Below are 230,686 nucleotides of genomic sequence, written 5' to 3' on the forward strand. Positions count from 1 at the left end.
CGACGGCGCGGCAGTTTATCGCCGGAATCCTTCACCATGCACCCGAGTTCACGGCCGTCACCAACCAGCACGTGAACTCGTACAAGCGGCTGTGGGGCGGGGGAGAAGCACCCAGCTACTTGTCCTGGGGCCACAATAACCGCTCCGCACTGGTGCGCGTGCCGCTATATAAACCGCACAAGGGCCAGTCCGCGCGGATCGAGTACCGGGGAATCGACTCCGCCGCGAACCCCTACCTTTCTTATGCCGTATTGCTCGGAGCCGGGCTCAAGGGTATAGAAGAGGGATACGAACTCCCTCGAGGAGCCGAAGAGGACGTGTGGAGCCTGACCGCAGCTGAACGACGTGCCATGGGACACGACCCCCTCCCAGAAAGCCTGCACGACGCCACCCGCGCTATGGAAGACTCCGAATTCGTTGCAGGCATCCTCGGCGAACAGGTCTTCGACAGCTTTTTGCGAAACAAGCGAGAGGAATGGAACGACTACCGGCAACAGGTCACGCCACTCGAGCTCAAACGCAATCTGGGCACCCTCTAAAATGGGGTCGTTACACCAAAGCACTAATCGTCACCTGATAGCTGCCGGCTTTATGGACCTGGAAAAAAGCCGGCGGTTCCTGCAGGCCAAGGAACTGGAGCTCCTTGAGGAAGGTTCGCTCTTCCGCGGCCTCGAATCGGCCGCATCGCCGGATATGGCGCTTCAATCAAGTGTCAGGCTTCTGGAAAAGAATCCGGATCTCGCGGCAGTGATCAACGCGGGTGGAGAAGTGTCCGCGGCGTTCTTCCGGCTCCTGGGTGCCTCCGAAGCGCTGGCCGAATTCTTGATGCGACACCCGGAACAATCCGACGTCGTCACAACACCCGTCTCGCAGCAACCCTCCGACGCAGCTACTTTTAGACGATCCTTGCTCGAATCCGTTGGGGCCGATGGTTCGACTTCCATGCCGCGAGCGGGTGTGGTTGGAACCGAGGCATACTTCAGCCTGAGGGCACGCTACCGCAGGCATCTAACAGAGATTGCCCTTCGAGACCTAGGCGCGATCTCGCCCACCGATTATATGCCAGAAGCAGCACGAGAGCTTTCCGATCTCGCAGCAGCTGCTGTCGAGGCCGCGCTGGCCGTATCCAGAGCTGAGCTACAGGACAACTTCGGTCAGGAGGAGATTGACCAGGTCCGGCTATCAGTCATCGGCATGGGCAAATGCGGCGCTCGCGAACTGAATTACATTTCTGATGTCGACGTCATCTACGTCATTGACGCAGGCGACCTCGAAGAGGCTCAGGCGGCAAACGTGGGTACAGCCCTGGCAGCAGGGATTTCCCGAGTCATCTCATCCTCAGGCAGTGAGCCAGGGCTGTGGGAGGTTGATACGAACCTTCGTCCAGAGGGCCGGGAAGGTCCGCTGGTTCGGACCCTTGAATCCCACATCCAGTACTACCAACGATGGGCGAAGAGCTGGGAATTCCAGGCGCTGCTCAAATCACGCGCCATCGCTGGAGACCTCGAGCTTGGGCACCGCTACGAACAAGCCATGGAACCGTTGATCTGGGCTGCCTCGACCCGTGAAGGATTCGTCGAATCCGTGCAGTCCATGCGCAAACGCGTGACCGCAAACATCCCGGACCATGAGGTTGGACGTCAAATCAAACTCGGTGTCGGCGGGCTTAGAGACGTTGAGTTCACCGTTCAACTTCTGCAGCTTGTCCACGGGCGAGTGGACGAGACAGTCCGCATCAGGGATACGACGGGAGCCATACAGGCATTGAGCAGCGCTGGCTACATCAGCCGCCACGACGCCGCGGATTTTGACCGAGCCTATCGTTACCTTCGGGTGCTCGAACACCGGATCCAACTGGCGCACCTGCGCAGGACGCACCTCATGCCTGAGAGCGACGAAGCAAAGAGAGCCCTGGCCCGCTCGTCTCTGGGCGCACATGAGCGTGTAAGACCCTCGGCGGAGCACCTCATGCAGACGTGGAGACGAACCCGGAAGCTCGTACATAGCCTTCATGAAACAATTTTCTATCGTCCTTTGCTGGCTACAGCGTCGAACCTGAGTACTGAAGACGTCAAGCTCTCTCCGGAGGCCGCTAGGGCACGCTTGGCCGCACTGGGCTATCTTGATCCCAAGGGTGCCATGCGGCACATCGAAGCCCTCACGGCTGGCATCAGCCGCCGGGCCTCCCTTCAGCGACAACTTCTTCCTGTTCTCCTCGGCTGGCTGGCCGACGGCGTGGACGCTGATGCCGGGCTGCTGGGTTTCCGCAGGCTGAGCGAAGCACTCGGACAAAGCCCGTGGTTCCTGGGCATGCTTCGTGATTCCAAGGCTGCGGCCGAACGATTGTGCCATATCCTCTCCGGCAGTCGTTTCATTACTGATCTGCTTGAGGCCTCCTCAGAATCGACCGCATGGCTTGGAACGGATAAGGATCTGATCCCTCGGCCATTCGAAGCGCAATGGCAGGAGATTCGCGCCAAAATGACTCGGCACCCCGGTCCCGAGGAAGCCATGCGCTTGATCCGCCTCATCCGAAGGCGTGAAATCCTCCGCACAGCAATCGCAGACAGCTCTGGGCTATTGGACCAAACCGACGTCGGGCGCGCCCTCGCGAACGCTGACAGGGCAGCAATCCTTGGTGCCCTCCATGTCGCCGAACGCCACGCCTTCAAAGATGACGCGCCAGCAACTGAAATGCTGGTGGTTGCTCTGGGCCGCCAGGGCGGACGCGAGATACGTTACGCATCGGACGCCGACGTCCTCTATGTGCATCGGCCGCTGCCCGGGGCTGATCCACGACAGGCACAGCTGCAAGCCGAAACCATCGCAGGACGCGTCTCGGCACTGCTCAAGCAACCGTGCAAACCTCCGGTGCAGGCCGAGCGCGTACTTGAAATCGACGCCAATCTCCGTCCGGAAGGTAGCAACGGACCATTGGTAAGGAGCCTCGATTCCTACCAGAAGTACTACAACCGGTGGTCACTTGCATGGGAGGCGCAGGCCTTGCTCCGCGCTAGACCCATCGCCGGATCAGATGCGCTCGCTGAGGACTTCATGAATTTGGTGGACCCCGTACGCTACCCCGAATTCTTCAGCGACGACGACGTCCGAGAAATTCGGCGTATCAAGGCCAGAGTAGAGTCCGAACGGCTCCCACGTGGAGCGGACCCGGCCCGCCACCTCAAATTGGGACGTGGGGCATTGAGCGACGTCGAATGGCTTGTTCAGCTCACCCAGCTCCAGTACGCACACAAAGAGCCAACGCTACGCACCACGGAAACAGAGACAGCTTTGGACGCCATCCGTGTAGCTGGTCTGCTACCGGAGGCCGACGTCGAAACACTCCTGGAAAGCTGGCGCCTAACCAGCAGAATACGCGCAGGCATCATTATCTGGTCGGGCCGGGTGTCGGACCAGCTGCCCTCATCCCGGCGCGATCTCGAAGCCGTGGCGAGGTGGTGCGGCTACGGCGTCGGTCAAGCAGGTGATCTCGAGGAAGACTACCTTCGGCTGACGCGAAGGTCCCGGGGAATCTTTGAGCGGTACTTCTACGGTTACGGCGAGTAGCGCACTAAATAGTTGATGCCTGTGTGCCCAGCAAGTGCCAGGCCCACAGGCATCAACGTATCCGGCCTCATGCCGGAACTAACGCGTCAGCAGTCGTAATAGAGCTCGAACTCGTAGGGGTTCGGGCGCAACGAGAGTGGCATCAACTCATGTTCGCGCTTGTAGTCGATCCAGGTATCGATCAGATCTTGAGTAAAGACGCCACCGGCCTGTAGATACTCATTGTCCGCCTCGAGCGCCGCGAGTGCTTCCTCCAGAGTCGCAGGCGCCTTCTGGATGTCCTTGGCTTCCTCCGGAGGCAGTTCGTAGAGATCTTTGTCGATGGGGTCCGCTGGCTCAATCCGATTCTTGATGCCATCGAGGCCCGCCATCAGCTGCGCTGCGAACGCAAGATACGGGTTGCACGCGGCATCAGGTGCCCGGAATTCGATGCGCTTGGCTTTCGGGTTTGATCCCGTGATCGGAATACGGATACCGGCCGAGCGATTGCCCTGGGAATAGACCATATTGACGGGGGCCTCAAAACCCTTGACGAGACGACGGTAGGAGTTCACCGTGGGGTTCGTGAAGGCGAGGACGGACGAGGCGTGCTCAAGCAAACCGCCGATGTACCATCGAGCGATATCAGACAGGCCCGCATAACCCTTTTCGTCATAGAACAGTGGTTCGCTGCCGTTCCACAAAGACTGGTGGCAATGCATCCCTGAGCCGTTGTCTCCGAAAACCGGCTTCGGCATGAATGTCGCCGATTTCCCCCACGCGTCGGCAACGTTCTTCACAATGTACTTGAACTTCAGCAGATCATCCGCCGAGTGGGTTAGATTGCTGAAGCGGTAGTTGATTTCGGCCTGCCCGGCTGCGCCGACTTCGTGGTGTGATCTTTCAACCTGCAGACCGGCATTGTCCAGCTCAATGCAAATAGCATCTCGAAGGTCCGCCTGCTTATCAATCGGCGCTACCGGGAAATACCCGCCCTTCATTGGTGTCTTGTACCCCTGGTTGCCACCTTCTTCCGCACGACCGGAATTCCACGGCGCCTCAATGGAGTCAACCTTGTAGAAGCTGCCCTGCGGTGCGGATTCATACTGCACGTTGTCGAAGATGAAGAACTCCGCCTCGGGTGCGAAGAACGCAGTGTCTGCGATGCCCGTGGACGCCAAGTAGGCTTCAGCGCGTTCAGCAACGCCACGGGGATCCCGGTGATACGGGTCGCCTGTACGTGGATTGACGATAGAAAAATTCAGCGCGAGGGTCTTTTCCATTCTGAACGGATCCAGATATGCGGTTGTGACATCGGGAATCAGCTGCATGTCTGATTCAGCGATTCCAGCAAAGCCGCGGATCGAGGAGCCATCGAACAGCTGCCCGTGGACGAAGAAATCCGCATCCACCGTCTTTGCCGGAACATTGAAATGCTGCTGCACTCCCGGCAAATCGGTGAACCGGATATCTACGAACTTCACGTCTTCGTCGTCGATGTATTTGAGGACTTCGTCCGCATCTTTGAACATCGGGCTATGCTCCTTACGCATATTTTGTCGAACGTGCCGGACCGCGGCAGACCTGCTCAAAGCGACACCGGTAGATGCGCGTTCTCTGATGGGCCATCAGTAACGACGGCACGTTACCTGTCAAAAGCCTCCAGGAGGCTTTTGACCAAGCTTATCGTGCCCAAGCCCTACAACCGCGCCCAGACCGGCTCAATACGCCTGGACTACCTACGTTCAGCGGCTAGTCTAGTTCTGTGGTGGAACGAAAAGATATTGGGTCATGGCTCGAGGGTGTGCCGTCGGACGACTCTTACTGGCCAGGGAAATCGATGGGGCGGCCCACGGCTGGGCCAGGTTCAATCGCAAGAATCGGCCCGCGTTCAGGGGCACTGCTCATCGACTGGGCTATCGCATCCGCCTTCGCCTATTTGCTTTTTGACGGCGTCCAATTAGCTATTTTGGGTTGCTTTGCCGCGTTGCAGTTCCTTTTCGTCGGGTTTTTCGGCCATAGCATAGGCCACCGGTCGCTGCGAATGCAGGTCCAAACGCTAAATGGAAGGCCTGCTGGCTATGGCAAAGCTGCACTGAGGACGGTGCTTATCTGTCTGGTCGTTCCACCGTTACTGATCGACAGAGACCAGCGCGGACTTCACGACAGACTTGGAAGGACCGTCTTGGTCCGCATCTGATCCCGCTCGCGTCTGATGGTCACGGCCGAGAGGCTCATACGTTGAGATCAAACGTGGTGAGATCCACACGTTGACCACCTTCTCTCTAACTCGCGAAGTGACTAACGGCCCCTGGAAGCCTTTCGGTCGGGGCGTGCCTTGTACGGATCGATTCCCTTGGGGATCGGCAGCTTATTGCCCAATGCTTTTAGCCTTTTATCGACGGCCTGTACCTCTTGCTTCTGAAGTTGGTTCTTTAGTTTCTGCGCCTTCTTGGCCACCTGCGCCAAAGGAACCTGCCCCTTACCATCGCCGGTCTCGATGACGTGGATCGGGACGTTGGGCACGATTCTACTCATTTTTCGGCGCTCGGCAGTTATTAGCTGGCGCACACGGTGAGAGGGACCTTCTGTGACGAGAACGATGCCGGGCCGACCGATGGCCCGGAAAACAGCGTCCTGAGTCCTCGGATTGACGGATACGGGTTGCTCTTCCAGAATCCAGCCGCGGCGCAAGACGCTCAGTGCAGCTCCAGACGCCCCCGGACGTCCTTCGATCTGCGCGAATGCTGCCCGTTCAGCCCGGCGGGAGAGAATGAAGACAGCTGCCAAGATTCCCAGTGGGATAGCGATGATCAGTAATGTGACAACGTTCCGGATCAGGAACCCAATGAGGAGCCCCACCGCAACGGTTCCGAGGAACGCCAACAGCATCAACCAGACGACGTTCGGATCCTGCTTCCGCGTCATGGTGAAAACCTGACGGATCTGCTTGATCCGCCCAGGCTTCTTGGCGGGCTTCTCCGTCTTGGGTTTGCGGTTGAAGAAGCGTCTCTTGGAGCTAGGCTCGGTGCTGTCCTGTGCGGGAATTTTACTATTGGCCATAATGAATCAATTCTACGGGATCAGTGGGGGCTGGTATCCGCCACTCAGAGCGATGCGAGCAGCGTTGCAGCTTCCTGTTTAGTGGTACCTGAGTCAGCGATGTGCGCCAGCTGCGGTGGAAGCTCTAGGCCCTTCTTGCGCATTGCTGTTGCCCACAACCTTCCGGCTCGGTACGAAGAGCGCACTAATGGTCCGCTCATGACACCGAGGAAACCGATTTCCTCTGCTTCGTTTCTGATGTCGACGAATTCCTGTGGTTTGACCCAACGGTCTACCGGTAGGTGGCGCTGAGTCGGGCGAAGGTATTGCGTAATGGTGATCAGGTCACAGCCAGCTTCGTGCAGGTCACGCAGCGCCTCGCTGATTTCTTCCCTTGTCTCGCCCATGCCGAGGATTAGATTGGATTTTGTCACCATGGCCTGATCGCGCCCCTGAGCAATGACGTCCAAAGACCGCTCATACTTAAAGGCGGGCCTAATGCGCTTGAAGAGTCGCGGAACGGTTTCAACGTTGTGTGCAAAAACTTCGGGTTTTGTCTCGCAGATGGCTGCGATGTGCTCTGGTTTTCCGGAGAAGTCCGGAATAAGGATTTCCACGCCAGTTCCAGGATTGACACTGTGAATCTGTCGAATGGTCTCGGCGTAGAGCCACACACCCTCATCCGGGAGGTCATCCCGTGCGACGCCAGTAACAGTGGTATACCGCAGGTCCATCGACTTTACGGACTGTGCAACCTTGAATGGTTCGCTGCGATCCACCGGCTTGGGCTTACCGGTGTCGATCTGGCAGAAATCACAACGCCTTGTGCAGTCGGAACCACCAATAAGGAACGTTGCTTCTCGGTCCTCCCAGCATTCGAAGATGTTGGGGCAGCCAGCTTCTTCGCAGACAGTGTGCAACCCTTCCTTCTTGACCAAGTTCTTCATAGCGATAAACTCAGGGCCGATATCCACCTTGGCCTTGATCCATTCAGGCTTTCGGTCAACGGGCGTCTGGGAATTACGGGCTTCGACCCGGAGCAGACGGCGGCCTTCAGGGGCGAGGGTCACTGTGATTCTCCTTTGATTCCTTGCATCCCGGCATCTGCCGGAGCGGTCACTGGTGTAGATAGTACGGTCCGTACCAGCGACTTACTATTGTTGCGCAGTTCGGCTTCGATCTGGGACACGATATCTGTGGGTGAGACATCCCTGCCGCACTCAAGGCTAATCGACGTGACGCCAGCATCCGTGATCCCGCAGGCAATGATCTGGGCGAATGGGGCCAGATCGTTATTGCAGTTGATGGAAAAGCCGTGCATGGTTACCCCATGGTTGACCCGAATACCCACCGAAGCTATTTTACGGTCCGGCCCGTCACCGCCGCTGACCCATACTCCTGAGCGTTGGGGGATCCTGATGGTCTTTACTCCGTAGGTAGCCACCGTGCGCATGATGATGTCTTCAAGTAGGTCGACGTATTCGACGACGCGCGTTGGATCGGGGAGTGCCAGAATCGGGTAGCCCACCAGTTGGCCAGGGCCGTGCCACGTCAGTTTGCCGCCGCGGTCCACGCTAATCACAGGGGTACCGTCAAAGGGCCGTTCATGGTCTTCAGTCCTTTTTCCCGCGGTGTACACAGGGCGGTGCTCGAGCAACATTACGGTACTGGGGCTTTTTCCTTCCACAATGCTGTCGTGGAGTTTCTTCTGCTGCTCCCAGGCATCGTGGTAGTCGATATAGTGCGGAGCGAATCCGATATGGGAAAACTCGAGGCTCATGCCCACAACACTACTGGCGAGAGTACGCGAATACCGATTCGACGAGGCCATGCGAAGCCCTGTGGAAAACTTTTCATGGCTCGGAGCAATCTGCGCTAGAACTGAACCATGGCACATTTGGCAGCAGCAGGAGGACACGACCCGGACACCACTGAGACGTATTTGCCGCCACGTCTGGAGGGATATGAGGTTCGTCGGTGTCTTGGCACCGGTGGAAGTGCGGCGGTTTGGCTGGTCGCTAATTCCGGCACTGGAACTGAACGCGCGCTGAAAGTTCTGGCGGGAAATCCCGCCCGGGAACGCGAAGATGACCAGTATGAGATACGCCGCGAAATGGCCATCCTCAGCAGACATTCACACCCACACCTCATCGCTATCCACCAGTTTCTCGACACAGACCAGGGCCCTGCGCTTCTGATGGACTATGCATCCGGAGGTTCAGTCGGTCAGCTGGTAGCTGCACGTGGACCGCTGCCGGTAGGGGAGGTGGTGACGATGCTGACCCCCATCGCTCAAGCGCTGGCGTATCTGCATGAGAACGGGGTGACTCACGGGGATGTGTCTCCGGGAAATGTTTTGTTCACCTCCGAAGGTATGCCACTCCTGTCAGACCTCGGGGTCAGTCGTTTGCTGGGCGAAGCTGCTGGAGCAGAGCACGGCACCCCAGGCTTTGCTCCGGTGAACGGAGATCTGCAGGGCAGGTCCGGTCCAAACGCGGATGTCTATGCGCTGGGTGCCCTTGCATGGTACGCGCTTACAGGTCGTGTCCCTGCAGCGACGGCAAGTCGCCCTCCACTGTCAGTGCTGATCCCTGGGGTTCCCACTGAGCTCACGACACTCATTGAGTCGGCGCTCAGTGAAAGCGCACAGGACCGTCCTTCGGCATCCGAGTTCGCACGTATGGTGTATCACTGTGCGCAAGCACAGCCGGTTGATCTGGTGCCATCCGCGCACATCACAGTGCTGCCGGAACTGAGGACGCGTCGCAGCGTCCACCAACAGCCTGAAAAGAAGGGTTTCTTTCGAAAACCAAGGAGGAAATCAGCGCCTACCACCAAAAGTCGACATCTGCGCTTTACGTGGATGCTGTCGAGCGGAGCCGCGATGCTCGTACTGATCGGGTTGATTACCGGCTTTGTCATCATTCAGGAGCCAGATCGGCCCTCGGCCGAGACTGTGCCGGCTTCAACGGCCACGTCAACGGGCAGTAGCGGTCCCGATGAGGGTTCCCTGGGTCGTGGCGTCCAGGAACAGAGTAGCTTCGATCTGCTGTTGAAAAAGACCCGCTCTGATGATCCGGTCAAAGCATTGGCCGCTTTGGCTGAACTGCGCGCTGAAGCATATCAGCAGGGCGATCCGGCAATGCTGGCCCACGTCAACGCAGAAGGATCTGCTGCGATGAAGGCTGATCTGCCTCCACTGGAGGCGCTGAAGTCCACGGGACATAAATTGGCGGGCTTATCCTTCACACTGGAAAACATCGATGTTCAGCCCGGCGCGTCAGCGAAGATCACTCACGTGGAAGCGACGGTTGTCACCTCTGGGTATACCGAGGAAGACGCTGCTGGACGAAAAATTCGCGAAGAGAAGTCAGAGTCCACCAGGCAGTTTGTTTTTACCTTGCGGCAGTTGCCTGATGGTTGGCGAATTAGCGACGTCACCGAACCTGCTGGTGATACGGAGTGATGGACGCCAGCGACTAGAATCGTTGGCATGAGTTCTTCGAGTTATTTTCGGTATCCGCACGTCCACAATGACCTCGTGACTTTCGTTGCTGAGGATGACGTGTGGGTGGCACCGGTTGTGGGTGGGCGAGCCTGGCGGGTGTCGGCTGAACAACTACCAGTTCGTAATCCACGATTTTCACCGGACGGAAAACACCTGGTCTGGACAGTGCAGCGTGGCGCAGCACCGGAAGTGGTCGCAGCTTCGACAGAGGGCCACGACTTCAGGCAGTTGACGTATTGGGGCAACGCCAGCACCGCCGTAAAAGGTTTTGCACCCAACGGGGATGTCATTGTGACCAGCGCCTTTGAACGGACGGACCCCAGACACGCATGGGCATATCGGGTGCCCCTCAATGGGGGTCAAGCAACTGAAGTGCCCTATGGGCCGGTAGATACCGTGGTCTACGGTCCGGAGCTTGGCGATGAACGCCCTGTCATCATCGGAAGCGTCCTGACCCGTGAACCGGCTGCGTGGAAAAGGTACCGTGGCGGGACCGCCGGAAAACTCTGGATGGACGGCGATGGGAGTGGAGAGTTCTCCCGCTTCGCGAAAGAGCTTGAGGGCAATCTGGCGGACCCCATGTGGGTCGGAAACCGTATCGTGTTTCTCTCAGATCATGAAGGTTACGGCAACCTCTATTCGTTGAGTACCAACGGAAGCGGACTTCGCCGACATACTGATCACGAGAAATTTTACGCTCGCCATGCCTCCACGGACGGCAAAAGGGTCATCTTTGAATCTCAGGGGGAGCTCTGGCTTCTCACGTCAATGGATTCAGAGGCAGAGCGGATCGACATCACATTGGGAACGGCGTCGAGTGCTAGGCAGCCACGGGATCTGGACGTCCAGCATTTCCTCTCTGACGTGGTTCCTGACCTCCCGGGGCGGTCGAGCATCGTGGAAACCCATGGGACCCTGCATTGGTTGACGCACAGGGACGGACCTTCCCGCTCCATCGAGGTTACGCCCGGTGTCAGAGCGCGGCTGGGGTGTTCAGTGCCTACGAATCGAGCAGCTTACGTTGCCGATCACGACGGCGTGGAAGCCATCTACATTCGCGACATCTTCGAATCACGGCAGGAAGGAATCGGGTCCACGACGACAGCGTCGCCGAGTACCAATTCCACGGAACAGGAAGCCGCCGTTTCATCTTTGCCCAAGCCCGTTGCAGCAACCTCGAGCGTGCAAGCGAAACCGGTTGACGCGGCGCATGGACACGAACAGGACAGCACAGAAGATTGCCCAGAACCAGCGGCATTGAAGATTAGCAGTGCAGCACCACTTCCGGACGAGGCAGAGACGGGCGTCCTGACTCGGATTGATTTTCCTTCAACCTCACGAGCGGTAGCGATGACTGCCAGCCCCGATGGAACGATGATCGCGGTCTCGACGGAATACGGGGAAGTCTTTCTCGCAGACACCAAGGGTGGTTCGCTGCGACGGGTGTCCACTACTGAACATGGTGCGGTATCCGAACTCGCTTTCTCCCCGGACTCAAAATGGTTGGTTTGGTCGGAACCTGTGCAGTCAGACGGCGGGCGCAGCCGCGTCAGGTTGACACAAACCGAGTGGTCCGGTGCAATTATCGATATAACGGACGGGCGTTTCAACGACTTTTCACCAGTTTTCCTGCCCGATGGAAAGTTTGTTGCTTTCCTGTCTGAACGTAGTTTCGACCCGGTATACGACACGCACAGATTCGATCTCAGCTTCCCGGCATCGACGAAACCTTTCCTAGTATCGCTTGCGGCCACAACACCATCGCCCTTCGGCCCGAGCGTTGGCGGTGAGACTGCTGAAAATTCGGCTGCTGGGGAATCGGCGGTTCAAGAATCACCTGTCGACGTCGTCGTAGACGCTGACCGCATTGCCGAGCGCATCATCGCCGTGCCAGTCGCGCAAGGTCGATACGATTCGCTGGCAGCAATAAAGGGAGGGCTTCTATGGCTCGCCAGAGAACCACTCGGAGTGACGGGTGACGGCAGGGCCATTGCCACGGACCGAGGCCCTGCTACGCAACTCGAGAAGTTTGATTTCGTCGACCGCGAGCTGACGGTCCTAGTAGATTCACTCGACCAGTTCCGGGTTAGTGGTGACGGTCAACGGCTTGTGATTATCGACGGATCAACGGTGCGATCCGTGCCTATCACGGGCCCGGTAGACAAGGGCTCAGCCGAGTCGGTGGACGTTGACTTGTCTAGGATCAGGGTAAAACTTGAGCCTGCGAAGGTTTGGAAACAGGCATTCGATGAGGCATGGCGCCTGCAACGGGACTTCTTCTGGACGGAAGACATGGGCGGCCTGAACTGGCAGCTTATTTACGACCGATACTGCCCGCTGATTGACCGCATTGGGTCCCACGATGACCTGGTCGACGTTTTGTGGGAGCTTCACGGTGAGCTCGGTACATCGCATGCCTATGTCCGTCCACGGAACAGAACACCCGGTGTTGGAAGGCAGGGCTTCCTCGGTGCTGAATTCGAGCACACGAAAGCCGGCTGGATGATCCGCCGAGTTCTGCCAGGGGAGTCCAGCGATCCACAGGCAGTTTCACCCCTAGCGGCGCCAGGAGCAGCTGTCGAACCGGGCGACATCCTTGAAGCCATTGACGGCAACCCACTGTCTCAGATGACCGGCCCTTCCAAACTTCTGGCGGGCGCTGCCGGCAAAGCTGTGGAACTCAGTTTCAAGCGGACCACGGGCACTGACGACGAACCGGTACGACGCCGGATCGCGGTTGTCCCGCTGGCGGATGAGAGCCGGTTGCGTTATCAGAACTGGGTTACGGATAATCGCAGAACAGTCCGTGAGGCCACTCAGGGCAGGTTCGGATACCTCCACATTCCGGATATGGTTGCCAGCGGATGGGCGCAGCTCCACCGCGATTTTGACAAAGAAACCTCACTTGATGCCCTGATTATCGACGTACGCAGGAACCGCGGTGGTCACACGTCGCAGCTTGTCGCCGAACTCATAGGCCGCAAAGTCACGGCGTGGCAGATTCCCCGAGGGCGTCAGCCGAGTACGTACCCGGCCAATGCCCCGCGTGGCCCAGTGGTTGTACTGACTGACGAGTTCGCTGGATCTGATGGGGACATCATTACCCAAGTCGTCAAACTCCGCGGAATTGGTCCAGTGATCGGGATGCGTACATGGGGTGGAGTGGTCGGCATAGACGGGAAGTTCTCCCTCGCGGATGGTACTGCTGTCACCCAGCCCCGCTATGCCTTTTGGATGACGGGCGGCGTCGGATGGGGCGTCGAGAACTGGGGAGTCGAGCCAGACATCGAAGTTCCGTTCCCACCGCACGCCTATGCCGCCGGGGAAGATCCACAGCTTGAGCATGGGGTGGCCATCTTGCGAGAAATGATTGCTGAGATTCCCACTGAACATGCGCCGGAACGCACGGGATACGCTTCACTGCAGCCGATGGCGCTACCACAGCGGCCGGATACCGGCACCGAGGGTGCGGCTGAAGGACCCACCGCCGAAGACTAAGCTCCTGGGCGTGCCTTTTGATCCGGGGATCGCAGTGAGGCCGAAGCCCTTAAACAAGAACCCGCCAGAGGTACACCATCTGGCGGGTTCTTGTTTAAAGATACTGCCCTCGAATTATAGTCCGAGGTCGGCTGAGAACAAGCCGTCTTCCAGTCTCTTTTTCAGTGTCTGCAGGAATCGCCCTGCGTCGGCTCCGTCGACAATACGGTGATCATAAGTCAGGCACAGATACATCATGGACCGGATGGCGATGGTGTCGCCACCGTCGGCGTCAGTAACGACGACCGGACGTTTGACGATTGCCCCGGTTCCCAGAATTCCAACCTGTGGCTGGTTAATGATGGGAGTGTCAAACAGTGCACCAACAGATCCTATGTTGGTGATGGTAAATGTCCCGCCCGCGAGTTCATCGGGGCCGATCTGCCCATTGCGCGTGCGCGCCCCGACATCACCAATTTTTTTGGCAATACCCGCTAAATTCAAATCTCCCGCATCACGAATGACCGGAACCAGAAGACCTTTCTCCGTGTCTACAGCGATCGCAAGGTGCTCTGCGTCGTGGTACGTCACTTCTTTGGCGTCCGCATCAATGGAGGCATTCAACTTCGGGTGCTGCTTCAATGCCTCGGTTACCGCCGTCGCGATGAACGGAAGGAACGTCAGCTTCGCTCCGTTCTGCGCGTGGAAGTTTTCCTTGGCGGCGCTGCGAAGCTTGGCGATCTTGGTCATGTCGACTTCAATGACCTGAGTCAGCTGCGCCGAGACTTCAAGAGATTCTCGCATTCGGCGGGCGATGGTCTGTCGGATGCGTGGGGTTTTTTCGACGGTGCCACGCAACGTGGATGCCTCGACGGTAGGAGCACTCGAGTGCGCGGCTGAAGATGCTTTCTCCGGAGCGGACTCCTGCTTTGACGCATCAGCAGCGGCAGCCACGACGTCCTGCTTCCGAATGCGGCCACCGACTCCTGTTCCTTCGACTGTGGAGAGATCGACGTTGCTCTCGTTGGCGAGCCTGCGAACCAGGGGAGTGACATACGCGGCATCCGATTGCGCCGCGGCCCTACGCCCCGACGCCGGCTGATCCTCTGCTGCAGCGGTCGGTTTTTCTTCTGTCTTCACGTTCTCCGTGGATTTCTTTGCGGCGGAGTCCTGTTGGTCGGAGGAATCTGATGTGGACTTCGGTTTTTCGACAGGTGCTTCTCGTTCCTGCGATGGTGCGGCGGCTACGGGCTCTGCTTCTTTAGCTGGCGCCTTCTCTTGGGGAGCGTCAGGGGAAGCTGAGGCGCCCGAACCGATGACGGCGAGGACTGCGCCAACTTCAGCCGTTTCGTCTTCGTTCACTCGTATTTCCTGCAGTTTGCCGGCAAAGGGAGAGGGGATCTCTGTGTCGACCTTGTCCGTGCTTACTTCCAGAAGGGGTTCGTCGACCTCAACGTCATCCCCAACGCTTTTGAGCCAGCGTGTTACTGTGCCCTCCGTAACGCTTTCACCCAAGGCCGGGAGGGTAACTTCCGAGCCCTCACCGGATGAGGAAGTTGAGTTGTCGGTTTCGGAAACCGGCTCCTCGGGCGACTCGGACTGCTCTTGCTCGGGCTCCTCGGGTGACTCGGACTGCTCCTGCTCGGGCTCCTCGGGTGACTCGGACTGCTCCTGCTCGGGCTCCTCGGGTGACTCGGACTGCTCCTGCTCGGGCTCCTCGGGTGACTCGGACTGCTCCTGCTCGGGCTCCTCGGGTGACTCGGACTGCTCCTGCCCGGGCTCGTCGGCCGTATTGTCTTCGGTGGAAGCACTGGAGTCCGCGGTTCCATCGCCATCCGTGCCGGAGCCATCTCCGATGCGAACCAGCGGCGCGCCGACTTCAGCCGTCTCGTCTTCGGCGACGAGGATTTCTTCGATTGTTCCTGCGATCGGAGAAGGGATCTCCGTATCTACCTTGTCGGTGGAGACCTCAAGTAGGGGCTCGTCAACTTCGACGCGGTCACCTACCTGCTTGAGCCATCGTGTGACGGTTCCTTCGGTGACGCTTTCACCGAGTGCTGGCAAATTCACGGATTCAGACATTTCGTCCCCGTTTCTCCTCTTTAGATCTCTGGCAGCCATCACGGCTGTTGACGCTTAGTCCGAGCATAATGCACCGGATACGATCTCCCCGGTGCATTACGCCGGTTACGGGGACTAACCGTGGAGCGGTTTACCGGCGAGAGCGAGTCCCGCTTCTCCCAGTGCTTCGTTTTGGGTCGGGTGCGCGTGGAGCAGGGGCGCCATATCCTCCGGGTACGCTTCCCAGTTCACCAGAAGTTGTGCCTCACCGATCTGCTCGCCCATACGCGAACCGATCATGTGAACGCCAACAATTGGCCCGTCCTTTTGCCGAACGAGTTTCACGAGCCCGCCGGTACCAAGAATGGAGCTCTTACCGTTTCCGGCCAAGTTGTATTCTTGGGTTTCGACCGAATCATCGCCGAACTTTTCCTTGGCGGCCTTTTCCGTGAGGCCCACTGAAGCGATTTCGGGATCGCTGTAGGTAACCTTCGGAATATTGACGTCTTCGACGATAACTGGGCTTTGCCCGGCGATTTCCTCGGCAACGAAGATTCCCTGCTGGAAACCACGATGCGCAAGTTGCAGGCCGGGAACGATGTCGCCGACGGCATAGATATTGCCCACACCGGTATGGAGCCGCTCGTTGGTGATGACGAAGCCTCGGTCCATGGTCACCCCTGCTTCTTCATAGCCAAGGCCATCCGTTACCGGTCCGCGTCCCACAGCGACGAGCATGATGTCTGCCTCGAAAGTCTTGCCGTCGGCCAGCGTGATCTTGACGCCGTCGTCGTTTTGTTCAACTTTTTCGAAGAAGGTGCCCGTGTTGAACTTGATCCCGCGTTTCTTGAAGGACCGCTCGAATGCTTTGATGATTGCGGCGTCTTCGTTGGGAACCAAAGAGGGGAGTCCCTCCACGATGGTGACGTCTACTCCAAAGGACTTCCAAACTGAGGCGAACTCGCAGCCAATGACTCCGCCACCGAGGACGATAGCGCTCTTCGGGAGGGTGTCCATTTTGAGGGCTGAGTCGGAGGTGATGACCTTTCCCTCTATTGCGAGTCCGGGCAGCGAACGCGAGTAGGAGCCGGTAGCCAGAATAATGTTCTTACCCTTATAGCTGGTGCCGTCAACCTCGATAGTGTCTTTCGATATCAGACGGCCCTCGCCTTCGATGACGGTAACCTTCCGCATTTTCAGCAGCCCCTGCAAGCCCTTGTACTTCCCGGCGACTATGCCGTCCTTGTAAGCGTTGACGCCCTCCATGTTGATGGAGTCGAAGGTCGCGTTGACGCCGTACTTGGCCGCGTCACGTGCGCTGTCGGCAATTTCTGCAGAGTGCAGCAACGCCTTTGTTGGGATGCACCCGTTGTGTAGACATGTCCCGCCGAGCTTGGCCTTCTCCACCAGACCAACGGTGAATCCCAGTTGAACTGCGCGAAGTGCTGCCGCGTAGCCGCCGCTGCCTCCACCAAGGACCAGGATGTCGAATTCTTTTTCAGCTGCCGTATCGGCCACGTGAAGGCTCCCTCGCGTTTGCTTTTGCGTGCGGAAATGCACACGGTTTGATCTGGTGGTTTGAGTCTTTAGTTTTCAGATTCACCTTAGCGCCACCTTTCACCAATCATCCAGCCGGAGGGGTCGTTTTCCTTTACAGTTGCCGGAATCTGACCCCTCCAGCATGCGATGATGTCAGGTCGCGGTATCTAAACTACCGTCCGTTGGACACGAGGTCCTCGGCGTAGGCTACGAGTGTACGCACTGCGACGCCCGTTCCTTCTTTCGGGGTGTAACCGTGCGGCGCAGCCTCGTTGAAGGCAGGTCCGGCGATGTCAAGGTGGCCCCACGGGATGGCGTGTCCGTCGAATTCCCCAACGAACTCCCGCAGGAACGCAGCAGCTGTCATCATGCCGCCCATCTTCTCTCCGACGTTTGCAATGTCGGCGACCTGAGAGTTCAGACTGGAACGGAGTTCTTCCGGAATCGGCATGGCCCAGAACAGTTCGCCGGCCCGGTCGGCGGCAGTAGCCACGGCGTCTCGGACGATCTTGTCGCCCATGACAGCCGATGTCCTCTTGCCCAAAGCGACCATCTGCGCGCCGGTGAGCGTTGCCACGTCCAGGACGATGTCGGGCCTTTCTTCACTCGCCGCTGCGATGCCGTCAGCCATGACCAGACGTCCTTCAGCATCGGTGTTCAGGACCTCCACTGTCCTTCCACCGTAGGTTGTCATGACATCCGATGGCCGTTGAGCCGTCCCGGAGGGCATGTTTTCTGCTATGCATAACCACGCCGTGACCTTGATCGGCAATCCCAGCTCAGCGATCGCCAGAAGTGCGTTGAGGACGACGGCGGCACCAGCCATGTCGCATTTCATGGTCTCCATGCCCGCCGGCGGCTTCAGTGAAAGTCCGCCAGAATCAAAGGTGATGCCTTTGCCCACAAGAGCGAGCTTCTTCGCAGGCTTCGACGGCGAGTACTCTACCTTGACCAAACGTGGTGGCCTCGACGATCCCTTGCCGACGCCCATGAGACCGCCGTAACCGTCCTTTTCGAGTTTCTTCTCGTCGAAAACGGTGACCTTGACGGGCAATGAGCGGGCCAGTTCTCTGGCGGCAGAGGCGAACGTCTCGGGGTAGAGGTGACTTGGGGGACGGTTGACTAGGGTGCGAGTGGCGTTGACCGCCTTTCCAAGAATTTCCGCGCGGCGCAGCGCAGCGGAAACGGCTGGTTCCGCGGCCACCGGAGAGTGAACTGTGACCCTGCTGACGGGTGCCTTGAGCGAGGCTGCAGTCGAATGCCTGTTTTCGGTGTAGACGTAGGCTCCCAGTGCAGCGCCCTCAGCTATTGCCGCTACGGCGGCCACCGTCGGAGCCGGAATGGCGATAACGACGGACTCAACGCCCATGAGGTTCCGGATGGCAGCGCCGGCTGCTCTGCGGAGAGTCTCTTCATCGGTTGCCGTTTCCTTGCTCCCCAAGCCGGTAAGCACGATAACGTCCGCCTCAGCCCCGCTGAGGCCGGGCAGGCGAGTGACCTCATCCGCCTTGCCGCTCACGCCAAGGGAGACGAGTGTACTGCCGAGCGCGCCGGTGGATTTCTCGGAGAGACCGCTGTCCAGAAGCACTGGACCGTCGGTTCCCTGTATGACGCCAAGGACCAGGGCTTCACACCTGATTTTTCGGACGTCCTTCGCCGTTGCTGACAGACTGAACTCGCTTGCTGTGACCACAGAGATCGTTCCTCACTTCCTCGAGAGATAGTTCCCTATAGATCGTAGTCTCTCGGTCCAACCCCTGATGTACGGTAACAATCATGACTGACACAAATTCTGCATCCCCTGAAGCCGTCGAGTCCGTGTTGCTCGAGGGTCCGCTCCATGCCTGGCACGTTGAGGCTGGTGCCCGTATGGCCGAATTCGGTGGGTGGCTGATGCCTCTTCACTACGAAGGAGGTGGCGTGGTTGCCGAGCATAGTGCGGTGCGCAGCTCCGTTGGCCTCTTCGACGTTTCGCACCTCGGAAAGATCCTCGTGAAGGGCCCGGGCGCCCTGGACTTTGTCAACGGCACGCTGGCTAATGATCTACGAAAAATTGGAGTCGGCCAGGCCCAGTACACCATGGCGTTGAATGAGACCGGAGGGGTCATCGACGACCTCATTGCTTACATTCGTTCGGAGGAAGAGATATTCCTCATTCCCAACGCAGCCAATTCGGGAAAAGTCGCGGCCAAGTTGGTAGCGGCCCGCGAAGAGTCCGGCGCGGGGATCCAGATCACGGACCAGCATCGTGATTTCGCGGTCTTCGCTCTCCAGGGACCAAAGTCTGCGGAGGTCCTCGGAAACCTTGGGCTGGAGTTACCGACAGACTATATGGCCTTCATCGACGTTAGCTGGAAGGGCATGCCGCTCAGCGTGTGCCGTACGGGTTACACGGGCGAGCACGGATATGAATTGGTGCCACGCTGGGAGGATGCCCTCACCCTGTGGGAAACGATCTCGGCGGCTTCTACAGCCTATGCAGGCCGTGCTGCCGGTCTTGCTGCCCGCGACACGCTTCGGACGGAAATGGGCTATGCCCTGCACGGGCACGAACTGACGCCAGATATTTCTCCGGTGGAGGCGCGCGTCGGATGGGCCATCGGATGGAAGAAGGATGCCTTCTGGGGTAGAGACGCGGTGACGCGCATCAAGGCGGAGGGAGCGCAGAGGAAAGCCGTTGGGCTGCTCGCGTTGGAGAGAGGGGTTCCGAGAGCGGACGTGAACGTCTTGGGAGCCGACGGCGGCGTCGTCGGGCGAACAACGTCCGGAACGTTCTCGCCAACGCTTCAGAACGGTATCGCGCTGGCACTTGTTGACCCCTCGGTCCAGCTCGACGACGAGCTCGCGGTGGAAATTCGCGGAAGGAAGCTTGCAGTGCGTGTGGTTCGCCCCCCGTTTATCGAAACCGGAGTCCGCGGCTAATACATCAAGCCATAGAAAGCAGGAGGCACCCGGAATGAATACGGGTGCCTCCGGCGTTTAAGATGGGGTCTAGTAGTGAAAGGGGCAACGATGTTAGATGCAGGCGAGTTATACAGCGTTAACGCTGCGCTCGACCGAGCCAAGACACTGACAGGTCTGCCGATGATCGCGGGGTTTACCGGCTTCGCTGAGGCTGGGCAGGTCGTGTCTCAAATCCGTACGGAACTTTTTGACTCCCTGGATCACGAACTTGTTGCAAGCTTCGACGCCGACCAGTTGCTCGACTACCGGGGTAGGCGTCCCCGCATCACCTTTAAGGAGGACCACCTCACGGGGTACCGTCCGCCGAGACTTGAGCTGTACCGGCTGCACGATGGACTCGGTCAACCGTTCCTGTTTCTGACCGGATTTGAACCCGACTATCAGTGGGAACGATTCATCCGCGCAGTGCTGTTGCTCGTTGACGAACTGGATGTTTCATTTGTGACATGGACCCACTCCATCCCGATGCCGGTGCCGCATACTCGCCCCTTGGGGGTGACCGTGCACGGCAATCGGCCGGATCTCATCGAGGGCGCATCCACCTGGCGTCCGACGGCCGAGCTCGCGGCGTCGGTCGGTCACCTTCTTGAAGTTCGTCTCGTTGAGGCAGGGCACGATGTTGTGGGCTACGTCGTTCACGTTCCCCACTACTTGGCCGAGGCAGAGTACCCGCAAGCGGCCGTCGCGGCCCTGGAGTATCTGGGCGCCTCAACGGCGCTAATGTTGCCCACTGACCGGCTTCGCGAAAGTGGTCGGGAAGTGGAGCGTCAAATTCGGGAACAGGTTGAAGGCTCCAACGATGTGATGGGCGTAGTCACGCGGCTGGAGCGCCATTATGACGAGCATGCTGAGAGTCGCGTCCGGCGTTCGTTGCTGGTCAAGGATAACGACGAGCTTGCGGACGCCGATGAGTTGGGTGCGGCAGTCGAGGCCTATCTTGCGTCGACAGATAGCCACGAGAGAACCCCCGGGGCCGCTGGGGACAGCTCCAGGATACTGGGTGAGGCAGCCCCGGACAGTGCCCCCGACTGTGATCTCACGGATCAGGTCGGTCCGACGCCGGACGGCGACGAAAGCTGACGGGCACGGTGCATGCGGGACGGGATGGGTGGTCCACCGGTGGCAGGCGGGCCTGGTTCATCTGGGGCGCGGCAGTTTTTGCCTATCTCGTGGCCGTCACTCAACGGACCACATTCGGCGTGGCTGGCTTGGCTGCTACGGAACGGTTTGACGTCAGTGCTTCGATTCTCGCTATGTTCACCGTGGTGCAGATTCTGGTCTACGCGCTGCTTCAGGTGCCTGTTGGTGTCCTAGTGGACAGGTTTGGCCCAAGAGCCATGATCGTCAGTGGCGCATTTTTGATGGCCTGTGGGCAGCTGATGCTAGCAACGGCGGATACCGTGTCGGAGGGCGTTGCCGGGAGGTTGCTCGTGGGTGCCGGTGATGCAACGACGTTTGTGTCTGCCTTGCGCCTGCTACCCGTTTGGTTTATCCCACGACGAATCCCTGTCATGACGCAATTCACCGGAATGGTAGGGCAACTCGGGCAAATCGTGAGCGTAGTTCCTTTTGCCGTCGTTTTGAGGTTTTTTGGCTGGGGACCTGCTTTTACTTCGGCGGCGGCATTGTCCGTTGTAGCTTTTGCCGTCAGTCTTGCAGTGATCAGGGATTCTCCAATTCGTGGACCGCGCCCGGCCTCGCCCTCCTGGCGTCAAACGGGTGAGTCACTTCAGGCAGTTTGGCGGGAACCGGGAACAAAGCTTGGTCTGTGGACGCACTTCACCACGCAATTTTCCGGGACAGTATTCGTCCTGATCTGGGGCTACCCTTATCTGGTCAGCGCTGAAGGCGTGAGACCAGCTATGGCCTCTGCACTGCTGACGCTTTTTGTGGTTGTGGGCATGGTCGTTGGCCCGCTCATGGGAGTCTGGGTCGGCAGACATCCGCTGCGCCGATCTACTATGGTCATGGCAGTGGCAGGACTTATCGCTGCCGCGTGGGCCAGCGTCCTCTTTTACCCGGGTCCAGCGCCGCTTTGGCTGCTGATTCTTCTGATCATGGCCCTTGCTATAGGTGGCCCGACGTCGATGATTGCCTTCGATTTCGCCCGCACCTTCAATCGCCCGCATCATCTGGGGACTGCCACGGGTGTGGTGAACGTCGGCGGGTTCCTGGCTTCCCTGATCACTATGTATCTGATCGGCCTTATCCTCGATTTGCTGGTCGTCACCGGTTACTCAACGGATGGCCTCTACGGACTTGCCTCGTTTCGGATTGCGCTTGCGGTGCAGTTCATTGTGTTGGCGGTGGGCATCACAGGTTTACTGGTCATGCGAAAACGCACACGCGGGCAGCTCGCACGGACCGGTGTCGTGGTCCCGCCGCTCAGGGTCGTAGTGGAACGCGAACGGCGCCGTCGTCAGTCGGCACGCCAGCTCAAGAACCGCCGGAGACGCCGGTCTCCTCCTCCACACCCCTGATGGCCCGGATCCAGACCCCCATTTATCCACATAGAGCCGTTCGTCCTGTATGAGGCGTGCCGTAGCCAGAAGACTATCCGTATGACTACTTCAGCGAATAAGTTCAGCGTCGGATCACCCGCCGACATCTTGGGATACATCCCACATGCTCTCGGTTTTGTTCCCCAGGAGAGCATTGTGCTCATGACCGTTGGCTCCAAAATTCTAGGAGCCACCCTCAGGCTCGATCTTCCCAACCAGAACTTTTTGGAGTTCGCCATGCACGCCCACGGGTTCCTTAAACAGGACCGAACCTCCGACAGCGTGATTGCGGTGATTTACAGCGACAGGGAATCAGACGAGCCGGGATCACCACCACATGAGGAACTCATGCATTGCCTCGAACTGGTGCTTGAAACCGAAGGAATGCCGATCCAGGCGGCATGGCTCGTGGCCATGGGATTCTGGCGTGACTTCTATTGCGATGAGCAATGCTGCCCATGGCCGGGGCAGCCGGTCACTGATGCGATGGACAGCAAGCTCAATGCAGAACTTATTTACAGGGGCAGCAGCTATGAAGAGTCCCTAGATGCTGCCGTCGTTCGTTCAGTGGCTGAACCATGGCGTAACCATGAAGCCGTTAGAAGCGGCTGCGAGACCTGGGCTCGAGCGCTGCAGAGCCGTTCGATGGACGATGAGCAATTTCGCGCCGTGCTCAGCGTATGGGAGGTTGCGTTGCAACGTTCCGAGGAAGCACAGTGGATCGCCGATCAATCTGAAGTGGCCGCGTACTTGATTGCGTCACTGGAAAGTAAGGATATCCGCGATGCTGTACTGGTGCTTGCAGCGTCCAGCCCAGAGAATGCGATGGAAGGAGCGCGCGCCTGCAATTTGGTGAAACCGGGACCCAGCAACTCGAATGCACTGATTCCATCAGCCCTCGTTGGCGCTTTGAAAACGTTGCCTCTCTCCCTCCGCGAACGCGACCATGCCATCGGCGGTAGACCCGAAGAGCTCTTCGCCGCCGTGCTTATCGGGACAACCACGACGCCACCGCTCTGGGCGCGGTTGGATCTTGCTTATAACCTGTTCCGGCTGCTCAATGCTGTGGCAACTGGAGAGCCACAGTGTGCACTGCTGACCATGCTTGGATGGATCGAGTGGGCCAGGGGGAGGGGATCACGCGCCGGTGGTTTCTTTGACATGTGTTTGGCACAGGACCCGGACTACCGGTTGGCGTGGTTGCTCAACGAACTACTGAACCGAGGCCAGCTGCCTGTCTGGGCAACTGAACGGGAGAGCGCTTGGTCAGGTCATCGTGCACGCGCTGCGTAAGGACCGCGACGTCCGGAACCGATTCTTGTCCAGTCCGGAATCGTGCGATAATGGACGCAGAGACCCGGTCGGGTCCGTGTTTCATGGCACCGAAAGTTCCCATATCGGGAACAAATCGGTGGTCGGAACTGGTTGCTTCTTAATGAGGTGGGCAGTGACGCTCATCCATGATGACAATCACGGACTTGACAGGGTCATAGTGGTGTTCCCCGTCGGTAGCGCCGCAGCCCGCCGTATGAAAGGTTCTCTGTGTCGGCCAAAAAGAGCACAACAGTAGAAACTCCTGCCGTCGAGGATGCTGATTCCGCAGCACCGCGCGAAACGGCAAAGAAGTCTCCTGCCCGTAAGACCCCGGCGTCCAAGGGCACCAAGAAGCCAGCCACCGCGGAGGCTGCTGCCAAGGCCGTAGTACCAGAGGAACAAAAGGACTCTGCCGCAGAATCTGGCGTCGCAGAGGCCAAGCCCAAGCGCGCACGCAAGGCAGCGGAGAAGCCGGCTAAGACACCCACCAAACGCACCAAGTCCCCGGACCCCGTGGATGAAGCGGCAGCCGAAGACGACCATGCTGCAGATGAGGGATCGGACCAGGAGTCACGGATCAGTGCCGAGAAGGCAGCAGCTGTTGCCAGTACGGCCGCCGCAACGGGATCTGGCTTTGTTTACTCAGACGCCGACGACGACGACGCACCCGCCCAGCAGGTTGTTTCGGCTGGTGCTACGGCAGACCCGGTCAAGGACTACCTGAAGCAGATCGGTAAAGTGGCACTGCTCAACGCCGAGCAGGAAGTCGACCTGGCGCTCCGCATCGAGGCTGGGCTGTTTGCCGAAGATAAGATCGCTAAGAATTCAAGCATGGATTCGAAGTTGAAGCGAGAGCTCCAGCAGATCATCTTTGACGGAAAGCGCGCCAAGAACCACCTGCTTGAAGCCAACCTCCGCCTCGTTGTGTCTTTGGCCAAGCGCTACACCGGTCGTGGCATGCTGTTCCTGGATCTGATTCAAGAAGGCAACCTCGGGCTCATCAGGGCCGTTGAGAAGTTCGATTACACCAAGGGTTTTAAATTTTCCACCTACGCAACCTGGTGGATCCGTCAGGCAATCACCCGGGCCATGGCGGACCAGGCCCGGACCATCCGCATCCCTGTCCACATGGTCGAGGTCATCAACAAACTCGCCCGGGTCCAGCGGCAAATGTTGCAGGATCTCGGACGTGAACCGACGCCAGAGGAGCTCGCACTCGAGCTCGACATGACTCCAGAAAAGGTCGTGGAAGTCCAGAAGTACGGTAGGGAACCGATCTCTCTGCACACACCCCTCGGTGAAGACGGCGATTCAGAGTTCGGTGACCTGATCGAGGATTCCGAAGCAGTGGTTCCCGCGGATGCTGTTAGTTTCACGCTGCTACAGGAGCAATTGCACTCAGTGTTGGACACGCTCTCCGAACGGGAGGCCGGAGTTGTTGCCATGCGTTTCGGGCTGACAGATGGCCAACCGAAGACGCTTGACGAAATCGGTAAAGTTTACGGCGTTACTCGGGAGAGGATCCGCCAGATTGAGTCGAAGACCATGTCGAAACTGCGGCATCCGTCCAGGTCTCAGGTTCTGCGGGACTACTTGGACTAATCAGCCTGATCCAACGCATGGCTGGCGTATGCATTCTTAAAGGCCAGAGGCGCGTCCCCCTCGGGGAACGCGCCTCTGGCCTTTAAGAATGACGGAGAGATCGCAAAAACGCCCTCGCGCCTAATCGTCCACGGAAACGGGTTCCTTCTCGTGAAGCCGGGCTGTCTCGTCCTGCCATTCAGCTGTCATGGGACGCAGGGTCGCTTCAACGGACCTTGCGTGGTGACCGCAGAACAACAGTTCCCCGGCTGATGATTCGAGCACTGCACGAACGTATGCCTGAGCGCCGCAGCGGTCGCAACGGTCGAGGCTGTTCAGTTCCCGGCTGGCTACTGCTGTTGTCATGGTGACCTCCTCAGAATGCTGATACTCAATACAACCACCTCGCGCCACATTTTCTTCACATCCACGGCACTCTTTCGCTGTGCGCGTATCACGTTCAGATAACGCGGACGCCTCAATGGTGCCACGCGGCACGCCGATGCTCGGTAGATGCACCGGAGCGAATAACGTGGAGGTATGACACCTGGCTCTGAATATAACGCGCGCCACCTCTCGGTCCTGGAAGGACTCGAAGCGGTGCGTAAGCGCCCTGGTATGTACATCGGGTCCACAGATTCGCGGGGCCTGATGCATTGCCTGTGGGAAATCATCGACAACTCAGTGGATGAGGCCTTGGCCGGGCACGGTCAGAGCATCACGGTAATCCTCCACCCGGATGCCTCCGTCGAGATCCATGACGACGGTCGGGGAATCCCGGTGGACCTGGAACCCAAGACTGGATTGACCGGAGTCGAAGTGGTATTCACCAAACTGCATGCTGGCGGCAAATTCGGTGGCGGCTCGTACACGGCTTCCGGCGGGTTGCATGGAGTCGGTGCCAGTGTCGTCAACGCACTCTCATCCAGACTCGACGTTCAGGTTGACCGTTTGGGAAAGACGCACCAGATGTCGTTTCGTCGGGGTGAGCCGGGGCGATTCATTGATAAGGGGAAGGCTCCGCGATACGGGGCGGATTTCGAACCGTTCCTGGATAGTTCACGGCTTGAAGTCGTCGCGAAGGCCAAGCGGGGAGTCACGGGTACTCGGATCCGCTACTGGGCGGATCATCAAATCTTCACGCCGGATGCAAAGTTCTCCTATGAGGATTTGCAGGCCCGGGCCAGACAGACCTCATTCCTGGTTCCCGGACTGAAATTCACGCTGCGTGACGAGCGGAAATTACCGGGGACGCCGGGGGAGCACGGCCCAGTGGAAGAAGTTTTTCAGCACGACGGCGGCCTTTCGGAGTTCGCGGATTACCTGTCCGCCGACAGCGCTGTCACAGAGATCTGGCGGTTGCAGGGATCCGGCAAGTTCAAGGAGTCGGTGCCCGTCCTTGATGCAAACGGTCACAGCAAGATGACCGAGGTGGAGCGCGAGTGCGAAGTAGACGTCGCAGTGCGGTGGGGTGTGGGTTATGAGACGACTCTGCGCAGCTACGTCAATATCATTGCCACGCCAAAAGGCGGAACACACCAAAGTGGCTTCGAGCAAGCGCTGCTGAAAACTTTTAGGAAGGTCATCGAAGCCAACTCCCGAAAATTGAAGGCTGGAAGTGACAAGATCGAACGCGACGATGTTTTCGCTGGCCTGACTGCTGTTTTGACTGTTCGTCTAGCTGAGCCTCAGTTCGAAGGACAGACCAAGGAAATTCTTGGCACGTCGGCGGTACGCTCTATCGTGTCCAAGATCGTTGAAAAGGAAATTTCGGCAAAGCTCAATTCGACGGCTCGGTCCGAGAAGGCACAATCGGCGCTGCTACTTGAAAAAGTAGTCTCTGAGATGAAGTCCCGCATTTCCGCGCGGGTACACAAGGAGACTCAGCGCCGCAAGAATGCTCTTGAGACCTCATCGCTTCCAGCCAAGCTTGCTGATTGCCGCATTGATGACAACTCTCGGTCCGAACTCTTCATCGTGGAAGGGGACAGTGCCCTCGGTACGGCCAAGCTAGCGCGGTCCTCGGATTATCAGGCGCTATTACCCATCCGCGGGAAAATACTCAACGTGCAGAAGGCTTCTGTCGGCGACATGCTCTCGAATGCCGAATGTGCAGCACTGATTCAAGTTGTGGGAGCAGGGTCAGGGCGAAGCTTTCAACTTGAGGCAGCGCGCTACGGGAAAGTCATCCTGATGACAGACGCCGACGTTGATGGTGCCCATATCCGCACGCTGCTCCTGACATTGTTCTTCCGCTACATGAGGCCCTTAGTGGACGCGGGTCGGGTATTCGCTGCTGTCCCGCCACTGCATCGTGTTGAGGTTATCAACCCCGGGTCGAAGGCAAACGAAACGCTTTACACGTATTCGGAAGCAGAATTGCGCAACATACTGGGTCAGTTGGAGAAGACGGGGCGCCGCTACAAGGAACCAATTCAGCGGTACAAGGGACTTGGCGAGATGGATGCCGGACAGCTTGCTGAAACGACCATGGATCCACGACACCGAACACTGCGGCGCGTACGCATTCAGGAAGCAGAAGCAGCTGAACGAGTCTTTGATCTCCTGATGGGCAGTGACGTCGCTCCCCGCAAGGAGTTCATCGTTACCGGCGCAGCCCGTCTGGATCGTGAACAAATCGACGCCTGATGCGCAGACCCGGCTGAGGCTGGGTTCAAGCGATCGTCACCAAAGACCTGGTACGAGCAGGAGCACTGCCGGCATCAGGGTAAGGCCGACGCTGCCAGCCAGAGATCCGTATCTGGCCACGGCGGGTAGTGGCTGTTGCGGGGTCAGTAATCGTCGGAGTCGGTCAGCGGTACTCTCGAGCTCTGGAACCGAGTCCGGATCTCGGTCAAGAACTGACGCAGTCAGAGGTTTGAGGACATCGCCGCTGCCGACGCCGGACGGAGGAGCTTGGCCGGATGCCACAATGGCAATCGCCCTGATGAGCGAGGCTCTTTCAATGCGGAGCAGGGCGGCGTCATCGGCGAGCATTTCCACCAGAGCATTCACTGAAGCGAACGCGAGTTGGGATGTGGGGAGCCATGGCAGCGCTGAACGCCATGCAGCGAATGTCCACAGCAGCAGATGATGCCGTTGTGCCAGGTGCGCTCGTTCGTGCGCCATGACCGCATTGAGTTCGTCAGCTGAGAGCATGTCGAGGAGGCCGTCTGATAGAACGGTGACGGATTTCCCCCCGCCTGGCAAACAGTACGCGACGGGAACGGGATGGCTGATGACTACTGTGCCGGGAGTCTCCTTGGACGGAAAGCTCAAGAGGTCGAGTCTGGAGCGGTGCCGTCGTCGTTGATGTTGGATGCGCACGTAGGTTAGCAACAGGGTGAAAACGAGGTGGGTTCCCAGCAGCCCCGCGGTGCTCAGGGCGAAGACGTGGAGCAACCCCAATGATTCCGCGGATCTGTTCTCCGTGAGGACATGCCAGAGTTCGGTGGTCGACTGCAGTAGGTTCCCGCCCAGTGGTGCGAGTCCATAGACCAGCAGGGCACCGATCATGGAGAGACCGCCAGCGAGAGCTATGGCCTGCCACAGGACCATCGCTGTGAACGGTGACCGGACCGGCCACCGAGATCTAGACAGCACTACGGGTACCGGCCATGCGAGCACTAGGGCGAGCGCGGCCAGGAGGAGCGGGACAGAGACCATCTAGCCCTTGCTGCCTCCGAGTAGTTTTCGCAGGGTTTCAGCTTCTGTTTCAGAGACGCTGCCGATGAACCGAGTGAGAACTGCGTCGCGGTCCTGAACGCTTCCGAGAACTTCGTGCATTAGTTCAGCCGTGTGGTCGGCGCGGGTTGTCAGTGCCCGGTAGCGGTGTGGGCGGATTTCGCGCTCACGTTCTACGAGGTTCTTCCTCTCAAGCCGCGAGAGCACCGTCAGCACCGTCGTGACAGCCAAGTCCTTGCCACTGGCGCCGTCCTGTGCCTGTGAAGCCAAGCGGTCCCTTAGGCTGTTGGCGGTCACGGCAGTGCCGCTTTCCCACAGCAGATTCATGACCGTGCGTTCAAGCTCACCGAGCGTTGCCATCTATATCCTTTTGTCAATTCATGCGCGTTCTTATCCGCGGCCCTGTTGATGCCCTATCAGTCATTTTATCGTGTTTTCGGGCGACTTTCTACATGTCGTAGAATCATGGTCGACGCCATGGGCTTTCGCAGCCATCGCGCGGGAGGAGCCTGAATATGTCGATCTTGGGCACGCTGGTGTTTAGACTGGAGAAATGACCGATGCCGCACGCCTGTCCGAAGCCGCTGCTGGAAAGCTCTCCTGGCGAAGTATCAACCTTTCGGATGTTGAGCAGTGGCATCGTCTGCTTAAACGCATGGCAGCGGTGGACGAGCCGGACTGGGTTGAGACGCAGGAGGACCTGGAACATTCTCTCAGCTCCAGCAAGGATAATCCTCAACTGGATACGGTCGTGGGGCTCGACCATGAGGGTTCCATTCGGGCTTTCGCACTGGTCACCAAAAATCCCGGTTCAACGCTCCTGCATGGTTTCGGCGGCGTGGACCCCCAGTGGCGCGGGCGGGGGATCGGTTCGGCACTCATCGAGTGGCAGGCCGTACGCGGTGTCGAGCGGCTAGCGGAAGACAACGCTGTGGAGGGCGTGCTGAGGGCATACGTTGAGGAACGAAATGTTGGTCAGAAATCGCTCTTCACCTCTGACGGCGGAGAAGTCGTCAGGTACTTCACAGAGATGACACGGCCCCTCGGGGAGGAACTTCCGGACGTCCCACTCGCCGAGGGCTTTGAGTTCGTGACGTTCGACGAGCGCATCTCCGACGCCGTTCGCCGAGCACACAATGATGCGTTCAGGGATCACTGGGGGAGTGAACCCCGGGATGAGGAATCCTGGCACTTCACAGTTAGCCATCCCGAATTCAAGCCCGACTGGAGTGTAGCTGTGGTGGACACCTCTTCCGGGGAAATTGCCGCTTACCAAATGGCCAGCCACGATGCCGCTTCCGCCGAACGCGTTGGACTGCGCGAGGGCTATACGGAGTTACTCGGGGTGCGTCGGCAGTGGCGCGGACACCGGTTGGCGCCCGCGTTGCTCGTTGAAGCAATGCGTCGTTTTCTCGAAGGCGGGATGGATAACGCCGGTTTGGGTGTCGATACCGAGAACCCGTCAGGTGCTCTCGGCCTCTACGAACGACTGGGCTACGCCGCTACTCAGTGCTCTCTGGTTTTCGAACGGCGCCTCACTGTGCAGGTTCCTCTGCTCCAGTATTCGGACCGAGAGCTTCAATAGGTTGAGACAAAGGGATCCCTGATCCGTCGCGTCGTCCGTGTTCGGTGGGCAGCGCACGGGCTACGCCCTTGGTTGTAGCCGCCCGCGCGGGGCCACGGCCGGCCCATGCCAACGAAAGTGCGTCCTCGCCCTTGAGGAACCGGTGGGCACGAACTCCTCCAGTAGCTCGCCCCTTGTCCGGGTATTCGGCCAGCGCAGTGACCTTCACGGAGCCAGCTGAGGTGCCGGGCAGAACCTCGGTTCCCACAGCGATGGTGACAACGACTGCTTGATCATTGCCCGCATTCACGGAGCCGAAGAACAGTACGTCATCGTCCGCGCCGAGCTTGATACCAGCCACGCCACCAGCGGAACGTCCCTGAGGGCGAACCAACCCGGCACTGTACTTGAGAAGTCGTGCCTGACGGGTGATGAAGACGAGTTCGTCAGCGTCGTCGGCTGGTGAAACGCCCACGATACTATCTTTGGGCTTAAGAGTGATGATGTCCCACTCGTCCCTGTTGAGAGGGTAGTCGGGGCTCAACCGCTTGACAGTTCCCAACGCCGTCGCCAGCGCCAGCGGCACGGTCAGTGGCACCAGTCCGACCAGACGCTCTGCCTTGTTGAGGGTCAAAAATTCTTTCACTGGCACACCGGCGACAAGGTTCGGAAATGAAGACGTGGAAGGAAGTGCGGGCACATCCAGGACCTGCAAGCGGACCATGCGACCCAGTGAGGTGATGGCACCTATCTCTCCCCGGGCGCTGGTCTTCACGAGGGACGTCAGGACGTCGTGCTTGATCCGCTGCCCGGTTTCTTTCACCCCGTCCAGACCCGTGGTTCGGGCCAGTTGACCCGAAGTGGACAACAAGACCCAGCAGGGGTCGTCAGCTACCTCGAGGGACATAGGAGCCTTGGCACCGCTTTGAGAAGAAGCAGCGCCGATCTGACCACTGATAGCTGGTGCAGCTTCTGATTCCAAGAGGATGGTGCGGCGGGGTGTGCCGTATTTTTCCGCGACAACTGCGAGTTCATCGGAAACCATGTCACGCAGTAACGCATCTGAACCAAGAATGGAGGCCAAGACCTCAATCTCCCGCTTCAGCTCTTCCTGTTCTTTTTCGAGCTCTATGCGAGAGTACTTGGTCAGCTGCCTCAACCGTAGCTCGAGAATGTGGTTTGCCTGTATCTCAGTGAGATCATAGATACTCATCAACCGGACACGCGCAGCTGCTGCTTCGTCGGAGGCGCGGATGATCTGAATAATCTCGTCAATGTCGACGATGGCTATAAGTAGTCCCTCAACAAGGTGGAGACGATCGGACTTACGCTTGTGCCGGTACACGGTCCGTCGTCGGACGACGTCGATCCGGTGGTCCGTGTAGACCTGCAGAAGTTCTAGCAGTCCTAGCGTCCGGGGCTGGCCGTCCACCAGAGCAACGTTATTGATCCCGAAGGAATCTTCCATGGGGGTATAGCGGTACAGCTGCTGGAGGACGGCGTTGGGGTTAAAGCCGTTTTTGAGTTCAATGACCAGACGCAGCCCGTGGGTTCTGTCCGTGAGGTCCACAATGTCGGAGATACCCTGCAGCTTCTTCGATGTGACGGCGTCCTTGATCTTTTCGACGACCTTTTCAGGTCCGACCATGTAAGGAAGTTCGGTCACTACAAGTCCAGTGCGCCTGGCGGAGAGCTGTTCAATGTCTACCTTCGCCCGGGTCTTGAACGAGCCTCGGCCACCTGCGTAGGCATCCCTGATGCCGTCCAGACCAACTATTCGCCCACCGGAGGGCAAATCGGGTCCTGGAACGAAACGCATGAGGTCCGCCAACTCGGCACTCGGATTGCTGATGAGGTACCTGGCAGCCTCGACAACCTCGCGCAGATTATGGGGCGCCATATTGGTGGCCATGCCGACGGCGATGCCGGTGGCGCCGTTGACGAGCAGGTTGGGGAATGCCGAAGGAAGAACCTCGGGCTGCGTGAGCTGGTTGTCATAGTTCGGGATGAAGTCCACGACGTCTTCATCAAGGTGATCCGTCATGGCAAGCGCCGACGCGGCGAGACGGGCTTCGGTGTATCGGGGCGCCGCGGGACCGTCGTCGAGCGAACCGAAGTTGCCGTGACCATCGATCAATGGCAACCGCAGGGCGAACGCCTGTGCCATTCGAACCATGGCGTCGTAAATCGCCGTGTCGCCGTGCGGATGCAGCTTGCCCATGACCTCGCCCACTACCCGGGCACTCTTCACATGACCGCGGTCGGGCCGCAGCCCCATGTCTGTCATCATGTAGAGGATGCGACGCTGAACTGGCTTCATGCCGTCCCGGGCATCAGGGAGGGCCCGTGAATAGATCACCGAATAGGCGTACTCCAGAAAGGAGTCCTCCATCTCAGACGTAACATCGACGTCGATGATCTTCTCGGTGTAATCCTCCGGGGGCATTGTTGCCTGGCGCCTGGCCATGATAGTTGCGGTGTCCTTACTGGTTCCTGGGTGCGGTTTCCTTCACTGCGCAGAGTCAGTGACTACAGTGAGTCTATGGCGAACCACGGACAATACCCCCAACACTGGGAAGCGGATGTCGTGTTGCGGGACGGCGGCACTGCTCATCTGCGACCAATTGCCCCCGCGGATGAAGAGGCAGTTCAGCGGTTCCATGTCGCTCAGTCTGAAACGTCGATATACCTGCGCTTCTTCACCTACAAGTCGCGGCTGACGGTGAAGGAACTCCAAAGATTCACGCGCGTCGATTACACAACCCGAGTTGCCTTCGTTATTACGATGGGCGACGAAATCATCGGCATCGGCCGCTACGACCGGCTCCAGGATTCCTCCGAGGCGGAGGTAGCGTTCAACATTGCGGATAAACACCAGGGGCGCGGGCTCGGCTCGATCCTGCTTGAGCATCTCGCGGCCGCCGCCCGCGAGAACGGCATCCGTCGCTTCTCAGCAGAGGTGCTCCCGGAAAACCGCAAAATGATCATGGTATTCGCCGACGCAGGTTATGAGGTCTCCCGTCATTTCGACGACGGCGTTGTCATGCTGGCGTTCAGCATAGATCCAACGGAGCGTTCCCTGGCAGTTATGGAGTCTCGTGAGCACCGGGCCGAAGCGAGAAGTGTCGCTGACCTCCTGTCGCCGTCATCCGTTGCCGTCATTGGGGCCAGTAGGCAGTGGGGCACCGTCGGGTACAGCATTCTTGAGCACATCATTGAAGGCGGATTCGAGGGCGAAATCTACGGGGTGAACCGGGACGCCCTGGAGATCGCGGGGATGAAGGGCTACGCCAGTATTTCTGACCTACCTGGACCAGTTCAGCTTGCCGTCATAGCCGTACCGTACGGTGAGGTTTCGGACGTTGTGCGTGAATGTGGAATCGCCGGTGTCAAGGGTCTGCTGATCGCTACCGCCGGGTTTGCGGATAATGCCGACGATGGCACAGCCCTGCAGCGAGCGTTGGTGCGCGAAGCTCGCTCCAACGGCATGCGGGTCATCGGGCCGGCATCGCTTGGACTGATCAATACCAATCCGAAAGTAAGCCTCAACGCATCCATGGCGCCACAGCTGCCGCTGCGCGGCGGCTTGGCCCTGTTCAGCCAGTCGGCTGCGATTGGGGTTCTGCTGTACTCAGCTGCCAGCAGGCGCTCGCTGGGACTGTCCTCTACGATTTCCTCCGGAAACCGTGCGGATGTCTCCGGTAATGACGCAATGCAGTATTGGGAGGACGACACCGACACCAAAGTGGCTGGCTTGTATCTTGAATCGATAGGGAACCCCCGGAAATTCTCACGCATTGCCCGCCGACTGGCGCAGACCAAGCCGGTCATCGTCGCCAAATCTGATGTTATGGGACTCCAGCTTCCGCCGGGGCATGCAGTGCGCGTGACGCAGGCTCCGCAAGGTGCCCTCGACGCGATGCTCCGACAGACGGGTGTCATTCGCGTGACAACCAGTGCGCAACTGATGGATGTTGCCCAGATTTGTGCAACACAGCCGCTTCCTGTAGGCAATGGTGTCGCCATCCTTTCCAACTCCCTTGCACTCGGCAAGGTTGTGGCCGACAGCGCCGCCTCCCACGGGCTTCGGATTGCCCAACTCAGCGCGGCACTGGACCTCAGCGAAGGCATGAGTCCTGCCCTTGAACTGCTCGAGAGCACCCTCGGTGGAGCGCTTGCCAGGGACAGTGTCCACACTGCCGTCGTCGCACTGCTGCCATCACCGGGTCTGAGCATCGAAACGCTGGCGCAGTGCCTCTGGGACGTCGGCCTCCAGTATGGCAAACCGGTCATCTCCGCTTTCAGTGGGATTCTGGATCCGACTATCCAGGCGGAGGGGATCCTGCCCGTGAACGTCGCTGGCGGGGAAACCACTCAATCTGGCCTGCCCTCGTTCTCAAGTCCCGGCGACGCCGTTGGCGCACTGGCCTCAGTGGTCGGATACGCCGAATGGTCCAACCGGGATCACGGGACGTTCGTCCGCCCTGACGGGCTGAACGCAGACGGTGCCAGTGCCCGGTTGGAGGAGCTGACCGCGGGAGTCGAAGACGCAGCACTATTCCAGCTCGATACGCACCAGTGTGCGGAAATTCTTGGCTTTTATGGTATTCGGGTCCTCCCGTCGGCGAGCTTTGATTCACTGGACGAGGCCGTTGACCGCGCGGAGGAGTTGGGTTGGCCGGTTGCACTAAAAACGATGGACTTGAGACTGCGGCAGAGGCTGGACCTCGGTGGTGTTCGGCTCGGTATCGCCGGTCCGGAATCGCTGCGCAGGAGCATAGCCAGCATGGAGGAGGTGCTCAAGCCTTACGGCCACCAGCACATGGAGTTGCAGTCCATGGCGCCAGAGGGACAGGCGTGTACCATTCGTGCCATTGAAGATCCACTGCTTGGCCCCGTCCTGTCCTATGGAATGTCCGGCGACGCCGTGGACCTTCTCGACGATTGGGGACATGGCATTCCGCCGTTGACTGACGTCGACGTCAGCGAGCTGGTTCGTGCCCCGCGAGCCTCCCGCCGTCTTTTCGGATATGCCGGGCTTCCGGCATCGGACACTGATGCCCTGGAAGAACTGATCGCCCGGACGGCCGCGCTCAAGGACGACCACCCCGAGATAGCGCTGCTGGAGTTTCGGCCAGTTCTGGTATCTACATCCGGTCTCACCGTCCTCAGCGCCGATATTCACGTGGGTAATCCACGGCAGCGCACGGACAGTGCGCGCCGTGCCATGCGGGACTAGTCTGCGGGTTAGACGGGCAGCGCAGAAATAAGGGAAACTGGAGTTATGACTTCACTTTCCGCCGAACGCCGTGATCTCGATGCCGCTCTGGAACGATCAGGTTTTTACCCCATGCTGGTAGCAGATGTCGTCCATGATGCGTTGGACGGCCGGGCACCGTTGTCGCATGTGGTCCAATTGGAGACGCACTTTGACCGGACGGAGGTCCATCGACACATCACAGTCCTCGTGCTGACCGAGGACATGCTGGTCGTTGCGCACGTCGACGACCAACAACTCGATGATGCCGGAGAGCACGTCATGGCCCAGATCTCCACGGAATCGGTGCCTGTGAGCCAGATTCGATCCGTTGTTCTGAGCTACGTTTATGCACAGCCACAGAATTACACATCCACCGATCAGGCTCGGGAGCTGACACTGGCTATCGCTTGGACTGGAGGTCAGCGGTTGGACATGGGGCCAGCCGGATGTGCAGACCCAGAGTGTGACGCAGACCATGGCTATACAGGAACCATCGCGCAGGAGGACATCGTTCTGCGCGTCAGCGTGGAGGCGGACGGCGCGGAGGCTGTGGAGAACGCCAAGTTCTTTGCGCGGTCTCTACGCAAGGCGAATACCGGACCTGCCGGGACGGGTCATGCGGCGGCGCCAGAGGCCCAGGGGTCCGTTACGGGACGCTTCAGCCGCAACAGGCACCTCCGGTAGCCCACAAATGGTTCAGAATCACCATCGGGAACCACTTCCGCCCGCGCCGGAGTACGGTCACGACACCATTGCCGACGTTTTGCCGAGTTGCGCCGCCGTGCTGGGGGTAAACGGTTATCAGAATAGCCTTGATCTCCCACCGGCAGGACGAATCTGCGTGGTTTTGGTGGATGGACTTGGTAAAGCCCTGCTCAGGCAACACGGCAGTCACGCACCGTTCCTGCGCTCGACGCTCTCAAACTCCCGCACACTGTCCGCAGCGGTACCCACCACGACGGCGGCTTCCCTCGGTAGCTTCGGCACGGGGCTTGCTCCGGGAATCCACGGCATGACCGGCTACGACGTCCTTGATCCGGATCAGGACAAAGTGGTGAATTTGCTGGGCGGATGGGACGCAAATGTGGACCCGGAGCGTTGGCAGCCCCACGATACGGTATTGGAGCGTGCAGCCAGCCATGTCCGGGTCACGACCGTGAGTCTGCCCCGTTTCGCTGAGTCGGCCATGACCAGGGCGTGCCTTCGTGGAGGCGAGTTTTCGCCTGCCAGCGGAGTGCACGCCAGAGTTTCTGTTGCGTTGGAAGCGTTGCGCCGGCCCGGCCCGGCCCTTGTTTACCAATACTGGAACGAACTGGACAAGGCGGGCCACCGCTACGGATGCCAATCGGTGCAGTGGTTGGAGCAGCTAGAGGAAATTGACTCGGCTATGCGCCGACTCGCTGCGAAATTGCCGCCCGATACCCTGCTTCTGCTGACAGCTGACCACGGGATGGTCGATATCGCTCCGGAGCAGAGGTTTGATTATTCGCTGGACGCCAGTCTCATTGATGGGGTACGTCATACTGCCGGTGAGCCGCGCATGGTTCAGTTGTTCACAGAACCGGGACTAGATGCGAACGGAATGTCATTGCTCCTTGACGCCTGGCGCCAGGCTTACGGCTCGAGGGCATGGATCATTTCCCGGCAGGAGGCAATTGCGTCCGGGTACTTCGGCGATGTGCTGGACAGTGTCCATGGTCGCATCGGCGATATTTTGATTGCGGCGAGAGAGCCAATCGCGCTCTTTGACGGACGACGAGTCGCAGATTCGGCGATGTCCGTTGTGGGACAACACGGCTCCCTCACCAGAGCGGAGCGCGAAGTCCCGTTACTGACCCTGCACCGTCCCGGATAAACGCACTGAACCTAGTCACCCTTGGTGCCAAAAACGATTTCATCCCAGCTGGGCACGGAGGACCTCTTTGGCTTGACATTCTTGCGGTCAGGAGGTTCTACCACCGCAGCCTCCGGTTCTGCGCTGGCCTTCTCCTGCCGTTCGGGCTCAGGGACGGTCCGAAGGTAATCGCGGTGAACATCGCTAGCCGGGATGACGATCTCGTGCGTAGATGAACTGACGCCGTCGTGCAGTTGTGGAAGGCCGCTGCCATCGGTCGGGAGGGACGGGGCCAGAGTCAACGACGTGAAGCGTCGAGACGGGCCTTCGGCAACGGGCGACGTCTCCGCTTCGTGGTCAGCCGAACTGTCGTTGCCGGAGTCCTCGGCATCTTCGTCCGTCCGCGGGTGTGCTGCTGGGATACTTCCCCTGCTAAGGAGGAGTGCCAGAGCGTCATCGCCGTCTTCGTCCGCCCCAATGCGTTGTCCACGCCGTGAGCGCAGGGTCTCAAGAAGTTCATCGGGCTCAGCGCTGTGGTCTGCGATAAGGGGCTCTTGTGCCGCTTCCTTCCCTGCGTCTGTCTCGAAATCAAAGGGGCGGTCGGCGACTGCGCTGAGCCGCCGGGCTGGGAGAGGGCCGTCCAGAGGCTCCAGCTCACTGAGGATCTGCGCCCAGCGATTGGCGTTCGCGATGGCTTTACGTGCGGGAACGAATGTCCATCGTGCCGGTGGTGCCTCGCCCACGTCAACAGGGGTTTCAGGCAGGTCGAACTGTGCAGTGACTTCCCAAACGCCATCCCGTCCGCGCCAGGCATCCCAGCGAACATCGTCCTGGTTCACTCCAAAAGAACGCAGGCGGTGCTCCACCATGTCTACGAGCCTGGCGGGGGTGTCACCGAAGACTGAGCGGTAACCGTCATTGGAGGGCAGCGGTCCCGCAACCTCGACCCTCTGCGCCTGCTCGGCGATGTAATTCCGTTCTGCAAGGACCGGTCCCTCATATCGCAGAATATGCGCCATATCGCCACCGGATTCGGCTGCTACGTCCGCTGCAGTAGCCCCGGCACGAATACGTGCTTGGATATCGCGAGGACTCATGGTGGCCTGGTCGCCGGGTACCCGAGACGGAGCCGACCGTTGTGCGCTCTGATGCGACGCGGCCATTCTCAAGGCCTCGTTGATCGGCAAACTGTAGGTTTCGCTTCCTTCTCCGCTCAATAGCAGGTGCCCACCGTTTTCCTGGACACCTACCAGCCGTAGCTCCTGCATAGAACCCTCCGCCAGAATGATGAATTTCCTATCCGAAACTCTGCCACTGTTGGAGGACAATTCATACTAGCTGCCGGGGCGTGGCGCGCACTGAACCTGTCAATGAGGCTCCCGGCTGGCATTTTTTCCGTTAATGAGCAACAATCTCTCCGTTACGGGCACAAAAACAAGTCTCGCAGCGTTGTGAACAAACAGTTCGCCGGGCCGTGACGAAGCCCTGTTGAACCCACGAAGTTTCAAGTAAAGCCCCCAACCACCGGAGCGTGAGCAATACACTATGGCGACTGATTACGATGCGCCGCGCAAAACCGACGACGAACTCAGCGAAGACTCCATTGAAGAGCTGAAGACGCGGCGGACAGACAAGCAGTCTGCCGTGGTCGATGAGGACGAAACGGAAGCCGCCGACGGCTACGAACTCCCCGGAGCGGACCTATCCGGTGAAGAGCTTCTGGTCCGGGTTCTTCCAGCACAGGAGGACGAGTTCACTTGTGCCTCGTGCTTCCTTGTTCGGCACCGTTCGCAGATTGCGAAGGAAAAGGGCGGAATGGTTTACTGCAAGGACTGCGAGGGCTGATCAATCTCTGCTCAGGTTCCAGGGGCGGCAGGAGCGGTGTGCCATGTGCGGACAGCTCCTGCCTTTTCATCTGCTGGCTGCACAAATGCTAGCTCAACGTGGAGCAGGCTCAGACTCTAATCTTTCGACGTAAGAGCTGAAACGAGCTTCTCGGGATGACGGGTCGATGTTATCCAGTAGGGGGTCCTGTCCATTTCGTCCGTTATCTCGATGCGCACCACCGGAGAAATCCAACCACGGATGCACTGGAAGGCGAGGGCGTTAAGCGCCGTGCCTCGCTGCTCGGTTGCCGCTTCATCCAAGAAGCCCTCGACGCCACCCACGAAGCGTCGTTCAATCCGTGCACGTCCCACCTCGAGTTCCATCCGAGTGACCCTGATCCTGGGGGTGGAGAGCAAAAGCAGGACAGCCAGTACAATCCCCACCACAATGGCGGCAATAATTCCCGTTGTTATGTTGATCGGAGCAAAAACCAAGACTGATGCACCGGCGACGCAGGCGGCGACTGCCCAGATCCAGAGGGCTGGCCAGAGCTTTTCTTCATAGAGGGGCTCAAGGTAAGCGGAGGATTGGTGATCTGGAGTCGACATGGCTTCAGTTTTCCACCTTTTCGCAAGGTTTTCACCTTGGCACCATCGATCGTCGACACGCTAAAGTGGTCCGTGTAGAAGCTTGCCCCGTCGGTCACGGGTGCTCAGCCAGCGTTCGAACGTCAATCAAACAGATCTAGGTGAGACAGTGCAAGAAGGCCGTACAACGTTGACGGTGGAGCTGAAGCTCCTCGATGAAGGCTTGGAAAAGCCTTCATACTCCCACGCGGGCGACGCCGGAGCGGACTTGCGGAGCACAGTGGACTGTGAATTGTTACCCGGTGAACGCCGACTCATCGCTACTGGTGTGTGCATGTCGTTGCCCTTCGGGTACGTTGGCCTCATCCACCCACGCTCCGGCCTCGCCACCAAACACGGCATCACCATAGTAAACGCACCGGGAACGGTGGACGCCGGATACAGGGGAGAAATTGCTGTCACTCTTCTCAACACAGATGGCTCCGATACCTTCCGAATTTCCCGTGGAGACAGGATTGCCCAGCTCATCATTCAGAAGGTCGAAACGGCAGACTTTAAGATTGTTGAAGAACTCTCGCCTTCTGCACGCGGAAGCGGCGGTTTTGGCTCTACCGGCGGTTTCAACTCGGATTAAGCCGCTATTTTTCCTGCCCGCTAGGGGCTATCCACATATATAAGGAGTGACCAAAAATGGCTTTTGGGCGCCGCAAGACCAGGACGAATCAAGACGCCGTGGACAACGTCGCAGAGTCCAGCGAGAACCATTCAGAAAAAGCTTCCACGGGCCCTTTCGACGAAGAGGCTCATCCTTCCGCCGAAGGGTACGTGGATCTCGGCGCAATCCGCATTGCAGCCCGTGAAGGACTGCAGCTTAGGCTCGAAGTAGAAGAAAGCACCAAGCGCGTCGTTGCTGTCACCCTCGACCTCAACGGATCAAGTCTGCAACTTCAGGCTTTCGCCGCTCCCAAGAGTGAAGGCCTATGGGGCGAAATCCGCGAGCAGATCTCCGAATCTGTTGGCACCCAGGGAGGCGGCGTGGATGCCGTCGACGGTACGTTCGGTACTGAACTCGTCGCTAAACTTCCAGTCCAGGCGCCGGACGGTACCGCAGGGTATCGAGTAGCCCGCTTTGTCGGCGTTGACGGCCCTCGATGGTTCCTCCGAGGCGTTTTCGGCGGCTCGGCGGCTGTGGACCGCGAGGCCGCCGCCGGGCTGGAGGAAGTGTTCCGCAACATCGTTGTCGTGCGCGGGGATGTACCCATGCCTCCACGAGATTTACTTCCTCTTCGGCTTCCGCAGGACGCTTCCGGTGCAGCAGCGGCAGCGCAAAGCCCTGGGCTGGACGAAGTCAAGCGTGGCCCGGAAGTCACCAAGATTGGCTGACACTACGCCGGAGAACCTGAACCACAGGGCGACGCTAGATCCGTACAGAATTAGGTCCATCGCGCAGTTGCCGGAGCGGGGCCGGGCCGTGTGTCGAGGTTATGTGGAGTCGATTACGGTTCTGCCGGTTGGCGAGAACGTCAGCTTTTCTGCCGTGGTTTCTGATATCCACACACGGAAGGCTCCGTCTCAAGGACCGGCCGTCCGCGGAGAAGGCGTAGCGCAGGAGCATCGGGCCAGGCATCGGGCGCGTTTGATCTGGATGGGTCAGCGGATGGTTCCCGGTATTGAGGCTGGCGTGGAACTGACATTCGAAGGCATGGTGAGGCCAGTAGAGGCACTGCCCACCATCTACAATCCACGGTACGAAATCATCGGCCGTCCAAGGGAGAACCAGTGAACGAGCCGAGGCCAGAATCATCGAAAGATTCCTCGCGAGCCGAACCCTGTGGCGCCGATCCCGACCGGACTACCGAGGGGGTCCTGGCTCGGGCTGCGGCAGTAAAAAATGCTGACGGTCAGATCGATGTTCTGAAAACCATTGGAGGTTATCAGGGCCTGGCCGAAAGCATCGTTCCGGCGCTGGTGTTCTCCGTCGTGTTTACCGTGGGGCGGGATCTTCCATGGTCCCTGGCTGCCGCGATTGTCTCCGCGATGGCCTTTACGATCGTTAGGCTGGTTCAGAAGTCGTCAATCACCCAGGCGCTGGTGGGGATCGCTGGCGTCGCCATCTGCGCAGTCGTGGCCATGAGAAGCGGGGACCCCAACGACTACTTCCTCCCCGGGTTCTTCGTGAATGGCGGTTACATCCTGGCGATGATCCTCTCGATTGCGATCAAGTGGCCAGTTGCCGGGCTGTTGTTCGGCTTCATTCGGGGCGAAGGAACACAGTGGCGGACCAATGTTCGGCGGCGACGCGCCTACGCGACCGCCACATGGATTGTGATCGGCGTCCTTGCTCTGCGGTTGAGCGTGCAGTTGCCGCTGTATGCTGCTGGCCAATTTGTGGAACTCGCCACTGCACGAATTGTCATGGGCCTGCCGCTGTATGCATTGGGATTGTGGTTCGCCTGGCTGGTTTCTCGCAGCCCCGAGGACGTCCCTCAGGACCAACAAACAGAGGACGAGGACCTATCCTGAAGGGCCTCAGAGATGGCCAGGTCAGTCTTCGGCACTTCCCATGAGTAGCTGACGGAGTTCGTCTTCGGCCGCGATTGTTGAGATGAAAAACAACTCGTCTCCACTGTCTATAACGTCATCGCCGCTGGGCGTGATGGGTTGATCGTCACGCAGGATGGCAACCACCGTGGCGTCCGCAGGCCAGGTGATCGAATCCAATGTCCGGCCAAGGAACGCCGATGTCAAAGGAACCGTGAACTCCACGATAGAGGCGACTCCGCTCTGCAGCGTCAAGAGCCTCACGACATCTCCGACCTCTACGGCCTCTTCTACGAGTGCTGTCATGAGCCGGGGCGTATTCACCGCTACATCCACGCCCCACGAATCATCGAACATCCAGTCGTTTTTGGGATTGTTGACCCGCCCGACCGTCCTCCCAACGCCGAATTCGCTCTTCGCCAGTAGAGAGACCACCAGATTCACTTTGTCATCGCCGGTAGCCGAGACGACGACGTCTGCGTCTTCGAGCTGTGCGTCCTTGAGCGTTGTCAGTTCGCAGGCGTCGCCGATGATCCAGCGTGCGTTCTCTATGCCGCTGCGGATGACGGATTCGGGTTTCTGGTCAATCAGGAGGATGTCGTGCCCGTGGCTCATGAGCTCGCGCGCAATGGAGGACCCAACGCTGCCAGCCCCGGCGATAACAACTTTCACTCTGACTCCTTCGCGGGCGCCTGCGACAGGACACGGGTTACGTCGTCTGTTGCCGCAACCCGCATCATCGCATGCACTACATCACCTTGTTGGTAGCTGGTGCCATGGCCGGGAAGAACGCCTTCGCCGAAGCGGGTCAGGTAGGCCACACGGACGCCGGCGGACGTCTCGATATCCGAGAGCGTGCTACCCACCCAGCCCTCGTGGAGGGATAACTCGCCCAGAATGAGACGGCCAGAGGATTCACGGAAATCTCCGTTGATACTCTGCTCCGGCAGAATGCGACGCAGCACCTGATCGGCGCTCCACCGAACCGCCGCGACGGTCGGAATGCCCAGCCGCTGGTAGATTTCGGCCCGGCCGGGATCGTAGATGCGAGCGACAACGTGCGGAACGTGAAAGGTTTCTCTGGCGACACGTGTGGCGAGAATATTCGAATTATCGCCGCTGGACACGGCCGCGAATGCGTAGGCGTTGACTATGTCTGCCTCACGCAGAGTATCCCGGTCAAAACCCACGCCTGTAACCGTCTGGCCGCAAAATGATGCCCGGAGTCGGTTGAATGCGCGTTCATTCTGGTCGATGATGGCAACGGAATGGCCAGAATCCTCCAGAGTGTGCGCCAGTGTGGCGCCCACGCGACCACAACCCATGATCACAAAATGTGCCATCCCTGGTTCCTCACCTCTTGTCCAGCCGTACTGCACCAGCCTATTCCAGAAGCCGCTGTTCGCCAGCACGGCGCTTTGAGACTAGCGTTTAGCGATGTGCTGACATTTTTTGATGCGGTGAAACGAATTCTGGTCGGGCAACCGTTCCGCAACGATCATTTCCGCCGCGAATCCCTTCCGAAGCGGACGGCTTTGCCCGTCTTCTCCGTGAGCGCGCTCTCGTCCGTGGCATACGCCCCCGATGAGATCATCCTGACCCTCGCTCTGGCCGGAGTAGCGGCGCTGACACTGTCGCCGTGGGTCGGTCTGGGCGTCGTCGTCGTGCTCCTTGTCATCGTGGCCTCCTACCGGCAGGCCGTCTTCGCTTTTCCGACAGGGGGAAGCGACTATGAGATTTCGTCCCGTAATCTGGGAGACCGGGCGGGTGTCACTGTTGCGTCCGCGTTATTGGTGGACTATGTCCTGACTGTTGCCGTGTCGATGTCATCGGCTGCGCACTACATAATTTCCGCCTTCCCTGCGCTGCGTGATGGCGAAACGATATTCGCCGTAGCAGGGGTGGCCATCCTTGTTCTTCTCAATCTCCGTGGCGTTCGGCGGGGCAGCCGGGCTATTGCCATTCCCGCGTACATATTCATGGTCTCTATCCTCGGTATGTGTGCCATTGGACTGATCCGCAGTGTCAACGGCACTCTGGGAAAAGCGCCAAGTGCCGATCTCGAGATCATTCCTCAGGCCGGCTTTGATTCAGGGCTAGTAGGTCTAGCGGGGGCGCTGCTGGTGCTTCGCGCCTTTTCCACCGGCGCGGCAGCACTGACTGGTTTGGAGGGCCCGGGAGGAAACGTCCAGAGCTTTCAGAAACCGAAGCGCCGGAACGCGGCCACGACGCTGCTTCTTGTAGGCGTCATCGCGGGGGCGATGACCGCGGGTGTGATTTATCTGGCCCGTGTCACGCGGGTGCATTTGGTGCAGGATCCGGCAACCCAGTTGCGTCGAGATGGTGCACCCCTGCCGGATGATTACGTGCAGAACCCCGTCGTTGGTCAGCTCGCTGCAACCATATTCAACGACGGAAGTCTTCTGTTCGTTGTCGTCGTTGCATCCACTGCTCTGGTGCTGGTGCTGGCAAGCCATGCCGCGTTCAGCGGTTTCCCCACGCTGGCCTCGACGCTCGCTGTCGATCGCTTTCTGCCGAAACAGTTGCGTGCCAGAGGCGACCGCCTCACGTTCAGTAACGGGATCATTGCCCTCGGTATTGCCGCGATTGTCCTGATCCTGATATTCGATGCGGACGTCACGGCGCTGGTTCAGCTCTACATAGTCGGAGTGTTTGTCTCATTTACACTGACTCAGCTGGGACTGGTGCGTCATTGGACCAAGGAACTGCGGTCCACACCGGATTCTTCTGCGCGGTTCCGGATGATGAAATCTCGGCTAATCAATCTGATTGGTTTTGCCCTCACAGCGGCAGTACTCGTGGTCGTACTGGTCACGAAGTTCCGTTACGGCGCTTGGATCGCTGTTCTGGCGATCGTCATTCTGGCGCTGCTGATGTTGGCGACGCACGCTCACTACAACAAGGTGGAGCAGGAGCTGACCATAGAGGCAGATCACGTCTCGAAGGCGCTGCCCTCCCGGGTTCACGCCGTGATACTTGTGTCACATGTGCGCAAACCTGTCCTGCGCGCTCTCGCGTTTGCGCGGGCCTCAAGGCCGTCAAAAATTGACGCGATTGTCGTCGACGTCGATCAGGAGGAAACTCGACGTACGCTTCAGGACTGGGAACGGTATCGTATTCCGGTACCGGTCACGGTGCTCGCCTCGCCCTACCGTGACACCATCTCGCCGATTCTGGAATACATCAGGACCATCCGGAGCGAATCTCCGCGGGACCTGGTAGTGGTTTACATTCCCGAGTATGTGGTTGGTAAATGGTGGGAACAGTTGATGCACAACCAGACGGCCCTGCGAATAAAAGCCCGGCTGCATTTTGAACCAGGTGTCATGGTGGCTAGTGTGCCGTGGCAACTGGCCTCCTCCGAAGCCTCACGAAAGTATCAGGACCTCTGACATGGATCACCTTCTTGAACTCGTCCTCGGCCCTGTTGCCCATGGCGGCCATTGCGTTGCACGTCATGAGGGCCGGGTGGTCTTTGTCCGGCATGGGATTCCCGGCGAGCGGGTGAAAGTTCGGCTGATGGACCACGACGACGACGCCCGCTTCTGGCGTGGGGACGTTGCCGAAGTGTTGGACCCGTCTCCGGATCGGGTCGATCACTTCTGGCCAGAAGCGGATGCGCTGAGGGCCTCGGCTCGAAACCAGCTACCGGTTGGCGGCGCAGAGTGGGGTCACATGAACCTCTCCACGCAGCGGAAGTTGAAGGGCCTGGTGTTTGCGGAGCAGCTCAAGCGACTCGCGGGTATGGAGCGAAGTGTTGAGGTGGAAGCCGTTCCGGACTTGACCACGGATGGGTTGGCGTGGCGTTCGCGTGTCGCTTTCTCGGTCACAGCCAATGGCCGCCTTGCTATGCATCCCTACCGATCCAATGATCTGATTTCTGTGCAGGCCATGCCGCTGGCAGTGCAGGCAATCAATGACCTCAAGCTATGGCAGCAGGATTTCTCTGGGATTGAGCGAGTGGAAGTGGCCGCGCCGTCATCGGGAGATCCTGTGCTGATTCTCCTGTTTCCGCGTGATGGGGTGCCCACAACAAACGTGCACCGAACGGCTCGCAAACTTGTGGGCGGAATGTCCGTGGCCATCGTCGGGCCACAAGGGGCAGTGGAACGGGTGCGTGGAAGAACCTGGGTACGCGAGGTTGTGGAAAACAACAGCTTCCGGGTCTCAGGGCCGGGTTTCTGGCAGATCCACACATCCGCGCCGGATGTATTGACCACCGCTGTTCTGGAGAGTCTCGATCCTCAGCTGGATGAACATCTCGCGGACCTGTACGCGGGGGCGGGACTCTTCTCCGCAGCTCTGGCCGATAGGGTCGGCCCGGGCGGAACAGTACTATCCATGGAAGCCTCGTCCACCGCGAGCAGAGACGCCCGGAAAAACCTACACCACTACCCTGGAGTCGACGTTCAGCAGGGCAAGGTGGAACGGTTGCTATCGGCGGGGCGTGAAGATATCACGGGTGTGGTGCTGGACCCACCTCGCGTCGGCGCAGGACGTGTCGTCATCGAACGCATCACCGGCTCCCTGGCCCGCAGAGTGGTCTACGTTTCCTGTGATCCGTCGTCCTTCGCCCGCGATGTCGGGTATTTTGGTGCCGCCGGATGGGACCTCAAGACTGTGAGGGTTTTTGATCTTTACCCGCATACTCACCACATGGAATCGGTCGCCATCCTCGAGCCAGCTTCCTGAGCCGTGTGCTGGCGGGGATAGGATGGGTTCAGGAGTTCCGGTTCGCGCCCATACGTGCGGTGGCACGGGGGACCCACTCTAAGGCGTGCCTTACTAGCGGGTATAGAGGGACGGGGTAAAGATGAAGTTGTGGCGAGAGGAGTCCTGTAATGAATAGTGCGGACAGTTTTGGTGCCAAGGGTGTACTGGATGTCAAAGGCAAAGAATACGAAATTTTTCGACTGAGTTCGGTTGAAGGTGCGCAGAACCTTCCATTCAGTCTCAAGGTGCTGTTGGAGAACCTGCTTCGCGCCGAAGACGGCGCGAACATCACGGCGGAGCACGTGCGTGCGGTTGGCGAATGGGATTCCCAAGCGCAGCCCACGACGGAGATCCAGTTCACTCCAGCACGAGTACTCATGCAGGACTTCACTGGTGTTCCCTGTGTTGTTGACCTCGCGACCATGCGTGAGGCAGTAAAAACTCTCGGGGGAGATGCCAAGCGTGTCAACCCGCTCGCACCGGCAGAGATGGTCATCGACCACTCGGTGCAGATCGATGTATTCGGCAACGCCGACGCAGTGCAGCGCAACATGGAGATCGAGTACCAGCGAAACGGTGAACGGTATCAGTTCCTTCGCTGGGGACAGACGGCGTTCGATGACTTCAAGGTTGTTCCCCCGGGAACTGGAATTGTTCACCAGGTCAACATCGAATATCTGGCGCGTACAGTGATGACTCGAACCGTTGAGACCGAGGACGGTCCCGTACTTCGTGCCTACCCTGACACCTGTGTCGGCACGGACTCGCACACCACCATGGTCAACGGACTCGGCGTACTGGGTTGGGGTGTTGGCGGTATCGAAGCCGAAGCCGCGATGCTTGGCCAGCCGGTATCCATGCTGATTCCCCGCGTGGTCGGCTTTAAACTCTCCGGCAGCATTCCGGCCGGTGCAACCGCTACTGACGTGGTCCTCACCATTACCGAGCAGTTGCGTCAGCACGGCGTGGTGGGCAAGTTCGTTGAGTTCTATGGTGAGGGTGTTGCTGAAGTTCCGTTGGCAAACCGCGCTACGATCGGCAATATGAGCCCTGAGTTCGGTTCAACGGCCGCGATGTTCCCGATCGACGATGTAACCCTGGACTATCTGCGCCTCACCGGCCGCTCGAAAGAGAACGTGGACCTCGTGGAGGCCTACGTCAAGGAACAGGGGATGTGGCACGATCCTTCGCGGGAGCTGCGCTTCTCTGAGTACCTTGAACTTGATCTTTCTACCGTAGTTCCCTCGATCGCAGGACCCAAGCGTCCACAGGACCGCATTGCCCTCACGGACGCGAAGGAACAGTTCCGCAAGGATCTGCACAACTACGTCGGTGCAAGCAATGAAGACGCCCTTGACGAAGCACTGGAAGAGTCCTTCCCAGCCTCGGATGTTCCGTCCATGACGTCAACCGTCCGGCACTCGGCTGCTTCCAACGCAAATGGTCGGCCGTCAAACCCGGTAAAGGTCGAGATGGAGGACGGGCGTAAGTTTGTGCTCGATCACGGAGCCGTCAGCATCGCGTCCATCACGTCGTGTACCAACACCTCGAACCCTTCTGTCATGCTTGCCGCGGCAGTCCTGGCTCGCAACGCTGTTGAGAAGGGCCTCGTGTCGAAGCCCTGGGTCAAAACGTCAGTAGCCCCTGGATCTAAGGTCGTCACTGACTACTACGATAAGTCGGGACTGAACCCGTACCTCGAGAAGCTCGGTTTCTTTACCGTCGGTTATGGCTGCACCACGTGCATCGGCAACTCGGGACCGCTCGAAGAAGAAATTTCGCTGGCCATCCAGAACAATGACTTGGCGGTCACGTCGGTCTTATCGGGTAACCGTAACTTCGAAGGGCGGATCAACCCAGATGTCAAGATGAACTATCTGGCGTCGCCGCCACTGGTCATCGCCTATGCGTTGGCTGGTTCCATGGACTTCGACTTCGAGACGGAGGCCCTCGGCCAGGACGAAGCTGGCAACGACGTCTTTCTGAGGGATATCTGGCCGCACCCCACCGAGGTGCAGGAAATCATGGACGCATCCATTGATCAGGAAATGTTCGCCAAGGGCTACGAGGGTGTGTTCGACGGCGACGAACGGTGGAAGGCGCTCGATACGCCAGAGGGCGACACCTTCGAATGGCAGGACAACTCCACGTACGTGCGGAAGCCACCATACTTCGATGGCATGACCATGGACATCGATCCTGTAGAAGACGTCAACGGGGCTCGGGTTCTGGCCAAGCTGGGAGATTCGGTGACTACGGACCACATCAGTCCCGCTGGTTCCTTCAAATCAGACAGCCCTGCCGGTCGTTATCTGCTGGAGAACGGCGTCGAACGCAAGGATTTCAACTCTTACGGTTCACGCCGTGGAAACCATGAAGTCATGATTCGAGGAACGTTCGCGAATATTCGGTTGCGGAACCTCCTGCTCGACGGCGTCGAGGGTGGTTTTACCCGTGACTTCAGCCAGACCGGTGGTCCTCAGGCGTACATCTACGACGCGGCCATGAACTACCAATCGGCCGGCACACCGCTGGTGGTGCTTGCGGGCAAAGAATACGGCTCGGGCTCCTCACGTGACTGGGCAGCCAAGGGCACAGCGCTCCTGGGTGTCAAAGCGGTTATAGCCCAGAGCTACGAGCGGATCCACCGCTCGAACCTCATCGGAATGGGTGTTCTTCCGTTGCAGTTCTCTGAAGGTGAGTCCGCAGCTTCACTGAAGCTCACGGGGACCGAGACCTTTTCTGTCGAGGGTGTAACGGCGCTGAACAATGGTGAAACGCCTCGCACAGTCAAGGTAACGGCCACACCTGAAAGTGGGGAGCCGGTCAGCTTCGATGCTGTTCTGCGCATCGACACTCCAGGTGAAGCTGATTACTACCGCAACGGTGGCATCCTTCAGTACGTGCTGAGGCAGATCGCCAAATAGGCGGACTGACCACAGCCGGGAAGACCTGCGATTTCGTTGTGGAATCGCGGGTCTTTCCCGTATTCCCGGTCCAGGCATTCTGAGAGGCGGTTGTTGATGCGGATGGAACAGATAGGTTCGCCGGCACAACTGCGCAGCGTCCCTGAAGCCGAGCTTCCTCAGCTCGCGGACTCCATCAGGGAATTCTTGGTCTCGAACGTATCCCTTACCGGAGGTCATCTTGGCCCCAACCTGGGCGTCGTCGAGCTGACCTTGGCCATCCACCGAGTCTTTGAGTCTCCGCGGGACAGTATTGTGTTCGACGCCGGACATCAGGCTTATGTTCACAAGATCCTTACGGGCAGGCAGGACTTCCGGTCGTTGAGGTCCGTTGACGGGCTTTCGGGGTACCCGAACCGCGCTGAATCCCAGCATGACATCGTGGAGAACTCCCACGCCTCGGCATCGATCGCGTGGGCCGACGGAATCTCTCGCGCGTGGCGGCTGCAGGGTGTTCTCGGCAGGTCCGCCGTCGCCATTGTGGGTGATGGCGCCCTGACCGGCGGCATGGCATGGGAATCCTTGAATAATCTGTCCGAAGAATTGGATAGAAGCGTCGTCGTTGTGGTCAATGACAACGGCCGTTCCTATGACCCCACGGTAGGTGGGGCGGCGCGCCATCTGGCCGAATGGCGCTCGGGAAACGGCAGCAGTGTCCAACAAGAGGGGATCTTCGAACTCTTGGGACTGCGTTACCTAGGCCCCGTTGACGGGCATAATGTCATGGAACTTGAGCGAGTCCTCGGTGAAGCAAAAGCATTGAGGTGCCCTGTGGTCGTTCACGTCATCACGGAAAAGGGGCGGGGATATGCCCCCGCGCGTGCAGATGGAGCTGACCAGTTCCATACTGTCGGTGCTATTGACCCGGAGACTGGGAAACCAGCGAACACAACACTGACGCCTGAACCATCGTGGACGGACGTCTTCGCTCAAGCGATGGCCGGTGCCGCGGAGCAACGAGCCGATGTTGTGGCTGTCACCGCGGCGATGTCCGGGCCCACCGGGTTGAGTGTGCTCGCGCGCGCTAGTCCTGACCGTGTGATCGACGTCGGAATCGCCGAGCAGCATGCGCTGACCATGGCCGCCGGACTGGCCTTTGCTGGCCTGCATCCCGTTGTAGCCCTCTACTCCACGTTCCTCAACCGCGCCTACGACCAGCTGCTGATGGACGTTGCGCTCCATAGAGCAGGTGTGACCCTGATTCTGGATCGCTCCGGAGTTACAGGCCCGGACGGCGCTAGTCATCACGGTATGTGGGATCTGGCCTTGATGCAGACCGTCCCTGGCCTTCGTGTTGCCGCCCCACGCGACGCAAGGACGCTACGGGAGGAACTCGATGAGGCGCTAGATGTACATGATGCGCCGACGGCGCTGCGCTATGGCAAGGGAGCAGTTGGTCCGGACATCGGAGCCATCCGAAGGCTTCCGGATGGAACGGATGTTCTGGCGGAGGCTGGCAATAACGGTTGCGATGTCCTGCTGATCGCCGTTGGCAGCACATGCCCGATGGCATTGGGAGCCGCGGAACAGTTGGAGGAACAGGGCTTGGGTTGCACCGTCGTGGACCCACGCTGGGTTCTGCCGGTACCGCCATCGCTCACGTCTCTTGCCTCCTCACACCAACTCGTCGTCGTTCTTGAAGAAGGGATTGACTGTGGAGGCATCGAAGCGCGCGTCAGGCAGGCACTGGACCGAGCGCACGTCCAGGTGCCGCTCATGAGCGTTGGTTTGCCGGAGGAGTTTCTAGGCCACGGCAGCCGGACCGACATACTGGACCGGGCGGGTCTGACCCTGGATCGAATTGTGGACCGCGTTGTTGCCATATGGCCGACGCTGGGAAAAGAACGTTCGGCCGACACAACGGTCAGACCAGGGAAGGAAGACACAGTCACATGAGTTTTATCAGGTACTACCGCAGGAATCCCGATGGTCCGATGGATTTTCGAGAGGCTTGGTACGAGGACGAAGTTGGGCAGCTCGTAGTCAATCACGGGCACGTGGGTCACCAAAGTAAAACCACGGGTAATGACGACGTCGGCCCGGAGGACGCTGACCGGATGCTTGCAGCATTTGAACAGCAGTGTACAGCGGACGGTTATGAGGTGATTCCGGAGACCGAGCAGTCGCGGGTAGTGGCGCAGTTTGCGTTGAAGAGCACGGATGGCACGGAGCGCGACCGCTACCTGGAGCGCAAAGCCGTAGCAACGATCACGGGCCACTTCGCGTGGCGTGGACTCGGGACGGTAGAAGGGAGCGAGTTCAGGCCAGGCAGATTAAACATCAATTGCCTCAGTCCTGATCCGCAGAAGGCCGTCAATGCGCTCAAAATCTGTCTTCGGGAAGCCGCCCTGGATTTCACCAAGCTGAGAATCGGGGTAGCCCCCTATGATGAGAGCACCGGGTACCGGTTGCGGCATCCACTACCGGTCAAGAGCCCTTTCGTTCTTTAACGAAGCCCGTTCCGGCAGGGATGACAACACTAAAAGGAGCCACGTGGACTATCGCAGACTCGGCACATCAGGATTGACGGTTTCGGCCGTCGGGTTGGGATGCAACAACCTGGGACGAGAATCCACGGCATCAGAATCCCAACGGGGTGCCACAGCCCTGGTTTCGGCCGCCGTGGAGGCGGGTATCACCCTGTTCGATACGGCGGACTCGTATGGGAGGACGCCGGGGCTGAGCGAGGAGCTGCTCGGTAAGGCGCTTGGCCGTAAGCGGGAAGACGTTGTCATCGCCACGAAGTTCGGCCTCGACGTCAATGGACTCAACGGCCGCGATTTCAGTGCGCGTGGTTCACGCCGCTACATCATGACTGCTGTTGAATCCTCACTTAAACGGTTGGGGACCGATTGGATCGACCTATATCAGTTCCACGCCCCTGATCCGGCCACGCCCATCGATGAGACGCTAGCCGCCATGGATGATCTCGTCAGGGCGGGCAAAGTCAGGTATATCGGACACTCAAACCGCTCTGGTTGGTCCATCGCGGAAGCTGAATTCATTGCGCGGCACAACGGAGGTGCACGTTTCATTTCCGCCCAGAATCACTACAACCTGCTGAATCGAAAGGTGGAAGCTGAAGTCCTACCGGCGTCGGCGGCGTATGGCATTGGCGTCCTACCGTACTTCCCGCTGGCCAACGGTCTCCTCACCGGAAAATACAGCAGCGGTAAAGCCCCAGCGGGCAGCCGCCTCACCCATTCGCGCACCAACCTACTTGCTACCGCTGACATGGACCAATTGCGTCTCTTTGGGGATTTTGCTAGGGCCAGGGACGTATCCGAACTTGAAGTAGCGTTTTCATGGCTAGCATCACGACCGGCTGTGGCCAGCGTGATCGCGGGGGCAACACGGCCGGAGCAGGTCCGTCAGAATGCTGTGGCGGCAAACTGGCAACCGTCAGAGGCTGACCTTGGGGAACTAGACGTGATCTTCCCGCCCGCCAGCTGACTACTCACCACTGCTGTCTGGCTCCGACAATCTGCCGGAGCCAGTCAGCAGTGTGTGTCGGCTAGACAGGTGTCGATGCGACGCCGGGTGCGTGGAATCTGCGTCCATTGACGCGCTCTGAAGCGCCGGTCCGATCAAGATACGGTGTAATTCCACCAAGTGACAATGGCCAACCTGCCCCGGTAATCATACAAAGATCGACGTCCTCCGGTGCGGCCACTACGCCTTCATCGAGCATCCTGCCAATCTCGTCGGCCAAGGCATCCTGTGTGCGGTGAAGCACTTCTTCAGCTGATGAGGGTTCCGTGCCGAACTGCATGAGAGCCAGGGTGGCCTCCGGAATGCCCTCCGAACCGTCGTCCTGCTTCTGCCAGAGGCCCTTGATGCCCTCGTCGATCAGTTTTTGCTGGTTCGCCGAAACGTGGAAGCGTTCCCCAAACCCAGAATGGAGCGACTCCTGGACGTGCTGTCCAACGGGCAATCCAACGAGTGCGAGCAGTTTGAATGGGGTCATGGGCAGGCCCATCGGATGCAGCGCCCTGTCCGCCACATCAGCCGGTGTTCCTTCGTCGAAGACTTTGGTGATCTCACCGAACATGCGGCCAAGAACTCGGTTCACCACGAACGCCGCGGCGTCCTTGACGAGGACGGCAGTCTTCTGCAGCTCACGGGCCATCGCAAACGCCGTTGCCAGAACAGCTTCCTCAGTCTGGGGAACCTTCACGATTTCGAGCAGCGGCATGACAGCGACAGGGTTGAAGAAGTGGAATCCAACCAGACGCTCCGGGTGGTCCAGATCGGCGGCCATCTCCGTAACTGAGAGTGAGGATGTGTTCGTGGCGAGAATGCAGGTGGGGGATACCACTGCCTCGACTTCAGCGAACACCTGCTTTTTGACTGACAGTTCCTCGAACACGGCCTCGATGACAAAATCAGCATCCGAGAATGCTTCCTTCCTAACGGAGCCAGTGACCAATGCCTTAGTGCGGTTGGCCGCGTCCGCGGAAATTCGTTTCTTGCCCAGCAGCTTGTCCACTTCGGCGTGAACATAGCCCACACCCTTGTCCACCCGCTCCTGATCGATGTCCGTCATGATCACCGGAACCTTGAGCTGCTTGGCGAACAGCAGAGCAAGCTGGCTCGCCATCAGCCCGGCGCCGACCACACCGATCTTGGTGACCGGCCTCGCCAGTTTTTTGTCCGGGGCACCTGCTGGTCGTTTGCTGCGCTTCTGGACCAGGTCCAGAAATGCGTAGACGGTGGCATGAAACTCGTTCGTCTGCATGAGATCACCGAGTGCTTTGCACTCGGCTGACGCGGACTCCGCCTGAGTTCGAGTCTTCCCCGCCTCGATCAGATCAAGCACCCTGCCGGGGGCCGGTGTTGCGTTTCCGGTGCGCGCCTCGACGATGGCACGGCCGCGTGCCACGGCGGAATCCCAATCGGGATCCGCGTCCGGGTCTGAAACCGCATTGGGTCGATCCACCGTAACGTCGTTACTCAGCACTCCGGCCGCCCATGCGATGGACTGTTCCAGAAAATCGGCCGACTCAAAAAGTGCATCCACGATGCCAAGGTCGAATGCTGCCTTGCCACTGAGCGTGCGGTTATTGTTCAGCGCGTTCTCGATGGTGACTTTGACCGCGTTCTGCGGCCCGATGAGCCTCGGCAAGAGGTACACCCCGCCCCATCCTGGAACGAGTCCTAGGAAAGCTTCCGGGAGTGCCAGCGCGCCTGCCGCTGTCGAAACGGTTCGGTACGTCGAGTGTAGCGCCAGTTCCAAGCCCCCGCCCAGGGCTAGACCGTTGACGAACGAGAAGCTTGGCACGGGCAGACTGGAGAGTGTGGTGTAGACGTCATGGCCCAGCTGAGCCATCTGGACTCCGAGTTCGCGGCGATCGAGCTTCTTGACAGCCGAGAGGTCCGCGCCGGCAACGAAGAAGTACGGTTTTCCAGTAATCCCCACGGCCTGGATCTCGCCGCGCACCGCCCGCACTTTTAGGGCCTCCAATGTTCGGCCCAGTTCAACCAGCGCCCCGGGGCCGAGCGTCGTCGGGCGCTTGTGGTCCATCCCGTTGTCCAGAGTCAACAGGGCCATGGTTCCTGCGCCGTTGGGCAGCTCTACGTCCTGCACGACGGTATGAGTCACCACCTCGTCTGGGAAGTTTTCCGCGAGTTCTGTGAAATCTGCAGCGCTCATGCTGGGTCCTCTCCTGTGGTGTCGATGTAGTCCTGGTGGTGGGGGTTCTCCCAGATCACAGTGCCGCCCATGCCGAGGCCCACGCACATGGTTGTCAATCCGTAACGGACGGCAGGATTCTCCTGGAACTGGCGGGCGAGTTGATTCATGAGGCGCACACCGGACGACGCGAGCGGGTGCCCGACGGCAATAGCTCCGCCGTACTGGTTCACCCTCGGATCGGTATCCTTGATGCCATAAAAGTCGAGGAACGACAGGACTTGCACGGCGAATGCCTCGTTTATTTCGAAAAGGCCAATATCTTCTACCGTCAGTCCGGCCTGCTTGAGCGCTTTTTCCGTCGAAGGCACGGGACCGTAGCCCATGACTTCAGGTTCGACGCCGGCGAATGCGTAGGCAACCAAGCGCATCTTGACGGAGAGGCCAAGTTCTCGGGCCGTGTCCTCGGACGCCAGAACGGCTGCGGTGGCGCCGTCGTTGAGGCCCGCGGCATTGCCAGCGGTGACCCGGCCGTGCGCACGGAAGGGTGTCCTCAAGTCAGCAAGCATGCCCATGGTTGTCCCTGGACGGGGCGGCTGGTCAGCGGTGTTCAGCGACCACCCCTGGTCGCTCGTCCGCGACGCAACTGGGACAAGGTCCGGCTGAATATTGCCGTTGTCGTACGCCTGGGCCAGACGGCGCTGACTCTCCAAGGCGTAGGCATCAGTGCGCTCCTTGGTGATGTCAGGGAATCTATCGTGGAGATTCTCTGCTGTGTTACCCATGTTCAACGCGGCCGGGTCCACGATCTTTTCTGTCATGAAACGAGGGTTCGGGTCCGATCCTTGCCCCATGGGGTGGTTACCCATATGCTCGACTCCGCCGGCTATGACGACGTCGTAGGCGCCGAAGGCAATGCCGGAAGCGGTGGTGGTGACAGCGGTCATCGCCCCTGCGCACATGCGGTCGATAGCGAATCCGGGAACGCTCTGGGGCAGGCCTGAAAGGAGGGCCGCCGTCCGTCCTATGGTCAATCCCTGGTCACCGGTCTGCGTGGTGGCGGCAATTGCTACCTCGTCGATACGCTCGCTGGGCAACTGTGGGTTCCGGCGCATGAGTTCGCGTATGCACTTCACGACAAGGTCGTCGGCACGCACGCCCGCATAGATGCCCTTGTCTCCTGCTTTTCCGAACGGTGTTCTGACACCGTCAACGAAAACGACATCCCGAATCCGGCGGCCTGCGCCAGCGGCTGTATGTGAGCTCACCTGTTGCTCCTTAGAAGAGTTAGTGCTCGGCACGATTGAACCTGATTCCATTATGTTACTTGTCAGTAACTTAGTGGGGCAAGCTGTTGTACCATCGTGACTATTCTTCCGGCGTGGCTCTCACAGGGAGCGGTTCCGGGTCCAGGAACGCGACGGTGATGATGGCCGACGTCAGGTCCACCTGCCAGTTTCGAGCGCCCAGCTCCTGTAACCGGACTGCGACGGATTCCGGACTGATGGGCTTTGGCGGCCGCCAAGAAATACGGCGCAGCGTATCTGGAGACAGCAAATTCTCCACTGGCATATTCAGCCGGGTCGCGAGGGCCGCCAACCGCGGCTTTGCAGTATTCAGTCGCGCGGCAGCTTCGGAATCCTTCTCGGCCCATACCCGTGGCGGCGGTGGAGCGTTCGTGGGAACATGCAACGCAGGCAAATCGGTTGTAGTTCTGGCTTCATTGAGGCAGCGCAGCCAACGGGGTGCATCCTTCTTTGCCGCCCGTCCATGAAATCCGTTTGTCGACAGAAGCTGTGGCACGGTGGATGGCATCGACTTGGCTGCGGCCACGATCGCTGAATCGGGAATGAGGCGTCCGGGAGCGACATCCCGGTTCTTTGCCAGCTGCTCCCGTTCAGCCCACAGTGCTCTGACTGCCGCGAGTTTTCGGCGGTCACGGAGCTGATGCATGCCCGATGTACGACGCCACGGATCGGTGCGTGGTACCGGTGGGGGAGTGCTTCGAATCGCCTCGAATTCTTGAAGTGCGTAATCGAGCTTCGACTGACTGTCCAACAACTCAATGAGCCGCTCCCGTACATCAGTGAGAACTTCTACATCGAGCGTGGCGTAGCGAAGCCACGGTTCCGGAAGCGGACGTGTGGACCAGTCCGCGGCGGAATGTTCCTTCGCCAAGGTGAAGCCCAGCAGCTCTTGAATTACGGCGGCCAGACCGACGCGGGGGAGGCCAGCCAATCGAGCGGCAAGCTCCGAATCGAACAGGCGGTCCGGCCGCATGCCCAACTCGCTGAGGCACGGAAGGTCCTGCGTGGCAGCGTGAAGAATCCATTCGACGCCGGAAAGTGCTTGGTTGATGATCAGGAGGTTCTCAAAGGGCTCCGGATCGATGAGCCACGTACCTGCCCCTTCGCGCCGGATCTGAACGAGAAAGGCTCTTTGTCCATACCGATAGCCCGATGCCCTCTCGGCGTCGACGGCGGCCGGTCCGGTGCCTGCGGCCAGCGCTTTTGCCGCCCGTTCAAGCCCGGACTGTGTATCTATGACCGCCGGAACGCCATCGCGCGGAGTGTCGAGCAATGGAAGGGGGGCGGGGGCAGCGCCGGATTCGGCAGGAGCCCCTGTTGTGGCGCCCTTGTCCTGCGCCGGCTGTTCGGCTGTCTGCGGCATCATGCGAAAATCCAGTCTCTTGAGGTGTGGCTGCTCGCCCGGACTCTGTTCGATTCCGGCCGGTCACAGCTCAGTCAGTTGCGTCGGAGGTGAGGCAGTGAAGCCACTCCTTCCGGAATGGGCGGAAGGCCCGCGAATGTACACACCATGTCCGACCACGCCTCAAGATGACTCGTCACCCGCCCACGCACGGGTGTCCAGGAAGCTCTTAACTCGACGTCTATACCGTCCGGTCTACCCTCAAGAGACCCAAAACTTTCCGAGAGAATCCTCGTTGCTGTCCCACCGGCAAGAGAGTGATTCGCGCCGCGGTCCTTTAGCGCATCCAGGAGCCAGGTCCAGGCTACCGATCCAAGGAGGGCGTCGTTTCCCATATCCGGCTCCAGACGGGCCCGAATGTATGTGACGATGCGGAAGGTCCCCTCCCACAACGAAGAGCCCTCGGGGCTATGGAGAAGAATGAACCGACCGGTGGCGAGTGTATCGCCGTCACTGTGGGCGAGCCCATAGGCCGTGGTCCCGTGTGCGTCGTCTGCTGGACTCGAGCCTTGTTCCGTGATGTCGGCACCCATGGCCACACTGTACGGAGCCAGGCGTGAGGGAGCTGGGACTTCGTGTAAATACAGTTCTGGCCGGCACGAGGCGCGACGTAGATCAGCCAATGCGGTCAAAAATTCAGGTGGCACCTCTGCCAGGTCTCCGGGAGCACTCACTGTGGAAGACTATTGTCGGAGTTTGCCACGACCACATGGACTCGCCGAGCGTAACCCATTTGTTACCTAGTGCGCGCCATTTCACGGATCAGCGCAGCGGCGAAACCATCGATATCTTCTTCTGAGGTGTCGAACGAGCACATCCAGCGGACTTCACCTGTGGTGTGGTCCCAGTCGTAGAAACGGTACTGTTCCCTGACTCTGTCTGCCACATCCCGTGGCAATTTCGCAAAGACGGCGTTGGCCTTGGACTCCTGGGTTATCGTGACTCCGTCAATCTCAGAAACTGCACTACGCAGACGTGCCGCCATGCTGTTCGAGTGCTGCGCAATGCGCAGCCACAAATCTCCGTCGAGGAGCGCAACGAACTGTGCCGAGATGAAACGCATTTTCGACGCGAGCTGCATATTCATCTTGCGTAAGTAGTGCAGACCGCTGGAAGAATCTTCGTTCAGCACGACGATGCATTCGCCGAATAACAAGCCGTTTTTGGTACCGCCAAAAGACAAGATGTCGACGCCGGCGTTACGGGTCAACTCCCGAAGGCTGACATTCAGCGCGGCCGCGGCATTGGCGATCCGCGCTCCGTCCATATGAAGTTTCATGCCTTTGGCATGGACATGATCAGCGATCGCGCGGACCTCGTCTACGGTATACAGGGTGCCGAGTTCCGTGGCCTGCGTGATGGATACAGCCAACGGCTGCGCGCGGTGCGCATCTCCCCAGCCCCAGGCTTCGCGGTCAATGAGCTCCGGGGTCAGCTTGCCATCTGGAGTGGAGATGGTCAGCAGCTTGATGCCGCCAACGCGCTCCGGGGCTCCGTTTTCATCAACATTGATGTGGGCTGTTTCCGCGCAGATCACCGCGCCCCACCGCGGAAGCAGCGATTGGAGAGCTAATACGTTGGCGCCAGTACCGTTGAATACCGGAAACGCGTGCGTGCCCGGTCCAAAGTTATCGACAACGACTTCCTGGAGACGTGCCGTATAAGCATCCTCCCCATAGGCGACCTGATGCCCCTCGTTTGCGGCGGCAATAGCCCCCAAAATCTCGGGATGGACCCCTGAGTAGTTGTCGGAAGCGAAGCCCCGGACAGACGGATCGTGGATTCTGCGGTCGGTCATGGATGTCTCAGTCACATTTCCTAGTATCTCTGAATTTACGGTTGGGTGTTGCCAGCCTGCGCTCTGCACGGTTAGGACGCCAACACGATTCTGGCCCCATTGACCTCTGATGCTGACGCGGTGAAGACATCGACCATTGCCTCGGCGACCTGATTCACATGCGTGTAACCAGTGAAGGATTTCTCCGGCTCTGCGGCAATCATCGAGTCATCGAGCAGCGCCTTGATGACGATCACACTGGCGGCTGAATGCTGCTCAATTGGATCGTTTTTCCGCTTGGATTGCGCTCTGGTGAGCCCCTGTGCCATAGCCATGATCCACGTTTCCGCGGCAGCCTTGGCCGCGGTGTACGAGGCACCTCCTGCTGTGGGGGCGCTCACGGCAGTGGCCGAGACGATAGCATATCGTCCGATCGGCGAGGATGCGACGTCATCATAGAACTTTCGCGTGACATTGCGCAGGGTCGTCACGATCAATCGGTGCAGAAAGTCCCAGTCCTCGTCCGTCTGCCCAGTAATTCCCTTGCCACCGCGCCATCCGCCAACGAGGTGGATGACGCCATCGATTCGGCACCCGTCGTCCTCAAGTGACGTGTGTAGCGCTGCCACGGCTTCACTGTTGGTCAGGTCGCACTGTTCCATCCGGACACCGTCTAGGCCCTCCATGGCGGTTGCCAGACGTTCCATGTTGATATCCACTGCAACGATCGAGGCACCGGCTGCAACCACAGCGCGGGCACAAGCAACGCCTGACGGACTTGATGCTCCTGCGATGAGAACGGTGCCGTTCGCCAGTGAGCCGGCAACGGCGCTCATGCGTCGGACCTGCCGGTGACGCCTGCCGTAGAGGCAATAACATCCTTCATTTTGCGGTTAAGCGCCTCGTAAAACATCGAAAGAGGGAATTCGTCATCCAGAACCTGATCTGTGAGGCCGCGTGGGGGGCCATCGAGCGGAAGAGCGTCCGGTCCCTTCGCCCACACCGAGGCCGGGTTCGGGGTCAACGTGTTCGACACGAGATCGTAGGCGGCGAACCAGTGGGCCGTCTTGGGTCGGTCAATAGAGCGCCAGTATAGATCCTCGATAGCTTCGCCCAAGGCAATGACAACTGCAGGAACCTCGTCCCAGTCAATTGACATTTTACCGTCGGTCCAGTGAAGCACGTGATGTTGGTGCATCCACGCGAAGAGGAGTTGCCCGCCCACGCCGTCATAGTTTCGGACGCGGTTGCCGGTGATGGCGAATCGGAAGATGCGATCAAAGATCACGGCGTACTGAACGAGACCGGCATGGTGGCGTGCCTCTGGTGAGGCTTCTTCATCTTTTTCGATTTTGACGGACTCGCGAAATGCCGTGAGGTCGCACCGTAGTTCCTCAAGAGAGTAGAGGAAGTATGGCATCCGCTGCTTGATCATAAATGGGTCGAAAGGAAGATCACCACGCATGTGGGTGCGGTCGTGAATGAGGTCCCACATGACGAAAGTACTCTCGATGAGCTTCTGGTCCTCTAGCAGTGACGCTGCGCCTTCGGGCAGTTCCAGTGAGGTGATGTCTGCTGCGGCGCGGACCACGCGACGGTAGCGTGCGGCTTCGCGGTCCGCAAAGATTGCACCCCAGGTGAAGGCGGGAGTTTCGCGAACGGCGACGGTCTCGGGGAACAGAACTGCCGAGTTTGTGTCATACCCGGACGTGAAATCGAGGAATCGGATGGGAACGAACAGCTTGTTCGAATACTCACCGTCCTCGAGTTCACTAACGAAGTCCGGCCAGATCACCTCGATCAGAACTGCTTCAACCAGTCGTTCGGTGCTGCCGTTCTGTGTGTACATCGGGAAGACGACGAGGTGCTGCAATCCATCGATCCGGTGCTGCTGAGGCTGGAACGCAAGGAGGGAGTCCAGGAAGTCCGGTTCAGCAAAATCACCCTCAGCCCACGCTCCGAAGTCCGCGGTCAACGCCTCAAGGTATGCAGCGTCATGTGGAAAAAATGGCGAGAGCGTGCGGATTGAATCTACGATTGTTCCAACAGACTCACGTGCTGCTCCGTGCTGCTCCTGGTTCGGAACAGACCCGTCCTTGATCTGGAGGGGCTGAAAGGCGGAGACCGCGGCCTTCAGATCCTTCCAGGCAGTATGCTCCTGAATAGTTTCGTATGTCATGGCCTTGGTTTCGATGTACGTGTCAGTCACGGTGAGCAACTTTCTCGAAGGGTGTTGACACCGCACAGCGTGCGGGGCCGGGAGCTGACATCAGCGTAGCAATCAAACAGCACCACTTATCAAAATACCTCTACGACATAAGAGATTCTGGTTCTCAAGGCCACGCTTCACCGATATTGAAACAGTGCCTCTGTCTGGGTGGTCGAGGCACTGCTGTCTCACGTTCGCAGAGGAACTATTCGGCCGGTACGTGCCGTATGGAAATTGAATTGACACAGTAGCGTTGGTCAGTGGCGGTGTCGTAACCTTCACCTTCGAATACATGTCCCAGGTGCGAGTCGCAGTTGGCACAACGTACCTCCACCCTGTCCATGCCCATGGAGTGGTCGTGCAGATAGCGGACCTTGTCTTCGGCCAGGGGAGTCCAGAACGATGGCCATCCACAGCTCGAATCCATTTTGCCCGAGCTCGTGAACAGATCGGCTCCGCACGCACGGCACTGATACACGCCGGTCTCCGAGGAATCCCAATACTCGCCGGTAAACGGTCGCTCGGTGCCAGCCTCACGCAACACGCCGTATTCCTCGGGCGTCAGTTCCTCACGCCACTCTTCGTTCGACTTGAGAGTGGATTCTGGTTTCGAACTCATGCGTTCCTCCTCGAAATCGGCGGGATCCAAACGGACCCCATGACAGTAACGCTCAGGAGTCTCCGATAAATCCCGACCCGGAGTACAGATGCAGCACGGGCACGCCCAACTTGTCTTGCGCCCGGTTCGCCCAGTCTTGCCGGAATGTGTCGGCGACGGCATGCGGGGTGGTGATGACAACGCACTGCTGGGCGTCATGAGCCCTAACGGCATTGATCAGCGCCGGCACCGGGTCATCCGAGGTGACCTCTCCAACCGCCTGTAGGCCAGCGGCGGACATGACTGCAAGGGATGAGGCAAGTGCGGTTTGGGCGTCCATTTCCACTTTCCGGGGATCAGGTTGGCCCTCGTTCAGATCCCGGAACGCTTCGGCAAAATCCAACAGGCTCAGGTTGTCCAAGAAATCCGCCAACATGTTGCGATGCAGCACCGTCGGCACGATGACGATGAAGCTCATGTCACCACCTTCGGCGAAAGTGGCAAGGTTGTGGGCATCCGTTTCAACCAGGGGCACTTCGGTCAGAACAATTATCGACTCTGTCATGCCTCTAAGCCTAGCTTCGTCGACTCGTCTTAGCGCACGGCACTGCGAAATGGTACGTGTCGCGCGGAGTTCGACTCGTTGGCCGGAGCCCGCAAGAATGGGATCATGGATCACAAACGTGCAGGGCCGAGCAACGTATCGCCGGAAGCGTCAAATCCAGCATGGCTGAAGTGGACGGCCATAGGAATTGGGGCAGGAGCGGCAGCTGCATCCATCCTCGCGGGAACGACGTCGGGCCTTGCCGCCTATTTCGCGCGGCAAGTGATAACTCCACCGAGGACCCGGGAGGAGACCATAGAGATCCTCGCGGTCATGGGTCAGGGGCAGGACCGCCGTATTATTCTGCGTGCCGACAGCGATACGACGGTTGACGGTACCTACAGTCTCATGTTCGACGACGGCTCCGGCCATGCGCGGATTGGAGAGATTCTTTCCTATGTGCCTGGGGAAGGCACGGTTGAACGTGAGGTCGATCAGGTTTATTCGGGGGACATCTCCACTGCCGTGCGGGGGTGGTGGAGCGGTTCCGTTTACGACTCTCCAACTGCTCTGGGCTACGCCGAAGAGGAAGTGGATATTGCGGTGGAGGGCGGCCACGCTCCAGCATGGATTATCCGCGCCGGAGCCGAGTCAGGGACTTGGGCGATCATGGTTCACGGGCGTGGTGCACGTCGCTCAGAAGGGCTTCGGGCTGTCCCAACGGCGGCTGGTCTGGACATGACCAGTCTTCTCATCAGTTACAGAAACGACGGCGAGGCGCCGGACTCCGCCGACGGTCGCTATGGGCTGGGAATGACCGAGTGGCACGACGTCGAGGCCGCCATCACCTACGCACTGGCCCACGGTGCCAAGGATGTTGTTCTTTTCGGCTGGTCAATGGGCGGAGCAGTGTGTCTCCAGGCCGTCGATCTCTCGCAGTACGCCCGGCATATACGCGCGCTCGTGCTTGACGGACCAGTCATCAACTGGATAGACGTATTGGCCCATCATGCCCGGCTCAATAAGATACCCACGGCTATCGGCAGATTCTCGCAGTGGCTTATCTCTAACCCCGGCGGTCGCAAAATCACTGGACTAGCCACCCCTGTGGATCTGAAAAGCCTCGATTGGGTTTCCCGGGCTGACCATCTCAGGCAGCATACGCTCATCATCCACAGCGAGGACGACGAATTCGTTCCTGTTGGTCCGTCAGCAGAACTGGCGGCGAAGAACCCTCAAATGGTCACATTCGTGAGGTTCACCAAAGCACGGCACACCAAAGAGTGGAACGTGTCCCCGCAGCGATGGGAAAGTGAAGTTCGTGCGTGGCTGCTCTATCAACTTCGAGAGCGTCAATTTCCCGGCGACCACGACGATGGTGTCTAACATTAGGGTGCTGGAACGGCTTCCCGGATCTTTCGCTTGATCCGCCCCAGCATCGCGGTCATTCCTCGCATTCTCAGTGGCGTGATCGCGCGGCTTAAACCAAGCCTATCCGGCACGTCATCGGGAATCGCAAGGATGGTCGCAGCATCTAGACCGTCGAGACCCTCGTGAAGCACAGCAGCGAAACCTCGCGTCGTCGGAGCTTCTTTCGGCGCCGCGAAAAACAGGTGAATGTCGCCCGACTCCGGCGTCACTTCAAGTGCGAGGAAGAGCGGTGTCTGGCACTCCACCACCTGTTCCATGAGGCCCGGATGTTCGGTATAGCGGTCCGGCAAGGGAGGAAGCCCCCGAGAGAATTCGAGTAGTAACTGAAGCCTGTCTGGTTCTTCCAGTTCCTGAAAGTCGTCAATGATTTCCGCCAACTGTGCTGGCAGCGGTCTTTCGGTAGTCACTTACTGTTGTATCCCTTCGGTTCTTCGCCCCGCTCTTCACCACGGATAATCGGGACCCGAACAGCATTTCCCCACTCTGTCCAGGAGCCATCGTAATTGCGCACGTTCTCAAATCCCAGCAGGTGCGTCAACACAAACCAGGTGTGGCTCGAGCGCTCACCGATACGGCAATACGCAACAACATCATCGTTGTCTGAAAGCCCAGCCTCATCGCGGTAGATAGCATCTAGCTCTGCGCGATCTCGGAACGTGCCATCCTCAGCTGCAGCCCTGCCCCATGGTACGGATGCCGCCGTCGGAATGTGACCGCCTCGCAGTGCTCCCTCTTCCGGGTAAGCGGGCATCGTTGTTCGCTCTCCGCTGTATTCCTGGGGTGATCGAACATCAATCAACGGCTTGCCGAAGTGATTGATGACGTCGGGCAGGAAGGCGCGAATCGCCTCGTCCCGCCGGTCGCATACTGGATACTCGGTACGCTTTGGCATGGACCGCTCCGTGGTGAAGGGCCGCTCTTCCGCTATCCATTTGTCTCGACCGCCATCAAGCAACCGAACGTCTTCGTGTCCGAATAGGGAGAACACCCAGAGTGCGTACGCCGCCCACCAATTGCTTTTGTCGCCATAAATAACCACGGTGGTGTCTCGGGAAATGCCCTTGAGGGACATCAGGGCTGAGAATTCTTCGCCATCAATATAGTCGCGATTGACTGGGTCATTGAGATCTGTGTGCCAGTCAACCTTTACTGAGCCCGGAATGTGCCCTATTTCGTAGAGCAGAATGTCTTCGTCGGACTCCACGACCACTAGACCATCAGAGCCAAGATGCTCTTCCAGCCACTGCGTGGAGACGATCCGTTCAGGATGGGCATACTCCGAGAATTTTGTGCTGGTATCTACTGCCTTGGGCATTGAAACGACCTTCCTGGAGGGATAGGAAATAAATCCACCTGTCCTCTAGCCTAACCATCTGTCCGGACAGTAACTTCCCCCTCGTTCCGTTTGCGTGTTACACCTCACACGTCTGTGGGTCTGCGTCATGCTGTGACGTATCGTAACGGGGGCAGATAATTGATCTGGGACCAGTTGAATCTAAGGAACGGACTCCGTGTGGCCACGATAAAGCATCTGACGCAGCGCACCCCGCATGTTTCGGCGCACGAGTTGCTGTCAGGGTTTCATCCCTCGTCGCGGTTTGGGGACGTCTCGTTCGAGAGTTACCGTCCCGACCCGAGCCAGCCTTCTCAAACCGCTGCGGTCGAGGCGTTGAGGGCCTTTGCCGGCGGAGTCGGGCAGCCTCAGCCAGGTCCGCTCAGGCGGCTGTTCGGCGGCGGTAAAAGCACAGAGAAGGCGGGAATTTACCTTGACGGCGGATTCGGCGTGGGTAAAACGCACCTCCTGGCATCCTTGTGGCATGCCGCGCCCGGCCTTAGAGCGTTCGGGACGTTCGTTGAATACACCAACCTCGTGGGAGCACTGTCGTTCCGCCGGACGGTGGAGGCACTCAGCGCCTACAATCTCGTCTGTATTGATGAGTTCGAACTTGATGATCCCGGTGATACTGTGCTGATGTCACGGCTCATGCGTGAATTGGCTGATGCCGGAGTAAAACTTGCCGCAACGTCCAATACGCTGCCTGGGTCTTTGGGGGAGGGGCGGTTTGCGTCCGTCGATTTTCAACGAGAAATACAGGTCCTCTCTGACCAGTTCGACGTCGTTCGAATTGATGGAGAGGATTACCGCCACCGAGGGTTGCCAGAGGCTCCCAAGCCTCTGAGCGATGAGGATCTGATCGCACATATCGAGGCGTTGCCAGAAGATGTTGTGGTGGCCAAGGATTGCTTCCCTGAGTTGCTTCGTCACCTCGCCAGTGTCCACCCGAGCCGCTATCGTCAGCTTCTTGACGGTATCGACACAGTTGTTTGGCGCGGCGTTGAACCCGTCTCGGAGCAGGCCGTTGCACTGCGCTTCGTGGTGCTGGCTGACCGTCTGTATGACCGGAATATCTCGATCGTTGCCAGTGGGACCGCCATGGACCAGCTCTTCACGAAAGAGATGATGTCTGGTGGCTACATGAAGAAGTATTACCGGGCTGTGTCCAGGTTGACCGCATTAGCCCGGGAGGGGCAGCAGGGCGACGGCGCATAACTGTGCTCAGTCTGCCAGAGGTACTGGTTGGTGGGCGATACTGGGATCGAACCAGTGACCTCTTCCGTGTCAGGGAAGCGCGCTACCGCTGCGCCAATCGCCCAGAAAGACAAGGCCCGGGGGAATGCTGTGGAGCGGACGACGGGATTCGAACCCGCGACATCCACCTTGGCAAGGTGGTGCTCTAGCCAGCTGAGCTACGTCCGCATGAATCGGTTCCTGCGAACCGGATCGTGGGCGATACTGGGATCGAACCAGTGACCTCTTCCGTGTCAGGGAAGCGCGCTACCGCTGCGCCAATCGCCCCAAAGGGTAAAACTTTTACTGCCACGAGGTGGGGACGGGATTCGAACCCGCGTATACGGCTTTGCAGGCCGCTGCCTCGCCTCTCGGCCACCCCACCGTATCCCGGTTTAGAACCAGAAATGTTATTACCGCACTGCACGGTAACGACTGACAGTGACTTGCGAGCGGACGACGGGATTCGAACCCGCGACATCCACCTTGGCAAGGTGGTGCTCTAGCCAGCTGAGCTACGTCCGCACGAGGAAGACTGACCAGGGATTTTCGGGAACTAATCCTCCAAAAATCCGTGCTGATCTGCACTTTCCAACGAGTAAAAACAATATAGGAGGAATGGGGGTTCGTCCAATTGGGCTGTCGGGATGACGCGATTGTTCATCGACGCTGTCCTGGGTTAGCATTCTTGGTGCATGCAGGGGCGATTGGCGCAGTGGTAGCGCGCTTCGTTCACACCGAAGAGGTCACTGGTTCGAACCCAGTATCGCCCACAAGCTCACCATGTCCTCCGATCAGCAACGAGCTGACCGGAGGGCATTTTGTATCCAGCCTCTGCGTTTGCTGCAGGTGGCAGCGGTCGTCCTTAGTCACGGGCTGAAGATGATCAGAATGTCGGCGTGGCATGGAATGCTGAGTCCATGACTGCTCCAGCACTTGCCCATCAGACTGCCTACGGGCGTATGTACTCCCGTTCCTTGTCGGAGCCACCGAGCGTCCCTTCGATCACCAGCGTTATCAGCCAGGCTCCCCACGCCCTGGATGGTTGGTTTGGCTACATGTCTGCAAACGCGCTCGGTCGAGATCCCCGGCTGCCCGAAGCCCTGGGTGATCAGGCAAAACTGCGCGCCTGTATCCGTGAGGCGGCCAACGCCGCGACTGTCTACCGGGATGAGGCCGCTGCCCGCGGGGACAGAGTGCACACCTACTGCGAACAGGTGTCTCTGCGGGCGTTGGGGCAGCCCAACCGGCTGGAAGAATGTCGGCTTGAGCTCGCGCAGAACGGGGAGGAGGCGTTTGCCGCACGATTCGATGAGTGGTGGGACCTATACCAAGTGGAACCCCTAGCGCCGGAAATCACGGTCTGGAACAGTGAGGTTGGATATGCTGGCACGCTGGACCTCGTGGCCAAAGTGGCTGGCCGGACGTGTCTTATCGACTATAAAACCAAGGGCACCGACCGCTACGGCAAGGTCAAGAATATGGATGCCAAAGTCGTCATGCAGCTGACGGCTGGCCTCAAAGCTGTGGAGTCGCTGGTTGACGCTGAAGCCGGAACCTGGGAGCCATGGGCACACGGAGATGCCCCTATTCTGCTTGGAGTCGCCATCGGCGAGACCGAGGTGCGGCCCATGAGGGCGAATCCAAAGGTGCTCGCCAACCACTGGTATAAGTTCTGTGCTCTCCGCCGGGCGTGGGAAGCCTCACGCAACGCGTCGGAGGCAGGCGATCCACTGCTGCCCATCGCGCCCCCGCCGAGCGAGGACACCACGCCCGGCGGAACCACTGGTGCACAAGCCAACTAGACTTGAGTTTTGACAGACAGGCGAGCAAAGGAACCACAGCACACATGGCAATTCTTCCCATTCGAACCGTGGGTGACCCGGTGTTGCGTACCGAAGCATCTACGGTCACCAGATTCGGAACCGAACTGGAGCGTCTGGTGGCGGACATGGCGGAAACCATGGCGAACGTCAACGGTGCCGGTCTCGCCGCGCCACAGGTGGGAGTATCGCTGCGCATCTTCACTTTCGATGTTGACGGTGTATCGGGACATGTGATTAATCCTGAACTTGAACTTGGCGAGGAGAAACAGGCAGACCATATTGAAGGTTGCTTGTCCGTCCCGGAACTTGGGTTCGTGGTGCCCCGTAAAGCCTGGGCCAGAGTCACAGGACTGGACGTTACTGGCGGTCCCGTTGAGTATGAAGGAACGGGCATCCTCGCGCGCTGCTTTCACCACGAAACAGACCACCTCAACGGACGGCTTTACATTGACCGGTTAGCGGGTGAAGACAGGAAAGTAGCGTTCCGAGCGATGAGACAAGCTGACTACGACTCAGTTGTTGCTCGGACGAAAGCGGAGCGGGAGCAGAGTATCGATTCAATTTTTGGTCGCTCTTCACCGGGCAATGGCGCATTCGCCACCAACACGGGCATCCGGGGCTAGGCCATGCGCGTACTCTTCGCGGGCACACCCGAAGTTGCCGTCCCCTCGTTGGATGCTCTCGTTGCGGCAGGCTTCCACGTCGTTGCCGTACTGACCCGGCCAGATGCCCCGCTGGGAAGAAAGAGGGTAATGACGCCGTCTCCCGTAGCGGTCCGGGCAGCGGAGCTCAACATTCCAATTATCAAGGCCTCGCAAGTTGATGAGGCGGTGCAGGCTACCATTCAGGATGCGATGCCTGACGTAGCCGCTGTCGTTGCGTTTGGTGCCCTTGTGCCGGAATCAGCGCTGAGAATCCCATTGCACGGTTGGGTCAATCTGCACTTTTCCCTGTTGCCATCCTGGCGCGGAGCCTCGCCCGTTCAGTATGCCCTCATCAACGGCGATGACATCACTGGAGCATCAACGTTCCTCATCGACGCTGGACTGGATACAGGCCCGATCCTGGGCGCCATGACTGAATCAGTGAAAGCATCAGACACAGCAGGGGAGTTGCTGACACGCTTGTCGCACAGCGGTGCAGTACTGCTCGTTCAGACCGTTGCGGCCATTGACAAAGGCCTGGCAAACCCGGTTCCACAGGTGGGCGATGCAACATTGGCGCCTAAATTGAGTATCGACGACGCACGCGTGAACTGGAAGCAGCCTGCCATATCCATCCGCCGGCGCATCAATGGCGTGACGCCGGAACCCGGTGCTTGGACAACAGTGGAGGGCCAGCGCTTGAAATTCGGTCCGGTGGAACTCTCCGAGGCACCGAACGCACTGCTTCCTGGACAGGCCGCTAGGTCGGAGGCCGGGCTCGTTATCGTTGGCACAGGTTCAGGAGCCGTTAGTCTCCGTCAGGTCCAACCCGCAGGCAAGAAGATGATGTCCGGTGCAGACTGGTTCCGCGGTGCATCCCATGGCAAAGAGGTGGTTTTCGAATGAGTCCCAATCAGTCAGGACGTCAGGCAAGCGGTGATCAGAACCGCCGACGCAACACTCAGGGCAGGGAACGTAACCGTGGTGGTCAGCGTGACTTTTCCCAGGCTGCGCCATCGCAGCGGAAACGGGCAGCGGACCCGGCTCGACTCGTGGCCTTCGAAGTGCTCCGTGCCGTGTCCGAGGAAGACTCCTACGGGAATCTCGTTCTGCCGGAAAAAATCCGTAACCATCGCCTCGACAGAAGGGCGGCGGCGTTCGCCACTGAACTGACATACGGTGCTCTGCGCGGACAGGGATTTTACGATGCCGTGCTGGCTACATGTGTGGATCGTCCACTGGCGCAGCTGGATCCGGCCATCCTTGATGCCTTACGCATCGGCGCGCACCAACTACTCGCAATGCGTGTTCCGCATCACGCAGCACTGGATGAGACGGTTAGTCTTGGCCGGGCAGTCATTGGAGCTGGTCCTGCGGGTCTGATCAACGCAGTTCTGCGCAAGGTTACTCGGCGGGACCGGGAAGAATGGATTGAGGAGCTCACCAGCAGCGAGACCGATCCAACCCGTTGCGCATCCATTCGGTACAGCCACCCGGAGTGGATTGTCAGGGCGCTTCGCCAGTCATTGTCCGCCCATGGACGTCCCGTAACTGAAATAGATGAACTCCTGGCAGCAGATAATGCTGCACCTGTTGTGAATCTCGTGGCACTTCCCGGTATTGGCACGTTGGATGAAGCACGGGATGCCGGAGGAGAAGACGGTGACGTTGCTCCGGATTCGATGTTCTATAGCCAGGGCGACGTCGCCAGGTTGGAAAGCGTGCGTTCCGGCGTCGTCCGAGTGCAGGATGCAGGTTCCCAACTCGTAGCCAGAGCTGCAGCTGCAGCGGAACTGGGTGACGGTCCGGACAAACATTGGCTTGATTTATGCGCCGGACCAGGTGGAAAAGCTGCTCTTCTCGCCGCGCTTGCACAGCAGCGCGGAGCGGTATTGACCGCAAACGAACCGGCGAAGCACAGGGCCAGGCTGGTAACGCAGGCGCTTGGTGTGGTGGGTCATGAGAGCTGGTCCGTCCGCCAAGGTGATGGCCGGGACATCGGCAAGGATTTCCCCGGGCACTATGACCGCATCCTTGTCGACGCACCATGCACTGGATTGGGCGCATTGCGGCGACGCCCGGAGTCCAGGTGGCGGCGCCAACCCAGTGACCTCGCCGACCTCGCGGTCCTGCAACGCGAGTTGCTGGCCGCTGCAATGGATGCGGTCCGTCCGGGCGGGGTTGTCGTCTACGCGACCTGCTCTCCACATCCGGCGGAAACCATCACGGTTGTTGATGACATGCTGCGAAACCGGAAAGACATTGAAGCAGTGAACGCACCGGAGCTTCTGGAGTGCGTGGGCTTGAGAGGTGAACAGCTCGATGCCGGTACGGGAACGACGGCACAGCTGTGGCCGCATGTCCACGTGACGGACGGTATGTTCATGGCCGTTTTCCGCAAGAATCAGACCAAACCGGTATAACCAAAGTGGGCGAAGGGGTAATCGTGGGACAGTGTTCTATTCATCCGAGCATTCTCAGCGCAGACTTCGTGAATCTCGAACGAGAACTGGACCGGATTCGGGGGGCCGATGCGGTTCATGTGGATGTCATGGACAATCATTTTGTTCCGAACCTGACCATCGGGCTTCCAGTGGTAAAGCGCATTGCAGAGTCAACGGCATTGCCTGTAGATGCGCATCTGATGATTGAGAATGCGGATCACTGGGCGCCGAGATATGCCGAGCTTGGGCTGGCTTCGGTGACCTTCCATGCCGAGGCGGCTGCTGCTCCCATCAAACTGGCCCGGGACCTGCGAAGCAACGGCTCCAGGGCGGGGATGGCCCTCAAACCGGCAACGTCCGTTGTACCCTATCTGGATATGCTGCCCGAACTCGATCTGCTGTTGATCATGACAGTGGAGCCCGGTTTTGGCGGCCAGTCTTTTCTGGACCTGACACTGCCCAAGATACGAGTGGCTGCAGCGGCCGCCGCCGATGCTGGCCTTGAACTGGCAGTCCAGGTAGATGGCGGAATTTCTGTGGAAACGGTTGAGCGCGCCGCTGAGGCGGGCGCCACCATTTTCGTTGCCGGATCCGCCGTATATGGCGCCGAGAACCCCGGAGAGGCGGTGTCGGCCCTGCGGCGAATGGCCGACGCGGCGCGCGGACATCCTGATACGACGAGAAAAAAGTAGATAACGTCCGTGCCCGCTTCTATGAGATAATCAACGCATAATTGCATATACGTGCTCCGGGGTCGGTGTAATTCCGAACCGGCGGTTATAGTCCGCGACCCGATCAGAGATGCCCCTTGGGTGTCGCCGAGCGGTTGAGCCGGTGAAATTCCGGCACCGACAGTTAAAGTCTGGATGGGAGAAGCACGTACAGGAAGTCGATGTCGCGGTGCGTTCGTTGAACGTTGCCTGACACGAGTATCGACGCTGTCGTCACCCCCGGAGTCGCCGCTAAGGGGAAGGACGAGATGGACATTTTGCGGTGGCTCTTTGACGCTACTATCCAGATTGGCTCAAGCCAACTGCTGGTACGCGAAGTATTAGGAAATATTTTTGGGTTGTTGAGCGCCCTCAGTGGAATGCGCCGTAAAGTATGGGCATGGCCGGTTGGCATCGTCGGCAACGTTCTTCTGCTCACTGTGTTCGTTGGATCAGTGTTCGGAGACGCCGACACAGCTAATCTATTGGGCCAGGCGGGCCGTCAGATCATGTTCGTTGCTGTGTCGGTGTACGGATGGCGCCAATGGAGCGGTCGCAATACTAACGGCCGCGCGTTGGTCCCCCGATGGGCAACCGCCCGCGAGCGCGGTTTCCTGATAACCGCTCTGATTCTGGGAACCGTTGCCTTGACTCCACTTTTCCGGACTTTGGGATCCTACGAGCCGGTCTGGGCTGATGCCTGGACATTCATGGGTTCACTGCTGGCCACTTATGGGATGGCGCGCGGGTTGGTTGAGTTCTGGCTGATATGGGTCGCTGTGGATGTTGTGGGCGTGCCGCTGCTGTTCAGCGCTGGGTATTACGCCACCGCGGTCATGTATCTGTTTTACGGGCTCTTCACGTTAGTGGGCTTCTTCGTCTGGATGCGGGCGCGCAATGCCAGCGTCTCTGGTGCCGTCGAGGCTTTTTCATCTGGATCGTTGGTTCGCCGGTGAGACCAGAAGATGGCGGTTTTCCGCCTGGCACAACACCCTTCCTTTCCTCTGATGCCGCTATGGACCGTGCCCTGCAGGCAGCCGCACGTGGACCGAGGGGAGCCAATCCGCTGGTCGGAGCTGTCCTGACCGGTGCAGACGGCAAAGTCATCTCCGTCGGCTGGCATCGCGGGGCGGGAACGCCTCATGCAGAAATCGACGCTCTCAGCCTGGCGTCCGCAGCCAATATTTCGGTGGACGGCACCACCATGCACGTGAGCCTGGAACCCTGCAATCACACTGGCCGAACGGGTCCGTGTTCGGAGGCCATCAGGGCTGCGGGGATCAGGAAGGTCATCTATGCAACCCCCGATCCGCAGGATCACGCCAGTGGCGGAGCGCGGTATCTGGCAGCGAACGGGATCGTTGTCGAACGTGGTCTCCGGGAGTCCGATGCCCGAGCCCTGAATAATCGCTGGTTTGCCGCTCGAGCCGAACAACGACCGTTTGTCACACTTAAGGTTGCGCAGACTCTCGACGGGTTCACAGCCGCAGCGGACGGATCCAGCCAGTGGATCACCGGGAGCCCTGCCCGCCAGGACGGGCACCGATTACGGCGGCTTACTGACGCCGTCCTCGTAGGTACTGGAACTGCTCATACGGACAATCCCCGGCTGACGGCGCGAGACGAGAACGGCGCCGTGTCCATTCGGCAGCCTCTGCGCGTTGTTGCTGGCCTGCGGGATGCCGACGCGGGGTTGCAGCTAAGCGGAGGCGATGGCCAGTGGCTCCATATTCGGGACCGAGACCCGAAGCGCATCCTTGACGTCCTGCACGAGCGGGGTATCGGTCATGTACTGATCGAGGGTGGTCCCACGGTGGCGGGCGCGTTCATCGCAGCGGAACTGGTCGATGAACTGTTCGCCTACGTTGCGCCATCGATCCTTGGTGCGGGAAAGTCCTCCTTTGCAGGACTCAAGATTGATTCAATTCGAGAAATTCGCCGATGGGAATGGGACACGACCATGGATGGTCCGGCCACCAGATTCGGAGCGGATCTGCGGCTGCATCTGCGGCCGGAAGAGAGAGGAGATTTCTGATGTTTACAGGAATTGTTGCGGAACAGGGAACCGTCGTAGAAACAGGGAGGGCGCCGTCTGACGGCGTTGCGTCCCTGAGCTTCGATGCTCCGGCAACGTCTATTGGCCTCACCCCTGGCGGATCCATTGCCGTTAACGGCGTGTGTCTCAGCGCTACGACGATTCAGGGGAGCGTCATCACCGTGGATGTCATGGGTGAAACCATGAAACGGACCACTATCGGAGCCCTTGAGCCCGGAGAGGCCATCAACCTTGAACGATGTGTTCCCGCCGGAGGACGTCTGGACGGACATGTGGTTCAGGGACACGTTGACGGCGTGGGCACCGTGGATGAACGCGAGCACCTAGGCCAGTGGCACCGCGTACGCATCGCCGTCGACGGCGGGCTGGCCCGCTACATTGCCGAAAAGGGCTCTGTGGCTGTCGATGGCGTATCGCTCACCGTGACGGCCGTGAGCGGTGCGGACGAGAAGAAGCCGTGGTTCGAGGTGGGCCTGATTCCCATCACGCTTACCGACACAGTCCTCGGAACGCGGATGGTCGGCAGCGACGTCAATATCGAAGTAGACGTTCTCGCCAAGTACACGGAACGGTTACTCGCTTTCACCACCATAGAAGGAGGACTCCGATGACCACGTCCTTGGACACCGTGGAATCTGCCGTAGCCGCTATCGCTGCGGGACGGTCCGTTGTCGTCGTAGATGATGAGGACAGGGAAAATGAGGGCGATATTGTTTTCGCTGCCGCACACGCCACGCCTGCCCTCATGGGTTGGACAATCCGTCACACCTCCGGCCTCATTTGTCTGCCGATGCCGAGGGCGTATACGGAGCGGCTAATGCTGCCGGCCATGGTCAGTGTCAACGAAGATGCCAAGGGGACGGCGTACACGGTTTCCTGCGATGCGGCAGAGGGGATATCTACGGGAATCAGCGCCACAGACCGGGCACGCACGGCGCGACTCTTGGCAGAGTCCTCCACGGTCCCATCCCAACTGACCCGTCCTGGCCACGTATTTCCACTGCAGTCAGCCGCAGGCGGAGTTGCCCAGAGACGAGGACATACCGAAGCCGCCGTCGAACTGTGTGTGCTTGCGGGCATTGCTCCCGTTGGCGTCATCGGTGAAATAGTCCACGACGACGGAGAAATGATGCGCCTACCTGAGCTCAGGAAATTTGCTGACAGGGAGGGGATCCCGCTGATCTCCATTGAAGACCTCGTTGCCGCGTTGACAGCACAACCATTAGCAGTCGCAGATCCCGGAGGAGTGCCACAGTGAGAGCACAGGGAGCTGACGTGCCGTCAATTCTCGGTGGTCCAGTAGTCACCATTCCAACACCGTTTGGCACTTTTCGCGTCCAGGTATGGACGGAGGGGGCAACAGGGGTAGAGCACATGAGCCTCAGCGCTGAACACCAGTCTGATGATCAAGGCATTCCCCTGGTCCGTCTGCATTCTGAATGTCTCACCGGTGACGTATTCGGCTCCTATCGGTGTGATTGCGGCGAGCAACTGGACCAGGCTCTTGCCTTGGTAAACCGCAAAGGCGGTACCATCATCTATCTGCGGGGCCAGGAAGGCCGAGGAATCGGTCTCGCGGACAAGGTCCGCGCCTACGCTCTACAGGAAGAAGGCGCCGACACGGTCGAGGCCAACGAACAGCTGGGTTTGCCGGTAGACGCGCGGGACTACCAAGCGGCAGCTGAAATTCTCCGAAGCCTGAACCTTGATCACATCGCTCTGCTCACCAATAATCCGGACAAATCCAATGCGCTGGCGCATCACGGCATCACCGTGGAACGTATGGTGCCTAGTGAAGTGCCCGTACGTGAGGAGAACCGGCGATATCTGGAGACCAAACGCGACAGAATGCACCATCGTTTACTGCTGGCGGCGGATTACATCGATGCGCCGCTTCGGCAGAGTTGAAGCCAGTCAGTGACGGAATACATTGAAAGGATAAAAAGATGAGTGGGCATGGAGCGCCGCAGATTGAACCCGAGAATCTGATCAGTCAGAGCGGGGGAATGAGGGTGGCCATCGTCGCCGCGCAGTGGCACACACAGATCATGGATGCGTTGCTCGATGGCGCGCTCCGCGCAGCCCGTGCCTCTGGTGTCGACCCGGTGGTGGTTCGCGTGCCCGGAAGCTTCGAGCTGACCGTAGCAACGGCCCGTCTGGTTCGGAGTTTCGATGCCGTCGTCGCTCTCGGCGTCGTTATTCGCGGCGGGACACCACACTTTGAGTATGTCTGCCAAGCAGCAACTATGGGCCTTTCCGAGATCAGTGCACGCACGGGTACGCCGGTCGGTTTTGGTGTCCTGACCTGCGACACCGAGGAACAAGCGCTCGACCGATCTGGACTTCCAGATTCCAGCGAAGACAAGGGATTCGAGGCCATGATGGCGGCCATTGCGACATCTATCGCCTTGCAGCAATGGACATGACGTGCACTCGTGGTTTGCTGAGAAAATGCGTTCAAGCCGTGCGACCGGTAATCTGGCATAGTGAAAACGTTTGAGACCCTCTTCGCCGAACTTTCGGAGAAAGCGTCATCCCGGCCGAAAGGTTCGCGAACCGTCGTCGAACTTGATTCTGGAGTGCACGGGATCGGTAAGAAGATCGTGGAGGAAGCGGCCGAAGTCTGGATGGCTGCCGAGTATCAATCCACGGAAGAAGCGGCGGAAGAAATGTCACAGCTGATCTATCATCTGCAGGTCATGATGATCGCCAAGGGGCTGACTCTGACCGACGTCTACAAGCATCTCTAGCCGCGCCGCATGCTTTGCATGGTGGGCGCGGCTAGCCATCGTCCGCTTTCCCTCCATTTCTGAAGGACGTACCTGAATATGCTTCGTATTGCCGTACCCAATAAAGGCTCCCTGTCCGAACTCGCCTCTGCCTTGCTGACCGAAGCTGGATACCGACAACGGCGCGATTCCCGCGAACTGGTGATGGAGGACCCCGAGAACCACGTTGAGTTCTTCTTCCTTCGGCCGCGGGACATCGCCGTATATGTGGGCGCCGGAACGCTCGACGTCGGCATCACCGGACGTGACCTCTTTCATGACGCGCAGGTCAATGCGGAGGAGATCATGTCGCTCGGATTTGGCCGTTCGACGTTCCGGTTCGCAGGTCCCACTGGCGTCTTTTCGACGACTTCTGAGCTCGACGGCAAGCGCTTGGCGACCAGTTATGACGGTTTGTTACGGCACTATCTGGCGGACCGGGGAATCAACGCGAGTGTCGTTCGTCTCGACGGTGCAGTGGAGTCCTCTGTCCGGTTGGGTGTCGCGGATGCCATTGCCGACGTCGTGGAAACCGGTAGTACGTTGCGTGCCGCCGGGATGGAGGTTTTTGGTGACCCTATTCTGGAATCCGAAGCCGTGCTCATTGGCCGTAGCGGCCACGGGCCTCAGGGTGTCGATGTTTTGATTCGAAGACTGCACGGAGTAATTGTGGCCAGGAGCTACGTCCTGCTCGATTACGACATTCGGCGAGATTTGGTGGACCGCGCCGCGGATCTCACTCCAGGACTTGAATCGCCCACAGTGTCGCCGTTGAGGGATTCAGACTGGGTGGCAGTCCGGTCCATGGTGGAGCGGTCGCAAACCAACCGGATCATGGATGAACTCTACGATCTGGGCGCGCGGGCCATTTTGGTCAGCACTATCCACGCTTGCAGGATTTAGACGTGTCCGTAGCGATTCGAGTGATTCCGTGCCTCGACGTCGAAGCCGGCAGAGTGGTTAAAGGTGTGAACTTCGAGAACCTTCGGGATGCCGGGGACCCTGTTGAACTGGCCCGCCAGTACGATAGCGCGGGGGCCGACGAACTGACGTTTCTCGACGTTACGGCAAGCTCAAGCGCAAGAGAGACCACCTTTGATGTGGTGTCACGTACAGCGGAAGAGGTCTTCATCCCGCTCACGGTGGGCGGTGGTGTGAGGAGCGTTGATGATATAGACCGTCTGCTTCGTTGCGGGGCGGATAAAGCGTCCATTAACACCGCCGCTGTTTCCCGCCCTGGAATTATTGATGAGATCACCCGCAGATTTGGTTCTCAGGTGTTGGTGCTCTCCATCGACGCCCGGCGATCCCGAGAGGTTCACACAGCGTCTGGATTCGAGGTGACAACCCATGGTGGACGTCGGGGAACGGGTATCGACGCCGTCGCCTGGGCCCGGGAAGCCGCGGACCGGGGCGTCGGTGAAATCCTTTTGAACTCCATCGATGCTGACGGCGTTGGTGCTGGATTCGATCTTGAATTGATCCGCGCAGTCCGCGGGGCTGCCCCGGTTCCGTTGATCGCCTCCGGAGGTGCGGGGCTGCCTGAACATTTCCCGCCCGCCATCGAGGCAGGGGCAGATGCCGTGCTGGCGGCGTCCATGTTCCACTTCGGGCCAGTCGACATGTTGGGCAAGGTCAAGGACGCCATTCGAGCCGCAGGCTACGCAGTGAGATAAACGTTTCTGGAAACTTTAACGGTCCGGGAGCCCCGTCCGGGATCTCTCCAGCAGGTCGACGGCGTCTGGTTGTCCTTCGAACGTGACCAGTGCGTGGCAGGTCCGCCCGTGTGCGTGCATCACCAGTTCCCCCGGTTCGCCGGTGATTGCGACGGACATCGCACCGCGCTTGGCGACATGCCGAGGACCGTTGGGCCTGACCAGAACAATGCCGACGTCCATTCCGCGGTAAAGGAGTGTCGCGCGTTTCACCAGCTCATGCCACAGGGCATCAGCGTACTCGGGGTCTAGAGCGCGCGGCGCCCACCGGTCCACCGCCCTGCGGACATCTTCGGTGTGCACGAAATACTCCAACAGATGGACGCTGGTCTCCAGCGAACGTATGCGCATGGGTGAGAGCCGACCAGGGCCAGCACGGAAGTCGGCTACGAGTTGTTCGTAGTCAACGGAATTTTCAACGCGGGCTGCACGTCTGTTCGTCGCACCGTCGGCCAGTGTGGAAAGCGGTTTCAGGAGTAGGCCAGCGCCAACATCGGGCCGTCGTTCCCGGAGGTATAGGTGTGAGGCGAGATGTTTTGTCTTCCATCCCTCGCAGAGCGTGGGGGAGTCCGGTCCGGCTGCCAACAGCGTCTCGGACAGTACTTCCCTCGAAGGCTCAACGAATACCATTACTGCTGAAATTAGCACGAACTATAGCTCTGTGGGCGGAAGCTGCCGCAATCATCGGTGACAGCTGTCGGAGTGACTAGAATAGGAATCGATGTCAACAGAGATTTTTTCCGCAGATAACTCCCCAAACTCACGATCCATGTCCCGCAGCGATACTGGTCCGGTGCGGCCGGGGGCCAGCGACCTCGACGAGCACGTGGCGCGGAAGTTGAAACACGACGGCAACGGACTGGTCGCTGCGGTCGTTCAACAATACGATTCCGGGGAAGTGTTGATGCTCGGGTGGATGGATGACGAAGCGTTGCGCAGAACACTCACCACGGGCAGGGCAACCTACTTTTCCCGTTCTCGACAAGAATATTGGCGCAAAGGGGACACCTCGGGAAACGTCCAGTTGGTGAAGGGTGTCAGCCTCGACTGCGACGGCGATGCGCTTCTGGTGCGTGTTGATCAACTCGGGGCAGCGTGTCACACCGGGACGGACACATGCTTTACCGGCCGGGATATCGAAACCGTCACCGGTTCCCGTCTGGATCATCGCTCTCCTGGCGAAAAGTGAAGGGTCAGATATGGCAATTTATGACGGGATTACCCCCGACCTCGCGCAGTTCTGTGAGCTCGCGGTCAACCGCCGGGTTATCCCCGTTCGTTTGAAGGTGCTGGCGGACTCTGAGACGCCTGTGGGGATTTACCGCAAACTGACGGGCTCGCGTGCTGGAACGTTCCTCATGGAGTCCGCTGCCGTTGGCGGCGCCTGGTCCAGATATTCCTTCATCGGTGTTCACTCCAGGGCCACCTTGACCAGCGACGACGGTCAAGCTTGTTGGATCGGAGAGCCCCCGGTGGGTGCCCCTACGTCGGGCGACACCATGGAAGCGCTCAGAGGAACTATCGATGCTCTCGCGACTGAACGGTTCGAGAATGTTCCGCCGTTCACCTCGGGCATGGTCGGATTCATCGGGTGGGACTCAGTCCGCCACTGGGAGAAGCTGCCCTCACCGCCTGAAGATGACCTCCATCTGCCCGAACTGGCCATGAATCTGGTGAGTGATGTGGCGATCCATGACAACTCTGACGGTTCAGTCATGCTCGTCGCCAACGCTATCAATTACGATAACTCACCTCACCGTGTGGATGAGGCATGGCACGACGCCGTCAGCCGTCTTCACAGTATGCTCGATCGGCTCCACAGCCCGGGGAACGGCGATATTGTGTGCCCGCCTACAGCCCTGTTGTCACCGGAAAAATTGATGTCGGAGGTCCGGCAGAGCTGGGACCACGCCGCCTTCATGCGCGCCATTGATACGTGCAAGGAAGCGATCGTGGACGGGGAAGTTTTCCAGATCGTGATTTCCAGACGATTCGAACTCTCCTGTGATGCTCCTCCACTGGATGTGTATCGAATGCTCCGCAGCAGCAACCCCAGTCCCTATATGTATCTGTTCAATTTTGAAGACCGTGCTGGAGCGCCCTACGCCGTTGTAGGGTCATCTCCTGAGGCACTGGTTACCGTTGCCGGAAACGACGTCTCGATGCACCCGATTGCGGGCTCTCGCCCGCGTAGCCGCCATGCTGAGGCCGACCGCGATATGGCGGAAGAATTGCTCACTGACACCAAGGAACGCTCCGAGCATCTGATGCTGGTGGATTTGGCCAGAAATGACATCTCGCGGGTCTGCGTTCCTGGATCAGTCGAGGTGAGCCAGTTCATGGAGGTTGAACGCTTCAGCCACATCATGCACCTGGTGTCCACTGTCAACGGAGAGATGTCGCCGGCATGCAGCGCGTTTGATGTTCTAGCAGCAACCTTCCCAGCGGGAACATTGTCAGGGGCACCCAAGCCCAGGGCGCTGCAGTTGTTAGACGAGCTCGAACCTCACCGTCGCAGCGTATACGGCGGGGTTGTGGGCTACTTCGATTTTGCCGGAGATATGGATGTCGCGATCGCTATTCGCTCTGCACTTCTCAAAGACAGAACCGCCTTCATTCAGGCAGGCGCGGGGATCGTCGCCGATTCAGACCCGGAGAGTGAGGCTGCGGAAACCTTGAGTAAGGCAGCAGCGCCGCTTCGCGCCGCATATTTTGCACATCAGCGTGCGCTATCGAAGGCCGATGGCACAGCACAGACGGAGACCTTATGACACAGCGTGGGGAATCAAGGACCCGGAAACGGATCACAGTGGTACTCATAGCGGTCCTACTGTCTCTGGTGGCTTTTGGAGCTACTACGCAAACGTGGTTGAGTATTCAGTTGCCGCAGACGGCGATCAAGACTCCGAAGATCGATGTTGCTGGTTCCGAGGCGGCTACCGCAGTGACAGCTTTTGCGTTGGTGGGGCTGGCGGCATCCCTTGCTGTTTCCATCGCTGGCCCGGTATTGAGATGGATCATCATTGGTGTGCTGTTCGTTGCTGGAATCGGCATCGCGTGGTCCAGTGCAGCCATCGTTCAAGATCCTGCGTCGGCCGCATCAGTGGCTGTGGGCACCGCGATAGGCATCACGGATACGAGCGCTGCGTCAATCGCCGTTACTGTGTTTCCTCTGGTGTCAGCCAGCGCGGGACTTTTGATGGCGATCACAGCAGTGTGGGCAGCCATCGTGGGCAGAAGCTGGGGTACCTCCCGTCGGTATTCCTCAACGGCACGTGGAGGCCTCAACGATCACGGGCCAGATGAGAAACTTGAAGGCGCCCCGCGGGATGACATCGACAGTTGGGATCAGCTCAGCCACGGCGACGACCCTACCCGTTAATGCGGGCAGGACGATTCGGGCCCGTCAGGAACTAATGGCAGAATGACTACAGCAACGTTTTCAAGGAGACACATCATGGCCAAGAGCCCGGTAAGCCCCGCCACTTCGACCACCGCTGATGCGCAGGTCAATCCAACGGTGGATAGAAGCATCCACGACGAGGCTGTCGGCCACGGCAACAGCCCGGCAGCATGGTCGTGCGTCCTCGTCATGATTCTGGGTGCAGCAATTGCTTCCATTGGCTACATCATGGCGTCGCACCCGGTCTTCTGGTCTGGTGTGGCAGTGATGTTTGTTGGCTTGCTTGTTGGCTACATCATGAAGAAGGCCGGATACGGCGTAGGCGGCCACAAGCTAAAAAATAACGGACACTGAATGAGTGTTCTCGACGACATCATCGAGGGCGTTCTCGAGGACATGACTGAACGTCAACGGCACGTGCCGTTGAGTGTCATTCAAGAGGGTGTCCGTTCGGCGACTCCGGCGAGGGATGCCTTCGAAGCCTTGGGCTCCGGTACCGCAGAACATGGTCTATCGGTCATCGCGGAAGTCAAACGCAGCAGTCCGTCCAGGGGTTCACTGTCACAAATCAACGACCCGGCGCTCCTTGCTGCTTCCTATGCCAACGGTGGTGCAGCCGTTATCAGTGTTCTGACCGAGCAGCGCCGCTTCGGCGGTTCGCTAGCTGACTTTGACGCGGTACGCGAGCGCGTGGACATTCCTTTGCTCCGCAAGGATTTCATCATCGATGAGTACCAGATATGGGAGGCCAGGGCGCATGGCGCAGACCTGATCCTCCTCATCGTTGCTGCCTTGGACGACGAACAGCTGACGCGGTTTCTGCGTTTGACCGAGGAACTGGGCATGCATGCCTTGGTCGAAGCGCATACCGAAGAGGAAGTGCACCGGGCGGTTCAGATCGGTGCCCGAATCATTGGTGTGAACGTGCGGAACCTGAAGACGCTCGACGTCGACCGTTCCGTGTTCGGCACGCTGTCAGGGTTCATCCCTCCCGGGACTGTTGTAGTCGCCGAGTCCGGAGTTCGGGACGTCCAGGATGTTCAAGAGTACGCGGCCCGCGGCGCACACGCCGTTCTGGTGGGCGAAGCTCTTGTTCAGCACGGTGACCCTGGCACGGAGATTTCTCATTTCACCTCCGCGGGCACTGCGTCCATGTCTGCTGGCCGCACCTGAGAGAACCTAGTGGAGGCCGGTGCTCGCCGGATCCAGTCAACGATCGATAAGGACACCGAAGTCATGACGAATTCATCGCATGATCGCCAGGCCGCGACAACGGACGCATTTCTTGTCGGTGCGGATAGCCTGAAACACGCGAATGGGCCCTATTTTGGTGCCTACGGTGGGCGTTGGATGCCGGAATCGTTGATCGCTGCTCTGGATGAGTTGGAGGAAACCTTCGACAAAGCGAGAAACGAGCCCTCGTTCCTCGCTGAAATTGCCGAACTGAATCGTAACTACTCGGGTCGCCCTTCACTGCTGACAGAGGCATCGCGGTTCGCTGAACACGCTGGTGGTGTTCGGGTTTTCCTCAAGCGCGAGGACCTGAATCACACCGGATCACACAAAATCAATAATGTCTTGGGCCAGGCACTGTTGGCTCGCCGGATGGGCAAGACTAGGATCATCGCCGAGACCGGTGCAGGGCAGCACGGTGTCGCTAGCGCAACGGCATGTGCCCTGCTGGGTTTGGAATGCGTTGTCTATATGGGCGCTGAGGATTGCCGGCGGCAGTCGCTCAACGTAGCCCGCATGCAACTCCTGGGCGCAACAGTGGTTCCAGTGAGCACCGGGTCGCAGACACTCAAGGACGCCATCAATGAGGCGCTTCGTGATTGGGTCGCCAATGTGGACAACACTCACTACCTATTGGGCACAGTCGCTGGCTCTCACCCCTTTCCCGCCATGGTCCGCTATTTCCACGAGGTGATTGGTGAAGAGGCTCGGGCACAGATACTCGATCAGGTGGGGCGTTTACCTGATGCTGTGTGCGCCTGTATTGGTGGTGGGTCCAACGCCATCGGCATTTTTCATGGATTCCTTGATGACCGGGACGTTTCCCTGTTCGGATTTGAGGCAGGGGGTGACGGTGTCGATACTGGCCGGCATGCTGCCGCCATCACACTGGGCAGACCTGGAGTCCTCCACGGTGCGCGCTCGTACCTGATGCAGGACGATGACGGTCAGACGATCGAATCCCATTCAATTTCTGCAGGACTCGATTACCCTGGTGTCGGCCCGGAGCACGCGTTTCTGGCGGATTCAGGCAGAGTCACGTATGAGCCAATCACCGATGCGGAGGCCATGGAGGCCTTCCGTTTGCTCTGCCGCACTGAGGGCATCATTCCGGCGATAGAATCAGCGCATGCCCTTGCCGGTGCCATGAAAGTCGGGCTGAAGTTGGCTGCGGGAACAGATAAGCCGGAGGAACGGGTCATCGTTGTCAACCTTTCGGGTCGTGGAGACAAGGACGTGGCCACGGCAGCCGAATGGTTTGAACTTTTAGATGCCGAGTCGGCTGAAGCGGACATGGGCAAGGACGGGGAACAGCTATGAATTTGAGGTCCAGTCCCAGCCTGACGGCTGCAGCGCTCGACAAGGCACGCGCCGCGGGCAGAACAGCTCTCATTGGTTACCTCCCGGCGGGTTATCCCAGCATCCAGGAGAGTATCGACGCCGGGATAGCGCTGGCGGAAAACGGAGCCGACCTCATAGAGATTGGCATTCCATACTCGGATCCCGTGATGGACGGTCCCGTGATTCAGGAAGCCACAAACCAGGCGCTGGCCAACGGCTTCGCTGTAGCTGACGTTTTCACAGTGGTGGCTGGAATCGTCCGTGCTACCGACGCACCTGTTCTCGTCATGACGTACTGGAATCCGGTGATGCGTATGGGCGTCGACGAATTCTCCAGGCGGCTGGCTGACGCCGGTGCAGCAGGGCTCATCACTCCAGACCTCATCCCGGATGAAGCAGCTGAATGGATGGAAGCCTCCGATCGCTACGACCTGGATCGTGTCTTCTTAGTTGCTCCCTCGTCGACACCAGAGCGAATGGCGGCAACTGTGAAGGCCAGCCGCGGCTTCGTGTATGCAGTATCCGTCATGGGCATAACCGGCGCCCGCGCAACGGTCGGCGAGGCAGCCAAGGCTGTCGTAGAGGCAGCGCACGCTGCTGGAGCGGAACGGGTCTGCGTGGGTCTCGGAGTATCCCGATCAGAACATGTACGTGAGATTGCCGCATATGCGGAAGGAGCGATCGTGGGGACGGCACTCGTTTCTGCATTGTCCGACGGCGGTGTTGCCGCCGTGGGGCGTCTCGTCGCGGATCTCTCCACCGGCACAGCCAAAGAAGAGAGCCAATGACACACCTGCCACTCAGTATTCCCAGCCCAAGCTGGAGCGGGTTCGAGATTGGACCCCTCACGGTGCACGCCTACGCTCTCTGCATCCTTCTCGGCATTCTTCTGGCCATGTGGATGACAGCGAAAAGGTGGAAAGGCAGGGACGGCAATCCCGACGTCATTTACGACATCTGCATCTGGGCGATCCCTTTCGGCATCGTTGGAGGTCGTCTCTACCACGTCGTGTCGTCGCCGGACGCTTACTTCGGTCCAGACGGAGACCTCGCACTGATTCCGCAGATCTGGTTGGGCGGGCTCGGGATCTGGGGTGCTGTGGCGCTGGGTGCCTTGGGCGCATGGATCGGCTGTCGACGAGCCGGTGTACGGTTGAGTGATTTTTTGGATGCAGCGGCCCCTGGAGTGCTTTTGGCACAGGCAGTAGGGCGCTGGGGTAACTGGTTCAATCAAGAATTGTTCGGCGGGCCAACGGACCTGCCGTGGGGCCTGGAGATTGATCCGGGTCATCCGAACTTCCCCGCAGGGGCAGAGGCCGGAACGTTGTTCCACCCTACGTTTCTCTACGAATCACTGTGGAACCTAGCCGGGGTCGCCATTTTGTTGCTGCTGGACAAGAAGTTCCGGTTGGGCGGCGGCCGTCTGTTCTGGCTGTATGTCGCCTACTACACGCTGGGCCGCGTGTGGATCGAAGCACTGCGCATCGACGATGCAGAAATGTTGACATTCTTCGGTCTTACACAGCGACTAAATGTGTGGGTGAGCGTCGTGGTTTTTGTGCTTGCCATAGCCGCTTATGTTTTCCTGACCCTTCGAAAGCCGCAGTCCGAGGGCGTCGATAGCCCAGACATCCCTGGCAACGTCGAATCTGAGAAGGCTTCAGCCGGAGACGAGAGTCCTACCCCTGATGCGCCACGCGTTCCAACAAGTAAAGACGGTTAGGCTTTTGATATGAGACGCGCAAAGATTGTGGCCACTTTCGGACCAGCCATCGGGACCTTCGAGAAGACCCTCCAAGCGATTCAGGCCGGTGTGGACGTAGCCCGGTTGAACATGAGCCACGGCGAGTATTCAACGCACGCTCAGAACTTGGCCAATGTCCGCAAAGCCTCGGAGGAGCTCAATCGCCCCGTCGGGGTCTTCGCAGACCTGCAGGGACCCAAGATCCGTTTGGGAAGGTTTACCGACGGCCCTCATATTCTGGACGCCGGAGACCGGTTCACCATCACCATCGACGATATCGAGGGCACCCGCGACATCTGCTCAACTACGTTCAAGGGCCTGCCCCAGGATGTCGAGGTTGGCGACCGCCTACTCATAAATGACGGCAAGGTGGAACTACGCGCAGTCGACGTCACTGATCGACAGGTCGTCACCGAGGTCATCACCGGGGGAGAGGTATCCAACAACAAGGGCATTAACCTGCCCGGTGTTGCGGTCAACGTCCCTGCGCTCAGCCAGAAGGACGAAGACGACTTACGGTGGGCCTTGCGTGCAGGAGTCGACATGATCGCCCTGTCCTTCGTGCGCAATGCCTCTGACATCGACCGTGTCCACGAGATCATGGACGAGGAAGGCGGTCGCCTGCCTGTCATCGCGAAGATCGAGAAGCCGCAGGCTGTGGATGCTCTCGAGGAGATCATCGACGCCTTCGATTCGATCATGGTCGCCCGTGGCGACCTCGGTGTTGAGCTGCCTCTGGAACAGGTTCCGCTGGTTCAGAAGCGTGCCGTCGATCTGGCACGCCGTTGGGCGAAGCCTGTCATCGTCGCGACTCAGGTGCTCGAATCGATGATCGAATCGCCCACACCGACCCGCGCCGAAGCCTCGGACTGCGCCAACGCCGTTCTCGACGGTGCCGACGCAGTCATGCTCTCCGGCGAAACATCGGTGGGACAGTACCCGATCGAGACCATTGAGACGATGGCGCGCATCATCTCCGCCACTGAGGACCACGGGCTAGAGCGCATCCCGCCGCTGGGCACTCTTCCCCGTACCCGTGGTGGGGCTATCACCCGTGCGGCCGTGGAGATCGCCGACCAGCTGGATGCCAAGTTCATCGTCGCGTTTACTCAATCCGGAGACTCGGCGCGTCGCCTCTCGCGGTTGCGTCCCTTCAAACCCGTTCTTGGGTTCACCCCGTTGAAGCACACCTACAACATTTTGACCCTGGTCTGGGGAGTGCAGCCGCGGCTGGTTGACTACGCCGACCACACCGACAAGATGACTGCCCAGGTCGATGAGTCGCTGCAGGCCGAAGGTTTGGCTGACGTCAACGACCTGGTCGTAATCGCTGCCGGTTCCCCTCCCGGACAGGCGGGCTCGACGAACTCTCTGCGAATCCACCGGGTGGGGGACATTGCCGATGCGGGACAGTTGCTGGACGGCAGCAGGAACCAGACGCAGTCGAGGGAGAAGGTCGGTCCTTGGCGGACCAAACAGCAAGCTGCCGAAGACCACCCTGACGGCTCGCGCGGACGCGACGCTCACTAAGCCTGCTCCCGCGCACGTTGGCGTGGTGACGGCCCGGGGTCAGCTAGGCATAGGGGGATTGCCGCTTACTTCACCTGGGCAATGATCGTCTCGGCAACTTCGCGCATGCTCAGCCGGCGGTCCATCGAGGTCTTCTGAATCCATCGGAAGGCTTCGGGCTCGGTGAGTCCCATCTTCGCGGTCAGTACGGACTTTGCCCGCTCGACCAGCTTGCGGGTGGCGAACTGCTCTTGCAGGTCATCGACTTCCTTTTCGAGGGCGATAATTTCCTCGTGGCGGGACAGAGCGATCTCGATGGCCGGGATCAGATCATCAGGGCCGAACGGTTTGACGACGTAGGCCATCGCGCCAGCCTCACGGGCTCGTTCGACGAGCTCCTTCTGACTGAAGGCGGTCAGCAGCACGACCGGGGCGATGCGCTCCTTCACGATGGTTTCGGCGGCGGTGATCCCGTCCATGATTGGCATCTTGACGTCCATAAGGACCAGATCGGGGCGGTGCTCACGGACCAGTTCGACGGCTTTCTCGCCGTTGTCGGCTTCAGCCACAACCTCGAACCCCTCGCCGGTGAGGATCTCGACGATGTCCAGCCGAATGAGGGTTTCGTCCTCGGCGACAACGACCCGGCGCGCCGGCGTCGACGTGTCCTCGGCTGGGGCTTCGGTCATGGTGCTACTCCTGGCTGCCCCGGCGAACGGAGCGATGGGTTCTCGGATTCAGAATCCAGCCTATCGGCATGTAGAGTTGTTTAGCGCACCGCGTGACTGTGACGTTCTGCCGTTTCAGGCCGGATGAAGATCAGGAACGCGTTGATGGTTAGGCCCGAGTGGCGGAATGGTAGACGCGTCGCACTCAAAATGCGATATCGAAAGGTGTGTGGGTTCGAGTCCCACCTCGGGTACGGAAATCCTCCTGGTGACAGGGGGTTTTCGTGTTTAAGCATTGTCGCGCTGTCAGCACAGGGTTCGCGGCGGTTAGCGGAGGGCACCGGTAGGTTAGGTTGAGTGCGTCCAGAGCCTTTTGCAGGCCTGCTTCGGATGCCCGGTTCGTTGGGAGGTCTAGAGCGCAGGCGGGGAAGTAGGCGACGTTCTCACGCTCGTAGCGCTTGAAGTACCGCTTCGTTTCGGGGAATGTTGCAGGCATGGTTGCGATATTTGTCCCGGCGCCGAACTCCTGGTAAATGCGTGTTGCCGCTGATTCCTCTGATGGTGATGATGCCCGCCAGACGTGGGCACGGGCACATCGGATTGGTACTACCAGGAGCGTGAGCAGGACGTACAGGAAGTCGTCCGTGCTGCCGGAAACATGGCGTGGACGTCGTTGAGCAGCGCCACCCGATGCATTTGTCTATCGCCGGATTCTCTGATTTGTGTGTAAGTTGCTTACTCCTTTTTCACGCAATCGCCCTTGTTCGGAACGAGTTGCCCCAGCCGTGGTGGCTGGGATCCTGAACTTGTTGCCCAGGTGGTTTCGAGAAGCTGGCTGGGAGTAGTAACCGTCGAGATTTTGAGCTTTAACCATTGATGCCGGGGTGAGCCAGCCGGTGACGGTCCGTTCGCCGTCGGGATAGTCGAGGATCTTCAACCCTGTAGCTCTGCCAATCAGCGTTCGTTCACATCGCGTTGTTGCCGGTCTCGGGGGAATCCTGCCGGAGGGTGTGACTGGTCGTTTCGTTGGTTCTCAGCGAACTGGGGCACCAGTTCAGGCTCGACGACGACGTTCTTGTGTCTTGGACGGTGGCCCTATTAGGTGTCTGAGTTAAATCATTGCCTAAAAGCGCCGCGTAGACGAAGGTATTGCACCGCTCTAGCAGGGAAGCCGGAGGAATCGGAGACGGCATACGCCGCCGGAAATCATATGTAATGAAATGACAACTTTTAGCTCGGTGTCAGTTAAGCTAATTAAAACACATACCCCAGACTGGTATGTTCGCGGGCCGCTTCGCCAAACCCCGTCGGCGGCGTAGGGACAACGGGGAACTCCACCGGTTGCCACCTGCATTTTGAGGTCATGGAAAATGGCCAGACCGTTGATCCCGCGCCGTTCATCTGACCGGAAACATACCCTGCCGGGGTATCGTAGGTAAAGAATCATCTTCAAACTGTGGGGATCTTGTACCGATCACCCAGTTGTTGCGAACAACGCATAATGATCAATATTGGTCGAAAGTTTTCACCTCCACAGCGTAGGAGAGGAAATCGATGTCCCCTTATACGAGTGTGTTCGTCGTCGTTGGCGTGTGTCTGGCGGCGATTGGTGCCTTGTATCTGCTTGGCCGTGCGATCTCCGTATCGCAGCAAGTCATCGAGGTGCTTCCGTTCCATTCGGGATGGATGCCCCGTGAACACGCGTTGTCCCGTTATCACGCCCGTTGGTACCCCATGACGCTGGTGTTTCTTGCTTTCGATGTGGAGATGCTGTTCATGTATCCGTGGGCCGTGGTTGTGGGGCAGATGGGAGCTGAAGCGGTCATCGAGATGTTCGTATTCCTCGGCGTGCTCCTCGCTGGAGTCATCTGGGCTTGGCGCGAAGGTACCTTCCGATGGGTTTGAACCTGACCATGTCCCGTCTTGCCACAAGCCGTGTTCATGTCCTCATCCTCGAAATTCCAGGTCTTCCGATAGTGCGCATGCACGTTGAGGCTGCCATTACGGCCCGGGGATGGGTTTTGGCAGAGTCCCCTGCGGATGCAGACGTCCTGCTGGTGGTCGGTGAGGCCACAGGCACTTTCGCGGCCATCGCCGACCGTGTCTGGAACCAAATCCCTGGACCCCGCCACCGCACCTCCGTGACTGCGGCCGACGCTATATCCGGGATTCTCGACATGATCCCTGCCGTTCTGGGTGACCAGCAGAGTCAAATCCTCGACGCCCGAGGACGCCCTCAGCACGTCACGGAGGAGGCCACCGAGTTGAACCACGACGTAGGCGGCGAACCTTCCGGTGACGGAAGTGCAGGCATGGACATGGAAATGGACGACATGGATATGGATATGTCCGGTCCCGCCGGCATCCCGCTCGCCAGCGGTGACGACAGTGACCGCGACGGCCTGGAAATGGACATCATTCACCTCACACTGGGCCCGGTCCTGCCAAACTGGCCGGCCGGGCTGGTGGTGCATTGCACCTTGCACGGTGACGTCATCGGGGGCGCGGCCATCGAATTTCTTCCCGGCATTGAGACTGTCGGGCCTCCGGCCGGGCCGCAGACCGCGTCAGCGGTGCGGGCTGCAGTGCTCTGCGATGCCGCCGGTCACCTGCTCGCCATCGCCGGGTGGGAGCCCGCTGCGGCAAAAATCCATCGGATCCGCGACGGGCTCCTCACCGGAACCGGCCATGAGCAGCTGGCAGAAAGATTGCACCGGGTGACGAGGCAGCTGACCCGTTCGCGCACCCTGCGTTGGTCCCTGGCAGGCATTCCCAAAACCGGCGAAGTTGATGCGCGCGAGCTGCTTTTGGGCTGGCTCCAAACCGCCGCCGCATTGCTGGTTGACGAGCAGGTCCGGCCGGACGGTTCCAGCTGGCCAGAGACCATCGATGACATCCGGAGCGCATTGATTGGCCAGGAACTCTCCGTAGCGCGGTTGCTTGTCGCGTGCATCGAGCCGTCCCGGATCAGCGAGCTGAGCAGGGCGGTCCATGGATAGCGTCAATGGCGCCTTATGGATGTTCATTCTTCCGTTCGGATTGGCTGCGGCCGCGCTATTGGCCGCAGCGGCCAACGCCGCCCTGGACAGCCGTGCCCGAGGGTTGACCATGACAGCCGGCTTGTTCGCTCCGATTCGGGAGGGCGCGCGGCTGCTGCGCCAACAACGGCGAACCCTGCCTGGGGCAGACAGTCTCTTGTGGCGGATCGGTGGGGCCGGGCTTGTCATCGCGGCCGTGCTGAAGGTCCTGGTGATCCCATTTGGCGGCTTCACCTTCGCGGACCTGCCGGTGGGGCTGGTCTGGTTCAACGCCATGGACGTGCTGCTCTGGGCACTGTGGTGGCTTCTGGGGTGGGGTGCGAACAGTGCTTGGTCGCTCGTTGGCGGCTATCGTTTCCTGGCCCAGGCACTGTCATATGAGCTGCCGCTGATGTTCGCACTGACCGCACCGGCGGTTGGTGCCGGAAGCCTGCGCCTGATGGACATTCAGAACGCCCAGAGCGGTTTGTGGTTTGTGGTCTGGATGCCCGTCGCGTTTTTGGTCTTTGCGGCATCCGTGGTGGCGTTCTCTTCGTGGGGCCCGTTCCAGACCGCCACCGGAGGGGATGCAGCCGGTGGCGTGATCGGCGAGCTCAGCGGCGTAGACAGACTCGTGGTCCTGGCAGGGCGCTACATGATCTTGGTTGCGGGCGCAGCGTTTTCCGTACCGCTGTTTTTTGGCGGCGGCAGTGGACCGTGGCTTCCGGCTGGTGTGTGGGTGGTCGTGAAGACGCTGGTCGTCGTCGCCGTGTTGCTCACTGTGCGTAGGCTGTTCCCAACTCTGCGGCCGGAGCGCCTTGCGGAGATCGCTTTGGTGCTGATTATGCCTCTGGTCCTCGTCCAGGTGGCTGTTGCTGCCGTCATCGTGGCCGTGAATGGAGGGGCCCTGTGATTTCTGCCGTCTTGTTTTGGTTCCTCTCAGTTCTGGCCGTTGCGAGCGCAGCGGCCGTGTTCATCGTCAATTCGATGGCCCGAGCGTCCTATGCCTTAGCTGTTTCCTTCATCGCCGTCGGCGCGATCATAGTCCAGCTGCACCTGGACTATATCGGGGTGATCACCATTTTGATGATGGTGATGGAGATGGCGATCATGGCCGTGTTCATGGTGATGTACATGGGGATGAATCCGGCGCTGATGCCGATGGACATGACCCACAACAAACACCGGTCCGCCGTGATCGCGGTGGTCGTGTTCATCATCCTGGCAGCCGGAGCGCTGTTGATTCCGTGGCCCGAACGGACGGAGGTGCCGACCGGGAACGTGACGGCATCGCTGGGGGAGGCCCTGATGGGATCGAAGATGCTGGTGATGTTGACAATCAGTCCGGTGCTGTTCGCCACGATCGTAGCCTCCCTAGTGCTGACAAATCCGCGGGGTCGCTACGACCGGCGCGGGGATAACCTCGACCGGCGAGGCGCCGACGGACGGTCCGAGCCCGAGGACCCGATCCGGGGAGGACTGGGTCGATGACTCTGCAACTGGTGCTGCTGATTGCAGCCGCGTTATTCGCTATCGGTCTCTACGGTGCACTGTCCCAACAGGTCGTCGTGATGGTGATGATGGGCATCGAAGTGATGATCAACGGTGTACTCCTGGCCGGTGGGGCCCTCTGGTTTTTCCTTGCCCCGACGCCGGATGGTCAGACGCTGCTGCTGGTGATCCTCGCGGCGATGACGGTGGAAATGGCGATGGGCTTCGCTGTCGCTACAGTGATCCACCGGTCCAGGAATTCCGATATGACCGATGCTGCCACGGAGTTGCACGGATGACGACGGCGCTCCTGTCCGCCATCGGCTTGCCCGCCGCTGCAGGCGTTCTTCTCCTGCTCGCTGGCCGCCAGATCGGCCGCGGAGCCCGCGCACTGTCTATCACTATCGCAAGCCTCACCCTCGCAGCGGCGGTTGCCGCCGCGGTGACGGCGCCGGCCGTGGTTCTACCGTTCGTTTCGCCGGATGGCGCAGCTCTGGCTGTTAACGGCCAGGGCGCGGTCCTGCTGCCAACGGTGGCCGCGGTGGTCCTGCTTGTGCTTCTTTTCGCCTCCGCCGAAGGCCTTCGACCAGCCGCCCGATTCCATGGGCTCATGCTCTTGTTCACCGCCGCGGTGATGGTCACCATCACGGCAACGTCGTTGCCTGCGTTGCTCGCGGCTTGGGAGATCATGGGCGCCACTTCCTATGCCTTGATCGGATTCCGCTGGCAGGAAGCACCCACCATGCCGGCGGGCCTGGTGGCGTTCGCCGTGACCCGTGCTGCGGATCTGGGTCTCTACGCCGCCGCCGGGGCCGCCGTCATCGCCGGGGCTGGCTGGCGCCTGGACGAACTCGCTGCCGCAGAGAGCCCATGGCTGCACGTCATCGCCGCGGGCGTGCTCATCGCGGGACTGGGAAAGGCGGCGCAACTGCCGTTCAGCTTCTGGCTGTCTCGTGCCATGGAAGGGCCAGGCCCCGTTAGCGCGCTGCTGCACTCCGCCGCGATGGTCGCAATGGGGGGATACCTCCTGCTTCGACTAGAGCCGCTGCTGCTGGCCTCCGGCTGGGCCGGTCCCGTGGCAGCATGGATCGGCGCCGCAACTGCGATCGTGCTCGGAATCGTCGCGCTAAACCAAACCGATCTCAAACAGCTACTCGCCGCCTCGACGGCCGCTCAACTCGGTTTCGTCGTTCTGGCTGCCGGGCTGGGAGCCACCGCGGGCGGCACGGCGCAGCTGGTCGCGCACGCCGCTACCAAGGCGCTGCTTTTCCTTGTCGCCGGGGCGTGGCTTACCGCCGTGGGCTCGAAGCAGTTTCCTGCGCTGCGCGGCATTGGCAAACGCTGGCCTCTGGCAGGGGCTACCTTCCTGCTCGGGGCGCTGTCCCTTGCCGGGTTGCCGCCGCTGTCGCTGTGGTGGGCAAAAGACGCCATCCTCGCCGTCGCCCTGCGCAGTAATCCTTCCCTCTATGCGGCGGGTCTTATTGGTGCCGCATTGGCCGCCGCCTATTCAGCGAAGATGATTGCCGTTGTCTGGGCCGCGCCGTCCCGGCTGGAACGAGCGGACATTGAACGAAGACTGTGGGATACGGAACAGCCGGGCACCCACTACATTTCCCCGGCAGTCACCGTTCCCTTGATCGTCCTGGCCGTCGCGGCGGCCGTGCTCGGCGTTCTTGCCGTGCCGGGTTTGTCCGAGTCGTTTCGGGCGCTGCTGAACGCTCAGTCGGAGGCCGAAAGCACTGCTTGGGAACTGGTGGCTTCCGCGGTGATCGCCATTGTTGTGGTTGTTCTCGTGTTTCGCCGCGGTACGCCGCGCTTCGCAGCAGCTAAGGGCTGGTTCGGGCTTGAACGGATCGCGAGGTCGGTGCTGGTGCGTCCCATGTTCCGCACTGGGGAGGCGCTGGTACGCGTCGATGAGCACCTCAATGCTGCGGTCATCGGCTCCGGCCGTTTGCTGGAGCGTGCCGCCGCGGGAGCAGGATTACTCGATGAGCGCGTCAACGCCGTGGTTCACGATTCGAGCCAGGTAATGGACGGGGTTGCCGCGGGAACGAACGTGCTGGATCGTGCCGTGAGCCGCATGCTCGGGCTCATCACACGCGGCACGGCCTCGCTTGGCCGGCTGGCCCGGAGAGCGCAGACCGGTGCTATCGCTGATTATTATGCCGGTGCCGCTGTTGTCACCGTCGCCGCATTTATCCTTCTGATCGTCGTGAGGTAACTACAGTGCTCAGTATCATCCTTTTCTTTCCCGTCATTGTCGGTGCCGCCCTGGCCCTCTGGCGCGGTCTGCCGGCCAGGGCAGCCGGACTGGTATGGCTGGCAGCGACGCTCATTGACCTGGCTTTGCTGATCGTCCTCACCTTTACAGCTGATGCGGGGGCGAATGGTCTGAAGGCCGAGGAACGCGTGAACTGGATGCCGCAGCTGGGCAGCAGCTACCACCTCGGCGTCGACGGGCTCTCGCTGCCCCTGTTGCTGCTTGCCGATGTCATCTTCGTGGTCTGCGCTATCTGGTCCTTGCGCGAGAGTGACCGGCCGCGACCGCAGGCAGCACTGTTCCTTTTCCTGCAAACGACCTGTCTTGGCCTGTTCGCTGCACAAGACCTGATCCTGTTCTTCGTTTTCTTCGACCTCTCGATCGTCGGCATGTACTTCGTCATCGCTGGGTGGGGGCACGGCAATCCCCGCCGTTCGGCGCTGATGTTCTTTATCTACACCTTTCTTGGCTCCCTCGCCCTGTTGCTCGGGTTCATTGGTCTCTATCTCGGGGCGGATCCGCATACTTTCGACATGGTCGAACTATCCCAACGGGGCGCCTTCACCGGTTCGCCGGTCGCGGCGGGCTTCGTGCTGGCAGCGATCGTGCTCGGCCTGGCCGTCAAGACACCCACCTTCCCATTTCACTCTTGGCTGGCACCGGCCCATACCGACGCGCCAACCATCGGATCGGTCGTCTTGGCCAGTCTGCTGCTGAAAATGGGCACCTACGGCTTTGTTCGGATTGCCATGCCCATGCTGCCCGACGCTTGGCGAAGTTGGGCATGGGTGATCGTCATCTTGGGCATCGTTGCGGTCATCTTCGGCGCCCTCGTCGCGCTCGTGCAAACCAATATCAAGAGAATGATCGCTTTCACCTCCATCAACCACATGGGCTACGTGATCCTCGCCGTCGGTGCCGCCGGCGTCGTGGGACGCAATACCGCCGAGGCGCAGCAGCTTGCCATCGCCGGGGCGGTGACCCAGATGGTTTCCCACGGACTCATCACCGGCGCCCTGTTCCTGCTCGCCGGAGTGTTTTACGACCGCACCGGTTCCTATGATCTGGGTCAATACGGCGGACTAGCCGGCCCCGCGCCAAGATTTGCCGGCTTCTTCGCCGTCGCCGCATTCGCCTCGCTTGGGCTGCCAGGGTTCAGCGGCTTTATCGCCGAATTCCAAATCTTTACCGGCAGCATCGGTACAGTCCCGTGGGCGCTCATCGCCCTGCCGGGCATCCTCATCACCGCTGTTCTGTTCCTGCGCGCCTTCCAGCGCGTGTTCACCGGAGAAACGAAAGGCCTCTCGGTCGGTTTCGCCGACCTCCACCTCCGGGAAACCATGGCACTGACGGTGCTGATGGCGCTGGTTGTGCTCATCGGCGTCGTTCCCGGACCGCTTCTGGCCATGATTGAACCAGCAGCCGAACTCCTCGTCGGGAACCTGCAACCGTGACATCGATGTCGCTAAACATGGGCTACGCGGCACTGCTCCCGGAGATTGCCCTTCTCGCCGCGGCAGTGCTGGTCCTTCTTGGCGGGAGCTTCCTGCCCCGGAACCGGCAGGTCCTCACTCGCTGGTTCAGTGTCGCTGCACTAGTGGTCAGCGCGGCGGCCGGGATGGCCGGGGTGGCAGGAGTGCCGGAGTCGATCTTCAGCGGCACTTATGCCCTCGACACATCGACCGCCGTCGTCCGGATAGTCGCACCCTTGGCGACCCTCGTCGTGGTTCTCATTGGCAGGCATGAATTCATCGGCTCCGTGCGGGAGAGCGAAACGTACGCGCTCCTGCTGTTGGCGACTCTCGGCACCGTCGTCATCGGCGGTACCATCGATCTGCTGGTTTTGGTTGCCGGGTACCTGCTCGCGAGCATCCCCCTTTACGCACTGATCGGATTATCCCGCAGTGGCCCGGCCGCCGAGGCGACGCTGAAGACCTACCTGATCGGCGCACTGTTCGGTGTCCTCCTCATGGCCGGAGTCACCCTACTGACCGGGCTTGCCTCGACCAGCAGTTATGAAGACATGAGCGAAGCACTCAGCACAGCCCCGGTCGTCGCCGTCGCCGGTGGTGCAGTTGCGGTGCTGATCGGGTTGACGTTCAAAGCTGGAGCGGTGCCCGGGCACTTCTGGATCCCGGACGCGAGCCAGGCTTCCGGAATTGCTGTCGCCGCGTTCGTGACAACTGTGCCGAAAATCGGCGCGCTCATCGCATTGGGCCGCCTGATTGAAATTATGCCTGACTCGGTCGATGTCCCTTTGCTCGTCGCCATCCTCGCCGTCGTCAGCATGACCGTCGGAAACCTTGCGGCACTGGCACAAAAAAACGTGCGACGGCTGCTCGGCTGGTCGACTGTCAGCCAGGTCGGCTACCTGCTCATGCCCCTAGCCGTCATCACCACAAGCGACGGCGCATCGGCGGCGTTGCTGGTCTACATCGGCCTTTATGCGCTCACAAACCTGGCCATATTCGCCGTCGTGGCCTGCTTCCCCCACAGAGAAGAGCTCGACGACTGGGCAGGGGTGGCTAGAGCCCACCCGTGGCTGACCGGTACCCTGATCGTCAGCGCACTCAGCCTCGTGGGCACCCCGCCGACGGCAGTGTTCATCGGCAAGGTCGCTGTCTTCACCGTGGCTTGGGACGGCGGGATGCCTTGGCTGGTGGTGGCCGCAGCCGTTAACAGCGTGCTCAGCCTCGTCTACTACCTCAGGCTCTTCCGGCCCGCCTTCCGGCCCCCCGCCCCAGTCACCGCACCCGCGGACGACGACGCTCCGGAGGCTTCCCGGGGCGTCAAAGCAACCGCAGTCATACTCGGCGCCGCCGTACTCAGCGCCGGCGCAGCTGTTGCCGGAATCTGGTTGGCAACCCTGGCGTAGCCGCGATCCGTCCGTTCGTAGGCCGCTCGGCGGGACAAATCGTCCCTCTCCAATAGTGAGTGACGAGCGGGCACTGCGTCTGCAGGGAATCTACGTGGACTTCGCGTTGGCGGCGATCAGTGCTTCCATCTGCAAGCGCAGAACCACGACGTCGTCCTGGTTCCTCAGGGATCCCGTGGTGATAACGGTGGCCCGACCGCGCCCGTCGTGCTCGACGGAGTCTATGAACACTGTTCCAGTCAAGACGTCTCCCGCGCGCACAGGATGGATGAAACGCACGTGGCGAGCCTCCTTGCCAGCAATGACGTCGTAGCGCTCGAACAGGCCATTCACCGAAAGCCGCTGGTAGATCGACAGGGTGTGGATGCCGCTGGCGCCGAGTCCCCCGAAGTAGCTTTCCTGTGCTACTGCTGGATCAATGTGGAAGTACTGGCTGTCCCACTCGGAGGCGAAGCGGATGATTTCCTCTTCGGGTACGGGGTGGGAGCCCAAATCAAGGGTTTGTCCAACGGGAACTTCTTCCGCGGTCAAACGGGGTGTCCTCGGCGTCATAGCGATTTGGCCACCAGTTCTTTCATGATCTCGTTGGTCCCGCCGTAAATCTTCTGAACGCGAGCGGCCGCGAACCTCCGGGCAATGGGGTACTCCCTCATATAACCGTAGCCACCGAAAATCTGCAGGCACCGATCGGCGACTTTGCTTTGCATGTCGGTGCACCAGAATTTGGCCAGGGAGGCAGTGGGCTCATCGAGATCGCCGGTGAGATGCTGTGCGATGCAGTAATCTACGAGCGTCCGGGCGGCAAGGCTGTCCGCAACACACTCCGCGAGCACGAACCTGGTGTTCTGGAAGGCCAGCAGATTCTGGCCGAAAGCCTCCCGCTCATGGGCGTACGCCGTCGTCTCGCGCACCACGGCCTCGCACTCAGCAGCCGCCGCTACGGCGATTGAAATCCGCTCCTGGGGGAGCTGATGCATGAGCTGGACAAAGCCCTTGCCCTCGACGCCGCCGAGAACATTGCCTTCCGGTACCCGCATGTCCACGAAGGCGAGCTCGCGGGTGTCCTGTCCCTGCATGCCGATTTTGTCCAGGACGCGGCCACGCTCGAATCCGGCGAGGTCTGCGGTTTCGGCGACGACGAGAGACAATCACTTGCCGCCCTTTTCGTCGCTCGTGCGAGCGACGATGATCAGAAGGTCGCAATAGGTGCCGTTGGTGATGAACGTTTTCGAGCCATTGATCACGTACTCGTCGCCATCGCGCTGGGCTCTGGTGCGGATACTCTGAAGGTCTGACCCCGTGGTTGGCTCGGTCATTGCTATGGCACCGACCAGGTCGCCGGAGGCCATGGCGGGGAGCCAACGCTGTTTCTGCTCCTCGGTGCCGAACGTGGCGATGTAGTGAGCGACGATGGTGCTGTGAACTACGTTTGCCCACGCGTCGTCAGCGATGCGGGCCTGTTCTTCCATGATTACCGCTTCGTGGGCGAAGGATCCACCGCCGCCGCCGTATTCCTCCGGGATGCTGATACACAGCAGCCCGGCTTCGCCAGCCTGCCGCCAGAAATCCCGGTCCACTGAATGCTGCTCGGCCCAGCGTGCGTGGTGTGGCACGGACTCCTTTTTCAGGAAGGTTCGGGTCATGGCCCTGAGGTCGTCGAGTTCTTCAGTGCGCCACGGCGACTGGTAATCATCCAAAATCATGATGGTGCTCCTACTTTCCTGTGAATTGCGGCGTGTGCCGCTCGTTGACGAGCCCCTATTGGAAGAATGCCCCGGCTGCACCGCGCTGTTTCAAGGTAACCAGGTCAGGCATCGGATGACTCCTCGCCGTAGATTGCGGCATGTTCGGTCCGGATACGCTTCTTGTCGAATTTTCCAACGCTCGTGCGCGGAATCTCTTTCACGATCTCGATCGCTTCTGGGAGCTGCCAGGTGGCGAAGGCTGATGAGAGGTGCTTACGCACGTCGTCGAGCCCCACATCTGTACCGCCTGAGGGGACGACGAGAACGAACGGGCGTTCTTGCCACTTGGGGTGTGGGAGGCCGACGACGGCCGCCTCGGCGATCGCCGGATGGTCCAGAAGGAGGTTCTCCATGTCAATGGAGGAGATCCACTCGCCTCCGCTCTTGATGACGTCCTTGATGCGGTCTGTGACCTTGAGGTAACCGTCGGTGTCAATGGTCCCGACGTCGCCGCTACGTCAGTAGCCATCGACGAATCGGTCCTTCAGGTCCTCGGGGGGCATGCCGTGATAGCTGCGTGCGATCCACGGCCCGCGGACGCAGATCTCCCCCTGGGTCACACCGTCCCACGCGACATCGATGCCTTCCGCGTTGATGAGGCGAATGTCGATCCCCGACACCGGTAGCCCTTGCTTGCGCTTGAGCTCGAGGAGCTCGTCGGGCGAGAGCCGGGCGAGGACGCTCGGCTTGTACCGGTTGACCGTAACGAGGGGCGCCGTCTCGGTCGCACCGTAGGCGTGGACGGTCTCGGCACCTGTGAGCTCCTCAAAGCCACGCATCATCGCCAAGGGTGGCTCGGTGGCTCCTGACAGCATGCGCAAGCGACTGAGGTCCGGCTTGTTCTCCAACGCTTCTATGTAACGGAGCATCGGGAGGAAGATTACCGGCGCGCCGTTGGTGACGGTCACACCCTCAGAAATGAGCGCCTCCGTCAACGGCCCGGTGTCCTCGGTGGAGTAGCGTCCCGGCAGAACGATCTTATTCGCCACGAGTGTCGCTGCTTGTGGCAGGCCCCACGCCTGACAGTGGAACATCGGGGTGATCAACATCGTGCAATCCTCAAACGTCATGCCGACATTCGCGGCAATGGCGTAGGAGTGCAGGACAATCGCTCGATGTGAGTAGAAAACGCCCTTGGGCCGGCCGGTGGTCCCCGTGGTGTAGCACGCGCTGTACGCGGATCGCTCATCAATCTCGGGCCAGTCGATCTCCGGTGCGCTCGCGGCGAGGAGGTCCTCGTAGTGGTGGACGTTGGGCAGCGTCGTCTGGATTTCGGACATCGGCTTCTCGGACATGACGATCCACGTTGTGACACCCAGCATGGAAGGTGCAACGGCTTCTGCCAACGGCAGGAGCGATTCATCGACGCAGATGACCGACGTGCCGCTGTCGCGGATCACATAGGCCAGATCTTCGGGGCCGAGCCGTAGGTTCAGTTGCACCATGACAGCGGCCAACCCGGGGATGGCCCAGTAGAGCTCAAAGTGACGACGGCTGTTCCAGTCGAGGATGCCGACACGGGTTGCCGGGCCCACGCCGAGGCGAGCGCAGCGCGTTGGCGCCGCGCTGTACCCGCTCGTAGGCCTCGGCATAGGTATACCGGCCCCAGCCGCCGTTGGCAGTACGGTAGACGATCTCCTGATCCCCGTGAGTGCGTGCGGCGTGGCGGATCAGTGTCGTCGTGTTGAGCTGGACGTCGTCGACCATAGTGGACGGATAACCGGAAACGATCGGCCGGGAATTCATGGTCATGATGTTCTCCTTCATCGGGCTGCCATACGCAGTGCTCCGTCCAGACGGATCACCTCGCCGTTGATCATTTGATTCTCGATGATGTGGACTGCCAAGGCCGCGTACTCAGAAGGGTTGCCTAGCCGGGATGGGAAAGGCACCTGCGCTCCGAGCGAGTCACGGGCGGCCTCGGACAGGGAGCCCATCATCGGGGTGAGGAACAGGCCCGGCGCGATCGCCGCTACGCGGATTCCATGCCGGGCGAGTTCCCGTGCTAGCGGCAGGGTCATCGCAACGACACCGCCCTTGGACGCAGAGTAGGCGGCCTGCCCGATCTGTCCATCGAAGGCTGCGGCGGAGGCAGTGTTGATGATGACTCCACGCTCCCCGTCCGATCCGGGCTCGTTTTCGCTCATGGCTTCGGCACCGAGTCGAATGACATTGAATGTGCCGGCCAGGTTGATCGTGAGCACCCGCTCGAATTCCTTGAGTGGGTGTGGGCCGTTCTTACCGAGGACCTTCGTGGCGGCCCCGATTCCGGCGCAGTTCACGATCCCCGACAGCGGGCCCGGCTGCCGCTTGGCTGCGGAGATCGCCTGGGCCACCTGATCCGGATTAGTGACGTCGGTTTCGACGAAGTGGGCCCCGTCCGGTGCAGGCCCACTGAGATCTGCAACGACGACGTGTGCTCCGCGTTCGAGCAACGCTCGGGTGGTTGCCTCACCAAGGCCAGAGGCCCCTCCGGTCACGATGAAAGTGCGGTCTTTGACATCCATGGGTGCTCCTTCTCAGATTCTCTCGATGATGGTGGCGTTGGCCATGCCGCCGCCCTCGCAGATAGTCAGTAGTCCGTATCTGGCATCGCGGCGCTCGAGCTCGTTCACAAGCTGGCACAGCAACCGGGCTCCAGTGGATCCGAGCGGGTGGCCAATGGCGATCGACCCGCCATTGACGTTGAGCTGGTCCTGGGGGTAGCCGGACTCGGCGGCCCACGGGAGAGGAACGGGGGCGAATGCTTCGTTGACTTCGACCAGGTCAATGTCGTGGATGCTCAGACCCGCCTGTTCAAGTGCCCGCTTGGTCGCGGGAAGAACAACAGTGAATTGCAGGACGGGGTCGTCGGCGGCGACGGCCATCGAGACGATGCGCGCCCTCGGTCGCAGTCCGGCGGCTTCGGCCTGGGAACGTTCGGCGATGAGCAAGGCGGCCGCACCGTCGCTCATCTGAGAGGCGTTAGCTGCTGTGATGGCGCTGTCAGGGGAGAACACCGGCGCGAGTTTTGCGATCCGCTCGGGGTCCAGGACCGCGCGGATACCCTCATCCCGAGTCATCGGTGTGAGCGCGGCGTCGGCACCAATGCCGTCAAGGGGCACGAGTTGCGATGCGAAATACCCGGCCTCGGTTGCTGCTGCCGCCCGCTGATGGCTCCGGATGCTGAATTCGTCGAGCTGTTTGCGGGTGAATCCCCACTTTTTGACGATGAGCTCTGCCGAGAGTCCCTGGGCGGGAATGTTGCCGTCGAACCGTGCCAGTGCTCTTTCGCCGTACCAGTCGCCACGCTCACCGCCCGGGACGAAGAGCGGACCCAGCTCGACGCGTGACATCGATTCAACTCCGGCTCCGATGGCGAAGTCATATTCGCCGGACTTGATGGCCTGGGCGGCAAAATGCACTGCCTGCTGTCCCGACCCGCACTGGCGGTCGATCGTGGTTCCGGGCAGCACTAGGGGTAGACCAGCCCCGAGAATGGCATTTCGTGCGACATTGCCTGCCTGCTCATCTCTCTGGATCCTGCACCTGGCGATAACGTCCGCAAGGTGCTCATGATCAATCCCTGTGCGCTCGACCAGGGTCGACAGCGTTTGGGCGAGGAGGTCGACGGGATGCCAATCGCGCAGTTGGCCGCCGCGCCTGCCGACCGGTGTTCTGACGGCGTCGACAATGACTGCTTCTCGGTTCATGAGGGTCCTCCAAAGTGTATGGGCCGGAAAGTGTTGAGGGAGTTCCGCCGCCCGGGACGGTTGAGCATTGAAGTGAGTACGTCGGAGCCAGGGTGCGTCGCCTGGAGCTCAGTCACGAAGCTCATCCCGGAGCCGGGGCTTGAGGATCTTCCCGACGGGTTGCGGGGAATCTGCGCGATGACTAGCTCACGTGGCAGCTTGTAGTAGGCAATTCGTTCCCGCGCGTGGTCGCGAAGCTCCTCGAGCGTCACCTGGTGGCCGTCCAGCAGCGTCACCACGGCGACCACGGTCTCGCCGTATTCCTCATGTGGGCGGCCGACGACGGCAACGTCGGCGACCGCCCGGTGGCCCGCCAGGGCGTTCTCGACCTCGGCGGAGTACACGTTCTGGCCGCCGGTGATGATCAGGTCCTTCATCCGGTCCACGAGAGTGATGTACCCGTCCGGGTCTACCTGGGCCAGGTCTCCGGTGTGAATCCAGCCGTTCCTGAACGTTGCGGCGGTTGCTTCGGGATTGCGCCAGTAGCCCTTCATCATCGTCTCGCCGCGCATGATCATCTCGCCCACTTCGCCGGGCAAGGCATCGTTGCCCTCCGGGTCAACGATACGGACCTCGGTGTTTGCGATGGCGAAGCGTCCGCTCGTCGAAGGTCGCTCCAGCACCTCGTCGTGGCAGCCCTTGGCCAATCGCATTGTCGGCGAATTCGGAGAGCCAGGCGAGCGCGCTCCCGAACTCGTCGTGGGCGTCAAGGGCTGAGGAAGGAAAACCGGGAGACAGACCCGGCGTCGTCCCATTGGCCTCTAGATCTACTCGAAAGGCGAGGGATCCCCCATGCCGATGCGGACGATTTCAGGCACACCGCTGGAGAGGTCCACCACCGTCGTCGGTTCAGTGCCGCATTCCCCGGAGTCGATGACGGCGTCGACCTGGTGGTCGAGACGTTCCTTGATCTCCCACCCCTGCGTGAGCGGTTCGTCCTCATCAGGCAGCAGCAGGGTCGTCGAAAGCAGCGGCTCGCCGAGTTCGGCGAGCAGGGCCTGGACAACCCGATGGTCGGGGATGCGCACGCCGACGGTTTTCTTCTTCGGGTGCAGCAAGCGCTTGGGGACCTCTGAAGTGGCCTTGAGGATGAACGTGTAGCTGCCCGGCGTCGCCGCTTTGAGGCTGCGGAAGACCGCATTGCCCATTTCCACGAAACGGCCCATCTGAGCGAAGTCGCTGCACATCAGGGTGAAGTGGTGCTTGTCGCTCAGATGGCGGATGGTCCGGATCCTGTCCAGGGCCTGCGCGTTGCCCAGCTGGGCGCCCAAGGCGTAGCAGGAGTCGGTGGGATAGGCGATCAGGCCCCCGCTATGCAACAGGTCAACGACCTGGCCGAGCGCACGCGGTTGCGGATCTTGCGGGTGGACATCGAAGAATCTGGCCATGAGAGGAGACTACGACCTGGCAGCCGATCTTGCACGCTCCCGCCCACGGCACCAACGATGTGCAGCGACCTGGTATGGCAGCATGGGGGCATGACCCGCTTCCGCTATTTCGTGACGGCCAGTGTTGACGGATACATCGCCGACGAGCATGATTCGCTGGACTGGATGACTGCCTTTGATGACTACCACGTCGGATTCCAGGACCCGGCCGCCGCCTTCCTGGGCGAGGTCGGATCCCTGGTCATGGGAGCTGACGCCTACCTTAGGCAGACCGTCCACATGAACCGCTCCGGGTCCCCTTGGCCGTATGAGGGCACGCCATGCTGGGTGTTCACTCATCGAGAGTTGACCGCTGAACAAGGAATAGACGTCAGGTTCATCCGTGGTGATGTGGGCCAATGGGTTGGGGACATCGCGGCTGATGCCGGAGACCGCGACGTCTGGGTATTCGGAGGCGGGGGATTGGCCGGTCAACTGGCCGACGCCGGACATCTCGATGAGTTGATCCTCTTCACCATCCCCGTTCTATTGGGCGGCGGGCGACCGTTGGCCAGCCTCCGGGCTCCGCTGGGGCTGACACCCACCTCCACCCGTGACTTCAGTAGGGGAGTTAGAGAAACGCGGTACGACCTTTCAAAGCCCCTTGCTCCGCGGCGCGTCGAATACTAGGGCGAGGCCGGCGTCCTCATCCTCAACTCACGGCCGGGCACATAGCGGTTGGATGCGGCCGTCGGCTTCAACCGCTTCCAGTCATTTCCGGGTCTGCCGCGGGCGCAGGAAACGCAGGACCTTCACAGGCCCATAGACGGCCAGGAAGGTGTCCATCTGCGCTCGTTTGGACGCGAAAGAACGCCAGTGCCACACGAGTATGGAATCCGCGGAGAACAAGCGTGTCCACGTCTCCACGTTGCCGTTGCATACCGGCTCCGCAGTGAGGACCCGGCGGATACTCCGGCGGAACAGGCGGCCCAGCGAGACCAGACGCGGGTAATCCAGACAGACGATCAGCTCAGCGTGCTCTGCGATCTCCGGTCGATAGTGCCCATAGGCGGAGTCGAAGACCCAAGCGGGGGCAGCAGCGCATTCCAGCGCGATCCGTCGCTGGTCCTCGAGGGATCGTTGAATCCAGCCGGGCAACCAGCCGACCTGTTCATCGACCAGATGCACCGGCAAACCGACCAGAGCGCCCACCTGGGTGGCCAGGGTCGATTTCCCGGAACCGGTCACCCCGACGAAGAGGATCCGGCGAGGGCCAGCGGTCCTGGACGAGGCCGGGTTGTCCCTGCCACCGATCATGAGGGGCCCAGCAGCATATTCGTGATCCGTGCGGTGCACACCCGCTGACCGGCCTCGTTGCTGATGATGATTTCGTGCGCCGTGGTGCTCCTACCCAGGTGGATCGGCGTGCATACGCCGGTGACCAGACCGGAAATCCCTGGGCGGTGGTGTGTGGCATTGATATCCACGCCCACTGCACGACGGTCGGGACCGGCGTGCACCGCGGCAGCGAAGGACCCAAGGGTCTCGGCGAGCGCCACGCTCGCCCCACCGTGCAGGATCCCAGCGACCTGCTGGTTGCCCTCGACCGGCATCGTTGCCACGACCCGCTCGGCGGTAATCCCGTCGAAGACAATCCCCAGTTTCTCCGCCAGAGCGCCCACACCGTGGGCGGTAAGCATCGGCCACATCACTTGCGGCACCCCATGACGGGCGAGCTGTTCCTCGAAAGGGTTCGACCCGGCGTCGTGCGCTGCGCTGGGGGTGGTTCCACGTGTGTATTTGTCTGTCATGGGAACTAGGCTTGCACCTGTGAGTCAATCAACCAAAACCGACGCTAATGACACTTCCCGCCTACTCGTCATCGACGGCCACTCAATGGCGTTCCGCGCCTTCTACGCGCTGCCTCCGGAAAACTTCGCCACCGACACCGGACAGCACACCAATGCGGTCTACGGTTTTGTCTCGATGCTCATCAAAATGATCGAACAGCGCAAACCGACGCATGTGGCCGTTGCCTTCGACCTGGACACCCCCACATTCCGTTCCGAGGAATACAGCGAATACAAAGCCGGGCGGAACAAGACGCCCGAGGAGTTCTACGGGCAGATCAATCTGATCGAGAAGGTCATGGAGGCGATGAACATCCCCTCGATCACCATGGACGGGTTCGAGGCCGACGACATCATTGCCACGCTGGCCCGAGTCGGTGAAGACGAGGGGTGGGACGTTCTGGTCGTCTCGGGAGACCGGGATGCGTTCCAGCTGATCACGGAGAAGACCACGGTCCTTTACCCGAAAAAGGGTATCTCCGATATCCCGCCGATGGATGCGGCAGCAGTCGAGGCTAAGTATTTCGTCCAGCCCGCCCAGTATCCAGATCTCGCAGCGCTGGTCGGGGAGACCGCCGACAACCTGCCGGGCGTTCCCGGCGTCGGGCCCAAAACCGCCGCGAAGTGGATCAACCTCTACGGTGGCCTCGAGGGCATTCTCGATCAGGCGGAATCGATCAAGGGCAAAGTCGGTGAGTCCCTGCGGGCGCACCTCGATGACGTCCGGCGCAACCGGCGGCTGAACCGGTTGCTCACCGATCTAGACCTGCCGGTGGAACTCGGGGCGCTGGAACTGGAGCACCCTAACCAGGACGCCATCGAGGAACTCTTCGACGCCCTGCAATTCAACACGTTGCGCAAACGTCTCTTTGACCTCTTTGGTGCCGACGACTCCGAGCCGGAAGCCGAAATGGATGTCCCGACGCCGTCAGATCTGGATAGCGCCGAGACTCTCACGGGGTGGTTCCGCGAGCAGGGCGCCCACGTGATTGGCGTGCTTCTGGATACCGTGCCCTCCACTGTCAATGGAGACGACGCCGTCGGAATCGCACTCGCCGGAGAATCCGCCACCGGTTACATCGATTTGGAGAAGCTCGACGCCGACGCCGATGCTGCCCTGAGCGGGATCCTCTCCAGTGGTGACTACAAGTTCGCGCTGCACGATTTCAAAGCGGGCTACAAGTTGTTGGCCGATCGCGGCATCGACCTGCGTGGTGTTGTGGACGACACGATGATCTCCGCCTACCTCATCCAGCCGGACCGGCGCAGCCATGAGCTCACGGACATCGCCCAGCACCACCTGAGGCTCTCCCTTGAAGCCGAGGGCAAGGCGCAGGACGGGCAACTGGCTCTCGAGTTCGACGGATCAGGGCATTCCGTGGCCGCTGTGCGAGCTGCCTACATCGTGAGGGAGCTGAGTCTGTACCTGACCGGGCAGGTGCTGGAACGCGGCGCCAATATGTTGCTGGCCGAAATGGAACTTCCCCTTTCCGTGGTGCTGGCCCAGATGGAACGTACTGGCATCGCCGTGGACGCGGTGCAGCTCGATGACCTACTCGCGGATTTCACCACGACCATCGACGGAGCGACTGCAGAAGCGTATGAGGCTATCGGGCACGAGGTGAACCTCGGCTCGCCCAAGCAGTTGCAGGTCGTGCTCTTCGAGGAACTCGGCTTGCCAAAGACCAAGAAGATCAAGACTGGCTACACGACCGACGCTGATTCTCTGGCCGACCTGCTGGCCAAGACGCAACACCCGTTCCTGGCCTCGCTGATGGCCTACCGTGATGCCACTAAACTGCGTCAGACCGTTGAGGGGCTGAAGAAATCCCTGGGCGACGACGGCAGGATCCACACGACCTACGCCCAGACCGTCGCCGCGACCGGGCGGTTGTCCTCACTGAATCCGAACCTGCAGAACATTCCCGTGCGCAGCGAAGCCGGACGACGCATCCGCGAAGTCTTCGTCGTTGGCGAGGGGTACGAGACCCTGCTGACCGCCGACTACTCCCAGATCGAGATGCGCATCATGGCCCACCTCTCCGGCGACGAGGGCCTGATCCAGGCATTCAAGGACGGAGAGGACCTGCACCGTTTCGTCGGTTCGCACGTCTTCGGCGTCGAACCGGCAGACGTCAGTCCGGACATGCGGTCCAAGGTCAAGGCCATGTCCTACGGGCTGGCGTATGGGCTGAGTTCCTTTGGGTTATCCAATCAACTGAATGTCCCCGTCGACGAGGCGCGCGGGCTGATCAGGGACTACTTCGCCCGCTTCGGATCCGTGCGGGACTACCTGCGCACCGTCGTCGATCAGGCGCGCAAGGACGGGTACACCTCCACCATCGAAGGACGCCGCCGCTACCTGCCCGATCTGGCCAGCGACAACCGCCAGTTACGCGACATGGCCGAACGTGCGGCACTGAACGCACCTATCCAAGGTACGGCAGCGGACATCATCAAACGTGCAATGCTTGGGGTTGCCGATGGGTTGCGCGAGCAGCGGTTGGAGTCACGCATGCTGTTGCAGGTCCACGATGAGCTCGTCCTTGAGGTTGCCCCCGGAGAAATCGACGTCGTCTCGGCACTTGTCAGGGAACACATGGGAACGGCAGCGGAGCTCTCCGTCCCGCTCGATGTCCAGATTGGCACCGGGCACAGCTGGCAGGAGGCAGCGCACTAATGAAGACACCGACCACCAAGACCAACGGGCTGCGTCATGAACTCTTCGACGCGGAGGTGCTGTCTGCGGCCGGTGAGGCCGAGCCGGCGCCGAATGCGCGTACCACCAACTGGTTCCGGGCGGTCCGCACCGGATTTCATGCTCAGCCCTTCACAACCGCTGAAGTGGCGCGCATCGCGGCTTCGTACCGAGTCGACGGCCGCCGCCTTCTGGGGGTGTACGACGACGATGCGCCGGCACCTTCCCTGGACCCCAGCATTCCGGTGGCCACCTTCGCGGAATTCAACAAGACTCTCAATACCGGGGCCGGACGGATGCTCGAGAGCCATCTGATCACCGTGGTCACCGTCCGCCCGAGTCACCGTCGACGCGGCATTCTGCGTCGGATGATGACCGATTCCCTGGATCGCGCTCGGGCTGCCGGGCTACCCATGGCGGCGCTCACCGCGACGGAGGGGACGATCTACGGCAGATTCGGTTTTGGGCCGGCGACCACCTTGGATACGGTCCGGGTCGATGTGAAGGGCGGGCTCCCGGTCGTCGCCAAGCCCGAAGGCACAGTCATCGCCGTGGACCCTTCTGCCCTCGTCGAATTAGCTCCATCACTTTTTGAGGCCTTCCACGCCGCACACCGGGGATCGATTGGGCGACAGCATGCCTATACGCTGAGGGCCACCGGCCGATTGGGACCGGAGGAAGCAAAGGACGATCCAGCCCTTCGCGCTGCGGTGTACCTCGACGCGGACGGTGTCCCGCGTGGTTTCCTCACCTACGCCTTTGCCGGGTGGGAGAAGTCTCCGCTGACCATGGATGTGCGAGACCTGGTCGCCACCACTGCTGCTGCGCGACGAGAACTGTGGCGTTACCTCGGTGCCCACGACCTCATCGAACGGGTTGTCTACGGCGCCGCCGCTCCCGATGATCCGCTGCCCTGGTCATTGGATGACCCACGCCGCGTTGCCGTCACAGAGACTGAGGACCTGTTGTGGTTGCGTATCCTTGACGTCCCCGCAGCGCTGGGTGCCCGAGAATACATCGCCGACGGGTCGTTGCGGCTGCGCATCACCGATCCCCAGGGTTATACGACGGGAAGTTACAAGCTGGTCGTCGACGGGAGAGTCGGGTGTGTGGAGACCGAACCGGACGATTCTCAGCCAGCGGATCTAGAGCTGGACATTGCTTTGTTGAGTTCGTTGTACCTGGGCGGAACCGGAGTACGGACCCTGGCTGAGGCTGGCCGTCTGCGCGCGGCGTCCGATGAGGCCGTAGACCGTGCCGCCCGGTTGCTGGACCTGCCGGGGGCGCCCTACGCGATCAATGGTTTCTAGGCCCGGATTCGGACATCGCACACGGACAGCACCAGCAGTACCTGAACGCGACCTGCGTTTTGACCCGTCATATGCCGGGGGACTAGAATCATTAGACGACTGCCGGGGTGTTCCCTGCCCGGGCTCGTAACAATTTTAGTTCCACGTTCGGAGCATGCCGGGACTTCCGGCTTTCCGATTGACACAATCTATCCCCAACGGAGCCCCTACTACATGACCATCACCTCCAACGAGAAGACCGGTACCCCGCAGGTCGCCATCAACGACATCGGTACCGCTGAAGACTTCCTCGCAGCCGTCGACGCAACCATCAAGTACTTCAACGATGGAGACCTCGTAGAAGGCACCGTCGTCAAGGTCGATCGCGACGAAGTCCTGCTCGACATCGGTTACAAGACCGAGGGTGTCATTCCTTCCCGCGAACTTTCGATCAAACACGACGTCGATCCGGGTGAAGTTGTTTCCGTCGGCGACCAGGTCGAAGCTCTTGTTCTCACCAAAGAGGACAAGGAAGGCCGCCTGATCCTGTCCAAGAAGCGCGCACAGTACGAGCGCGCCTGGGGCGACATCGAAAAGATCAAGGAAGAAGACGGTGTCGTCACCGGTACCGTCATCGAGGTGGTCAAGGGTGGTCTTATCCTCGACATCGGCCTTCGTGGCTTCCTGCCAGCTTCCCTGGTGGAAATGCGCCGTGTCCGCGACCTGGCTCCGTACATCGGCCAGCAGATCGAAGCGAAGATTATCGAGCTGGACAAGAACCGAAACAACGTTGTGCTCTCCCGCCGCGCGTGGCTCGAGCAGACCCAGTCGGAGGTTCGTTCAACGTTCCTCAACAAGCTGGAAAAGGGTCAGGTTCGTCCCGGCGTCGTTTCCTCCATCGTCAACTTCGGTGCATTCGTGGACCTTGGCGGTGTAGACGGCCTGGTGCACGTTTCCGAGCTGTCCTGGAAGCACATCGACCACCCGTCAGAGGTTGTCGAAGTTGGCCAAGAAGTTACCGTAGAGGTTCTCGAAGTGGATCTGGACCGCGAGCGGGTTTCGCTCTCGCTCAAGGCTACCCAAGAAGACCCTTGGCAGACCTTCGCTCGCACTCACGCACTGGGTCAGGTTGTCCCAGGTAAGGTCACCAAGCTGGTTCCGTTCGGCGCATTTGTCCGCGTCGAAGACGGCATTGAGGGCCTCGTTCACATCTCTGAACTGGCTGTCAGGCACGTTGAGCTCGCCGAGCAGGTTGTTTCCGTTGGAGACGAACTGTTCGTCAAGGTCATCGACATCGACCTCGAGCGTCGTCGTATCTCCTTGTCGCTCAAGCAGGCCAACGAGGACGTGGACCCTGAGGGTACCGAATTCGATCCTGCTCTGTACGGTATGGCCGCAGAGTACGACGAAGAGGGTAACTACAAGTACCCTGAGGGCTTCGATCCCGAAACCAACGAATGGCTCGAGGGCTACGACAGCCAGCGTGCCGTCTGGGAGCAGCAGTACGCTGATGCCCAAACCCGCTGGGAAGCCCACAAGAAGCAGGTTGCCGAGCACGCCAACGAGGATGCCGTTTCGACGTCCGAGTCCAGCGAGTCCGCAGCGACGAGCTACTCATCCGACGCTCCAGCGACGGATAGTGGATCGAACTCCGGTAGCAGCAGCAGCAGCAATGGCGGCGGTGGCGGCACCCTTGCCTCCGACGAAGCACTTGCAGCACTGCGTGAGAAGCTGACCGGCAACTAAGCAAGTCTGTTATGTGTTGAGGGGCCCCGCCATTCGGCGGGGCCCCTCTTCGCATTTCACCTGACGTAACACGTCGCGAGGGTTATAGGCGCCGGGTACTCACGGTAACGGTGAACCTCGGGTTGCGGTCCACCTGGCGCGTTGGGCCAACTATGCTGCTCAGCGCCCGGAGGTACCCAAGGTGAGTGTTCCACACCGTCCAGAGTTGGCCTCCGGGTGAGAGCGCCCTGGATGCTTCCCGAAAAAGCTTCAGCGCAATTCCCGAATGGACTGTCGCGCCCATATGGAACGGCGGGTTCAAGATAATCACTTCTTGACTGGCATCTGGGAGAGAAGAAAGGCCGTCGTCGCGCACCACCTTCACCTGACCGTCCACTCCATTGGCACGCATGGTGAGCAGCGCAGAATCGACTGCTGCTGCGGAGTGGTCAACAGCAATCACGCTGATGTCCGGGCGTTGTAAGGCAAGATAGGCGGCGATCGCGCCAGTACCGCAACCGAGGTCCACAGCGGTAGAAACCTGCGACAGCTGTTGTAATTGCGGCAAAAGAAACCGTGTACCCAGGTCAAGTCTGCCTCCGCCAAATGCAGCACCATGAGAGGAAAGGACCAGCGGCTTTCGCATCCCGACGTCGTGTGATTCGCTCACCGGGAAAGGGCACTCGCCGGCGAGCCTAGGGTCGGAAGCTGTAAGGATGCGCGATTTGCGCCGGGCAAGAGACGCGTGCACGGTATCGAAGTAGCGTCCAAGAACGTCATTCATGGCCGGAGTCATGTGCTTGACGCGGCCGGCGGCCATGACAACAACTTCCTGATGGGCATACCGTGCGATCTTCCAGCAGAGTTCCTCCAGTGCGGACAGAGATCGGGGTAATCGCATCAGGACCAGTTTGGCCCCTGACAGTAGCTCGGGACCAGGGCGATGCTGCGAGTACGTCGAGGGCACCGAGAGTATCCGCGCATTCTTAGCTAGCGCGAGCTCACCGGATAGCGCATCTTGATGCACCCTCAATGGACTATGTCCACCCAGCACGACCGAGAGTGTGATCGCCCCGTAATTGTCGCCAATGACGGCAATGGTGCCCGGCTGCGAGTCCTTGACCGTCTGGCGTGAGGCGTCGAGGAGGTATTCGTCGGCGGAGTCCCACGCGAACAGGTTGTCCGCCTCAACATCGGGGGAGCGCCGCAAGGCGGAGAGTTCAAGTTCAGTCATGATCCATCCAGGAAGTTCCATGGTCGACTGGTTCAATGGCGCCGGAGCCAAAAATTGCCACACCATTCAAAAATGATTCAGTGCGCGCGGGTTCGTCCAGAACCGCACAATCGAGCTCGGCACCGGTACTCGTATAGCGAATACCGGAAATGGTGACTCCGGTGGAGCGCAGCTCGTGTTCAAGCCTGCCGGCGTTTTCGTGTGCAGCCATCACACTGAAGTTCCGTACGCGTCGGCGTGTACGAAACGTAGACGCCGCCAACGCTGCGGTAACGGATCCCGAGTAGGCACGCGCGAGTCCTCCCGTGCCAAGTAGGGTGCCTCCGAAGTACCGAACTGTGACGGCGACGATATCGCTCAGGTCCGTGGCGCCGCCGGCGCTCTGGCTGCGGATCAAGGCTTCCATCATGGGTTGGCCTGCGGTTCCCGAGGGTTCGCCGTCGTCATTGGTTCGCTGAAGATGCCTATGCGGTCCCACCACATAAGCGCTGCAGTGATGGCGCGCGTCCGGAAATTCCCGGCGGGCAGCAGCGATGTGGTCGCGGGCTGCTTCCTCTGAATCAATGCTCGTCAGCAGGGCGATGAACCGTGAACGCTTGATGTCTATCTCATTGCGGCTGTGACCGGCGAGCGTTGTATACGTACCGCACGCACTTCCCGATTCAGACACCAACACAGTCTAGTGTTGGTTACATGCTCAATGTTGGACTGACCGGTGGCATAGCGGCCGGAAAATCGTTGGCGGCCACGCGGCTATCTGCCCTCGGTGCCACGCTGGTCGACGCCGATGCCATCGCCCGGGAAGTAGTGGAGCCGGGTACCGATGGTCTGCGTGCCGTGGTGGAAGCATTTGGACCGGGGATTTTGACGGATACCGGCTCACTGGACCGACCAGCCCTCGGCGAGTTGGTGTTCAACTCTCCCGGGCAACGCCAGCGTCTGAACGCCATTATCCACCCCCTGGTCAGGACCCGTGCAGCAGAACTTGCACAAGGTGGCGAGGGCGGGATCGTCGTTCAGGATATTCCGCTGTTGATCGAGACCGGACAAGGCCCGTCCTTCCACCTGGTGGTGGTGATCGACGCGCCCGAAGAAGAGCGCGTGCGGCGCATGGTGGAGGATCGCGGCATGTCCGAAGCGGACGCCCGCGCCCGGATAGCGGCCCAGGTCTCGCCAACCGAACGCACCGCCTCTGCAGATGTCGTGCTGCCAAATACGGGCTCTCGGGATCAGCTGTTGGCCTCGGTGGACACGCTCTGGGAAGAAAGGCTCTTGCCTTTCCACCACAACCTGTTGGACGGTCGGATCGCACCACGCTACGGCCCGCCGCTACTGTTGGCAACACGGCCGCAATGGCCTGACCAGGCGGCTCTGCTCACGAAGCGGATACTACTCGCAGACCCGCGGATTCTGGCGGTAGACCACATTGGCTCGACTGCAGTGCCGGGGCTCCCGGCCAAGGATGTGTTGGATCTTCAGGCGACCGTGCACAGCCTGGACGACGCCGATGCTGTCGCGGGTGTGCTGACGAGCGCGGGGTTTCCACGCTGTCCCGGCATCTGGCAGGACACACCAAAATCGAGCCATCCTGATCCGGCGGACTGGGCAAAACGGCTACATGGGAACGCCGATCCGGGCCGCGCCGTCAACGTGCATATCCGGGTTTTCGGTTCTCCGGGCTGGCGTTATTCGTTATTGTTCAGGGACTGGCTGTCCGCCAATCCCAGTGCTGCCGCTGCATACGCGGCTGAGAAGCGTCGGCTCGCAGAAGAATACTCCATGGACAACTCCACGGACCGTTACGCGCAAGCCAAGGAAGACTGGTTCAGCCGGTCGGCCGATCCGCTCATGAACCAATGGGCGCAGAACATCGGATGGCACCCACCAGCCCTACCTCATTAGGCTGGCAGCGGACCGGCACGCTGTGCAGCCCCAGAATGTCCGGGTCAGGTACTAACCTGTAAAGCATGAGTCTTGCACAGGACATTAAGCGTGTAGTGGCACCGTTTGAAGTGATCAGTGAGTTCAAACCAGCGGGCGATCAGCCGACCGCGATCGCAGAACTGACAGATCGTATCAAGGCGGGGGAGAAGGACGTCGTACTCATGGGTGCCACGGGCACCGGTAAGAGCGCGACGACGGCCTGGCTCATCGAGCAGGTCCAGCGACCCACTCTGGTCATGGTGCAGAACAAAACGTTGGCTGCACAGCTGGTCAACGAGTTCCGGGAACTTCTGCCCAACAACGCGGTGGAGTATTTTGTTTCCTACTATGACTACTACCAGCCGGAGGCATATGTGCCCCAGACGGACACCTTCATCGAGAAGGATTCGTCCATCAACGAGGAAGTTGAGCGGCTCCGGCACTCTGCCACAAATGCACTGCTGACCCGTCGGGACGTCGTGGTAGTGGCTAGCGTTTCGTGCATTTATGGGTTGGGAACGCCCGAGGAATATGTTGCGGGCATGGTGACCCTCCGCAGGGGCGCGGAGATGAACAGAGATGAGCTCCTGCGGCGCTTCGTGTCCATGCAGTACACGCGCAACGACATGGACTTTCACCGCGGGACCTTCCGGGTGCGGGGCGACACCGTCGAGATCATTCCCATGTATGAGGAACAGGCCCTTCGTATCGAGTTCTTCGGGGATGAGATTGAGAGTATCCAAACGCTCCATCCACTCACCGGAGAGCTCATCCGCGAAGAGAATGAGATGTATGTTTTCCCGGCCTCGCACTACGTGGCAGGTCCAGAACGGATGTCCAAAGCCATCACCCGGATTGAAGATGAGTTGCAGAAAAGACTCGACGAACTGGAAGGTCAGAACAAGCTCGTGGAAGCGCAACGCTTGCGGATGCGCACTACGTATGACCTCGAGATGATGCAGCAGATGGGTTTCTGCAATGGAATAGAGAATTATTCGCGCCACATCGACGGACGCGGGGCTGGAACTGCCCCGCACTGCCTGATTGACTACTTCCCGGATGATTTCATGCTTGTTGTCGACGAGTCGCACGTGACTATCCCGCAGATCGGTGCCATGTATGAAGGTGATATGTCGCGCAAACGGACCCTGGTGGACCACGGTTTCCGACTTCCATCGGCGATGGATAACAGGCCACTGAAGTGGGACGAGTTTTTGGAGCGGATCGGACAGACAGTCTACTTGTCGGCTACGCCGGGCAAATATGAGCTGGGGAAGTCCGACGGCTACGTTCAGCAAATCATCCGGCCCACAGGGTTGGTGGACCCGCAGATCGTGGTGAAGCCCAGTAAGGGTCAGATTGATGACCTTCTGGGGGAGATCCACAAGCGTGTTGATAAAAACGAGCGCGTTCTGGTAACCACACTGACCAAGCGTATGGCCGAAGACCTCACCGGTTACTTACTGGAACACGGCGTAAAGGTGGAGTATCTCCACTCGGATGTGGACACTCTTCGCAGGGTAGAGCTGCTCCGGGAGCTGCGCATGGGCACCTTTGATGTCCTGGTCGGCATCAACCTTCTCCGCGAGGGGCTGGACCTTCCAGAAGTGTCCTTGGTGAGCATTCTGGATGCCGATAAGGAAGGGTTCCTGCGCAGCTCGACGTCGCTGATCCAGACGATCGGCCGCGCGGCACGCAACGTATCCGGTGAAGTCCACATGTACGCCGACCGGATCACGGCCTCAATGGCGCATGCCATCGACGAGACGAACCGGCGTCGTGACATTCAGGTGGCCTTCAATAAAAAGAACGGTGTTGACCCACAGCCGCTGCGGAAGCGGATTGCGGATATCAGTGATCAGCTGGCGCGTGAGGACGCTGACACTGCTGCCCTTCTGGAGGCGGCCGCCGGGAGGAAGGGTAGCAAAAAGGGTGCCTCGCTAGCTGGCGTCCGTCGCGACGGACTTGCGGCCGTACCGGCGGAGGACCTCTTGGACCTTATTGCTCAGCTCACTGAGCAGATGCACGGCGCAGCCTCCGAACTGCAGTTTGAGTTGGCGGCGCGCTTACGCGACGAAGTTTCTGACCTCAAGAAGGAACTGAGGCAAATGCAGTCCGCTGGCCACGCCTGATCGGAGGTGGGCTGATGGGACAGGAGCCAGAAATTGTCGAGATCAGGGTTCATGGAGTCGGAGACCAATCCGGGTACAGGGCGCTGGGGGAACCAAAGGGCACTGCCCTGAATGGGTGGGTCGAGCTTCGGAGTCCTCCTGCTCTGCCTGCGCATCCGCTGAAACTCATCAATTGGTGGCGTGCCAACCGAAAGCAAACGGGTCGTATGTGGTGGTACCTGGCGTTTCCGTTCACGCTCGTCAATGTTGCAGGGCGTATGGGACCAGAGGTAGGTCACCCGTTTGCGCACAACGCGCATCGGGCGGTCGTTTCAGTAACTGCGGTGGGGCTGACCTTGGTCCAACTGGCCTGGCTAATTGTCCTGATGGAAACCATTTTGCGGTATTTGCCTTCCTTCATGGACCCCCTATGGCTGGGCAGGTTGACACCGCTGGCTGCGGCGGCAGGATTGTCGTTGTTGCTGATCCTGCGGTGGACTCGCGTGGTCCGACTCCAACCGGAAGACGCCGGCACATCGCCGGGCTCACTGTGTTCCCACGTGGTCGCGGTTCTCGCCGGTGGGATCCTGCTCTCCGTTCTGAGACCTGCCCACATGGCCTACACCGGGTGGCCCTCGGTCGTCCCACCTGGGTCCGGAAATGAACCCCTGCTGGACGCTATGGCTTTAGTGGTTGTCGTGAGTACCACCGGGGTCATGCTTTTGGCCATGCTGCTGGTCGCGGTGTACGCGTTTACACCGTCCAGAGCTCGCGAACGCGTTCGTCCCCTGCCCATGACGGGGCTGGTCCTGACGGTGGCGGTGGTGCTGATGCATACGGTGACAGCGTTGGTGCGTATGGCCCTGGATAATTTGGCCAACTACGTCAACGGCCTGCTCTACCCTCTTCAACGCGGGGCACTCCAGTATCAATACCGGGTCCTTCTGTCCTACGACGATCCGGCCATTGCCGGAGACAGCCGGCTGGATCTGCTGCCGTTCCAGTCCATGATTCTTCTGCTGGCGCTGCTCGCGGCCACGGTCGTTGTCCTGTGCCTGTGCACGAAACTCAAGTTATCCAGACTCTTCTCCGGTGAGTATTCTCGGGCCACGTGGTGGCACGGCTTTATCACGGTTCTTCCGTCGATTATTCCCGTGGTGGCTCCGATTGCGGGACTGCTCGGAATGGCTGGCGTGGCCTCTGCCGTCATACTCGGAGAGGGGAAACTGGGTGGGCCGATTTTTGGACTGGGAGTGCTGCTACTGCAACTTGCGGCCGCCGTCGTTATCTTGAGCATGCTCCTTGGACAGTTCCCCGCTTTCAGAGAAGTCATGGCAAAAATTGGCGACCTAGCGGGGTTCTGGCCAGTTCACGATCATCCGTTGGCTGGGGTCTCGTACCGCTATCCGGTGCTAGCCGGCATACGACTCGAATTGGCTCAGTGCGGTGACGCCGTCAGGCCGGTACTTTTCGGTCACAGTCAGGGTTCGGTCCTCTGCGCCTGGCTGCTCGCCCACGAGTCATCCCTGAGCGGCCACCGACCCGTATTCGTTTCTGCCGGATCGCCCATCGAGTCGATATACGCACCTCTATTCCCTGCCTATTTCACACCGGATCTTCAGGTCAAAGTCGTTGCAGCAACCGAGGAGTGGGCCAATTACTGGCGAGTAACGGATCCGTTGGGCGGACCTATAGAGGGGGCGGAAAACATTCGCCTCGACGATTCCGCGGCCGATCCCCTCGGACACGGGGGTTACTGGAACCATCCGCGAATCGCCGTCTTCATCTCGAGTTTCGAACGTGGCACCGAGGTATTTCCTCCTGACACGAACTGCATCTAAACTGGCAGGAGCGTAGGGGAGTATCCATAACGCTGTATTCGTCAACACGCGCGGCGCCACTGCCCCGCCGGATGCAGCGGCTGGTATCTGAAATAGCCGGTGGAGAGACTTGCGGTAACTCGTTGCTCCTTTGAAAGGTGGCCATGCCAGAATTACCCGTAGCTTTTGAGGTCGGAACATTCATTGTTCTTGGCGTCATTTTGCTTATTGATCTCCTCCTGGTGGCTAAACGGCCGCATGAGCCCTCCATGAAGGAAGCTGGGCTGTGGGTTGGTTTCTACGTCAGCCTTGCGCTCGTGTTTGCAGGCCTCATGTGGATCTTCACCGATCCTGAACACACCGGACAATTCGTGGCTGGATGGGTCACCGAGTACAGCCTCAGTGTGGACAACCTATTTGTCTTCATCATCATTATGGCCCGCTTCTCAGTGCCCAGAAAGTACCAGCAGGAAGTGCTGATGGTGGGAATCATCATCGCGCTGATCCTGCGCGGCATCTTTATTCTGATCGGTGCTGCCGTCATTGAAAACTTCAGCTGGGTGTTTTATATCTTCGGCGCATTCCTGCTGTATACGGCGTACAAGCAGGCCAAGGACGTTGGCGGAGATGAGGAGTCCGGCTCGGAGAACAAGCTCATAGCCAAACTGCGCAACGTACTGCCCATGTCGGAAAAGTACGACGGAAACAAGTTGCGGACAGTCGTGGATGGCAAGAAGGTATTCACCCCGATGGTGGTTGTCTTCGTCACCATTGGCATGACAGATCTCCTGTTTGCCGTGGATTCTATCCCCGCCATCTTCGGGCTGACCCAGAGCGCGTTCATTGTCTTCACCGCCAACATCTTCGCTCTGATGGGACTTCGTCAGCTGTACTTCCTGCTGGGCGGACTCATGGACAGGCTGATCTACCTGAAGCACGGTTTGTCCGTGATTCTGGCGTTCATCGGGGTGAAGCTTATTCTCCATGCACTGCACGTGAACGAGCTACCGTTCATCAATGGCGGTCAGCCTGTCGAATGGGCTCCGGAAATACCGACGTTCGTTTCACTGGCCGTCATCGTGGGAACGATCATTCTCGCCACAGTACTGAGCCTGCTCAGTCCGAAGGCGCGCGCACAGAAGACAGTCTCTGAACTAGAGCACGCCCTATCGGTTTATCGGAACCTGGGTGAGGATTCACCGCGCAACCACGCCACGGCCGTCCTTGACGATGTCCGACAGAAACGGCGCAAGGCCGAAGAGGCCGCGGCGCAGCACGGTGTTAAACTTCCCGAAATGAAGGATGCCGAAACGGCAGAGGAAGAATTCAAGAGGAAGTTCCCCGACAACAAGTAACATTGGCGCGGTGACTATCTCTGAACAGACCACGGCGCTGGATCCTCTAAGGACGCAGCGTCAAGGGAGCATATTTACCGTGATCCTGTCAAGTTTCAAGCGATAGAAGGCATATAGGCCCCTTGTAGATATCAAAATAAGGGGTCTACTACTGCTTTTACTACTGCTTTTTGTTATCCTTTGACCATGACACGAGGAAACAAGATCCGGGCGAACGGCGAGGGCAGCATCTTTGCTATCGGCACACCACAGGGGAAGCGCTGGAAGGCTGAAACGACCATCGGCTATGACGGGGCCGGGAGACGAGTTGTAGCCAGCGGGACGGGGGCTACGAAGGCAATAGCCATAGAGCGAAGAGATACGAACCGCCTTAAGCTGCTTGTGATGCAAGGCAAGGCCCCGAGCACAGTCCTAGCGGGGCGAGAAATCAGGATCAATAAGACGAGCGTCGAAAACTACTTGCGGTCGTGGTTTGAGTCTCTGAACCCGGTCACGGTTGGAGCATCGACGCGGCGACAGTATGAGGGAAACATCACCCGCCACATTAACCCGCACATCGGCGAAATCCCGCTAACCCTACTATCACGGGCGAACCTGCGAGAACTTTTCTACAAGACGCTACCCAACAAGGCCTATGACCCTAAGAACCCCGAAAAGAGACTAGGAGCGGGGGCGGTGCTGAACGTATGGAAGCCACTTAACAAGGCACTAAAAGACGCGCACCTTGATGGATTGATACAACAGAACCCGTTAGAGGGCTTAGACCGTCCCGCACCAGTGATGAAGGAAATCGACATCGACACCAGCAGGCCAAAGGCACTGTTACAACACCTTGAAGGGGACATCGATCAGGCGAAATGGCTTACCAGTTTTCTACTGGGCTTACGTGTCTCCGAAAAATTGGGGCTTACGTGGGATTGTATCGACCTTGACCCGAAGGAAGGACAGCCGCCAACCATCACCATTAAACAACAACTCAGCAGGGATCACGCGCGGCACGGTTGCAGAAGTAAAACAGACCGGGAGCCAGTATGTGGGAAGCGATCCGCACACGATTGCCCAAAGCGGATAGACGGTAAGGGCCTCTACATAAAGGAGGAGACTAAGACGAAGAACATTAGAAAGTTACCTATCCCCTACGAACTTGAAATATTGCTGGTAGAGCACAAGGAGCGATGGGAAGCTGTGAAAGACTCGGGGGAAATAAACTGGATAGAACACGGAGACGGCGAAGACACGGAAAAAACGCTATCTTATGAACCAGAACCGGGGCTAGAAAACTTAGTATTTACAATGGATAACGCTAAGCCCATCCGGCACGAAGTGGAGAACCAGAACTGGCACGCATTATGTACAAAATATGGATTTACCAACGACCGGGGACACATATCACGACACACAACAGCGACTATGTTAGCTGAGGCCGGAGTGCCGCCCGAGGTTGCAAAACTTATACTGGGACATACCAGTGAACGAATGACGCGATATTATACACATCTAAAAGCCACCAAAACGACCCTAGAACCATTGCAGAATTTCGAGATTCAGCTATTGGGCGAGAGACAAGAATATGATTTCATGGATCTTAATTTGGACATAGGTAAACCCCCCGTGGAAAGTAGAAAATAAACACAGGGGGCCTACACTTATTATATCGGCATATCATCCGATAAATTTTATTTACCTTTCACTAATGAGGCGGCGGAGGTCATCCTCTGGCAGAGATGGATTTTCCCGCATGATAGACCGGGTAACATCATCAGCCGAATGAGAGAGCCGAGACGCGGTATAAGGTGCAAGATAACGGGACGACGCCAAGGCACGATGAAGGTCTGGGCAGTTCCTTATCTTAGATAGCTTGTCTAACGTCCACGACGTGGTATTGGAGTTGATAGCGACCTTAACGAGAACATCTGTATCGTGGTGAGTGACTAACATATCTAGGACTATGGGATCCGTGTAAGGATTTCCCGCTAGGTCCCGACAGAACATAACATCGTCATTCATACTGTATGTGATTTGCTCGTCGAGGGACATATTCTTGATATCTGCATTTTTAGATGTTCGCATTTTTTCGCTCATGATAAGCCGGGTGACATCATCAGGCGAATGAGAGAGCCGAGACGCCGTATAAGATTCCAGACGAGGGGAAGACGCCAAGGCACGATGAAGGTCTGGGCAGTTCCTTATCTTAGATAGCTTGTCTAACGTCCACGACGTGGTATTGGAGTTGATAGCGACCTTAACGAGAACATCTGTATCGTGGTGAGTGACTAACATATCTAGGACTATGGGATCCGTGTAAGGATTTCCCGCTAGGTCCCGACAGAACATAACATCGTCATTCATACTGTATGTGATTTGCTCGTCGAGGGACATATTCTTGATATCTGCATTTTTAGATTTTTGCATTTTCTTTTTTCTCTTTCTTATTGTGTGTCAGTACCAGCGATTACCGTTACCGGGGTGATACTCTTAGGCGATTTATTTAATTTTCTTTACAGAGGCGAAGACGGTCATCCTCTGGCAGAGATGGATTTTCCCGTATAATAGACCGGGTAACATCATCAGCCGAATGAGAGAGCCGAGACGCGGTATCAGATTCTAAACGAGTGGACGAAGCTAAGGCCCGGTGCACGTCTGGGCGGTTCCTTATTTTTGATAACTTATCTAGCGTTGTAGGTTCGGTTTCTGAGTTGTAAGCGACCCTAACGAGAACATCTATATCTTCATGAGTGACCAGCGTGTCGATTTCTGTTAGGGGAGCGAGATTACTTAGAGCCTTCTTTATTTGTTGATCAGTTATGTAATATGACTTTCCATAGGCGTTTCTGTCGATACCTTTCATCGCGAATGTTCCGACGGTTGAGGACTTGCCCGACTTCTGGACTTTCCCCTTTATATTTGCCGGGGTGATTTCATCAGCGACATCGAAGCCAATATAGGCAGCTTCTTGGTTACTGTTCATCTTGAAGCCCAAGGACACGTCAAAGCAGTTATCCCGAATCTGTGTTGTCAATAAGTCACTCTTGAAAGTCTGGCTGGAAAATACAGCACCTACACCGAGTGAACGAGCAACGGATAGAATCCCATAAATTTTAGTCATTGCTTCGTGACGTTGCTTAGAATCGAAACCCGCCATAGTTGCGCCGATTTCATCCCATACCCATAGCAGGTAGTTACCGTCATTCATGTGGTTCCACGACTGGGAGAGGCGGTCAGACTGGGAGAGCTTGTTAGCGTTTAGAGCCTTTCCACGGCGTGATATTTCTTCTTCCATAAAGCGAATCTGATTCCAAAAATCTGCGGTAGATAATCCGAAGTTACTAACATACGGAGCGAAGATACCGAATTCAGAGCCCTTACCATCAAATATCGCCACATCAATATTAGGGTTAAGGCATGCTTGCACCAGTTGTTGACGGATGATAGAGGACTTACCAGAGCCAGAGGCACCCGCACAAAGTTGCCGAACACTTCCACCTTCTTCCAAGAACAGCGGGAGAGAGTATGAAGAACCATTAGCATCCACACCAACGCCCAACCAATGATAGGGATCGTACTCGTCACGGAGGGAGAGGTTCAACACCGGGGCATCTTCCGACGCTAGGCGAGTTTCGAGCGGGGACACTTCACAGAACAGCACGGATACTATCCCGTCAAAGGGGTTATCGTCAGCCAATAAGATACTTTCAGCTAAACCGAGTTGAGAACGGAACACCGGCAGAACCTTTATTACTTCTTCGTCGTGGTGCCCAGCAGGGGTAAACAAATCCACCTTATATACGCCGGTCATTGTTGTGTCAGACACGGTGAGCAGCTTACGAACGTTGATTTGTTTCCCATCAGCATCACGCCACAGGGGAAGACTATCCATCACACGGGCGACCGCATCAACATAAGCGAACCGCTTTTTACGTAGTTTCGACATCTTGCCCAGATACTTCCAGCCGAGAGCCACAAGAGCGACAACAACAACAGCGGAGACGAACCGAGCATCAGCAACCAGAGCCGCAACAACTATCAGGGCGTAGCCGGTAGCAAACTCCAACGGGCGGCGATAATTCTTATGAGCGAACCAGAGGACGAGCCGAACTGTATTAGCGACGATAGCGAAGGTCAGTAGACTTACAATCTTAATCCAAAACATATTATTCACCGCCCATAAGGGTAGATAGAGCAGCGTTGCCGTCCAAAGGGTCAGTCAAGTGATAGCCAGCCGGGACTAACCAAACATAGGTAACGAGACCACTCCACGGACGAGCGACAGTATGCAGGCCTTTTATGACTTGCAAGGCACAATCGGGGGACCCGAGAGCATCGACCAGAACAACGGATGAGGGACAAAGCGCAATCCACGTATCGACACCGGGGCTCTCTGCAACATCAGGCAACGGAGCAGGAGTAGTAGTAGTAGTAGGAGTAGTAGTAGCGGATTCAGTAACGGCAGGGGCCGGGAGAATGTCACCGCCGGAGGCTTCCGAGGGAGCAGCGCCACCAGATTTCGCCATAGGAACAGGGGCGGGAGAGTTTGTAACCACAGGGGCAGGACCACCGGGGGCAGTGCCATTACTTTTCTTAGCATTTTCTAAACCTTGGTAGAGCGGGGCAAGAACAGGGGCGGGGGATTCCGTAACCTTAGGGGCGGGGGCAGGAAGTTCAGTGACGGTAGGAACCGGGCGAATGTCGCAATCCCCGGATCCGAGAGCATCGAGAACATCAGCAAAACTCACGGAGGAGGGACAAAGCGCAATCCACGTATCAACGCCGGGGCTCTCTGCAACATCAGGCAACGGAGCAGGAGTAGTAGTAGGAGTAGTAGTAGCGGATTCAGTAACGGCAGGGGCCGGGAGAATGTCACCGCCGGAGGCTTCCGAGGAATACATAGGGGCGGGGGATTCCGTAACCTTAGGAGCAGGGGCGACAGATTCCACACCAGCGGAGGACGAGTCAGGATGACCAGCGAACAAGGACCAGACGAGCAATGACATAATCGTTAGTGAGCTTAGGACCATAACGACCAGAATTAATTTGGAGGGCTGAGGGACGGCGTTAAGCGTTCCTTTTTGATTTTCTATAAAGCGTGGAGTTTTCATAATATTTCTACTTTCATCATCTATCGGGTGGAGGGGTTAGCGGCTTCGGACATCATGCCCGTGTAGTTGGCTTCCATATCATATGAAATGGTTCCAAGACCTGAGGCAAGGCCAGTAAACAAGCCATATGCGATAAGGAGGACAAGGGCGAGGGGGATAAGTTTCCCGTTAAAAAGATTGAACATGATTTTCTACTTTCATTGTTTTTTATTTGTAATTGTGTAGGCAATGCGGGGGGCCTTAACAGCCCCCCACACCCCCCAGTTGCCGTGTGCCACGGCGGGCAGGTCCCTGCTTAATTGCTCTTAGCGAGAGGGCTTGTTACTGATGCTTCTTTCAGTGTGCCAACGAGTAAGAAGGAAACTTCTGCTTTTTTCCCGCCCGAGGTTACATAAGGGGTGGCGTAAAAATTGCCGTCGATTGTGTATTCAGTGCGGGGGCTGAGCTTGGGTTCAGTTGCAGAGGCGATCTTAATTTTTTGTCCCTGCATAGCGTCTTCACCCATTACCAGTTCAATAACTGCTGTCCACAGTAGGAGGCCGGTTATTTTATCGGTTGGCTGCTGCTCTTGTCTCTGGTTGTCAACGAATGCAACGGCGGGAGAGATTTCAGGCTTAGTGCCGGTGTAAACGGTGGTTGTTTTCGTATCTACTGTAATTCTCATTTGATTTCTATTTTCTGCCCGAGGGCTTCTATTTATTTGATTTCATAGCATTTCTTTGCTATACATCTTCTCTATCGGTTGTATATTAGGAAAATAAAGGAAATAGGCGATATTCATCATTTCGTTATCATTCCGTTATATACAGTGTGCATTAGGTTCGGGAAATGAGGGGGGTGGCCTATTCTTCAATACTAATCAAGAGCCGCAGACTTCGTCCGCGTCTAAACACGCCCCGAGGGCGCTCCGGCCCCTTACTTTTCGGGACTCTTCCGCGCCGCTCCGCTCACGGTGACTCCGTCCCCGCTCTTCGAGGCTCCATCGCCCTACATTTCAGGGTTCTCCGACCCTCTACACCGTGTTTTAGGCATACGAAAGCCGGGGGTGTTGTTTTTGTGTTTTTGTCTTCCCTTTATTTTTAGAGGGGGCGCGCATATCTTTCGGGATTGTATTCAGATTCTTTTCTGATATATCTGAATTTGTCCCCAAACACTGATCGAAGGATGCTATCTGTATCAAGCTTTTCTATCACCGGCAAGGATTTTATGGGAGCGCGCTGCTGTGCTAATTCTTTCATCCGTTTGCTATCCATCTGCCATAGATATTCTTCTACTACGGGCGGGGCGTCTGCCGTTGCAAAAGCTTTCATCTCTTCTTTTAGTGCTGTAAGGGTTGTGCCCCAGTTGCTAATCGAGGTCAGAGCACCAGAGAACCCGGCGTTATCCAGAGTCTTGTTAAGGCGGATTGAGAGACCACGGGCGGAGCGTTGGAACCGTCTACCGGAACCGGCGAGGGAGTGGAACTCGTTCACGCTTTTTTGGTCAACGTTCAGGGGGACGGCGACAGACTCGTTAAACAGGTAAGGGAGGAGCGCTGAGGTTTCCCCAGTTTGGATAGCATCTTTTAGCGCTTCTATCTCTTGGAATACTTCTATTGCACGGCGTTCGAGGGCTTCCATCGCTTCGTAATACTCGTCATCAACTACGACACCATCAGGGACCAGCGACCATGCTTCTAAGTCTGTGCGGAGTTCTTCCAATTCGTTCACGGCGTTAGAGTGCATCGCTTCATGGATCACGCGGTCACCAGTCAAGGCAAGGGTTGTCTGTCGGAGGGCTTCAAAGTGGCGCTTCTGGTGCATCCCGAGTTCTCCAATAGCTGCGAGGGACGTTGCCTGCTGATTTTTGGTGAGGTATTTGGAGAGATACGCGGCGGCTTGCTTGTGCCCCGATAGCTCCCCTTCTTGCTGCTGCTCTTCGTGAAGAATACGTATATCCCAGACATCCCCGAACTTAGTCCCCGGTTTGGCTTGTCCCTTCTTCCATCGCACTTTCAGGATCACTAGACGGGGGTTAAATTTTTCACTACGTTGCAGGGTTGAGGCGTATCGCGTCCAGCGTTCTTTGGCTTGTTTCGAGCGGTAATAAGTAACCTTATGGGAAGGAATTTCTGCTGTTGGAATGTGCAGGGTTCCCCAGTTCTGCTGTATCTCTGACACGAGGGCGTTAAAGCCGGTTTCGTCACCATCAACGACAAGGAGGGTATGGGCGTGCAGGCTTCCGCGCTTCTGACGTTCATACACCGTGTAGAGACTCAACGACTCGCGGGGGACTCCGTAGCTCTCAGCGAGGCGGCGAACAGTCCGAACCAGTGATTTTTGTAGGGCGGGGAGATTTTCCGACCACATGATCTCTCCGGCGTAGTTGTAGGAGAAAGGATTAAGGGGGACGCCGATTAGCTCATGTTCGTAATCGTGGTAGCGACCGCAGGGGCATTTTCCTTTTCTTTTCATGACCGTCAGCCGGTTTTTCTCTCTTTGGACGGGGTGCATGTTCCGAACCTTGTAGGCATCCTTTACCGAATAGCTAGCCCTATGCACCTTGCCGAACGATGGGGCGGTATTGGTAAACAGAGCCACACGAGACGTGGGAGCCGCGAGGCCGTTCATTATTTGGCGTTGACGTAGACGGGCTTGGAACTCCGAGCACGACGGGCACTTCAAGGCGTTAGCAGAGCCGCAGGGAAGGAGGACTTCCGAGAGTTCCCCAGTTGATACTGCTTCCCGAATCATCACGACAGGACGGCGACAGGACTCAGAGCGAGAAGGCGTGACATCCAGACCGAGGACGACCTGAGGCTGTTCACCATTGGCGAGGCACGACTGAAAGAAGTCTTCATCTTCAAGGAGTCGGCGTTTTTCTTCGTACGAGAGAGCATCAGCGAAACTCACGGGGACCCCTTTCAGCATGGCGGAGAGGGGATGGGCTTAATCCCGCTCACTACCTATATCGGCAGGAGGGGTGAGAAAATTACTACTGCTTTTGCTACTGCTTGTTTCGAGCCGGCGAGGGACAGAAAACTGCATAACACCTTGTCAGGAGGACAATGCAAGAAATAGCGATCGATCCTCTAAGGGTCCAGCGCCGTACTGTTGCTGTCCTTGCGTCCGCACAATTGTTCAGCGGTATAGGCAACGGAGCCGGACTCGCCATTGGGTCCATCATGGCCGTGGACCTATCCGGTAGCGCTGTGTTTGCCGGGGCATCCACGACAGCAATCTCCGTGGCTGCGTCCGTGACAGCGTTGCCATTGGCCGCTGCCGCTGGGCGTTACGGCAGGCGCAGGGCACTCATGGCAGGGGTTTCGCTGGCGTTGTTGGGGGCCCTGCTCATGATTGGCGCCGCAGTGGTGGGCTCGTTCGCGCTCTTGTTGGCCGGGTCAGCTCTGCTGGGGGTGGGTAATGCTGCCAACCTGCAATCTCGGTTTGCTGCCCTGGATCTGGCGGAACCACAGCACAGGGGGCGGGACTTATCAATTGTTGTATGGTCGATAACCGTGGGCGCTGTGGCCGGGCCAAACTTGATCAAGCCCGGCGCCCAACTAGGACTCCAACTCGGCATTCCTGAAATCGCCGGGCCATTCCTCTTTTCCGCCGCCGGAATGGGTATCGCGTTGATGCTGCTGTGGATGGGTCTTCGGCCAGATCCGCTGTTGACGGCGCGGGCCATAGCCGGAGACACTTCTCAGCAGACAAAACGCTCCCTCAGCGCAGGTCTGCGTGCAATAAGGGCGTCCAGCCAAGCAAAGGTGGGGCTGGTAGCACTCGTCGGCGCTCACCTGGTCATGGTTGCCGTGATGTCTATGACACCGGTGCACCTGTCCCAATTGGATGCCCCCGACTATTCACACCATGCCAACTCCACGGATCTGCTGGCTTTCATTGGATTCACGATTTCCCTCCACATCGCCGGCATGTTTGCCCTATCTCCATTGATGGGATGGATGACGGACAGGCTTGGACGCATCCCCGTGATCCTGATCGGTGAGAGCCTACTTCTCTCGGCGGTTGCTGTAGCAGGGTTAAGCAGCACCACAGAAACCTCCGTCACCGTTGGCCTGATCCTCCTCGGCCTTGGCTGGTCCGCGACTACCATTTCGGGATCAACGCTGCTCGCGGAGAGCGTCGAACCTGCCAACCGTGTTCTCGTTCAGGGCGTTTCGGATACACTCATGGGCGCGGCAGGGGCGGCAGGCGCGGCTTTGTCCGGTCTTGTCTTGGCCGGCTTTGGGTTCCGCGGGCTGAATCTGGCTGCCGGCCTGGTGACATTGATGATCGTCGGGTACGTCTTGCTGACCCGGAGACCAAAGAGCAACGGCTAAGCCACCGGAGCGCCGCCCACCATCGACAGTAACCGACGGAAGATAGCTTCCCCGTCGTCGGCTATCCCATCGTGGTGGAAATCCCCGCTTTCCCACGCTTGTAAACCTCGAACTCTCGAGACGGTCTCCATGGACAAGCCATGGTCAACGTAGATGTCATCGAGATACACGGCGGCGGCCGTCGGAACAGTGTTCGCCGCCAGTACATCCAAGTTGTAAAGGTCCGGCCAGTCTGTCCGCTGTGCAAGGATCCCGGCAGTCTCTTTCAACGGAATCAATGCAGGGTCCTCCTCGAAGTACCACTGGTAGACCATCTCACCGAAGAGGAGCGGCTCATCCGCCGTCGGGCTGAATCCAGGGTGGGATTCAAGGACGCGTTCGGCGGACCAGTTCGACGCCGACCCCTGACAATAGATGGATTCGTGCATGACTGCGTAAAGGCAGTTCGATGCCCTGGTGACGAGGGCGCCTACCTGCTGGAGGAATGTGTCGCTGAGCCGGGTGCCGTCGGCTGTGTCCATGAAAGCCTCCTCGAGGAGGAAATGCAGGGCATCGATGCGTGTATTACCACCAAGGTAGTTACCCACCATCTGGAACCGTTGGACGCTGAGGCGCTCTCCGGTGGGAAGATGTTCATCGTTCGAGCGCAGGTGCGCGATGACTGCGTTGACTCGTCCGCGGTCTTCAGGGTACTTCGCAAAGTACTCTGCGTTTCTGGCGGTCACGCGGGCGTAGGTTGCTTGGTAAACGCGGTCCGGTCCGCCTGTCAGTGGCGCCAGACCACCGGTGACCAGCGCAGCATGGACTCCCTGTGGTTCCAGCGAAAGGTAGGTGAGAACGCAGAAACCGCCGAAGCTCTGCCCAAAGATGGTCCATGGTGCGGAACTGAGAACGGTGCGGATACTTTCTGCATCCCGGACAATGGAATCTGCACGAAAATGGGTCAGGTAGTCCGCCTGTTGCACAGGGCCGCCGCGCATGGAAAGAGTAGCCGCGCTGACATACGAACTACGCCCGGTGCCGCGTTGGTCGAGCATGAGAATGTGGAAGTTCTTTGCGGCCTCCTTCATCCAACCGCCAAGTTCGGCAACGCGTGCTCCTTTTCCACCGGGTCCGCCCTGAAGAAATAACAGCCATGGAAGCTGCGTCGCAGCTGCTTCCGAGTGGGATTCCGAAACGTACTCGCGAGCGAATACGTCCAGGGTTTCACCGGGCGTGTCAGAGGCGTAGTCGAGGGGCACAGTGAAGAAATGTTCGACGGTTCGTACCCCGCGAAGCGAGTACGTGGCGCCCCTGCGGTGGGTGACACTGTTATGGGTTTCGGGTTCCATGACCATGAGTGTTTCTCCAATCTCCGGCATCAGCCGGTCAAGCTGCAGTGGCGCGGACTATTGGGTCGTGGGTGAGCTAGAGCTGTCCGGCGTCGGTGATTCGGATGATCGCTGTTCCAGCCTCGTCGGAGGCGGCCAGATCAACATCAGCGCTGATGCCCCAGTCGTGATGCCCGGCCGGATCGGCAAAGATCTGGCGCACCTTCCATAGGCCGGGCTGTTCGTCGATGAGCAGCAACGCAGGCCCCCGGCCGCCGGGACCGTCGTCGATGTCGTCATGCTCCACGAAGTAGTCGTCCATCAGTGCGGACCACCGGTCCGCATCCCAGCCCGAACCGGAATCGAGATCCGCCAGAGCCTGATCGTTCTCATCCGCGAACAACCGCACCCGGAGGAACATCTCGTTACGGACCATGACCCTGAATGCCCGGCGGTTCGCGGTCAACGACGGAGGCTCGGGCGGAAGGATTGGTTCATCAGCCGCGGCAGCGGCTGCTCCGGCTGTGAGCTGCTCCCATTCGTCCAGCAGGCTGGAATCGACCTGACGCACGAGTTCTCCCAGCCACTCGATGATGTCCTCGAGATCCTCGCGTCGGGCCGACGTCGGCACGGTCTGGCGAAGCGCTTTATAGCAATCGGCAAGGTACCGCAGGACGATGCCTTCGGAGCGGGTCAACGAGTAGAAGGCCACGTACTCGCTAAATCCCATAGCGCGTTCGTACATGTCGCGAACCACGGATTTGGGAGTGAGCTCGAAATCGCCCAGCCAGGGTGCGTCCTTGCGGTAGACCTCGAACGCCTGGGTCAGCAATTCTGCCAGCGGCTGCGGGTAGGTGATGTCCTCCAGCGCTGCCATGCGCTGTTCGTATTCAAGCCCTTCGGCTTTCATCGCCGCCACAGCTTCGCCCCGGGCCTTCTTCGCCTGGGCGACAAGGACCTGACGAGGTTTTTCCAGTGTTGACTCAATAACCGAGACCACATCCAGGGCGTAGGACGCACTGTCGGGATCCAGCAGGTCCAGGCTCGCCAGCGCAAAGGGAGACAGCGGCTGGTTCAGGGCGAAGTTTGGCTGAAGATGAATTTTGAGGCGGATCTGCCGTCCGGTCTCGTCCGGGACGGGCAATTTCTCCACGATTCCTGAGGTCCGCAGTTCACGATAGATTCCCAGTGCCTTGCGCGTCAGGTTCAGCTGGGAGGGGCGTGGCTCATGGTTGTTCGTCAGTAGCCGCCGCACAGCAGCGAAAGGGTCTCCCGGCCTCTCCAGCAGGTTCAACAGCATGGAATGGCTGATCGAAAAACTGGAAGATAGCGGTTCAGGAGTTCCGGCCACCAGCCGGTCGAACGCTTTCTCACTCCATGAAACAAATCCGGCAGGCGGCTTCTTTCGAACCACCTGGCGCAGCTTTTTCTGATCGTCACCAAATTTGGCGGCAGCCTTCGCCATTGCCTTGTTGTTCTCCACCACGTGTTCTGGAGCCTGCACGACGACGGTCCCGGCAGTGTCGTAGCCGGCGCGTCCCGCACGTCCTGCAATCTGGTGGAATTCACGCACGTTCAGCGGGCGGGTACGGACGCCGTCGTACTTGCTCAAAGCGGTGATGAGGACGGTCCTGATGGGTACGTTGATGCCAACCCCGAGAGTGTCGGTGCCGCAGATGACCTTGAGCAGCCCCGCCTGGGCTAGCTGTTCCACAAGCCTGCGGTACTTTGGCAGCATTCCGGCATGGTGGACGCCGATGCCGTGCCGGACAAGTCGGTTCAGAGTCTTTCCGAATCCCGCTGCAAACCGGAACCCGCCGATCAGTTCGGCAATCCTGTCCTTTTCTTCTCTGCTGCATACGTTGATGCTCATCAGACTCTGGGCGCGGTCTATGGCCTCCAGCTGACTGAAATGCACCACATAGACTGGCACCTGGCGTGTTTCCAGGAGTTCCTCGAGCGTTTCGTGAACGGGGGTCTCGGCGTAGTAATAGTGAAGCGGGATGGGTCGCTCCGCCGAGCTGACGGTCACAGTCTCCTCGCCGGTCAACTCCGTCAGTTCCCGTTCAAACCGTGAGACGTCGCCCAAGGTGGCGGACATCAGGAGAAACCGGGACTGCGGCAGCTCGAGTAGCGGCACCTGCCAGGCCCACCCGCGTTGAGGATCGGAATAGAAGTGGAACTCGTCCATGACAACGCAGCCGAGCTCCGCCGCGGCGCCTTCGCGCAGAGCGATATTCGCGAGAATCTCCGCGGTACAGCAGATGATCGGCGCGTGCTGATTCACGGCGGAGTCGCCGGTAACCATGCCAACATTCTCTGCACCGAAGACTTCACACAGGGAGAAGAACTTCTCCGAGACAAGGGCCTTGATGGGCGCCGTGTAATAACTCCGTTCACCCAGAGACAACGCGTGGAAATGGGCAGCCAGCGCCACCAACGATTTCCCGGAACCCGTCGGCGTCGCAAGGATGACATTGTGGCTGGCAGCCAGCTCCATGACGGCCTCATCCTGAGCCGGATAGAGTTCGAAGCCGCGCGCGGACGACCAATCGGTGAAAGCCGCATAAATAGCGTCAGGGGTTGCATCGTCAGAGGTGGCAGGCAGTAGGTCAAAGAGAAGCATGGTTCCAACAGCTTAGCGCTCGGCGGAAACATGCCGGCGCCGGGACCGAGAACATCACCAGCCGCGTGACTTCCACTCCTGAAGATGAGGGCGTTCGGCACCGAGGGTCGTGGATGCACCATGCCCCGGATGAACCACGGTGCTATCGGGCAGGACGTTGAAAACCCGATCAACAACGTCCGCGTAGAGACTGGCAAAGCGGCTTGGATCGTTTCCGGTGTTCCCGAGTCCGCCGGGGAACACCGAGTCGCCGGAAAAAAGGTGCGCCGGTCCGTCTGGATCCCGGTATAGGAACGCCAAGGAACCAGGCGTATGCCCACGCAGGCCGATAACCTCAAGCTCGAAGCCATCGAAGGTTCCGGCATCACCGTGCGCCAGCACCACGTCAGTGGGCACATTGATATCTGAGACGTCGGCCTCACCCGCAGCCGTCTGCGCTCCCGTCAAGGCAACCAGATCGCCCAACACCCGTACATGATCCCAATGGCTATGCGTTGTGGCCACAAGGGCCAGATGCGTCGCCTTCGCGGAATCGTCATGAGCATCACTGAGCATCCGCTGAATCGCTGGAAGGTCATCAGCGGCGTCGATGAGGACCTGATCACCTGAGCTTCTCGAGGTCAGAAGGTAGACGTTGTTCGCCATATCGCTCACGGAAACAGTGCGGATCGTCAATTGCGGCAGTTCAATCATGTAGGAAGTCTAGACACCATCACCGTGAATTCTCGGTCGACCATGCAACACTGAGTTGATTCGGCATCGACGCAGAGACGGAAGAGCATCACATGAACGCGGACCCCTACCCCTGGCTGACTCTCGATACGCAATCCAAGACGTCGCCCTCGGAACAGGTCCGTGCGCTCATCGCCACGGCTGCAGCCTCAGGCAGCTTGTCGGTGGGAAGCCGGCTTCCGCCCATCCGGACCCTGGCTAACACATTGGGCCTGGCCGCGACCACGGTGGCAAAAGCGTACCGGGAACTCGAGCGCGCCGGAGTCGTAGAAACCAGATCGAGGGCGGGTACAGTGGTCGTTTCCACGGGCGACGACGCCCAAGCCAGGGCTGCGGAAGCAGCCGCGGAATTCGCCGCCGTCGTCAGGGCACAGGGGCTCAGCGGAGAAGATGCCGCCGCCCTAGCGCTCGCAGCCTTCAACAGCCTTCCATAGAGCAATCTGCAGCCACCGCATGCGTGGGGTGAGCGATAAGCCGGAAGCGAAATACCCGTTCATCGAATACGTATTCGATATCCCATCCATTACAGTGGACGCGTGTCTACCGCAAATTCTGCCCTTTCAGAGTCAGCCACCGAAACAGCACTTGTTCCCAATGACCATTCGCGTCTGATCGTGAAAGGTGCGAGGGAACACAACCTTCGCAACGTAGATCTTGATCTGCCCCGTAACGCGATTATCGTGTTCACAGGCCTCTCGGGTTCGGGCAAGTCATCACTGGCCTTCGACACAATCTTTGCGGAAGGACAGCGTCGATACGTCGAGTCGTTGTCCGCCTACGCGCGGCAGTTCCTCGGTCAGGTGGATAAACCTGACGTCGACTTCATCGAGGGTCTCTCGCCGGCGGTATCCATTGACCAGAAGTCCACGAGCAAGAACCCGCGGTCAACAGTCGGTACCATTACTGAAATTTACGATTACATGCGGCTCCTGTGGGCGCGAGTAGGGCGTCCTTTCTGCCCGATGTGTGGCGAACCTGTCATCCGGCAGACCCCGCAGCAGATCGTTGACCAGTTGCTCGAGCAACCGGAAGGGACTCGATTTCAGGTCCTCGCACCAGTCGTTCGTGGCCGTAAGGGTGAATTCGTCGACCTTTTCCAGGACCTGACAACTCAGGGGTACTCTCGTGCACGCGTGGACGGTAAACAGATTCAGCTCACCGAACCACCGAAACTCGGAAAGCAGTACAAACACACAATCGAGGTTGTCATTGACCGTCTGGTTGTCAAAGATGGGATGCGGCAGCGACTGACGGATTCGGTGGAGACAGCGCTGAAGCTGGCCGAAGGCCGCATGCTTGCAGACTACGTAGATCTCCCGGACGAAGACCCGGCAAGGGTTCGTCCTTATTCGGAGAATCTCGCCTGCCCCAACGAGCACCCGCTTGCCATTGACGAAATCGAACCTCGGTCCTTCTCCTTTAACAATCCCTTCGGTGCTTGTGTGTCCTGTAGCGGTATTGGCACCAAGTTGGAAGTCGACGAGGAACTTGTGGTGCCCAATCCTGCATTATCGCTCGCCGAGGGAGCCATCGCGCCATGGTCCCTGGGGACGGCAACGCTTGAGTACTGGACCCGATTGCTGGATGGATTGTCGCGGGACATGGGTTTCTCAGTGGATGTGCCCTGGCAGAAGCTTTCTGCTGAGGCACGCAAGGCTGTGCTGCACGGCAAAGATCACAAGGTCACCGTTCAGTATCGAAACCGGTTCGGCCGCGAACGCAAATACAGTACGGGCTTTGAGGGCGCCATACAGTACATTCATCGCAAGCATGTGGAAACAGAATCCGATCATGCCCGCGAACGGTACGAAGAGTACATGCGACAGATCCCGTGTGCTGACTGCGGCGGAGCGCGGCTCAATCCGGCGTCACTGTCTGTGCTCATCAACGGCAAGTCCATTGCGGAAGTATCCGCGATGCCCATGCGTGAGTGCGCAGCGTTCCTTGGACAACTGACGTTGACAGGACGCGAGGAGCAGATAGCTAGCCAGGTCCTTAAAGAGATACAGGCCAGATTGACGTTTCTGCTCGATGTTGGGCTGGAGTATTTGAATCTCGAACGAGCCGCGGGCACCCTCTCCGGTGGCGAGGCTCAGCGCATCCGCCTTGCCACCCAGATTGGATCGGGTCTTGTTGGCGTACTCTACGTGCTTGATGAACCCTCGATCGGTCTGCATCAAAAAGACAACAGGCGCCTCATCGAAACCTTGACACGTCTGCGCAATCTGGGGAATACGCTGATCGTTGTCGAGCATGATGAAGACACCATTCACGAAGCCGACTGGATTGTTGATATTGGTCCGGGTGCTGGCGAACACGGGGGAGAGGTTGTCCACTCCGGATCTCTTGAGGATTTGTTGGTCAACGAGCGCTCCCTGACCGGTCAGTACCTCTCCGGACGACGGTCCATTAAGATTCCTGCCAAACGGCGCAAGTATGACAAATCTCGTCAGCTCAAGGTTGTTGGCGCCCGCGAGAACAATTTGCGCAAGGTCGACGTCGCATTCCCTCTTGGGCTTCTTACCGCCGTGACCGGAGTCAGCGGGTCCGGAAAATCGACGCTCGTCAACGACATCCTCTATAAGGTACTGGCGAATAAACTCAACGGCGCCAAGCAGGTGGCGGGCAGGCACACTCGCATTGACGGGTTGGAGCAGCTCGATAAAGTAATTCACGTGGATCAAAGTCCGATTGGGCGCACTCCGCGGTCCAATCCGGCAACGTACACGGGAGTCTTCGACAACATCCGCAAGCTCTTTGCCGAGACAACGGAAGCAAAAGTCCGTGGCTACCTGCCTGGCCGCTTTTCTTTCAACGTCAAGGGTGGCCGTTGTGAGGCCTGTTCCGGTGATGGCACACTCAAAATTGAAATGAACTTCCTGCCGGACGTCTACGTTCCATGTGAAGTCTGCCACAGCGCGCGTTATAACCGTGAAACCCTGGAGGTCCATTACAAGGGTAAATCTATTTCGGATGTCCTTAACATGCCCATCGAGGAAGCCGCAGAATTCTTCGCAGCGTTCGCGCCGATCGCGCGCCACCTGCGAACTCTGGTGGATGTTGGTCTGGGGTACGTGCGCCTCGGCCAACCGGCCACAACACTCTCCGGTGGGGAAGCACAGAGGGTCAAGCTGGCAAGTGAATTGCAGAAACGTTCCAACGGGAGAAGCGTCTATGTGCTCGATGAACCGACCACGGGTTTGCACTTTGAGGACATCAGGAAACTGCTTCATGTGCTGCAAGGGCTGGTGGACAAGGGCAATACCGTCATAACGATCGAGCACAACCTCGATGTAATCAAGAGTGCGGACTGGGTGATAGATATGGGGCCCGACGGTGGTTCCGGCGGCGGGCAGATCATTGCAACCGGGACTCCGGAGCAGGTAGCCCGGGAAAAGGAAAGCCACACGGGTTACTTCCTGGCTGAAATGTTTGGACGTTAAATTCCCTTTCAGGCGCGTTCATATACTGCGTATGGAATATGTGTTTCCCTGTTGTTAATCTCTGTGGGAAACTTGGCCGGTGACAGTTCATCTAGACGGTGAGGCCTCCGAGGCCGTTTTTGCTCCGCAACCAGTTGCTGTGCGCCCACAACAGACCACCGATCTGGGGGAATGCTGATGGGCGTTTACTGGCTGACGCGTAGGAGTACCCGCGGTCTCATCGCAGGAATGTGCCGGCCAACGATTGAAGGACTTGAGAATGTTCCTGAGGCGGGGCCACTGATCGTTGCACCAAACCACCTCTCGTTCCTGGACAGTGTGTTGGTTCAGGCCCTCATGCCGCGTCGAGTCGCTTTTTTTGCCAAAGCCGAATACTTCACCGGTAAAGGAATCAAAGGCGCTGCCATGCGCTCCTTCTTTGAAGGGGTCGGATCGATCCCGGTAGAGCGTGGACAACAGGCTGCGAGCGTGGCGGCGTTGAAAACGCTTTTGGAGATCTTGCAAGACGACGGTGGCATTGGGATATATCCGGAGGGCACCCGGTCCCGGGACGGGCTCCTTTACCGCGGGCGGACCGGCGTAGGCTGGTTAGCGCTGACCACGGGCGCACCGGTGTTGCCCGTGGGGCTGATAGGCACCGAGAATCTCCAGCCTGCTGGCAAAAAGGGCATCAAGCCTCAACACTTCACCATGCGAATTGGCAAACCGCTGTCGTTTCCGAAGATGGGTCCAGACCATTCGCTTCCGGAGCGACGTAGGACCACTGATGCCATCATGGACGCTATTGCCGAATTGAGCGGGCAGGAACGCTCGTCAAGCTATAACCAGAGCCCCAGCGCGTAAACACCTACCGTTCGTTAGAAGTGGCACACTCTTCTAGACTGGGGAAGTGGCAGATCCAGCAACGTACCGCCCAAGAACCGGCGAAATTCCCACTGCACCCGGTGTATATCGCTTCCGCGATGAACATCGGCGTGTGATCTACGTCGGTAAAGCAAAGAACCTGCGGTCCAGACTCAACTCGTATTTTGCAAACCCTGGGTCTCTCATGCCCAGGACACGCGCCATGGTCTTCACCGCCACAAGCCTGGAATGGACCATGGTCGGCAGTGAACTGGAGGCACTCCAGCTGGAGTACACCTGGATCAAGGAGTTCACGCCACGATTCAACATCATGTTCAGAGATGACAAATCCTATCCGTATCTGGCCGTGACCATGGGAGAGAAGTTTCCGCGCGCTCAGGTGATGCGGGGTGAACGCAAAAAGGACACTCGTTACTTTGGGCCGTTCTATCCGGCTAAGGCCATCCGCGAAACACTTGACACGCTTCTGCGGGTATTTCCCGTCAGGACCTGCAGCGCAGGGGTCTTCAACCGAGCGCAGCGAACTGGTCGTCCGTGTTTACTTGGGTATATCGGTAAATGTTCGGCGCCGTGTGTGGGGTCCATCTCTGAGGAGGATCATAGGGAGCTGGCGGCACAGTTATGCACGTTTATGTCCGGAGAGGCTAAACCGTTCATCGTGCGCTTGGAAAAGGAGATGGCACGCGCCGTTGATGAGCTCGATTATGAAACGGCCGCGCGCGTTCGCGACGACATAGCAGCGCTGAAACGGGTTTTCGAACGGAACACGGTGGTGCTATCGGAGGATACAGAGGCCGATGTCTTCGCGATCGAGGAGGATGAGCTTGAAGCGGCCGTCCAGGTTTTCCATGTGCGTGGCGGTCGCATCCGAGGTCAACGCGGCTGGGTTGTTGAAAAGGTGGAGGAGACCTCGACGCCGGAACTGGTCGAGCATTTGCTGCAGCAGGTCTATGGCGAAGGCGACATCAGCAACAACAGTATTCCTCGAGAGGTTCTTGTTCCGGTATTGCCCTCGAACGCTGAGCAACTATCACCGTGGCTGCGAGGTTTGCGGGGTGCCCGGGTGGACCTGCGGGTCCCTCAGCGCGGGGACAAGGCTGTGCTCATGCAGACCGTTGCGCAGAACGCTGCCGATTCGCTCCGGCTCCACAAATCCAAGCGGGCCGGTGACCTGACCACCCGCTCGGTGGCTCTGCAGGAGCTGCAGACGGCACTAAACTTGCCTGTTCCGTTGATGCGCATCGAATGTTTCGATATCTCGCATGTTCAGGGAACCAACGTCGTTGCGTCAATGGTCGTGGTCGAAGACGGACTGCCACGCAAGGCCGACTACCGAAAATTTTCTATTACCGGAGACGCTGCCCGGGATGACACGGCCTCCATGTATGACGTGATCACCCGCAGGTTCCGTAACTACTCGCGTGACAAAGATGCGGGCGCCGAGATGAGAACGCCGGAAGGATCATCGGCTGGCTCGCTCGATGAGCAAGAGGAGGTCCGAGCGGACACCACGACGCCGGCGGCGCGCCGCAAGTTCTCGTATCCACCCAACCTGGTTGTGGTCGACGGTGGACAGCCTCAGGTTGCTGCTGCGTCGCGCGCGTTGGTAGACCTCGGGGTGCACGATGTTTTCGTCATCGGGTTGGCCAAACGGCTGGAAGAAGTATGGGTCCCTGACTCCGAGTTCCCGATCATTTTGCCCAGAGCGTCCCAAGGACTTTTCATGTTGCAGCGAATCCGTGACGAAGCTCATCGATTCGCCATCACGTTCCACCGGGCTAAGCGCGGAAAGTCGATGACCGAGTCGGCGCTGGATGCGGTACCGGGGCTTGGACCCAGCCGGCAGCGTGCACTGTTGAAGTACTTCGGATCGGTTCGCAAGCTCCGGGCGGCGACGATTGAGGAGCTGCAGAAGGTGCCCGGTGTGGGCCCGGCCCTGGCGACGGAAATATTGAGCAGGCTCGGGACGGCACCGGATGAGTCGGCGGCCGTCGACATCAACACCGCCACCGGCGAAGTGAGCGATTCTTGGCTAGGCTAAGACGAGATGGAACGGGCAACCTCTGGTCCCGTTTTATTCTTTGGAATTTCCAGTGCTGCCTTCAATCCGACAGGACCTATGCATGACCTCCTCAACAGCCGCAACACCTCTGCCTCCGGTTCAGTCGGAAATGCTCGTTGTCACGGGTATGTCCGGTGCAGGACGAAGCACTGCTGCCAATGCGCTTGAGGATCACGGCTGGTACGTCGTCGAAAACCTTCCGCCGCAGATGCTCGGCACGCTCACATCCCTCGTGGCGAGAACCCCTGGATCCATTCCAAAGCTGGCCGTGGTCATCGATGTGCGCAGCAAATCCCTCTTTGAAGATATTCGGGAGGCACTCAGAGCAATTTCTGCGGCTGGGGTTACCTATCGTGTCCTTTTTCTTGATGCCTCGGACGATGTTCTGGTGCGGCGTTTCGAGCAGGGGAGACGGCCTCATCCGCTGCAGGGCAACGGACGCATTCTGGATGGCATTGGCGCCGAACGTGATGTCCTTAAGGAGATGAAGCAGGCGTCGGAGATCGTGTTGGACACGACGGACCTGAATGTCCATGAATTGGCAACAGCCATTACCGAGCTGTTCTCGGAAAGCGGTCCAGTTGTACTGCGTCTGAACATCATGAGTTTCGGTTTCAAGTACGGGTTGCCGGTTGATGCGAACTTTGTCGCTGACGTCCGTTTCATTCCCAACCCACATTGGGATCCCGAGCTACGACCCTTCACGGGGCTTGACCCGCAGGTGAGTGATTTTGTTCTGCTGAACTCGGGTGGACAGGAATTCGTGGACCGGTACGTCCATGCCCTGGAACCGGTGTTGGACGGCTATCGCCGGGAGAACAAGCACTACGCCACCATCGCCGTCGGCTGCACTGGTGGAAAGCACCGTTCTGTCGCCATCACGGAGGAGCTGGCGAAGCGCCTGGCGCAACAGCCGCGTGTCGTGGTCAAGGCGCACCACCGTGATCTGGGGCGAGAGTAGTGGCCCTGCTGACAGGCCCGTTGCCGATGGTGCCCGTTGATGGTCTTGGCCCCGGCAAGGAGGCGGCCCCAACGGTTGTAGCGCTCGGAGGCGGGCACGGCTTGGCCGCGTCGCTGTCAGCGCTGCGGCTGCTGACCTCTGAGCTCACCGCGGTCGTGACGGTGGCAGACGACGGCGGATCGTCGGGACGTTTGAGGCGGGAGCTGTCCGTGCTGCCTCCGGGGGATCTTCGGATGGCTCTTTCCGCGCTGTGTGACGACACGGACTGGGGCCGTACGTGGCGGGATGTGATGCAACATCGCTTCGCATCAGCGCCGGGCACCGAAGGATCCTTAGACGGTCACGCGTTGGGAAACCTACTCATTGTCACGCTCTGGGAACTTCTCGGAGACCCCGTTGCGGGTCTGCAGTGGGCTGGTGCCTTGCTTGGGGCTCGGGGTCGGGTGGTGCCGATGGCAAGTGTGCCGCTGACCATCGAAGGAGACGTCCTTTCGGAGGTGGATGGACGCTTGATCCGCGAAACGATCCATGGGCAGGCTCAACTAGCAGTTGCCGGCAGCAGCCGCAACGTCAGCGACGTACGTCTCCTGCCGACGGACGCACCAGCATGTATTGACGCGCTTAACGCCGTCGAGCTGGCCGACTGGGTGGTGCTGGGGCCGGGTTCCTGGTACACCTCTGTGCTCCCGCACTTGCTGCTACCTGAACTGCGGGATGCGCTGTGCCAGACCACGGCAAAGCGCTGCCTGACCATGAACCTGAGTAATGAAACACATGAAACGGCCGGAATGCGTGCTGTCGACCATCTGAAGGTCATCCGGCGATACGCTCCGGAACTCCGTATCGATGCTGTACTGGCGGATCCTTCGGTCATCGACAACCATGGGGAATTCGAGCGGGAGGCGGCGGCGATGGGCGCCAGCGTGCTTTTGGGTAAAGTGGGTTCTTCCACGGGTTCGCCCAATCACGACCCGTTGCGCTTAGCGACCCTCTACCGGGACGCGTTCGGCGCGGACTGATCGTTTTGCAGAGGAGAGTGAATTCGTGGCCCTGACTGCGGACGTCAAGGAAGAACTGTCACGCCTGAATGTCAGGAAGTCATCAGAGCGAAAGGCTGAAGTTTCGGCGACCCTCCGGTTCGCTGGAGGGCTGCATATCATTTCTGGCCGAATTGTCGTTGAGGCTGAGGTGGATCTGGCGTCCACCGCCCGACGGCTGCGCTCGGCCATCGCGGAAGTGTACGGCCACGGTTGCGAGATCATCGTGGTCTCCGGCGGCGGGCTGCGCCGAGGAAACCGTTACGTCGTCCGCGTCGTACGCGATGGCGAGTCTTTGGCGCGGCAGACCGGTCTGCTCGACGCACGGGGTCGTCCTGTCCGGGGGTTGCCATCTGTCGTGGTCAACGGTTCCGTCGCCGATGCTGAAGCAGTCTGGCGCGGTGCTTTTCTCGCGCATGGTTCACTGACCGAGCCTGGCCGATCTTCTGCACTGGAAGTGACGTGTCCCGGACCCGAATCAGCTCTGGCGCTTGTTGGCGCGGCGCGAAGGCTCGGAATCGCTGCCAAGGCCAGAGACGTCCGAGGGGTGGACCGTGTCGTTATCCGGGATGGGGATCACATTGCAGCCCTCCTGACCCGCATGGGCGCCCATGACGCGTTGATGATGTGGGAAGAGCGCAGAATGCGGAAGGAGGTCCGTGCGACGGCGAACAGGCTGGCCAACTTTGACGACGCGAACCTGCGCCGATCAGCTCAGGCGGCTGTAGCAGCTGGCGCCCGCGTCGCGCGCGCCCTTGAAATTCTCGCTGACGATGTACCGGAGCATCTGAAGTACGCAGGGGAGTTGCGCGTGAGCCATAAGGAGGCAAGCCTCGACGAGCTAGGGCGGCTCGCCGATCCACCTATGACCAAAGACGCGGTTGCGGGACGAATCCGGCGCCTGCTTGCCATGGCCGACAAACGAGCCGTCGAACTCGGTATCCCGGGGACCGAGACAAATGTGACTGAGGAGATGCTCGAAGAGTAATTATCTGCATAGGATGGGAGAGAGGTCTTTTCGCGAAGGCCAGGCTCCGGGCACGCCCGGTCGTACACTCCACCGGGCGCCTGAAGCCGAAGCAAAAACTGGCACGACTAGTTATTGGAGGATTCAGTGAACGAATACACACTTCCCGAGCTCGACTACGACTACGCGGCTCTTGAGCCCCACATTTCGGCGCGCATCATGGAGCTGCACCACAGCAAGCACCATGCGGCTTACGTCAAGGGAGCCAATGATGCTATGACGCAGTTGGCCGAGGCACGCGAGCAGGGCCAGTTCGGGAACATTCCGAAACTTTCCAAAGACCTTGCCTTCCACACCGGCGGTCATATCAACCACTCCGTTTTCTGGAAGAACCTCTCACCGGAGGGTGGCGGCAGGCCTGACGGCGAACTGGCAGCGGCCATCGACGACGCTTTCGGCTCGTTCGACGCGTTCCAGGGGCAATTCAACGCCGCTGCTCTGAGCCTTCAGGGGTCAGGATGGGCATTTCTGGCCTATGAGCCCATTGGCGGGAATCTCGTCGTTGAGCAGCTCTACGATCAGCAGGGCAACGTCGCGCTTGGCACAACCCCTCTGCTCATGCTCGACATGTGGGAGCACGCTTTCTACCTTGACTATGTCAATGTAAAGGCTGACTACGTGAAGGCCTTCTGGAACATCGCGAACTGGCAGGACGTTGCAGCCCGTTTCAACGCTGCACGCTCTAACGCCACTGGTCTCATCCTCGTCGGAGAGTAGACGAAGCCCTGGTCTACGTACCAAGCTGATCCATGGTGCGTAGACTGGGCCCGGAGGGTTCACCGCGGAGACTCGAACCGCGGGTAGCTCTTCGGAACCGGCAGGACCTCCCACCACTAAGGTTCTCTAGCGCTGTCGGTATTGCCCACGGCCAGCTAATGATCCATGGTCACTGGCCTCAACGCCTACCAAGGAGATATTAACGTGACTACACGTATTGGCATCAACGGCTTCGGCCGGATCGGTCGTAATTTCCTCCGTGCCACGCTCGCCCAGGGGGCAGACCTAGAGGTGGTCGCGGTCAACGACCTGGCCGACACCAAGACACTTGCGCACCTCTTCAAATATGACAGCGTAGCCGGCCGCCTTTCCGAGGAAGTGTCGGTCGAGGGCGATCAGATCGTCGTCGACGGACGCCCCATAAAGGTTCTCGGCGAGAAAGACCCGGCGCATCTCCCGTGGAAGGATCTGGGTGTAGATATAGTCATTGAGTCGACCGGACTTTTCACGAATGCCGAAGGCGCGCAGAAGCACATCGACGCAGGGGCTCGGAAGGTTATCATTTCAGCTCCCGGCAAGGGATCAGACCTAACCGTAGTCATGGGTGTCAATGACCACCTTTATGATGACGGCCAGCACAACATCATCTCCAACGCCTCCTGCACCACCAACTGCCTCGGCCCGCTGGCCAAGATCCTGAATGACAGCTTTGGGATTGAACGTGGGTTCATGACAACCATCCACGCTTATACCGCCGATCAGAATCTGCAGGATGCTCCTCACCGCGACCTGAGGAGGGCGCGAGCAGCAGCGATCAACGTTGTACCGACCTCCACCGGGGCAGCCGCAGCGATCGGGCAGGTGATTCCAGAGTTACAGGGCAAACTCGACGGGTTCGCTGTCCGGGTTCCTGTTCCAACGGGGTCTCTAACAGACCTCACGGTCACGGTCTCCCGTGAGGTGAGTGCTGAAGAAGTTAATGAGGCGTACCGGCAAGCGGCAACCCAGGACCAGTGGAAAGGCATTCTCACCTACACTGAGGAGCCGTTGGTGTCCTCGGACATTGTCTCTGATCCTGCCTCGGCCATCTTTGATTCAGGCCTGACGAAGGCGCTGGGAAACCAGGTAAAGGTCGTGGCTTGGTATGACAATGAATGGGGCTACTCGAACCGTCTTGTGGACCTCGCTGAGCTCATAGCTTCCAAAATCATTACTACCAAAAACTAAGGCAGAGAGCTGACTGTGGCCTACATTTCCCTCGATGAACTTCTCTCCTCCGGTGTAAGCGGACGCCGGGTACTCGTCCGTTCGGACCTGAACGTACCTCTCGAGGACGGGAAGGTAACTGATGACGGACGGATTCGTGCGTCTGTTCCGGTGATTACCGCACTTGCCGACGCTGGCGCGCGTGTCGTCGTTATGGCGCACCTAGGACGGCCCCAGGGGAAGTTTCGGACCGAGTTTTCGCTCGTTCCGGTTGTCGAGCGGTTGCGCAGTCTTGTTCCATTGACAGTGCGGATGGCATCGGACGTTTCCGGGGATGACGCCCGAAAGCAGGCAGGTTCTCTGGTAGGGGGGGAAGTCCTCGTGCTGGAGAACCTTCGTTTTGATGCTAGGGAGACGAGTAAGGACAATGCCGAGCGGGATAGCTTTGCGGCCGAGCTGGCCGCACTCGTGGGGGAAGACGGTGTTTACGTGGACGACGCCTTCGGGGCCGTGCATCGCAAGCATGCCAGCGTCACAGATATTACGCGCCATCTGCCCGCGTATGTGGGGAATCTTGTCAGTACCGAACTTAAGGTTCTGGGAAAGCTCACCACGAACCCAGACCACCCGTATGTGGTGGTTTTAGGCGGCGCCAAGGTATCCGACAAACTTGCTGTCATCGATAATCTGATGGAGAGGGCTGACTATCTGCTGGTCGGCGGCGGGATGGTGTTTACGTTCCTTGCGGCCATGGGCCACAAGGTGGGTGGAAGTATGCTCGAAGCTGATCAGGTGGAGACGGTGCGCGGATACCTGGATTCCGCAGAGCAAGCGGGTTGCGAATTTATCTTGCCCACGGACATCGTGGTGGCGTCAAGGTTCTCGGCGGACGCAGAACACGAGGTTCTCGCATCCGAGGACATCGAAAATGCGACATTTGGAGCTTCCGGGCTCGGGCTCGACATCGGCCCGACATCGGCCGAATCCTTCGCACGTCATATCCGATCGGCCGGGACAGTGTTCTGGAACGGGCCGATGGGAGTCTTCGAGTTCGATGCATTTGCCGATGGCACGCGTATAGTTGCCCAAGCTTTGGCGGAGTGTGATGGGTTTACGGTAGTTGGTGGCGGTGATTCCGCAGCAGCTGTTCGGGCGCTGGGCTTCGATGAGAGTTCCTTTGGGCACATTTCTACCGGGGGCGGAGCGAGCTTGGAGTATCTAGAAGGTAAAGAACTCCCGGGCCTTATGGCTCTGGACCGACAGTAGTACATGCGGCGTCTAGACGCCGCTTAGAAGCCCACGCCACGGAAAGGCCTGAGATGACTACCCAGACCAACGGGAAATTCGACCGAAAACCACTTGTTGCCGGTAACTGGAAGATGAACATGGACCATGTCCAGGGGATTACGCTTCTTCAGAAGCTTGCTTGGACTCTCGATGACGCCAACCACGACTACAAGCGCGTTGAGGTTGCAGTTTTCCCACCGTTCACGGACCTTCGAGGCGTCCAAACCTTGGTCCATGGTGATGAATTGGACATCGTCTACGGCGCGCAGGATCTGTCGCCGCAGGACTCTGGTGCGTACACAGGCGATATCTCCGGTCAGTTTCTCAGCAAACTGAAATGTACGTATGTACTGGTTGGACACAGCGAGCGGCGGAGCATCCACTCGGAAGATGATGACATGGTTGCAGCCAAGACTGCGGCAGCGTTCAAACACAACCTCGTACCTATCCTCTGTGTCGGGGAGGGCTTAGAAGTCCGTCAAGCAGGGGCGCATGTACAACACACTCTGTCCCAGCTTCGTGCAGCCGTGAAAGGCCTCGCCGCGGAACACGTCCGGAAGCTAGTCATCGCCTACGAACCCGTATGGGCGATTGGCACCGGGGAAGTCGCCGGACCCGAGGACGCGCAGGAAATGGCAGCCGCGGTCAGAGCCGAAATCTCCTCACTCTATGATTCTTCCGTCGCGGACGCCTCGAGGGTCCTTTACGGTGGTTCAGTTAAGGCTGCCAACGTCGCCGCTACGCTCCGCCAAAGGGACGTCGATGGCGTACTGGTCGGCGGTGCCAGCCTAGACCCCGCGGAGTTTGCTAATATCGTTAGGTTCGAGCATCATCTGGTGACGGACTAGCCGCTTCGCGGATTATCTACGGAATCGTCGCTCGTCGCCCCGGAAAGGCCATTGTGGAAATACTCAAAATCGTTATGCTGGTTTTTCTCGGTATTACAAGTTTATTGCTCACCCTCTTGATCCTGATGCACAAAGGCCGCGGTGGCGGAATGTCGGACATGTTCGGTGGCGGCATGAGTACCAGCATGGGATCCTCTGGCGTCGCGGAACGGAACCTCAACCGGTTCACGGTGGCGTTGAGCCTCGTCTGGGGCGTGGTGATCGTTGGTCTCGGATTGATCCAGAGGTTCTCCGGCGAATCCTGATCCCTTAGGTACAACTGACAATTTACATCGGCAGGTAGGGCTCGCGTCCCGCCTGCCGTAGTTGTTTGACCGGTACCGTGAAGAGACTGCTGAGGGGCTAGGGCAGGAGCGCCGTGGGCACTTGTGCCGCTGCCTGCCTGTCGATCATCCAGAGCGTTCGCCGAGTGCCACGCGCGCCGGCAGCTGGCACCTGAATCGGGGACGCTCCAGCGAGCGCCAGCCCAACTGCGCCAGCCTTGTTCTCACCTGCTACAGCCAGGACCACGTCGTCCGCTGAGGTGATGGTATCCAGTGTCAAAGAAACCCGTTCTGTAGGAGGCTTCGGCGAATCGCGCACGCCGACAACAGCGGTGCCTGTGACGCGGATCGCGCCAAGTTCGGGAAAGAGCGACGCTATGTGAGCGTCTGGACCAACACCCAGAAGCAAGACATCGAGGGTCGGTAATTCATCTTTTCCGGAACGACTAGCGTCTTTAATCAATTCAGCAGCATAGGAGGCAGCGGCCATATCGACGTCGTCGAAGGTACCTGTGGAGCCCATCGGATGGATCCGAGCAGGATCTAGCATTACGTGATCGAGCAGCGCCGCTTTTGCCTGCACGTGGTTGCGGTCTGGATGATCTGAAGGGAGGAAACGCTCATCACCCCACCATATGTTGACGCGGCGCCAGTCCACAGACCTGCACAACTCGTGTGAAGCGGTTTCTTGGAGAGCGGCGATACCCATCGACCCACCCGTCAGGACTAACGTCGCTTCGCCCCGCTCCCGCTGCACCTCATGCAATCTGATCAGTACGTGTCTGGCCACGGCCTGGGCCACATCGGTAGGGGATTCATGCAGACTGATCTCGGGTTCAGCGTTCACTGGTTCTCACACTCCTCAGATTGGTTCTGGCGAGGCCCTCGGTGATGACTTCACCGAAGACCTCATCGGGGTCAAGCCGGCGGAGTTCTTCTGCCAGACAGTCCTGCAAGCTTCGTCGTGGCAGCGATATCCGTTGAACATGCTGGCGTGGCTGATACAACTCAGCGACCGTGCGATTCGGGCGGCACAATTCAATGTCACCATTGCGTCGGGATAGCCTGACACTGCGGATACCAGAACCGTCTGGCCGGGCCGCGATGGTTACGGGAACTTTGAGTGCGAGTGTCAACCAAGCTGCGAGGAGGACAGTACTGGGGGAGTCGGACGCTCCTTCAACCGTTACGGCACTGACCTCGGTGGCATCGAGTTGGTCCATGACTGCGGCTAGCTGGATGCGCCAATTGGTGAGACGCGTCCACGCAAGGTCTGTGTCGCCGGCCGTATAAGTTTTCTGGAGTTGGAACAGTGCGCTTCGGGGATCTGGTTCGTTGGCGGCGTCGGTGATGCGCCGATGAGCAATAGCTCCGATCGAAGTGTGAGCTGCTGATTCGGGGGGCGCCGTGTGGCCACCATGCCACAATCGGCGCATCCGGAAGTAGCAGCGCGGATACGAGGGACTCGGTTTCCGCTGTCAGCTCGCCGGTCGCCGACAGAAGAACGACCTCAGACGCACCGGCGTCGCCACCTACGCGGATCTGGGCGTCCAGTTTCGTGGGTGCCTCGGTGTCGCCTGCAATGAGCACGATGATGCGGCAGGGGTGCTCACGGCTTGCGGCGTTCGCCGCAGCGATGGCTTCCTCTTCGTGACCGGCCCGGGTCAGGACCACGAGAGTCATGACTCGTCCAAGAGCTACCACGCCGCCCTGCTCCCGCATGGACACGATTTTCTTGGAGACCTTGGACGTTGTGGTGTTGGGGAGATCAACGATCATGGCCGCCTCCACGTCCTTCCGTCGCGTGCCAACAGCTCGTCAGCCGACGCCGGACCCCAACTGCCGGGAGTATACGGCTCGGGTTGCTCGTCCAGGCCAGCCCAGTATTCTTCGAAGGGATCGAGTATCTTCCATGACAGCTCAACTTCTTCGTGTCGTGGAAACAGCGGGGGCTCACCGAGAAGAACGTCGAGGATCAGCCGCTCGTAGGCTTCGGGGCTCGATTCTGTGAACGAATGTCCGTAACCGAAGTCCATGGTCACATCCCGGACCTCCATTTGGGTTCCCGGTACCTTTGATCCAAACCTGATGGTTGCTCCCTCGTCGGGTTGGACCCGGATAACGACGGCGTTTTGGCCGAAGTCGTCATCGCCATGGTCCCGGAAGAGCAGGTTCGGCGCACGTTTGAACACAACCGCGATCTCCGTCACCCGCCGCCCGAGACGCTTTCCGGCGCGAAGGTAAAACGGAACAGTTGCCCAACGCCGAGTGTTGATGTCCAGTCGCAGGGCAGCGAAAGTTTCGGTCTGAGAATGCGGGTTGAATCCCTCTTCATCGAGGAAGCCTGTGACGCTTTCTCCACCCTGCCAGCCACCAGTGTATTGACCGCGTGCCGAATGGCGAGAGAGGTCTTTGGGTAGCTTCACTGCAGCCAGGACCTTTTCCTTTTCAGCACGCAGATCGGTCGCGTTGAAGGAGATCGGCTCTTCCATGGCCGTGAGGGCCAGCAATTGCAGCAGGTGGTTCTGAATGACGTCGCGGGCGGCACCAACACCGTCGTAGTAACCGGCACGTCCGCCTATACCGATATCTTCGGCCATGGTGATCTGTACATGGTCCACGTAGTTGGAATTCCACAGCGGTTCGAAGAGCTGGTTCGCGAAACGGAGGGCAAGGATGTTCTGTACAGTTTCCTTGCCCAGGTAATGATCGATTCTGAATACCGAATCGGCCGGAAAAACTGACTCGACGATCCGGTTCAGCTCTCTGGCCGATGCCAGGTCGTGTCCGAAAGGTTTTTCAATCACGACGCGCCGCCACGGCTTGTCGCCCTCTGCTGCCGTGGGGGCCTCGGCCAGTCCGGAGGTGGAGAGTTGCTGACAGACCACCTCGAACGAATTCGGCGGGATGGACAAGTAGAAGGCGTGGTTTCCTTTGGTTCCCCGGACCGCGTCGAGTTCCTCCATGGTCTCTTTCAACCGGAGGTATGCTTCATCGTCGTCGAACTCTCCCTGAACAAACCGGATACCCTCAGCGAACTGTTCCCACACGGTTTCGTTGAACGGAGTCCGGGCGTACTGTCGGACACTTTCCTCGACCTGGGCAGAAAAATCAGCATCATCCCAGTCACGACGTCCAAATCCAACGAGGGCAAAACTCGGCGGCAGTAACCCACGGTTGGCCAGGTCGTAAATGGCGGGCAAGAGCTTCTTCCTGGCCAAGTCGCCAGTGACGCCAAAGAGGACCAGCGACGACGGCCCGGCAATGCGGTTGAGGCGACGGTCGCGCGGATCCCGGAGTGGGTTGCTCCGAGAAGCGGTGTTGTGGGGCATCGATTACTTTCTGACGTCAGAAATTCGGGTTACGGCACTTTGCAGTTGAGCCAATCCACGAGACCGGTCCAGCAGATGCAACCTGAGCACGGGGCGGTCGTGTTCGGCTAAAACTTGCGCATCTCCTGCCGCCTGTGCGGCTATGAGATCACCGAAACTGAATTCCCTGCCGGGGATCTTAAGGTCGGACGTTGTTTCTGCCGTGATCTGTAGGAAAACGCCCACTGACGGTCCGCCTTTATGGAACTGTCCGGTGGAGTGGAGGAACCTGGGACCCCAGCCGAAAGTGACTGGACGACCAGTGACGCGTGAGAGCTGTGACCGTATGGGCCCGAGGTGGTCGGCCTCCCGGTTCAGGTACGCCTGGATACTCAGGTATCCGTCTGGACCCAGAGTAGAGAATAGACTCTCGAGAGCTGCATCCAGGCTTTGTGGGTCATGGGTAATATCCTCGGTTCCGCGGACTTCGATGTCACCGAAGGTTGCGACCGCGGGCGACGGCTGGGGCTCCTGGTCCAATAATCCCCGCGCCGCTTTCTTGGCCGCTTCGACATCTGGCTGGTCAAACGGGTTGATGCCGAGTATCCGTCCGGCGACGACTGTTGCAAATTCCCAGAGCAGCAGCTGGCCACCGAGGCTGCCGGCTACCCATACTTCAGCGCCGTTGGGAGCAGCCTCTGCCTCCGGGGAGATCAGCCGAACCAGCTGTATGTCGTGGTCTGGGTCTAAGGTTTCGGGAGCACCGTGTTCGGCCACGACCGGCAGCAGTCCGGTGCCCGCCTTTCCCGTTGATTCGGCAATGAGCTGTTCAGCCCAGGAGGCGAATCCGTTCAATCCGGAGGACTCGTCCACAATGACGATCTTGTCACGTAGCGGATTGGTCCCGCCGAGGGCAGCACCGAGCCGCAGGCCCATATTTTCCGCTGAGTCCTCCGCCAAAATGCGGGCAGCTTCCTCGGCGTCATCCAACAACTGCCCAAGGTCTGCGCCCGCCAACCCCGAGGGCACTAGACCGAAAGCTGTCAGCGCGGAGTAGCGACCGCCGACGTTGGGGTTCGCGTTGAAGACCCGGCGGTATCCGTCCTCACGTGCCTGGTTGTCCAGAGCGGATCCGGCATCGGTCACGACGACGATCCGGGATGGGGCTGCGATGCCTGCGTCCGCGAATGCCTCGGCGAAGATGCGTAGCTGCGAATCTGTTTCCAGCGTTGAACCCGATTTCGACGAAACGATCATTGCTGTGCGCTGCAGGCCCCCTTCAAGGGCAGCGTGCACTTGCTCCGGGTCAGTGCTGTCCAGAACGGTCAGGGGCACCCCTACGGTGGAGGTGATCAACTCGGGGGCTAGCGACGAACCACCCATGCCAGCAAGAACAAATCGGTCCACGCCCTCAACCGCGAAACTTTCACGCAGATCGATGATCTCCTGGACAAGCGGACGGGACGAGCGCGCCAAATCAACCCAGTCCAACCGTTTTGAAGCCTCAGGTTCTGTTTCTGGCCCCCAAAGGGTGGCATCCTTTGCCATGATTCTGGAAGCGACGGAGTCTTCAACAAGCTTGGGCACGTAAGCGTTGATCGCGTCTTTGCCCGCGCCGGAAGCCTGAACGGAGAGAGACCTCATGCTGATTTTCCTGCCTTTCCCAACGCCTCGGTTACGGTCTGCAGCAGCTCGTCCCAGCTGGCCACAAACTTATCTACGCCTTCCCTCTCCAACTGGAGTACGACGTCGTTATAGGAGATCCCGAGCTGGTCCAGATCGTCTAGGAGTTTTCGTGAATCCTCGTAAGTTCCCTGAACGGTGTTGCCGGTAATATCCGCATGATCCGCCGTAGCCTGGAGGGTCTTCTCCGGCATGGTGTTGACCACGCCGTCAGCGACGAGTTCGGTGACGTACATGGTGTCCGGGTACGCCGGGTCCTTCACGCCCGTGGACGCCCACAGAGGTCGCTGAGGATGGGCTCCGGCGTCGGCTAGTGTCTTCCATCGTTCCGTGCGGAACTGCTCTTCATAGATCTGATAGGCAAGACGAGCATTGGCTATGCCGGCTTTACCACGGAGCGCAGTTGCCTCTGCAGTGCCCAGGGCCTCGAGGCGTTTATCGATCTCAGTGTCTACACGTGAGACGAAGAACGACGCGACGGAATGGATTTTCGCGAGATCGTGGCCGTTCTCTCCGGCTTTTTCCATCCCCAGCATGAACGCATTGATGACTGCTCGGTAGCGTTCCAGAGAGAAAATGAGCGTCACATTCACGCTGATGCCCTGTGCCATAGTTTCCGTGATGGCAGGAAGACCCTCTTCGGTAGCGGGGATCTTGATATGGACATTGGTGCGTTGAACCTTCGCGTGAAGGCGTTTCGCTTCTTCAATCGTTGCATCTGTCTGAGCCGACAGACGGGGGTCGACTTCAATCGAGACGCGCCCGTCAACGCCGTCTGACTGCTGGGCGGCCGCCGCGAAAATGTCACAGGCCTGGGCGACGTCATCGGTGGTGATGTTGAAAATTGCTTCATCCACGGACGCCCCAGCGTCAGCAAGCGCCTGAACCTGAGCGGCATAGGAGCCACCGTTCTTGAGGGCTGCCGCAAAAATGCTCGGGTTAGTGGTTACTCCTACAACATTCTGGTCCGCGATCAGCGATTCAAACTCGCCGGAATTGATCCTCTCGCGGGAGAGATCGTCCAGCCAGATGGACACGCCAGCATCGGAGAGCGCGCGGGTTGGGTTAGAAGTCATGAATGATTCTCCTTAAGTTGCGAAGGGACTATTTTTGATCGCCGGTTTCAGTGGAACGAGTTCCCGATGCCAAGGCAGGCGTCCCGGTGGGAGCCGCCGGTGCTTCGGTTACGGCTGCGAGAGAATCTTTGGCGGCTTCGAACACCGCGTCTGCTGTGATGCCAAACTCGTTGTAGAGAGTCTTGTAGTCCGCTGAGGCCCCGAAGTGCTCCAGTGAGACTGACCGACCTGCGTCGCCGACCAGTTCGCGCCAGCCAAGCGCCAGGCCAGCTTCGACCGAGACGCGGGCACGCACGGTGGGTGGGAGCACTTCCTGTCGGTAGGCCGCATCTTGACGGTTGAACCATTCCAGGCAGGGCATCGATACTACCCTTGTTGGGATGCCGTCAGCCTGGAGCCGATCCCGTGCTTCGACCGCGAGCTGTACTTCCGAGCCGGTGCCGATAAGGATTACTTCCGGCTCGCAATCACTGCCGTCGCGCTGCGCTTCGACCAGAATGTAGCCACCGCGCGACACGCCATCGATACTGGCGAAGGCGCCGTTCGCTGCGGGTCCGTTCCCTCTCTTGAAGGTCGGGACGTTCTGTCGGGTGAGGACAAGCCCCGCGGGATTCGACGTGTTTTCGAGGATGCCCCTCCAAGCCGCACTCACCTCGTTCGCGTCCGCTGGACGGACCACGTCCAGACCTGGAATGGCGCGCAGCGAAGCAAGCTGTTCAACCGGCTGGTGTGTTGGTCCGTCCTCGCCGAGCCCGATGGAGTCGTGCGTCCAGATGTATATTGCGGGAACACCCATGAGTGCGCCAAGACGAATCGCTGGACGCTGATAATCGCTGAAAATCAGGAATGTAGCGGAGAACGCTCTGGTGCTGCTGTGCATGACAATGCCGTTGACGATTGCGGCTGCGGCATGCTCGCGGATACCGAAGTGGAGAGTGCGACCATAGAGATCACCGTTCCACATCTGGGTTTGCTTTGATGCGGGAATGAACGAGGCATAGTTTTCAAAGGCCGTGTTTGTAGAACCGGCAAGATCGCATGATCCGCCCCACAGCTCGGGGAGGACATCGGCGACCGCATTGATGACTGCTCCTGAAGCTTTACGCGTAGCCACGGCCTTGCCGGCCTCAAAAGTGGGCAGCGAATCTTCCCAGCCCGTGGGCAGCTCTCGGGCGGCAATGCGCAAGAAGGACGCGGCCGCTTCAGGATTCGAGGACTTCCAGTCGTCGAAGCGTTGGTCCCATTCGGCGTGGACGGCGCGTCCGCGGTCCAGAGCTTCCCGGGTGTGGTTCAGGACTTCCTGATCGACGTCGAAGGTTGTCTCGGGGTTGAACCCGAGTTCATTCTTTACGGCTGCCACTTCGTCGGCACCGAGTGCGGAACCGTGGATCGCGCCCGTGTTCTTCTTGTTGGGGGCAGGCCACCCGATGATGGTCCGCAGGGCGATGATCGAAGGCTTCGACGTTTCAGCCTTCGCCGTCTTCAGCGCTCGGTAGAGCTCGTGTACGTCTTCGACATACTCACCGGTTTTAGTCCAATCAACGCGCTGGATATGCCAACCGTAAGATTCGTAGCGTCCCAGCACATCTTCGCTGAACGCCACATCGGTGTCGTCTTCGATGGAAATATGGTTCTGGTCATAGATCACCACGAGATTGCCGAGTTCTTGATGACCGGCAAGCGATGAAGCTTCGGCAGTGACGCCCTCCTGCAAGTCACCATCTGAAGCGATGACCCAGATGGTGTGATCGAAGGGGCTAGCTCCAGCCTCCGCGTTGGGATCAAAGAGGCCCTGTTGGCGGCGCTGCGCGAAAGCGAAGCCCACAGACGAGGCGAGGCCTTGCCCCAACGGTCCCGTGGTGATTTCCACGCCCCGAGTATGACGGTATTCCGGATGGCCCGGTGTCCTAGAGTCCCATGTCCGCAGCGACTTGAGATCTTCTATTTCCAAACCGTAACCCGAGAGAAATAACTGGATGTACAGCGTTAAAGAGGTGTGGCCAGGTGACAGGACGAAGCGGTCGCGTCCAGTCCACTCCGGGTTCGCGGGATCGTGTTTCATGACCTTTTGGAACAGAAGATACGCGGCAGGGGCGAGGCTCATGGCTGTGCCCGGATGGCCGTTGCCGACCTCTTCGACAGCGTCCGCGGCGAGGACCCTGATGGTGTCCACGGCGTGCTGATCAACTTCGGTCCACTTCAGTTCTTGCTCATCCAGCTGTGGCACGGAAACCGAGCCCCTCTCTGTCAGACGGCCTGCGGGGAAACGGCCAATGGAGCATTCCAGCCCATCACGGGCGCGGCCGTTCGGCAGTGAGTTCTATTCAGTTGCGAGCCCCTCCCACGGTGCGGGCGACCCCTGTTTCCACCTTATCCCGAATGGGGCTGACGTGTCGGTCTCCTCTGGGATTATGACCCAGCACAACTTGCGTCGACGGCATTCAACGTCAAGTTTTCTACGAGACGTAAAAGGGTATGATGTCTATGGACTGTAATCCCGGCCAGAACAGAGTGACACTTTCGTGAAAATCCAGCATGCTCCCCTCGAATCCTCGCTCGCGGAGCGTCGAATCGGTTTCGGACGCAAGGTCAAGGCTTATCTGGCCCTGACCAAGCCTCGGGTTATTGAGCTTCTACTGGTCACCACGCTTCCCACAATGATCTTCGCTCAGCGTAGTTTCCCGGATCCCCTTCTTGTTCTTGCCACCATGGTTGGGGGTGCGCTGGCTGCTGGAAGCGCTGGAGCGTTCAATTGCTACATCGACCGGGACATCGACAAAGTGATGCACCGTACGGAAAGACGTCCTCTCGTCACGGGTGAAGTGAGCCCTCGTGAAGCACTGGTGTTCTCATGGGTCCTCGCGTTCGCGTCCGTCGCCATTCTCTGGTTGGGCGCCAATGTGCTGACGGCGGCACTCGGCGCCGTGGCGATCTTCATGTACGTCGTGATTTACTCCCTGATCCTCAAACGCCGGACGTCCCAGAACATTGTGTGGGGCGGCGCAGCTGGATGCATGCCTGTGCTCATCGCTTGGGCAGCTGTGACTAACAGTGTCCAATGGCCAGCCGTCATCCTCTTCATGATCATCTTCCTGTGGACACCGCCGCACTACTGGCCGCTGTCCATGAAATACGGGGAGGACTACCGGAACGCCAACGTACCCATGCTCGGCGCCGTAGCGGGCGCACGGCTCGTCTCCGTTCAGGTGGTGCTCTACGGTTGGGCGATGGTGGCGTGTTCGCTACTTTTGATCCCGCTTGGCGGTGCGGGCTGGGTTTACACGGTGACTGCCGTGCTGGCGGGTCTGTGGTTCATGGTGGAATCCCACAAACTTTATGCCAAGGCGGGCCGGGAATCCGTAACAGGGACGGGGGCCATGAAGGTCTTTCACGCGTCCATAAGTTACTTGACCATCATCTTTGTTGCAGTAGCTGTGGACCCCTTCGTCGGTCAGGCGCTTTTCCCATAGTCCGTCACTGTCTGTCCGTGCTACAGCTACCATGGAGCCATGGATTTCAGCGGCGTCATTGCCTACCCGGTCACCCCTTTCACCCCCGACGGAGACATCAACGAGGTCGAGCTTAAACGGCTCATCGAATCGCTGGCAGTTACTGGCGTCGATTCCATCGTCGTGCTCGGCAGTTCGGGCAGTTTTGCTTACCTGAATCGCGTTGAACGAGAGTCCATCATCAGGGCATCGGTGGACGCTGCGTTCCTTGTAGCTCCCATGTTGCCCGTCTATGCCGGTGTAAGTGCTGTTGGCACCAGAGAAGTACTCGATCACGCCTCCGACGCTGAACGCGCTGGTGCCAAGGGCCTGGTGTTGTCAACGGCCTCATATGTACCTCTCACAGCAGAGGAAGTCGCTATGCAGTGCCGAACCGTCGCGCAGTCAACGACACTTCCGATCTGCCTCTATAACAACCCAGGCACCACGCAGTTCGATTTTCCGGTCGAACTCGTAGTGGAACTAGCCGCGTTGGACAATGTAGTGGCGTTGAAGGACCCGGGGGCAGATGGTGTGGTTTTCCGGCAGCGCGGCGAAACGTTGAAACGCATGATTGGGGAAAATTTCTGTCACGGTATGAGCGGTGATGCTGCGATCGTAGAGAACGGCGACCCGGAGATAGCCTGGCATGCTGGAGCGGCCGCCTTATTGCCCCGAATGTTCGTTGAATTACGTTCATCACTCATCGAGGGACGAGCCCAGGACGCAGCGGACGCTCGATCAAAACTGCAGCCCGTTCTGCGTCACCTCACTGAGCAGCGAAAGCTCAGCGGACTACACTCCCTTGCGCGGGCCTGCGGTTGGGATGCCGGTGATCCGCGGTTGCCGTTGCTTCCGGTGCCGGGGAGTCAGCACCGCGACATGGCCAGGCTGGTCGATCAGCTGGTTTAGGGGATGTGCAGCTATTTGGCCGTGGGGAATGTCTGTAAATATCCCGCTGACCGTTTCTGCAGACCGACATCCGCAACGTTTGTTGCGGATGCAAGAAGCAGAGCTGAGCCCAGCATATGGAGCCCCACTAAAAGTGCCGGAACCCCAGTGAAGTACTGCACATAGCCAATAATGGCTTGCAGCAGAAGCACTGTCGCCATAAGGTACAGGGCTGCTTGATAGCGACGGGATGCTCCTTGCCGCAGCGCGATAACGATCGCCGCGACGGTCGCCGCTATCAGGACGTAGACCGGCAGTACATGGATGCGAGAGATGAATTCAAGGCCCAGGCCGTTTCGTGGTGTTGCCGCGTCGCCAGCATGCGGTCCAGCTCCAGTCACGATGACACCGATGATGACGGCGGCGGCCGTCATCGCCACGATGATAATGGATAGCTGACGGAGTGTCTTTCCTGTTGGATGTGCTGTGTCTTTGGCCCCGCGACCCGTTCGTCCGTAAACTCGATTAACCAGCAATGTTGCGACGGCAACCAGCGCGATGGAGACAAGGAAGTGGAGCCCCACCACCCATGGGTTGAGTTTTGTCAGCACCGTGATTCCCCCAATGATTGCCTGGGCAGGGATACTGGCAAGGAGACCCAGCGCCAGCAAGAACAGATCTCGGCGCTCCCGCCGGATGTTCCACAGGAAGACCAGCATCAGGACCGCAACAGCCGCCAGCGCGAAGGTCAATGTCCTGTTACCGAACTCAATGAATCCGTGAATGCCCATTTCCGGGGTGTTGACCAGTGAATCCGAGGTGCACCGCGGCCAGGTGGGGCAGCCCAGTCCGCTGGCTGTAAGCCGGACCGCGCCACCTGTCACGATCAAGACCGTTTGACCGATGAGGGATGCAACTGCAAGGCGGCGGACCACCTTGTTGATCTTCGTCGGCAGCTTCGCGGTGAAGCGTTGGAGAGTAGATGTCATGGGATCAGCTCCATTTGAACCATTTGACGGCGGCGATAGATGCCGCTGCGGCCCAGACCACCAGTGTGATCATGGGAGATATTTCGAACGCTCCTTGGCCGAGAGCACCTCGGAGCGCTTCCCCCAGTGCCGAGGAAGGCAGAATTTCCACAAAAGGCTGCACCGATTGGGGTAATTCACTGGCAGGAATCAAAATTCCGCCGCCGGCTGCCAAAAGAATCCACAGGAGATTCGTGACGGCCAGCGTAGCTTCGGGACGAAAGGTTCCGGCCACCAGTAACCCGAGGGCGGTGAAGGCGGCTACTCCCAAGAGGAGAAGGAGGATTGCGACGGGTATTCCCTGCGGAAGGGGCCTCCATCCCATGACCCCTGCCACGACACTGATCGTGACCACCTGGACCACTAGTACACAGACCACTGCGAGCGCCTTGCCGAAGATGAGTCCGGTCTTACCCAGAGGTGTGGTGGAGAGGAATCTGAGGACCCCGTATCGGCGGTCGAAGCCTGTGGCTATTCCTTGTCCTGTGAACGCTGTTGACATCGCGCACAGCGCCAGCACTCCGGGGGTTGCCACGTTGATGCGGGTGTCACCGAGACCATCTAGTAGTGGAGTCACCGTCAACCCAATGAGAGCTAGCAGCGGCAGCACTATAGCTAGAACGAGTTGCTCTCCATTACGGAGCATGACTTTGGCTTCGTATCCACCGTGGACGAGTATCCGCCGCGCCAACGATGATGGAGCGTTCACGAAACAGTCCTTCCTGATAGGTCCAGAAAGACGTCCTCGAGGCTGCGGGGGACCATGCTGATCGAATGCGGGAGTACGTCCGCGGATTCCCATGCGGAAGTCAGAAGCGTCAACTGTGCAGTGGTTGTGATTCCCGTGACTGTGTAGCGTCCGGGTGTGTTTTCCGTCAGGGTCAATTCCGATGGCACCTCAAAGGTTAGCCCTTGTGGCGCTTCAAAAATGAGGTCACGCGGTGTTCCTTCGGTAGTCCCGGAGGTCAGTTCTGATACGGTGCCCTGCGCTACGGTTTTGCCGGCATCAATGATGTAAACGTAGTCTGCCAACCGTTGGGCATCCTCCATCAGATGGGTGGTCAGGATGATGCCGAGCCCCTTGGCCCGTTCCTCGACGATCAGATCGAAGACGACCTGTCTCGATTGAGGATCCAGTCCTGCGCTGGGTTCGTCCAGAAACAGTACTTCTGGATTGCCGACCAGCGCTGTTGCCAGTGCCAGACGCTGCTTCTGGCCACCGGAGAGCCGGCGAATACCAATATCGGCGAAACTGGTAATGCCGAGCCGGTCCGCCAGCTCATCGACCCGTCTGGGGGACCGGTACATTTTTGCAATGTGGCGCAGAAGGGGCATGGGCTTGGCGCCCGGCGGTAGCCCACCATCTTGTAGCATGATGCCTACGCGGCTTCTCAGGGACGGGCCGCCGTTATAAGGCCTCATCCCGAGAAGTTGGACTACACCTCCATCGGGGCGCTGCAGTCCCTGGGCGCACTCGAGGGTGGTGGTCTTGCCTGCACCGTTTGCGCCGAGAAGTGCTGTAACGGCACCGCGATTGGCGGTGAAATCCACCCCATTGAGCACGCGGACCATTTTTCCGTCGTGAGCGGAGACCGGCCCGAAGTCCTTGAGGAGACCTTCGATGCGCAGGCATGGATCGGTGGTAAGCACTTCGTTATTCTACGTCATGTAGTACGGCGCTAACGCGAATGCCGACCGTCGGCGGCGGATAGCCTTACCTTACTGGCGGAAAGGAATAAATTACGTCATTGTCGTGTTGTGTATTCCATGGAGAGGTTAGACGTACAGCCGAGTGAGGCGGAGGAGAGGACACGCGATCGCGTCCTCGCGACCGTTCTGGAAAGCGGACCTGTCAGTGCCGCAGACCTCGGCGCCTTATTAGGATTCACCCCAGCAGCTGTCCGACGTCACCTTGATGCCCTGGAGCGTCTTGATCTGATTGAGGTCAAGCCAGTGAAGGCAGCCCGGACTGGAGCTGGAAGACCAGCGCGTCGCTATGTCCTGAGCCGCAGTGGGCAGGCGCGGCTCGGCAACGACTACCTCGACATTGCTAGCGATGCATTGGCGGAATTGGTGCTGCTCGGCGGTCCCGTAGCCATCGAAGCCTTCGCCAAACGTCGCTTTGACGATATGGAAGCCAGATACCGCCCTATCGTGGAAGCCGCTGGAGCGTCCGTGGAAGCACGGGCCGTTGCCCTCGCAGGAGCGTTAAGCGAGGATGGATTCGTTGCCTCCACCGCTATGGTTGGACAGGAAACACCGCACAAGCCGGACATGCTGAGCGTGCAGTTATGCCAGGGCCATTGCCCTATCAGGGACCTCGCCAGCGAGTATCCCACATTTTGCGACAGCGAAACTGATGTCTTCGCCCGGCTTTTGGGCGTTGATGTTCGACGACTGTCGACGCTCGCCAGCGGCGGGCATGTTTGTACGACCCACATACCAGTGGGTCGGGCCAGAAAGCAGGAAGTATCCATCCATCAGCAAGAAAGGCCATGATGACGGATCAAATAGCTCGTGATGCAGCTGCTCCGGAGGTCAAGGGCGATAGTGTCACGCCAGACATCCTCGAGCGGAACCCAGAACTTGAGGGAATCGGAACCTACGAATACGGCTGGGCCGACTCAGACGTGGCCGGATCCTCGGCACGTCGTGGTCTGAGCGAGGACGTCGTGCGCGACATCTCTGCCAAGAAGAGCGAAGCGCAATGGATGCTCGATCTTCGGCTCAAGGGTCTTAAATACTTTGACCGCAAACCGATGCCAACCTGGGGCGCGGACCTCTCCGGCATCGACTTCGACAACATCAAGTACTTTGTTCGCTCCACCGAGAAGCAGGCCACCACATGGGAGGACCTGCCGGACGACATCAAGAACACTTACGAGCGGTTGGGCATCCCTGAAGCGGAGCGCAACAGCTTGGTTTCGGGTGTCGCGGCTCAGTACGAATCCGAGGTCGTTTACCACCAGATCAACGAGGGACTTGAGCGCCAGGGCGTCATTTTCATGGACACCGACACTGCGCTGCGGGAACACCCAGAGTTTTTCGAAGAGTACTTCGGGTCCGTGATCCCGGTCGGGGACAACAAGTTCGCATCGCTTAACACTGCGGTATGGTCTGGCGGATCCTTTGTGTATGTCCCCAAGGGCGTTCACGTCGAGATCCCGCTGCAGGCATATTTCCGTATCAACACGGAGAACATGGGTCAGTTCGAGCGCACGCTCATCATTGCCGACGAGGACTCCTATGTTCACTACATCGAGGGTTGCACGGCGCCGATCTATTCATCGGACTCCCTGCACTCGGCTGTCGTGGAGATCATCTGTAAAAAGGGTGCGAGGGTTCGCTACACCACGATCCAGAACTGGTCGAACAACGTTTACAACCTGGTGACCAAGCGCGCTATCTGCCACGAAGGCGCCACGATGGAATGGATCGATGGGAACATCGGATCCAAGGTCACCATGAAGTACCCGGCCGTGTACCTCGTTGGTGAGCACGCGAAGGGCGAAACCCTCTCGATTGCATTTGCCGGTGAGGGGCAGCATCAGGACACGGGGTCGAAAATGGTGCATATTGCACCGAACACGAAGTCCTCGATCGTCTCAAAGTCTGTTGCTCGAGGCGGCGGTCGGTCTGCCTACCGCGGCTTGGTTCAGATCAGGGAAGGTGCCAAGCACTCGGCGAACACCGTCCGATGCGATGCGTTGCTCGTTGACACCATTTCCCGTTCGGACACTTACCCCTACGTGGACATCCGTGAGGATGACGTCACCATGGGGCACGAGGCCACCGTCTCGCGGGTCAGCGAGGAGCAGCTGTTTTATCTACAGTCGCGCGGTATGCCCGAGGACGAGGCCATGGCCATGATCGTTCGCGGATTCATCGAGCCGATCTCTCGCGAACTGCCGATGGAATACGCCTTGGAACTGAACCGCCTCATTGAAATGCAGATGGAAGGGGCCGTGGGCTAGGAATGGCTGACATGACTGACGTAAAAACTGAAGACAAGATCGCCATTGATGGATTCACGGAAGAAGGCGAAAATCTTTCGTCCATCAATGAGGGTTCCGAGCAGCTGGGCATGAAGAAGCACAGTCACGGTGATGCACCGGTCGTACCGGAAGCTTCTCGTGGCGAGCGGCGGACGTCCTTCAAACTGGAGGATTTCGCCCCACTGACGGGACGCGAAGAAGATTGGCGGTTCACCCCGTTGAAACGTCTGCGTGGTCTCCACACAGACGAACTCACCGGTTCCGGGCCCAGCATCAATGTAACGGCCGGTAGCTCAGTGACGGTTGAAACTGTCGGAGCGGATGATTCCCGCCGGGGCCGAGCCTTTGTGCCGGATGACCGTGTTGCTGCGGCGGCATGGGAAGCAGTCCGGGAAGTGACAGTGATAACCATTCCGGACGAGACATCCTTGGATGCCGAAGTAACTGTGGCGATCACCGGTACGGACCGGGCCGCTTCGGCTCAGCACATCATCATCGATTCGGGGAAGTTTTCCCGCGCTGTCGTTGTCTTGGACCACCAGGGCACCACGACGCTGGCCCAGAACGTCGAGGTCATCGTCGGTGAAAGTTCACACCTCACTGTCGTGTCCATCCAGGAATGGGACGACGACGCTGTTCACGCTTCCGCTCAGCAGGCCAGGGTGGGACGTGATGCACACTACAAGCACGTTGCGGTCAACCTTGGTGGAGACCTGGTGCGGCTGACGCCGTCCTCGCGCTTCGATGCTCCTGGCGGAAACGTAGAGATGTATGGGCTTTATTTCGCTGATGCTGGCCAGCACTTCGAACAACGCCTTCTGGTGGACCATGCAGTGCCGAAATGTAAGTCCCGTGTGACCTACAAGGGTGCGCTGCAGGGACGCGGAGCTCACACCGTTTGGGTTGGCGATGTCCTGATTCGTAAGGAAGCTGAAGGTACGGACTCCTACGAGACCAACCGCAACCTGGTCCTGACCGACGGGGCGCGTGCCGATTCCGTGCCAAACCTTGAAATTGAAACTGGCTTGATCGAAGGGGCCGGGCACGCCAGCGCAACCGGTCGTTTCGATGATGAGCAGCTGTTCTACTTCATGGCTCGGGGCATCCCGGAGGACGTTGCCCGACGTTTGGTCGTGCGTGGATTCCTCAACGAAATCATCCAGCAAATCGGGGTCCCGGCCATCGAGGAGCGGTTGAGCGAGGCTGTTGAGCGTGAGCTCTCAGCAGGGAACCTCTAGGCGCGACCATGGCAGAAGAAACGCCAGGCGGCGAGCTCATCTGCAGTGTTGATGACATCTCGGTCAAGCAGGCGCTCAGGGTACTCATCGACGACTATCCGATCGTCGTAGTCAAGGATTCGCAGGGCGTTATCCACGCTTTGGGGGATACCTGCTCGCATGCAGATATCTCGCTCTCAGAGGGCGATGTTGAAGGTGAATCGATCGAATGCTGGGGACATGGTTCCCAATTCGATCTACGTAACGGCCAGCCGCTGCAGCTCCCTGCCTACGAGCCGGTACCCGTCTTCGCCGTGGAAATTCGCGGCAACGAAGTATACGTCGATGTCACGAATGTGACCAACGGGGCTTCGGCTCCGGACCTGGCCTGAAGAACTTACTCACGAATGACGGCACCTTTCGGGTGCGAAGGAGAAATGGCAAATGTCGACCCTTGAAATTAAGGACTTGCACGTCAGCATCACGACGGAGCAGGGCACCAAACAGATTCTGAAAGGCGTAAGCCTCACTATCAACACCGGTGAGAGCCACGCCATCATGGGCCCGAACGGTTCCGGAAAGTCCACACTGGCTTCCACGATTGCCGGTCATCCCCGTTACACGGTGGACAGCGGCTCCATTACGCTCGACGGCGAGAACGTTCTTGAAATGACTGTCGACCAGCGTGCGCGTGGCGGATTGTTCCTGGCCATGCAGTACCCGGTTGAAGTCCCAGGCGTCACCATGACGAACTTCCTGCGGACGGCAAAGACCGCCCTAGATGGTGAAGCCCCCAGCCTGCGTCACTGGACCAAGGACGTAAAAGCTGCCATGGGCGAACTGCGCATTGACTCAGACTTCGCGCAGCGTAACGTCAACGAGGGCTTCTCCGGCGGCGAGAAAAAGCGTGTGGAGATTCTGCAGTTGGAGTTGTTCAAACCCAAGTTTGCGATCTTGGATGAAACCGATTCGGGGCTTGACGTGGATGCACTGAAGGTAGTTTCTGAAGGGGTGAACCGGGTGCACAGCCAGGGCCAGATGGGTACTGTGCTGATCACGCATTACACTCGTATTCTGCGCTACATCAAGCCCGACTTTGTCCACGTGTTCATTGATGGTCGCATTGCTGAGCAGGGCGGCCCCGAGCTTGCCGACCGTCTAGAAGAAGAAGGCTACGACCGTTTCATGGTTCCGGCCTGATACCGGCCGCAGACTACCCAAGAGCGGCTGCTGAAGGAGAACCTGATGAGCGAAATAAACATTGCGCAGACGTCCGTGGAGGACGTTGAAGAGGCGCTGAAAGACGTTATTGACCCGGAACTGGGCGTCAACATTGTTGACTTGGGGTTGCTCTACGGTCTGCGTTACGCAGACGACGGAGCGCTCCTGATCGACATGACTTTGACCACGGCTGCCTGCCCCCTCACTGAAGTTATCGAGGAGCAAATTGGTCAGGCGATGGATGGGGTAGTTGACGACTGGCGGCTCAGCTGGGTCTGGATGCCGCCGTGGGGACCGGAGAAAATAACCGAGGACGGTCGCGATCAAATGCGGGCACTCGGCTTTAATATCTAGACTGATTGATGTTTCATGTGTGAAAGCGGATTGCCAACCTTGGCAGTCCGCTTTCACGTTGTCTCGGTTTGTTATGGAAGGACGAGCAAACCATGCCCATAGTCGACCGGGTGGCTGCGGTGGCCGCCGAAGATCCTGACAGACCGGCCGTGGTGACCGAAGAACGGATCCTCACCTATGGTCAGCTGGCTGAGCACTCGGCACTGCTGGATCTAGGTGTGAAGGGCAGCGGACCGGATGGCAGACACTGGTGGCTATGAGCATTTCCGACCCGGTGGATTTTGCCATTACTTTCACAGCCGCGGTCAGCTCGGGAAGATGCGCGGCAGCTCTGGACCCGGAGTGGCCCTCGTTGCGTAGAGAAGAGGCACTGGGGAGGCTCAAGGCCGACGTCGTTCTTCTGTCCCTGAAGGATTCAGAACGCCAGAGGGGTTCTCAGGATCTGGAGGACGGGTTGGCCTCGAAGGTGTTCTATCTGGGGTTCACCTCTGGATCATCATCGGAACCGAAGATCTTTATGCGCGACCGCGGATCTTGGTAACTATCGCTTGAACGTAGTACGCGCTACTTTGGGCTGACGCCAGGGAAGCGGACGCTGGCGTGTGGCTCCTTGGCCTCAAGTCTGTCCCTCTATGCGCTGGCGGAATGTCTGTACACGGGCGCTACTTTCCATTGGCTGGACGTCGAGGACGCAGCCAGAGCGTCGACGTTCATTGACTCGGCCCGTATCGAACACTTGACTTCAACCCCGTCCCTGCTCGATATCATGGCCAGAAGGGCCGCCTGGGGCTGGGAATCTATAGAGACTGTCGTGTGCGGAGGAGCAGGCGTGGCGCCTGAACAACGACAGCGGATTCTTGTCGCTGCTCCGGCATGCACGTTGTTCGAGTATTATGGTGCCTCCGAGTTGAGTCTCGTGACCGTCAAGAAAACAGCTCCTGGAGGGTCCCTTGAAGAGGATTCGGTGGGGACCGCATTCCCCGGTGTGGACGTTCAAATCCGCTCGAGCGCTGACGGGCCGGACACAGTCTGGGTGAAGACCGATACTGTCTGCCGCGGATACTTTGACGGTGAAGTGCCATTGATGCACGACAACGGTTGGTTCACTGTGGGCTATCAAGGCACCCTGGACCAGCTAGGGAGGTTGCGCTTGCGGGGCCGTTCCTCGGGCATGATCCTCTCGGCGGGGCTGAATGTGTATCCCGAAGAGGTCGAAACCGCTTTGTCTGCCGTTGGGCTCCCGGGATCTTGTGTAGTGGGACGACCCCATGCCGTGCGCGGAGCACAGTTGGTCGCTGTCCTGCCCGCTGATGTAGCCCTCGGGCGAAGCCGACACGATCTGATGGACCAGTTGAGGTTGAAGCTGGTTCCTGGCGCCGTTCCTGACTGCTATATGGTCATGAGCAGGCTTCCGCTTCTCCTGGGGGCAAACTGGACCGCAGCGGCGTCCTGAATGCCGTGATGGGAGAGGGAGAAACACTTGAATTCCTTCCGTGACTCCTCGACGCCAGTCATCGTCGCCGTCAAGCGAACGCCGTTCGGGTTGGTCAATGGCTGGTACAAGTCGCTTCCTGCGGAGGAGCTTCTCAGCCTCGTTCTCAAAGCTGTGTGTGATATCCCTGAAACCGAGCCAATCGACGTCGTGATTGGCAACGCTGCAGTCGGCGGTGGAAACATTGCCAGACTTGGACTCCTGATGGCGGGTTACCCCAACAGCACTCCCGGACTCAGTATCGATCGTCAGTGTTCATCCGGTCTCGACGCAATACTACTGGCGGCCACAATGATAGCCGGGGGAGGCGATGGCGTTTACGTCGCAGGGGGAGTAGAAAGCTGCAGCACGCGACCGCTCCGTGCGCGCAGGCCATCCACTGAGGACGGCAAACCTGACTTCTACGACCGTCCCCAGTTCGCGCCGCCTGAGTCCGGGGATCCAGACCTTGGTGTTGCCGCAGAGAACGTCGCGCAGCAGTTTGGGATAACTCGGCATCGCCAGGATGAATTTGCTCTGGAAAGTCATCGCCGGGCTTTGGCACTACGAAACAGTTCCCTCAAGCGTGAGGATCTGGTCGCCGTTGGCGATTCCATGGACCTCGATGACCAGGGGCCACGGCGTGGGCTGAGACCGCTCACCATGTCTCGATTTGATCCTGTCTTCGCGGCGGATGGGACGGTGACGGCTGGTAATTCATGTCGAGACGCAGATGGTGCGGCGGTAGCGGTATTGATGAGCGCTCAACGGGCAGAGAGACTCGGGTTCACCTTCTGGCTTGAGTTCGACGGCGCGGTGACGACAGGGGTGGACGCGGCGGTGGCGGGAATCGCCGGCGGAGTAGCCGCGCGAACGCTGGGCACACAGCTGGACTTTGAGCCCCATGACTGCGCCGTCATCGAATTCAACGAGGCATTCGCCGCACAGGTACTAGCGTCGGCTGACATCATGGGCATTCCATCGGCCCGGTTGAACCGCGACGGAGGGGCTCTGGCCATAGGGCATCCCTAAGGTGCATCGGGGGCGGCGCTGGTCGGCAATCTGTTCCGTCAGCTCGCTGACGATGCCGTTGACGATGCCAGGGGCCTAGCCGCTGTCAGCGCTGCTGGAGGACTCGGCACCGCGGCCGTCTTCCGTGCCCGCCTCCGTTAGGCGGCAAAACGGTCCTCACCCGTCGCCTATCCCGCGGGCGGCCAAGGCGTTGCCAGTCTGTCGCGCGTAAGCAACAGTGGTGATCACAACCGGTAGTACACGCGCCCGCGGGTTCCGCTCTAGCCCGCGTGCCATGGCCGCGTTGCGAACGTTCTCGAATGCGCCGACGATGAACGGAATGCTGCGGAGCATGATCGATATCGTGAGAGCGAACTTTTCCGGGTTGGCACCGAACCGCTGAAAGGGGCTAGCAGCCTTGACTACACCGTCAAGAAGAACCTGAATCTCGGTGGTGGACGTGAGGATATTAGCCGCGTAAACACAGACGAGAATGCCAGCTACGAGCGACCATGCTACGTCCAAACCGTTGACCCAGGTCTGATAGCTGATGATGATGACCAGGAAGAACCACATGATGCGAATGGATGACCATAAGCGTTTCACCGGGAGCCCAGCCACAAGATGCACAGCCAATGTAGCGACCAAGAGCACAGAACGAGCAATGGGCCCCTGAAGGAGCAGCGTCAGGACGCCGACGGCGAGCAGCAGCGTTGCTTTGATCCACAGGGGCGTCTTGTGTACGGGTGAGGAGCCGGGAACGTAATTCCCCATCAGATGAGAATGTGCGCGCACTAGTTGCCCCACTTTATTGGCTCGGCCCAATGCTGATTATCGGCACAGAGGGAACGGTAGAAACTGACTGCCGCGGCCGGTTCGCCGTCGAAGATCACTGCGCCGTCGTGGACAACCAGCACCCGGTCAAAGCACGCCGCGAGATCTAGGTCGTGGGTTGCCATGACGAGTTGTTGCCCAAGACCCAGCAGAGTACTCCGCAGGAGCTGTGTGTTCCGCAGGTCCAGCAGGGTGCTTGGTTCATCCAGGACAATAATATCCGGGTTGACGGCGAGCACTGAAGCTAGTGCGACCAACTGCCGTTCTCCGCCGGAGAGGTCATAGACGCTGTTGTCGGCTAGATGCGCCAAGCCGTAGGTATCGAGGACTTCCATGGCGGCTAGCCTGCGTGCGTGTGCTTTTGGGTGATGCTTCCGCAGCGACAACTCCACATCTTCCAGTGGTGTCGGCATGACCAGCTGAGAGATGGGGTCCGTGAAGACGAACCCCACCCGACTGCGGATCCTGCGCCCGTGCTGCCTAGTGTCCAGGCCATGGACCATAACCGAACCAGAGGTGGGCAGCAACAGACCGTTGATAAGGCGCAGTAGGGTTGATTTCCCAGATCCATTGGCGCCGATGACAGCGGTCCGACGCGCATCGAGCTCGAGATCCGTCGTGTGAAGAATGGTGTGAACACCCCGGCCCGGTGTGTCCAATTCCACCGACGCGGCGTTGAAAACTATCCCCGCCATCTACTTGCGTCTCCGGAGCAGAATGTCAGGAAAGGCACGGTGGATGCTGATAGCAATAACGACGGCGATGATGCATTTGATCACATCGCCCGGAACGAAGATTAGATCCGCGAGGACTGCCGCCTCCAGAGAGAGCCGCCCGTTGATCATCATGCCGATTATGCCACTGACGTGGCTCACCACCAGGCCTACCAGGGCGCATCCCATGAACCAGAGGCCGTCGGCCCGGCCTGTTTTTCGTACTACGATCTGCGCAAGCCAGCCCACAACCGCCGCGAAGACGGCGAATGCGAGGATGTACCCGGCGGAGCCTCCTGCCAATACCCCAACCCCTGCCCGGAAGCCGCTGAATATGGGTAGCCCCACTAGTCCGAGGAGCACATAGAGACCGGTTGCTGCTGCTGCACGGCCACCTCCGAGTACCAGTCCGCTGAGCGTTATGACCAGCGTTTGCAAAGTGATTGGTACTCCCAGTGCAACGCCTGCAGGAATAGGTGGCACAATGATAGAGGCCGTAATAAGGGCAGCGAACACTCCAATGAGAGCCAGATCTGTGGCGTTCCAGCCGGAAGATGTGCTTGCCGGATGTTGAATGATGGGCCTCTTGGCAGCGGGGCGGGTTTCAGCTTCGGGCGTCTTTGGCATTGATGTCTCCAGTGGGTTATCTACAAGTTGGAAGTCGCTAAGTGAGACAGTAGTGGCCATAAATTAATCATCTTTTGTAGGATTCCTACTAAATTGCAAAACTTACGGATCGGAAGGGCTTCTTCGCGTGATCAATGTTTCGGAACTTGAACTCCGTGCCGGCGCCAGACTCCTTATGGGCGGTGTGTCATTTCGGGTGGACAAGGGCGACAAGATCGGACTGGTAGGTCGAAACGGCGCTGGGAAAACCACGCTGACACGGGTACTGGCGGGGGAGTCGCTACCTGCCGGCGGCCACGTTACCCGTAACGGGGAAATCGGCTACTTGCCGCAGGATCCCCGAACCCCAAACATGGACCAGCTAGCCAGAGACCGGATTCTCTCGGCCCGCAACCTTGACGTCATCGTCGGCAAACTCAAGACGGCTCAGGACGACATGGCAAGCGAAGACACCATGATCCGCGACAAAGCCATGTCCCGGTACGATAGGTTAGAGGCGGAATTCATCGCCGGGGGTGGGTATGCTGCTGAAGCAGAAGCGGCCGCCATTTCATCCAACCTCGCCCTGCCCGAACGAATTCTCGACCAGTCGCTGAAGACGCTCTCGGGCGGTCAGCGACGTCGTGTCGAACTGGCTCGAATTCTTTATTCTGGGGCGGACACCATGCTTCTGGACGAGCCCACCAACCACCTGGATGCTGATTCCATCACCTGGCTGCGCGACTTCCTGAAGAATCATCACGGCGGGCTCATCGTCATAAGCCACGACGTCGATCTGATCGAGGCCACCGTCAACAAGGTTTTTTACCTCGACGCGAACAGAGCCACCATCGACATTTACAATATGGGATGGAAGCGATACCAGCTTCAGCGTGAGACGGATGAGCGTGCACGCCGTCGTGAACGAGCCAACGCTGAAAAGAAGGCCGGCGTCCTGATGGACCAGGCCAACAAGATGAAGGCCAAAGCGACCAAGGCTGTTGCTGCACAGAACATGGCCCGTCGTGCCGAACGACTTCTTGCGGGTCTGGACGAAGTACGCGCTCAGGACCGTGTGGCGGCACTGAGGTTCCCAGAGCCTTCATCCTGTGGCCGAACCCCTATGACCGCTGAGGGGCTCAGCAAGTCCTATGGATCGCTGGAGATCTTCACCGACGTGGATCTCGCCATCGACCGCGGGTCCCGCGTAGTTATCCTCGGACTGAACGGCGCTGGGAAAACCACACTTCTGCGAATGCTGGCAGGAGTGGATTCACCCGACACAGGAAAAGTGATCCCTGGCCACGGGCTCAAAGTGGGTTACTACGCTCAGGAACACGAAACACTAGATACTGGCCGTACGGTCTTAGAGAACATGCGTTCTTCCGCCCCGGATATGCAAGACGCCGAAGTGCGCGGCATCTTGGGATCGTTCCTCTTTTCCGGTGACGACGTGAACAAGCCTGCCGGGGTTCTCTCCGGTGGCGAAAAAACACGTCTGGCGCTGGCCACCATCGTGGCTTCTTCAGCCAACGTCCTATTGCTGGACGAACCCACCAACAACCTCGACCCAGCCAGCCGCGCTGAAATTCTGGGAGCTTTACAGAACTACAGCGGGGCAGTGGTTATGGTCAGTCACGACGAAGGTGCTGTCGAGGCACTGAATCCGGAGCGTGTTGTCCTACTGCCCGATGGCGTGGAGGACCTCTGGAACGAGGACTACCTCGATCTGGTGACACTGGCCTGATCCGGTCGATCCCGGGTGGATGGAAGCGAGTGGGCTATTGGTAGCCCTGCGCATCGAGTAGAGCGTCTTCTTCCTCTTCCGCCGTGGGACGTGACGATTTCCGCGACGGTTTTGGGGCCGTGTGTTTCCACGCCTGATGCATGCCGTCTTGGTCCTGCCCAAGTTCTTTTGCGGCCGCGTTGGATAGCGCCTGTTGACGTGCCGCGTACCCCAGACCGACGAAGCCCAACAGCCCGAAGGCGAACCATTGCAGAGAATAGGAGAGGTGCGGCCCAGTGTCTATATCGGGTTTCGGCAGCGCGCGCGGAGCCGTTGCAGAGGAGGGATCCTCGCTTCCGAGAAGCCCGTAGCTGCCCGTGAATATCGGATAGTTGAGTTGCTGCTGATACGCGTTTAGGTTGATCGAAGCCAGTTGGCCTTGTGGTGCTCCCGCCCGCACATCCGGTTCGGCCGGCTTGATCCTTGCGATGACGGAGACCTCGCCCTGCGGCGGAGGCGGCACAGTATCGGGATGGCCGGCGTTGTTGTTTCCGATGGGCAACCAACCGCGGTTGATGATGACCGTTGCTCCGCTCTCCAGATGCAGCGGAACGAGAACCTCATACCCTGGTCGGCCGCTGAATGGCCGGTTGCGCACGACACGGGTATCCTCCGTCGCGTAAGTTCCTTCCATGGAGACGGGTGTCCATTCCGTGGACGGTTTGAAGTCTTCAAACACTCCGCCGACGTCGGCGAACGGAACAGGTGTCTGGCTGTAGTTTGCGGCGACTCTGTCGACCGTCGCCACAGCTAGATCCCGACGGTCCATCTGCCACGAGCCAAGGGCAGAGCACGCAGCCGCAAAGGCTACGGTCAGTACGAGCCATCCAATCCAGCGGCCGGAGAAGAGGAATCCATACCTCACGTGTCGCTGTCCTTTCCGTGCATCGGGACGGTCTCTTTCCAGAGCCCCCGGGAATTGAGGTAGTCCTCCAACCAGTTGCGGTGCCCGCCGCAGGCGAGCCAGATCTTGCGCCGGTCCGGCGTGTGTATTTTCGGGTTATTCCAGAGAAGTTGCCAGGCTGCCTTGTCGCCGCAGGCCTTCCGTGAACAAATCGGTTCTGCTGGTGTGTCCTGCCCCGAGCGGGTTGCCAGTTGGTTCAGGAGGTCCATGGTTTCGTGCTCTCCTCGTCTGGGACGATTTCACCGGGGAGTGTTGTGGACCCGGCGTAGGGTTCGTGGGCAGTCGTCCGGTCACCGGCGTCGTCGTCGGGGTGATGAGGGCGGCCACCGAGCTCACGTTGGGGTGGCCTGTCCAGTAAGAACGTGCTTGGCGGTATACGCTCGCTGTCCGATCCGACGTTAGCAAGCACCACCGCAAAATATGGCAAGAGGACCGCCCCAGCGATGAAGACCCACTGCAGCCAACCGGTGACGACGAACACCAACAGGATGCACACGATGCGTATGCCCATGGACACGGAATACTTGATCATACGCCTGCGCATGTCGACGTCATGGGGTTCTTGCACATTGGTGATCGCCGGAAGGTCATTGCCATTATCGCGGTAGCTGCTCATCACACTCCAAAGGGACCTTCTAATTCTCTCACCAAGGACGTCGTTGTTAAAGTCGGCACACGCCTCGGTAGGATCAAGGCCGTATTCGAACCCGATTTTGGAGAGACAGTGAACACAGAAGACGATCAAGGCGGACGAAGCATCCTTGTGACAGGTGGAAATCGCGGAATCGGTCTGGCGATCGCGCGTGCCTTTGAGGCAAATGGCGACAAGGTCGCCATCACGTACCGTAGTGGTGAGGTGCCGTCCGGGCTGATGGGTGTTCGGGCTGATGTCACGGATTCTGCGTCGGTGGACGCCGCCTTCTCAGAGGTGGAAGCTGCGCACGGGCCCGTAGAAGTGGTAGTTGCCAATGCTGGCATAACCCGCGATACCCTGCTCCTGCGGATGAGTGAAAGTGACTTCTCCGACGTCGTCGATACTAACCTCACCGGCGCTTTCCGAGTTGTTCAACGGGCGTCGAAAGGCATGATCCGCCTCCGTCGTGGCCGAGTGATTTTTATCTCCTCTGTATCCGGGCTCTACGGTGCGCCGGGTCAGATCAACTACGCTGCGTCCAAAGCGGGACTGGTGGGGATGGCGCGTTCGCTGACCCGAGAACTGGGCTCCCGAAACATCACCGCCAACGTCGTAGCGCCAGGATTCGTCAAAACAGACATGACAACTGCGTTGCCCGAGGCCACTCAGGCCAAATACCTAGATTCTATTCCCGCCCGTCGGTTCGCCGAACCGGAGGAAGTCGCAGCAGTTGTCCGCTGGTTGGCCGGAGATGAGGCCGGCTATATCTCCGGTGCCGTCATCCCGGTCGATGGCGGACTTGGCATGGGACACTGACCACTTATTTAGTACCTGAAGGGAGACTCCATGGGACAGCTTGAAGGAAAGACTGCGATCGTCACGGGATCATCGCGTGGGATCGGTGCCGATGTGGCACACCTGCTAGCGGCCGAAGGCGCCGCAGTCGTCATCAATTATCGTCAGAAGGCGCCACGAGCCAACAAAGTGGTTTCGACCATCGAAGCTGCCGGCGGTCGTGCGGTGGCCGTCGGTGCGGATCTGACCGACGCGACCGGTGCGGAGGCTTTGGTGAGTGCAGCTAAGGAGGCTTTCGGCGGTCTCGATGTGCTGGTGCTGAACGCCTCGGGGGGGATGGAAGCGGCCATGGGAGAGGGCTACGCACTCCGTCTCAACCGTGACGCGCAGGTGGACTTGCTGAAGACTGCCGCAGAGGTGATGCCCGCGGGTTCACGGGTTGTCTTTGTCACCAGTCATCAAGCCCACTTCATCAATACTGTTGAAACGATGCCGGAGTATGAAGCTGTCGCTCGCAGCAAGCGCGCAGGCGAAGACGCGCTTCGTGAGCTTGTCCCTGAGCTCGAACAGAAGGGGATTTCGCTCGTGGTCGTCTCCGGAGACATGATTGAAGGCACTGTGACGGCAACTCTGCTTGATCGGGCAAACCCGGGCGCTATCGAGGCCCGCCGTGCTGAAGCCGGCCGGTTGTACTCAGTGCAGGAGTTTGCGGCTGAAATCGTGGCCACGGTGAGCGCTGATGTACCCAGCGGACACACTGAATATGTGGGCGGGGCGGGGACTTTCCTGCAATAGACGCGAAGTCCGGACCTGTTAGAGCTCGACGAAGTGCCGCACGATATCCAGCTGCGGGACGTCGATGGTGCATGTGGCTGCAGCCCGGACCACTGGCTTGGCGTTGAAAGCAACGCCAAGCCCGGCGGCGGCCAGCATATCGAGGTCATTTGCCCCGTCGCCGATGGCGATGGTGTGCTCCATAGCGACTCCTATTTCTGCGGCCCAAGACCGCAGGAGTCGCTCCTTGACGGCACGGTCCACCACAATGCCCTCCACGGTGCCAGTCAGCTTTCCCCCAGAGACGCCCAGCACGTTGGCACGGGAATAGGTCAGTCGGAGCCGTTTGACCAGCGGCTCCAGTATCTGGGTGAAGCCTCCGGAGACGACGGCGACAGCGTGCCCGGCGGTGAGAAATGCGTTTATGAGCACTTCAGCCCCGTCGCTGAGCTCAATATGCTTGGCTACGGTTTCGAATACGGACTCAGGCAGACCTGCTAGTGCGGCGACTCGCTGGTGCAGACTCTGCCTGAAGTCCAGTTCGCCACGCATGGCGGCGTCCGTGATCGCTGCCACTTCGGCTTCCCGACCCGCATACACGGCCAGGAGCTCGATGACTTCCTGCTTGATCAGCGTTGAGTCCACGTCCATGACCAATAGTTTGCGAGTGTGCTCCAACAGTGCCGGTGGAACGACCGCGGCTCCGACCTGGGGTGCGGCCACAGTCCTCGCCGCGAGGGCAGTATTGACTGCCCTGCGTATGTCGAACAGGTTCGGCTGCGCTGCGCGGAAAAGCATTCGCTCGGTTACGTACGCATCCCCGCCGCCGCTGGTTGTCTGCATGAGGCTGGCACCGAGTTTTTCCACGGTGCATTGGATGGACGACAAGTGGTTGGCTTCGATCTGCGGTCCGTAGCAGATCACCGCGAAGTCGGCTGCGGCCGGATTGTTCATAAAGGCTCCATCGTGTATCGAGTGGCAGGGTGCATGGCGTTGGTCGCGGCTTCGGCATTCGACGAATCGCCAACCAGTCCTTTTTTAGCCTAGTGTCTAGTGCTATGAATGATGTTCTTGAGTTTGCCGGGGTCAGTGTGGTCCGTGGCCGAAAGACGCTGCTCAACAGCGTCGACTGGAAGATCAGCGAGGGCGAGCGCTGGGTCGTCATGGGGCCCAACGGAGCGGGAAAAACCACGCTCCTCCAGTTGGCCGCCGGACGGCTCCATCCCACGAGCGGTGTCGCGGGAATTCTCGGCGAGGTACTCGGCGCCGTCGATGTCTTTGAACTGCGCCCCAGGATTGGACTTGCTTCTGCTGCACTGGCTGCCCAGATCCCTGCTGGAGAGACCGTGCTCGACGCCGTGGTGACTGCTTCCTACGGTGTCACCGGAAGGTGGCGTGAGCACTATGAGAAGCTCGATGAACGTCGGGCTTTTGCGCTGTTGGATCACTGGGGCGTGTCCACGCTCATGAATAGGACGTTTGGCTCGCTCAGTGAGGGCGAACGCAAGCGCGTACAGATTGCGCGGGCGCTCATGACTGACCCGGAGTTGCTCATGCTGGACGAACCAGCAGCGGGGCTGGATCTCGCTGGACGGGAGTATTTGGTGAAACGACTCTCCGAGCTGGCGCGGGACGAGGAATCTCCGGCCATGGTGCTGGTAACGCATCATCTGGAAGAGGTCCCCCCAGGTTTCACTCACGCACTGCTGCTCAATGACGGTGCGGTTGTCGCCAGCGGCCCCGTCGATGAAGTGCTTACCGAAGAGAACCTGTCTGCTGCTTTCGGACTACCGCTCTTGGTCAACCACACCGATGGCCGCTACAGCGCAATCGCCCGCTAGGACCGTTTCATGGAAATGCTCCACGCTGCCCTGATACTTCTGGGGGGTCTATGGGCCGGAACGATCAATACGATTGTGGGCTCCGGGACTCTGGTGACCTTCCCCATCCTGGTTGCGCTTGGTTACGCACCGGTCACCGCAACCATCAGCAATGCCATGGGCCTCATCGCCGGGAACGTCTCCGGTGCCTGGGGCTACCGTCGAGAGCTGCAGGGACTGCGTCGGACGCTCATGACGCTGCTTCCAGCATCCTTGGTCGGCGGTGTCACTGGCGCAGCTCTTCTGCTGAATCTGCCGGAAGAAGTTTTTGGTAACGTGGCGCCGTTCCTGATCGTTCTGGCCTTGAGTTTCGTCATTTTCCAGCCCAAGCTGCAGCAGTGGGTCCGCCGACGAGCTACGGCTTCAGCAGCTCATGAAGCCCACCCGGCTCTGCTGCTGGTTCTTGTGTACCTCGCAGGAGTTTACGGCGGTTACTTTGTTGCAGCCCAAGGGATATTGCTGGTGGGAATTCTCGGAGTGTTCCTTCAGGGAACCATGCAGCAGGCGAACGCCATCAAGAACATCCTTGTTCTGGCGGTAAACGTCATTGCGTCGATTTCCTACATGCTGTTCGCCTTCGACCGTATCGAGTGGGTGGTGGTTGCGCTGATCGCCGTCAGCTCCTTGATCGGTGGCGTGGTGGGAGCGGCCGTGGGACGGCGGTTGAAACCCGTGGTGCTACGCAGTGCAATCGTGGTGCTGGGCTGCCTGGCCCTGTGGGTCATGGTTGCGCCAAGACTATGAGCATAGTAAATATTGACGGGCCCGAAGACCCGCGGGTGTCTGATTACAGGTCATTGACGGACACTCGTTTGCGACAGTTGCGGGAGCCATCTGAAGGGCTGTACATCGCGGAAAGCTCAACGGTGCTGCGCCGTGCCCTGGAAGCCGGGCACCTCCCGAGGTCATTCTTTATGACCGGTAAATGGGTCAAGGACCTCGCGGACATCATCGAGGCACATCCGGATGTTCCCACGTTTATCGGCGACGACGCGACGCTTGAGTCCATCACCGGATTCCATCTGCACCGAGGTGCGCTGGCGGCAATGCACCGTCCAGCACCTCGCAGCCTGGAGAGCTTGCTTGACGGCGCACGCCGGGTGGTCATTCTTGAGGACATTGTTGACCATACGAACATCGGTATGGTTTTCCGGTCGGCGGCGGCGCTGCAGGCCGATGCTGTATTGATCAGTCCTGAGTGTGCTGACCCCCTTTACCGGCGAGCAGTCCGGGTTAGTATGGGCGCCGTGTTCCAAGTCCCGTGGGCACGATTGACGTCGTGGCCGGACCAACTCCAGAAATTGAAAGCGCACGGGTTTCTGACAGTCGCCCTTACCCTGACGCCCGACGCGCTGGACATTGACGCATTCGGTGCCCGGGACATTTCCCGGCTGGCACTCATCCTCGGCACTGAAGGGCCGGGGCTGAAAGCAGAAAGCGTTTCGGCAGCGGATGTGGCCGTGCGCATCCCCATGCACAACGGGGTCGACTCTTTGAATGTTGCGACCGCGGGCGCGCTAGCACTGTGGGAATGTCGGCCCGCTCAGGCCTGAGCAATCTGGGTGCGTCGGGTTATCTCTGCACCGTCGCAGTGGCACAATCATGGGGTGGGGTACAACCAGCCTTCTGGTGGACGCGGCCCGGCCGTGAGGGCTGGACTGGTAGTTGTCTGTGCGGCCATGTTAGGTCTGTCCATGACTGGTTGCGGGCCATTGGAGAGTCAGTTGGAGGAGCGCGCTTCGGCCAGCGCTTCTGCGGTGCAGACTCACCGTCCTGCCGTGGTGATGGGTACACCAAACGCGGACCCATCGATGGCACGGTCCGAGACGAAGGTGTCTTCAACCTAGGCTCCCTCACCGAGCTTCACGCTGACCGCCGTTCAGGCGGATATGAGCGTGGAGGTACAGCAGGCATGCGGGCCCTTGCTCAGCAGAACTGGTAGCCCTGTTCCACCAGAGGTCGTGGGGGAGTGCATTGCACAATCCATGCAGTCCGGAGGGTCCTACACTGCGGAGATTGAGACGAGTGGTACGAGTTTACCCGGAGGCGAACACCACGCTCAGGTGCGCACGGGAGCTACTTTTGCAGCGCGGGTGACCAGCGAGGCGGGTACGGATCTGTACATTGGCAACGATGGCGGGCGGCTGTCCGGACGAAACGGAACGGTCGACGTCGACCCCGAGGGCGGTCCTGACGAGACGTCCGCAGCGATCGTTGTGCAAGCTGCGGAACACCTCCTGAACCCGACGACCCTGAAGTTGCTCTTGGCGGGGGCAAAGTCTTTAAACGTAAATTACGCACCGGAGACCGCTGATACAGAAGGCGCTGTTGTGCGCCTGACAGGCTTTGGTATCTAAGCCATTCAGGGCGTCGACACGGTATCCGTTGACTTGGTTCTCGACCCCCTCTGCCGGCCGATCCGCCTTGATATCATCGGCACAGCACAGTCCATCCCGGCTTCGACGTCCGTCATCTACTCTGGGTGGGGCGATGAACTTCCAGGATTGACATCGATCCCGTAGATCGAATTGCTCATTGGGTCCTCGGGTGCGATATAGTGAGGAGCTGGTCAAACTGACCTCAAGCAATTTTTCGCCATTTGTGTCTGGCAAAATCCAGACGATTACAGAAGGTATTACCGTGCAGACTGATATTCACCCGAAATACCAGCCCGTCGTTTTCAACGACCTGGCTTCTGACGTCAAGTTCTTGACGCGCTCCACTGTTTCCTCGGACAAGACCATCGAATGGGAAGATGGCAACACCTACCCCATCATCGATGTGGAAATCTCCTCCGAATCGCACCCGTTCTACACGGGCAAGCAGCGCATCATGGACTCGGCTGGACGTGTCGAGCGCTTCAACCAGCGTTTCAAGGGCTTCGGCAAGAAGTAGTAACGCGTGTCGGCTGCATAGTGAGTCGCAAAAATCATGGCGAATGGTCCGTCCGGGAACACCGGGCGGACCATTCGTGTTTAAGGGTGAAGACAACGGAAGACAAGGTGGGACCCAATGGTTGAAGACCGCATACCAGGCCACGGCGAATACAAGGTACCCGGTGGCAAGCTCGTCGTGGCCGACCTCGCTGTCCGGAACGGATGGCTCGCAGACGTTTCCATCAGCGGTGATTTTTTTCTGCAGCCGGACGAGGCACTGGCGAGCATCAACAGTGCACTTGAGGGGCTGCCCGATGAGTCGAGTCACAGTGCTATGGCAGGTGCCGTTCGCTCTGGCCTCGACGCCGATGTTGTCATGTTCGGTTTTTCGCCCGAAGCGGTTGCCACTGCGGTTCGCCGGGCGCTGGCCAGAGCCACGACGTGGACAGACCACGAATGGGAAATCATTCCCCCGACTCCGCTTTCCACCCATATGCACGTTGCTCTTGATGAGGTACTGGCAGAAGCAGTTGGCAACGGCTCACGTAAGCCCACCCTGCGGTTCTGGGAATGGGAATCACCGTCCGTCGTAATCGGCGGGTTTCAGTCGCTGCAGAACGAAGTGGATCCAGAGGGTGCTCAAAGGCATTCAGTCACTGTTGTCCGGCGCGTCACAGGGGGTGGGGCAATGTTCATGGAGCACGGTAATGCGATCACGTACTCCCTCTACCTGCCGCAGAGCCTGGTGGACGGGCTGAGTTTCGAGGACTCTTATCCGTTCCTCGATGCCTGGGTCATGGAAGCGCTGGAGGCGTTGGGCATCAAGGCTTGGTACCAGCCACTCAATGACATCGCCACGGACCAGGGAAAGATCGGCGGAGCAGCCCAGAAGCGCTTCGGTAACGGCGGGATGCTTCATCACGTCACCATGTCCTACGACATCAACGCGGACAAGATGACCGATGTGCTGCGGATCGGCAAGGAAAAGCTATCCGGCAAGGGGATATCCAGCGCCAAGAAGCGTGTGGATCCCCTTCGGCGCCAAACCGGGCTGAGCCGGGAAACGATCCTGGACACCATGGTGTCCACATTCGCTTCCCGGTACGGCGCGAAAGTTACCGGCATCAGCCCGGAAGAGCTTGCCGAAGCCGAATCCCGGATTGAGACCAAGTTCGGCACGCTGGCGTGGCTCAACCGCGTGCCATAGCTCCTGCCTCAATGGCGGCATGCTGGGCACGCAGACTGCGCAGCAGCTGGTCCCGCTGTTCCAGAATGATCCGGCGCAGGGCACGAGGAGCATCCGCATTCGTTGAAAGCCACGTATCCGTCCGGATAATGACGGGGTGCTTGGCGGGGTTCTCTCCGGCCATCGCATTCTGTACGCCGGGGTAGAGGCCGCGGACTACACGGCTGGCAAGTTCGATGCTCATGGCCGACCACGCCTGCTCCAAGCAGGCGAAGTAATCATCAAGGAACGGATCCAGTAGTTCGTGGGACCCTTCCATGAAGCCCTCGATAGTGGCACTGAGGTGCTCGTTGGAGAGTGAACTTCCTTGGACTGCCTCTGCCCAGGCACGTTCCTTGACGTCAGGACGAGGACGAGCCGCTGATGCCAAACAGTAGCCTGTTTTGCCTGATGCGGTGTTGTCGCTCCGCAGCTCATCTTCCAGTTGTTCCTGGCTGGCATTTCCTGTGGCAGCCAGTGCCTGGAGGATCAGCCAGCGCAGTTCCGCGTCTATTGTGAGCCCATCGACGCTGCGGCTGCCATCCAGTAGGCCAGCCAAGAGTTCATTGTGCCGGTCGCTGCGGCGTCCAAGCCTTGCCGCGGATCGTGCCCAGGCGAGCTGGAGGTCACTTCCCGCAAGGGAGCCTTGTAGCTGCGCCACTGTGCTGTCATAGAGTTCCTCCGTCAAGGACTCACGGTCGGCCTCAGGAACGAACTGCGACAATGCTGTCCTGGTGTTGGTCAGCAGTACCTGCAGAACCCCGACTCCGGATTCAGCCGGAGCAATGCGAAGCACGGCACGGATATAATCGGCGGCAGATAGAATGCCGTCGCGAACGCTGTTCCACAACGCTGAGAGGCAGACGGCGCGAGCCAGGGGATCCGGGATGCGCTCAAGTGATTCCAGTAGCGTCTTCAAGCTCTCTGGGTCGAACCGGATCTTGGCGTAGGTCAGATCATCGTCGTTGACCAGAAGGAGCGCGGCCGTGGGTTGTCCCGTCAGGACATCGACAACCGTCTTATGCCCGGTCACATCCAGCTCATGCGAGGCACGCCGAGCGAGGATGCCGTCGGTGCCGAGGTCATAGAGTCCCACACGCAAACGGTGTGGCCGCGGTGAATCCTGGCCTGTTATGGGGTCAACGGACTCCTGAATGATGGTGACTTCTTGGTAAAGGCCGTCGTCGTCCGTTTCCACTTCCGCGCCGAGAACCGGCACCCCGGCTGTTTGCAGCCATTGTCTGGACCAATCGCTCATATCCCGTCCGGAGGCCTTGCTCAGCGCTGCGAGCAGGTCTGAGAGGGAAGTATTACCATACTCGTGATCCCGGAAATATTGACGCGCAGCGTCCTTGAACGCATCGAAGCCCACGTAGGCAACCAACTGCTTCAAAACAGAGGCTCCCTTGGCATACGTGATGCCATCGAAGTTCTGTTTTGCTGCCTCCAGGTCCGGGATGTCAGCAACTATTGGGTGCGTGGTGGGTAGCTGGTCCTGGACGTAGGCCCATGCCTTGCGCTGGTTGGCGAACGTTACCCAAGAGGTATCCCAGTCGGTTGCCTCAGCCACCGCGAGAGTTCCCATGAAGTCGGCGAAGGACTCTTTGAGCCACAGATCATCCCACCAGAACATCGTGACGAGATCGCCGAACCACATGTGGGCCATCTCGTGCATCGTGGTGTTGGCACGTGCCTCGTACTGGGCAGTTGTAGCCCTTGAACGGTAAATGTAGGCTTCCGTGAACGTGACGAGGCCGGGGTTCTCCATGGCGCCGAGGTTATATTCGGGAACGAAAGCCTGATCGTATTTGCCAAATGGATAGGGGTAATCGAAAACGTCGTGAAAATAATCCAGTCCACGACGGGTGACGTCGAAAATGGCGTCGGCATCAAAATGTTCGGCGAGCGAAGCGCGGCAGTATGCACCCAACGGAACCTCAAGGGTCTCGCCGTCGTCGAAGGTCCGGCTCCAGTGCGAAGACGCGAAATGGTATGGACCGGCGAGGATCGTGGTGATGTAAGTCGAAATGCGTTGTGTCGGAGCGAAATCCCACCGCGCGAAACCTGACGCGGACTCAAGGCCGGTGCGTGCAACCTCGGCCCCGTTGGTACCAACCTTCCATTCCACTGGAGCGGTCACATGGAAAGTGAACGAAGCTTTAAGGTCCGGCTGCTCAAAATTGGCGAACACCCGGCGCGAATCCGCCGGTTCATACTGTGTGTATAGGTAGGTCTGTCCATCGGCAGGATCCACAAAACGGTGCATTCCCTCACCACTGCGGCTGTAAAGCGCGGTGCCGATAACGGTGACCTGATTCTCTCGCTCCAAACCCGGTAGATGTATACGGGCGCCATCCACCACGTCAGCAACGGCGAGTTGCGCTCCGTTGAGGCTGACACTGTGTACCCCGCCGGAGATGAAATCGAGGAACGTGGATGCTCCGGGCTCGCTGCAGCTGAAATCGATGATGCTCTGGGAGGTGAACCCGGGGACATCCGTAGTGGCGGCATCGCGAAGATCCACCGATACATCATAGGAGTCGACCCGGATAATTGCTGAACGTTGTGCCGCCTCGCTGCGGCTGAGATTCTCATTAGTCACCAAGCCATTCAACCATGTGTCTGCCGGCGGCTAACCCGCCGTGGCTAGCCTGAGATGAGGAAGGCGACGCCGAGTCCACCGGCTCCGATGAGGGCCCATGAAAGCATCGCTGCGGCGAATGCCCGTCCAGATGTCAGCAGCTGCCGAATGTGTATGCCGGCGCCCAAGGCAAAGAGTGCGGCGGCCAGAAAGATGTCCTGAGCCACGCCGGCAGTCTCTGTAATTCCGGCCGGCAAATCAACGAAAGTACGTACCAATACCAGAGCGATGAATCCAAGGATGAATAGGGGCACCAGCGGCGGCCGGGCAGTCTCTTCGCCGGGTCTCTGGGGAGACCGCCGCTGCTGAATGCCAGCCAGCGCTGTAATAGGAGCCAGAGTCAGCACTCGCGCCAGTTTGATCACGACGGCGGCTGTCAGGGCTGCGGTTCCGGCTGTCTGCGCGGTGGCGACTACCTGACCAACGTCATGGACCGAGGCCCCCACCCAGTACCCGAAAACGGTGGCCGGGAGGTTGGCGAGCGCTCCCAGGAACGGTAAGAGTGCGATGGCTAGCGTTCCGCACAGCGTCACCAGCGCAATCGGAACGACTGTGTCCTGCTCACGGCTATTGCGCACCGCGGCCATAGCCCCGATGGCAGAGGCCCCGCAAATGGAAAATCCTGTGCTGATCAGGATCGGCTGATCACCGGGCAGCCTGAGAGCACGGCAGATCGCGTACGTCCCGCCGAAAGATGCTGCAACGAGGACGACTATTGCCAGCACAGAAACCCAGCCCAGCCCGGCGATGTCCATGAGACTGACTTTGAGGCCCAGGAGCACGATTCCGGCGCGCATGAACTTTTTGGCTGCGACGCCCAACCCTAGTTTAAGGACACCAGAGACCGCATTCGAGGCTCTTGGGATGTTTGCGCAGAGGATTCCCAGCACGACGGCGGCCGTCATGGCGGGCACGGAGGGCACCAGCCAATGAATCCCGAACGCCACCGCGACTGCCACACCGGCAGCGGCAATACCTGGCAACACGGAAAGCCGGAATCGGGATCCACTCACCATGGAGACGGCTTGTAGTCTTTGAGGAAGCAACCGAACAGGTCATTGCCTCTCTCGCCCTCGACCACCGGATCGTAGACGCGCGCGGCACCGTCGACCAGATCCAAGGGCGCATGGAACCCTTCCTCGGCCAAGCGCGACTTGGTCTCGTGAGGACGCTCGTCAGTGATCCATCCTGTATCGACGGCGGTCATCAGGATGCCGTCGGACTCGAGCATTTCACCTGCGCTCGTGCGCGTCATCATATTCAGCGCAGCCTTGGCCATGTTGGTGTGAGGGTGTCCCGGGCCCTTGTAGGCGCGTGAGAACTGACCCTCCATGGCAGAAACATTGACAATGTATTTGCGGTGGAACCGCGACTTCGCCATGGCGGGCCGGAGCCGGCTGACGAGCAGGAATGGTGCCGTCACATTGCATAACTGAACTTCGAGCATTTCGAGCGGATCGACCTGTTCTACCACCTGGGTCCAACTGTTGAGGTGTCCCGTGTCCGGTACCAGCCCGCCGGCGTCGACGGCGGTGCCAGCGGCCATGCGTTCCGGCGTTGCCGAACCCGTGGAGAGTGCAAGTGAGGTGATTGCGTCGGCGGCAAGCACCGGATGTTCTCCTACCGATGTGGCGATCGCCAACGGGTGTCGATCATGGGCGCGGCCGAACGTCACCAGTTCCGGCCCGCCATTACCAGGTGCCAGTGCGTCATCGAGAGGAGTATCTTCGGCCTCGGCCAACGGCCGGTAGGCGCCGGCGGATCGTCTCACAGTCTGGGCAGCGTTGTTGATAATGATGTCCAGGGGACCTGCTGCCTTGATCGAATCAGTCAGGGCCATCACCTGAGATGGGTCGCGCAGGTCAATACCGACGATACGCAGGCGCGAGAGCCACTCGCCGCTGTCCTCCATCGACGCAAAACGACGCGCGGCATCCTTCGGGAACCGGGTAGTGATCGTGGTGTGAGCGCCGTCCCGCAGGAGCCTCAGCGCAATATACATGCCGATCTTGGCCCGGCCACCGGTGAGCAGAGCCCGCCGGCCCGTCAAATCAGTGGTGGCATTGCGCTTGGTGTGGCTCATAGCCGCGCAGTCAGGGCACAGCTGATGGTAAAACGAGTCCACCCGCGTGTAGTGCTGCTTACAGATGTAGCACGGGCGTGACCGGAGCAACGTACCTGCAGTATCTCCCGTGGCTGCGGGAGATAGCTTGTTGCCCAAGGTTTCGTCGTCTATACGATCAGGAGCCGCCGTCGCGGTTAAAGCAATCACACTTCGGTCGTGCGCGGAGATCTCGTGGCGTTTCTCCGACCGCCGATACTTCTTCACCGACTTGAACATCTTCGATGTGGCTTGGCGCACCGTCACGAAGTCCGGGTGATCCTCGTCTAACCGGTGGATCTCCGACAATACGCGTAGACAGGTTTCAAGGTCCTCAGGGGACGGTTTCTGTTCAGTCATGGCGGTTAAGACCTTACCTTGCCATGGCCTACCCGAAGAGTTGCCCCTTGCGCAAGATGGTGAGCCCTGAATCGGTCACAGTAAAACCACGGGCACGATCCGCCTCCAGATCGACGCCGACTCGCTCGCCGTCTGGGATGTGGACGTTCTTGTCGATGATGCTCCGGCGGATCGTGGCTCCTGCACCAACGGTGACGTCGTCCATGAGTACTGAACCGGTCACCTCGGCGTTTTCGCGGATCTGTACGTCTGTCGCCAGGACGGATCCTATGACCGCACCTCCTGAGATCAGCGAACCGTTAGCCACGATCGAGTCGTGGGCGTAGCCAGCTTTTCCCTGACCGCCTCGAACGAACTTTGCTGGGGGAGAGACACTCTGCCTGGTGTAGATGGGCCATTCGAGGTTGTAGAGATTAAAGGCAGGCAGGGGCGAAATCAGGTCCATGTGCGCGTCGTAGTAGGAATCAAGTGTTCCTACATCGCGCCAGTATTGGTGGTCATCATCGGTCGAGCCGGGAATGGCGTTATTTGTGAAGTCATAGACGGCTGCCTCGCCCCGATCCACAAACCAGGGCACGATGTCCGCGCCCATGTCGTGTTTCGAGTCCAGCCGCTCGGCATCTTGCCGTAAAGCGTGGACCAGCGCATCAGCTGTGAAGACGTAGTTGCCCATGGACGCAAGAAACGATGCCGGAGCTTCCAGCAGCCCTGGGGTCGACGCAGGTTTCTCGACAAATCGGGATATTCTTGACCTCTCAGCTGGGTCAACCTCGATGACGCCGAATTGGTCTGCCAACGCCAGCGGTTGTCGGACGGCGGCAACGCTTGCTGCCGCGCCGGTGGCGATGTGCTTTTCGACCATCTGCTGAAAGTCCATGCGATAGACGTGGTCCGCGCCAATCACGACGACGATGTCGGGGCGGGCGTCGTAGATCAGGTTCAGCGACTGGTAGATGGCATCGGCGCTGCCCTGGTACCAGCTCTTTCCCATCCGCTGCTGGGCCGGAACCGAGGCGACGTAGTTCTGCAATTGCGTGGACATCCGCCAGGTCTCCGAAACATGCCGGTCCAGGCTGTGGGACTTGTACTGGGTGAGGACCACTATCTGCAGATAGCCCGAATTCACGAGGTTCGACAGCGCAAAATCAACCAGTCGGTAGCTGCCAGCGAACGGTACGGCAGGCTTGGCCCGATCCGCGGTCAGCGGCATGAGCCGTTTGCCCTCACCGCCAGCCAGGACGACGGCTAGAACTTTCTTCGCTGTCATGGTGTCCCTCCTGAACATCTATTGCGACGGCTCCCCGGGGGAGCCCGTGCCTTCACACTAGATGACAGGTGCGATTCTGCACTACGTTGGGGTTGTGCGAATAGATATCGTGTCCAAAGAATTTCCGCCAGAGATCTACGGCGGAGCCGGTGTTCACGTTGCCGAACTCAGCCGGGTCCTGGCCTCCAGCGTTGACTTGCGCGTCCACTGCTTCGGTAGCGTTCGTCCTACCGATTTCCACGGCGCCCAGGTGCTGACCTATGAGGCCCCTGCTGGCTTGGAGACTGCCAACGCGGCGGTACGCACTATGGGAACGGACCTGAGAATGCTCGAGTCCATCGGCGGTGCTGACGTCGTGCATTCGCATACCTGGTACGCAAACCATGCAGGTCATCTGGCGTCACTGCTCCACGGGATCCCACACGTGGTCAGCGCACACAGCCTTGAGCCGTTGAGACCATGGAAGGCCGAACAACTGGGTGGAGGATATGCACTCTCCTCGTGGATCGAGCGCTCAGCTTACAACTCGGCGGCCGCAGTCATAGCGGTATCGGCTGGAATGCGAGCAGATATTCTCCGCTGCTATCCGGAGATCGATCCTGGCACAATTCAGGTGGTGCACAATGGCGTGGACGTCGAACAGTGGAAGCCCGCTACGGATCTGAGGGCGCTGCCCGGGTTGGGCATCGATCCGGACCGGCTCTCTGTTGTTTTTGTGGGCCGCAATACGCGACAGAAGGGTGTCCCGTATCTGCTGCGTGCGGCCGCGTCGCTGCCGCCGGAAGTTCAGCTGGTGCTCTGTCTGGGGGCGGCGGACACGCCAGCGCTAGCGGCTGAGACGGGCCACTTGATCGAGGAGCTGCAGCGGAGCAGGACGGGCGTTGTGGTGATCGAGAAGATGCTGCCGCGCCATGAACTGATTCAGGTGCTCAGTCAGGGAACGGTTTTCGCTTGTCCCTCGGTTTATGAACCTCTGGGAATCGTGAATCTTGAAGCAATGGCTTGCGGCACGGCAGTTGTCGCCAGTGCCACGGGAGGGATTCCCGAGGTCGTGGTCGATGGCGTCACCGGCTCGTTGGTGTCACTGGACCAGGCGGAGGACGGGACTGGCACCCCCGTCAACCCAGAGCAATTTGTGATCGACTTTGCGTCAGCACTGAACCAGGCCCTTGCTGATCCGAACAAGGCTGCTGCTCAGGGGCGGGCCGGTAGAGTCCGGGCGGAGGAAAGTTTCTCCTGGGCTTCAATCGCTGAAGCCACCCTGAACGTCTACCGGTCCGTCACCTAGATCTGGTTCTTGACCTCAGCGTCAGGCCTTTGAGCCAGCAGCTCTTTTCTTACGGGCGATGATGACTTTCTCATCCACCGGTGCGTCACCGTGCGCACGCAATCGCCGATAGTAGTTCATCGCCTCATCCTGGCGCTCCCGCTCAACGCCGGTTGCAATCGTGGCCCGAAGATGCTCAGGGCCGTAACCGAACGCTTCAACCAGATCGAGGGCGTGGGGGCGTAGATGCGTCAGCAACCGGTTGATGTAATCGCTGAGAGTCCGGGCGCGCTGCGTAGATAGACGCCCGTTCATCAGATACCACGCGAGGTGCTCCTCGATCAGTGTCAGACCGAAGAGGTCCCGAAGACGGGTCAGTACCTCTCGCGTTCCGCGATCGGTGATTTTGTGCAGCGCCGTTGTGAAAGCTTCCCACTGCAGCAGTTCAGCATGCGCCGTCGCCGCCTTGATGAGGTCGTTCTGGTTCTGGTTGAAGATTTCCGCCGCCTTGTCCTTGGGAAGGTTGCGTGCCTCCTTCAGCTCGCCGGCGATGTCCGCCACCATGGCTTCAACCCTGTTGGTGAGCAGCTGGCGTTGGGTGTTTTCATCTCGAAGGGCAATAGCGGATTTCTTCTCAGATCCGCTATCTACAACGGTCTGCATGACCCGACGCAGGCCTGTACGGTGCATCGTCAAGTCAGCTGCCTGCCCCACGGCGTACCGGGCAAACACCCCGAAACCCGCGCCTCGGAATTCCTTGGCGTAATCGGCTAGTAGGCGCTTGGCCACGAGCTGCAGCAGCACGTTGTTGTCACCTTCGAAGGTGGTGTAGACGTCGAGGTCTGCGTGCAAGGACGTGAACCGGTTCTCTGTCATGTACCCGGCGCCTCCGCAGGCCTCGCGGCATTCCTGCAGGGTATCCAGCGCATGCCACGTACTCATGGATTTGAAGGCAGCCGCCAGCGTTTCCAGATCCTGCCGGTCTTCATCGGTGTCGTGCTCTCCGGAGAAGACGTCATGGAATTTTTCCAGTAGTTCCTCGTGGGCAAACGATGCGGCGTACGTGGTGGCGAGTTTGGGCAAAAGACGTCGCTGGTGACGCTGGTAGTCCAGCAATACCTCTTCTGTGGTGTCCGACGTCGCATTGAACTGTCTGCGCTGTGTGGCGTAGCGGATGGCCGTAGTCAGTGCCATCTTACTCGCGGCCACGGCGGCGCCGTCGAGCGATACACGGCCCTGAACGAGCGTTCCGAGCATCGTGAAAAAGCGGCGCCCCGGGCTTTCAATGGACGACGTGTACGTACCGTCAAGGCTAACGTCGCCATACCGGTTCAAGAGATTGGTCCGTGGAATGCGCACTTTCGTGAAATGTAGCTGGCCGTTGTCGATACCCCGTAGGCCGCCCTTCAGGCCGTCATCAGCTCCTCCTACTCCTTCTAGGAAGGTGCCGGTGGCATCTCGCAGGTCAACGTAGAAAGCGTGCACACCGTGATCGACACCCAGCGTTATCAGGTGAGCGAAGACGACGGCGGCGCGCCCGTCACGAGCGGCATTGCCGATGTATTCCTTCCACGCCGCTTTGAAAGGGGTATTGATAACAAATTCTTGGGCATCAGGATCGTACGTGGCCGTTGTGCCGATGCTCGCCACATCCGAACCGTGGCCGATCTCCGTCATGGCAAAGCAACCCGGAATATCCAGACTCATGATGCCCGGAAGCCACTTCTCGTGGTGTTCTTCAGTACCAAGATGCAGGACTGCGGAACCGAATAGACCCCACTGGACGCCCGCCTTGATCTGAAGTGATGGGTCAGCGACCACGAGCTCCTCGTACCCTGCGACGTTGCCGCCATGATCGTTGTTACCGCCGAAGGCGGGTGGGAATGCACGATGCACGGCTTTGTGGTCCACCAAGTACTTGAGTTGCTCGAAGGTACGCTCCCTGTGCTCGTCTATAGAGAGCCCCTCGATCTTGTGGACCTCGGGACGCCCGGCGAGTTTGCGGGCCTCGCGGCGTACCGATGCCCACTTTCCCAGCAGCGTCTCGCCCAAGAGCGCGACGTCTATCGTGGCGGTGTCATCGTCGTGAATGTTGCTGGTGGCGGGAACCTTGAGTTCCTTCCGGTCTGAAACCTGAGTCATTTCTTGAGTCCTTACTCATGAGGGAGGGGAGTGGGTGGGAATTGAAAGTGTTCCTGACAACGCGCTCAGGGGGAGAGACCATCGAAGAGCCAAGCCGTGAGTTGTTCCGTCACCTGCGCCTGGCTCGGTTTCCTGTCGCCGGTGGGCATAGTGATCCAACTCTCACCCGCGGCCCGGACCATTCCGATGGCGGCTAGCGGCCATAATGGCGCGGCTTCGGCCAGAGCTGGTGGGGTTTCCTGCACGTCAAGATACGTGCGCATGCTTTCCTCCATCATTGCGGTGATCTGTTGGAAGAAGTGCGCAAGTTCAGCCGATGAGCCGGGGTCTCCGGGCTCCGTAAGTGCATCCGCTGTCCCCGTGCGCGTCACAAAGATATAGACATTCGGTGATGTGTGTGCCATCTGCAGGTAGGCGGAGACCATAGCGCGCAGGCTCTCCCTCGGTGAACGCGAAGTGCGTGCCGCTTCGAACAATTTGTCGCGCATCTGCCCTATGACAACTTCACCGACTGCCTGCTGAAGCCCGGCCTTATCACCGAAGTAGCGGTAAAAGACTGATTTGGACGTTCCTGCCGCAGCTGCAATTTCCTCCATCGGCGCGCTATAGCCAAGGGTGTGAACAGCCTTGCGCGCGGCCCTGATGAGGACGTGTCGACGCTGTGTCCTGTGCGTTTGCCACCGCGAGGAGCGGCCGTCTTCAGGGGTGAGGCTACGTGTCGTCGAGGCTGCAGGAGAAGTGCTATTCACGATACCCAGCGTATCAGGTACGCTTGGTATCAGTAATTGACGCGATCTAAGGAGACCATCACGTGGCCAGCAACGAAAACCAGAAACAAGGAAACCAGGTTCGTCAGGCGGTCGTCATAGGAGGCAACCGCATCCCCTTTGCCCGCACCGGTGGAGCGTACACGTACTCCTCTAATCAGGACATGCTCACCGCAGCGCTGGACGGACTGATAGCCCGCTTTGGCCTACAGGGCGAACGTATGGGCGCCATGGCTGCCGGCGCCGTACTCAAACACTCACGGGACTTCAACCTCACCCGCGAAGTAGTTCTCGGTTCCGCACTCTCAGCCCACACTCCGGCCTATGACGTCCAGCAGGCGTGCGCAACTGGACTGGAAGCCATCGTGGGTATAGCCAACAAAATCAAGCTCGGCATGATCGAATCAGGCATTGCAGGCGGCGTCGACTCCGCCTCAGACGCCCCCATCGCCGTCAGCGAAGGTCTGCGCCGAGTACTGCTGGATCTCTCCCGGGCAAAAACCACCAGCCAAAAATTGCAGGCACTGAGCAAGTTCAGGCCCAGCGACCTTGCACCCAGCGCCCCCGGAACGGGAGAGCCCCGTACGGGACTCACCATGGGAGAACACCAGGCGCTGACCACCGTGCATTGGGAGATCACCCGCCAGGCACAGGACGAGTTGGCGCTCGCCAGCCACAAAAACCTTTCTGCAGCCTATGACCGCGGATTCTTCGACGATCTCATGACGCCATACCGCGGCCTATCCAGAGACTCGAACATGCGCGGCGACACCTCGCTGGAGAAACTCGCCAAACTCAAACCAGCGTTTGGCAAGAACCTTGGCGACCAGGCAACCATGACAGCCGGAAACTCCACGCCGCTCACTGACGGTGCATCAACCGTGCTGCTCGGTTCCGAAGACTACGCACGGCAGCATGATCTGCCAATGCTCGCCAACGTGGTCGATGCCGAGGCAGCCGCAGTCGACTTCGTCCACGGCGCAGAAGGACTGCTGATGGCCCCGGTCTACGCGGTTCCACGCATGCTCGCGCGCAACGGGTTGTCGTTTGCCGACTTTGATTTCTTCGAAATCCACGAAGCCTTCGCCGGAACGGTGCTCAGTTCCATCAAGGCCTGGGAAAACGAAGAATTCTGCCGTACCCGCCTAGGCCTCGACGGCGCACTGGGATCCATCGACCGCCATAAGCTCAACGTCAACGGATCCTCGCTAGCAGCAGGCCACCCCTTCGCCGCAACTGGTGGACGAATCGTCGCTTCCCTGGCCAAGATGCTTCACGATAAGGGTTCGGGCCGCGGCCTGATCTCCGTCTGCGCTGCAGGCGGTCAAGGCGTCGTAGCAATCTTGGAGGCACGCTAACCCATGCCAGACACATACCTGAATCTTGTCAATACCGGCATCACTCAAGAGCTAGCCAAGAAACTCGGTCTTCCGCGGCCATCAGTGCTAAGGCGCTTCAACGCCTCCAAGCCACTGGTGCCAGGACCCGTTCTCTTACTCGGCGAAGGCGATTCCGCGAATCACCTCTCGGAGGCAATGCTGGGCTGGAACCTTGACGTGCGTCGTCATATGGCACCGGGGCAGAAACTGGGCGCCATCATTATCGCCTGGGACTCGCTGAGCACACCGGGTGAGCTCTCAGATGCCGCGCTCATGGCCGGTCCGGCGCTGAAAGATCTCCTTACTGGCGGACGTTTCATTACCATTTCGCGACCCGCTGTGGACGGAGACTCTCCAGAAACTGCTGCCGCACGGCAGGGTGTCGACGGCTTCCTGCGGTCCGTTGCCCACGAGATGCGCGGCGGCGGTACGGCAAACGGCATTCTTCTGGCAGGGAACGTCACCACAGCGGCGCCGAGCCTCATTGCGTCGCTTCGGTTCCTGCTCTCCGGACGTAGCGCCTACGTCAGCGGCCAGTTCCTCGAGGTCTCCAGTAACTCCGGAGATTTCCCTGCCAACTGGAACCAGCCTCTTGCTGGCAAGGTAGCTGTCGTAACAGGAGCAGCGCGCGGAATTGGCGCGGCCATAGCCAAGGTCCTCAAGCGCGATGGCGCGCAGCTCATCGTCGTCGACGTACCACCAGCCGGGGAGCAGCTCGCCAAGGTAGCCAACCAACTCGGAGGGACGGCCCTCCAACTCGACATCACAGCCGATGATGCTGGCGAGCGCATTCTGGAGCACGCGCTCTCTCGGTATGGGCGGCTGGACATCGTGGTGCACAACGCCGGAATCACACGGGACAAACTCCTGGCCAACATGGACGAGACCAAATGGAAATCGGTCCTCGCCGTCAACATAGAATCCCAGCTCCACATGAACCGCCAGCTTCTGGACAATGGGAACTTCGGCCGCAACGGCAGGATCATCTCGCTTGCATCCACCAGCGGTATTGCCGGAAACCGGGGCCAGAGCAATTATGCAACGTCGAAAGCAGGCGTCATCGGCATGGTTCGCGCTACAGCGCCAGCAATCGGAAAGCTGGGTGGTTCAATCAACGCGGTGGCACCGGGCTTCATCGAGACCGAGATGACAGCCAAGATCCCGTTTCTAACACGCCAGGTAGCCAGGAGGCTCAGCAGCCTCCAGCAGGGTGGGCTCCCTATCGACGTGGCCGAAACGATTTCGTTCCTCGCCTCTGATGCTGCCGCAGGAGTAAACGGCGAAGTCATCAGGGTATGCGGGCAGAACCTGGTCGGCGCATGAAAACCATCGACCTGTCTGAGATTCCCGCCCTTCCGAAACTGTACGTTTCGGCAGTCGGAGCTGCTGCCCGACAGAAGCTGGGCGGTAAACAAAGCGGCTCCGTGCTTCCGGAAGTTCGCCACAGCGTCAAGTCTGCCAGCGTCGACGTCGCAGCATTAACCGCATTCCAGCATGTACTGAACATGCCGGTTCGGGATGAGTTGCCGTCCGGGTACGTCCATGCGTTTGCCTTCCCAGTGGCCATGAGCGTCATGGCCCGAGAGGATTTTCCGCTCCCACTGCTGGGGATGGTTCATCTGCGAAACAGGGTTGAACATTTCGCGCGGATCGACTTCAGAGAGTCACTGGATATTACCGCGTGGGCTGAGAATCTCAGTGGACACCGTGCGGGAACCCAGGTGGATCTCATGGTCGAGGTGAGTAGCGGGGGAAAGACCCGCTGGCGAGGTAACTCCACCTACTTAGCCAAGGGTATCTTCCTGCCCGGAACCGACAAGGTGAATGCGCGGGAGAAGGAAGAATTTCAGCCGCCCGCTCCCACTGCCCGATGGCGTCTGGGCGCTGGCACCGGGCGAGACTACGCGCAGGTTTCTGGCGACTTCAACCCGATCCACCTCAGCGCGCTGTCGGCAAAGATTCTAGGTATGCGGCAACAGATCGCTCACGGAATGTATATGGCGTCCCGGGTGGTTCAGGAAGCCACGCCACCCGGAGCCAAAGCATTTACATGGGAGATTTCTTTTGAAGCTCCGGTGTATCTTCCAGCGACCCTTGGGGTTGCCATCGATGAGGCAATGGAGGAAAACCAGTGGGAGGGCACAACCTTCAGTGCGTGGAATGAAAAAAGCTGGCGGCGACACTTTCATGGAAGTATCCGGCCCATCAGTTGAACACTCTGGACGGAGCATCCTCCAGCCGGATTTAGACTGGGGGATATGACTGTCGATTCATTGCTTACCCGTGCCCACGCTCTGGATTCTGCTGATCCGTTGGTCGAACACCGCAAACGGTTTATCGGTCACAACGATCCTGGATTGCCCGCATATCTGGACGGAAACTCATTGGGCAGGCCCCTACAGTCCACCCTTGAACGCTACAACTCCTTTATCACCACTCAGTGGGGTGGCCGGCTCATCCGCGGATGGGACGACGGTTGGCTTCAGCTGCCACTGACACTGGGAGACAGGATCGGTGAAGTGGCGCTGGGTGCTGCCAAAGGCCAGTGCATCGTCGCCGACTCAACGACGGTGCTGCTTTATAAATTGGCACGCGCAGCGGTAGCGGCGCGTCCTGGACGAACAGAAATCGTTGTGGACCGGGACAATTTTCCCACAGACCGCTACATCATGGAGGGCATCGCCGACGAATGCGGCCTCCGTCTCAGGTGGGTGCAGCCTTCCCCTGACGGCGGCATGACGTCCGAGGACGTTCGTGATGTTGTCGGCCCTGACACCGCTTTCGTGGTCCTGAGTCATGTTGCATACCGCTCTGGTTACCTCTCGGATATGGAGAGCATCACAGCTTGCGTGCACGACGCCGGCGCGCTGGTCCTGTGGGATCTTTCCCACAGCGTTGGTTCCGTCCCCGTCCACCTGGATGACTGCGGTGTGGACTACGCTGTCGGCTGCAGTTACAAGTACCTCAACGGGGGCCCGGGCGCACCTGCATGGGCGTACGTCGCCGAACGACACCAGGCGGAGTTGAATCAACCCATTCAGGGCTGGCTTGGTTCAGCGGACCCATTCGGCATGGTCCAAGGCTATGAGCCAGCGCTGGGCATCCGTCGGATGCTCTCCGGGACGCCGCCCATCATGGGGATGCTCGCCATCGAGGACATGGTCGATTTGATCGGCACAGTGGGTATGGACGAAGTCCGGAAAAAGTCCGTCGCACTCACCGAATTCGCACTCGAATCGGTGGAGGTGCTGTTGGCGCCCCACGATGTCCGTGTGGCCTCGCCAACAGACGCAGCTAGACGGGGGAGTCACATCACGATTGACCACCCCTCCTTCAAGGAAGTGACGGCCCAGCTCTGGGAAAAAGGTATCATCCCGGACTATCGCAACCCGGACGGTATCCGGCTGGGGATGTCTCCGCTGTCCACGTCCTTTGGAGAGACTTTGCATGGAGTCATGGCGATTGAGGCGATTCTCGCAGCCGGATAGGTGCGTGGGGCGCCGCCGTCGTGCAGATGGTTAGTCTGGGTATATGGCTACAGTTATTCTTGTGCGGCACGGCCGCACTACAGCGAATGCCACCGGTCGACTGGCCGGGCGGACCGTCGGCGTCAGTCTGGACCAGATCGGGTGCGACCAAGCGGCCCTGACCGGTGACCGGCTCGCGGCCGTGCCCGTCGTGGCAGTGGTGTCGAGCCCCCTCGAGCGTTGTCAGCAGACCGCGCAGTACATCCTCGATCGTCAGGTAGGCACCCCGCTCGCGCCGGTCGATCTCGATCTCACCGAGTGCGATTACGGCCAATGGCAGGGCCAAACGCTCAGTGACCTCGCGTCCGAGGACTTGTGGTCGGTTGTGCAGTCTCAACCGTCCGCCGTCATCTTTCCCGGCGGCGAATCCATGGCCGCCATGCAGGCCCGGTCGGTGGCAGCGATTCGGCGCCACGATGCAGCCTTCGAGGCCGAACACGGGCCTGGGGCTGTGTGGGTGGCGGTGAGCCACGGTGACATCATCAAGTCGATCCTCGCCGACGCGTTCGGCATGCACCTTGACCTGTTCCAACGGATCAACGTGGGTCCCGCTTCCGTGTCGATCGTTCGCTACGGTACGTCTCGGCCGAGCGTCTACGCCACCAACACCGACGCGGGGGACCTGTCGTGGTTGTCCAACAGCATCCAGTCAGGTGATGCGCCAGTAGGTGGCGGTGCAGGGCAATAGGTGCCACGAACCTCATGCGCCTAAAATACTTGTATGCCCACAAATGTTCATGAGTTCACCTGGCCTGATCGGGTCGTCGTTGGCACCATTGGCGTCCCGGGGGCGCGCACGTTCTATCTGCAGGTGCGCGCGGGAACGCAGATCGTTAGTATTGCCTTGGAGAAGCAGCAGTCGGCTTTGCTCGCCGAAAGGATTGACGAGATTCTCGACCAGCTCATCACCCTTGAGGGCAACCCCTTCAGCATTCCCACGAGCACTCCCATTGAACTTGTCGACAATGACCAGCTCGAGCCCGTTCAGGAGCAGTTTCGAACGGGCGCCATGAGCCTTGGGTGGGACCCAACGACGGTGCAGGTCGTCATCGAGGCCTACCCGATCACCGACGTCGATGCTCATGATGACCGTGATGAAAACATCGAAACCCTTGATGAAGAAGACGTTGATGTGCCCGAAATGCTGCTGGTGCGAATGCCGGTCGGCACCGCCCGCGCATTTGCCAAGCGCACCCGTGAGATCGTGGGCGCCGGACGTCGGGCGTGTTCGCTCTGCGGGTATCCCGTTGACGCCGACGGGCACATCTGTACCCTTCCCGAGGTCTGATGCCAGCGCCCAACCTCGTGACCGCCGAGCTGACGCTCACCGGTCGTATCACGACGGCTTCAAACGCCACTTTCCTGGGCAGCATCGGTGGCACAGCGGTCGTCTACAAGCCGATAGCGGGGGAGCATCCGCTGTGGGATTTTCCCAACGGTTTCCTGGCCCACCGGGAGGTGGCCGCCTACCTCGTCTCGCAGGTATTCGGCTGGAACGTCGTACCCCACACCTGGCTGCGCGATGGTCCACTGGGCCACGGAATGGTGCAGCTCTGGCAGGAGCAAGACCCCGACCAGAACGCCGTGAACCTGGCCGCGACTGATCACGTGCCCGAGACCGGTTGGAAACATATTTTCGAGGGTCGAGACGAGAACGGACGGATGGTCACTCTCATCCATGAAGACTCGCCAGCGTTGCGACGCATGGCCGTGTTCGACGTGGTCGTCAACAATGCTGACCGCAAAGGCGACCACATTCTTGCGATGATCGACGGACGCCGGCACGGCGTGGACCATGGGCTCACCTTTCACAGTGAAGACAAGCTGCGCACGGTCCTGTGGGGGTGGCTGGGCGACGCGCTGAGCGCCGATGAACTCGACGGTGTCGACCGTGTCAGTGCAGGACTCCATGGTGAGCTGGGCCGCAACTTGGCGGACTTGCTCAGCGCCGAAGAAATTACTTCGCTCGCAGCACGTTGCGCCCGGTTGCGCCTTGCAGGGCGGTTCCCGGCTCCAAGCGGGGAGATGTCGGCGGTGCCCTGGCCGCTGTTCTAGGGCAATTGCGGCCACAGGCTTCGCAGGTTGTGTCACGCTGGTGGCATGGATCTTGAGGTGTCAACGAAACTCATCATTCCTGGGCGTGAACTCGGCTGGCGGTTCTCCAAGTCGTCAGGCCCGGGCGGGCAACACGTGAATACCTCGGACAGTCGCGTCGAGTTGTTCTGGAACGTCGCCGACTCGACCGTGCTCTCCGACGACCAGCGGATGCTGCTACTCACCCGACTTGGTCGCCACCTCGTCACCGGGACTGTCACCGTCGCCGCCTCCGAGCAGCGTTCTCAACTACGTAATCGCGAAACGGCAATGCGCAAGCTGGCCGACCTCGTGACTGCGGGGCTGTCCTCCGATTCTCCGCAGCGTCGAGCGACCAAACCAACGCGCGGGTCCGCCCGGAGGCACCTCGCTGCCAAGCAGAAGCGCTCCGCCACGAAACGCAACCGGCAGCGTCCATCGGTCGATTAGCACGATAAAGGCCGAGTAGCGAATACAGTGGCATTGGAGATAGACAGTGGGCGCCGCGAGAAGCTGGAGGACTATTCCTCGCACTCAGCGCAGTACTTAGCGCCCTTCTTTTCGCGGGCAAGCTGCGTACGGTGCTTGACCAAGAAGCATGACATGCAGGTAAATTCGTCCTCCCGTTCAGGGATGACGGTGATGAGGAGTTCTTCCTCCAGGACGGCGCCGGGCAGATCGAAACCCTCGGCTGTATCGCTCTCATCTGTGTCGATCGTAGAGGACTGGGTCGTGGCGCTGCGCCGCGCCTGGATCGCTTCGAGGGATTCATTGACGGGCTGGTCTTCAGGCCGGACGCGTGGCTCGTCGTAGTCAGTTGCCATGATGGTTCGTTGTCCTTCTTGTTGGTGCGTGAGCAAACAGAGTACATGTGCTCGGTAGTAAGAGCATCACGCCGAGACGAGCGCCACATCAGCTCACCGGTCCAGGGCTGTGGCTAGACGGTTGTTTAGCGCCTGACGGTGTAACCGTTGACGTTCGTCAACAGGCCTATGTGGTCCTCGATCATCTTGATGACCGTATACACACCAATAAAATACATGTGGGTCGAGAACATAAAAAAACCCCGGAAGTCCGGGGCTTTTCTAGTGCGCGGAGGGGGACTTGAACCCCCACCCTGTTTCCAGGACTAGCACCTCAAGCTAGCGCGTCTGCCATTCCGCCACCCGCGCTCAGGTGATTTTCGCGTATTCGGGTCACCCCGAAACCGTCGAAAGCAGCGAGAAAAACTCTAACACGAGATGGGTCCGTTCGTTGAATCGAGGGCGACCGGTAGGGTGGCCGTATCAAGGCCGTTACTCGACAAGATTTTCGAAGGAGACCTCCATGTCCGGACTGCGCGGAGAAGATGAGGTTGTTGGCATCTGCCAGGATCTGATTCGGATCGACACCTCTAACTTTGGAAACAATGAGGGACCTGGTGAACGGGAGGCAGCAGAATACGTTGCGCGCCTCATCGACGAGGCGGGGCTGAGCCCTGAAATCCATGAAGCAGCTCCTGGTCGGGCATCAGTTGTTACGAGAATGCCGGGAAAAAACCCGTCGCTACCTGCCCTCGTGGTTCACGGGCATCTGGATGTTGTACCGGCCCAGAAAGAAGACTGGTCCGTTGATCCGTTCAGCGGCGAAGAAAGGGACGGTCTGATCTGGGGCCGTGGCGCTGTGGATATGAAGGACATGGACGCAATGATTCTGGCGGTGTTGCGTCAGATGAGACGCGACGACGTGCAGCCAGAACGCGATCTGATTTTCGGGTTCTTCGCTGATGAGGAGGCTGGCGGAGACTACGGGGCCTCGTGGTTGGTGGACAATAAACCGGAGTTGTTCGACGGCGCTACAGAAGCCATTTCCGAGGTAGGCGGTTTCTCATCAACCATTGGCGGGAAGAGGGCGTACCTCTTGCAAACCGCAGAAAAGGGGATTTCTTGGCTGCGCCTGACCGCCCACGGGCGGGCTGGCCACGGATCACACATCAATACTGACAATGCCGTTACCAGATTGGCCCGTGCAGTTGCGCGGGTAGGGGATCACACGTGGCCGATCGAGCTGACGGACACAACGAGGGAATTCGTTGGACGCGTTACGGAGTTGACTGGGGTCGAATTCGACGCGGAGAATCCGGACACGCTTTTAGCGGAGTTGGGCACGCTTTCACGCTTCGTTGGTGCAACCCTGCAGAACACAGCAAATCCTACGCTGCTCAAGAGCGGGTATAAGCACAACGTCATTCCGGGCACCGCTGAGGCACTGATTGATGTGCGCACCCTGCCCGGCCAGGAAGAGTCGGTGCTCGAGATCATTCGTCATTTGGCCGGAGAAGGGGTGGACGTTACCTCAGATCACAGCGATGTATCGCTGGAAGTACCCTTTTCCGGCGACCTCGTTGACTCGATGATCGGCGCCCTGCAAGCGGAAGATCCGGGCGCCCCTGTGTTGCCATACACGCTCTCCGGCGGAACGGACAACAAGTCTTTGAGCCGACTGGGAATCACCGGCTATGGGTTCGCCCCCTTACAGCTTCCGGACGAACTGGACTTCACGGGGATGTTCCATGGCGTGGATGAACGAGTTCCCACCGAGTCCCTCAAATTCGGCACACGCGTTCTCAACCGTCTGCTGACAACTTACTAGGAGGTCTACCCCGTGACATCGATGAGGATGGGACTGATGGATGACATTCTTCCCCAGGACATGCTCGACACTTTTCGAGGACGTGCCAGCCAGTATGATGAGCAAAATCATTTCTTCGACGAAGATCTTGCCGATCTGCGCGAGGCCGGGTACCTCAGTCTCTTCACATCAACTGCCGATGGTGGAAAGGACTGGCCGCGGTATATACCGGCATTGCGGATCGGGCATTGGAGCTCGCGGTCGAATCAGCACATGGCCGATCATCCTACAAGAACGGTGGGAGATCCGGTGCTCATGATCCTGACATCCGGCGCCGTATCGTAGCGGCGGTACTTCAATTGGATTCGGCAGTACCGCGGCTCCAACAGACTGCCCGCGACGTCGATCAAATGATTGACCACGGAGCCAAGTGGTTCGGGCTTCTGTCAGGTGTGAAGGTGACATGCACCCGAACAGCCCGTGACGTCGTCGACATGGCGCAGCAGGGGTGCGGTGGCCGCGGATAATTCAGGGGATAAGAGATTGAGAGGCTTTACCGCGATGTTGCAGCCGGAATCTTTCATCCATCCAGTGAAGACAGTGCTCTTGGCACGATCGCCAACGCATGGCTCGGACCGATACCAAACTAGGGGACTCCGACCCTCAGGCGCTACGAGCGACCCGAAGTACTTTCCGACGCAGCCAGAACCGGCGTCCGCCGCCCGTGTAGAGCCGGCTCTTTTGTAGCTCCCACTTGCCGTACTCGGCATGTTCTGTCAGTAGTTGGCGTGCTACTTGTAGAGGATCTTCGGGGCTGAGCGTCAGCACCAGATATTCATAGTGTCGTGCATAGTCTCGTTGGCGGACCGCCGCGGCGGCCAAATACTGTTCCCTCATGGTTCCTCCGAACTGCCCGATGACGTACTTCGTTAAAATGATTGGACTGTTGCTCTTTATTTTGCTGCGTAAACAGATAACGTCGTACCCATGAGCATAGATCCGAGTGTCGCGCTCCAGTCATTGATATCCGCCTTCGAAGAACATCTTGCAGCGGCTGCGTCCCGACGTGGCCCCAACGATCCGTCAGTGGAGGCCGCCTACGTGGCGATTGCTGACGCATTCGAGGATTATGAGGAGGTCCTTTTCGACTCGTATGACGAGGTGACGCCCCTGGAAATTTATGACGATGATGACGATGATGATGACGGCAGGGACGACGATGACAGGGACGACGACGAAGCATGAGTGATTAGTCCGCTTCGGAAATTTCGTCGAGAACAGCGGTGATCTGTTCGGGCAGCTGAGAGGTGTCGCTGGCCAGAATGGCCGCCAGTTGTTCTGCGTTTCGGGCGCCAACTACGGCCGTCGCTACCCCCGGTCGATGGAGTAGCCAACGGATGGCCGTTTCTGCACAGCTTATCTTCAGCCCCTGAGCAGCCGTAGCGACGGCGTCGGTAACTCGTGCTGGACGTCCCTCCAGATACGGTTCGACGTATGGAGCCCAGCGGTCAGACGCCGCCCGGGAGTCGGCTGGAACCCGACCCCGGTATTTTCCGGTGAGTGCGCCTCTACCCAGGGGCGCCCATGCCATCAGACCGATCCGCATGGCTTCCGATGCAGGAACAACTTCTTGTTCCGCTCGTCTGTTCAAAAGTGAGTACTCACACTGATGGGCTGTCATGGGAACGGCTGAGAGTGCAGCGGCACGGGCGAGTTGCCAGCCCGCATGGTTCGCAAGACCCACGTAGCGCACCCTGCCTGAGGTATACGCGGTCTCCAGTGCCGAGAGGACTTCGCCCACAGGTACGTGTTCATCCGGGGCTGGTGCCAGCCAAAGGTCCAGATGGTCCGTGCCAAGCCTGCTCATGCTCGCATCCAGAGAGTCCAGCAAACCACGGCGCGAGGAATCCATCCGCGGATCCGACCTACCGCGCCGAAGCCCGCCTTGTGAGACGAGAACGAGATCCTGCCGGGCAACGACGTCACCGATCAGCGAGCCCAGAATCGCTTCCGACCGACCGTCCGCGAAACTAGCCGCCGTGTCCACCAGTGTTCCGCCCGACGTGAGAAAACACTGTAGCTGGGAACGCGCTGTGTCTTCATCCACCTCTAGACCCCAATTCATGGTTCCAAGGCCAATTTCTGAGACGGACAGGCCGCTGTCACCCATAATTCTTCGCTGCATAAGGCAAGCCTACGGGTTTGATTCGATGCCGTGGCATAGGGTCATATCTGTGAATTGGTTCGAAGCTGCTTTCCTGGGATTTATCCAGGGCCTAACGGAATTTCTCCCGATCTCTTCGAGCGCACACCTGCGCATAGTCGGAGAGCTCCTGCCCAATGCCCAGGACCCCGGAGCCGCTTTTACAGCGATCACCCAGTTGGGTACAGAAACAGCAGTAGTCGTGTACTTCTGGCGGGACATCGTAAGAATCGTCAAGGCCTGGTTTGGATCCCTAGCCGGGAGGGTCCCACGCGGTGATCCTGATGCCAAGATGGGGTGGCTTGTGATTCTGGGGAGCATCCCGATTGTGCTACTTGGTTTCTTGTTCCAGGACCAGATCGAAGGTGCACTGCGCAGTTTGTGGCTGATCGCGACAATGCTGATCATCTTCGGTATTATTCTGGCGATCGCTGACACCATAGGCCGGCAGAACCGCGACCTGACGGAGTTGACCTACAAACACGGCATTCTGTACGGCTTCGCCCAGGCAATGGCGCTGGTCCCGGGTGTGTCGCGGTCCGGAGGAACTATCACGGCCGGGCTGTTGATGGGTTACACCCGTGAGTCCGCTGCAAGGTATTCCTTCTTGTTGGCCATTCCGGCCGTCTTCGGCAGCGGTGTGTATCAACTGGTGAAAAGCTACGACGAGCCAGGGCCATTTTCGCTGGCGGAGACCGCGCTCGCTACGGGCGTTGCGTTCATCGTCGGCTTCGTGATTATTGGCTGGTTCCTCCGGTATGTGTCCACCAGAAGTTACCGGCTTTTCGTCTGGTACCGAATCCTCTTGGGTCTGGCCATTTACCTGCTGCTGGGTTACGGCGTCATTCAACCATAGAGACAACCGTGGGTTGGTTTTCAGCTGAACGCCCAGAGACCGTAAGGTGTAATCCGTGATTGCCTGGACTTCTACCGTTCCTGAAAATGTCCCCGGGTCGGGGCCTGAGCTGCAGCTCTACGATTCTTCCAGTCAGGAGATCCGGCCATTACCTCCCGGAGCCGGAACTGGAATGTACGTCTGCGGAATAACTCCCTACGACGCCACGCACATTGGCCATGCTTCAACGTATGTGGCCTTCGATCTTCTCAATCGCTATTGGCGCGACGGCGGCGCGGATGTTCAGTACGTGCAGAACGTCACTGATGTCGATGACCCTCTTCTTGAACGGGCCGAAGCGACCGGCATCGACTGGCGCGACCTGGCCGTGCAGCAAACGAACCTTTTCCGCGCTGACATGGAGGCGTTGAATGTCCTTGCCCCACAACACTATGTTGGGGCGGTAGAGACGGTGGACTGGTTGGTTCCGGTGGTTGAGGACCTGTTGGGTGAGGGCATTGCGTACACGGTTTCCAGCGACGACGGCGAGCCGGACGGAGACGTCTATTTTTCAGTTGAGAACGGACAATCGGCGTATTCGGGGCAGAACGCCTGGTACCTTGGCCAGATTTCGGGGTTGCCCGAAGCGACGATGCTTGAACTCTCAGCTGAACGCGGCGGTGACCCCAACCGCCCAGGAAAGCGTAATGCGCTTGACCCTCTCCTTTGGCGTGTGGCGCGCAGTGGCGAGCCACACTGGGACGGCGGCACACTTGGCCGCGGCCGACCAGGGTGGCATATCGAATGTTCCGTTATTGCCAAGCGACTGCTGCCCCAGCCCTTCGCCGTCCAGGGCGGTGGTTCTGATCTGGTGTTCCCGCACCACGAAATGAGTGCGGCCCACGCGTGGGCGTCGACCCGGGTACCGCTGGCGCACCACTACTGCCATGCCGGCATGGTGGCGCTGGATGGCGAAAAAATGAGTAAGTCCAAGGGCAACTTGGTGTTCGTCTCGCGTCTGTTGAACTCAGGAGTGGATCCTGCGGCGATTCGGCTCGCTATTCTTGCGCACCATTACCGGTCCGACTGGTCGTGGACCGAGGAGGGGCTGGGGACGGCTCAGCGGCGTGTCGAAGTGTGGCGTTCCGCCGTTCGACGCGGTACAGAGGAAGCGACGGCAGCTTCTCTGACCCAGGCAGTGCGTCAGGCCATGGCCGATGATCTCGACGCACCAGCAGCACTTCTTGCAGTCGATGAATGGTGTGAGCAGGGGGCCACGGGTGGCGGCCACGGAACCGAAGTGGCCACTTTGATGAGTTCACTGCTCGGGGTGCGACTCTAGTCCCGACCGCGTTTGCGCAGGTAGCGTTCGAACTCACGCGCTATCGATTCGCCGGTGGCTTCGGGCAATTCTGCCGTGTCTTTAGCTTCCTCTAGTTGCTTGACATACGCTGCCACTTCAGGGTCTTCAGTGGCGAGCTCATCCACTCCGCGTTCCCATGCTTCGGCTTCACCAGCGAGTGCCTCCGTGTCCACTGGCGAATCGAGAAGCTCCTCAAGTTTGTTCAGAAGCGCTAGCTGCGCCTTGGGGGAGGGGGAGTGTCCTACGTAATGAGGTACCGCAGCCCAGATGGACAGCGTGGGAATGTCCGCTAATCCCGCAACCTCGGATAATACGCTGACGATTCCAACAGGTCCCTCATACTCGGAAGATTCAACTCCGAGTGTCTCCCGGACGTCAGCGTCGTCAGCGGTCACCGTGACGGGAACAGGGCGCGTATGCGGTGCATCCGCCAACAACGCCCCAACCAGAATCACGCAGTCAACATCCAGCTCGCGTGCAGTGGCCATCAGATCCGCAGTGTAGGAACGCCATTTGTAGGACGGTTCCACACCGTTGACGAAGACAATGTCCAGCGCGGACTCTGGGACCCGGGCCCTACTGATGCGTGTCGACGGCCATTTGATGCGCCGGTGGCCATCTGCATCACGACTGAGGATGGGGCGCGTGAACTGAAAGTCGTAATATTCATCGGCGTCAATCGACGAGATTTTGTCGGCGTTCCAGTACCCTGACAGGAACTTGAGCGCATCGCTGGCGGCCTCGCCCGCATCGTTCCAGCCCTCAAAGGCAGCGATCATGACAGTGAATCGACCTTCGAGGCCGCCACCGCCCAACGGCCACACGCCGCGACTGCGGATTTTTTCCTCGTTCTGGTCCCTGCTCGTCATCCTCCAACCCTATGGTGCGCTCGTCCCGATGTCAGTTCACTCACCCCAGTCACGATGGGATGGCGAATGGCTGGCAGCGTGGCGCAAACGTAGACTGGCACGTATGACGGAACCGAATAAGCCGCGACGTGGCGGGATATCTCTTGGCCGCATTGCTTCCGTGCCCATAGTGCTGGCTTACTCGTGGTTCCTCATCGCTGCTTACGTCGTTGTCGTCTTCGGCCCACGGGTATCGACGCAATTTCCCGCCATCGGCGTCACTGCATATCTGGTTGCCTTTGCGTACGCCATCCTGCTGATGCTTTCTGTGCTGGTGCATGAACTCGCCCACGCGCTCTCAGCCCGAGCTTTCGGCTGGCCCACGGACAAAATTGTTCTCACGCTGTGGGGTGGTCACACACAGTTCTCGGGTTTCGTAGCCACCCCGGGACGCTCCGTGATCATGGCGATGGCAGGCCCGGCTGCCAACGCTGTCATAGCCTTCGTCGGCTGGCTGATCCTTCCCTTGTTCGACCCGGGGTCCGTTGGCTCGCTGCTAGTCAACATCCTGGTGTGGGCGAACATCCTCATCGCTGCGTTCAACGTGCTGCCTGGACTTCCTCTCGACGGCGGACGAATGGTCGAATCTCTGGTCTGGAAGGCCACTGGAAGCCAGCACAAGGGCACCATAGCTGCGGGATGGGCCGGACGGGTGATCGTCGTCGTCATGGTGCTCGGGCTTTTGGTGGTGCCGCTACTTCGCGGGGGAGCACCGGATCTCACAGTCCTGATCATCACCTTGTTAGTTGGTGGCTTCATGTGGATGGGCGCCAGCAGCGCCATCTACGCGGCGCACATCTATCTCAGAGTGGATAGCACCAGTGTCCGCGCGCTCATGCAGGCAGCCGTTGGAGTTCCCATGGGTGCCTCGGTGCTGCAGGCAGAAGCTGCCGGATCTGGAGTGCCCGCCGTCGTTCTGCTCGACGACGAAGGACGGCCTACAGCCATCCTCGACAATGTCGCCGCTCAAAATGTTCCTGTGCACCTTCGTGCAACAACGCCGTCGTCCGCGGCTGCCAGGACCCTGGCTGATGATGCGGTGCTCATGGACTGGCAGGAGGGGCCGGGCCTGGTCGCAGTCATGACTAAGCTGGACAGAAGCGAGTACGCGATCGTAGGCGATCAGCGGCAAGTTGTCGGCGTGCTGTATCAAGCTGCGGTGGTAGCGGCGGTGAAGGGCCAACGGAACCCCGTGCATGGCCAACGATGACCAAGAAGAGAGTATGAAACCAACAGTGCAGAAGAACCTGGAGCAGCCAGCAATGCCCATTCCTGAAAATGCCCCAGCATCACAACCGCACGGTGCGGCCGTGCGCCGCGGGCCCCTGCGCGCAGGCGAACGCGTTCAGCTGACGGATAACAAGGGCCGACGCAACACCATCACCCTGACCGAGGGTGGGGCCTTCCACACCCATCGTGGTTTTCTGACCCACGACCAACTCATCGGGCAGCCAGAAGGCGTGGTCGTGGCCAACACCACGGGACACCAGTATCAGGGGCTGAGGCCGTTACTGTCCGATTTTGTTTTGTCGATGCCTCGTGGCGCTGCCGTTGTTTACCCGAAGGATGCTGGCCAGATTGTGACGATGGCAGACATCTTCCCGGGTGCCAGGGTAGTTGAAGCTGGCGTGGGGTCCGGTGCACTGAGTATTTCGCTGCTTCGGGCAGTCGGGGATCTGGGCCGGTTGCATTCATTTGAGCGGCGCGAAGAATTTGCTGATATTGCCCGCGGAAATGTCGAAACCATTTTTGGTGGTCCGCACCCGGCATGGCAGCTTTCGCTCGGAGATTTCCAGGATGAAGTCATCAAGTCCGAGGAACCGGGAAGCGTCGACCGGGTAGTCCTTGACATGCTGGCACCGTGGGAATGTATCGACGCCGTGGCAACGGTTCTCGCTCCAGGTGGAGTGTGGATCAGCTATGTGGCCACCGTGACTCAACTCTCGCGCACGGCCGAAGCTATCCGCGCGGATGGACGCTTTACCGAGCCCGACGGGTGGGAGTCCATGGTCCGCGGATGGCACCTTGAAGGCCTCGCAGTCCGTCCGGATCACCGGATGGTCGCGCACACAGGATTCCTTCTGACGGCCAGGAGGCTAGCCGATGGAGTCACCGGACTATCTCCCAAACGCAAACCGTCCAAAACTGGTTTCAGTCAGGAAGACCTCGATGCGTGGACCCCACAGGCCGTGGGTGAACGGGATGTTTCAGACCGGAAGCTCAGACGCGCGGCGCGCGAAGCCAGCTCAACGGTGCAACGCGGAGCACTGGTCCACGCAGAGGAACTCAGGAAGCAACAGGGGCTCGAAGAGTCCGGAGACTAGAAGAAGGCGGTATCGCTGTGTCGCAGTCAGGGATTCAGGAGCAGGAACCGGATAAGAATAACACCACCGGCGGCGTTCAAGGGGAGCAGGCTGCCCTTGTACGGCGGCTCAGCGTACTTCGGGACAAACTGCGGACTATCGATCGGCAGCTGGCGGCAGCAACTCAGAACAACAGCAAGCTAGTTTCCATGCTGGAATCGGCAAAGGCGGAGATTCTCCGTCTCAAGGATGCCCTGGAGAACGAAGGTGGGACACCGTTCAGTTTTGGAATCGTTCAACAGGTGAACAGGACGCAGGAACGGGAAGAAGGCCGTAACATTCGCGCTACCGTTCAGGAAAGCGTGGACATCATGCAGTCCGGGCGAAAGCTCCGAGTCGGCATGTCACCGCTGCTCAGCATCTCCGAGCTGTCCAGCGGTCAGGAAGTCCTCCTGAACGAATCGCTGACGATCGTCGCGGCGCTCGGATATGAGCGTGCCGGTGAAGTCGTCACGGTTAAGGAACTTCTGGGACCAGACCGGGTGCTCATTGTCGGCCGGGCGGATGAGGAACGTGTCGTTCGCCTCTCTGGCCAACTGCTGAAGGATGCTCCACGCGTCGGCGACGGCGTGTCCCTTGACTCCCGCTCCGGCTATGCATTGGAACGGATTCCGCGCAGCGAGGTTGAAAACCTGGTTCTCGAGGAAGTTCCTGAAATTTCTTATGCGGATATCGGCGGTCTTGGCCCGCAGATCGAGCAAATCCACGATGCAGTCGAACTGCCGTTCCTTCACCCGGACCTCTACCGCGAGCACGGTCTCAAGGCCCCCAAAGGGATCCTGCTCTACGGCCCGCCAGGGTGCGGTAAGACCCTTATCGCGAAAGCGGTTGCCAATTCGCTTGCAGCCCGAGCCCGCGAGAAGGCCGGAACTCCCTTCGTCAAGAGCTACTTTTTGAACATTAAAGGCCCCGAGCTGCTTGACAAGTATGTCGGTGAAACTGAACGAAGCATCCGCTCCATCTTTGCCCGGGCCAGGGAAAAAGCCTCAGCGGGCTCACCCGTCGTCGTCTTCTTCGACGAAATGGATTCGCTGTTCCGTACCCGTGGCACAGGAGTATCCTCCGACGTTGAGACAACCATTGTGCCGCAACTCCTCAGCGAGATTGACGGCGTGGAAACCCTCGAGAACGTGATCGTCATTGGCGCGTCAAACCGCGAAGACATGATAGATCCTGCCATCCTGCGGCCGGGACGTTTGGACGTCAAAATCAAGATAGAACGGCCGGACGCCCAGGGGGCGGGCGAGATCTTCGGAAAGTACCTCAATGCAGACCTTCCGCTACATCCCAACGACCTCGCGGAGTACGAAGGCGATAGGAACCGCACCGTTGACGCGATGATCCAGCTGACTGTGGAGAAGATGTATGCAACGGACAAGACCAACGAATACCTTGAAGTGACGTACGCCAATGGTGATACGGAGATGCTGTACTTCAAGGACTTCAATTCAGGCGCCGTTATTCAGAACGTCGTGGACCGGGCTAAGAAATACGCCATCAAGGACTTTCTATCAGATGGTGTCCGGGGCCTGCGGATTGACCACCTTCTCCGAGCAGTCGTCGATGAATTCCGCGAGCATGAGGATCTGCCAAACACCACGAATCCGGACGACTGGGCACGTATCTCCGGCAAAAAGGGGGAACGCATCACGTACATACGTACGATCATCCAGGGCAAAGCTGGCCAGGAACCGGGAAAGACCATCGAAACACAGCCGAACACCGGACAGTACCTGTGAGTGTTAGGCGGGTCATGGGGACCGAAACCGAATATGGTGTGCTGGCTCCCTCTCAACCCGGCGCCAACTCCACGGTCCTGTCCAGCCAGATCGTCAACGCCTATGCAGCCACCCTGCGTGAAGGGTACGGAAATCTCGCTGGAACGCGCTGGGACTACACCGATGAGCATCCATTGCAGGACGCACGCGGATGGGAAATGTCCCGAAGTGAAGCGCATGCTTCCCAGCTGACGGATCAAGCGCCGGTGCTCGATGCTGAGCAGATCGCCTTGGCCGGTGCGGATTTCAGCGGCGCTTTCGAGACCGGTTCAGAAGACGACGTGCTGATGAACATGGTACTCGGCAACGGAGCACGGCTTTATGTGGATCATGCGCACCCTGAATATTCCTCTCCGGAGGTCACCAATCCGCGCGATGCGGTGCTGTGGGACAAGGCTGGGGACGTAGTTGTTCAGCGCGCCATGGAACGAGTGGCAGCGACCCCGGGTTTTGCGCCGGTCAACCTTTACAAGAACAACACGGATAGCAAGTCCGTTTCCTATGGTTCCCACGAGAACTACCTGATGCCACGCTCAGTGCCGTTCTCCGCAATAGCGTCCGGTCTCCTTCCCTTCTTCGCGTCCCGGCAGGTTATCTGCGGCGCGGGCAGGGTTGGCCTCGGCGCACTCTCGCAGGAATCGGGCTACCAGATAAGCCAAAGAGCAGATTTTTTCGAGGCATCCGTTGGGCTCGAAACCACGGTTCGTCGCCCGATCATCAATACCCGGGATGAGCCTCACGCGGTAGCGGACAAGTATCGGCGCCTGCACGTCATCATCGGCGACGCGAACCTCAGTGAAGTATCGTGCTATCTCAAGGTCGGTACTGCTGCGCTGGTGCTGGACATGATTGAAGCCGGGACTGTGCCGAATCTGGAACTCGATTCACCGGTTGAGGCGCTGCAGAGAATCAGTCATGATCCGTCGCTGCAGGCAACAGTACGCACCACAGATGGCCGTTCCCTGACTGGAGTGGATCTGCAGGAAATCTACTTCGAAGCGGCACAGGCGCACGTAGGCAATGACGCGGATGAACAAACACAGGACGTGCTGGCACGATGGGGAACACTGATCGATGTTCTTCGGCGTAACCCCATGGACGCGGCACGGGACGTGGACTGGGTGGCCAAGCTGAAATTGCTCCACGCATTTCGCGATCGCGACAACCTGGAATGGTCGGATGCACGCTTGGCACTGGTCGATCTCCAGTACGCGGACATGCGGCCATCAAAGGGGTTGTATTACAGGCTCGCAGCACGGGGCCAGATGACGCGTCTGCTAACCGACGGCGAGATTGAGACCGCCGTCTTAAACCCGCCATCGGACACCCGCGCCTATTTCCGAGGTAACTGTGTCAGCCGTTATTCAGCAAACGTGGCGAGCGCAAGCTGGGATTCGATTGTCTTCGAACTACCTGGGAGGCGGAGGTTGCAACGAATTCAGACACTAGAGCCCGGCAGGGGCACCCAGCTGCTCACTGAGCATCTGTTTGAAGCGGCCGATGACGTGGAACATTTCGTATCGCTGCTTCTGGGCGATACCCCGGGCTAAGGTGGCACCATAGATGACACAGGGGACGTACTTAACGCCGATGACGTGAATGAGGAGGCAGTTCAATGGCAACGCAGGAAAGCAAGAACACCGGGTCGCAGTCCCGTGAGGTCGATGAGGTAGACGAAACGCCTCTACCCACACAGCAGTCCTCTGTGGACATCACGCAGCAAACGGCGGGAACCGATGATCTTCTCGACGAGATCGACGGCGTGTTGGAAGTCAACGCTGAGGAGTTCGTCCGCGGATTTGTTCAAAAGGGTGGGCAGTAAGCCAATGATGGAGGGCCGCGAACGCGTCGTCGCGGACGCCGCCGTTGCGTCGTTCAGTGCCTATCTCAGTGCAGCACACCCGGACCAGCTGCCGTTTTCTCGTAATCTGGGAGCGGCAACGGGTGGTTCGAGTGCTTTGGCACCGCAGGCAACCACTATTGTCGCCATGACCTATTCGGGTGGCACGCTGATGGCGGGGGACCGGCGAGCCACGATGGGAAACGTCATCGCCAGCCGGCATATCGAGAAGGTATTCCCTGCAGACCAATACTCAGTTTTGGGCATCGCAGGCACCGCTGGCATAGCGATGGACCTCATGCGTCTGTTTCAGGTGGAACTTGAACACTACGAGAAAATTGAAGACACGCTCATGAGCCTCGACGGCAAGGCTAACAGGCTTGCCGCCATGGTTCGCGCGAACCTCCCGTTGGCCATGCAGGGGCTGGCTGTTATTCCGCTGTTCACCGGATACGACACAGCGCTCCACATTGGTCGGCTCTTTTCTTATGATGTCACCGGAGGGCGGTACGAAGAGCAGGAACACCACAGTGTCGGTTCCGGGGCCGGGTTTGCGCGCGGGGCGTTGAAAAAGCTCTGGCAGCCCAATATGTCTCGCAGCACAGCTGTTGATGTTGCTGTTGAGGCCCTCTATGACGCAGCCGACGACGATTCGGCCACCGGCGGACCGGATCCGGTCCGCGATCTATGGCCAGTGGTCTACGCGGTCGATGCTGCTGGAACGGTGCGTATCCCGGACCGGGAGCTGGCGGCAGCAGCGGCCAGAATTATTGGCGTCCGCAGCAGCGTTGGGCGGGAGGCCTGACATGACTCAGCAGTTCTATGTTTCGCCCGAGCAGATGATCAAGGATCGTGCGGATTTTTCGCGGAAGGGCATCGCTCGCGGTCGCTCTGTGGTTGTGCTCAGCTGTCGTGACGGAATTGCTCTGGTGGCGGAGAACCCCTCACCGTCGCTACATAAATTGAGTGAAATATATGATCGAATCGCTTTCGCCGCTGTGGGTAAGTACAACGAATTCGAGGGTCTGCGGCAGGCCGGTATTCGCTATGCGGATGTTCGCGGTTATTCCTACGATCGCGCTGACGTTACTGCACGTGGTCTGGCCAGCGTGTATGCGGAGAGTCTCGGAGCTGTCTTTACGGCCGAAAGCAAACCGTTTGAGGTAGAACTTGCGGTGGCTGAGGTGGGGCCAACGTCGGCTGAGGATCATTTGTACCGGTTGTCGTATGACGGTTCCATCGCAGATGAGAGCAGTTTTATTGTCATGGGCGGCGATGCTGATGCTGTGATCAGGCGCCTCGAAAGTGTCTTTGACGGGGGAGCGTCACTATCGGAATCAGTTCGTGCCGCAGTCCAGGCGTTAGCCGGAGACCGGCCTGAACAGGTGAAGTTGGACCCCTCGTTATTGGAGGCCGCGGTACTTGAACGTGATCCTCTGACCAGCAGGGGATCACGGCGGGCGTTCCGGCGGATTATGGGACGGGAACTGGATGATATGCTCAAAGAGAAGGAGCGCCCCTAGTGGATCGCAGGATTTTTGGCGTTGAAACGGAGTACGGCATAGCGTATTCGGACCCGGGAGGTAGGCCGCTCACACCTGAAGAAGTTGCCCGGTACCTCTTTCGTAAGGTTGTCAGCTGGGGTAGGTCTTCCAATGTGTTTCTCGGCAACGGGTCCCGGCTGTATCTCGACGTTGGCTCCCATCCGGAATACGCGACTGCTGAGTGCGACGACGTCGCGCAACTAATTGCTCATGACCGAGCCGGTGAGCTCATTCTCGATGACCTCGTTGATGAAGCCCAGGACCGGTTATCGGTGGAGGGTTTCAACGGCAAGATTTACCTGTTCAAGAACAACACCGATTCCGCCGGGAATTCTTATGGCAGCCACGAGAATTACCTGATTCCGCGAAAGACGGAGTTCACCCGGCTCACCGAAACTCTCATCCCGTTTCTTGTGACCCGGCAGCTGCTCTGTGGCGCGGGTAAGGTGCTTCCGGGCCAAAATGAGTCGTCCTACGCGTTTTCCCAACGTGCCGATCACATGTGGGAGGGCATATCCTCGGCGACCACCCGGTCTCGCCCGATCATCAACACCCGTGACGAGCCGCATGCGGACGCTGAATTCTACCGACGACTGCACGTCATCTGCGGCGATTCCAACATGTCGGAAACCACTACTCTGCTCAAAGTGGGGTCAGCCGATCTGATCCTTAGAATGATCGAATCCGGGGCTATCCTGCGCGATCTGCGCCTTGAGAATCCGATTCGCAGCATCCGCGACGTTTCCCACGATCTAACCGGAGGGCATAAGCTCAAGCTCGCCAATGGCAAGGAAATGACCGCGGTGCAGATGCAGCACGAATTCCTTGCTAAAGCTACGGCGTTCGTGGAGACCAACGGTGCCCACAGCCCGCACGTGAGCCGGATCCTGGATCTGTGGGAACGTACGTTGGAGGCAGTGGAGTCGGGGAATCACTCGGCTATTGACACAGAAATTGACTGGGCCATCAAGAAGAAGCTTCTTGATGGTTACCAGCGACGCCGAGGAGTATCGCTCGATTCGCCGCGCGTCGCGCAGCTAGATCTGACTTACCATGACATCAGCCGGAAGCGGGGCATTTTTTTCCTGCTTCAAGCCAGGGGCGGGGCAGCCCGGGTCGTCACAGATGAGGCAGTCCAATCCGCGGTGACATCACCGCCCGAAACCACTAGGGCACGGCTCCGTGGTGAGTTTGTGCGCCGTGCGCAGGAAGCCGGGAAGGATTACACCGTCGATTGGGTGCACCTGAAACTTAACGATCGCGCTCAGCACACTGTTCTTTGCAAGGACCCGTTCGCTGCTTTCGATGAGCGAGTGGATGCGCTGCTGGAGCGTCTGTGAGGTAACTGGCAGCGACGTCAGCCGCGGTGAGGAGTTACCCTAGATGAGTCTGCCTGTACCCGATGCATGGCCAGCCGAGTTATTTCCGACCATATCCTCACCAGTGAAAGAAGCACTGTGCGCAAAGTACTAGCGATTATCCTCCCCGCCCTGTTACTGCTGACGGCGTGTGGAGGGGCAGAAGAGGGCGAGTCTTCGGGGCAGGCCGGCGCCCTTGACTCCGTGACCGTCACGGTCGAGGACGAGAAGAAGGCACCCAAGGTGGAGTTCGATGCTCCCCTCGAAGTTTCCGAGCCTTCGGCAAAAGTGGTCTCAGTGGGAGACGGCGACACAGTTGCCGAAGGGGATCGTGTATCGATTCGTCTGGTCTCCCTTGACCCGGAGAAGGGTGAAGAGCTCGGCAATACTTACGACCAGCCCGAACCTCAGATTATTCCCCTGACTGACCAACTGAAGAAAACCGATGAAGCCCTCTATGAAGTGCTTGTTGGCGCAAAAGTTGGGGCACAGATTGCTTACATGATTCCGACCAAGGAATCCGAGGAAGCGCAGCTGCCCAAACAGCTTCTCGTTCTCAAGGTCGAGGACAGCGAAGCTTCGCCAGTGGCGATGAAACAAGATGAAGTGGAAAAGCTTGATGAGGCTGGCGCTCTACCCACTGCAAAGCTTAATGGAAAAGGCGTTCCCGCTATTACGATTCCCGAGGGCAAAGACGCGCCCGAGAAGGTCACTGTCCAGGTGCTGAAGCAGGGCGACGGCGCCGAAGTGACCAAGGAAAGTGCCGTCAGCGCCGAGTACCTGGGTGTTCGTTGGGAAGACGGCAAGAAGTTCGACTCCAGCTTCGAGGAAGGACGCGACCCGTTCGAGTTCTCCATGTCGGCACCGCGCGTCATAGAGGGTTGGACAGTCGCGGCTCTAGGCCACAAGAAGGGCTCCGAGCTCCTTGTCACCATTCCGGCCGAGCTGGCCTACGGCGAGGAACCGGGCGAAGGCAAGCCAGCTGGCGCGCTCGTTTTCTACATGAAGCTCGTCGATGTAAAAGCCGAAAAAGCGGAGTAAGGAACAGCATGTCATTTGGAAAACGCGAATACGATCGTCAGAAGCCTGAAATCGATTTCCCCGGAGTTGCGGCACCGGAGTCGCTCGTCATCAGGGACCTGATTGACGGTGATGGCACAGAGGTAAAGTCGGGAAGCACCGTTTCGGCTCACTACGTTGGTGTGGCGCATTCCACGGGCGAGGAGTTCGACGCCTCCTGGAACCGCGGCGCACCGCTCGATTTCAAGGTTGGTGTCGGGCAGGTCATCCAGGGATGGGACGAAGGCCTGGTAGGTATGAAGGTTGGTGGACGACGCCGGTTGGATATCCCGTCTTCCATGGCATATGGGGAGCGCGGCGCAGGTTCGGCGGTTGCCCCCGGGGAGTCACTGATTTTTGTTGTGGATCTTCTCGGCGTGCGTTAGCTCTACTCAATGAAAGCCGGGCGGCCGGCGCCTCAAGGCGCGTACCCGCCCGGCTTTCGCAACTCTGCATCATTTGGAAGGTAGCGTTGCACTTGTGTCTGCGAAACGTACCGAACGCCTGTTGAGCCTGGTTATGGCGCTGATGTCCTCGCGCCGTGGTTTCTCCAAACAGGAGCTGTTTGACGAGATCGAACTTTACCGTTCGGTGGCGAGTGACCAGGCGCGTGAAAAACTCTTTGACCGTGACAAGGCTGCTCTGCGAGAACAAGGCATTCCGGTCGAGACAATCCCAGGTGATTCATTGTTCGACAATGAGTCCGCGTCTCAGCGTTACCGGATCAATGTTGTCGAGTACAGTCTGCCGGAGCTGAACTTTTCCGCATCGGAACTGGCGGTGCTGGCTCTGGCAGCACAAATGTGGGAAAAGGCCGCCCTAGGCTCTGCCGCTCAGCGTGCCCTCAGGAAAGTTTCGGTACGTTCTGGCGAAACGTCCGACGTCGAGCTGCCGCTTGTCCAACCAAAGTTCAGTACTTCTGACCCATATTTCGATGAGCTGTGGCAGGCAACGTCACAGCGTCAGCGGGTGCTATTTGATTATGGATCGGCACGGTCTGAGATCGCTGAATCACGCACAGTACAGCCGTGGGGGTTGGGCAGTCGGTTCGGGCATTGGTATCTTGTCGGGTTTGATGAGTCACGCCAGGCTGAACGTTATTTCCGTCTGAGTCGAATCACGAGCACTGTCCGGGTTTTGACCGGCAGTTACACAGTGCCGTCCGACTTTTCCATCCACCGTTCTCTGGCTTCCCTGGACACTGCCTTCGAACAGCGCACTGCAAGGCTCCGGGTGCGGCGCGGAACAGGGCACGCGATTCGTCTCGATGGTGAGGTCATTGAGCGTGACGGGATGATGGATACTGTTCTCGTTTCGTTTACTGATCCAGCGGGAATGGCCGGGCGTCTGGCCGCCCTGGGCTCAAAGGTAGAGGTCATTGAACCGCAGGATCTCCGCGAAGCCGTCCATGAGTTATTGACCAGGGCTCTTGAACGTGCCCGAGAACAAGTTCCTGCGTTCACGGTTGATCAGGTGCCCTCCAGACCGCCCAGCAGTTCCAAAAGGTCTTCTGATGAGCATCTCGGTCGGTTGCTGGACCTCGTACCCTATGTACTGCATCGGCAGGGAGCCGACGTAGCCGGAACGGCGAGGCACTTCGGGGTCTCCACCACGCAACTCGTGAAGGATCTCGATTTGCTCTTTGTGAGCGGACCGAGGCACTACCCAGATCATTTGCTCGATGTGAGTTACGAAGACAACCGAATTTATATTGACAACGCGGACAAGTTCTCCGAGCCAGTACGGCTGGCAATGGACGAGGCTTATGCCCTCATCGTTGGCCTCCAGTCGTTGAAGTCGCTGCCCGGTGTTCATCACACTGACGCAGTTGAATCGGCTCTTGCCACACTGGCAGATGCTGCCGGAGGGGCGGGCTTTGCTGACGGCGTGCTCGGCAGCACTATCGCTGAGCGTGGTCTTGAAACACGGTTGAATGAGCTCCGGGGTGCTCTGGAGACCAGAAAACAGGTGCACTTGACTTATCTGGTTCCGGGACGCGATGAAATCACCAAACGTTCCGTCGACCCGTTGACGCTCTTCTCGCGGGACAACGATTGGTACATGGAGGCATGGTGCAGGTCCGTCGACGGTCTGCGCAACTTTCGATTGGACCGCATTATCGATGCTGTCGTCACGGATCTACCGTCCGCAGAGCAGGTCTCGCGTGCCGTTGATCACCGCTCCGGTGCGGGGCAGCTGTTCACACCGGATGAGAACGACGTCGCCGTGACGCTTGTCATCGACCGGCGCGCAGCCTGGATCGTTGATCGCTATCAGGCCACGCATACGGCGGATCTACCGGATGGCCGTATCGCTGCCGTGATTCCCGTGGCTACGACGTCCTGGGTTCCTGGGTTCGTCGCTTCCCACGGTGGCGACGTAACTGTGGCGGCGCCACAAATACTCCGGGACCGCGTCGAGGAATGGATTCTGGACTCGCTCGGGGTCTCGCCACTATGAACCAGTAGACTGAGGACATGCCTTGGTGGTCGTGGATCGTGTTGTGGGTTGCGCTCGTAGCGTTGACCCTGTTGTTCCTGATCTATTGCGGGTTCCGGCTGTACCGAGGTTTCTCAGTGCTCCTAGCAGAATTGGGCACAGCGTCATCCGTGCTGGACAGGCTTTCCGCTCCGGACCTTCAGCCCGAGGGCACGGATATACGCCACTTCGAGCCGGCCGTTTTCGCAGATCCATCCGAAATCCGCAGCGTGTACCGCTCGGGAAAGGCGCATCGGCAAGAGCTTCGGCGCGTCAACCGCGTAGCGCGTCGCATAGACCGTGGTCAACCAGTAGCTGTCCGGGACCTACCAGGTCTGTGACGTAGAGTTTAACTAGTCGAAAGGAACTCTCATGAGGCTTGAACCATGGCATTTTTTGATCTTGATCGCCATCGCATTGCTGCTCTTCGGTGCTCCCAAGTTGCCGGGACTGGCGCGGAGCCTGGGCCAGTCCATGCGGATCTTCAAATCTGAGGTCAAGCAGATGAAGGATGACGGCAACTCAGACCCGAAATCTTCGGAGTCAGACGGTTCGCCGGTCGAAGGACGGGTCGTGGACGGCTCTCATGCCGACTCATACAATCCACCCAGCGGCAACCCGGGGCACAATGACCGTTCCCACACTAAATCGCCAAACGATTCACCGTAGGCGCAATGGCTCTGCGCAAGGGGCGCACATCTAACCCTGAAGGGCGGATGGCCCTTAAAGAACACCTCAAGGAACTGCGAAACCGACTCTTCAAATGTGCGCTGGCGGTGGTGATTGGCTCTATCGCGGGGTTCTTCTTGTATAACCCTGTTATGCAAGAGCTCGCCCAGCCTATAGAGGAGATAAACAACAACACTGGCCGTGACGCAACACTGAACTTCGATGGCGTTGCTTCGGCCTTCGACTTCATGATTCAAATTGCCGTCTTCATTGGACTGATATTGGCCAGTCCCGTGTGGCTCTACCAATTGTGGGCCTTCGTCACGCCGGGTCTCAAACGTAAAGAGCGTCGCATAGCCCTGTCGTTTCTCGCTGTTGCAGTTCCTCTGTTCTTGGCAGGAATTGGACTGGCGTGGTTGGTCTTCCCAACGGCCATAGAGACGCTTACGGGGTTTACCCCCGAGGGTTTCTCCAACTTCATCTCCGTGACGGTCTTCGTACCCTTCTTCTTAAAATTGTCCCTGGCTTTCGGCATTGCTTTCTTGCTGCCCGTAGTTCTGTTCGGTCTGAATATGCTGGGAATTCTTTCCGGTCGGCAGATTCTCAAGAGCTGGCGGATTACCGTATTTCTAGTATGCGTTTTTGCTGCGATGGCTGCCCCAGGAGCCGATGCCATGAGCATGTTTTACCTGGCCGTACCCTTGTTGGCGCTGTTTTTTGTCGCGATCGGGCTGTGCGTACTCAATGACAAGCGGCGTGCGCGACGGATGGCTTCCGTGGTGGCCGAGACAGAGGCCACGGCGGACAAGGCGTCGCACATCGAGGGCCTGTAGCGCAACGCGACACCGGAGACTTGTAGTTCACTGTCGGTGCCAGCCTTTAGGGTGGGAACATGACGTCGCCATCGGAGCGATACGCCGAGGCCAAACAGCGGAACGCGTACGCAAAATCAGAGCTCTCCCGTTTCGAGGCCACGCTGGGCTTTGACCTGGATCCGTTTCAGCGGGAAGCCTGCACATCACTAGAATCCAACCGCGGGGTGCTTGTGGCGGCACCGACGGGCGCAGGAAAGACCGCGGTCGGCGAGTTTGCTGTACATCTAGCGCTCAACCGAGGGCTAAAGGCGTTTTACACAACACCGATCAAGGCCCTGAGCAATCAAAAGTACCAGGAGTTGGCCGCAGCCCACGGCGGCGATCGGGTAGGGCTGCTGACCGGCGATACCAGCATCAACTCGGACGCTGACGTAGTGGTGATGACCACCGAGGTTCTCCGGAATATGCTCTACGCGGGTTCCGAGGCGTTGAATAACCTGGGGTACGTAGTCATGGACGAGGTCCACTACCTGGCGGATCGTTTCCGCGGTGCAGTGTGGGAAGAAGTGATTATTCACCTTCCCGAAGACGTGCTCCTCGTGTCCCTGAGCGCAACCGTGTCCAACGCGGAGGAATTTGGGGCGTGGTTGGACACCGTCCGTGGACACACCGACGTCGTCGTATCCGAACACAGGCCCGTACCCCTCTGGCAACACGTCATGGTTGGCCGCGAACTGATGGAGCTATTCGCTTCCGACGTGCCCTTCGATGAGACCGTCGGGGCCGGGGACGTGGGTGCCCAGGACCGGTACACGGTCAATCCTGAACTCTTGCGTCTGGCTCAGGCCGAGTCTCGTTCGAATCAGCGCTCAGGCTGGGGGGCAGGTGTACGGAGGCGGGGACGGCAGCCTGCCCGGTCGGCTCCTCCTGAGCCTCGAGTACGGCGCGCTACTAGGCCACAGGTGATTGCCCGGCTTGACCAGGACGGGCTCCTTCCTGCCATTACCTTCATTTTTTCCCGTAACGGGTGTGATGGAGCGGTTCGTCAGTGCGTCGATTCCGGTATATGGCTCACTACTGAGCCGGAACGGCGCCGGATCAGCGCCATTGTCGAGGAGTCCAGTCAGAACATTCCGGAGGAGGATCTGGAAGTTCTCGGCTTCTGGACCTGGCGTGAGGGGCTCATCCGTGGATACGCGGCCCATCACGCGGGCATGCTGCCTACCTTCAAAGAAGTCGTGGAAAGGCTCTTCTCCCAGGGACTTGTGAAGGCGGTATTCGCCACGGAAACACTGGCACTGGGCGTGAACATGCCGGCACGTTCAGTGGTGCTCGAAAAGCTGGACAAGTTCAACGGAGAATCGCATGTGGATATCACCGCAGGGGAGTACACGCAGCTCACAGGCCGAGCAGGACGCCGGGGAATCGACGTGGAGGGGCACGCCGTCGTACTCTGGCAGCCCGGCACGGATCCTACAGCCGTTGCGGGTCTGGCATCCCGACGCACCTACCCACTGAACTCGAGTTTTCGACCCACGTACAACATGAGCATCAATTTGGTCGCCCAGTTCGGGCGGGACCGTTCGCGCAGAATTCTCGAATCGTCTTTTGCACAGTTTCAGGCTGACCGCTCCGTTGTTGGCCTGGCCCGCCAAGTCAGGAGCAGGGAAGAGTCGCTTGAAGGTTACAGCAGCTCTATAACGTGCCATCTCGGTGACTTTTCCGAGTATGCGGCGCTTCGACGGGAGCTCTCGGAGCTCGAATCCAAAGCTGCGCGCAATGAGTCACGGTCCAGAAGATCATCGACAGCCGAGTCCCTGCAGGATCTTCGACCCGGAGACATTGTTGAGGTGCCGCGCGGGCGTCTTCAGGGGTTCGCTGTGGTGTTGTCTGAGGACCGCAACTCGCGCGATCCTCGTCCCACCGTTCTAACGGAGGACAAACAGGTCCGTCGTCTGGGTACGCGGGATGTGGATACACCGCTGGAACCCTACTCGCGAATCCGTATACCTAAACACTTCAACCAGGACTCTCCGAAAGAACGCCGCGACCTCTCATCCTCGGTCCGCAATGCTCTTCGCGAGAAGCGGCCCGCTCGCTCCGCCGAAGCGCAGCCCGCTCGCCGGGGTAACCAGCAGGAGATGGCAGCCACGGAGCTTCGCCGGAAATTGCGGGCGCACCCGTGTCACGGCTGCAGCGATAGAGAGAGCCATGCTCGCTGGGCGGAGCGCTGGTGGAAACTTCGCCGCGAAACCAACCAGCTCACGTCGCAGATTCAGGGTCGTACCAATACCATCGTCAAGACCTTCGACCGTGTATGCGAGGTGTTGCTGCATTATGGCTACATGGTAAGAACAGAGTCGGGACTGGCCATAACCCCCGTTGGCAGCCGGCTGAAGCGAATTTACGGCGAGAAAGATCTTCTGGTTGCGCTGTCCCTCGAGCATGGGGCCTGGGATGGATTGGACGCGGCAGAGGTGGCTTCGCTGGCTACGGTGCTCGTCTATCAGGCAAAGCGAGAAGAACGCGGCATGCGTCCTTCCATGCCGGGGACCGCCATGGAGCCCTCCGTAGATGTCATAGTCCGACAGTGGTCTCAGCTGACAGATCTGGAAGTGGCACACAAGCTGCCCGAGACAGGGGAGCCGGAACTGGGCCTTGTATGGCCCATGTACAAATGGGCCAGAGGCAGCTCGCTGCAACAAGCGTTGAAGGGAACCGAGCTGGCGGCCGGAGACTTTGTCCGGTGGGCCAAGCAGGTGATAGATCTACTGGATCAACTCGCACAGGTTCCTGACTTGCCAGCCGGGTTGCACGTCACATGCATCCGGGCTGTTGCCAGCATCGGCCGGGGTGTCGTTGCCTATTCGAATATTTCCGAATGATCCGAAAAGTCAGTATCTTTCGTAGGAGTTGATCTCTGGTGCCCGTCCTTCCTAGTGGAACATCCACATCCAGGCCCATTCTATATCGCAATGGTTCCGTCTATAGCGCTGCTGACCCCTTTGCCACGGCGATGCTGGTCGATGGTGACACTGTTGCCTGGGTTGGCTCAGAATACGCGGCAACGTCGATCGCGGATCACTCGATGGACGTCGTGGATCTAGACGGGGCGCTGATCACTCCAGGCTTTGTCGATTCCCATGTCCACCTGACGGAGACGGGCATAGCTCTGGCATCGGTGGACCTCAGTGGTATCGGATCGCTCGCCGAGCTTCTTTCTGTGGTGGAACGTGCAGCTGACCGTTCTACTGGAATGATCGTCGGGTTTGGGTGGGACGAATCCTTCTGGCCGGAGCGGAGGTGGCCTAGCGCGGCAGAACTAGATGCGGCGTCGGGCCACAGGGCTGTCTATTTAGTGCGCGCGGACATCCATTCCGCGGTGGTATCCGGGACGTTCGCAGCGTCTCTGCGGCTGCAGGACGAGAATGGATGGGACAACGGGTTTGTTGTCCGCGAGGCACACGAAGTGGCACGCAGTGCTTCGCGTCAATTGACGCTCGAGCAGAGGCATCATTTTCAAACAGCTGCGTTCTCTCACGCCGCATCGCGGGGGATCGTGGCGGTTGCCGAGATGGCTGCCCCGCACATATCACCGGTGGAGGATTTGCGACTGTCACTAGGGCTCGACGGCGCTGAGGATCACCATCCGCGTCCTGAAGTCCTCCCGTATTGGGGACAAGTAGTGTCTTCTGCGGACCACGCACGCGAGGTGGCAGACCAATTTGAAGGTCGGCTGTTGGGGCTGGCAGGGGATCTCAACATTGACGGTTCCATAGGGTCATACACTGCTGCTTTACGCGAGGGGTACAGCAATGCTGGGGACTCCACCGGGACCTTGTTCCTTGGTCCTGCAGAGGTGGCCGCCCATTTGTGCGCTGCAACCGAGGTAGGCCTCCAAGCCGGATTCCACGTTATCGGAGACCGCGCGCTGGATACAGTTATTGAGGGACTTCGACTCGCCGAACGTCGCGTAGGACTCGATAGGCTTTTGGCAGCCGGACACCGGTTGGAGCATGTGGAGATGACTGACGACGACGCCGTCGCGTCTCTTCTGCGCTTTGGCGTCACCTGCAGTATGCAGCCGGGGTTTGATTCCACCTGGGGCCGGCCTCAGGGCATGTATAGCCAGCGTCTGGGGGAGCGGTCAAAGCTGATGAACAGAGTTGGTACCTTGATTTCTGCTGGGGTTCCGGTCTCGCTCGGTTCAGATTCACCGGTAGTACCAATGGATCCCTGGTCGGCGATCCGCGGCTGTATGCAGCTCGGTAACGAGCGAGAACGCATTTCCGCGAGGGCAGCCTTCATTGCGCATACCAGGGCTGGTTGGCGCGCTGCACGGAACTCGAACCCCATGCTGGGGCAGCTTGCCCCGGGTACTCCTGCCTCGTACGCGGTATGGCAGGTCGAGGAGCTCATGGTGCAAACCCCGGATAACCGTGTCCAGTCCTGGAGCACCGATCCGCGGGCGGGGACCCCGTTACTGCCGGCGCTCGATTCAGAGAAACCACCCCTGTGTCTGAGGACGGTCCACAGAGGCAACGAATTGCACAACGATCCCGCGTTTGGCTGACCATTCAGGATCTTTTCAGACTTTCCCAAAAAGTCTGGGGCAATACCGCACCCCTCTGACGTGCACCGATGAACGTTGGAGCACGTCAGAGCAGGATTGACACGGGGGAGGGGATTAGTAGGCTGGAGAACCTACAGGTTGCAAACTTTGGCCGTCCGTTGCTGTCAGCTTCTCGGTGAGGGTGAGTGTTTCCTGGCCGGAGAGTAACGGCGTCTGCCATTGGGGTACCCCCGCAGACACCGCCCCGGCACTGCAATGAGGTGGGTTGGCGCGTCATTAGAAAACAGGTCCGGTCTGTTGGCTGTTTCTGGTCCGAAGGCGCGTGGACCCACCCGCGGCAGATCCGCCTGCCGAACCACTTTGCCAGCTGGCCTATACTGGAACACTTGCTGTGTGCATCTGCCATAGTCCAGCTGCGTTCCAGCAGCCGCGAACAGCCTAGGAAGGTATCTGAGTGCGGGTCCTAACCATCATTCCCACCTATAACGAGATTGAGTCGCTCCCCGACACACTGTCGCGACTGAGAACATCTGTTCCGGATAGCGACGTTCTGGTGGTTGATGACAACAGTCCTGACGGAACCGGTGAGTTCGCTGATGGAATTGCCGCGGAGGACCATAACGTTCACGTTCTTCATCGACAGGGCAAAGAGGGCCTCGGGGCAGCGTACATCGCCGGTTTTCGTTGGGGCTTGGAACGCCAGTATGACGTACTCGTGGAAATGGACGCCGATGGTTCACACCGCCCCGAAGAACTAATGTCCCTGCTTGCCGCGGTGGATGAAGGCGCAGACCTGGTTATCGGATCCCGCTGGGTTCCGGGGGGTAGCGTGGTCAATTGGCCACTGCACCGCAAACTCATCTCGCGAGCTGGTAGCACCTATTCCCGGCTTCTGCTCGGTCTCCGGCTTCGCGATATCACCGCCGGTTACCGCGCCTTTCGTCGGACAACGTTGGAGAGCGTAGACCTCTCGCAAATCGAGTCTGTAGGCTATGGGTTTCAAGTCGACATGACATTTCGCGTAGCGCGCCAGGGAATGCATATTGTGGAGGTTCCCATCACCTTTGTGGAGCGTGTTTTGGGGGATTCAAAAATGAGCGGAAACATCGTGGTCGAAGCCATGCTGAATGTCACGCGCTGGGGCTTACAAGCCCGTTGGGCGACATTGACTCAGCGCTGACTGGTCCGCGTACTGGATTAGCGCTTAAACGTGTAGGGCCGGGGCACATGCCCCGGCCCTACACGTTTAAGAAAAGCTCATGCTGAGCGACGACGTTGGCGCAGCTTGGTCAGGCGGTCCTTGAGGATCTGCTCGAGTTCTTCGACCGACCTGCGTTCAAGGAGCATATCCCAGTGGGTGCGCACTGGCTTGTCGTTGGGGTTGATCGGTTTTTCTCCATCAACAATGATGGCTTCTTTGCCCGTCTTGGAAACCCATACCGGAGGAATTTCTGCTTCGGAGGAGAAGGTGACGAAGACCCTCTCGCCGTCGCTGCAACGGTATTCGACGCGCTGGCGCGGTGCTGGCTCGACGCCTGACTCCGTTTCCATGCTCTGCGCACCGAGGCGCATGCCCCGCAGGCTGCGATCGCTCATGTGTGACGGCTCCCTAAAGTAGTTCTGACGGTGTGCCTTCGGAAAGAAGGAAAGTCTTCGGCTGGCATTGGATTTACCAGACTCCAGGCATAACGTGTAAGGTGCCCGGCATATTCCGCCAGACACCGTACACATCTGCGGTTTTTATAGTAGAAGAGTCAATTATACGCTATGATCCCTGGCCAACAGGTCCAGAGTCCATCGATGATGAGGCTGCGTCCGGGGTGGAGTTTCCGAGTACGTCGCCAATACCCTTGAGTGCTTCGCCTATTTCGCTAGGAATGATCCACAGCTTGTTAGCGGTTCCGTCAGCGAGCTTGGGCAGAGTCTGCAAGTACTGGTACGCCAGCAGTTTCTGCGTTGGATTTCCCGCGTGGATGGCGCCGAAGACCTTCTCGATAGCCTGTGATTCGCCGTCGGCCCGGAGAATTGCCGCCTTTGCGTCGCCCTCGGCGGCGAGGATCGAGGCCTGCCGCTGACCCTCGGCCGTGAGAATGGCGGACTGCTTGGTGCCCTCCGCCGTGAGAATGGCCGCACGGCGGTCACGTTCGGCACGCATCTGCTTTTCCATCGAGTCCTGAATGGACAGGGGCGGGTCAATGGCTTTGAGCTCAACACGGCCAACCCGGATGCCCCACCTGCCGGTTGCTTCGTCGAGGACACCGCGCATCTGACCGTTGATCTGGTCCCTGGATGTCAGCGCTTGTTCGAGGTTCAGGCCGCCAACGACGTTTCGGAGTGTCGTTATTGTGAGTTGCTCAACGGCCTGAATGTAGTTTTGGATTTCGTAGGTCGCCGCGCGAGGGTCCGTCACCTGGAAATAGACGACGGTGTCGATTGAGACCACCAGGTTGTCCTCGGTGATAACCGGCTGTGGTGGGAAGGAAACCACTTGCTCACGGAGGTCCAGCATTGGCAGAACCCTGTCCACGAACGGAATCAGGATGGTTAGTCCCGGGCCAAGGGTGCGCTGGTACTTACCAAGG

Annotated in this window: 211 protein-coding genes, 8 tRNA genes, 1 pseudogene and 1 riboswitch (2 of these 221 cut by a window edge); of the genes and pseudogenes, 137 read left to right on the top strand and 83 right to left on the bottom strand. The window is 59.2% G+C overall.

The window, feature by feature from the left end:
- Together JOE65_RS07845 and JOE65_RS07850 are read left to right on the top strand one after the other, a co-directional pair.
- A protein-coding gene (locus tag JOE65_RS07845; RefSeq protein ID WP_205162680.1) for a glutamine synthetase family protein crosses the window boundary here: on the top strand, positions 1 to 539 show its final stretch. Its footprint begins 802 nt before the window's first position; 539 of the gene's 1,341 nt are visible here — the last part of the coding sequence; its start codon lies beyond the left edge, outside the window; it ends in the stop codon at positions 537 to 539.
- Between the two features lies 1 nt (position 540).
- Positions 541 to 3,567: a bifunctional [glutamine synthetase] adenylyltransferase/[glutamine synthetase]-adenylyl-L-tyrosine phosphorylase gene (locus tag JOE65_RS07850; protein WP_205162681.1), complete on the top strand. Its 3,027-nt coding sequence runs from the start codon at positions 541 to 543 to the stop codon at positions 3,565 to 3,567.
- Positions 3,568 to 3,653: 86 nt separating this feature from the next.
- Here JOE65_RS07850 and glnA read toward each other — a convergent pair whose 3' ends face one another.
- The gene (glnA, locus tag JOE65_RS07855) at positions 3,654 to 5,078 is read right to left on the bottom strand and encodes a type I glutamate--ammonia ligase (RefSeq protein ID WP_205162682.1); all 1,425 of its coding nucleotides are present in this window, start codon (positions 5,076 to 5,078) and stop codon (positions 3,654 to 3,656) included.
- A gap of 233 nt (positions 5,079 to 5,311) precedes the next feature.
- Between glnA and JOE65_RS07860 the strand changes: the two genes are divergently transcribed.
- Complete coding sequence (locus JOE65_RS07860; protein ID WP_205162683.1) at positions 5,312 to 5,746, top strand: RDD family protein; 435 nt, start codon at positions 5,312 to 5,314, stop codon at positions 5,744 to 5,746.
- Positions 5,747 to 5,847: 101 nt separating this feature from the next.
- On the opposite strand, the gene JOE65_RS07865 is transcribed toward JOE65_RS07860, so the two are convergent.
- The 3 genes from JOE65_RS07865 to lipB are packed head-to-tail and all read right to left on the bottom strand — an operon-like array spanning position 5,848 to position 8,368.
- Positions 5,848 to 6,609, bottom strand: a complete 762-nt coding sequence (locus tag JOE65_RS07865; RefSeq protein WP_205162684.1) for a DUF4191 domain-containing protein — start codon at positions 6,607 to 6,609, stop codon at positions 5,848 to 5,850.
- A 44-nt stretch (positions 6,610 to 6,653) separates the two neighbouring features.
- Positions 6,654 to 7,658 carry a lipoyl synthase gene (gene lipA / locus JOE65_RS07870; RefSeq protein ID WP_205162685.1) on the bottom strand — a complete coding sequence of 335 codons (1,005 nt, stop codon included), beginning with the start codon at positions 7,656 to 7,658 and terminating at the stop codon, positions 6,654 to 6,656.
- A complete protein-coding gene (gene lipB, locus JOE65_RS07875; RefSeq protein WP_205162686.1) occupies positions 7,655 to 8,368 on the bottom strand; it encodes a lipoyl(octanoyl) transferase LipB in 714 nt (237 codons plus the stop codon). Before lipB ends, lipA begins: the two co-directional genes overlap by 4 nt.
- Positions 8,369 to 8,476: 108 nt before the next feature.
- On the opposite strand from lipB, the gene JOE65_RS07880 reads away from it, so the two are divergent.
- Together JOE65_RS07880 and JOE65_RS07885 are read left to right on the top strand one after the other, a co-directional pair.
- Positions 8,477 to 10,054 (top strand): serine/threonine-protein kinase, encoded by a 1,578-nt coding sequence (locus tag JOE65_RS07880; RefSeq protein ID WP_205162687.1) that lies wholly within the window; start codon positions 8,477 to 8,479, stop codon positions 10,052 to 10,054.
- A gap of 27 nt (positions 10,055 to 10,081) precedes the next feature.
- Positions 10,082 to 13,594, top strand: coding sequence for a S41 family peptidase (locus JOE65_RS07885; RefSeq protein ID WP_205162688.1), 3,513 nt, complete (start codon positions 10,082 to 10,084; stop codon positions 13,592 to 13,594).
- Between the two features lie 114 nt (positions 13,595 to 13,708).
- Here JOE65_RS07885 and sucB read toward each other — a convergent pair whose 3' ends face one another.
- The 3 genes from sucB to JOE65_RS07900 all read right to left on the bottom strand — a co-directional run bounded on the left by sucB (position 13,709) and on the right by JOE65_RS07900 (position 18,866).
- Positions 13,709 to 15,655, bottom strand: coding sequence for a 2-oxoglutarate dehydrogenase, E2 component, dihydrolipoamide succinyltransferase (sucB, locus tag JOE65_RS07890; protein ID WP_205162689.1), 1,947 nt, complete (start codon positions 15,653 to 15,655; stop codon positions 13,709 to 13,711).
- Positions 15,656 to 15,769: 114 nt separating this feature from the next.
- Positions 15,770 to 17,152: a dihydrolipoyl dehydrogenase gene (gene lpdA, locus JOE65_RS07895; RefSeq protein ID WP_205162690.1), complete on the bottom strand. Its 1,383-nt coding sequence runs from the start codon at positions 17,150 to 17,152 to the stop codon at positions 15,770 to 15,772.
- Between the two features lie 193 nt (positions 17,153 to 17,345).
- The gene (locus JOE65_RS07900; RefSeq protein WP_205162691.1) at positions 17,346 to 18,866 is read right to left on the bottom strand and encodes a leucyl aminopeptidase; all 1,521 of its coding nucleotides are present in this window, start codon (positions 18,864 to 18,866) and stop codon (positions 17,346 to 17,348) included.
- 83 nt (positions 18,867 to 18,949) lie between these two features.
- Between JOE65_RS07900 and gcvT the strand changes: the two genes are divergently transcribed.
- From gcvT to JOE65_RS07925, 5 genes are all read left to right on the top strand, one after another.
- The gene (gene gcvT / locus JOE65_RS07905; RefSeq protein ID WP_205162692.1) at positions 18,950 to 20,095 is read left to right on the top strand and encodes a glycine cleavage system aminomethyltransferase GcvT; all 1,146 of its coding nucleotides are present in this window, start codon (positions 18,950 to 18,952) and stop codon (positions 20,093 to 20,095) included.
- A 90-nt stretch (positions 20,096 to 20,185) separates the two neighbouring features.
- Entirely contained in the window at positions 20,186 to 21,217 is a 1,032-nt protein-coding gene (locus JOE65_RS07910) for a proteasome assembly chaperone family protein (protein ID WP_205162693.1), read from the top strand.
- An 8-nt stretch (positions 21,218 to 21,225) separates the two neighbouring features.
- Complete coding sequence (locus JOE65_RS07915; RefSeq protein ID WP_205162694.1) at positions 21,226 to 22,617, top strand: MFS transporter; 1,392 nt, start codon at positions 21,226 to 21,228, stop codon at positions 22,615 to 22,617.
- A gap of 81 nt (positions 22,618 to 22,698) precedes the next feature.
- Entirely contained in the window at positions 22,699 to 23,931 is a 1,233-nt protein-coding gene (locus JOE65_RS07920) for a DUF4192 domain-containing protein (protein ID WP_205162695.1), read from the top strand.
- 249 nt (positions 23,932 to 24,180) lie between these two features.
- On the top strand, positions 24,181 to 25,554 hold the full coding sequence (locus JOE65_RS07925; protein ID WP_205162696.1) for an RNA polymerase sigma factor: 1,374 nt from the start codon (positions 24,181 to 24,183) through the stop codon (positions 25,552 to 25,554).
- Positions 25,555 to 25,674: 120 nt separating this feature from the next.
- On the opposite strand, the gene JOE65_RS07930 is transcribed toward JOE65_RS07925, so the two are convergent.
- Positions 25,675 to 25,899 carry a DUF7455 domain-containing protein gene (locus JOE65_RS07930; RefSeq protein WP_205162697.1) on the bottom strand — a complete coding sequence of 75 codons (225 nt, stop codon included), beginning with the start codon at positions 25,897 to 25,899 and terminating at the stop codon, positions 25,675 to 25,677.
- A 174-nt stretch (positions 25,900 to 26,073) separates the two neighbouring features.
- On the opposite strand from JOE65_RS07930, the gene JOE65_RS07935 reads away from it, so the two are divergent.
- On the top strand, positions 26,074 to 28,182 hold the full coding sequence (locus JOE65_RS07935) for a DNA gyrase/topoisomerase IV subunit B (protein WP_205162698.1): 2,109 nt from the start codon (positions 26,074 to 26,076) through the stop codon (positions 28,180 to 28,182).
- Between the two features lie 36 nt (positions 28,183 to 28,218).
- Here the strand turns inward: JOE65_RS07935 and JOE65_RS07940 are convergent, their stop codons facing one another.
- Together JOE65_RS07940 and JOE65_RS07945 are read right to left on the bottom strand one after the other, a co-directional pair.
- Entirely contained in the window at positions 28,219 to 29,199 is a 981-nt protein-coding gene (locus JOE65_RS07940; protein ID WP_205162699.1) for a M56 family metallopeptidase, read from the bottom strand.
- Entirely contained in the window at positions 29,200 to 29,577 is a 378-nt protein-coding gene (locus tag JOE65_RS07945; protein ID WP_205162700.1) for a BlaI/MecI/CopY family transcriptional regulator, read from the bottom strand.
- Positions 29,578 to 29,770: 193 nt separating this feature from the next.
- On the opposite strand from JOE65_RS07945, the gene JOE65_RS07950 reads away from it, so the two are divergent.
- On the top strand, positions 29,771 to 30,802 hold the full coding sequence (locus tag JOE65_RS07950; RefSeq protein ID WP_239536654.1) for a GNAT family N-acetyltransferase: 1,032 nt from the start codon (positions 29,771 to 29,773) through the stop codon (positions 30,800 to 30,802).
- Here JOE65_RS07950 and JOE65_RS07955 read toward each other — a convergent pair.
- Positions 30,753 to 33,248, bottom strand: coding sequence for a DNA gyrase/topoisomerase IV subunit A (locus JOE65_RS07955; protein WP_205162701.1), 2,496 nt, complete (start codon positions 33,246 to 33,248; stop codon positions 30,753 to 30,755). The genes JOE65_RS07950 and JOE65_RS07955 overlap by 50 nt on opposite strands.
- 75 nt (positions 33,249 to 33,323) lie before the next feature.
- Here JOE65_RS07955 and JOE65_RS07960 point away from each other — a divergent pair, with 75 nt between their 5' ends.
- From JOE65_RS07960 to JOE65_RS07970, 3 genes are read left to right on the top strand one after another with little or no spacing between them, the layout of a single operon-like run.
- Positions 33,324 to 36,020, top strand: a complete 2,697-nt coding sequence (locus JOE65_RS07960) for a bifunctional acetate--CoA ligase family protein/GNAT family N-acetyltransferase (RefSeq protein ID WP_205162702.1) — start codon at positions 33,324 to 33,326, stop codon at positions 36,018 to 36,020.
- A gap of 45 nt (positions 36,021 to 36,065) precedes the next feature.
- Positions 36,066 to 36,725, top strand: coding sequence for a DUF5998 family protein (locus tag JOE65_RS07965; RefSeq protein WP_239536655.1), 660 nt, complete (start codon positions 36,066 to 36,068; stop codon positions 36,723 to 36,725).
- Between the two features lie 7 nt (positions 36,726 to 36,732).
- The gene (locus JOE65_RS07970; RefSeq protein WP_205162703.1) at positions 36,733 to 37,896 is read left to right on the top strand and encodes an alkaline phosphatase family protein; all 1,164 of its coding nucleotides are present in this window, start codon (positions 36,733 to 36,735) and stop codon (positions 37,894 to 37,896) included.
- Positions 37,897 to 37,907: 11 nt separating this feature from the next.
- Here the strand turns inward: JOE65_RS07970 and sepH are convergent, their stop codons facing one another.
- The gene (gene sepH / locus JOE65_RS07975) at positions 37,908 to 39,203 is read right to left on the bottom strand and encodes a septation protein SepH (protein ID WP_338021577.1); all 1,296 of its coding nucleotides are present in this window, start codon (positions 39,201 to 39,203) and stop codon (positions 37,908 to 37,910) included.
- 217 nt (positions 39,204 to 39,420) lie between these two features.
- Between sepH and JOE65_RS07980 the strand changes: the two genes are divergently transcribed.
- Positions 39,421 to 39,720: a DUF4193 domain-containing protein gene (locus JOE65_RS07980; protein ID WP_205162704.1), complete on the top strand. Its 300-nt coding sequence runs from the start codon at positions 39,421 to 39,423 to the stop codon at positions 39,718 to 39,720.
- 116 nt (positions 39,721 to 39,836) lie between these two features.
- Here the strand turns inward: JOE65_RS07980 and JOE65_RS07985 are convergent, their stop codons facing one another.
- A complete protein-coding gene (locus tag JOE65_RS07985) occupies positions 39,837 to 40,310 on the bottom strand; it encodes a DUF3093 domain-containing protein (RefSeq protein ID WP_205162705.1) in 474 nt (157 codons plus the stop codon).
- A gap of 148 nt (positions 40,311 to 40,458) precedes the next feature.
- On the opposite strand from JOE65_RS07985, the gene dut reads away from it, so the two are divergent.
- The 4 genes from dut to JOE65_RS08005 all read left to right on the top strand — a co-directional run bounded on the left by dut (position 40,459) and on the right by JOE65_RS08005 (position 42,812).
- Positions 40,459 to 40,923, top strand: a complete 465-nt coding sequence (gene dut / locus JOE65_RS07990; RefSeq protein ID WP_205162706.1) for a dUTP diphosphatase — start codon at positions 40,459 to 40,461, stop codon at positions 40,921 to 40,923.
- A 56-nt stretch (positions 40,924 to 40,979) separates the two neighbouring features.
- The gene (locus JOE65_RS07995) at positions 40,980 to 41,672 is read left to right on the top strand and encodes a DUF3710 domain-containing protein (protein ID WP_205162707.1); all 693 of its coding nucleotides are present in this window, start codon (positions 40,980 to 40,982) and stop codon (positions 41,670 to 41,672) included.
- A 103-nt stretch (positions 41,673 to 41,775) separates the two neighbouring features.
- Positions 41,776 to 42,072 (top strand): hypothetical protein, encoded by a 297-nt coding sequence (locus tag JOE65_RS08000; RefSeq protein ID WP_239536656.1) that lies wholly within the window; start codon positions 41,776 to 41,778, stop codon positions 42,070 to 42,072.
- Positions 42,069 to 42,812, top strand: coding sequence for a DUF3159 domain-containing protein (locus tag JOE65_RS08005; RefSeq protein WP_205162708.1), 744 nt, complete (start codon positions 42,069 to 42,071; stop codon positions 42,810 to 42,812). The genes JOE65_RS08000 and JOE65_RS08005 overlap by 4 nt, the downstream gene beginning before the upstream one ends.
- Before the next feature lie 21 nt (positions 42,813 to 42,833).
- Here the strand turns inward: JOE65_RS08005 and JOE65_RS08010 are convergent, their stop codons facing one another.
- Both JOE65_RS08010 and JOE65_RS08015 read right to left on the bottom strand, forming a co-directional pair.
- Positions 42,834 to 43,502, bottom strand: coding sequence for an NAD-binding protein (locus tag JOE65_RS08010; protein ID WP_205162709.1), 669 nt, complete (start codon positions 43,500 to 43,502; stop codon positions 42,834 to 42,836).
- A complete protein-coding gene (locus JOE65_RS08015) occupies positions 43,499 to 44,173 on the bottom strand; it encodes a potassium channel family protein (RefSeq protein WP_205162710.1) in 675 nt (224 codons plus the stop codon). Before JOE65_RS08015 ends, JOE65_RS08010 begins: the two co-directional genes overlap by 4 nt.
- Before the next feature lie 96 nt (positions 44,174 to 44,269).
- Between JOE65_RS08015 and JOE65_RS08020 the strand changes: the two genes are divergently transcribed.
- The 6 genes from JOE65_RS08020 to JOE65_RS08045 all read left to right on the top strand — a co-directional run bounded on the left by JOE65_RS08020 (position 44,270) and on the right by JOE65_RS08045 (position 53,983).
- Positions 44,270 to 46,243 carry an APC family permease gene (locus tag JOE65_RS08020; RefSeq protein ID WP_338021578.1) on the top strand — a complete coding sequence of 658 codons (1,974 nt, stop codon included), beginning with the start codon at positions 44,270 to 44,272 and terminating at the stop codon, positions 46,241 to 46,243.
- A gap of 1 nt (position 46,244) precedes the next feature.
- Positions 46,245 to 47,543 carry a class I SAM-dependent RNA methyltransferase gene (locus JOE65_RS08025; RefSeq protein WP_205162712.1) on the top strand — a complete coding sequence of 433 codons (1,299 nt, stop codon included), beginning with the start codon at positions 46,245 to 46,247 and terminating at the stop codon, positions 47,541 to 47,543.
- A 149-nt stretch (positions 47,544 to 47,692) separates the two neighbouring features.
- Entirely contained in the window at positions 47,693 to 50,491 is a 2,799-nt protein-coding gene (gene acnA, locus JOE65_RS08030) for an aconitate hydratase AcnA (protein WP_205162713.1), read from the top strand.
- 96 nt (positions 50,492 to 50,587) lie between these two features.
- Entirely contained in the window at positions 50,588 to 52,426 is a 1,839-nt protein-coding gene (locus JOE65_RS08035; RefSeq protein WP_205162714.1) for a 1-deoxy-D-xylulose-5-phosphate synthase, read from the top strand.
- Positions 52,423 to 52,980, top strand: coding sequence for a hypothetical protein (locus tag JOE65_RS08040; protein WP_205162715.1), 558 nt, complete (start codon positions 52,423 to 52,425; stop codon positions 52,978 to 52,980). Before JOE65_RS08035 ends, JOE65_RS08040 begins: the two co-directional genes overlap by 4 nt.
- Positions 52,981 to 53,023: 43 nt before the next feature.
- Entirely contained in the window at positions 53,024 to 53,983 is a 960-nt protein-coding gene (locus tag JOE65_RS08045; protein ID WP_338021579.1) for an aldo/keto reductase, read from the top strand.
- Between the two features lie 61 nt (positions 53,984 to 54,044).
- Here the strand turns inward: JOE65_RS08045 and JOE65_RS08050 are convergent, their stop codons facing one another.
- From JOE65_RS08050 to JOE65_RS08090, 9 genes are all read right to left on the bottom strand, one after another.
- Positions 54,045 to 56,183, bottom strand: a complete 2,139-nt coding sequence (locus JOE65_RS08050) for a 3-hydroxyacyl-CoA dehydrogenase NAD-binding domain-containing protein (protein WP_205162716.1) — start codon at positions 56,181 to 56,183, stop codon at positions 54,045 to 54,047.
- Positions 56,180 to 57,481, bottom strand: a complete 1,302-nt coding sequence (locus JOE65_RS08055; RefSeq protein ID WP_205162717.1) for a thiolase family protein — start codon at positions 57,479 to 57,481, stop codon at positions 56,180 to 56,182. Before JOE65_RS08055 ends, JOE65_RS08050 begins: the two co-directional genes overlap by 4 nt.
- Positions 57,482 to 57,530: 49 nt before the next feature.
- A complete protein-coding gene (locus tag JOE65_RS08060) occupies positions 57,531 to 58,835 on the bottom strand; it encodes an HRDC domain-containing protein (protein ID WP_420827497.1) in 1,305 nt (434 codons plus the stop codon).
- Positions 58,836 to 58,906: 71 nt separating this feature from the next.
- Positions 58,907 to 59,545 carry a DUF3000 family protein gene (locus JOE65_RS08065; protein WP_205162718.1) on the bottom strand — a complete coding sequence of 213 codons (639 nt, stop codon included), beginning with the start codon at positions 59,543 to 59,545 and terminating at the stop codon, positions 58,907 to 58,909.
- Positions 59,546 to 59,607: 62 nt separating this feature from the next.
- Positions 59,608 to 60,669, bottom strand: coding sequence for a threonine aldolase family protein (locus JOE65_RS08070; protein ID WP_205164092.1), 1,062 nt, complete (start codon positions 60,667 to 60,669; stop codon positions 59,608 to 59,610).
- A gap of 71 nt (positions 60,670 to 60,740) precedes the next feature.
- Complete coding sequence (locus tag JOE65_RS08075; RefSeq protein ID WP_205162719.1) at positions 60,741 to 61,484, bottom strand: SDR family NAD(P)-dependent oxidoreductase; 744 nt, start codon at positions 61,482 to 61,484, stop codon at positions 60,741 to 60,743.
- Positions 61,481 to 62,827: a DUF6421 family protein gene (locus JOE65_RS08080; protein ID WP_205164093.1), complete on the bottom strand. Its 1,347-nt coding sequence runs from the start codon at positions 62,825 to 62,827 to the stop codon at positions 61,481 to 61,483. The genes JOE65_RS08075 and JOE65_RS08080 overlap by 4 nt, the downstream gene beginning before the upstream one ends.
- Before the next feature lie 235 nt (positions 62,828 to 63,062).
- Complete coding sequence (gene msrB, locus JOE65_RS08085; RefSeq protein ID WP_205162720.1) at positions 63,063 to 63,476, bottom strand: peptide-methionine (R)-S-oxide reductase MsrB; 414 nt, start codon at positions 63,474 to 63,476, stop codon at positions 63,063 to 63,065.
- Positions 63,477 to 63,528: 52 nt separating this feature from the next.
- Positions 63,529 to 64,020 (bottom strand): hypothetical protein, encoded by a 492-nt coding sequence (locus tag JOE65_RS08090; RefSeq protein ID WP_205162721.1) that lies wholly within the window; start codon positions 64,018 to 64,020, stop codon positions 63,529 to 63,531.
- Positions 64,021 to 64,125: 105 nt separating this feature from the next.
- Between JOE65_RS08090 and JOE65_RS08095 the strand changes: the two genes are divergently transcribed.
- The gene (locus JOE65_RS08095) at positions 64,126 to 65,385 is read left to right on the top strand and encodes an alpha/beta hydrolase family protein (RefSeq protein ID WP_205162722.1); all 1,260 of its coding nucleotides are present in this window, start codon (positions 64,126 to 64,128) and stop codon (positions 65,383 to 65,385) included.
- 2 nt (positions 65,386 to 65,387) lie between these two features.
- Here the strand turns inward: JOE65_RS08095 and JOE65_RS08100 are convergent, their stop codons facing one another.
- Both JOE65_RS08100 and JOE65_RS08105 read right to left on the bottom strand, forming a co-directional pair.
- Positions 65,388 to 65,837: a SufE family protein gene (locus JOE65_RS08100; protein WP_205162723.1), complete on the bottom strand. Its 450-nt coding sequence runs from the start codon at positions 65,835 to 65,837 to the stop codon at positions 65,388 to 65,390.
- Complete coding sequence (locus tag JOE65_RS08105; protein WP_205162724.1) at positions 65,834 to 66,745, bottom strand: sulfurtransferase; 912 nt, start codon at positions 66,743 to 66,745, stop codon at positions 65,834 to 65,836. The genes JOE65_RS08100 and JOE65_RS08105 overlap by 4 nt, the downstream gene beginning before the upstream one ends.
- Before the next feature lie 198 nt (positions 66,746 to 66,943).
- On the opposite strand from JOE65_RS08105, the gene zapE reads away from it, so the two are divergent.
- A complete protein-coding gene (gene zapE / locus JOE65_RS08110) occupies positions 66,944 to 67,981 on the top strand; it encodes a cell division protein ZapE (protein WP_205162725.1) in 1,038 nt (345 codons plus the stop codon).
- Between the two features lie 28 nt (positions 67,982 to 68,009).
- Here zapE and JOE65_RS08115 read toward each other — a convergent pair.
- From JOE65_RS08115 to JOE65_RS08135, 5 genes are all read right to left on the bottom strand, one after another.
- Positions 68,010 to 68,084: transfer RNA gene (locus JOE65_RS08115), tRNA-Val, on the bottom strand.
- A gap of 27 nt (positions 68,085 to 68,111) precedes the next feature.
- Positions 68,112 to 68,188: transfer RNA gene (locus JOE65_RS08120), tRNA-Gly, on the bottom strand.
- 27 nt (positions 68,189 to 68,215) lie between these two features.
- Positions 68,216 to 68,287, bottom strand: a tRNA-Val gene (locus JOE65_RS08125).
- A 26-nt stretch (positions 68,288 to 68,313) separates the two neighbouring features.
- Positions 68,314 to 68,384 (bottom strand) — tRNA-Cys (locus JOE65_RS08130).
- A gap of 66 nt (positions 68,385 to 68,450) precedes the next feature.
- Positions 68,451 to 68,524: transfer RNA gene (locus JOE65_RS08135), tRNA-Gly, on the bottom strand.
- A gap of 176 nt (positions 68,525 to 68,700) precedes the next feature.
- On the opposite strand from JOE65_RS08135, the gene JOE65_RS08140 reads away from it, so the two are divergent.
- The 15 genes from JOE65_RS08140 to hisF all read left to right on the top strand — a co-directional run bounded on the left by JOE65_RS08140 (position 68,701) and on the right by hisF (position 80,123).
- A tRNA-Val gene (locus JOE65_RS08140) sits at positions 68,701 to 68,772 on the top strand.
- 147 nt (positions 68,773 to 68,919) lie between these two features.
- The gene (locus tag JOE65_RS08145; RefSeq protein ID WP_205162726.1) at positions 68,920 to 69,804 is read left to right on the top strand and encodes a cytochrome; all 885 of its coding nucleotides are present in this window, start codon (positions 68,920 to 68,922) and stop codon (positions 69,802 to 69,804) included.
- A gap of 44 nt (positions 69,805 to 69,848) precedes the next feature.
- On the top strand, positions 69,849 to 70,448 hold the full coding sequence (gene def / locus JOE65_RS08150) for a peptide deformylase (protein ID WP_205162727.1): 600 nt from the start codon (positions 69,849 to 69,851) through the stop codon (positions 70,446 to 70,448).
- 3 nt (positions 70,449 to 70,451) lie between these two features.
- Positions 70,452 to 71,375 carry a methionyl-tRNA formyltransferase gene (gene fmt, locus JOE65_RS08155; RefSeq protein ID WP_205162728.1) on the top strand — a complete coding sequence of 308 codons (924 nt, stop codon included), beginning with the start codon at positions 70,452 to 70,454 and terminating at the stop codon, positions 71,373 to 71,375.
- Positions 71,372 to 72,892, top strand: coding sequence for an RsmB/NOP family class I SAM-dependent RNA methyltransferase (locus tag JOE65_RS08160; protein WP_205162729.1), 1,521 nt, complete (start codon positions 71,372 to 71,374; stop codon positions 72,890 to 72,892). Before fmt ends, JOE65_RS08160 begins: the two co-directional genes overlap by 4 nt.
- A gap of 23 nt (positions 72,893 to 72,915) precedes the next feature.
- On the top strand, positions 72,916 to 73,605 hold the full coding sequence (rpe, locus tag JOE65_RS08165; RefSeq protein ID WP_205162730.1) for a ribulose-phosphate 3-epimerase: 690 nt from the start codon (positions 72,916 to 72,918) through the stop codon (positions 73,603 to 73,605).
- A 47-nt stretch (positions 73,606 to 73,652) separates the two neighbouring features.
- Positions 73,653 to 73,796, top strand: a riboswitch (FMN riboswitch).
- A 96-nt stretch (positions 73,797 to 73,892) separates the two neighbouring features.
- The gene (pnuC, locus tag JOE65_RS08170; RefSeq protein ID WP_205164094.1) at positions 73,893 to 74,579 is read left to right on the top strand and encodes a nicotinamide riboside transporter PnuC; all 687 of its coding nucleotides are present in this window, start codon (positions 73,893 to 73,895) and stop codon (positions 74,577 to 74,579) included.
- Positions 74,576 to 75,658, top strand: coding sequence for a bifunctional diaminohydroxyphosphoribosylaminopyrimidine deaminase/5-amino-6-(5-phosphoribosylamino)uracil reductase RibD (gene ribD, locus JOE65_RS08175; protein WP_338021581.1), 1,083 nt, complete (start codon positions 74,576 to 74,578; stop codon positions 75,656 to 75,658). Before pnuC ends, ribD begins: the two co-directional genes overlap by 4 nt.
- Positions 75,658 to 76,290 (top strand): riboflavin synthase, encoded by a 633-nt coding sequence (locus tag JOE65_RS08180; protein ID WP_205162731.1) that lies wholly within the window; start codon positions 75,658 to 75,660, stop codon positions 76,288 to 76,290. Before ribD ends, JOE65_RS08180 begins: the two co-directional genes overlap by 1 nt.
- A complete protein-coding gene (gene ribB, locus JOE65_RS08185; RefSeq protein ID WP_205162732.1) occupies positions 76,287 to 76,937 on the top strand; it encodes a 3,4-dihydroxy-2-butanone-4-phosphate synthase in 651 nt (216 codons plus the stop codon). The genes JOE65_RS08180 and ribB overlap by 4 nt, the downstream gene beginning before the upstream one ends.
- Positions 76,934 to 77,587 (top strand): GTP cyclohydrolase II, encoded by a 654-nt coding sequence (gene ribA / locus JOE65_RS08190; RefSeq protein ID WP_205162733.1) that lies wholly within the window; start codon positions 76,934 to 76,936, stop codon positions 77,585 to 77,587. Before ribB ends, ribA begins: the two co-directional genes overlap by 4 nt.
- 38 nt (positions 77,588 to 77,625) lie before the next feature.
- Positions 77,626 to 78,105 carry a 6,7-dimethyl-8-ribityllumazine synthase gene (gene ribH / locus JOE65_RS08195; RefSeq protein WP_205162734.1) on the top strand — a complete coding sequence of 160 codons (480 nt, stop codon included), beginning with the start codon at positions 77,626 to 77,628 and terminating at the stop codon, positions 78,103 to 78,105.
- Between the two features lie 60 nt (positions 78,106 to 78,165).
- Complete coding sequence (locus JOE65_RS08200) at positions 78,166 to 78,429, top strand: phosphoribosyl-ATP diphosphatase (RefSeq protein ID WP_205162735.1); 264 nt, start codon at positions 78,166 to 78,168, stop codon at positions 78,427 to 78,429.
- Positions 78,430 to 78,507: 78 nt separating this feature from the next.
- Positions 78,508 to 79,350, top strand: a complete 843-nt coding sequence (hisG, locus tag JOE65_RS08205; protein ID WP_205162736.1) for an ATP phosphoribosyltransferase — start codon at positions 78,508 to 78,510, stop codon at positions 79,348 to 79,350.
- Between the two features lie 2 nt (positions 79,351 to 79,352).
- Positions 79,353 to 80,123 (top strand): imidazole glycerol phosphate synthase subunit HisF, encoded by a 771-nt coding sequence (hisF, locus tag JOE65_RS08210; protein ID WP_205162737.1) that lies wholly within the window; start codon positions 79,353 to 79,355, stop codon positions 80,121 to 80,123.
- Positions 80,124 to 80,138: 15 nt separating this feature from the next.
- On the opposite strand, the gene JOE65_RS08215 is transcribed toward hisF, so the two are convergent.
- Positions 80,139 to 80,792, bottom strand: a complete 654-nt coding sequence (locus JOE65_RS08215) for a TIGR03085 family metal-binding protein (RefSeq protein WP_205164096.1) — start codon at positions 80,790 to 80,792, stop codon at positions 80,139 to 80,141.
- Positions 80,793 to 80,931: 139 nt separating this feature from the next.
- Here JOE65_RS08215 and hisI point away from each other — a divergent pair, with 139 nt between their 5' ends.
- The 9 genes from hisI to pyk all read left to right on the top strand — a co-directional run bounded on the left by hisI (position 80,932) and on the right by pyk (position 89,413).
- Positions 80,932 to 81,351, top strand: a complete 420-nt coding sequence (gene hisI, locus JOE65_RS08220) for a phosphoribosyl-AMP cyclohydrolase (RefSeq protein WP_205164097.1) — start codon at positions 80,932 to 80,934, stop codon at positions 81,349 to 81,351.
- Positions 81,352 to 81,361: 10 nt separating this feature from the next.
- A complete protein-coding gene (locus tag JOE65_RS08225; RefSeq protein ID WP_205162738.1) occupies positions 81,362 to 82,933 on the top strand; it encodes an anthranilate synthase component I in 1,572 nt (523 codons plus the stop codon).
- The gene (locus tag JOE65_RS08230; RefSeq protein ID WP_205162739.1) at positions 82,930 to 83,544 is read left to right on the top strand and encodes a Trp biosynthesis-associated membrane protein; all 615 of its coding nucleotides are present in this window, start codon (positions 82,930 to 82,932) and stop codon (positions 83,542 to 83,544) included. The genes JOE65_RS08225 and JOE65_RS08230 overlap by 4 nt, the downstream gene beginning before the upstream one ends.
- A 75-nt stretch (positions 83,545 to 83,619) precedes the next feature.
- Entirely contained in the window at positions 83,620 to 83,919 is a 300-nt protein-coding gene (locus JOE65_RS08235; protein WP_205162740.1) for an HGxxPAAW family protein, read from the top strand.
- Complete coding sequence (trpC, locus tag JOE65_RS08240; protein WP_205162741.1) at positions 83,920 to 84,738, top strand: indole-3-glycerol phosphate synthase TrpC; 819 nt, start codon at positions 83,920 to 83,922, stop codon at positions 84,736 to 84,738.
- Positions 84,739 to 84,801: 63 nt separating this feature from the next.
- A complete protein-coding gene (trpB, locus tag JOE65_RS08245) occupies positions 84,802 to 86,118 on the top strand; it encodes a tryptophan synthase subunit beta (RefSeq protein ID WP_205162742.1) in 1,317 nt (438 codons plus the stop codon).
- The gene (gene trpA, locus JOE65_RS08250) at positions 86,115 to 86,927 is read left to right on the top strand and encodes a tryptophan synthase subunit alpha (RefSeq protein WP_205162743.1); all 813 of its coding nucleotides are present in this window, start codon (positions 86,115 to 86,117) and stop codon (positions 86,925 to 86,927) included. The genes trpB and trpA overlap by 4 nt, the downstream gene beginning before the upstream one ends.
- Positions 86,924 to 87,862, top strand: coding sequence for a prolipoprotein diacylglyceryl transferase (lgt, locus tag JOE65_RS08255; protein ID WP_205162744.1), 939 nt, complete (start codon positions 86,924 to 86,926; stop codon positions 87,860 to 87,862). Before trpA ends, lgt begins: the two co-directional genes overlap by 4 nt.
- 9 nt (positions 87,863 to 87,871) lie before the next feature.
- Positions 87,872 to 89,413: a pyruvate kinase gene (gene pyk, locus JOE65_RS08260; RefSeq protein WP_205162745.1), complete on the top strand. Its 1,542-nt coding sequence runs from the start codon at positions 87,872 to 87,874 to the stop codon at positions 89,411 to 89,413.
- 65 nt (positions 89,414 to 89,478) lie between these two features.
- On the opposite strand, the gene JOE65_RS08265 is transcribed toward pyk, so the two are convergent.
- Positions 89,479 to 90,081, bottom strand: a complete 603-nt coding sequence (locus JOE65_RS08265) for an ANTAR domain-containing response regulator (protein ID WP_205162746.1) — start codon at positions 90,079 to 90,081, stop codon at positions 89,479 to 89,481.
- A 152-nt stretch (positions 90,082 to 90,233) separates the two neighbouring features.
- Here JOE65_RS08265 and JOE65_RS08270 point away from each other — a divergent pair.
- From JOE65_RS08270 to JOE65_RS08315, 10 genes are all read left to right on the top strand, one after another.
- Positions 90,234 to 90,314: transfer RNA gene (locus JOE65_RS08270), tRNA-Leu, on the top strand.
- A gap of 1,019 nt (positions 90,315 to 91,333) precedes the next feature.
- On the top strand, positions 91,334 to 91,465 hold the full coding sequence (locus JOE65_RS08275; RefSeq protein WP_205164098.1) for a M23 family metallopeptidase: 132 nt from the start codon (positions 91,334 to 91,336) through the stop codon (positions 91,463 to 91,465).
- 149 nt (positions 91,466 to 91,614) lie between these two features.
- On the top strand, positions 91,615 to 91,965 hold the full coding sequence (locus JOE65_RS08280; protein WP_205162747.1) for an NADH-quinone oxidoreductase subunit A: 351 nt from the start codon (positions 91,615 to 91,617) through the stop codon (positions 91,963 to 91,965).
- Positions 91,956 to 93,059: a hypothetical protein gene (locus JOE65_RS08285; protein WP_205162748.1), complete on the top strand. Its 1,104-nt coding sequence runs from the start codon at positions 91,956 to 91,958 to the stop codon at positions 93,057 to 93,059. Before JOE65_RS08280 ends, JOE65_RS08285 begins: the two co-directional genes overlap by 10 nt.
- Positions 93,052 to 93,990 (top strand): NADH-quinone oxidoreductase subunit H, encoded by a 939-nt coding sequence (locus JOE65_RS08290; RefSeq protein WP_205162749.1) that lies wholly within the window; start codon positions 93,052 to 93,054, stop codon positions 93,988 to 93,990. The genes JOE65_RS08285 and JOE65_RS08290 overlap by 8 nt, the downstream gene beginning before the upstream one ends.
- Positions 93,987 to 94,568 (top strand): NADH-quinone oxidoreductase subunit J, encoded by a 582-nt coding sequence (locus tag JOE65_RS08295; protein WP_205162750.1) that lies wholly within the window; start codon positions 93,987 to 93,989, stop codon positions 94,566 to 94,568. Before JOE65_RS08290 ends, JOE65_RS08295 begins: the two co-directional genes overlap by 4 nt.
- Positions 94,565 to 94,867 (top strand): NADH-quinone oxidoreductase subunit NuoK, encoded by a 303-nt coding sequence (locus tag JOE65_RS08300; protein ID WP_205162751.1) that lies wholly within the window; start codon positions 94,565 to 94,567, stop codon positions 94,865 to 94,867. The genes JOE65_RS08295 and JOE65_RS08300 overlap by 4 nt, the downstream gene beginning before the upstream one ends.
- Positions 94,864 to 96,789: a proton-conducting transporter transmembrane domain-containing protein gene (locus tag JOE65_RS08305; protein WP_205162752.1), complete on the top strand. Its 1,926-nt coding sequence runs from the start codon at positions 94,864 to 94,866 to the stop codon at positions 96,787 to 96,789. The genes JOE65_RS08300 and JOE65_RS08305 overlap by 4 nt, the downstream gene beginning before the upstream one ends.
- A 5-nt stretch (positions 96,790 to 96,794) precedes the next feature.
- On the top strand, positions 96,795 to 98,282 hold the full coding sequence (locus tag JOE65_RS08310) for an NADH-quinone oxidoreductase subunit M (RefSeq protein WP_205162753.1): 1,488 nt from the start codon (positions 96,795 to 96,797) through the stop codon (positions 98,280 to 98,282).
- A 5-nt stretch (positions 98,283 to 98,287) separates the two neighbouring features.
- Positions 98,288 to 99,703, top strand: a complete 1,416-nt coding sequence (locus tag JOE65_RS08315) for an NADH-quinone oxidoreductase subunit N (protein WP_205162754.1) — start codon at positions 98,288 to 98,290, stop codon at positions 99,701 to 99,703.
- Positions 99,704 to 99,793: 90 nt separating this feature from the next.
- Here JOE65_RS08315 and JOE65_RS08320 read toward each other — a convergent pair whose 3' ends face one another.
- The 10 genes from JOE65_RS08320 to JOE65_RS08350 form a co-directional block, all read right to left on the bottom strand.
- Positions 99,794 to 100,234, bottom strand: a complete 441-nt coding sequence (locus tag JOE65_RS08320) for a MaoC/PaaZ C-terminal domain-containing protein (protein ID WP_205162755.1) — start codon at positions 100,232 to 100,234, stop codon at positions 99,794 to 99,796.
- Between the two features lie 17 nt (positions 100,235 to 100,251).
- Positions 100,252 to 100,851 carry an acyl-CoA dehydrogenase family protein gene (locus JOE65_RS15480; protein WP_338021582.1) on the bottom strand — a complete coding sequence of 200 codons (600 nt, stop codon included), beginning with the start codon at positions 100,849 to 100,851 and terminating at the stop codon, positions 100,252 to 100,254.
- Positions 100,852 to 101,406, bottom strand: coding sequence for an acyl-CoA dehydrogenase family protein (locus JOE65_RS15485; protein WP_338021583.1), 555 nt, complete (start codon positions 101,404 to 101,406; stop codon positions 100,852 to 100,854). It lies immediately after the preceding gene.
- A 104-nt stretch (positions 101,407 to 101,510) separates the two neighbouring features.
- Positions 101,511 to 101,801 (bottom strand): AMP-binding enzyme, encoded by a 291-nt coding sequence (locus JOE65_RS15490; protein ID WP_338021584.1) that lies wholly within the window; start codon positions 101,799 to 101,801, stop codon positions 101,511 to 101,513.
- Positions 101,802 to 101,906: 105 nt separating this feature from the next.
- Positions 101,907 to 102,983 carry an AMP-binding protein gene (locus JOE65_RS15495; protein WP_338021585.1) on the bottom strand — a complete coding sequence of 359 codons (1,077 nt, stop codon included), beginning with the start codon at positions 102,981 to 102,983 and terminating at the stop codon, positions 101,907 to 101,909.
- Complete coding sequence (locus tag JOE65_RS15500) at positions 102,928 to 103,200, bottom strand: hypothetical protein (RefSeq protein WP_338021586.1); 273 nt, start codon at positions 103,198 to 103,200, stop codon at positions 102,928 to 102,930. The genes JOE65_RS15495 and JOE65_RS15500 overlap by 56 nt, the downstream gene beginning before the upstream one ends.
- Positions 103,201 to 103,211: 11 nt before the next feature.
- Positions 103,212 to 103,955, bottom strand: coding sequence for a 3-hydroxyacyl-CoA dehydrogenase (locus JOE65_RS08335; protein WP_205162756.1), 744 nt, complete (start codon positions 103,953 to 103,955; stop codon positions 103,212 to 103,214).
- A gap of 12 nt (positions 103,956 to 103,967) precedes the next feature.
- Entirely contained in the window at positions 103,968 to 105,140 is a 1,173-nt protein-coding gene (locus JOE65_RS08340) for a thiolase family protein (protein ID WP_205162757.1), read from the bottom strand.
- Positions 105,137 to 105,832 (bottom strand): class I adenylate-forming enzyme family protein, encoded by a 696-nt coding sequence (locus JOE65_RS08345; RefSeq protein WP_239536659.1) that lies wholly within the window; start codon positions 105,830 to 105,832, stop codon positions 105,137 to 105,139. The genes JOE65_RS08340 and JOE65_RS08345 overlap by 4 nt, the downstream gene beginning before the upstream one ends.
- A gap of 114 nt (positions 105,833 to 105,946) precedes the next feature.
- Positions 105,947 to 106,567 carry an L-threonylcarbamoyladenylate synthase gene (locus tag JOE65_RS08350; RefSeq protein WP_205162759.1) on the bottom strand — a complete coding sequence of 207 codons (621 nt, stop codon included), beginning with the start codon at positions 106,565 to 106,567 and terminating at the stop codon, positions 105,947 to 105,949.
- A gap of 90 nt (positions 106,568 to 106,657) precedes the next feature.
- Between JOE65_RS08350 and JOE65_RS08355 the strand changes: the two genes are divergently transcribed.
- Positions 106,658 to 107,236, top strand: coding sequence for a dihydrofolate reductase family protein (locus JOE65_RS08355; RefSeq protein WP_205162760.1), 579 nt, complete (start codon positions 106,658 to 106,660; stop codon positions 107,234 to 107,236).
- Positions 107,237 to 107,317: 81 nt separating this feature from the next.
- Here JOE65_RS08355 and JOE65_RS08360 read toward each other — a convergent pair whose 3' ends face one another.
- Together JOE65_RS08360 and JOE65_RS08365 are read right to left on the bottom strand one after the other, a co-directional pair.
- Positions 107,318 to 107,863 carry a P-loop NTPase family protein gene (locus JOE65_RS08360; RefSeq protein WP_205162761.1) on the bottom strand — a complete coding sequence of 182 codons (546 nt, stop codon included), beginning with the start codon at positions 107,861 to 107,863 and terminating at the stop codon, positions 107,318 to 107,320.
- A complete protein-coding gene (locus tag JOE65_RS08365; protein ID WP_205162762.1) occupies positions 107,860 to 108,357 on the bottom strand; it encodes a hotdog fold thioesterase in 498 nt (165 codons plus the stop codon). Before JOE65_RS08365 ends, JOE65_RS08360 begins: the two co-directional genes overlap by 4 nt.
- A gap of 85 nt (positions 108,358 to 108,442) precedes the next feature.
- Here JOE65_RS08365 and polA point away from each other — a divergent pair, with 85 nt between their 5' ends.
- The 3 genes from polA to rpsA all read left to right on the top strand — a co-directional run bounded on the left by polA (position 108,443) and on the right by rpsA (position 114,129).
- Positions 108,443 to 111,076 (top strand): DNA polymerase I, encoded by a 2,634-nt coding sequence (gene polA / locus JOE65_RS08370; protein ID WP_239537010.1) that lies wholly within the window; start codon positions 108,443 to 108,445, stop codon positions 111,074 to 111,076.
- On the top strand, positions 111,076 to 112,404 hold the full coding sequence (locus JOE65_RS08375; protein ID WP_205162764.1) for a GNAT family N-acetyltransferase: 1,329 nt from the start codon (positions 111,076 to 111,078) through the stop codon (positions 112,402 to 112,404). Before polA ends, JOE65_RS08375 begins: the two co-directional genes overlap by 1 nt.
- A 213-nt stretch (positions 112,405 to 112,617) precedes the next feature.
- Positions 112,618 to 114,129, top strand: a complete 1,512-nt coding sequence (rpsA, locus tag JOE65_RS08380) for a 30S ribosomal protein S1 (RefSeq protein ID WP_205162765.1) — start codon at positions 112,618 to 112,620, stop codon at positions 114,127 to 114,129.
- A gap of 82 nt (positions 114,130 to 114,211) precedes the next feature.
- Here rpsA and JOE65_RS08385 read toward each other — a convergent pair whose 3' ends face one another.
- Both JOE65_RS08385 and JOE65_RS08390 read right to left on the bottom strand, forming a co-directional pair.
- Positions 114,212 to 115,342: a class I SAM-dependent methyltransferase gene (locus tag JOE65_RS08385; RefSeq protein WP_205162766.1), complete on the bottom strand. Its 1,131-nt coding sequence runs from the start codon at positions 115,340 to 115,342 to the stop codon at positions 114,212 to 114,214.
- Positions 115,335 to 116,012, bottom strand: a complete 678-nt coding sequence (locus JOE65_RS08390; protein WP_338021587.1) for an IMPACT family protein — start codon at positions 116,010 to 116,012, stop codon at positions 115,335 to 115,337. The genes JOE65_RS08385 and JOE65_RS08390 overlap by 8 nt, the downstream gene beginning before the upstream one ends.
- 23 nt (positions 116,013 to 116,035) lie before the next feature.
- Between JOE65_RS08390 and coaE the strand changes: the two genes are divergently transcribed.
- The 5 genes from coaE to JOE65_RS08415 all read left to right on the top strand — a co-directional run bounded on the left by coaE (position 116,036) and on the right by JOE65_RS08415 (position 124,180).
- Entirely contained in the window at positions 116,036 to 117,244 is a 1,209-nt protein-coding gene (coaE, locus tag JOE65_RS08395) for a dephospho-CoA kinase (protein ID WP_205162768.1), read from the top strand.
- 65 nt (positions 117,245 to 117,309) lie between these two features.
- Positions 117,310 to 119,397 (top strand): excinuclease ABC subunit UvrB, encoded by a 2,088-nt coding sequence (uvrB, locus tag JOE65_RS08400; RefSeq protein WP_205162769.1) that lies wholly within the window; start codon positions 117,310 to 117,312, stop codon positions 119,395 to 119,397.
- A gap of 14 nt (positions 119,398 to 119,411) precedes the next feature.
- Positions 119,412 to 121,217 (top strand): hypothetical protein, encoded by a 1,806-nt coding sequence (locus JOE65_RS08405; protein ID WP_205162770.1) that lies wholly within the window; start codon positions 119,412 to 119,414, stop codon positions 121,215 to 121,217.
- A gap of 143 nt (positions 121,218 to 121,360) precedes the next feature.
- Positions 121,361 to 122,551 (top strand): TerC family protein, encoded by a 1,191-nt coding sequence (locus JOE65_RS08410; protein ID WP_205162771.1) that lies wholly within the window; start codon positions 121,361 to 121,363, stop codon positions 122,549 to 122,551.
- A gap of 186 nt (positions 122,552 to 122,737) precedes the next feature.
- A complete protein-coding gene (locus JOE65_RS08415; protein WP_205162772.1) occupies positions 122,738 to 124,180 on the top strand; it encodes a tyrosine-type recombinase/integrase in 1,443 nt (480 codons plus the stop codon).
- A gap of 859 nt (positions 124,181 to 125,039) precedes the next feature.
- Here JOE65_RS08415 and JOE65_RS08420 read toward each other — a convergent pair.
- The 4 genes from JOE65_RS08420 to JOE65_RS08435 all read right to left on the bottom strand — a co-directional run bounded on the left by JOE65_RS08420 (position 125,040) and on the right by JOE65_RS08435 (position 130,538).
- Complete coding sequence (locus JOE65_RS08420) at positions 125,040 to 126,710, bottom strand: hypothetical protein (protein ID WP_205162773.1); 1,671 nt, start codon at positions 126,708 to 126,710, stop codon at positions 125,040 to 125,042.
- 957 nt (positions 126,711 to 127,667) lie between these two features.
- Complete coding sequence (locus JOE65_RS08425; RefSeq protein WP_205162774.1) at positions 127,668 to 127,832, bottom strand: hypothetical protein; 165 nt, start codon at positions 127,830 to 127,832, stop codon at positions 127,668 to 127,670.
- Between the two features lie 110 nt (positions 127,833 to 127,942).
- The gene (locus JOE65_RS08430; protein ID WP_205162775.1) at positions 127,943 to 128,311 is read right to left on the bottom strand and encodes a hypothetical protein; all 369 of its coding nucleotides are present in this window, start codon (positions 128,309 to 128,311) and stop codon (positions 127,943 to 127,945) included.
- Between the two features lie 415 nt (positions 128,312 to 128,726).
- A complete protein-coding gene (locus JOE65_RS08435; protein WP_205162776.1) occupies positions 128,727 to 130,538 on the bottom strand; it encodes a replication initiator in 1,812 nt (603 codons plus the stop codon).
- Between the two features lie 155 nt (positions 130,539 to 130,693).
- Here JOE65_RS08435 and JOE65_RS08440 point away from each other — a divergent pair, with 155 nt between their 5' ends.
- Positions 130,694 to 131,968: an MFS transporter gene (locus JOE65_RS08440; protein WP_205162777.1), complete on the top strand. Its 1,275-nt coding sequence runs from the start codon at positions 130,694 to 130,696 to the stop codon at positions 131,966 to 131,968.
- Here the strand turns inward: JOE65_RS08440 and JOE65_RS08445 are convergent.
- The 3 genes from JOE65_RS08445 to JOE65_RS08455 form a co-directional block, all read right to left on the bottom strand.
- Complete coding sequence (locus tag JOE65_RS08445; RefSeq protein ID WP_205162778.1) at positions 131,965 to 133,299, bottom strand: alpha/beta fold hydrolase; 1,335 nt, start codon at positions 133,297 to 133,299, stop codon at positions 131,965 to 131,967. The two genes, JOE65_RS08440 and JOE65_RS08445, sit on opposite strands and share 4 nt — an antisense overlap.
- A 76-nt stretch (positions 133,300 to 133,375) precedes the next feature.
- On the bottom strand, positions 133,376 to 135,904 hold the full coding sequence (locus JOE65_RS08450) for a DEAD/DEAH box helicase (RefSeq protein ID WP_205162779.1): 2,529 nt from the start codon (positions 135,902 to 135,904) through the stop codon (positions 133,376 to 133,378).
- A 54-nt stretch (positions 135,905 to 135,958) separates the two neighbouring features.
- Positions 135,959 to 136,597, bottom strand: coding sequence for an MBL fold metallo-hydrolase (locus tag JOE65_RS08455; RefSeq protein WP_205162780.1), 639 nt, complete (start codon positions 136,595 to 136,597; stop codon positions 135,959 to 135,961).
- A gap of 92 nt (positions 136,598 to 136,689) precedes the next feature.
- Here JOE65_RS08455 and JOE65_RS08460 point away from each other — a divergent pair, with 92 nt between their 5' ends.
- The 12 genes from JOE65_RS08460 to secG all read left to right on the top strand — a co-directional run bounded on the left by JOE65_RS08460 (position 136,690) and on the right by secG (position 150,393).
- A complete protein-coding gene (locus JOE65_RS08460) occupies positions 136,690 to 137,070 on the top strand; it encodes a GntR family transcriptional regulator (protein ID WP_205162781.1) in 381 nt (126 codons plus the stop codon).
- 102 nt (positions 137,071 to 137,172) lie between these two features.
- The gene (gene uvrA / locus JOE65_RS08465; RefSeq protein WP_420827498.1) at positions 137,173 to 140,079 is read left to right on the top strand and encodes an excinuclease ABC subunit UvrA; all 2,907 of its coding nucleotides are present in this window, start codon (positions 137,173 to 137,175) and stop codon (positions 140,077 to 140,079) included.
- A 177-nt stretch (positions 140,080 to 140,256) separates the two neighbouring features.
- The gene (locus JOE65_RS08470) at positions 140,257 to 140,922 is read left to right on the top strand and encodes a lysophospholipid acyltransferase family protein (protein WP_205162782.1); all 666 of its coding nucleotides are present in this window, start codon (positions 140,257 to 140,259) and stop codon (positions 140,920 to 140,922) included.
- Between the two features lie 46 nt (positions 140,923 to 140,968).
- On the top strand, positions 140,969 to 142,984 hold the full coding sequence (gene uvrC / locus JOE65_RS08475; protein ID WP_205162783.1) for an excinuclease ABC subunit UvrC: 2,016 nt from the start codon (positions 140,969 to 140,971) through the stop codon (positions 142,982 to 142,984).
- Positions 142,985 to 143,066: 82 nt separating this feature from the next.
- Positions 143,067 to 143,966: an RNase adapter RapZ gene (gene rapZ / locus JOE65_RS08480; protein WP_205162784.1), complete on the top strand. Its 900-nt coding sequence runs from the start codon at positions 143,067 to 143,069 to the stop codon at positions 143,964 to 143,966.
- Positions 143,966 to 144,985 carry a uridine diphosphate-N-acetylglucosamine-binding protein YvcK gene (locus tag JOE65_RS08485; RefSeq protein ID WP_205162785.1) on the top strand — a complete coding sequence of 340 codons (1,020 nt, stop codon included), beginning with the start codon at positions 143,966 to 143,968 and terminating at the stop codon, positions 144,983 to 144,985. The genes rapZ and JOE65_RS08485 overlap by 1 nt, the downstream gene beginning before the upstream one ends.
- Before the next feature lie 25 nt (positions 144,986 to 145,010).
- Complete coding sequence (whiA, locus tag JOE65_RS08490; protein ID WP_205162786.1) at positions 145,011 to 145,991, top strand: DNA-binding protein WhiA; 981 nt, start codon at positions 145,011 to 145,013, stop codon at positions 145,989 to 145,991.
- 126 nt (positions 145,992 to 146,117) lie between these two features.
- Complete coding sequence (locus JOE65_RS08495) at positions 146,118 to 146,747, top strand: Fe-Mn family superoxide dismutase (RefSeq protein WP_205162787.1); 630 nt, start codon at positions 146,118 to 146,120, stop codon at positions 146,745 to 146,747.
- 204 nt (positions 146,748 to 146,951) lie between these two features.
- Positions 146,952 to 147,974 (top strand): type I glyceraldehyde-3-phosphate dehydrogenase, encoded by a 1,023-nt coding sequence (gene gap, locus JOE65_RS08500; protein ID WP_205162788.1) that lies wholly within the window; start codon positions 146,952 to 146,954, stop codon positions 147,972 to 147,974.
- Positions 147,975 to 147,989: 15 nt separating this feature from the next.
- Positions 147,990 to 149,219 carry a phosphoglycerate kinase gene (locus JOE65_RS08505; protein WP_205162789.1) on the top strand — a complete coding sequence of 410 codons (1,230 nt, stop codon included), beginning with the start codon at positions 147,990 to 147,992 and terminating at the stop codon, positions 149,217 to 149,219.
- A 53-nt stretch (positions 149,220 to 149,272) separates the two neighbouring features.
- The gene (gene tpiA / locus JOE65_RS08510) at positions 149,273 to 150,088 is read left to right on the top strand and encodes a triose-phosphate isomerase (RefSeq protein ID WP_205162790.1); all 816 of its coding nucleotides are present in this window, start codon (positions 149,273 to 149,275) and stop codon (positions 150,086 to 150,088) included.
- Between the two features lie 74 nt (positions 150,089 to 150,162).
- Positions 150,163 to 150,393 carry a preprotein translocase subunit SecG gene (secG, locus tag JOE65_RS08515; protein ID WP_239537017.1) on the top strand — a complete coding sequence of 77 codons (231 nt, stop codon included), beginning with the start codon at positions 150,163 to 150,165 and terminating at the stop codon, positions 150,391 to 150,393.
- 97 nt (positions 150,394 to 150,490) lie between these two features.
- Here the strand turns inward: secG and pgl are convergent, their stop codons facing one another.
- From pgl to tkt, 6 genes and pseudogenes are all read right to left on the bottom strand, one after another.
- Entirely contained in the window at positions 150,491 to 151,258 is a 768-nt protein-coding gene (gene pgl / locus JOE65_RS08520) for a 6-phosphogluconolactonase (protein ID WP_205162792.1), read from the bottom strand.
- Positions 151,248 to 152,190, bottom strand: a pseudogene (locus JOE65_RS08525) (glucose-6-phosphate dehydrogenase assembly protein OpcA). Before JOE65_RS08525 ends, pgl begins: the two are co-directional and overlap by 11 nt.
- A complete protein-coding gene (gene zwf / locus JOE65_RS08530; RefSeq protein ID WP_205162793.1) occupies positions 152,187 to 153,743 on the bottom strand; it encodes a glucose-6-phosphate dehydrogenase in 1,557 nt (518 codons plus the stop codon). Before zwf ends, JOE65_RS08525 begins: the two are co-directional and overlap by 4 nt.
- Positions 153,744 to 153,746: 3 nt before the next feature.
- Positions 153,747 to 155,366 (bottom strand): glucose-6-phosphate isomerase, encoded by a 1,620-nt coding sequence (locus JOE65_RS08535; RefSeq protein WP_205162794.1) that lies wholly within the window; start codon positions 155,364 to 155,366, stop codon positions 153,747 to 153,749.
- Positions 155,363 to 156,481, bottom strand: coding sequence for a transaldolase (gene tal / locus JOE65_RS08540; protein ID WP_205162795.1), 1,119 nt, complete (start codon positions 156,479 to 156,481; stop codon positions 155,363 to 155,365). Before tal ends, JOE65_RS08535 begins: the two co-directional genes overlap by 4 nt.
- A gap of 28 nt (positions 156,482 to 156,509) precedes the next feature.
- Entirely contained in the window at positions 156,510 to 158,699 is a 2,190-nt protein-coding gene (gene tkt / locus JOE65_RS08545; protein ID WP_205164100.1) for a transketolase, read from the bottom strand.
- Positions 158,700 to 159,003: 304 nt separating this feature from the next.
- On the opposite strand from tkt, the gene JOE65_RS08550 reads away from it, so the two are divergent.
- Complete coding sequence (locus JOE65_RS08550) at positions 159,004 to 159,951, top strand: heme o synthase (protein ID WP_338021588.1); 948 nt, start codon at positions 159,004 to 159,006, stop codon at positions 159,949 to 159,951.
- A gap of 39 nt (positions 159,952 to 159,990) precedes the next feature.
- A complete protein-coding gene (locus JOE65_RS08555) occupies positions 159,991 to 160,881 on the top strand; it encodes a dihydrodipicolinate synthase family protein (RefSeq protein WP_205162796.1) in 891 nt (296 codons plus the stop codon).
- A gap of 11 nt (positions 160,882 to 160,892) precedes the next feature.
- Here the strand turns inward: JOE65_RS08555 and JOE65_RS08560 are convergent, their stop codons facing one another.
- From JOE65_RS08560 to JOE65_RS08570, 3 genes are read right to left on the bottom strand one after another with little or no spacing between them, the layout of a single operon-like run.
- Positions 160,893 to 161,849: a COX15/CtaA family protein gene (locus JOE65_RS08560; RefSeq protein ID WP_205162797.1), complete on the bottom strand. Its 957-nt coding sequence runs from the start codon at positions 161,847 to 161,849 to the stop codon at positions 160,893 to 160,895.
- Between the two features lie 4 nt (positions 161,850 to 161,853).
- The gene (locus JOE65_RS08565) at positions 161,854 to 162,597 is read right to left on the bottom strand and encodes an ABC transporter permease (protein ID WP_338021589.1); all 744 of its coding nucleotides are present in this window, start codon (positions 162,595 to 162,597) and stop codon (positions 161,854 to 161,856) included.
- Complete coding sequence (locus JOE65_RS08570; protein ID WP_338021590.1) at positions 162,594 to 163,538, bottom strand: ABC transporter ATP-binding protein; 945 nt, start codon at positions 163,536 to 163,538, stop codon at positions 162,594 to 162,596. Before JOE65_RS08570 ends, JOE65_RS08565 begins: the two co-directional genes overlap by 4 nt.
- A 117-nt stretch (positions 163,539 to 163,655) precedes the next feature.
- Here JOE65_RS08570 and JOE65_RS08575 point away from each other — a divergent pair, with 117 nt between their 5' ends.
- From JOE65_RS08575 to JOE65_RS08620, 10 genes are all read left to right on the top strand, one after another.
- A complete protein-coding gene (locus tag JOE65_RS08575) occupies positions 163,656 to 164,387 on the top strand; it encodes a helix-turn-helix transcriptional regulator (protein WP_205162799.1) in 732 nt (243 codons plus the stop codon).
- Positions 164,387 to 165,862, top strand: a complete 1,476-nt coding sequence (sufB, locus tag JOE65_RS08580) for a Fe-S cluster assembly protein SufB (protein WP_205164103.1) — start codon at positions 164,387 to 164,389, stop codon at positions 165,860 to 165,862. The genes JOE65_RS08575 and sufB overlap by 1 nt, the downstream gene beginning before the upstream one ends.
- 11 nt (positions 165,863 to 165,873) lie before the next feature.
- Entirely contained in the window at positions 165,874 to 167,121 is a 1,248-nt protein-coding gene (gene sufD, locus JOE65_RS08585) for a Fe-S cluster assembly protein SufD (RefSeq protein ID WP_420827499.1), read from the top strand.
- Between the two features lie 8 nt (positions 167,122 to 167,129).
- Positions 167,130 to 167,492 (top strand): non-heme iron oxygenase ferredoxin subunit, encoded by a 363-nt coding sequence (locus JOE65_RS08590; protein ID WP_205162801.1) that lies wholly within the window; start codon positions 167,130 to 167,132, stop codon positions 167,490 to 167,492.
- A gap of 52 nt (positions 167,493 to 167,544) precedes the next feature.
- Positions 167,545 to 168,300, top strand: coding sequence for a Fe-S cluster assembly ATPase SufC (gene sufC, locus JOE65_RS08595; protein WP_205162802.1), 756 nt, complete (start codon positions 167,545 to 167,547; stop codon positions 168,298 to 168,300).
- A gap of 45 nt (positions 168,301 to 168,345) precedes the next feature.
- On the top strand, positions 168,346 to 168,675 hold the full coding sequence (locus JOE65_RS08600) for a metal-sulfur cluster assembly factor (RefSeq protein WP_205162803.1): 330 nt from the start codon (positions 168,346 to 168,348) through the stop codon (positions 168,673 to 168,675).
- 92 nt (positions 168,676 to 168,767) lie between these two features.
- On the top strand, positions 168,768 to 168,935 hold the full coding sequence (locus tag JOE65_RS08605; RefSeq protein WP_205162804.1) for a hypothetical protein: 168 nt from the start codon (positions 168,768 to 168,770) through the stop codon (positions 168,933 to 168,935).
- A complete protein-coding gene (locus tag JOE65_RS08610) occupies positions 168,932 to 169,216 on the top strand; it encodes a hypothetical protein (RefSeq protein WP_205162805.1) in 285 nt (94 codons plus the stop codon). The genes JOE65_RS08605 and JOE65_RS08610 overlap by 4 nt, the downstream gene beginning before the upstream one ends.
- Before the next feature lie 33 nt (positions 169,217 to 169,249).
- Positions 169,250 to 170,128, top strand: a complete 879-nt coding sequence (locus JOE65_RS08615) for an AMP-binding protein (RefSeq protein WP_205164104.1) — start codon at positions 169,250 to 169,252, stop codon at positions 170,126 to 170,128.
- Positions 170,129 to 170,155: 27 nt separating this feature from the next.
- On the top strand, positions 170,156 to 171,178 hold the full coding sequence (locus JOE65_RS08620) for a thiolase family protein (protein ID WP_338021591.1): 1,023 nt from the start codon (positions 170,156 to 170,158) through the stop codon (positions 171,176 to 171,178).
- 156 nt (positions 171,179 to 171,334) lie between these two features.
- On the opposite strand, the gene JOE65_RS08625 is transcribed toward JOE65_RS08620, so the two are convergent.
- From JOE65_RS08625 to JOE65_RS08635, 3 genes are read right to left on the bottom strand one after another with little or no spacing between them, the layout of a single operon-like run.
- A complete protein-coding gene (locus JOE65_RS08625; RefSeq protein ID WP_239536662.1) occupies positions 171,335 to 171,931 on the bottom strand; it encodes an energy-coupling factor transporter transmembrane component T family protein in 597 nt (198 codons plus the stop codon).
- Between the two features lie 20 nt (positions 171,932 to 171,951).
- Positions 171,952 to 172,686: an energy-coupling factor ABC transporter ATP-binding protein gene (locus tag JOE65_RS08630; protein ID WP_205162807.1), complete on the bottom strand. Its 735-nt coding sequence runs from the start codon at positions 172,684 to 172,686 to the stop codon at positions 171,952 to 171,954.
- Positions 172,687 to 173,331, bottom strand: a complete 645-nt coding sequence (locus JOE65_RS08635; protein ID WP_205162808.1) for a biotin transporter BioY — start codon at positions 173,329 to 173,331, stop codon at positions 172,687 to 172,689.
- Positions 173,332 to 173,458: 127 nt separating this feature from the next.
- Between JOE65_RS08635 and JOE65_RS08640 the strand changes: the two genes are divergently transcribed.
- On the top strand, positions 173,459 to 175,057 hold the full coding sequence (locus tag JOE65_RS08640) for an ATP-binding cassette domain-containing protein (RefSeq protein WP_205162809.1): 1,599 nt from the start codon (positions 173,459 to 173,461) through the stop codon (positions 175,055 to 175,057).
- Positions 175,058 to 175,091: 34 nt separating this feature from the next.
- On the opposite strand, the gene JOE65_RS08645 is transcribed toward JOE65_RS08640, so the two are convergent.
- From JOE65_RS08645 to JOE65_RS08655, 3 genes are read right to left on the bottom strand one after another with little or no spacing between them, the layout of a single operon-like run.
- A complete protein-coding gene (locus JOE65_RS08645) occupies positions 175,092 to 175,961 on the bottom strand; it encodes an SURF1 family cytochrome oxidase biogenesis protein (RefSeq protein WP_338021592.1) in 870 nt (289 codons plus the stop codon).
- On the bottom strand, positions 175,958 to 176,209 hold the full coding sequence (locus JOE65_RS08650; RefSeq protein ID WP_205162810.1) for a hypothetical protein: 252 nt from the start codon (positions 176,207 to 176,209) through the stop codon (positions 175,958 to 175,960). The genes JOE65_RS08645 and JOE65_RS08650 overlap by 4 nt, the downstream gene beginning before the upstream one ends.
- Positions 176,197 to 176,616, bottom strand: coding sequence for a DUF3099 domain-containing protein (locus JOE65_RS08655; protein ID WP_205162811.1), 420 nt, complete (start codon positions 176,614 to 176,616; stop codon positions 176,197 to 176,199). Before JOE65_RS08655 ends, JOE65_RS08650 begins: the two co-directional genes overlap by 13 nt.
- A 108-nt stretch (positions 176,617 to 176,724) precedes the next feature.
- Between JOE65_RS08655 and JOE65_RS08660 the strand changes: the two genes are divergently transcribed.
- Complete coding sequence (locus JOE65_RS08660) at positions 176,725 to 177,450, top strand: 3-oxoacyl-ACP reductase FabG (RefSeq protein WP_205162812.1); 726 nt, start codon at positions 176,725 to 176,727, stop codon at positions 177,448 to 177,450.
- Positions 177,451 to 177,480: 30 nt separating this feature from the next.
- Entirely contained in the window at positions 177,481 to 178,224 is a 744-nt protein-coding gene (locus JOE65_RS08665; protein WP_205162813.1) for an SDR family oxidoreductase, read from the top strand.
- Positions 178,225 to 178,242: 18 nt separating this feature from the next.
- Here JOE65_RS08665 and serB read toward each other — a convergent pair whose 3' ends face one another.
- The gene (gene serB / locus JOE65_RS08670) at positions 178,243 to 179,157 is read right to left on the bottom strand and encodes a phosphoserine phosphatase SerB (protein WP_239536663.1); all 915 of its coding nucleotides are present in this window, start codon (positions 179,155 to 179,157) and stop codon (positions 178,243 to 178,245) included.
- A gap of 104 nt (positions 179,158 to 179,261) precedes the next feature.
- Between serB and JOE65_RS08675 the strand changes: the two genes are divergently transcribed.
- The 6 genes from JOE65_RS08675 (at position 179,262) to JOE65_RS08700 (ending at position 184,166) form a co-directional block, all read left to right on the top strand.
- Entirely contained in the window at positions 179,262 to 180,044 is a 783-nt protein-coding gene (locus JOE65_RS08675) for an ABC transporter ATP-binding protein (protein ID WP_205162814.1), read from the top strand.
- A gap of 9 nt (positions 180,045 to 180,053) precedes the next feature.
- The gene (locus JOE65_RS08680) at positions 180,054 to 180,827 is read left to right on the top strand and encodes a sulfite exporter TauE/SafE family protein (RefSeq protein ID WP_205162815.1); all 774 of its coding nucleotides are present in this window, start codon (positions 180,054 to 180,056) and stop codon (positions 180,825 to 180,827) included.
- The gene (locus JOE65_RS08685; RefSeq protein ID WP_205162816.1) at positions 180,824 to 181,636 is read left to right on the top strand and encodes a TrmH family RNA methyltransferase; all 813 of its coding nucleotides are present in this window, start codon (positions 180,824 to 180,826) and stop codon (positions 181,634 to 181,636) included. The genes JOE65_RS08680 and JOE65_RS08685 overlap by 4 nt, the downstream gene beginning before the upstream one ends.
- A 510-nt stretch (positions 181,637 to 182,146) precedes the next feature.
- The gene (locus tag JOE65_RS08690) at positions 182,147 to 182,440 is read left to right on the top strand and encodes a hypothetical protein (RefSeq protein WP_205162817.1); all 294 of its coding nucleotides are present in this window, start codon (positions 182,147 to 182,149) and stop codon (positions 182,438 to 182,440) included.
- A 283-nt stretch (positions 182,441 to 182,723) separates the two neighbouring features.
- Positions 182,724 to 182,978 carry a type B 50S ribosomal protein L31 gene (locus tag JOE65_RS08695; RefSeq protein WP_205162818.1) on the top strand — a complete coding sequence of 85 codons (255 nt, stop codon included), beginning with the start codon at positions 182,724 to 182,726 and terminating at the stop codon, positions 182,976 to 182,978.
- 117 nt (positions 182,979 to 183,095) lie between these two features.
- Entirely contained in the window at positions 183,096 to 184,166 is a 1,071-nt protein-coding gene (locus tag JOE65_RS08700; protein ID WP_205162819.1) for a lipoate-protein ligase LplAB, read from the top strand.
- On the opposite strand, the gene pepN is transcribed toward JOE65_RS08700, so the two are convergent.
- Genes pepN through glgC form a run of 4 tightly spaced genes read right to left on the bottom strand, consistent with a single transcriptional unit; the run spans position 184,150 to position 190,553 of the window.
- Positions 184,150 to 186,786 carry an aminopeptidase N gene (pepN, locus tag JOE65_RS08705; protein ID WP_205162820.1) on the bottom strand — a complete coding sequence of 879 codons (2,637 nt, stop codon included), beginning with the start codon at positions 186,784 to 186,786 and terminating at the stop codon, positions 184,150 to 184,152. The genes JOE65_RS08700 and pepN overlap by 17 nt on opposite strands.
- 44 nt (positions 186,787 to 186,830) lie before the next feature.
- Positions 186,831 to 187,841, bottom strand: a complete 1,011-nt coding sequence (locus tag JOE65_RS08710) for a YeiH family protein (RefSeq protein WP_205162821.1) — start codon at positions 187,839 to 187,841, stop codon at positions 186,831 to 186,833.
- Positions 187,835 to 189,286, bottom strand: a complete 1,452-nt coding sequence (locus JOE65_RS08715) for an SDR family oxidoreductase (protein ID WP_205162822.1) — start codon at positions 189,284 to 189,286, stop codon at positions 187,835 to 187,837. Before JOE65_RS08715 ends, JOE65_RS08710 begins: the two co-directional genes overlap by 7 nt.
- Positions 189,287 to 189,314: 28 nt before the next feature.
- Entirely contained in the window at positions 189,315 to 190,553 is a 1,239-nt protein-coding gene (glgC, locus tag JOE65_RS08720; protein WP_205162823.1) for a glucose-1-phosphate adenylyltransferase, read from the bottom strand.
- Between the two features lie 94 nt (positions 190,554 to 190,647).
- Between glgC and glgA the strand changes: the two genes are divergently transcribed.
- Positions 190,648 to 191,841: a glycogen synthase gene (gene glgA / locus JOE65_RS08725; protein WP_205162824.1), complete on the top strand. Its 1,194-nt coding sequence runs from the start codon at positions 190,648 to 190,650 to the stop codon at positions 191,839 to 191,841.
- A gap of 21 nt (positions 191,842 to 191,862) precedes the next feature.
- Here the strand turns inward: glgA and JOE65_RS08730 are convergent, their stop codons facing one another.
- Together JOE65_RS08730 and JOE65_RS08735 are read right to left on the bottom strand one after the other, a co-directional pair.
- Entirely contained in the window at positions 191,863 to 193,962 is a 2,100-nt protein-coding gene (locus JOE65_RS08730; RefSeq protein ID WP_205162825.1) for an acyl-CoA dehydrogenase family protein, read from the bottom strand.
- A gap of 65 nt (positions 193,963 to 194,027) precedes the next feature.
- The gene (locus JOE65_RS08735; RefSeq protein WP_338021593.1) at positions 194,028 to 194,711 is read right to left on the bottom strand and encodes a TetR/AcrR family transcriptional regulator; all 684 of its coding nucleotides are present in this window, start codon (positions 194,709 to 194,711) and stop codon (positions 194,028 to 194,030) included.
- Between the two features lie 62 nt (positions 194,712 to 194,773).
- Between JOE65_RS08735 and JOE65_RS08740 the strand changes: the two genes are divergently transcribed.
- From JOE65_RS08740 to arfB, 8 genes are read left to right on the top strand one after another with little or no spacing between them, the layout of a single operon-like run.
- Positions 194,774 to 196,087, top strand: a complete 1,314-nt coding sequence (locus JOE65_RS08740; RefSeq protein WP_205162826.1) for an acetyl-CoA C-acetyltransferase — start codon at positions 194,774 to 194,776, stop codon at positions 196,085 to 196,087.
- Positions 196,088 to 196,090: 3 nt separating this feature from the next.
- Positions 196,091 to 197,431, top strand: coding sequence for a 3-oxoacyl-ACP reductase (locus JOE65_RS08745; RefSeq protein ID WP_205162827.1), 1,341 nt, complete (start codon positions 196,091 to 196,093; stop codon positions 197,429 to 197,431).
- A complete protein-coding gene (locus JOE65_RS08750; protein WP_205162828.1) occupies positions 197,428 to 198,321 on the top strand; it encodes a MaoC family dehydratase in 894 nt (297 codons plus the stop codon). The genes JOE65_RS08745 and JOE65_RS08750 overlap by 4 nt, the downstream gene beginning before the upstream one ends.
- Before the next feature lie 45 nt (positions 198,322 to 198,366).
- Positions 198,367 to 199,596 (top strand): kynureninase, encoded by a 1,230-nt coding sequence (locus JOE65_RS08755; protein WP_205162829.1) that lies wholly within the window; start codon positions 198,367 to 198,369, stop codon positions 199,594 to 199,596.
- Positions 199,597 to 199,639: 43 nt separating this feature from the next.
- On the top strand, positions 199,640 to 200,323 hold the full coding sequence (locus tag JOE65_RS08760; protein WP_205162830.1) for an MSMEG_4193 family putative phosphomutase: 684 nt from the start codon (positions 199,640 to 199,642) through the stop codon (positions 200,321 to 200,323).
- Positions 200,324 to 200,356: 33 nt separating this feature from the next.
- Positions 200,357 to 200,923, top strand: a complete 567-nt coding sequence (locus JOE65_RS08765) for a DUF3090 domain-containing protein (RefSeq protein WP_205162831.1) — start codon at positions 200,357 to 200,359, stop codon at positions 200,921 to 200,923.
- Positions 200,923 to 201,690 carry an SCO1664 family protein gene (locus JOE65_RS08770; protein WP_205162832.1) on the top strand — a complete coding sequence of 256 codons (768 nt, stop codon included), beginning with the start codon at positions 200,923 to 200,925 and terminating at the stop codon, positions 201,688 to 201,690. The genes JOE65_RS08765 and JOE65_RS08770 overlap by 1 nt, the downstream gene beginning before the upstream one ends.
- 45 nt (positions 201,691 to 201,735) lie before the next feature.
- Positions 201,736 to 202,158, top strand: coding sequence for an alternative ribosome rescue aminoacyl-tRNA hydrolase ArfB (gene arfB / locus JOE65_RS08775; protein WP_205162833.1), 423 nt, complete (start codon positions 201,736 to 201,738; stop codon positions 202,156 to 202,158).
- Between the two features lie 71 nt (positions 202,159 to 202,229).
- Here arfB and JOE65_RS08780 read toward each other — a convergent pair whose 3' ends face one another.
- Both JOE65_RS08780 and JOE65_RS08785 read right to left on the bottom strand, forming a co-directional pair.
- Entirely contained in the window at positions 202,230 to 202,532 is a 303-nt protein-coding gene (locus JOE65_RS08780) for a DUF4193 domain-containing protein (RefSeq protein WP_205162834.1), read from the bottom strand.
- 265 nt (positions 202,533 to 202,797) lie between these two features.
- A tRNA-Leu gene (locus tag JOE65_RS08785) sits at positions 202,798 to 202,880 on the bottom strand.
- 154 nt (positions 202,881 to 203,034) lie between these two features.
- Here JOE65_RS08785 and JOE65_RS08790 point away from each other — a divergent pair.
- From JOE65_RS08790 to JOE65_RS15620, 3 genes are read left to right on the top strand one after another with little or no spacing between them, the layout of a single operon-like run.
- Positions 203,035 to 204,339, top strand: coding sequence for a M20/M25/M40 family metallo-hydrolase (locus JOE65_RS08790; protein WP_205162835.1), 1,305 nt, complete (start codon positions 203,035 to 203,037; stop codon positions 204,337 to 204,339).
- A 12-nt stretch (positions 204,340 to 204,351) separates the two neighbouring features.
- Positions 204,352 to 204,663 carry a hypothetical protein gene (locus JOE65_RS08795; protein WP_205164244.1) on the top strand — a complete coding sequence of 104 codons (312 nt, stop codon included), beginning with the start codon at positions 204,352 to 204,354 and terminating at the stop codon, positions 204,661 to 204,663.
- On the top strand, positions 204,567 to 204,845 hold the full coding sequence (locus tag JOE65_RS15620; RefSeq protein WP_205162836.1) for a hypothetical protein: 279 nt from the start codon (positions 204,567 to 204,569) through the stop codon (positions 204,843 to 204,845). Before JOE65_RS08795 ends, JOE65_RS15620 begins: the two co-directional genes overlap by 97 nt.
- A 136-nt stretch (positions 204,846 to 204,981) precedes the next feature.
- On the opposite strand, the gene JOE65_RS08805 is transcribed toward JOE65_RS15620, so the two are convergent.
- Positions 204,982 to 205,215, bottom strand: coding sequence for a DUF5703 family protein (locus JOE65_RS08805; RefSeq protein WP_205162837.1), 234 nt, complete (start codon positions 205,213 to 205,215; stop codon positions 204,982 to 204,984).
- A 90-nt stretch (positions 205,216 to 205,305) separates the two neighbouring features.
- On the opposite strand from JOE65_RS08805, the gene JOE65_RS08810 reads away from it, so the two are divergent.
- Positions 205,306 to 205,563 (top strand): hypothetical protein, encoded by a 258-nt coding sequence (locus JOE65_RS08810; protein WP_205162838.1) that lies wholly within the window; start codon positions 205,306 to 205,308, stop codon positions 205,561 to 205,563.
- A gap of 4 nt (positions 205,564 to 205,567) precedes the next feature.
- On the opposite strand, the gene JOE65_RS08815 is transcribed toward JOE65_RS08810, so the two are convergent.
- Positions 205,568 to 206,503: an aldo/keto reductase gene (locus JOE65_RS08815; protein WP_205162839.1), complete on the bottom strand. Its 936-nt coding sequence runs from the start codon at positions 206,501 to 206,503 to the stop codon at positions 205,568 to 205,570.
- 49 nt (positions 206,504 to 206,552) lie between these two features.
- On the opposite strand from JOE65_RS08815, the gene JOE65_RS08820 reads away from it, so the two are divergent.
- Together JOE65_RS08820 and mshC are read left to right on the top strand one after the other, a co-directional pair.
- Positions 206,553 to 207,377 carry an undecaprenyl-diphosphate phosphatase gene (locus JOE65_RS08820; protein WP_205162840.1) on the top strand — a complete coding sequence of 275 codons (825 nt, stop codon included), beginning with the start codon at positions 206,553 to 206,555 and terminating at the stop codon, positions 207,375 to 207,377.
- A gap of 55 nt (positions 207,378 to 207,432) precedes the next feature.
- Positions 207,433 to 208,698 (top strand): cysteine--1-D-myo-inosityl 2-amino-2-deoxy-alpha-D-glucopyranoside ligase, encoded by a 1,266-nt coding sequence (gene mshC, locus JOE65_RS08825; RefSeq protein WP_205162841.1) that lies wholly within the window; start codon positions 207,433 to 207,435, stop codon positions 208,696 to 208,698.
- On the opposite strand, the gene JOE65_RS08830 is transcribed toward mshC, so the two are convergent.
- The gene (locus JOE65_RS08830) at positions 208,695 to 209,588 is read right to left on the bottom strand and encodes a PAC2 family protein (protein WP_205162842.1); all 894 of its coding nucleotides are present in this window, start codon (positions 209,586 to 209,588) and stop codon (positions 208,695 to 208,697) included. The two genes, mshC and JOE65_RS08830, sit on opposite strands and share 4 nt — an antisense overlap.
- Before the next feature lie 103 nt (positions 209,589 to 209,691).
- Between JOE65_RS08830 and JOE65_RS08835 the strand changes: the two genes are divergently transcribed.
- From JOE65_RS08835 to JOE65_RS08915, 17 genes are all read left to right on the top strand, one after another.
- Positions 209,692 to 210,837 carry a site-2 protease family protein gene (locus tag JOE65_RS08835; protein ID WP_205162843.1) on the top strand — a complete coding sequence of 382 codons (1,146 nt, stop codon included), beginning with the start codon at positions 209,692 to 209,694 and terminating at the stop codon, positions 210,835 to 210,837.
- 52 nt (positions 210,838 to 210,889) lie between these two features.
- The gene (locus tag JOE65_RS08840) at positions 210,890 to 211,951 is read left to right on the top strand and encodes a tRNA (adenine-N1)-methyltransferase (RefSeq protein WP_205164108.1); all 1,062 of its coding nucleotides are present in this window, start codon (positions 210,890 to 210,892) and stop codon (positions 211,949 to 211,951) included.
- A 17-nt stretch (positions 211,952 to 211,968) separates the two neighbouring features.
- Positions 211,969 to 213,729, top strand: coding sequence for a proteasome ATPase (gene arc, locus JOE65_RS08845; RefSeq protein WP_420827500.1), 1,761 nt, complete (start codon positions 211,969 to 211,971; stop codon positions 213,727 to 213,729).
- 14 nt (positions 213,730 to 213,743) lie between these two features.
- Positions 213,744 to 215,318 carry a depupylase/deamidase Dop gene (gene dop, locus JOE65_RS08850; RefSeq protein ID WP_205162844.1) on the top strand — a complete coding sequence of 525 codons (1,575 nt, stop codon included), beginning with the start codon at positions 213,744 to 213,746 and terminating at the stop codon, positions 215,316 to 215,318.
- Positions 215,319 to 215,383: 65 nt separating this feature from the next.
- Positions 215,384 to 215,590: a ubiquitin-like protein Pup gene (locus tag JOE65_RS08855; protein WP_205162845.1), complete on the top strand. Its 207-nt coding sequence runs from the start codon at positions 215,384 to 215,386 to the stop codon at positions 215,588 to 215,590.
- Positions 215,591 to 215,594: 4 nt separating this feature from the next.
- Positions 215,595 to 216,413: a proteasome subunit beta gene (gene prcB, locus JOE65_RS08860; protein ID WP_239537032.1), complete on the top strand. Its 819-nt coding sequence runs from the start codon at positions 215,595 to 215,597 to the stop codon at positions 216,411 to 216,413.
- Between the two features lies 1 nt (position 216,414).
- Positions 216,415 to 217,131, top strand: coding sequence for a proteasome subunit alpha (gene prcA / locus JOE65_RS08865; protein WP_205162847.1), 717 nt, complete (start codon positions 216,415 to 216,417; stop codon positions 217,129 to 217,131).
- Positions 217,131 to 218,492, top strand: a complete 1,362-nt coding sequence (gene pafA, locus JOE65_RS08870) for a Pup--protein ligase (protein WP_205162848.1) — start codon at positions 217,131 to 217,133, stop codon at positions 218,490 to 218,492. Before prcA ends, pafA begins: the two co-directional genes overlap by 1 nt.
- Before the next feature lie 117 nt (positions 218,493 to 218,609).
- The gene (locus JOE65_RS15505) at positions 218,610 to 219,551 is read left to right on the top strand and encodes an FKBP-type peptidyl-prolyl cis-trans isomerase (protein ID WP_205162849.1); all 942 of its coding nucleotides are present in this window, start codon (positions 218,610 to 218,612) and stop codon (positions 219,549 to 219,551) included.
- Between the two features lie 8 nt (positions 219,552 to 219,559).
- On the top strand, positions 219,560 to 219,955 hold the full coding sequence (locus tag JOE65_RS08880; RefSeq protein ID WP_205162850.1) for an FKBP-type peptidyl-prolyl cis-trans isomerase: 396 nt from the start codon (positions 219,560 to 219,562) through the stop codon (positions 219,953 to 219,955).
- A gap of 94 nt (positions 219,956 to 220,049) precedes the next feature.
- Positions 220,050 to 222,029 (top strand): WYL domain-containing protein, encoded by a 1,980-nt coding sequence (locus JOE65_RS08885; protein WP_205162851.1) that lies wholly within the window; start codon positions 220,050 to 220,052, stop codon positions 222,027 to 222,029.
- 17 nt (positions 222,030 to 222,046) lie between these two features.
- Positions 222,047 to 222,388 carry a hypothetical protein gene (locus JOE65_RS08890; protein ID WP_205162852.1) on the top strand — a complete coding sequence of 114 codons (342 nt, stop codon included), beginning with the start codon at positions 222,047 to 222,049 and terminating at the stop codon, positions 222,386 to 222,388.
- 31 nt (positions 222,389 to 222,419) lie between these two features.
- Positions 222,420 to 222,716, top strand: a complete 297-nt coding sequence (gene tatA, locus JOE65_RS08895; RefSeq protein WP_205162853.1) for a Sec-independent protein translocase subunit TatA — start codon at positions 222,420 to 222,422, stop codon at positions 222,714 to 222,716.
- Positions 222,717 to 222,721: 5 nt separating this feature from the next.
- Positions 222,722 to 223,549 (top strand): twin-arginine translocase subunit TatC, encoded by an 828-nt coding sequence (tatC, locus tag JOE65_RS08900; protein WP_239536667.1) that lies wholly within the window; start codon positions 222,722 to 222,724, stop codon positions 223,547 to 223,549.
- A 59-nt stretch (positions 223,550 to 223,608) separates the two neighbouring features.
- Entirely contained in the window at positions 223,609 to 226,416 is a 2,808-nt protein-coding gene (locus JOE65_RS08905) for a DEAD/DEAH box helicase (RefSeq protein ID WP_205162854.1), read from the top strand.
- 38 nt (positions 226,417 to 226,454) lie between these two features.
- Positions 226,455 to 228,104: an amidohydrolase gene (locus JOE65_RS08910; RefSeq protein WP_338021594.1), complete on the top strand. Its 1,650-nt coding sequence runs from the start codon at positions 226,455 to 226,457 to the stop codon at positions 228,102 to 228,104.
- 454 nt (positions 228,105 to 228,558) lie between these two features.
- Positions 228,559 to 229,284 carry a glycosyltransferase gene (locus JOE65_RS08915; RefSeq protein ID WP_205162855.1) on the top strand — a complete coding sequence of 242 codons (726 nt, stop codon included), beginning with the start codon at positions 228,559 to 228,561 and terminating at the stop codon, positions 229,282 to 229,284.
- Positions 229,285 to 229,361: 77 nt separating this feature from the next.
- On the opposite strand, the gene JOE65_RS08920 is transcribed toward JOE65_RS08915, so the two are convergent.
- Positions 229,362 to 229,700, bottom strand: coding sequence for an RNA polymerase-binding protein RbpA (locus tag JOE65_RS08920; protein ID WP_205162856.1), 339 nt, complete (start codon positions 229,698 to 229,700; stop codon positions 229,362 to 229,364).
- 169 nt (positions 229,701 to 229,869) lie between these two features.
- Positions 229,870 to 230,686 carry the 3' portion of an SPFH domain-containing protein gene (locus JOE65_RS08925; protein WP_205162857.1) on the bottom strand. It continues 131 nt past the right edge of the window, so 817 of the gene's 948 nt are visible here — the last part of the coding sequence; its start codon lies off the right edge, out of view — the gene reads right to left on this strand; its stop codon occupies positions 229,870 to 229,872.

It is taken from the genome of Arthrobacter roseus, from assembly GCF_016907875.1.
Lineage (GTDB): Bacteria > Actinomycetota > Actinomycetes > Actinomycetales > Micrococcaceae > Arthrobacter_J > Arthrobacter_J roseus.

Excerpts from the sequence above, each read along its gene's own strand:
- JOE65_RS07850 (WP_205162681.1), top strand. The coding sequence starts at position 541 with ATGGGGTCGTTACACCAAAGCACTAATCGTCACCTGATAGCTGCCGGC.
- glnA (WP_205162682.1), bottom strand. The coding sequence starts at position 5,078 with ATGTTCAAAGATGCGGACGAAGTCCTCAAATACATCGACGACGAAGAC.
- JOE65_RS07865 (WP_205162684.1), bottom strand. The coding sequence starts at position 6,609 with ATGGCCAATAGTAAAATTCCCGCACAGGACAGCACCGAGCCTAGCTCC.
- lipB (WP_205162686.1), bottom strand. The coding sequence starts at position 8,368 with ATGAGCCTCGAGTTTTCCCATATCGGATTCGCTCCGCACTATATCGAC.
- JOE65_RS07880 (WP_205162687.1), top strand. The coding sequence starts at position 8,477 with ATGGCACATTTGGCAGCAGCAGGAGGACACGACCCGGACACCACTGAG.
- JOE65_RS07885 (WP_205162688.1), top strand. The coding sequence starts at position 10,082 with ATGAGTTCTTCGAGTTATTTTCGGTATCCGCACGTCCACAATGACCTC.
- sucB (WP_205162689.1), bottom strand. The coding sequence starts at position 15,655 with ATGTCTGAATCCGTGAATTTGCCAGCACTCGGTGAAAGCGTCACCGAA.
- gcvT (WP_205162692.1), top strand. The coding sequence starts at position 18,950 with ATGACTGACACAAATTCTGCATCCCCTGAAGCCGTCGAGTCCGTGTTG.
- JOE65_RS07910 (WP_205162693.1), top strand. The coding sequence starts at position 20,186 with ATGTTAGATGCAGGCGAGTTATACAGCGTTAACGCTGCGCTCGACCGA.
- JOE65_RS07920 (WP_205162695.1), top strand. The coding sequence starts at position 22,699 with ATGACTACTTCAGCGAATAAGTTCAGCGTCGGATCACCCGCCGACATC.
- JOE65_RS07930 (WP_205162697.1), bottom strand. The coding sequence starts at position 25,899 with ATGACAACAGCAGTAGCCAGCCGGGAACTGAACAGCCTCGACCGTTGC.
- JOE65_RS07935 (WP_205162698.1), top strand. The coding sequence starts at position 26,074 with ATGACACCTGGCTCTGAATATAACGCGCGCCACCTCTCGGTCCTGGAA.
- JOE65_RS07940 (WP_205162699.1), bottom strand. The coding sequence starts at position 29,199 with ATGGTCTCTGTCCCGCTCCTCCTGGCCGCGCTCGCCCTAGTGCTCGCA.
- JOE65_RS07945 (WP_205162700.1), bottom strand. The coding sequence starts at position 29,577 with ATGGCAACGCTCGGTGAGCTTGAACGCACGGTCATGAATCTGCTGTGG.
- JOE65_RS07950 (WP_239536654.1), top strand. The coding sequence starts at position 29,771 with ATGACCGATGCCGCACGCCTGTCCGAAGCCGCTGCTGGAAAGCTCTCC.
- JOE65_RS07955 (WP_205162701.1), bottom strand. The coding sequence starts at position 33,248 with ATGGCCAGGCGCCAGGCAACAATGCCCCCGGAGGATTACACCGAGAAG.
- JOE65_RS07960 (WP_205162702.1), top strand. The coding sequence starts at position 33,324 with ATGGCGAACCACGGACAATACCCCCAACACTGGGAAGCGGATGTCGTG.
- JOE65_RS07965 (WP_239536655.1), top strand. The coding sequence starts at position 36,066 with ATGACTTCACTTTCCGCCGAACGCCGTGATCTCGATGCCGCTCTGGAA.
- JOE65_RS07970 (WP_205162703.1), top strand. The coding sequence starts at position 36,733 with ATGGTTCAGAATCACCATCGGGAACCACTTCCGCCCGCGCCGGAGTAC.
- JOE65_RS07980 (WP_205162704.1), top strand. The coding sequence starts at position 39,421 with ATGGCGACTGATTACGATGCGCCGCGCAAAACCGACGACGAACTCAGC.
- JOE65_RS07985 (WP_205162705.1), bottom strand. The coding sequence starts at position 40,310 with ATGTCGACTCCAGATCACCAATCCTCCGCTTACCTTGAGCCCCTCTAT.
- JOE65_RS07995 (WP_205162707.1), top strand. The coding sequence starts at position 40,980 with ATGGCTTTTGGGCGCCGCAAGACCAGGACGAATCAAGACGCCGTGGAC.
- JOE65_RS08015 (WP_205162710.1), bottom strand. The coding sequence starts at position 44,173 with ATGGCACATTTTGTGATCATGGGTTGTGGTCGCGTGGGCGCCACACTG.
- JOE65_RS08025 (WP_205162712.1), top strand. The coding sequence starts at position 46,245 with ATGGATCACCTTCTTGAACTCGTCCTCGGCCCTGTTGCCCATGGCGGC.
- acnA (WP_205162713.1), top strand. The coding sequence starts at position 47,693 with ATGAATAGTGCGGACAGTTTTGGTGCCAAGGGTGTACTGGATGTCAAA.
- JOE65_RS08035 (WP_205162714.1), top strand. The coding sequence starts at position 50,588 with ATGCGGATGGAACAGATAGGTTCGCCGGCACAACTGCGCAGCGTCCCT.
- JOE65_RS08040 (WP_205162715.1), top strand. The coding sequence starts at position 52,423 with ATGAGTTTTATCAGGTACTACCGCAGGAATCCCGATGGTCCGATGGAT.
- JOE65_RS08050 (WP_205162716.1), bottom strand. The coding sequence starts at position 56,183 with ATGAGCGCTGCAGATTTCACAGAACTCGCGGAAAACTTCCCAGACGAG.
- JOE65_RS08055 (WP_205162717.1), bottom strand. The coding sequence starts at position 57,481 with ATGGAATCAGGTTCAATCGTGCCGAGCACTAACTCTTCTAAGGAGCAA.
- JOE65_RS08060 (WP_420827497.1), bottom strand. The coding sequence starts at position 58,835 with ATGATGCCGCAGACAGCCGAACAGCCGGCGCAGGACAAGGGCGCCACA.
- JOE65_RS08070 (WP_205164092.1), bottom strand. The coding sequence starts at position 60,669 with ATGACCGACCGCAGAATCCACGATCCGTCTGTCCGGGGCTTCGCTTCC.
- JOE65_RS08075 (WP_205162719.1), bottom strand. The coding sequence starts at position 61,484 with ATGAGCGCCGTTGCCGGCTCACTGGCGAACGGCACCGTTCTCATCGCA.
- JOE65_RS08080 (WP_205164093.1), bottom strand. The coding sequence starts at position 62,827 with ATGACATACGAAACTATTCAGGAGCATACTGCCTGGAAGGATCTGAAG.
- msrB (WP_205162720.1), bottom strand. The coding sequence starts at position 63,476 with ATGAGTTCGAAACCAGAATCCACTCTCAAGTCGAACGAAGAGTGGCGT.
- JOE65_RS08090 (WP_205162721.1), bottom strand. The coding sequence starts at position 64,020 with ATGACAGAGTCGATAATTGTTCTGACCGAAGTGCCCCTGGTTGAAACG.
- JOE65_RS08095 (WP_205162722.1), top strand. The coding sequence starts at position 64,126 with ATGGATCACAAACGTGCAGGGCCGAGCAACGTATCGCCGGAAGCGTCA.
- JOE65_RS08105 (WP_205162724.1), bottom strand. The coding sequence starts at position 66,745 with ATGCCCAAGGCAGTAGATACCAGCACAAAATTCTCGGAGTATGCCCAT.
- JOE65_RS08145 (WP_205162726.1), top strand. The coding sequence starts at position 68,920 with ATGACTGCTCCAGCACTTGCCCATCAGACTGCCTACGGGCGTATGTAC.
- def (WP_205162727.1), top strand. The coding sequence starts at position 69,849 with ATGGCAATTCTTCCCATTCGAACCGTGGGTGACCCGGTGTTGCGTACC.
- fmt (WP_205162728.1), top strand. The coding sequence starts at position 70,452 with ATGCGCGTACTCTTCGCGGGCACACCCGAAGTTGCCGTCCCCTCGTTG.
- JOE65_RS08160 (WP_205162729.1), top strand. The coding sequence starts at position 71,372 with ATGAGTCCCAATCAGTCAGGACGTCAGGCAAGCGGTGATCAGAACCGC.
- pnuC (WP_205164094.1), top strand. The coding sequence starts at position 73,893 with ATGGACATTTTGCGGTGGCTCTTTGACGCTACTATCCAGATTGGCTCA.
- JOE65_RS08180 (WP_205162731.1), top strand. The coding sequence starts at position 75,658 with ATGTTTACAGGAATTGTTGCGGAACAGGGAACCGTCGTAGAAACAGGG.
- ribB (WP_205162732.1), top strand. The coding sequence starts at position 76,287 with ATGACCACGTCCTTGGACACCGTGGAATCTGCCGTAGCCGCTATCGCT.
- ribH (WP_205162734.1), top strand. The coding sequence starts at position 77,626 with ATGAGTGGGCATGGAGCGCCGCAGATTGAACCCGAGAATCTGATCAGT.
- hisG (WP_205162736.1), top strand. The coding sequence starts at position 78,508 with ATGCTTCGTATTGCCGTACCCAATAAAGGCTCCCTGTCCGAACTCGCC.
- JOE65_RS08215 (WP_205164096.1), bottom strand. The coding sequence starts at position 80,792 with ATGGTATTCGTTGAGCCTTCGAGGGAAGTACTGTCCGAGACGCTGTTG.
- hisI (WP_205164097.1), top strand. The coding sequence starts at position 80,932 with ATGTCCCGCAGCGATACTGGTCCGGTGCGGCCGGGGGCCAGCGACCTC.
- JOE65_RS08225 (WP_205162738.1), top strand. The coding sequence starts at position 81,362 with ATGGCAATTTATGACGGGATTACCCCCGACCTCGCGCAGTTCTGTGAG.
- JOE65_RS08230 (WP_205162739.1), top strand. The coding sequence starts at position 82,930 with ATGACACAGCGTGGGGAATCAAGGACCCGGAAACGGATCACAGTGGTA.
- JOE65_RS08235 (WP_205162740.1), top strand. The coding sequence starts at position 83,620 with ATGGCCAAGAGCCCGGTAAGCCCCGCCACTTCGACCACCGCTGATGCG.
- trpC (WP_205162741.1), top strand. The coding sequence starts at position 83,920 with ATGAGTGTTCTCGACGACATCATCGAGGGCGTTCTCGAGGACATGACT.
- trpB (WP_205162742.1), top strand. The coding sequence starts at position 84,802 with ATGACGAATTCATCGCATGATCGCCAGGCCGCGACAACGGACGCATTT.
- trpA (WP_205162743.1), top strand. The coding sequence starts at position 86,115 with ATGAATTTGAGGTCCAGTCCCAGCCTGACGGCTGCAGCGCTCGACAAG.
- lgt (WP_205162744.1), top strand. The coding sequence starts at position 86,924 with ATGACACACCTGCCACTCAGTATTCCCAGCCCAAGCTGGAGCGGGTTC.
- pyk (WP_205162745.1), top strand. The coding sequence starts at position 87,872 with ATGAGACGCGCAAAGATTGTGGCCACTTTCGGACCAGCCATCGGGACC.
- JOE65_RS08265 (WP_205162746.1), bottom strand. The coding sequence starts at position 90,081 with ATGACCGAAGCCCCAGCCGAGGACACGTCGACGCCGGCGCGCCGGGTC.
- JOE65_RS08280 (WP_205162747.1), top strand. The coding sequence starts at position 91,615 with ATGTCCCCTTATACGAGTGTGTTCGTCGTCGTTGGCGTGTGTCTGGCG.
- JOE65_RS08285 (WP_205162748.1), top strand. The coding sequence starts at position 91,956 with ATGGGTTTGAACCTGACCATGTCCCGTCTTGCCACAAGCCGTGTTCAT.
- JOE65_RS08290 (WP_205162749.1), top strand. The coding sequence starts at position 93,052 with ATGGATAGCGTCAATGGCGCCTTATGGATGTTCATTCTTCCGTTCGGA.
- JOE65_RS08300 (WP_205162751.1), top strand. The coding sequence starts at position 94,565 with ATGACTCTGCAACTGGTGCTGCTGATTGCAGCCGCGTTATTCGCTATC.
- JOE65_RS08305 (WP_205162752.1), top strand. The coding sequence starts at position 94,864 with ATGACGACGGCGCTCCTGTCCGCCATCGGCTTGCCCGCCGCTGCAGGC.
- JOE65_RS08315 (WP_205162754.1), top strand. The coding sequence starts at position 98,288 with ATGTCGCTAAACATGGGCTACGCGGCACTGCTCCCGGAGATTGCCCTT.
- JOE65_RS15485 (WP_338021583.1), bottom strand. The coding sequence starts at position 101,406 with ATGATTTTGGATGATTACCAGTCGCCGTGGCGCACTGAAGAACTCGAC.
- JOE65_RS15490 (WP_338021584.1), bottom strand. The coding sequence starts at position 101,801 with ATGGAGAACCTCCTTCTGGACCATCCGGCGATCGCCGAGGCGGCCGTC.
- JOE65_RS15500 (WP_338021586.1), bottom strand. The coding sequence starts at position 103,200 with ATGACCATGAATTCCCGGCCGATCGTTTCCGGTTATCCGTCCACTATG.
- JOE65_RS08335 (WP_205162756.1), bottom strand. The coding sequence starts at position 103,955 with ATGGATGTCAAAGACCGCACTTTCATCGTGACCGGAGGGGCCTCTGGC.
- JOE65_RS08340 (WP_205162757.1), bottom strand. The coding sequence starts at position 105,140 with ATGAACCGAGAAGCAGTCATTGTCGACGCCGTCAGAACACCGGTCGGC.
- JOE65_RS08345 (WP_239536659.1), bottom strand. The coding sequence starts at position 105,832 with ATGCGATTGGCCAAGGGCTGCCACGACGAGGTGCTGGAGCGACCTTCG.
- JOE65_RS08350 (WP_205162759.1), bottom strand. The coding sequence starts at position 106,567 with ATGGCCAGATTCTTCGATGTCCACCCGCAAGATCCGCAACCGCGTGCG.
- JOE65_RS08355 (WP_205162760.1), top strand. The coding sequence starts at position 106,658 with ATGACCCGCTTCCGCTATTTCGTGACGGCCAGTGTTGACGGATACATC.
- JOE65_RS08360 (WP_205162761.1), bottom strand. The coding sequence starts at position 107,863 with ATGATCGGTGGCAGGGACAACCCGGCCTCGTCCAGGACCGCTGGCCCT.
- JOE65_RS08365 (WP_205162762.1), bottom strand. The coding sequence starts at position 108,357 with ATGACAGACAAATACACACGTGGAACCACCCCCAGCGCAGCGCACGAC.
- polA (WP_239537010.1), top strand. The coding sequence starts at position 108,443 with ATGGCGTTCCGCGCCTTCTACGCGCTGCCTCCGGAAAACTTCGCCACC.
- JOE65_RS08375 (WP_205162764.1), top strand. The coding sequence starts at position 111,076 with ATGAAGACACCGACCACCAAGACCAACGGGCTGCGTCATGAACTCTTC.
- rpsA (WP_205162765.1), top strand. The coding sequence starts at position 112,618 with ATGACCATCACCTCCAACGAGAAGACCGGTACCCCGCAGGTCGCCATC.
- JOE65_RS08385 (WP_205162766.1), bottom strand. The coding sequence starts at position 115,342 with ATGACTGAACTTGAACTCTCCGCCTTGCGGCGCTCCCCCGATGTTGAG.
- coaE (WP_205162768.1), top strand. The coding sequence starts at position 116,036 with ATGCTCAATGTTGGACTGACCGGTGGCATAGCGGCCGGAAAATCGTTG.
- uvrB (WP_205162769.1), top strand. The coding sequence starts at position 117,310 with ATGAGTCTTGCACAGGACATTAAGCGTGTAGTGGCACCGTTTGAAGTG.
- JOE65_RS08405 (WP_205162770.1), top strand. The coding sequence starts at position 119,412 with ATGGGACAGGAGCCAGAAATTGTCGAGATCAGGGTTCATGGAGTCGGA.
- JOE65_RS08410 (WP_205162771.1), top strand. The coding sequence starts at position 121,361 with ATGCCAGAATTACCCGTAGCTTTTGAGGTCGGAACATTCATTGTTCTT.
- JOE65_RS08415 (WP_205162772.1), top strand. The coding sequence starts at position 122,738 with ATGACACGAGGAAACAAGATCCGGGCGAACGGCGAGGGCAGCATCTTT.
- JOE65_RS08425 (WP_205162774.1), bottom strand. The coding sequence starts at position 127,832 with ATGTTCAATCTTTTTAACGGGAAACTTATCCCCCTCGCCCTTGTCCTC.
- JOE65_RS08430 (WP_205162775.1), bottom strand. The coding sequence starts at position 128,311 with ATGAGAATTACAGTAGATACGAAAACAACCACCGTTTACACCGGCACT.
- JOE65_RS08440 (WP_205162777.1), top strand. The coding sequence starts at position 130,694 with ATGCAAGAAATAGCGATCGATCCTCTAAGGGTCCAGCGCCGTACTGTT.
- JOE65_RS08445 (WP_205162778.1), bottom strand. The coding sequence starts at position 133,299 with ATGGAACCCGAAACCCATAACAGTGTCACCCACCGCAGGGGCGCCACG.
- JOE65_RS08450 (WP_205162779.1), bottom strand. The coding sequence starts at position 135,904 with ATGCTTCTCTTTGACCTACTGCCTGCCACCTCTGACGATGCAACCCCT.
- JOE65_RS08455 (WP_205162780.1), bottom strand. The coding sequence starts at position 136,597 with ATGATTGAACTGCCGCAATTGACGATCCGCACTGTTTCCGTGAGCGAT.
- JOE65_RS08460 (WP_205162781.1), top strand. The coding sequence starts at position 136,690 with ATGAACGCGGACCCCTACCCCTGGCTGACTCTCGATACGCAATCCAAG.
- JOE65_RS08470 (WP_205162782.1), top strand. The coding sequence starts at position 140,257 with ATGGGCGTTTACTGGCTGACGCGTAGGAGTACCCGCGGTCTCATCGCA.
- rapZ (WP_205162784.1), top strand. The coding sequence starts at position 143,067 with ATGACCTCCTCAACAGCCGCAACACCTCTGCCTCCGGTTCAGTCGGAA.
- tpiA (WP_205162790.1), top strand. The coding sequence starts at position 149,273 with ATGACTACCCAGACCAACGGGAAATTCGACCGAAAACCACTTGTTGCC.
- secG (WP_239537017.1), top strand. The coding sequence starts at position 150,163 with ATGCTGGTTTTTCTCGGTATTACAAGTTTATTGCTCACCCTCTTGATC.
- zwf (WP_205162793.1), bottom strand. The coding sequence starts at position 153,743 with ATGCCCCACAACACCGCTTCTCGGAGCAACCCACTCCGGGATCCGCGC.
- JOE65_RS08535 (WP_205162794.1), bottom strand. The coding sequence starts at position 155,366 with ATGAGGTCTCTCTCCGTTCAGGCTTCCGGCGCGGGCAAAGACGCGATC.
- tal (WP_205162795.1), bottom strand. The coding sequence starts at position 156,481 with ATGACTTCTAACCCAACCCGCGCGCTCTCCGATGCTGGCGTGTCCATC.
- JOE65_RS08555 (WP_205162796.1), top strand. The coding sequence starts at position 159,991 with ATGGATTTCAGCGGCGTCATTGCCTACCCGGTCACCCCTTTCACCCCC.
- JOE65_RS08560 (WP_205162797.1), bottom strand. The coding sequence starts at position 161,849 with ATGACATCTACTCTCCAACGCTTCACCGCGAAGCTGCCGACGAAGATC.
- JOE65_RS08575 (WP_205162799.1), top strand. The coding sequence starts at position 163,656 with ATGGAGAGGTTAGACGTACAGCCGAGTGAGGCGGAGGAGAGGACACGC.
- sufB (WP_205164103.1), top strand. The coding sequence starts at position 164,387 with ATGACGGATCAAATAGCTCGTGATGCAGCTGCTCCGGAGGTCAAGGGC.
- sufD (WP_420827499.1), top strand. The coding sequence starts at position 165,874 with ATGACTGACGTAAAAACTGAAGACAAGATCGCCATTGATGGATTCACG.
- JOE65_RS08590 (WP_205162801.1), top strand. The coding sequence starts at position 167,130 with ATGGCAGAAGAAACGCCAGGCGGCGAGCTCATCTGCAGTGTTGATGAC.
- sufC (WP_205162802.1), top strand. The coding sequence starts at position 167,545 with ATGTCGACCCTTGAAATTAAGGACTTGCACGTCAGCATCACGACGGAG.
- JOE65_RS08600 (WP_205162803.1), top strand. The coding sequence starts at position 168,346 with ATGAGCGAAATAAACATTGCGCAGACGTCCGTGGAGGACGTTGAAGAG.
- JOE65_RS08605 (WP_205162804.1), top strand. The coding sequence starts at position 168,768 with ATGCCCATAGTCGACCGGGTGGCTGCGGTGGCCGCCGAAGATCCTGAC.
- JOE65_RS08610 (WP_205162805.1), top strand. The coding sequence starts at position 168,932 with ATGAGCATTTCCGACCCGGTGGATTTTGCCATTACTTTCACAGCCGCG.
- JOE65_RS08625 (WP_239536662.1), bottom strand. The coding sequence starts at position 171,931 with ATGGGGAATTACGTTCCCGGCTCCTCACCCGTACACAAGACGCCCCTG.
- JOE65_RS08630 (WP_205162807.1), bottom strand. The coding sequence starts at position 172,686 with ATGGCGGGGATAGTTTTCAACGCCGCGTCGGTGGAATTGGACACACCG.
- JOE65_RS08635 (WP_205162808.1), bottom strand. The coding sequence starts at position 173,331 with ATGCCAAAGACGCCCGAAGCTGAAACCCGCCCCGCTGCCAAGAGGCCC.
- JOE65_RS08650 (WP_205162810.1), bottom strand. The coding sequence starts at position 176,209 with ATGGACCTCCTGAACCAACTGGCAACCCGCTCGGGGCAGGACACACCA.
- JOE65_RS08655 (WP_205162811.1), bottom strand. The coding sequence starts at position 176,616 with ATGAGCAGCTACCGCGATAATGGCAATGACCTTCCGGCGATCACCAAT.
- JOE65_RS08665 (WP_205162813.1), top strand. The coding sequence starts at position 177,481 with ATGGGACAGCTTGAAGGAAAGACTGCGATCGTCACGGGATCATCGCGT.
- serB (WP_239536663.1), bottom strand. The coding sequence starts at position 179,157 with ATGAACAATCCGGCCGCAGCCGACTTCGCGGTGATCTGCTACGGACCG.
- JOE65_RS08675 (WP_205162814.1), top strand. The coding sequence starts at position 179,262 with ATGAATGATGTTCTTGAGTTTGCCGGGGTCAGTGTGGTCCGTGGCCGA.
- JOE65_RS08680 (WP_205162815.1), top strand. The coding sequence starts at position 180,054 with ATGGAAATGCTCCACGCTGCCCTGATACTTCTGGGGGGTCTATGGGCC.
- JOE65_RS08685 (WP_205162816.1), top strand. The coding sequence starts at position 180,824 with ATGAGCATAGTAAATATTGACGGGCCCGAAGACCCGCGGGTGTCTGAT.
- JOE65_RS08700 (WP_205162819.1), top strand. The coding sequence starts at position 183,096 with ATGGTTGAAGACCGCATACCAGGCCACGGCGAATACAAGGTACCCGGT.
- JOE65_RS08710 (WP_205162821.1), bottom strand. The coding sequence starts at position 187,841 with ATGGTGAGTGGATCCCGATTCCGGCTTTCCGTGTTGCCAGGTATTGCC.
- JOE65_RS08715 (WP_205162822.1), bottom strand. The coding sequence starts at position 189,286 with ATGACTGAACAGAAACCGTCCCCTGAGGACCTTGAAACCTGTCTACGC.
- glgC (WP_205162823.1), bottom strand. The coding sequence starts at position 190,553 with ATGACAGCGAAGAAAGTTCTAGCCGTCGTCCTGGCTGGCGGTGAGGGC.
- JOE65_RS08730 (WP_205162825.1), bottom strand. The coding sequence starts at position 193,962 with ATGACTCAGGTTTCAGACCGGAAGGAACTCAAGGTTCCCGCCACCAGC.
- JOE65_RS08745 (WP_205162827.1), top strand. The coding sequence starts at position 196,091 with ATGCCAGACACATACCTGAATCTTGTCAATACCGGCATCACTCAAGAG.
- JOE65_RS08750 (WP_205162828.1), top strand. The coding sequence starts at position 197,428 with ATGAAAACCATCGACCTGTCTGAGATTCCCGCCCTTCCGAAACTGTAC.
- JOE65_RS08755 (WP_205162829.1), top strand. The coding sequence starts at position 198,367 with ATGACTGTCGATTCATTGCTTACCCGTGCCCACGCTCTGGATTCTGCT.
- JOE65_RS08760 (WP_205162830.1), top strand. The coding sequence starts at position 199,640 with ATGGCTACAGTTATTCTTGTGCGGCACGGCCGCACTACAGCGAATGCC.
- JOE65_RS08765 (WP_205162831.1), top strand. The coding sequence starts at position 200,357 with ATGCCCACAAATGTTCATGAGTTCACCTGGCCTGATCGGGTCGTCGTT.
- JOE65_RS08770 (WP_205162832.1), top strand. The coding sequence starts at position 200,923 with ATGCCAGCGCCCAACCTCGTGACCGCCGAGCTGACGCTCACCGGTCGT.
- arfB (WP_205162833.1), top strand. The coding sequence starts at position 201,736 with ATGGATCTTGAGGTGTCAACGAAACTCATCATTCCTGGGCGTGAACTC.
- JOE65_RS08780 (WP_205162834.1), bottom strand. The coding sequence starts at position 202,532 with ATGGCAACTGACTACGACGAGCCACGCGTCCGGCCTGAAGACCAGCCC.
- JOE65_RS08790 (WP_205162835.1), top strand. The coding sequence starts at position 203,035 with ATGTCCGGACTGCGCGGAGAAGATGAGGTTGTTGGCATCTGCCAGGAT.
- JOE65_RS08805 (WP_205162837.1), bottom strand. The coding sequence starts at position 205,215 with ATGAGGGAACAGTATTTGGCCGCCGCGGCGGTCCGCCAACGAGACTAT.
- JOE65_RS08810 (WP_205162838.1), top strand. The coding sequence starts at position 205,306 with ATGAGCATAGATCCGAGTGTCGCGCTCCAGTCATTGATATCCGCCTTC.
- JOE65_RS08815 (WP_205162839.1), bottom strand. The coding sequence starts at position 206,503 with ATGCAGCGAAGAATTATGGGTGACAGCGGCCTGTCCGTCTCAGAAATT.
- JOE65_RS08830 (WP_205162842.1), bottom strand. The coding sequence starts at position 209,588 with ATGACGAGCAGGGACCAGAACGAGGAAAAAATCCGCAGTCGCGGCGTG.
- JOE65_RS08835 (WP_205162843.1), top strand. The coding sequence starts at position 209,692 with ATGACGGAACCGAATAAGCCGCGACGTGGCGGGATATCTCTTGGCCGC.
- JOE65_RS08840 (WP_205164108.1), top strand. The coding sequence starts at position 210,890 with ATGCCCATTCCTGAAAATGCCCCAGCATCACAACCGCACGGTGCGGCC.
- dop (WP_205162844.1), top strand. The coding sequence starts at position 213,744 with ATGGGGACCGAAACCGAATATGGTGTGCTGGCTCCCTCTCAACCCGGC.
- JOE65_RS08855 (WP_205162845.1), top strand. The coding sequence starts at position 215,384 with ATGGCAACGCAGGAAAGCAAGAACACCGGGTCGCAGTCCCGTGAGGTC.
- prcB (WP_239537032.1), top strand. The coding sequence starts at position 215,595 with ATGATGGAGGGCCGCGAACGCGTCGTCGCGGACGCCGCCGTTGCGTCG.
- prcA (WP_205162847.1), top strand. The coding sequence starts at position 216,415 with ATGACTCAGCAGTTCTATGTTTCGCCCGAGCAGATGATCAAGGATCGT.
- JOE65_RS08880 (WP_205162850.1), top strand. The coding sequence starts at position 219,560 with ATGTCATTTGGAAAACGCGAATACGATCGTCAGAAGCCTGAAATCGAT.
- JOE65_RS08890 (WP_205162852.1), top strand. The coding sequence starts at position 222,047 with ATGCCTTGGTGGTCGTGGATCGTGTTGTGGGTTGCGCTCGTAGCGTTG.
- tatA (WP_205162853.1), top strand. The coding sequence starts at position 222,420 with ATGAGGCTTGAACCATGGCATTTTTTGATCTTGATCGCCATCGCATTG.
- tatC (WP_239536667.1), top strand. The coding sequence starts at position 222,722 with ATGGCTCTGCGCAAGGGGCGCACATCTAACCCTGAAGGGCGGATGGCC.
- JOE65_RS08905 (WP_205162854.1), top strand. The coding sequence starts at position 223,609 with ATGACGTCGCCATCGGAGCGATACGCCGAGGCCAAACAGCGGAACGCG.
- JOE65_RS08920 (WP_205162856.1), bottom strand. The coding sequence starts at position 229,700 with ATGAGCGATCGCAGCCTGCGGGGCATGCGCCTCGGTGCGCAGAGCATG.